Here is a 230,686-nt window from a genome sequence, read left to right on the forward strand (position 1 = left end):
ACGACGAGGTCGGCAGGGTCGAGCGGACGTCGCTGCCCCCGTCCGAGGGCCAGACCGTCCGCAACGACACGGTCTTCACCTACTTCGACAACGGGTGGGCCAAGTCGTCGACCGACCCGTGGGACATCGTCACCACCTACGACTACAACGACCTCGGCCAGCAGACCTCGCGGACGCTGACCTCCGCGGGGGGTTCCACCAGCCGCACCATGGGCTGGGAGTACTTCCCGAACGGCAAGTTGAAGGAGAAGACGGACGACGGCGTGCCGGTGGGCAGCGCGGTCCCGCTCGTCGACAACTCCGACGTCCAGCACACCTCCGCCACCGGCACCTGGACCAAACAGAGCGCCGCGGGCGAGCAGGGCTACGACCATCAGGTCCACGCGGCGGGGAGCGGGACGGACGCGTTCACCTGGACGCTGAACATCCCCAAGGACGGCACGTACACCGCCTATGTGAAGTTCCCGCAGGTCTCCGGAGCCGCGACGGCCGCGAAGTACAAGGTCACCCACGCTGCCGGGACCACCGAGAAGACCGTCGACCAGACGGCCGGCGCGGGCACCTGGGTGTCCCTGGGCACGTACGAGTTCACCCAGGGCAACGAGGCCGGGCTGGAGCTCTTCCAGAACGGCAGCGGCGCGGTCGTGGCCGACGGCGTCAAGCTGGTCCGGGACACCTCCGGTGACACGGACACGGAGCAGCACCGCTTCCGGTACGCCTACGACCTCAACGGCAACCTGTCCTCGATCGACGACCTCTCGTCCGGTGCGAAGATCGACGCCTACACCATCGGTTACACGGAGCTCAACGAGGTCCAGAAGATCACCGAGGCCCTGGCGGGCCAGGAGAAGAAGACCACCTCCTACGCGTACGACGCCAACGGCAAGCCGGAGTCGATCACGCATCCCGACCAGTTCTCCAAGTACACCTACGACCTGCGGGACCTGGTGAAGACCGTCTCGGTGGGCACCTCGCCCACCGATCCCGCACCGAAGGTGTCGTCGTACACCTACACCTCGCGGGGGCAGGTGAAGCGCGAGGTCAAGGACAACGGGAACACCGTCGACACCACGTACTTCCGCGACGGCACGATCGAGAGCACCACGGAGAAGAAGGCCGACGGCACCCTCGTCGCCTCGCACACCTACGCGTACGACGCCAACGGCAACAAGGCGCAGGACGCGGCGAAGAAGATGAACGCCGACGACCACTCGGCGTACCTCTCCTCGACCACCGACTACACCTACGACCCGGTCGACCGGATCGCCAAGTCGGTGAAGACCGGCAACGGCGCGACCACGGAGACGTACGTCCACGACGACAACGCCAACGTCATCAGCCAGACGGTCCAGGACACCACCACCACGTTCGGCTACGACCGCAACCGGCTGCTGACCTCGACGACGGCAGGAGCGACGTCCTCGTTCAACTACGACCCGTTCGGCCGCCAGGAGTCGGTCAGCAAGAACGGGCAGATCGTTTCGCGGAGCGTGTACGACGGCTTCGACCATGTCGTCGAGTCCCAGCAGATGGGCCCCGACGGCGCGATGGAGTCCACCACGTACGCCTTCGACCCGCTGGACCGCACCACGTCGAAGACCGTCGACGGCAAGACGACGGACTACCGCTACCTGGGGCTGTCGAGCGAGGTGCTGACCGAAGAGGTCGCCGGCAAGCTGACCAAGTCCTACCAGTACAGCCCCTGGGGTCAGCGGCTCTCCCAGATCAAGCACAACGAGGACGGCACGACCGAGGACGGCACGTACGGCTACAACAGCCACACCGACGTCGAGACCGTGACCGACGACGCGGGCAACACCAAGGCCACGTACGGCTACACGGCCTACGGTGCCGCGGACGAGTCCGAGTTCACCGGCATCGACAAGCCCGACCCGGCCGATCCCACGAAGGAGGAGTACAACTCCTACCGCTACAACGCCAAGCGGTGGGACGCCCAGTCCGGCACCTACGACATGGGCTTCCGCGACTACGACCCGGGGCTGAACCGCTTCACGACCCGGGACATGTACAACGGCGCCCTCGCCGACATGGGCCTCGGCACCGACCCGTACACGGGCAACCGGTACGCCTTCACCGGCGGCAACCCGATCTCCAACGTCGAGATCGACGGCCACTTCGCCATAGCGGCCGCGCTGGGCCTGGGCGCGGTGGCCGCCGCGCTGACGGTGGTCGCCGCGGTCGTGGTGGTGGCGGTGGTCGTCCTCGCGGTGGCCGTCGTCGTCGAGAAGGCCGTGGAGGAGATCCAGGAGGCGACTGAGGAGGCCGACGACACGCCGGCGCCGGACCCCAAGCCCACCCCGCGGCCGGTCCCCAAGCCGGAGCCCGACGGGGAGGACAAGAAGGTCGACTGCGGTGAGGGATGGGTCGAGCACGGCGACCTGGACTCCGCCAACGGCAACCGGGCCACGGGCGTGACGGCCTGCCTGACCCCGGAGTACCTGGCGAACAACCCGGGCACCAAGACCGACACCTCGGTGGTCACCCCGCCGGGATACCGGTGGGCGCAGCGGGCGGCCGGCCACTTCGGGGCCAGGCCGGTGCAGGAGAACATCAACGCCTGCCACCTCCTCGGCAAGCAGCTGAGCGGGTCCGGCACCGACCCGAAGAACCTGGCCACCTGCGCCCGGGGGGCCAACGCCGCCCAGGAGGGGTCGACCCAGGGCGCGAACAACATGAGCACCTACGAGGCACGGGTCAGGGCGGCCGTCGACGCGGGCCAGCACGTGCTGTACACGGTGACACCCGAGTACAGCGGCAGCAGGACGGTGCCCACCGGATTCCACATCTCCGCCTATGGTACGAACCCCGACGGTTCCACGGGCCTGAGGATCACGGACGTCTTCGTGCCCAACACCCTGAAGACAGGGCAGAACCTCGGAATGCTCAACGCTCCCGGAACAGGAGCCCCGGTTCCCACCGGGGGGACACCGTGACGCGGCGACCGGAGAAGGAGAACAGGTGACCGAGACGCCCGGAATGCAGACGCTCCGGCAGCTCATGCCACCCACGGCCGAGAGTGACACCCAGGTCGACTGGGCACTCCTCGGCGAGTCCTGGGGCAAGGAGTTCCCCGGCGACCACCGGCAGTTCATCGAGCTGTACGGGGCCGGGAACATGGGGAACTACCTCAGCATCGTGCGGCCCGAACCCAAGGGCGCCCAACCGGAGTCCGGCGGGATGCTCGAGGAGACGGTGAACGCCGTGAACGCCTGGGACAGGGAGCAGAAGGCCCCCGGCCTGGAGGGGGCGTCACCGGAGCTGATCGCCTGGGGGGTGGACGGCAGTTCGGACCTCCTGTGCTGGGACGCCTCCGGCGGTGACCCCGACCGGTGGCCCGTCCTGGTGTTCAACCGGGACGACGCCCTGTGGCGGCGCTACGACTGCGGGATGACCGAGTTCCTCGTGCGCGTGCTGCGGGCGGACTTCGACGAATGTCCCCTGGGGGATCTCTCCCTGTGGGGCAAGGAGTCCGCGGTCTTCCTGAACGAGCGTGAGTACGACCGCCTGCTGGAGCAAGGACTGGACCCGTGGACGGGTGAACCCGACCCGTTCGCCGGCATGTTCGACTGACCGGCCGGTCCGGAAGAGGGTGCCCGGGGCCTCGCGGTCCCGGGCACCGTCGTTTCCGCCGGTCAGGTCACGGTCCACAGATAGGTGACCGTCACCCACCCGTTGTCGTTCAGACCGACGTAGTGGGAGGTGCCGTCGGCCAGGTCGATGCCCGCCGGGTTGAGGACCCGCCGGGCGAAGCCGTCGAGCCCGTCGTTGTAGCCGCTCTCGTACGCGGCCTGGGACGCGGGCAGACCCTGCGGAAGGTCCTTGAACATCTCCCGCACGAAGGACGGGTTCCAGTGTTCGTCGTGGATGTTCCACGGGCCGACGTCCCACACCGGCGCCGTCTCGCACCGGGCCGGCCCGGCCCGCACACCCGTACGGAGTACTCGGCGCTCCCCTTCGGGTACAGGCCGCGCCGTGAGGGCAGCGCGACGAAATGGTCGTCCGGGCGGATGACGTGCCCGTTGGCGGTGGTGTGGCCGACCAGGTCCTCGCGGGTGGCGAAGACACAGGCGGTGAACGGTGCGGCAGCCTTCGGCGCGGGCGGGGCCCCGCCCGCGCCGAAGGCGGTGAGCCGCAGGCGGGAGACGGCGGGGCCCGTCCCGTCCGGACCGGTCCGGAGGACCACCCGCGCCTGTACCTCCATGACCGTGCGCGGCAGTTCGGCCGGGGCGCCGGGCGACGCCTCGCACCACTCGGTCCAGCGGCGGCTCCCGTCCCGGCCGCGGACGTCGATCAGCACCTGCGCCCCGGGCGGCACGTGTGCCACCACCTCGGCGGCGACCCGGTCGACCCCGTTCGCCAGACGCCGCACCGGCAGCACGGTGGACCCCTGACCACGGCCGGTGCCGGCGGAGGCGCCGGCGAGGCCCGTGTCGCGGATCCGCAGGGCGCCGCCAAAGTGGTGGACGACTGCGTCGTCGTCCGGGGCCACGCCGTCCCGGCCGTCGCCCAGATCCACGCTCCAGGTGACGCTGTCGCGCGCGGCAGCCGATGGCACCGGCGCGTCGGCCGAGGCGGCGCCGGTGCCCGGCACCGGCCCGGCGAGCGCCAGCAGCGCCACCACGCCGACGGCCGACCGCCGCAGCGCCGAGCCGCGGCCGGTGCCCCTCCTCCCCTCCCGCGCAGAGGCCCGTACCCCTCCGTCGTGTCGTGCGTCGGCTTGTCACCCTCTTGTCTTCGGGCGGGCCGGCCGCGAGGACGAGGCGGACGGCTGAGGAACTCGGCCGTCGGAGTGATCACACCGGAGCGGTCTCAGTCCCCGGTACCGAGGAATTCCAGCAGCCCGGCGGGCGTGTCCAGGGGGACGAGGTGACCGGCGCCCGGGACGATGCGCAGCCGGGCGCCGGGAATCACCGACGCCGGCTCGTGGCCCCTGGCCAAGGGGATCCATGTGTCCTGCTCGCCCCAGCACATGGTGACGGGCATCGTGATCCCCTGGTACAGCCCCTGGATCTCGTCCGTGCAGCGCTGGTCGGCCTGGGCGATCTGGCGGTGGAACGCCGCTTGTCCCGTCGCGTCGGACCACGGGCGCACCAGCGCGTCCTTGGGTCGCCGGGCGGAGCCCCTGATGGCTGGCCGAGCCGATGTACTCCCGGACCAGCGCACGGTGCAGGGCCGGCGGCAGCTGCTCGAAGACCTGCGCGTTCGCGCCCACCAGCCACGTTGCTCTCCCCTTCTCCGTGACGACGGTCTCCGTGACCGGAGGCGCCCTCGCAAGGCCGTGGGCGCCTCGGTCACCGTATGTGCGCCCGGTCCCCGGGCCCCGGGGGAGCGGGCGGCGCCCCCGGTCTTTGGGGGACGGTCGCGTACCGGGGCGGCGTCGCGTTCCGTACCGCTGGTAGGGGCCGCCGGGGAGTGGGAGCCTGAAGAGGAAGCCGTCTGCCCGACGAGACTCGTGAGACTCGGGAGGGCCCATGGGGCGTGACGTCCCGGCGCTCGTCTTCACCCGTGACGACCGCCGCCGCTACCGGGAGAAGATGCAGGCCTGTCTCGACACGTTCGCGCAGATGCTGCGCGAGGCGCGATTCGAGTCGGAGCGCCCGCAGGTGGGGCTCGAGATCGAACTGAACCTGGTCGACGACGCCGGCGAGCCCGCGATGCGGAACACCGACGTGCTCGAGGCGATCGCGGACCCGGCCTGGGACAGCGAACTGGGCCGGTTCAACCTGGAGATCAACATCCCGCCGCGGACCCTGACCGCGGGCGGCCCCGACGCGTGGGAGCAGGAGATCCGCGACGCGCTCAACCACGCCGAGCAGCGGGCGTCCGAGGTCGGCGCACATCTGGCCATGATCGGCATCCTGCCGACGCTGCGGCAGCGGGACGTGGGAGAGGCGGGGCTGTCGGAGAACCCGCGCTACCGGCTGCTCAACGAACAGATCTTCGCGGCACGGGGCGAGGACCTGCGGATCGCGGTGGACGGCGTGGACAGGCTGCGCACCTACGCGGACACCATCACGCCCGAGGCCGCGTGCACCAGCACGCAGTTCCATCTGCAGGTCGCGCCGGACGAGTTCGCCCGGTACTGGAACGCCGCCCAGGCGATCGCCGGGGTGCAGGTCGCGCTCGCGGCGAACTCGCCGTTCCTCTTCGAGAAGGAATTGTGGCGCGAGACCCGGATCCCGCTGTTCGAGCAGGCCACGGACACCCGGCCCGAGGAGATCAAGGTGCAGGGCGTACGGCCGCGGGTGTGGTTCGGCGAGCGGTGGATCAACAGCGTCTTCGATCTCTTCGAGGAGAACGTGCGTTACTTCCCCGCCCTGCTGCCGCTGTGCGACGACGAGGACCCGCAGGCCACGCTCGACGGCGGGGACACCCCCGAACTGTCCGAACTCACCCTGCACAACGGCACCATCTACCGCTGGAACCGCCCCGTGTACGCCGTCACCCACGGCAAGCCGCACCTGCGCGTCGAGAACCGGGTGCTCCCCGCCGGGCCCACCGTCGCCGACACCCTCGCCAACGGCGCCTTCTACTACGGGCTGACCCGCGCCCTGGCCGACGAGGAACGGCCGGTGTGGTCGCGGATGTCCTTCCAGGGGGCGGAGGACAATCTGCACGCCGCCGCCCGGCACGGTATCGACGCCCTTCTGTACTGGCCGGGGATGGGTGAGGTCCCGGTGGCCGAGCTCGTCCTGAGGCGTCTGCTGCCCATGGCCCACCGGGGCCTCGAACTCTCCGGCATGGACTCGGCGTGGCGGGAGCCGCTGCTCGGGATCATCGAGCAGCGCTGCGTCAGCGGGCGCAACGGAGCCCTGTGGCAGGCGGAGATGTACCACCACATCGACGCCACGTCCCGCGTCGACCACCACGAGGCGCTGCGCCTCATGACGCGGCAGTACATCGACTACATGCATCTGAACGCGCCGGCGCACACCTGGCCGGTCGACTGAGCCACCACCGAGCGCCCGGAGCCCCCGGTCCGGTCGCGGTCATTCATCGGATGAGTCCTGTGCGGCAGGCGTTGCAGCACCCTTCTCCCCGGCGGCCCGTCCCGCTACCATCGTCCGCACTGGGAGCGCTCCCACTCCGTGCACCACTCCGTACGCCACCTCGCACCGCCACCCCGGCGGTCCCGCTCGGAGAGGACGTTTCCGTGCGCAGAAGCGCCAGACCATTCACCGCCCTGCTGGCGGCCCTGACCCTGACGGCCGGGCTCGTCGGTACCGGCGGCTCCGCCGCGGCCCGTACCGCCGATATCCGGCCGGCCGTCGATACATCCGACGTGTCCACGGTCGCGGACACCTACACCTGGAAGAACGTGCGCATCGACGGCGGCGGCTTCGTGCCGGGCATCGTCTTCAACCGCTCGGAGAAGAACCTCGCCTACGCGCGCACCGACATCGGCGGCGCCTACCGCTGGAACCAGGCGGAGAAGGAATGGACCCCACTGCTGGACTGGGTCGACTGGGACAGATGGGGCTGGACGGGCGTGGCGAGCCTCGCCTCCGACGCGGTGGACCCGGACAAGGTGTATGCCGCCGTCGGCACGTACACCAACAGCTGGGACCCGACCAACGGCGCCGTCCTGCGCTCGTCCGACCGCGGCGCGAGCTGGCAGGCCACCACGCTCCCCTTCAAGCTCGGCGGCAACATGCCGGGCCGGGGGATGGGGGAGCGCCTCGCGGTGGACCCGAACAAGAACTCCGTGCTCTACCTGGGCGCTCCCAGCGGCCACGGCCTCTGGCGGTCCACCGATTCCGGCGTGACCTGGTCCGAGGTCACCGCCTTCCCCAACCCGGGGAACTACGCCCAGGACCCCTCCGACACCAGCGGCTACGCCAGTGACAACCAGGGCGTCGTGTGGGTGACCTTCGACGAGCGGTCCGGCAGCGCGGGCAGCGCCACCCAGGACATCTACGTCGGCGTCGCCGACAAGGAGAACACCGTCTACCGCTCGACCGACGGCGGCGCCACCTGGTCCCGGATCGCCGGACAGCCGACCGGATACCTCGCGCACAAGGGCGTCCTCGACTCCGCCACCGGCCATCTCCATCTGGCGCTGAGCGACACCGGCGGCCCGTACGACGGCTCCAAGGGACGCATCGCACGCTACGACACGGCCACAGGGGAGTGGACGGACATCAGCCCGACCGCCGAGGCCGACACCTACTCCGGCTTCAGCGGGCTGAGCGTGGACCGGCAGCGGCCCGGCACCCTGATGGCCACGGCCTACAGCTCCTGGTGGCCCGACACCCAGATCTTCCGCTCCACGGACAGCGGCGCGACCTGGACCAGGGCCTGGGACCACACCAGCTATCCCGACCGTTCCTTCCGCTACACCCAGGACATCTCCTCCGTCCCCTGGCTCTCCTGGGGAGCGAACCCGTCGCCCCCCGAGGTCTCACCCAAGCTCGGCTGGATGACCGAGGCGCTGGAGATCGACCCGTTCGACTCCGACCGGATGATGTACGGCACGGGCGCGACGATCTACGGGACCGAGAACCTGCGGACCTGGGACACCGGCGGGAAGATCCTGATCACGCCGATGGTGAAGGGCCTGGAGGAGACGGCCGTCAACGACCTGGCCAGCCCGCCGTCGGGCGCGCCGCTGCTCAGCGGTCTCCTCGACATCGGTGGCTTCCGTCACACGGATCTCGACGCCGTGCCCGAGATGATGTTCACCGGGCCGAACATGTCGGCGACCACGAGCCTGGATTTCGCGGAGGCCGCACCCGACACCGTCGTACGGGTCGGCAACGCCGACGCCGCCCCGCACATCGCGTTCTCCACGGACAACGGGGCCAATTGGTTCCAGGGCTCGCAGCCGGCCGGCGTGACGGGCGGAGGCACGGTCGCCGCCGCTGCGGACGGCAGCGGCTTCGTCTGGAGCCCGGAGGGCGCGGGGGTGCACCGCACCACCGGCTTCGGCGGCTCGTGGGCCGCGTCCACCGGCATCCCGGCCGGGGCGGTCGTCGAGTCCGACCGGAAGAACCCCAAGAAGTTCTACGGCTTCAAGGACGGGACCTTCTACGTGTCCGCCGACGGCGGCGCCACCTTCACCGCGAGGGCGTCCGGCCTCCCGGCGGAGGGCGATGTCCGCTTCAAGGCGGTTCCGGGTACGGAGGGTGACATCTGGCTCGCGGGCGGCGCGGCGAACGGGACGTACGGCCTGTGGCACTCCACCGACTCCGGCGCGACCTTCACCAAGATCTCCGGCGTGGCGGAGGCGGACGCGGTCGGCTTCGGCAAGGCGGCGGCCGGCGCTTCGTACCGGACGCTCTTCGTCAGCGCGAAGATCGGCGGTGTGCGCGGCATCTTCCGCTCGACGGACGCGGGGGCGAACTGGACGCGGATCAACGACGACGCGCACCAGTGGGGCTGGACCGGCGCGGCGATCACCGGCGACCCGCGGGTCTTCGGCCGGGTGTACGTGGCCACCAACGGGCGCGGCATCATCTACGGCGAGTCGCCGGAGAGTGACGGCGGCGGTGACCCCGGCCCGGGCCCCGAGCCGGATCCGGACCCCGACCCGGAGGAGCCGCCCGCGGACGCCGACTGCACGGTGACGTACGCCGTCACCAACCAGTGGTCGGGCGGGTTCCAGGCCGATGTGACGCTCACCAACACGGGTGCCGCTGCGCTGGACGGCTGGCAGCTGAGCTGGACCTTCCCCGACGGGCAGAAGGTCGGGCAGATGTGGAATGCCACACACCGGCAGGCCGGAGCAGAGGTGACGGCCGGCAACGTCTCCTGGAACGGCAAGGTGGCCGCCGGTGCCTCGGTGGGCTTCGGCTTCACGGGCACCTGGTCGGGCGAGAACGGCGGCCCCGGCGCCTTCACCCTGGGAGGTGAGGCCTGCACCGTCGGCTGAGACGGGTGGCGGACGGCGCCGCGGGGCTCCTGGCATGAACCGGGAGCCTCGCGGCGCTTTGGCAGTGAATGTCCGTTATGAAGGATTTGGCCGAACTGTTCTGAAAGGTGAATTCCGGGCGATTGTTGGGAGTTGGTGCCCTCGAGACGGCGCGACGAGGCAGGCGGTTGCGCAGGCCACTCGTGATGTCAGTCACCTGGCACTCCGCAACGGAAAGGTCACCGGGTCGGCCATTGTCCTTCGTCGGAAAGGGATTTGGGTTTCTTGACGCGGCAATGACAATTGAAATCACCCGGGTATAACCGCTTTTCGGATTATGATCAACAATTCGCCACTTGTTTCGCCGGGTCGCTCTCGCTTACGGTCACCGTCAATCCGGGTGGACCGCCGAATCCTGCCGCCGTCCGGAACCCAGACCGCATCGACTCACGTACGGCAGGAGCGGGGGAACCAGGTAAGTCGCCGAACCGGAATCCGGAACGGCTAGGGGTGAAGTCGCATTCCAGCGGCCGGGCATCTCCAGCCCGAACCCGACAGCTCACCTCGCAGGCGACGGAGAGGAATTCGCCATGCCCGCAAAGGGTAAGCACCGTCGTACCAAGATCCGTTCGTTCACCCGCGGGATCATCGCCGCGAGCACGGGTGGCGCGGCCCTGGCCCTGCCGCTCATGGGCGCCGCCACTGCTCAGGCCGCTCCCGCGGCCCAGCCGGCTGCCGTGGCCGCTCCGGCCGCCGCCGAGAAGTCCATCACCTATTCCGTGGTGGCCGGCGACTCCCTTTCCAAGATCGCCGCCGCCCATTCCGTCGACGGTGGCTGGAAGCAGCTCTACAAGGACAACCGGAAGGCTGTCGGCGACGACCCGTCGCTGATTCACCCGGGCCTGAAGCTGACCATCGGCGCCACCCCGGAGGCCAAGGAAAAGGCCGCCCCCAAGAAGGCCGACCGGGCCGTGGAGGCCGACCGCGCGGACCGCTCCGAGAAGAAGACCACGCTGGCGGCGAAGCCCGCCGCGGCGACAAAGAAGGCCGCTGCCGCCGCGAAGCCGGCCTACGCGGACAACCTCGACGGCTGGATCAAGGAATCGCTGGACATCATGGCCCAGCACGGAATTCCGGGCACCTACGAGGGAATTCACCGCAACATCATGCGTGAGTCCTCCGGCAACCCGCTGGCCATCAACAACTGGGACATCAACGCCATCAACGGCACGCCCTCGAAGGGCCTGCTCCAGGTCATCCAGCCGACTTTCGACGCCTACCACGTCCCCGGCACGTCCTACGACCTGTACGACCCGGTCGCCAACATCACCGCCGCGTGCAACTACGCCGCCGACCGGTACGGCTCGATCGACAACGTGAACGGCCCCTACTAAAAGGGACCGTTGCGACGGCCGGCAGGCCGCAGCACCTCACCGGGCCGGTGCCCGGGACGCCCGGCGGCGCCCCGGACACCGGCCCGAGCCGTGCCGCGTGCGCCTCGGCAGCGCACGAATCCATGTGGCCGTGTGGCCGTGCCGCCATGTGGCCGTGAGCGTCAGCCGCGCACGGCCACATGGAACGCGGACAGCCACAGCACGACCGCCGCCCCCGCCCCGACTACCACGCGCACCGTCTCAGCGGTCGCCCCGGCCACGGCGACCGCCGTGCCGACGACCGCGACCGCCGTCAGAAGGACGGCCGTCCACGTGTACTGCCATTGGTCGAAGAGCCGCGCCAGCGGAAAGAAGTGCAGACCCACCACGAGGCAAATGCCCGGCGGAATCAGCTCCGCGTGACCCGTCGCGTTGGCCACGGCGATCACCGCGAAGACGGCGACGACCTCGAGCGCGTTGACAAGTCCGACCCCTCGATTCCACTTCTCCGGCAGCCGCACGGTCCGGCGGGCCGGCCCCGCGGCCCCGCGGTGGGCCAGGACCACCACCACGCCGGTCAGCACGGCACCGACCACACCGACGGCGACGGCAACCGGCATCACGGCAATGCCGGAACCGGCCGCGAACGCCCACACCAGTGCGAAGACGGCGAGCACGGTGGCCCCGCGACGGCGCAGGTTCTGGGTGAGCGTCAGGCACTCCGTGTCCGTGGTCATGCACGGAGGCTACAGCGATCTTTCGGCCCGTGACCGGTAGTTGGCCACCCGCGTGCGAGGACGGAATGAGTACGAGGACCGGCCGTCCTGAGTACCCGGCCGGATCCGCCGGCACCCCGCCGCTGGTCGAATCGGGTCATGCTCCCCGAAGCCCTCCGCCACCCTCGTGTTCGCAACGCCACCACCGCCGGAACTGCCCTCGCCGTGAGTCTGCTCCCGCTCGCGGTCGGCGTCCTGCTGGCCAAGGTGACGGCCACGGACCCGATGACACCGGTGAACGCGCTGATCACCAGCGGCGGCCACCGCCCCCGCGTCACCCGGGCACAGTGGCGCGGCTGCGGCAGGAGCGCCATGGGCCGCTGCCGCGTGGCGGGAGCCGCGGTCCGCTACCGACCCCGGCGTTGCTCCCCCGCGGCGTGAGACTGCACGGGACGTCTGTCGCGCGCAACGTGATGAGCCGGACATGGACCTGTTTCCGTGTTGCTCGTGGGAAGACGGCCGCTGACAGCATTCCGAGCGTGAGTGAGCCTTTGCCAACCGAGCTGATGAGCAGGTTGGCGAGCTCCTTGGTCAGGGTGCGGGCCACTGAAGAAAGTTCTGCACGTGCGGATCAGGCTCGCCCGTCTCGCGATCAGGGCCCGCAAGCCAGCGGCGCTGCTGCTCACGCCAGTGCACGAAAGGAGCAGTCGCACCCAGAGGGAAGCGTCAGCAAGAGGGCAAACGTCGAACTCGGCTCGCATCATCTTGACCAGGAAGTCGACCACGCCGCAGTCGAAGAGTGCCCATCTGGAGTCGCCATAACGGTCTGTCGACGCCAGGCCAACACCGGCCACTTGTCGGGGTCCGGGTCCAGCATCAGCCAGCCCAACTCGTTGGCACTGCAGCCAGAGCCCCAGGGTCCTACAGCGAGCCTTTGCCAAGCTGGAGGCGGAGCCTGGCAGTTGGGCCGACAACGTGGTGAGGCCCCTGGTGGATGCCTGATGCCCGGGGAAGAAGACGCGGGGTCGTAAGCCGACGAAGCAGGCCTCGCTGGACGTCGCGTAGTCACACGTCGATGGGCAGCGGACAGCCGCTGCTCCAGCGACAGTTCAGACGCGCGAGTCCGCCGCAAGCGTGGTGAACGCCGACCAGGCGTCGGGGGAGACCGCAAGTGGCCGGCGCTGTGTGTCCTTCGAGTCCCGGACCAGAACGGTCTTCGGGCGCACGGCGACCTCGATGCAGTTGTCGCCGCCGCCGCCGCTGTAGCTGCTCTTGAACCAGGCCATTTCCGTGGTGCTCATAGCGCTCCTCGCATCTGTTCCAGCAGGCTTGCCGTGGCCTGATGGCTCAGAGCCTGCGAGCGCATTTTGCCATAGCGCTGCAACATGTGACTTACGGTTCTGGGGTCGGTGAGGAGTGCGCTGTTGCCGTGTCCCTCGACGTACCCGACCCACCGGTGATCGGCAGCCTCAGCAAGGTACATCTCGCCTTCGAACCCACCGTGGTCCTCCTGGACCAGCGGCATGACCTGGATCTCCACGTTGCGGTGGCTTCCCACCGACAGCAGGTGGTCGAAGAGGGACTTCGTGACTTCGGCACCGCCCATGCGCCGTTCCAGTAGCGCCTGTTCGAAGATGAAGCTGAAGTGAGTGTTCGGGCGGTCGACCAGTAGTTGCTGGCGGGCCACGCGTGCTGCGACTTGGTGGTCGGACTGCTCCTGCGTCAGCGGTGGCAGGTGGCGGTCGAACAGGGCCCTGATGTACGGCTCAGGCTGCAGCATCCCCGGAATCGCCCGGCACTCGTACGCGTAGAGCGAGATCGCCTCTTCCTCGATCCCCGCCCACTGCCGGAACCACGACGCCAGCCCGCCTTGCGCGTCAGGCTCCGTACCGCTGCCACCAGTACCCTCGCCGCAGTCGCCCCCAGTGCCTCCTCGCACCGGTCCAGCAGCTCCCTCGGCGGGAACCGCTTGCCCTGCTCGATCTTGGCGATGTACGCCGCCGAGTACCGCACCAGCGGCGCGAACTGCTCCTGCGTGAAGCGCGCTTCCTCCCGCAGCGCCTCGAGTACCGCGCCGAAGGTCTTGAGGCTGTCCGACAGCTCCGGCTCACAGCCCCCGCCGGCCCCGCCCGCCCCACCGCCGTTGTCCGTCGTCATCGCAGCCGCCTTCCCCTGTGCCGAGCCGGTCCCGCCGGCCCGCCCGTACCCGTGCCGTACCGTGCGTCGTAGCGCGCTGCGCCCCGTGCCCGACTGGTCACTGGTCACGTACAGCGACCGACCCGGTCCAGCGCGTCAACCAGTACAACGGGATCTGTATCAGCAGCGGACCTGCCGACGCCCCATCAACTCTCGGCACCCTGGCCCCATGCCGGCCGCTCCTCATACCCCGACCGCCATCCCCGGCCCCGCCTGCGCGCCCACCCCCGCCAGCGTGCAGGCGCTGTATGCCGTCAGTTTCGATGTCCGGCCCACGCAGGAATCAGCAGGCGCCTACGATCGTCTGCGCCGTGATCTCGCCGACTGGCTCGGTGCCGGCGGGCATGCCCAAGCACCCACGAGCAGAGACCTGGAGCGGGACGGCGAGGTCGTCCTCGGAGAAAGTACACCCGGATACGGTGCCCGCACAGTTGGCTGGGCCTTGGCAGGTGGCAGCCGTACCAGGGCTTTGAGGGCGGCCATTCAGCAGCCGCTGCCGGACGGGGAGGCGCAGTTCGTCACCCGGGTGACGGTTTCCGAAGCAGAGGACGGCGACTGCGGACTGCGGGTCGTCATGGGAAGGGAGATCCCCAATGGCTGGATCGCACCCGTACAGGACCCGCCGATCAGGCGCCCGAACCTCCTGCGGTCGGTGCTGACCGACGCCGAGCTTGATGTCCGGGTGCTCGGCCAGCGTGCAACCGGGCGGTACGAACGGATTCGGGACGGCGAGCACGCGGCGATTCTCACCGAGTCACTCGCGATCAGGACGCGCCTTCCGATCCTGCTGGTCCATCCACGGGACGACGCGGGGTGGACCACGGCCTTCCACGCGGCGGGCCAACTCGTCGGCCTCGCACAAGTGGTGACGCTGAACTATGCGACCGCGCGGGCGGTGCAGCGACGTCATGCACACGTGGCCGTTCCCGACGGTGGCGCGCGGCTGGTCTGGCCCAATCTGTCCTTCGAGCACCTTTCCTTTACCCGTGAAGAGGTCTCCGAGGACTCCTTCGTGTGGAGGCGCCTCATGCCCTCCCTCGCCCAGCTTTCCGTCATCGCCCGAGGAGGTGACACGGCATGGGAGGCGGCGCGGCAGGCGTCGCACAGGAGTGCCGCGCGCAAGGCCGCCGAGCAACTGGCCGCCGCACAGGCCCGCGGCGACAGGACCGCTGAGCGGGCCGCGTTCAAGGCGCGTGTGAAGCAGCTGGAAGAGGCGGCCGAGTTCTGGGAGGCGGCTGCCGAGGAGGCCACGAAGGAGCGCGACAAGGCGAAGGCCGATGCGGCCGATTCCAAAAATCTGCGCATTGAGCGCAACGAGTGGAAGAAGCTGTATCTGGAGCTTGCGAAGTCCGGCAGACCGCAAGCCGCGTGCGAGACGTGGACCGACGTCCCGGTGCTGGCGGCGGACGCAAGCTCGACCTTCGAGGTGCTCACGCGCGTGTCGGAGGGACGCATTGTGTTCACGCCGAACGCGGCACGGGCCTGGAAGATCTCCCGCTATCCGCACCAGCAGGAGATGACCGATCAGCTGATCACCCTCGCCCAGGCCGCCGTCGACCTGTACAGCGGCAAGGCGGCAAAAATGCCCCGAATGGACAAGTGGTTCCGCGACCGGCACTCTTTGAAGTTCGCCAACAGCGATGACAAGCTCAGCAAGAACAAGACGCTGCGCTACTTCGAATTCGAGGGCCGCAGGGACAGGCTCGCTCACATCAAGGTTCGTGATGCCGTGTCGCCCGACGAAGTAGGGCGCATCTACTTCGACTTCGACCACGCCGGTAAGCGCCTGATCGTGGATCACGTGGGGTTGCATCTGTAGGTGGACCGCCGACGGCACCACCCCGGCCGGGGCCCTCGGTACCGGCCGGCACCGATTCGGTCTGCCGTGGTTGCACGTGGCTTTGCCCGTTCAGAGCCGTCCTGCGGGCCAGTACAGGAGTCGGCCGGGATGAAGTTGTTCTCGGTCGGGTTCACTGCGCCCGTCGATGTCCTGCCGACCGTGCCAGCGGTCGTACACCGGATCGGCCTTTGCGGGGACGTGTCAGCCCGTTCCGAGGAGAAGCGCCGGCACCAGCGGTTCAGTGTGAGGCCACGTCGTCCGGCATCCAGTCGGCCCCCGTTGCACAGGCGCCGGCGATGTTGGTGGAGCCCAGGCTCGTTCCGCACGACAGCGTCGAGGTGTGCGGCCTACGTCTCGTCCAGCGCTGCGGCGGCCGCGTCGACGAACGGCCTGATCAGCCGTATGTATGCGCGCAGCGTCTGCTGGAATTCCCGGCGGTTCTCCCGGTCGGCGTTCTCGGCCATGGCTGCCAGAGCGGTGCCGAGCGTTCCCGACATGATCAGCAGGTTCGATGCGGCGCCCCCGACGCTGGACGGACCCTCCAGGTCGAACAGCGTCGCCGCCCGGCGCAGTCGTTGATGCCGGTCGCGGTGCGCGGCCAGCTCGGCTTCACACTCGGCGGTCGAGAGGCCGTCGACTCCCCGGAGTCCGTCGGCGACGGCCTGGGCCTGCTCGATGAGTTCCAGGTAGGCCGCCCGCCGGGTCTGGCGGACACCTTCGCGGCGCTGCGCGGCCGACGTGGCATCGACCTGGAGCCGGGCAGCGCGGGCATTGCCCCTGCTGGTCAGCCAACTCGCCAGTGAACTGGCCGTGATGGCCGTCACGCTGGTGAGACCTGCGACGAGCAGCGAGGTGTCAGGCACACCGAGCAGTCTCTCGGAGACCGGCCCGTGACCGCCACCGCTTCCCTCTCCGGGCCTCGCCTCACCGAGGGGTCATGCCCGCTCCACCGGGAAGCACCGGCCCGGTAGCGGGGCGACGCGACAGCCGATCGGCTGACCGCATTGGTCTCGTACAGGTTCATCGTCCATACTGCCCGCCGTGGAGCAGCAGATAGATCCGAAGACGAAGATCGAACTCGGCGTGGGGACGGATCCGGCGTTCATCCCCGGCCTCACGGGCCCCTCGCCTGCCGTGAAGGACAGGAAGGAGGAGGGGAGCAGGGCCGGGACGGCCGAGGCCGTGGACGCGGCGCCGGAGACGGCGGCCGACGACGTCACAGCCGGTGACGCCGGCGTCCTTGCGGACGAAGCCGGCGGGGAACCGGCCGGTGAATCCGCCGCAGACACCGACGACGCCACGCCCGACGGCCCCGCCTTCCAGGTCGGCGACCGCCGCGGATCGATCACCGCGAACCGCTCCGGCCTGCGCTTCACCCTGGACGACCAGGAGGCGGAATTCGCGTGGGACGAGATCGGCGCCGTCGAGGTGAAGCCCGCCCGCTTCGGGCGCCGGTTCACCGTCACCGTCCACGTGGCGGCCAACCGCTGGTTCAACGCCGACGTCGAGGCGCCGGCCCGGGCGCGGCTGAAGGAGTGGGCGGCGGAGCTGGACGCGGTGCTCGACGCGTACTTCGACGAGGACTGACGCCGCGTCGTCCCGATGGACGCAGGGCCACGTCTGGGTGGGCGCGACACACGTCGTCCCAGGCGTGGTTTGTCATGATTTGGCCGTCACTGCGCATAGCTTCGGTTTATGACAAAGCGACAAACGACCATGCTCGGATGCGCGGCTCTGCTCGTCGTGTCCGCCCTCGGCGCGGCGGCCCCCGCCCGCGCCGCCGTCACCCACCAGGTACAGCCGGGCGAGTCCATCCAGGCCGCCGTGGACGCCGCACAGCCCGGCGACACGATCGAAATCGCCGCCGGCACCTTCACCGAGAGCGTCCGCATCACCAAGGACGGCCTGACCCTGCGCGGCGAGGGCAGCCGGACGGTGCTGAAGCCGTCGCCGTCCGCCGCAAAGGCCGGCTCCTGCGCGGCGGCAGGCAACGGCATCTGCGTGCTCGGCACCTCCAAGCAGCCCGTCGAGGGCGTCGGGATCGAGTCCCTGACGCTCAGCGGCTTCGCGAAGAACGGCGTCTGGGCCGCCTGGACCGACCGGCTGACGGTCCGGCGGGTCACCGCGGAGAACAACGGCACCTGGGGCATCGCCCAGGAGCGGTCCACCCGGTCGGTCCTGCGGGGCAACCTCGTACGGGGCAACGGCGACGCGGGCATCTTCGTGGCGAACACCGTCAGCGAGGAGGCCGGGGCCACCGACACCATGGGCACGATCGTCTCCGGCAACCGGATGGTCGACAACCGCATCGGCGCCACGATCCGCCGTGTGCGGAACCTGACACTCCAGGCCAACGGCATCACCGGGAACTGCGCGGGCGCGTTCCTCGTCGGTGACGAGACCACCCCGCGCGCGGGCAAACTGACGGTTCGTTTCAACCACGTGCACGAGAACAACAAGCACTGCGACAAGACCGCGCGGCTGCCCGAGATCCAGGGCACCGGCATCGTCCTCACCGGCACCGAGGACACCCTGGTGGAGTGGAACGTGATCCGCGGCAACGTGGGCACCGCCCCCATGTCCGGCGGGATCGTGCTCTTCAAGTCCATCGTGGGCGCCGCCGGCACCGACAACGTGGTCAGGAACAACGTGGTCCTCGGCAACGCGGGCGCCGACCTGGCCAACCGCGACACCAAGGGCACCGGCAACGTGTTCGCCGGAAACATGTGCCAGTCCTCCGAGCCCGCAGGCCTGTGCTGACCGCCCGGAAAGCGGCCGGCCCCAGCCCCGGCCCCTCACGAAAGACCGATGCCGCATGACCACTGCAAGCGCAACCACTCTGCCCGCCATGCGGCTGAGGGAGCTCGTCTTCGGTGCGGCCGGCTCCGCGGCCCTGCGCGCGGCGGCCCGGCTCCGCGTCGCGGACGCGCTCGGCGAAGCGCCGGCGACCTCGGCCGAACTCGCGGCGGAGGTGAAGGCGCAGCCCAGGGCCCTCAAGAGGCTGCTGCGCGCCCTGACCTGCTACGGAATCTTCGAGGAGGACGAGGACGGCAGATTCGTCCACACGGAGATGTCCCGGCTGCTGCGCGAGGACGACCCGCACAGCCTTCGCGACATCGCCCTGTGGTGCACGGAGCCGTGGACGTGGGATGCCTGGCCGCTCCTCGATCAGGCGGTCAGGTCGGGCGGCAGCGTCTTCGGCGACCTGTACGGCAAGGAGTTCTTCGACTACCTCCACGCCGACGCGCCGGAGTCGGCCCAGGTGTTCAACCGGGCCATGACGACGTCCAGCATGCAGTCGGCCCGGGACGTCGCCGAGGTCCTCGACCTCGGCGACGTGAAGACGGTCGCCGACATCGGTGGCGGCCAGGGCCATGTCCTGGCCGGGCTGCTAGAGAAGCACCCGCACGTCCGGGGCACGCTGCTGGATCTGCCTCGTGTCGTCGCGGCCGCCGATCCGCGGCTGCTCGAAGGCGGCTCGCTCGCCGACCGGGCCGAGATCGTCGCAGGCGACTGCCGGCAGGCCATGCCGGTCTCCGCCGACCTGTACGTCATCAAGAACATCCTCGAGTGGGACGACGAGAGCACGCGCAGGACGCTGGCCAACGTCATCACGGCGGCTCCCCCGGGCGCGCGGGTGGTCGTCATCGAGAACCTCGTCGACGACACCCCGTCGATGAAGTTCACCACGTCGATGGACCTGCTCCTGCTTCTCAACGTGGGAGGCGCCAAGCACACGAAGGACAGCATGATCAGCAGGATGACGGACGCCGGTCTGGTCGTCGGTGACGTCCGTCCCGTCAACGCCTATCTGCATCTCTTCGAGAGCGTGGTCGCCGGCTGAGGCCGGTCGCCGGGCAAGCCGTCGGCCCCGCGGCAATCCGCGGGGCCGACGGCTGTACGGCGGACCGGAGAACCGGTCAGTCGCTCTGCCACGAGTAGAACTGCTGGGCCATGGCGTCCTTCGGGCTCCGCCAGGTCTGCGGATCGTACGGACTGACGAAGGCGGAGAGGCGCTCGCTGATGCCCCGGAACTCCGGGTGCTCCGTCAGCTTCGCGATCGCGGGGCCGGGCGGCCGGTCCGACTCGATCAGGTGCAGATAGACGTCGCCGAACTGGAACAGGCTGCGCCGCTTCACTCCGACGAGGTGCGGCAGTTCACCGCGGTCGGAGGCCGCGAACACGTCGGCGATGTCGGGGGCGGAGCCCGGGGCCATCCGGGCGACGATCAGGGCGTGGTGCATCGGGGGTGTCCCTTCGGATGCCGTCACAGGACCGGGCGGTCACACCGCGTTGACGGACGTGGTGGTGTCCTTCGCCGCCCGGCCGAGCCGGGCGCGCTGCTCGATCTTGTTGCGGATGAGGTCCATCTGGATGGGGGAGTTGCGGTTGATGTTGGCCGTCATCCACTCGTCGTCGACCGGCGCGTCGGGCTTCATCGCGAAGTCCTGGGTCCAGCGCATCCGGACACCGCGCGGCGTCTGCTCGTACTCCCAGCGGATGTTCATGTACTGGAAGGGGCCGGTCTCGACGCGGCGGGCGGTGACCGTGAGGGCCTCGCGGTCCGTGACGCGCTCGGAGACCCAGCTCCAGACCTGGCCGTTCTCGTCCGGGTACATGGTCAGCCGGAACAAGGTCCGGTTGCCCTCGCGCTCCATGACCTCCACCGACGCGTACTCACTGAACAGCTGCGGCCAGTGGTCGAGGTCGTTGGTGACGTCCCACACCAGGTCGAGCGGGGCGTCGATGGTCACTTCGTTCTCGGTGTGTCCGGGCATGTCAGGCTCCAGCCATGAGTGAGTTGTTGACGACGTCGAGGAACTCGCGCGGGGTCTTGCAGCGGTCGGCGTCGGGCGGCAGGGGCCGGCCGTAACGGTTCTCCAGCTCGCCGACGATGCCGAGCAGGCCGAGCGAGTCGAGGCCGTAGACCTCGAACGGCGTCTCGGGCCGCTGCTCCATCTCGTCGGGGTCGACGGTGATGCCGGCGCTCTTCTTCATCAGGGCCGCCAGTTCGGTGACGTTCAGCCGATTTGTCATGGCGCGTTCTCCTTCTCACGAGGGGGTGTCGGCGTCGCGCCTCAGCACGAGCGCCGCGTTCGAACCCATCAGTCCCCGGCTCAGCACCAGGGCCGTGCGCAGCTCGGCGGGCCGGGCGGTCCCGGTCACCAGGGCCAGGTCGTGGCACACGTCGAGGACATTTGGGGTGGGCGGCACCAGGCCGTGCTCCAGGGCCAGCACCGCGGCGGCCGTGTCGAGCACCGGTGCCCCGCAGTACGCCCGGCCGGTACCGGTCTTGGGCGCGGTCACCGGCACCCGCGTGCCGTGCGCGCCGAGCGCGTCGGCGATCGCCAGCGCCTCCGCCCGGTCGGCCTCCGGCAGGCCCAGCGCGTCCGCGAAGACCACATCGATCTCCTCGGGCGCGCAGCCCGCGGCGTCCAGGGCACCGCCGATCGCCCGCGCCAGCCCTTCGCGTGACTCCTCCCAGCGGGAGGCTCCGGTGAATGTTGCGGCGTGGCCGGCGACGCCGGCAAGGATTCTGGCGCCCCTGGCGAGGGCCGCCTCCCGGTCCTCGACGACGAGCATGGCGCCGCCCTCGCCGGGTACGAAGCCGCAGGCCTGCGGGGTGAAGGGCCGGTAGGCCCGCTCCGGGTCCTCGCAAGTGCTGAGCTCCCGGTAACCGAGCTGGCAGACGATCGAGTACGGGGCCAGGGGCGCCTCCGCCGCGCCGACGATGACCGTGTCCGTGCCCCGCCGTACTGCCCCGGCGGCGTGCGCGAGGGCGTCGAGCCCGCCGGCCTCGTCACTGGCGACCACGCCGCAGGGGCCCTTGAAGCCACCGCGGATGGAGATCTGCCCTGTGCTCGCCGCGTAGAACCAGGCGATGGACTGGTACGGACCGACATAGGTCGGTCCCTGGCCCCACAGGTGCTGCAGCTCGCGCTGGCCGAATTCGCCGCCGCCGGACCCGGCGGCGGTGACCACACCGACGGCGTAGGGCATCTCGTCGTGCGCGCCGTCGGCGATCCCCGCGTCGGCCAGCGCCAGGTCGGCGGCGGCCATCGCGAAGTGGGAGAACCGGTCGGTCTGGACGAGGAAACGCTGCTCGACCGTCGACTCGGGGTCGAAGCCCCGTACCTCGCCGGCGACGCGCAGCGGCAGGTGACCGCAGCCCTCACGGGAGACGTGGTCGAGGGCGCTGATGCCTTCGACGGTCGACTTCCAGAACGTCTCCGCGCCCACGCCGTTGGGGGCGACGACGCCGATGCCGGTGACGACGGGGGGCCGTGCGCGGCGGTTGCCGTGACTCATGGTGAACTCCCGCCTGGTCGGGTGAGGACGACCGCGGACTGGAAGCCGCCGAAGCCGCTTCCGACCGACAGCACGCTGCGCAGCCTGAGGGGGCGTGCGGTGCGCGGCACATAGTCCAGGTCGCACTCGGGGTCGGGGGTCTCGTAGTTGGCCGTGGGCGGCACCACCTGCTTGGCCAGGGCCAGCACGCAGGCGACAAGTTCAATCGCTCCGATGGCGCCCAGCGAGTGGCCCACCATGGATTTGATCGAGCTCATCGGCACCTTGTACGCGTGCTCCTTGAGGGACCTCTTGACCGCGGCCGTCTCGTGCCGGTCGTTCTGCTGGGTGCCGGAGCCGTGGGCGTTGACGTAGTCGATGTCCGTCCGGTCGAGCCGGGCGTGATTCATCGCGTCGTCGATCGCCCGGGCCATCTCCAGCCCCTCACGGGTCAGGCCCGTCATGTGGTGTGCGTTGCCGAAGGTGGCGTAGCCGCCTATCTCGCAGTACACACGCGCACCGCGAGCCCGGGCGTGCTCCAGCTCCTCGAGGACGAGCACGGCGCCGCCCTCGCCCATCACGAACCCGTCGCGGTTCGCGTCGAAGGGGCGGGAGGCGTGTGCCGGGTCGTCGTTGTTGGGTGAGGTCGCCTTGATGGCGTCGAAGCAGGCGACCGTGATCGGGGAGATCGGCGAGTCCGACGCGCCGGCCAGGCAGACGTCCGCCCGGCCCTCCTCGATGGAGTGGAACGCGTAGCCGATCGCGTCGAGACCGGAGGTGCATCCGGTGGAGACGGTCTGCACGGGCCCCTGCACGCCGGCCTGTTCGGCCACCTCGGAGGCGAGGGCGCTGGGGGAGAAGGCGCGGTGGAGATGTGGCGCCGCCTCGCTGTGGTCCACGTCCCAGCGCCGGCCGCTGCTGCTGACCTTCACGTAGTCGTGTTCCAGCCGGGTGGTGCCGCCCACGGCGGTGCCCATCGACACGGCGGTCCGCCACGGATCGAGTGTCGTCGCGTCGAGGCCGGCGTCGGCCATGGCCTCCCGGGCGGCGACCAGTGCGAACTGCACGTAACGGTCGGCGCGTCGGGTGTCAGTGGCACCGAGACCATGGGCCTGCGGATCGAAGTCGACCTCGGCGGCGATACGTGAGCGGAATCCGGTCGGATCGAACAGGGTGATCCCCCGGGTCGCGGTCCGGCCGTTCGACAGCAGGTCCCAGAACGCCGGGGCGCCCACGCCTCCGGGTGCGACGATGCCGACGCCGGTCACCGCCACACGCCGGGTCACGACACCGACCCTGTTCGCTCCGGCGGCAGGTGCGCACCGGCGTCCTCTGCCGCGGGGGTCTCTTCCGTGTCGACGTGGCCGAGCTCCGGCCGGGGCGCCAGCGGGCCCAGATGGAAGACCATGCGGGCCTGCGTGCTGCCCACGTTGCGGAACCGGTGCCGCACGTACGGGGGGATGAGCAGGCCCTGGTCGGGACGGATGGCGAACGGCTCGCCGTCGAGGTCCACCTCGAGCTCACCGGCGACGACGTACACGAACTCCTCGGAGTACGGGTGGTAGTGCTCGCCGATGCGGTCTCCGGGCTCGACGAGCGCCAGGCCCATGAAGCCGCTGGTGGCGCCCACCGCGGTGGGGGTGAGCATGGCGCGCAGGTCACCTCCGCGCCTGCGGTTGGGCTGGGTCTCGCTCAGGTCGACGATGCGATGGGTTGTGGTCATGACTGGTTCCTCCACAAGGCCTTGCGGCGCGCGGACTTCGGGGTGTCGCACGGCTGCCGGCGGCCGGCCGCGCGGTTCAGCGGGCACGACGATCGGTGATGAGGCGCATCTGGGCGTTCTCGAGCAGTCGGGTCATCGCCTTCTCGTCGGAGAACGAGTCGTCGATGCCGAGTGCCTCGGTGTTCAGCAGCCGCGCCAGTACTCCGGCCTTGCGCAGGCCGGTCGTCCCCATGGCGGCCGCCGGGTCGGTGTCGAGAGGACCGCGTACGTCGACGAGCCGTACGACGATGTCGTCGCGCTGGAAGACGGTGCTGCTCTCGACGTGGCATCCGGGGTTCTCCGCCGCGGCCTCGTCCTGGCCGGCCAGGAGCTTGGCGAGGGCCATGCCGCAGCCGGGCTTGGCCGGGTAGAGGAGCGCATGCCGTTCCCGCTGCGCGTGCTGCTCGCCGGGCGGTGCCAGGTGGTGCACCGCGGGCAGGGCGGCGCGGGTGAAGAACAGCCGTGCCGACTGCGGGTCGTCCAGGTTCCGGTCCTGCTCCAGGTAGGGGTTGATGGCTTCCTCGACCGCCCTGACCTCGGGCTGCCGGGCCACGTGCCGCAGCGCCGCGAGCAGGTCGCCCTGCACCTCCACGCAGCGCACGACGCGGTTGCCGTGCATGAACAGCGTGGTGCGGCGCAGCCGGGTGGTGTCGTCGACCTGGGCCTCGGGCGAGGTGTAGCCGGCGAGGATTTCGGCCACGGTCTGCTCGCTGCCGGGCTTCACGGTGAAGGTGAGGGCGTGGCGGACCACACCGTCACCGACCCGGGGCGAGGGCTGCAGGCCGCCGGGCTTGCGCGCGGGGGACTGCGACGCGTTCACACCCGAGGTCTCGCGCAGGACGCTGAAGCGCAGCGAGCGTGTGTCGCGCACGCAGTCGTGCAGCGGCCGTACGGTCTCGACGTGCTCCTCGCTGTTCACCCAGTCCAGGAAGGGCGGTGCGCTCTCCCATTCGCTGGTGATGAGCCACTGCGACGGGTTCTCGATCGACTGGCACAGCTGGTCGCTGAGGTGTCCCGGAACGGCGGCCACCTGGTTGCGCATGTGCTCGTACGCCGTGAGAAAGCGCTGCTGGGCGCCCTCCTGGAGATCAAGCAGCAGTACGACCCGGAGCCGGGAGCCGTCGAATGCGGACTGAGACACACGTTCGGACAGCATTGTCATGTTCCACGCATCTCCTTGTCAGTGAGGCCGCCTGCGGCACGAGCGCCGGCCCTCGGTGGATCCGAGCGAAAAGATCCGGCGTATGCGGACGGCAATCCACCCTTGACGCGATGTGGTGGTCCGGCTTTGATCCTGTGTCGGTAACACGGGTGGCGCGAGATCTGTGCACCACGCGGGTGAAGGGGCGAGCCGAAGCCGTCGTGCGCGGGCAGGAAACGCGGGCATGGACAAGGCCAAATTCCCACCGCCGGCTGGAGCTGGAGCACTCATGGAAGACAACGCCGAACAACATCGAGTACCGGTCCTGATCGTGGGCGGCTCCCTGGTGGGCCTGTCCGCATCCCTGTTCCTGGGCCGCCTCGGCGTACGGCACACGCTGGTCGAGAAGCACGCGAGCACCTCGGTCCACCCGCGCGGGCGCGGCAACAACCTGCGCACGATGGAGGTGTTCCGTTCGGCCGGGGCGGAACAACGCATCCGCGCCGCGGCCTCCGTGCTGGCCGACAACCACGGCATCCTGCAGACGCCGGACCTCGCCGACGCCGACGCCGGCGAATGGCTGGTGAGGCAGATCGACGAGAAGGGGCCGCCGACCCACCGGCTCAGTCCCTCCGCATGGTGCGTGTGCAGCCAGAACGACCTCGAGCCCGTACTCCTCGAAGCAGCCCTCGAACAGGGCGGCGATCTGCGCTTCGGCACCGAACTGCTCTCCTTCGAGCAGGACGACGAGGGCGTCACCGCCGTCGTCCGCGACCGCGCGAGCGGCCGGGACAGCACCGTGCGCGCCGACTACCTGATTGCCGCGGACGGCCCCCGCAGCCCGGTGCGCGAGCGGCTCGGCATCGGGCAGACCGGCCCCGGCGACCTGTTCCACAACGTGAGCATCACCTTCCGCTCCGACGGCCTCGCCGCCGTCGTCGGCGACCGCCGCTTCGTGGTCTGCTACCTGACCGGCCCCGACGCGGAGGGTGCGCTGCTCCCGGTCGACAACGAGAAGGTCTGGGTCTTCCACGCGCCCTGGAAGTACGACCAGGGCGAGACGCTCGAGGACTTCACGGACGAGCGCTGCGCCGACACCATCCGCGCGGCGACCGGGGTCCCCGGCCTGGACGTGGAGATCACCGGCAAGGCGCCGTGGCACGCGGCCGAACGCGTCGCCGAACGCTACGCCCGGGGCCGGGTCTTCCTCGCGGGCGACTCCGCGCACGAGATGTCGCCCACCGGCGCTTTCGGCTCCAACACCGGCATCCAGGACGCCCACAACCTCGCCTGGAAGCTCGCCGCCGTCCTCGACGGCTCGGCAGGGCCGGGGTTGCTCGACACGTACGAGACCGAGCGCCTGCCGGTGGCCCGCGCCACCAGCGCCCGTGCGTCCGCACGGTCGGTGGAGCACAGCCACCCCGGATACGAGCCCGCCCCCGGCGCGGCGGCCGGGCTCGGCGGACCGCGGGGCGGGCTGCTGCCCGTCGTGCTGGGCTACCGCTACCTGCGCGGCGCGGTCCTCGGCACGGACCCCGAACTGCCGGTCCTGCCCAAGAAGATGGACCTCTCCGGCGCACCCGGCACGCGCGCCCCGCACATGTGGCTGCGCCGGCCGGGCGGGGGAGGGCGGCTGTCCACGCTGGACCTCTACGAGCGGTCCTTCGTCCTGCTCACCGGTGCCGGCAGCAAGGACTGGTCCGTGGCGGCGGAACTCGTCGCCGGGAGGCTGTCCGTGGTCCTGGACGCCTACCGGATCGGGGAGGGCCCCGAGGCCGACCTGGTCCCGGAGGCAGGCGCCGACTGGGCCGGGGTCCACGGCACGCACCCCGACGGCGCCCTGCTCGTCCGCCCCGACGGCTTTGTCGCCTGGCGGGCGGCGGGCACCGAGATCGACCAGGAGGCGGCGCTGTTCACGGCGCTGATGTCGCTGCTGCGGAGGGGGTGACGGGGGCGGGTGTACCGCTGCGGTTCCCCCATGCCGCCCCTTCCCGAAACCGGGGCAGGCCCCGGACCCCGGTACCGGGGGCTTCGCCCCGGGACCGCGGGTCCGCTGTGCGGGCCCACTGCACGCCGACCACCGCTCTGCGGGCGGCGGTCGGCGCCCCTGTGCCGGGCCTGGCGGCCCGTGGCCTCCACCGGCCCCGTGCCCGGCACCGCGGGCGGCGCCAGCCCCTCCAGGCCGGCTCCGAGGGCGGCGCCGGCTCCTTTGGGCCGTGCCAGCTCCTCCGGGCCGGTTCCGCGGGCGGCGCCGGCCCCTCCGGGCCGTGCCCGGGGCGTTGGCCAGCGCCGGCCCCACCAGTCCGTGCCGTGCCTGGCGGCCCATGTCCGGTCCACGGCCCGTGCCGGTCCACCGGCTCGTGTCGACGCTGTGGCCCGTGCCGGGCCTGGGGCCCGCACTGGCTCCGCCCGCTCGTGCAGGCCTCACCGGTCCGTGCGGGCCCCACCAGGCCGTGCCGGGGCTGTTGGCCCGCGCCGGCTCCACCGGCCCGCGCTCGGCGCCTCGGCTCGTGGCGGGCTCCTGCCGCGCTTTGCGCGGTGGCCTCGTTCTCCGCCTGCGGGCTGCGGGCTGCGGGCCGGGGACAACTGGGTCCGGGCGGAGACCGGTGCAGGGGCGGGGCGGGGGGACGGTCCGCGCAGCGGCCTCGTCAGGGGCGCTCCGCTCGCGCGCATGCCGTGTATGCCGCCCGGTGCACCGCCCGTGCGATCCGGGCGCCCCACACCGACCGCGGGCCCGCGAAGGGTTCGAGGGTACCGGGGGCCTCCGGCCGCAGCGCCGCCACGCACACCGCGTCCGTCGGTGTCCCGGACGCGGCGATGCCGAGGTCGTGCAGGGCCTGGACCTTGGCCTCCGTCGCGGTGGCGACCGCGTTGACGAGGGCGGCGTCGGACAGCGCGACGGGAAGCGAGACCACGATGTTGACGGTGCCCGCCTCGGGCGGCCCGGGCCGGCCGGGGGCGGGTGCGGCCGCCCAGCCCCGGACGCCGATGCCCGCCGTCACCAGGGCGTCCACGCCGCCGTCGGACGCGTGGTACCGGTCGCTCACCCACGCCGCCGTCATCAGGCCGACGCCGGGGCCGGACACCCCCCAGGCAGCCGCCAGTCCGGCCAGGTGTGCGGCAGGGTCCATACGGCGGTAGCCGGGCGCGACCTGGGCGTTGAGAACCCAGGCGCGTTCGCCGATGCCGCCGCCGAGCAGGGCGCTGGAGATCGTGCGCCGGTCCTCGCCCGGGGCCCACAGCAGCATCGGCAGGCTGTCGCCGTCCTCCTGGCGGGACAACAGCGGCAGGTCGCCGAGGTCGCCGAGGTCGCGCAGACAGCGCAGATCGCGCAGGTCCGACGCGCCGGCGAGGCCGGTGGCAGGGGAGGGGAGGAGCATGCCGCACCTCAACCCGGTGTGCGCGCCGCGTACGGCGTCGGCGTCGGCCGAGCGTGACGCCGGCCACAACCGCAGGCCCACCGGCACGGCCTGTGTCGGCGGCACGCTCCACTTCGCCGTGCGGGACCGGGCGTTCGACTTCGACGCCGCGCCGGCCGCCACCATCGCCAAGTCCACGGACCACGGCCGTACCCGGACCTGGACCGGTCGGCGCCCCGGACGCCGGTGCCGCTGAGCAGCCCGCTCCCTCACAACGCGCCGTACCCCGACGTGAGCCCGGTCCACGGCGGCAGGCGACTGTACGACACACTGAGGACCGCACAGTTCGACAACGTCGTCGAACCCGGACCGACGAGCGGATCCGGACCGAGGTGAACGGCGGACAGGTGTCCGGCCGTACTCGTCGCAGTGGCGACACCCGGAACGTCGTCGTCGTGCACCGGCCGTCACCCCGCGTCAGGGCAGGAAGGGACATCTTGTGACACTGTCATCCCCGAAGGACCGACTTGCTTCGCTCCGTGCCGAACTCGAGCACCGCAATCCGGCGCAGCCCGAGTTCCACCAGGCGGCACGGGAGGTGCTCGACAGCCTGGCGTCCGTGTTCGCGGCGCGCCCGGAGTACGCGCAGGCGGCGATCGTCGAGCGCCTCTGCGAGCCGGAGCGGCAGATCATCTTCCGGGTGCCCTGGCAGGACGACCACGGCGCGGTCCACGTCAACCGCGGGTTCCGCGTCGAGTTCAACAGCGCACTCGGCCCGTACAAGGGCGGACTGCGCTTCCACCCGTCGGTGAACCTCGGCGTCGTGAAGTTCCTCGGCTTCGAGCAGATCTTCAAGAACGCCCTCACCGGACTGGGCATCGGCGGCGGCAAGGGCGGCAGCGACTTCGACCCGCACGGCAGGTCCGACGACGAGGTCATGCGGTTCTGCCAGTCGTTCATGACGGAACTGCACCGGCACATCGGTGAGCACACCGATGTGCCCGCGGGCGACATCGGCGTCGGGGCACGCGAGATCGGCTACCTCTTCGGCCAGTACCGCCGCGTCACCAACCGGTGGGAAGCGGGCGTCCTCACCGGCAAGGGGCAGAACTGGGGCGGATCCGCGATCCGCACCCAGGCCACCGGCTACGGCAGCGTGCTGTTCGCGGCCGAGATGCTGAAGCCGCGCGGTGAGGACCTGGAGGGCCAGGCCGCCGTCGTCTCCGGCTCCGGCAACGTCGCGATCTACACCATCGAGAAGCTCCTGCGCAGCGGCGCCCACCCCCTCACCTGTTCCGACTCCGCCGGCTACGTGGTCGACGAGAAGGGCATCGACCTCGAACTGCTCAAGCAGGTCAAGGAGGTCGAGCGGGCCCGCCTGAGCGAGTACGCGGCGCGCCGCGGAGCCTCCGCGCGCCACGTTGCCGGCGGGCGGGTCTGGGACGTGCCCGCCGACCTGGCGTTCCCGTCCGCCACCCAGAACGAGCTCGGCGAACAGGACGCGGTCACCCTCGTGCGGAACGGCGTCAAGGCCGTCTCCGAGGGCGCGAACATGCCCACCACCCCCGAGGCGGTCCGCGTGTTCCAGGAGGCGGGCGTCGCGTTCGGACCGGGCAAGGCGGCCAACGCGGGCGGCGTGGCCGTCAGCGCCCTGGAGATGCGCCAGAACGCCGCCCGCGACAGCTGGGCCGCGGACCGTGTCGAGGCCGAACTCGCCACGATCATGCGGGACATCCACCAGGTCTGCCACGAGACCGCCGAGCGCTACGGCGCCCCCGGCGACTATGTGACGGGCGCCAACATCGCCGGCTTCGAGCGGGTCGCGGACGCGATGCTCGCCCAGGGGCTCGTCTGACGGGCCGGGAACGGCCGTGGCCGGGGCCGCTCAGGGTGTGAAGAGCACCTTGACGGCCCCGTCCCGCTTCTTCTGGAACATCTCGTAGGCCGCCGGAGCCTCGGCGAGCGGCACCCGGTGGGTGGCGAACCGCTCGACGCCCAGCGGATCTCCGTCCGTGACGAGCGGCAGCAGCTCCTCCACCCACCGCCACACGTTGGCCTGCCCCATCCGCAGCTGCACCTGCTTGTCGAACATGGTCAGCAACGGCATCGGGTCGGCCATCCCGCCGTAGACGCCGGACAGCGAGATCGTGCCGCCGCGGCGTACCAGCTCGATCGCCAGATGGAGCGCGGACAGGCAGTCGATGCCGACGCGTTCCATCATCCGGGCGGCGAGCGTGCCGGGCAGCAGGGTCGTCATCTGCTGTGCGCCCTTGGCGACGGGCGCGCCGTGGGCCTCCATGCCGACGGCGTCGATGACGGAGTCGGGGCCCCGGCCGTCGGTCAGGTCGCGGACCGCGTCGATGATCTTGTCGCCGTACTCCTCCATGTCCAGGGTGTGCACGCCGTGCTCCCTCGCCCGGGCGAGGCGCTCGGGCACCAGGTCGATGCCGATGACCAGGCCCGCGCCGCGGTGCGCGGCGACCCGGGTGCACATGTCGCCGATCGGGCCGAGGCCCAGCACCACCACGGAGCCCCCAGGTGGCACGGCGGCGTACTCGACCGCCTGCCAGGAGGTGGGCAGTACGTCGGACAGGTAGACGAACCGGTCGTCCGGCGGGCCGTCGGGGACGCTGATGGGCAGCGTGTTGCCGAACGGGACCCGCAGGTATTCGGCCTGACCGCCCGGCACCTGCCCGTACAGCTTGGTGTAGCCGAACAGCGCCGCGCCCTTGCCGTGGTCGTGCACCTGTGTGGTCTCGCACTGGGAGTGCAGTCCCTGCCCGCACATGAAGCAGGTGCCGCACGAGATGTTGAAGGGGACGACGACCCGGTCGCCCGGCTTCACCCGGGTGACCTCGGAGCCGACCTCCTCGACGACGCCCATCGGTTCGTGCCCGAGGATGTCGCCCTGTTCGAGGAACGGCCCGAAGAGTTCGTACAGATGCAGATCGGAACCGCAGAGACCGCTCGTCGTCACCTTGACGATCACGTCCGTGGAATCGCGGATCTCGGGGTCGGGGACGGTCTCCACGCGCACATCGCGCTTTCCGTGCCAGGTCAGTGCTTTCATCATGCCTCCTCGTCCGCGTCCCGCCGCCGATCTCCGGAGCCGGGTGCGGCCATGCCGCGGTGGGCGGCGGCCTTGAGTCGGTCCGGGACCACCTTGGCGGCGAGCCCCGTGGCCCTGGTCTTCGCCGAGCCCGCGACGATCTTGTCCGTGCCGGCCATCAGCGCGTCGAGTCCCTGCTTCGCCACCAGTGCCGGATCGTCCTTCTCCTGCCGACCGATCTTGGTGTCACCCATGCCGGCACGGCGGAAGAAGCCCGTCTCCGTGGGGCCCGGCATCAGCGCGGTGACGGTGACGCCGGTGTCCTTGAGCTCGTTCCGCAGTGCCTGGGCGAACGACTGCAGGAACGACTTCGAGGCGTTGTAGACCGCCTGGAACGAGCCCGGCACGGTCGAGGCGACGGACGACGTGATCAGGATCCGGCCCTCGTCCATGTCGGTCATGTCCCGCAGCAGCAGTTTGGCCAGATGCACGGTCGAGCGGATGTTGAGGTCCACGATCGAGAGCTCGTCGGCGAGGTCGTTCTCGACGAAGGGGCCGCCCTTGCCGATGCCCGCATTGAGCGCGGCGACCGCGACCGGCCGCCCCGTCGCCGCGATCGCCGCGTACAGCCGCTCGGTCTCGCGGAAGTCACGCAGGTCCGCCCGGACGGCCCGGACCGCCGCGCCGCCGGCCCGGACGCGCTGCGCCGCCTCCTGGAGCCGGGTGTCGTCCTCGGCGGTCACGAGCAGGTCGAAACCGCGCTCGGCGAGCTGTTTCGCCAGTTCGAGGCCGATGCCGCTGGACGCCCCGGTGACGACGGCGAACGGCCTGGTGTCGGTCATGCCGCCTCGAGTACCCATGCCCCGGCCTTTCACCGGACGAGTCCGCGCCCGAGCTGCCTCACCCGCGTGAGTCACTCGGATGCAGTACGTGAACGAGGTGCCGCCGCGGTGACCGGCCGACGCTTGTCGAGGGCCGGCGATCCCGGCCGGCGGGGGCGGCGAACAGGTGGGACGCCCGCCCCGGCCCCCGGAGCGCGATCCGCCCGACCGCACGGCACGTACGGAGGAGATCGAATGAACGCCGCCTTCTCACGCAGCTGGAAACACGCAGTCGTCACCGGCGGCGCGGGATTCGTGGGTTCGCACCTGTGCACGGCGCTGCTGGACTCCGGCACCGCGGTCACCTGCGTCGACGACTTCAGCACCGGCCGGCCGGAGAACATATCCCGGCTGCGTGACCGCCCCGACTTCGAACTCGTGCGGGCCAGCGTCTCCGAGCCGTTCACCGTCGACCGGCCTCCTGATCTGGTGCTGCACTTCGCCTCCCCGGCGTCGCCCGCCGACTATCTGCGGCTGCCGCTGCACACGATGGAGGCCGGCAGCCTCGGCACCCGCAACGCCCTGGCTCTCGCCCACGAGTGCGGCGCCCGATTCCTGCTCGCCTCCACCTCCGAGGTCTACGGCGACCCGCAGCAGCACCCGCAGAACGAGCGCTACTGGGGCAACGTCAACCCCGTCGGACCTCGCAGCGTGTACGACGAGGCGAAGCGCTTCGGTGAGGCGCTGACCACCGCACAGGCCGACGCCCACGGCACGGACACCGGCATCGTGCGCCTGTTCAACACGTATGGCCCCCGGATGCGCGGCTACGACGGCCGCGCGGTGCCCACGTTCATCCGCCAGGCGCTGGCCGGCGAGCCGCTGACCGTCACCGGCGACGGCCGCCAGACCCGGGCGCTGTGCTACGTCGACGACACGGTGCGCGGCATTCTGGCCGCCGCCGCCCACGGTCTCCGCGGCCCGGTGAACATCGGCAACCCGGTCGAGATCACCATGCTCGACCTCGCCCGGCTCGTCATCGAACTCACCGGATCCACCTCCGAGATCCGCTTCATCGAGCGGCCGACGGACGACCCGGCCGTGCGCTGCCCGGACATCACACTCGCCCGCGACAAGCTCGAGTGGGAGCCGCGCGTCAGTGCCGAGGAGGGCCTGCGGCGCACCGTCGACTGGTTCCGCACCCACGCGGACCGACGGTCCTGACGGACACCCGGACACCCGGACCCCCGGCCCCGGCCCCCGGACAGCGAGCAGCCGGACACCGGACCCCGGTACCACACCCTTTGTGCCGCCGGCCCTGACGCGACCCGTCGAAAGGTCTGTGACTGACATGCGCATTCTCGGAATCAACGCTCTCTTCCATGACCCCGCCGCCGCCCTCGTCATCGACGGAATGACCGTCGCCGCGGCAGAGGAGGAACGCTTCTCCCGGCGCAAGCACGGCAAGCGCCCGGTGCCCTTCGCCGCCTGGGAGCTGCCCGAGCAGGCCGCCGCCTGGTGCCTCAAGCGGGCCGGAATGCGGCCCCAGGACCTGGATGCCGTGGCCTACTCCTTCGACCCCTCGCTCGCCAGGCCGACCGACGCCATGGGCCTCGACGACCCCTGGGACCATCTGCGGCTGGCCTACGCGCGGGAGGCCCCCGGCTTCCTGCAGACCGCGATGCCCGGACTCGACGCCGACATCGTCCGCTTCGTACCCCACCACATGGCGCACGCCGCGTCCGCCGCGTTCGCCGCGACCGACGCCGGCACCTCCTCCGTCCTCGTCCTCGACGGCCGCGGCGAACGCGCCTCGCATCTCGCCGCCCGCCGCGTCCACGGGCGGCTGGAGGCCCTGCACGCTCAGGACCTGCCGCACTCGCTCGGCCTCGTCTACGAGGAGCTGACCGAGCACCTCGGATTCCTGCGCTCCAGTGACGAGTTCAAGGTGATGGCCCTCGCCTCCCACGGCAGGCCCCGGATGCTGGCCGAACTGCGCAAGTACGTCCACCCCACCGGCGACGGCGGTTTCCGGGCCACCGGCGTGCCCTGGCACCAGTTCTGCGCCCCGCGCGGCCCCGACGAGGCGTGGACCCAGGAACACGCCGACGTGGCCGCCAGTGCCCAGGCCGTCCTCGAGGAGACCATGCTCGACCTCGTACGGTGGCTGCACGGGCAGACCCACGACAGCCTGCTCACGCTCGCCGGCGGCGTCGCCCTCAACTGCGTGGCCAACTCCCGGATCGCGCGCGAGGGTCCGTTCTCCCGCGTCTGGGTCCAGCCCGCCGCCGGTGACGCCGGCACCGCCCTGGGCGGCGCCCTGCTGCTGTCCGCCGGCGAAGGCGACGATCCGGAGCCCATGAACGGCGCCGACCTCGGGCGCGACTGGTCCGACGCGGAACTCGGCGCCTGGCTGAAGACCGCCGCCGTCCCGTTCGACCGGCCGGCCGACATCGCCGCGACCGTGGCGGAGGCACTCGCCGACAACGCGATCGTCGCCTGGTTCCAGGGGCGTTCGGAGTACGGGCCGCGGGCGCTCGGCCACCGGTCGCTGCTCGCCCACCCCGGCCACGCGGGCAACCTGGAACGCCTCAACGACGTGAAGGGCCGCGAACAGTTCCGGCCGGTCGCGCCGATGGTGCTCGCCGAACGGGCCCCCGAGATATTCGACGGCCCCATGCCGAGCCCGTACATGCTCTTCGTCCACGACGTGGCCCCCGCCTGGCGGGAACGGATCCCGGCGGTCGTGCACGTCGACGGCACCGCCCGCATCCAGACCGTCGACCCGGCCCGCGAGCCGCTGGTGGCCCGGATGCTGCGCGAGTTCGAGCAGCGCACCAAACTGCCGGTCGTCGTCAACACCAGCCTCAACACGGCCGGCAGGCCCATGGTCGACGACCCGCGGGACGCCCTCGAATGCTTCGGATCCTCCCCCGTCGACCTGCTGGCCATCGGCCCGTACGCCATCCGGCGCGGCGACTTCTTCCGCCGCTGCGACGACGCGGACGACGCGGGGACGGGGGCGGCGCGATGAACGCCGACGGTGCCATGAGCGGTGGCGGTGCGACGAACGGTGGTGGCGCGGTGAACAGGGACGGTGCGGTGAACGGGAGCGGGCACCCGCCGCCGCGCTACACCGTGGTGATACCGACCGTCGGCCGTCCCTGCCTGACCGGCTGCCTGCGGGCGCTGGCCGCCGCCACCGGCCCCGGGCCGGTCCGGGTGGTCGTCGTCGACGACCGCCGCGGCGCGCCGCGCGCCCCGCTCCCCGTCGAGATCCCGGCGACCCTGCGGCCCATCACGTCGATCGTGCCCGGGCGCGCCCGGGGGCCGGCCGCGGCTCGCAACACCGGGCTGCGGGTCGCCGGACCCGTGCCCTGGGTCGTCTTCCTCGACGACGACGTGGTGCCCGGACCGACCTGGTGCGACGACCTGGCCCGCGACCTCGCCGCCGCGGGACGCCGCACCGGCGGTGTGACCGCCCGTATCGACGTGCCGCTGCCGGCCGACCGCGCCCCCACCGACTGGGAACGCAACACGGCGGGACTGGCCACCGCCCGCTGGATCACGGCCGACATGGCCTACCGGCGCGAGGTGCTGGACGCCGTCGGCGGCTTCGACGAGCGCTTCCCCCGTGCCTTCCGTGAGGACGCCGACCTCGCGCTGCGGGTCCGGGCCGCCGGCTGGTCGCTGGCCGCGGGCACCCGCACCACCACCCACCCGGTGCGCCCGGCGGGCCGCTGGGTCTCCGTACGCGTCCAGGCGGGCAACGCCGACGACGTCCTCATGAACCGGCTGCACGGCCGCGACTGGTGGCGGCGCGCGGACGCGCCACGGGGGCGCCTGCCCCGCCACCTCGCGGTGACCGCCGCCGGGGTGGCCGCACTCTCCTGCGCCGCGTCGGCCAGACCCGCCGCCGCGGCCTGCGCCGCGCTGTGGCTGGCCGGCACCGCCGAATTCGCCTGGGCGCGGATCGCACCCGGGCCGAGGACCCGCGACGAGATCGTCTCGATGGTGCTGACCAGCGCGGCCATCCCGCCGGTGGCGACCTGGCACTGGCTGAGGGCGCAACTGCGGCACCGCGGGGCGCCGCCGCTCCGGCCACCGGAGACGGCTCCGGCCACCGGCACCCCGGACCGGCCGGCCAGGGAGGCGGTGCTGCCATGAGCGGCTCCTCCACGGCCGGTGCCGCGCAGGACCCCTGGCTGTTCCACGGCCCGGCCGCCCCGCGGGGCACGGCGCTGCCGCCGGACGCCGTGGGCCTGCCGGACGCGGTTCTCTTCGACCGCGACGGCACGCTCGTCGTCGACGTCCCGTACAACGGCGACCCGACGCGTGTGGTGCCGATGCCGTCCGCCGTGGAGGCGCTCGCCGCCGTGCGGGCGCTGGGGATACGGGTGGGCGTCGTCAGCAACCAGTCGGGTGTCGCCCGCGGGATGCTGACTCCCCGTCAGGTGGCGGCCGTGCAGCGCCGTGTCGACGCGTTCCTCGGACCGTTCGACATCTGGGCGGTCTGCCCCCACGGGCCGGACGACGGCTGCCGCTGCCGCAAGCCCGCGCCGGGGCTGGTGCTCGCCGCCTGCGAGGCGCTCGGCGTGTGTCCGGCGCGCACCGCCGTCATCGGCGACATCGGCTCCGACGTGGCCGCCGCGCTGGCCGCCGGGGCGCGCGGCGTCCTGGTCCCGACCCCGGCCACCCTCCCCGAGGAGATCGCCGCCGCCCCCGACACGGCCCCGGACCTCCTCCGGGCGGTCCGCCTCGTACTGGACCCCAGCGCCCGCTGCCACCGCCCCACGGCCCCGCCGCGCCACCGTAGCCCCGCGCCGCCTGCCCGGCTCGCCCCGGCACGGGGCCCGGCGCCCGGCGGTGCGCCGACGCCGGACGCGGCGGTGGCGGCGGGTCGCGCGGTCGCCGTCCGTGCCGACGGGCCCGGTCCCGTGGTTGTGGCCGCGGCAGGGTTGCCGGCCGGTGCGGTCGCTCTCCCCGCGGTTGCGCCGGTGGGTGGTGCAGCCGGTGCGGCGGCCGCCGGAGCGGCGGGCGGCGGTCCGCCCCGCGTGGGAGGGCCGGCTGCGTGGCAGGGCGACGGCGTCGTGGTGGAGGAGGGGCGATGAGCAGGCGGCCCAGGACTCTGGTGGTGCGGCTCGACAGCGCCGGTGACGTGCTGCTCGCCGGCCCGGCCGTGCGGGCCGTCGCCGCCGGTTCCTCGCACACGGCCCTGCTCTGCGGCCCGCTCGGCGTGCCCGCGGCGCAGTTGCTGCCCGGCGTGGACCAGGTCCTGGTCCATGACGCGCCGTGGGTGGGCCTCGAGCCCGCGCCGGTGTCGCAGGAGCAGACCGAGCGGCTGCTCGAGACGCTGCGGGCCGGACGGTACGACCGGGCCCTCGTTCTCGTGTCGTACCACCAGAGCCCGCTGCCGATCGCGCTGCTGCTGAAGCTCGCCGGCGTCGGCTGGACCGCCGCCGACAGCGAGGACTACCCCGGCGCGCTGCTGGACCTGAGGCACCGTCGGCAACCGCACCGCCACGAGGCCCTGGCCGCGCTCGACCTCGCCCTGGACTCGGGCTTCGCCCTGCCGCCCGGCGACGACGGTTCGCTGCGGATCTCCGCCCCGCCCGCGACCACGCACCTGACCGGACCCGAGCCGTACGTCGTACTGCACCCGGGGGCCGCCGTGCCCGCCCGTGCGTGGAGCGCCGACCGGGCCGCGCGCGCCGCGGCCGCCCTGTCGGCGGCCGGGCACCGGGTCGTGGTGACCGGCGGCCGGGCGGAGAAGGACCTGACCGCGGCGGTCGCCGCGGACCACGCGCTCGACCTCGGCGGGATGACGGACCTTCACCAGCTGGCCGGTGTCCTGGCCGGGGCACGGGTCGCCGTGGTCGGCAACACCGGCCCCGGCCACCTGGCCGCCGCCGTCGGCACGCCGGTCGTCTGCCTTTTCGCACCCGTGGTGCCGGCCGAGCGCTGGCGCCCGTACAACGTGCCGCACGTGCTGCTGGGCGACCAGCACGCACAGTGCGCCGACAGCAGGGCCCGCAGCTGTCCCGTCCCGGGGCACCCCTGCCTGGACGGCATCGGCAATGCCGAGGTGCTCGCCGCCGTGGCGGCGCTCGGTGGGACCGCGACCGAGACGAAGGAGCGAGGAGCGCGACGATGAACATCCTGTTGTGGCATGTGCACGGCTCCTGGACGACGGCGTTCGTGCAGGGCCCGCACACGTATCTCGTCCCGGTCACCCCCGACCGCGGCCCCGACGGGCTCGGCCGGGCCCGCACGTACTCCTGGCCCGAGTCGGTGCGCGAGGTGGCTCCGGAGCAGCTGCGCGACGCCGCGGTCGACCTGGTCGTCCTCCAGCGGCCGCACGAGGCGGAGCTCGCCGAGCGATGGCTCGGAGGCAGGCGCCCCGGCCGCGACGTGCCCGCGGTCTACCTGGAGCACAACGCGCCGGACGGCGAGGTGCCCCGCACCCGGCACCCCTGCGCGGACCGCGACGACCTCACCCTCGTCCACGTCACGCACTTCAACCGGCTGTTCTGGGACAACGGCCGGGCCCGCACCGAGGTCGTCGAGCACGGCATCGTCGACCCCGGCCACCTCTACAGCGGCCGGCTGGCCCGCGCGGCGGTCGTCGTCAACGAGCCCGTGCGGCGCGGCCGGTACACCGGCACCGACCTGCTGCCCGCACTCGCGCAGGCCACCCCGCTGGACGTCTTCGGCATGCGCACCGAAGGGCTCGCCGAACACCTCGGTATGCCCGAGGAACGCTGCCGCACCGCCGATCTGCCCCAGCAGCAGCTGCATGGCGCCATGGCCGAACGCCGACTGTATCTGCACCCGGTGCGCTGGACATCCCTGGGCCTGTCGCTGTTGGAGGCCATGCACCTGGGCATGCCGGTCGTCGCCCTCGCCACCACGGAGGCCGTCGAGGCGGTCCCCGAGGGCACCGGCACCCTCTCCACCCGCCCCGAGGTCCTCGCCGCCGCCGCCCGCCGGTATCTGAACGAGCCGGAGGCCGCGGCGGAGGACGGCGCCCGAGCCCGCCAGGCGGCGCTGCGGCGCTACGGACTCAAACGCTTCCTCGACGACTGGGAGCGCCTGATGAAGGAGGTGTGCGCATGACCGCCCGTGATCTCATCGGCAGTGAAGCGCTGTCCATCGCGCTCGTCTCGGAGCACGCAAGCCCGCTCGCCGCGCTCGGCGGGGTGGACGCGGGCGGCCAGAACGTCCATGTCGCGCGCCTGGCGAGCGCACTCGCCGACCGCGGCCACCAGGTCACCGTCTACACCCGGCGCGACGCGCGGGGCCTGCCCGACTTGGTGCCGCTGCGGGCCGGCGTCGACGTCCGCCATGTGCCCGCCGGCCCGCCGGAGGCGATACCGAAGGACGAGCTGCTGCCCCACATGCTCGGCTTCGGGCGTCACCTGGCGCGCGAGTGGCAGACCCGCCCGCCGGACGTCGTGCACTCCCACTTCTGGATGTCGGGTCTCGCCTCGCTGCACGCGGTACGCGAACTGGAGCTGCCGCTGGTGCACACGTACCACGCGCTCGGCACCGTGAAGCGGCGTCACCAGCGGCACGCGGACACCAGCCCGCCCGCCCGGATCGCCTGCGAGAAGGAGGTCGGGATCGGCTGCGACCGGATCATCGCCACCTGCCGCGACGAGGTCGCGGAGCTGACCGCCATGGGCATCACCGCCGACCGGGTGGACGTCGTGCCGTGCGGTGTCGACACCGACCAGTTCACCCCGCACGGACCGGCCGCCGAACGGGGCGCGCACCGCCACCGGCTGCTCCAGATCGGCCGGGTGGTCCCGCGCAAGGGCGCGGCCGTCTCCGTCACCGCGCTGCCCCGGCTGCCCGGTGCCGAACTCCTCGTGGTCGGCGGCCCGCCGGCCGGGCGGCTCGACGACGACCCGGAAGTGCGCCGGCTGCGCGACCTCGCGCACGGCCTCGGCGTCGCCGACCGGGTCCGCTTCACCGGGGCCGTCGCCGGCGAGGACGTCGCACCGCTGCTGCGCAGCGCCGACGTGGTGCTGTGTCCCGGGGACTACGAACCCTTCGGGATCGTCCCGCTGGAGGCGATGGCCTGCGGGACGCCCGTCGTCGCCACCGCCGTCGGCGGCCAGCTCGACACCGTCGCCGACCCCGGGACCGGGCGACTGGTGCCGCCCCGCGACCCGGACGCGCTCGCCCGTGCCGTGGCCGGTCTGCTGGCCGACCCGGCGGCGCGGGAGGCGTGCGGAACGGCGGGTCGGCAACGGGTCCTCGCCCGGTACGGCTGGACGAGGATCGCCGCCGCCACCGAAGCCGTGTACCTCGGCGTCCTGGCCGGCCGGCCCGCCCGGCGCGGGGCCCCCGGAGCGGCCTGGGCGACGGGGGTGGTGTGACGCACCGGCCCCCGGAGACACGACCGCCCCCCTGCCAACGAGACCGCGCAGCACCGACGTTTCGAAGGAGGTGCGGGAACGGCCACCGTCCCCCGGGACGCACGGCACGCCCCGACCAGCATGAACGAAGCCCTTGCAAGCGAGGCCGCGCACCGGCACTGCCAGTCGCTCCAGGACGCCCTCGTCCGGTTCCGCCGGCAGAACCTGGGACAGATCACCGCATGGGGCGGCCACCTCGCCGCGGTACTCTCCGTCGGCGGCAGGCTGCTGGCCGCGGGGAACGGCGGCAGCGCGGCCCAGGCACAGCACCTGACCGCGGAACTCGTCGGCCGCTACCGGGACGAACGGCCCGCCCACTCGGCCATCGCGCTGCACTCGGAAACGTCCAGCGTGACCGCCATCGGCAACGACTACGGTTTCGACCAGGTGTTCGCCCGGCAGGTCGAGGCGCACGGCCGCCCCGGTGACGTCCTCGTCCTGCTGTCCACGTCCGGCGGCAGCCCCAATCTGATCAGCGCGGCCAGGACGGGACGGGCCGCGGGGCTGCGGGTGTGGGCGATGACCGGACCCGGCCCCAACCCGCTGGCCGAGGCAGCCGACGAGACGCTGTGCGTCGACGCCGGCTCCACCGCGACCGTGCAGGAGGCACACCTCGTCGCCGTCCATCTGCTCTGCGAGGTCTTCGACCTGGCGACCAAGGCGACCGAGGCGCCCGCGCCGGTCGTGCGGCGTGCCCCGGGAGCGGCCGCGACCCAGGCCGCCGTCGTCCGCCGGAGGATGTCATGACTGCCCGAGGACCGCTGGTCGTCGTCGGGGACGTCCTGCTGGACGAGGACATCGACGGCGTCGCCGACCGGCTCGCCCCGGACGCCCCCGCGCCGGTCGTGGACGTACGGAGCCAGCTGCGCCGCCCCGGCGGCGCCGGACTCGCCGCGGTCCTGGCGGCCCGGTCCGGCCGGGACGTGGTCCTGGTCACCGCGCTCGGCGACGACGCCGCCAGCGAGGCCGTACGGCGTGCGCTGCACGGCAGGGTCCGGCTCGTGGAGGTGCCGATGAACGGCACCCTGCCGGTCAAGACCCGGGTCATGGCGGGCGGCCGCCCGCTCGTACGGATCGACCGCGGCGGCGGCACGCCCGGCGAACCGGGTGACGCGGTGCGCGACGCGCTGGCCGGGGCGCACACCGTCCTCGTCGCCGACTACGGCCGCCACACGGTCGGCGCCGTACGGGAGCAGTTGGTCGCCGCCGCCCGCCGGGTGCCCCTGGTGTGGGACCCGCACCCCAGAGGTGACACGCCCGTGCCGGGCGCCCGGATCGTCACCCCCAACGCGGCGGAGGTCTCGTCCCTGACGGCGCAGCCGGCAGCCGGGGCGGGCCGGTCGCTGCGGGACTTCGCCGAGCACGGCCGGGAACTCGCGGAGCGCTGGCGGGCGGCGGCCGTCGCCGTCACGCTCGGCGACCGCGGCGTCCTGCTGACCCGGCCCGGCGACGGGACACCGATGCTGGTGCCCGCCCCGTACCGCGCGGACGGCGACACCTGCGGCGCCGGTGACTGTTTCGCTGCGGCGACGGCCACCGAGCTGGCGGACGGCGCCCTGCCGGAGGAGGCGGTGCAGCGGGCCGTCGCCCGTGCCGCGGCGTTCGTGGCGGCCGGCGGGGCGGGCAACCCGGGACTGTGGCGCACGGCCGGCCCGGCCCGCCCGGTACGGGCCGCCGAGAACGACCCGTTCGCCCTGGCGGAACGCGTCCGGGCGCGCGGCGGCACGGTGGTCGCCACCGGCGGCTGCTTCGACCTGCTGCACGCCGGCCACGTCGGGCTGCTGGAGAGCGCCAGGCGCATCGGGGACTGCCTCATCGTGTGCGTGAACTCCGACGAGTCGATCACCCGCCGCAAGGGCCCGGGCCGCCCGCTCACCCCGGTGCACGACCGGATCCGGGTGCTCGCCGGTCTCGGCAGTGTCGACGCCGTCGCCGTCTTCGAGGAGGACACCCCGATCGCGCTGCTGAACCGCCTGCGGCCGGATGTGTGGGTGAAGGGCGGCGACTACGCCGTCGAGGAACTCCCCGAGGCCGACGTCGTACGCGCCTGGGGCGGGCAGGCCGTCGTACTGCCCTACCTCGACGGCCGTTCCACCACCCTGCTGGCCCGCCGCGCCGCCCAGGCCCAGGCCGCCGCACGGACCGCTGCGCACTGATCCGCCGGAAGGAGACCGTGATGACCCCGAGCGCGGAGTATCCGGGCGGCACCGGCCGCCCGCGGATCCTGGTGCTGCGGGCCCTGGGGCTGGGGGACCTGCTGACCGCCGTCCCCGCGCTCCGTGCCCTGCGGCGCGGGCGGCCCGCGCACGAGCTCGTGCTCGCCGCGCCCGCGCGGCTCGCGGCAGCGGCCGCGGCGACCGGGCTGGTCGACCGGCTGCTGCCGGCCGCCGCCCCCGGCCGGGCCGTGCCCGCCGCGCTCGCCTGGGCGGGCCCCGCACCCGACCTCGCCGTCGATCTGCACGGCAGCGGCCCCGAGAGCCGCCGGCCGCTCGCCCGGCTCTGCCCGCGCCGCCTGTACGCCTACGCGCAGCCGGACGCGCCCGAGTGGCGGGACGACGAACACGAACGGGACCGCTGGTGCCGGCTGCTCGAGCGGTACGGGCTGCCCGCCGACCCCGCCGACCTGGCCGTCCCCGCGCCGGCCGTGGCCTCGCCCGCGCCGGGCGCCGTCGTGCTGCATCCGGGCGCGGACGCCGCGGCCCGCTGCTGGCCCGCCGAGCGGTTCGCCGCCGTGGCGCGGGCGCTGAGCCGCGCCGGTCACCGGGTGGTCGTCACGGCCGGTGCGGCGGAGGGACGGCTCGCCTCGTCGGTGGCGGGCCGGGCGGAACTGGCGCAGGACGCGGTCATCGGCGGGACGGGCGGGGACGTGCCGTTCGACGTGCTGATGGCGCTCGTGGCCGGGGCCCGCTGCGTGGTGGCGGGGGACACCGGCATCGCCCATCTGGCGACGGCCCTCGGCACCCCGTCCGTCACGCTGTTCGGTCCCGTGGCGCCCCGACTGTGGGGGCCGCCGCCCCGGCCGTACCACCGGGTGCTGTGGCACCCCGACGCCGACGACGCGCCCCGCCCCGGCGACGCCCACGGCGACCGGCCCGACGAGCGGCTGCTGCGCATCACCGTCGAGGAGGTGCTGGACGCCGTACGCGCACTGCCCCCGACCGGGACAGCGGCCGGGGCGCGCCCTGCTCAGGCCGCGGTGCCCAGCGCCGGCTGACCGGCCAGTGCGGGTTCCTCGGTCCGGACGACCACCGGCTTCGTGGCCCGGCGTTCCCGCAGGACGTATCCGGTCCCGATCGCGCCCGCGATCAGCAGCCCGCCGGTGACCAGGGCGCCGCGCGCCCCGGCAAGCTCCATGAGCAGGCCCAGCGCAGGCGGCCCGGCGAGGCCCCACACCGTCCTGACGCTGCCCCAGACACCCAGGACACGGCCCCGCAGGTGCGGCGGCGGATCGGTCTGCAGCACGGTCGTCCCGGCGGTGTCGGAGACCGACTCCACGAGGGCCATCGGCAGCACGACGACCAGCAGCACGGCGAGCGACGGCGACAGGCCCGCGACGATCTGCAGCACACCGCCGGCCGCCGCCAGCATGCCCACGAGCCGCACCGATGGCCTGCGCAGCCGGGCCCCGAACACCGCGCCGAGGATGCCGCCGACGGCCAGCACGGTCGAGACGGTGCCGAACGCCCCGGCGCCGCCCGCGAGCGGTCCGACGACGAGCACGGCGAGGGTGAGCTGGTAGTTGCGTCCGAAAACGGCGCTGAGCCCCGTGATGCCGGCGAGCGCGACCAGCCGCGGCCTGCGCGCGAAGTACGTCAGGCCCTCGCGCATGCTCATGTCCGTGCCGTTGGCAGCGGACGCGTCGGCGGACTCCGCCGGGCGCTCGGAGCGGGCGCGCACCGCCTGGGCCACCGGCCGGAGGAAGGGGATGACGGCGGTGACGAAGAGGAAGGAGACACCGTTGGCCGCGTAGGCGGCGGCGGTGCCGAAGAAACCGACGGTCACACCGGCGAGCCCCGCGCCCACCAGCCGCCCGGCGTTGTGCACCAGCGAGCCGACGCCGATCGCGGAGGGCACGTCCTCGGTGCGGACGAGGTCGTTGCCGAGCAGGGAGCAGGCGGGGCCGTCGACGGTGGCGATGACGCCCGTCACAGCGGCCAGTGCCATCAGGACGCCGAGGTTCAGCTGGTCCATCGCCACGAGGAACGCCGTCAGGAAGGCGACGGCGCCGAGCAGCGCCTGGCTGACCGCGGCGGTCAGCTTGCGGGGCCAGCGGTCGACGGCGGCGCCGCCCGCGAGGCTCATCAGCAGGCCCGGTGCCGCCTGCACCGACATCGACAGTCCGGTCGCGGCGGCCGAGCCGGTGATCTGGAGCACCAGCAGGTTCTGCACGGTGAGCTGCATCCAAGTACCGGCGTTGGACACGAAGTTCGCGACGGACCACCAGCGCATGCTCGGGTACTTGAAGCAGCGCCAGGGCGAGTTGTCGCCCAGCAGGCGACGCGCGAGGCGGCCGGAAGCGGAGGCGGCAGGGGCAGCGGAAGAGGAAACAGGCACGGTGAGATCACTCGGGTGACGAGCCCCCGAGGGACCCATGTGGCGGAACGCGGTGGAAGCTTGCGACGCCGGCTGCACTGCACGGCCGCTCCACCTGAATGGCGCTGACCATCGTGGCAGACGGTTCTCGACAAGTACTTCCGCCGCTGTCTGCCCCGGGCCTCGCAGGACACCCGAACCCTTGGGGCGACTGGGATCGCGCACTTCTGGTGGGCTTGCTCACAGGCACCGGACCCGGCCGGACGGCCCACGCCCCCAAGTGCCGTCCCCAGTTGCGCAGGTCACAGTGAGAAGGCACGAAGGCACCGAAGGAAGGCAGAGCATTGAACGGCGGAGTGCAGGTGGACCTCGACGGCAGGCAAGCCCTGGTGACCGGCGGCGCGCGCGGACTGGGAGCCTCCATCACCCGCAGACTCGCGGCGGCCGGCGCGTCCGTGCTCGTCGCGGACGTGCGCCGGGACCTGGCGGAGAAGCTGTGCGAGCAACTCGCGGCAGACGGGGGCAAAGCGGACTTCGTGGCCATGGATGTACGGGACGCGGCCGCGGTGTCGGACGTCTTCCGGGAGCTGGAGGAGGACGGGGGTCACATCGACATCCTCGTCAACAACGCGGCCGTCGACGTCTCCAAGCCCATCGAGCACCTGACGGCCGAGGAAGTGACCCGGGTGGTCACCACCAACCTGCTCGGTCCGATGTACCTCTGTCTGGAGACCTACCGGCGCATGGTCGCCCGTGGCGGGGGTCACATCGTGAACATCCTCTCCACCGCCGCGAACCGCACCTGGACGGAGGCCGGACCGTACGCCGCGGGCAAGTCCGGTCTGCGCGCCTTCACCCACACGCTGTTCCAGGAGGCGCAGCGCGACTGCCCGGGGATCGGTGTCACCGGCATCATCGCGGGCGGCATGGCCACGCCGTTCATCCTCGAGCGCTTCCCGGACGCCGACCTCGAGATGCTCCAGAGCCCCGACATCGTGGCCGACACCGTCCTCTACGCCCTGTCCGTCCCGGACACCAGCGCCGTCTCCGAGCTGGTCGTCGTACCGAGGAAGGAACCCTCATGGCCGTGACGCCCACCGGCCCGGGACGGGACGGGCAGGCCCGCGTGGCCGTCGTCACCGGCTCGGACTCCGGCATCGGACGGGCCACCGCGGTCCGCCTCGCCGCGGCCGGCATGGACATCGGCATCACCTTCCACACCGACCGGGAGGGGGCGGAGGCCACGGCGGAGGAGGTACGCGCCCGGGGGCGACGTGCGGCCGTCGCCCACATGGACCTCACCGTCCTCCCGGACGCCGCAGAGGTGATCGACCGGCTCGCGGGCGAGCTGGGCCGGCTCGACGTGCTCGTCAACAACGCGGGGACCGGCACGGCCACACCGTTCCTCGACCTGGACCTCGGCATGGTCAGGCAGGTCGTGGACGTGGACCTCGTCGGGCCGTTCCTGTGCGGCCAGCGCGCCGCCCGCCGGATGATCGAGCAGGGGGAAGGAGGCCGGATCGTCAACGTCACCTCGGTCCACGAGCACCAGCCCCGGGTCGGCGCCGCACCCTACTGCGCGGCCAAGGGCGGCCTCGGTCTGCTCACCCAGGTGATGGCGCTCGAGCTCGCCGAGCACGGCATCACCGTCAACTCCGTCGCGCCGGGGGAGATCGCGACGCCCATGACTGGCCAGGAGGACGAGGACCCCAGAGCCGCGGAGCGCCCCGGCATCCCGATGCGCCGCCCCGGGGACGCACGGGAGGTCGCCGCCGTGATCGCCTTCCTCGCCGGCCCGGACGCCGGGTACGTCACCGGGGCGTCGTGGTCCGTCGACGGCGGGATGCTGCGCATGGGGCCCATGGCGGGCTCCCACCTCACGGACGACTCCTGGCGCCGGCCCTGAGACGGGAGCCGCCCGGACACCGCCCACGAGGGCCTGCGTGCCGGGCCGGGGCCGTGAGCTGCGTCCCAGAGACCCAGCCGAAGCCGGAGCCTCGGGCGGAGCCGGGCCGTGAGCTGCGCCTGCGCCGGCCCGCGCCATGAGGACGGGCGGGCCGGGGGGATGAGGACCGCTCCCGCCCCCTCGTGCGGGAGCGGCCTCGTCAGGGGGCTTTCCGCCGTCAGCCGGGGAGGGCGTTGGCGAGGGCCACGCCCCCGTACCAGAGGGCGCTGTGTTTCGGGGTGCGCTGCTGGGTCTCGAAGTCCACCCGGACGACGCCGAAGCGCATCCCGTAGCCCTCCGCCCATTCGAAGTTGTCGAGCAGCGACCACAGGAAGTAGCCCCGGACGTCGGCGCCCTCCTCGATGGCCCGGTGCACGGCGCGCAGATGACCCTCGACGTACGCGGTGCGGTCCGTGTCCTCGATCCGGCCGTCGGCCTCGACGGTGTCGTCGAAGGCGGCGCCGTTCTCGGTGATGTACATCTTCAGCCCCGGGTGGTCCTGGTGGATGCGCACCAGCTGGCGGCGCAGACCGTCGGCGTCGATCTCCCAGCCGATGCCGGTGCGGGGGAGACCCCGGTCGATGAAGCGCACGTCCTCCGCGCCCGGCCAGGGGGAGGGCCCGTCCGGCTCGCCGCCTCCGGCGACCCGGTAGGAGGTGTAGTAGTTGACGCCGAGGAAGTCGACCGGCGCCCCGATGATCTTCTCGTCGGCCGTCTCGATGTGGTCGGTGCCGCACAGCCGCTCGAAGTGCTCACGGACATCCGCCGGATAGGAGCCCTCCATCACCGGGTCCAGGAAGAGGCGGTTCTGCAGCAGGTCGATGCGGTGGGCGGCGTCCAGGTCCGCGGTGGTCTCCGAGTCGGCGGCCACCGGGTAGAAGTTGAGCGTGATCCCGACCTCGGCGTCCGGTGCCGCCGCGCGGATCGCGGGGACCGCGAGGCCGTGCCCGAGCAGCAGGTGGTGGGCGGCGCGCAGCGAGCCGGCCGGGTCGACCGCGCCGGGTGCGTGGATGCCGTTGCCGTAGCCGAGGAAGGCCGCGCACCACGGCTCGTTGAGGGTGCCCCAGAGCTTCACGCGGTCGCCGAGTGCCTCGCTGACCAGCTGCGCGTACTCGGCGAAACGGAACGCGGTGTCCCGGCTGCGCCAGCCGCCCTCGTCCTCCAGGGCCTGGGGGAGATCCCAGTGGTAGAGCGTGAGCGCGGGCTGGATGCCCTTCTCCAGCAGGGAGTCGACCAGCCTGCGGTAGAAGTCGAGGCCGCGTGCGTCGGCCGGGCCGCGCCCGTCCGGCTGGATGCGCGGCCAGGCGACGGAGAAGCGGTAACCGCCCACGCCCAGTTCGGACATCAGGGCCACGTCCTGCTCGTACCGGTCGTAGTGGTCGGCGGCCACATCGCCGTTGTGGCCGTTCGCCACCTTGCCCGGAGTGTGCGAGAACGTGTCCCAGATCGACGCTCCACGGCCGTCGCGGCCCACCGCGCCCTCGATCTGGTACGCGGAGGTCGCCACCCCCCACAGGAATCCCGGCGGGAAGGCGGCTGCGGCCGGCCGGCGCGCGAGCGCTGCGGGAACCGGATCGTTCTCTGCGGTCATCGTCATCCTCTGATCGGTCGATCGCCGGCGGCGGGCCGAGGGCCCGCAGCGGCCGGGCACGAGCGTGGTGTAGCTGCTGAGAGCGCTCCCGCTCCGACGACCGGCAGCTCTGCGGCGGGGCAGGCGGAAGACCAGAACCGCGTCACGGGAATGGGAGCGCTCCCATGAGATTCGGTCAGCCGGCGCGGGTTGTCAAGGGCCCGCGGTTCTGTCGCGGTCATTGACACGGGCCGCGGGAACCGCTTCATTGGTCCGCGGTGCCGCACCAGTGGGGCTCGCTCCGTCCTGCCCTCAGGGCACGGCGGTCGGGAAAGCCCGACCGGGCCGTGCCGCTGTTGTGGGAGCGCTCCCGCCTCTGTGCCGGTCGACCGTCCTGACCCGGTCGGCGACGGCTCAGAATGGGAGCGCTCCCGTCGGCCGCTGCACCGCTTGCTCCGTACGCATCGCGCCCAGCCCGCCCGCACGCGTTCGCTTCCGTCCCCCACCCAGGAGGCCCGTACGATGCTCCGCGCCGTCCGTTCCCGCACACGCCGCCGTGCCCGCCCCCGTGCGGCGGTCGCCATGGCCACCGTGCTCACCGCCGGCCTTTTCACCCCCGCCCTGGGCGCCTCGCCCGCGGCGGCCGACAGCGACCCCAGCCCGGTCCGGGTCAACCAGATCGGCTATCTCACCGCGGCCGACAAGGTCGCCACCGTCGTGGCCGGTTCCACCACGCCGCTCGCCTGGCAGCTGCGTGACGCCGGGGCGGGCGCCCTGGTCGCCTCCGGCACCACCCGCGTGTACGGCGACGACCGCGCTTCCGGCGACCATGTGCACCAGGCCGACTTCTCGTCCGTCACCCGTCCCGGCGACTACCGCCTCACCGTCGACGGGGCCGGTACGAGCGTGCCCTTCGCCATCCAGAACACGGCCCTCTACCCGGAGCTGGGACGCGAGGGCATGCAGTACTTCTACTTCCACCGGATGGGCACGCCCGTCGAGGGCCGGTACCTCCAGAGCGGCGCCCACGCCCACGCCGCGCTCCACCCCGGCGACGCGTCCGTGCCCTGCTACGACAACTGGTGCGGCGGTGAGCGGCTGAATGTGGCCGGCTCCTGGGCCGACGCCGGTGACTTCGGCATCTACCCGGTCAACCACGCCATCTCCGCGTGGACCCTGCTCAACCTCTACGAACGGGACCCCGCCGCGTACGGCGACAGCAGCCTGTCCCTCCCGGAGCGCGGCAACGGCCGGCCGGACATTCTCGACGAGGTCGAGTACGGCTCACGGTTCATGTCCGGGATGCTGCCCTCCACCGGTCTCGCCTCCCACAAGGTGCACAACCACACCTGGAGCGCGTTCCCCGTCACCGACATCGACGCGGAGAACGCCCTCGCCCGCTCGGCGATGCCGCCGTCCACCAACGCCACCTACGCCGTGGCCCGCACCAACGCCCAACTCGCCCGCGTGCTGCGGCAGTACGCCCCCGCACGGGCCGACGCGCTCTGGGCGAGCGCCAGGACCGCCTGGCAGCGCGCGGAGGCGCAGCCCGACGTCGACTACGCGACCGACTCGGACGCGGAGGGCGGCGGCGACTACCCGGACACCAGGAACAGCGACGACCGCTACGCCGCCGCGGCCGAGCTCTACCTCACCGCCCACCAGCGGTCCGACGGCGCGGCCGCCGGCTACCGCGCGGCCGTCACCGGCTCGCCGCACTACGGCCAGGTCGGGCAGTTCGACTGGGCCGAGGTCGCCACCGCGGGCACGCTCTCCCTGCTCACCGTCGACGCGGACCTGCCCGCCGCCGACACCGCCAGGATGCGCGGCAACCTGACGGCGTTCGCCGACACGGTCGTCACCACCCTGAACGGCGAGGGCTACCCGGCCCTCATCCCCGGTTCCGCGAAGTACCCGTGGGGTTCCAACTCGTTCATCGTCAACCGGATGCTGCTCCTGGGCACCGCCCACGACCTGACCGACGACGTCCGGTACCTGAAGGCCATGCACCGCGGCATGGACTACCTGATGGGCACCAACGCCATGCGGCTGTCCTATGTGACCGGCTACGGCGAGCACGCGGAGTCCGATCTGCACGACCGGCTCGCCTGGGGCGCGTACCCCGCCACCCCGTATCCGAAGGGCTGGCTGTCCGGGGGCCCCAACAACGAGAACATCAACGACCCGGCCACGCCCACCGACAGGCCGGCCGCGAAGTCCTACGCGGGACCCGACACCGCGCCGGACGCCTGGGGATCAAAGGAGAACACCATCAACTGGAACGCGCCGCTCGTGTGGACGGCGACGTATCTGGACCGCACCGCGGACCGGCTGACCACCGGCGATCCTGAGCCCGGTGCCACGCTGCTCTCCCAGGGCAGGCCCGCCTGGGCGTCCTCGGCGGAGAACGGCCGGCTCACCCCGCACAACGCCGTCGACGGTCGTGACGACACCCGCTGGAGCAGCGCCTTCCAGGACAACCAGTGGATCAACGTCGACCTGGGGGCGTCCCGTTCCGTCTCCCGTGTGGTGCTCAAGTGGGAGGCGGCGTACGCCAGGTCGTTCCGGGTGCAGATCTCCGACGACCCCGGCTTCCGGACCTGGACCGACCTGTACGCCACGGCCGTCGGCACGGGCGGCACCCAGTCGCTCGACGTCTCCGGCCAGGGCCGCTACGTCCGGCTGCTCGGCCAGACCCGTGCCACCCCGTACGGCATCTCGCTCCACGAGCTGCAGGTCTACGGGCGCTGACGACCCGCCCGGCCCGGCCCGGGGCCGCCGCCGCGGGATGCGGCGGCGGCCCCGGTCGCCCCGGAAGGCCGGCGTCGGAGTCAGCAGACCCGGATGCCGTCCGCCTTGTCGTTGTCGGAGCTGCCGACATAGGAGTCCCTCGCCGGAGCGCTGGAGGACCAGATCTGGGACCAGTAGCTGCCGGTCCAGTTGTAGACCTTGGTCACGGTCCCGCTGGTCTGGTTGTTGTGCCAGGACGACGTCTTGTCGTGGAAGCCCCAGTCGGAGAGGTCGTTGAAGGCACAGTCCTGCCAGGTCAGTCGACGGCCGTCGTAGTTCGCGTGCTCGTAGAGACAGGTCCAGGTGTAGCTGCAGTTGGCCGTACCGAGCGTCCCGACGGCCTCGTCGACGGCGCGGGCCTGCTTCTCGCCCGGCAGCGGGAACGTCATGATCGTCTTGCCGTCACGCCAGGCGACCTGGTTGACGCCGATCTGTTTGCCGCCCGGGGTGAAGGCCATCTGCTGGTCGATCTGCTTCTGCAGACCGGCCACCTCGCTCCGGTCGAGGCCGGCCCGCTCCGCCTGGGCCGCGATCGTGCTCTCGAGCGTGGTCGAGGCGGAGGTCGGACCGGCCATGCCGAGGACGGCCAGGGCGCCCGCAGAAAGAGCGCCCGCCAGCTTTGTTCTCGTACGCACAGGAATCGTGTCCCTTCCGTCGTGGAACTCCGGGGTGGAGCGTTGTGGACCCCGAGGTCATCGCCTCTCCGCCCCGAGTCCTGTCCGGCCGGACGCCCCCTCGGTCGGGGCCGGGCGATGACGTGGACCACGTTGCCCGCCCGGCACCGGTGAGCGACAGCTCTCCCGGAGTACCGCAATCCCGATACGCCGAAGGGCTCCGTGTGCTATGGCGACGGGTGGCGGCAGATCCCTGGTCCGGCGCGCCGCTTCGAAATCCGCATCCCCCTCTGGGCACCCTGCGAACAGCAGCGGCACTACATCGGGGGAAGACGTGCTTCGCATCTGCTTCACCGGCCAGGACCTCGGTCGTGTCCGGTTCGCCCAGCAGCCGGACGCCATGTGGGAAACGGTGCTGAGCCTGCACCAGCTGGTCCGTCCGGATCCCTTCTTCGCCGCATGGTGCCGTCGCACCCGCGCCGCACTGGCCGCCGTCGGTTCGGGCCACGAGGTCCGGATGCTCACCGCTCTGGCTCCGCGCGCCTCCTACTTCCCGGACTTCCTCACTCCCGCCGGCGGCGCAGGTGCCGAACCCGTGTTGCACGCGGGCCTCGACATGGTGCTCTCAACCGGCAGGGACCGGCTTCGCGCCGACATCGCCCGCCTGGTCGAGGGCCGCTCCCGCCCGTCCGCGTGGCTCGACGAGATCGCCTCGGGCCGGGTCCGTGCCCTGCGCCGGCTCGGCACTGTGCTGCACCGCTACTACGGCGTCGCGGTGGCTCCGCACGCCGCCGCATCGGCAGCCTGTACCCATCGTGACCGGCAGCGCCGGGTGCGTGATGTCCTCCAGCACGGCAGCGAGAGCATGCTGGCCAATCTCGGTCCCACGTGCCGCTGGAAGTCGCCCGTCCTGGAGATCGACTACCCCGTCGAGCAGCAACTCCACCTGGAGGGGCGTGGCCTGACCATCATTCCCAGCTTCTTCTGCCACGACCACCCCATCACGCTCGCCCTTCCCGAGCTTCCGCCGGTACTGGTCTACCCCGTGGCCCGGAAGCCGCTGTGGATCCCGGAGCCGGCCGCCGGAGCCGCTGACGGGCCGGGCCTCGACGAGTTACTCGGAGCCACCCGTGCCGCAGTGCTCCACTGTCTCGGCGTCAGCCACAGCACCACCACGCTCGCGGCGCGCCTCCGCATCTCCACCACGGCGGCCAGCCGCCACACCGCCGCACTGCGCGCGGCGGGTCTGGTCGCCACGGAGCGACGGGGGGTCTGCGTACGGCACAGCCGCACAGCTCTGGGAACGGCCCTGGTGCACGGCGGCCACTCCTCGGTCCTGGAAGGGGTCTGAGCGTCGGGCGACCGCTCAGGCGGTGTCCCTGCGCACCAGCTCCGTGCGCAGCACCACGTTCCGCCAGGCCGCGCCGGGATCGGCCATCTGGTCGAGGAGCACTCCGGCCATGGTGCGGCCCATCTCCTCGACGGGCTGGCGGACCGTGGTCAGCTGCGGATCGGTGTGCTGCGCGAGCGGCGAGTCGTCGAAGCCGATGACGGCCACGTCGTCGGGCACCGTGCGCCCCGCGGCGCGCAGCGTGTGCAGCGCGCCGGCGGCCATCACGTCGGACGCGGCGAACACCGCGTCGAGGTCCGGGTGAAGGCGCAGCAGCTCGGCCATGGCGTGGCGGCCGCTCTCCTCGGTGAAGTCGCCGGCCGCCACCCAGGAGGGGTCGAAGTCGTCGCACGCCCCGCGGACGGCCTCCTCGTAGCCGCGCAGCCGGCACTGGGCGACGTACATGTCGGAACGGCCGGTGATGGTGACGATCTTGCGGCGGCCGGTCGAGGCCAGGTGGCGCACGGCGATGCGGGCGCCGCCGGCATTGTCGGAGTCGACGTAGGAGACGGTCTCGTCGCTGCTGCGGCGGCCGCCCAGGACGGTGGGCATGTCCATCTCGGAGAGCAGGTCCGGCAGGGGGTCGTCGCGGTGCAGGGAGACGAGCAGCACGCCGTCGATCCGGCGGGCCTTGGCGTACTGGAGGAACCGGTCGCGCTCACGCTCCGTGCGCACCAGGGTCAGCAGCAGCTGGAGCTCCGTGTCGGCGAGGCCGATGCCCACGCCGTGGATGATCTCGGAGAAGTACGGCTCGGTGAAGAACCGCTTCTCGGTCTCCGGGACGACCAGGGCCACCGCGTCGGTGCGGCTGCCGGCGAGGGCGCGGGCGGCATGGTTCGGGATGTACCCGAGCTCGGCGATGGCCTGCTCGACGGCGTGCCGGGTGGAGTCACGTACGCCCGGGGACTTGTTGATCACCCGTGACACGGTGCCCCGCCCGACGCCGGCCAGGGCGGCGACCTGCTCGAGTGTGGGCTGGCCGTAGCGGCCCCGTGCTGCCATGCGTGACCTCCGGTGAGGGTGTTGCCGTTCGCGTCGATTCTCCCTGGAGACCCTGGTGACAGAGAGGTCGGGAGCGCTCCCAATATTGATCGATCCGAACGGGCTTGTCGAGGAGCGCCCGAGGGGGACGGGCCTCGGGTGGCGCAGGGGCGATAAGTGGGCCTTGTGCGGCTGGATGCACCGTTTGACCGCTCTGAAAGCGGGAGATTCTCACGCCGGAGACATCTCGGAGCAATAAAGCTCTGCTGCCCGACCTTGACAGAGCGTGTCGCCGCCGGGAAGCTTTCGAACCAAGCAGTAGTGGGAGCGCTCCCACTACCCGTTTACGGGATCGCTGTGCACCGCTTCCTCACTTCCCCTCTTGTGACCGGTCCTGCTCGCCGTCAGCCCCACTCTGTCGCTCTGGGCCCGCCACCAGCCGAAACAGTCGTAGGAGCCTCGAATGCGCATATCTTTTGGTGACGTCCCGCGCAGACGCCGCGCAGTCACCCTCACCACCGCGAGTCTGCTGTCCCTCGGTCTGCTCGTGACCGGATGCGGCGGCTCGGGGGACGAAGAGGGCAGCGACAGCTCGGGCGGAGAGATCACGCTCCGCGTCGGCACCTTCGGATCATTCGGGTTCGACGACAAGACGGGCGCCAAGCTCTACGCCGAGTACGAGAAGCTGAACCCCGGCATCAAGATCGAAGAGACGAATGTCGCCGACGGCCAGAAGTACTGGGACGCGCTGAAGCTGAGGCTCTCGCAGGGCAGCGGACTCGCCGACATCCAGGCCATCGAGGTCGGCTACATCGCGGAGGCCACCGGAGAGGCGATGGCCGGCAAGTTCGTCGACCTGGGCAAGACCGAAGGCGTGGACACCTCGAAGTTCCTCGACTGGAAGGTCAAGCAGGCCACCGCCAAGAACGGCTCCACCATCGCGCTGGGCACGGACATCGGCCCGATGGCCATCTGCTACCGCAAGGACCTGTTCCAGAAGGCCGGACTGCCCACCGACCGTGAAGAGGTCGGCAAGCTGTGGGCCGGCGACTGGGACAAGTTCCTCGCACAGGGCGAGAAGTACAAGGCCAAGGCGCCGGCCGGGACGGCGTTCCACGACTCGGCGAGCGGTCTGTTCAACGCGGTCGTCTCCAGCCAGCCCGACCAGTACTCCGGTGAGGACGGCGAACTGCGCTGGGAGAGCAGCCTCGGTGTGATGAAGGCGTGGGACACCGCGGTCAAGGCGGCCCAGAACGGACTGACCGCCAAGCTGCGGCAGTTCGACGAGAAGGGCAGCTGGAACGCGGCGTTCAAGAACTCGAAGTTCGCCACCGTCGCCTGCCCGTCCTGGATGACCGGCATCATCAAGGACCAGGCCGGACCGGCCAACAAGGGCAAGTGGGACATCGCCCAGGCGCCCGTACCGGCGAACTGGGGCGGCTCGTTCCTCGCCGTGCCCAAGGCGGGCAAGCACACCGCCGAGGCCGCCAAGCTCGCCGCCTGGCTGACCGCCCCCGAGCAGCAGGCCAAGGTGTTCGCCGTCAACGGCAACATCCCCTCGACCACCGAGGGCCTGAAGTCCGAGACCGTCCAGAACGCCCGGCCCGACTACTTCCCCGGCGTCCCGGTCGGCAAGATCTACTCCGAGGCCGCGCAGAAGATCGAGCCGGCCCCGATCGGCCGCTGGGACGGCCAGGTGAAGACCTTCCTGACGGACAACGGGATCCTCGACATCGAGACCCGCGGCACCTCGCCGGAGAAGGCCTGGAGCAACGTGAAGAAGCTGGTCGACGACAAGATCGACCAGTAGCCGACGCCCCGCCGCCGGCTGCCTCCCGCGGCAGCCGGCGGCTCCTTCGCGGGTGCCGCGCGGGCACCCCTCGTTCTTCCGTCACGACTCACCAGGGAAAGGGCGCCTGATGGCCACCTCCCTTAGGCCCGACCAGGGCGCCGAAGTGATCGCCGCCCCCGCCGGCTCACCGAAGGCCCCGCGGCACCGGGACCCGTCCGGCTGGCGCAGCCGCCTCTACCGCCTCGACCTCAAGGCGACCCCGTACGTCTATGTGGCGCCGTTCTTCCTCGTGTTCGCCGCCTTCGGTCTCTTCCCGCTCCTCTACACCGGCTGGCTGTCGCTCCAGAAGGTCGAGCTCGGCGGCACGGCCGAGTGGCGGGGCTTCGGGAACTACACCCGGCTCTGGGACAGCGACTTCTTCTGGAACGCCCTGGCGAACACCTTCACCATCGGCGTGATCTCCACCGTGCCGCAGCTGCTGATGGCGCTCGGCCTGGCCCATCTGCTCAACTACCGTATCCGCGGCCGCGGTTTCTACCGGGTCGCGATCCTCGCCCCGTACGCGACCTCGATCGCCGCGGCCGCGCTGGTCTTCGCCCAGCTGTTCAACACCGACTACGGGCTGATCAACCAGCTGCTCGGCTACGTCGGACTCGACCCGGTCCACTGGGAGACCGAGAAGTGGCCCGCCCAGATCGCCATCTCCACGATCATCACCTGGCGGTGGACCGGCTACAACGCGCTGATCTACCTGGCGGCGATGCAGGCGGTGCCGAACGACCTCTACGAGGCGGCGGCCCTCGACGGGGCGTCCCGCTTCCGGCAGTTCATCAGCATCACCATCCCGTCGATCAAGCCGACGATCCTGTTCACCATCGTCGTCTCCACCATCGGCGCCACCCAGCTCTTCGGTGAACCACTGATCTTCGGCGGCAGCCTCGGCATCGGCGGCGGCAGCGGCAACCAGTACCAGACGCTGAGTCTGCTGATGTACGAGAAGGGCTGGGTCACCGGTGCGCTCGGCCAGGCGTCCGCGATCGCCTGGGTGATGCTGCTCCTGCTGCTGGCCATCGGACTGGTGCAGCGCCTGCTCAGCCGGTCGAGCACGCAGAAGAAGAACGGAGCGGCACGCTCATGAGCCATGTGCTGAACAAGCCCGCGGCCCCCGCCGGGTCGCCGGTCAAGACGCGCCGGCGGCGGCTGGGCCAGAAGGCCGGCCGGCAGCACCACGGCGGCCCGCTCACCTACGCGCTGCTGATCTTCGCCGCGGCGATCTCCCTCTTCCCGCTGTACTGGAACCTGGTCGCGGCCTCCCACACGGGCGAGCGCGTCGTTCAGGCCCCCAGCCCGCTGCTGCCGGGCAAGGAGCTGTTCAACAACCTCTCCATCGCCTGGAACCAGGTGGACCTGGGGGAGGCCCTGATCAACACGACCATCGTCGCGGGCGCGGTGGCGACGAGCACCGTGCTGTTCGCGACGCTCGCCGGGTTCGCCTTCGCCAAGCTGCGGTTCAAGGGGCGCAATGTGCTCCTGGCGATCGTGGTGGCGACGATGACGGTCCCGCCGCAGCTCAGCGTCATCCCGCTCTATCAGCTGATCACCGAGCTCGGCTGGGTCAACCAGCTGCAGTCGGTGATCCTGCCCAGCCTGGTCGCCGCCTTCGGCGTGTTCTTCATGCGGCAGTACCTCCTGGAGGCGCTGCCGGTCGAACTCATCGAGGCGGCCCGGATGGACGGGGCGCACAGCCTGCGCATCATCTGGCACGTGGTCTTCCCGGTCGCGCGGCCGGCGATGGCCGTCCTCGGCATGCTGATCTTCGTCCAGGCGTGGAACGACTTCTTCTGGCCGTTCATCGCGCTCACACCGGACGGTTCGCCCACCCTGCAGGTGGCGCTGGCCGGTCTGGGGTCCGGGAACCACACCGTGAACCACGCGATCGTGCTGACCGGCGCGTTCCTGGCGACCGTCCCGCTGCTCGTGGTCTTCGCCGTCCTCGGCAAGCACATCGTCGGCGGCATCACCTCGGGCGCCGTCAAGAGCTGACACGCAGGGGAGCCGGGGCCTGCGGGGCGCGTGGGGCGCCCTGCGGGCCCGGCGCATTTCACGCGTCGTGGACCGCCCGCGCGCACGCGGCGCGCAGTTCCTCCGGGCCGATGAACGCGGTGTGGGTGCCGGCCGACCCGCAGACGAAGGCGCCCGCCACCGAGCCGGCGAGCACGCACTCCTCCACCCCACGGCCCTCGAACAGGGCGTGCAGGAACGCGGTGACGAAGGCGTCCCCGGCGCCGTTGGTGTCGACGACGGGGCGCTCGGGACGTACGGCGGGGAAGTGCCGCACCTTCTCCTCGCCGCGCACCAGCAGATGACAGCCCGCGGCGCCGGCCGTCGCCACGACGAGGCGTGCCCGTCCCTCGCCGACGATGCCGCGCATGACCTCCTCGAGCCGGCTGCCGAGGGCCGCGGCACTCAGGAAGACGTAGTCGGACGCGAGGGCGTAGTCGCGGTGGTGCGGATCGCGGCCGTCCCAGTCGTGGAGATCGGTGGAGCTGGTGATCTCGAGCCGGTGGACGTCCTCGTACATGTCGCGGTTGTGGCCGACGATCGAGAGATGGACGTGCCGGGCGCGTTCCAGGAAGGGCAGATAGAACGGGCGGGGCAGCCGCAGGTCCGCCGGATGACGCCCGTCGTAGAACGAGAACCGGCGGCCCTGCGGGTCGACCAGGTTGATGCCGCGTGGTGTGCCGTGCGGGGAGAGCACATGGCTGAAGTCGAGGCCGTGCTCCGCGTACGCGGCGAGCACCGTCCGGCCCTGGACGTCGTCGCCGAGGAAGTCGATGAACTTGGTGGCCAGGCCCAGGGCGTGCCAGCCCAGCGCCACGCCGTTGCCGGTGTGCCCCACGTAGTCGCGCACCGGGGGTACGTACAGCGAGTCGCCCGGCGGCACTTCGAGCGCGTCGACGCGGACGATCGTGTCCACTCCGGTGCCGCCGACGACCAGTACGTCGTAGGGCTGCTCGTGCATGTGGGCCTCAGTCCCGGGCCGGGGCCCGCTTCGTGGCGGACGCGGTCGAACCCCGTACCACCAGCTCCGGCATGAAGACGAACTCGCTGTGCGGGGCGGGCGTGCCCCCTATCTCCTCCAGCAGCGCACGCACCGACGCCTGCCCCATCGCCTGCACGGGCTGGCGGATGGTGGTGAGCGGCGGATCGGTGAACGCTATGAGCGGGGAGTCGTCGAAGCCGACCACCGAGATGTCCCTGGGCACGTGGAGCCGCTGCTGCCGCGCCGCGCGGATGGCGCCGAGCGCCATCATGTCGCTGGCGCAGGCGATCGCGGTGCACCCCTTGGCGATCAGCGCGGCCGCCGCCGCCTGGCCGCCCTCCAGGGTGTAGAGGGAGTGCTGGATCAGTTCCTGCGACTCCTCGGGGGACAGCCCGAGCCGTTCCTCCATGGCGAGCTGGAAACCCTCGATCTTGCGCAGGACCGGCACGAACCGCCTCGGGCCGAGCGCGAGGCCGATCCGGGTGTGGCCGAGGGAGGCGAGGTGGGTGACCGCCAGCTGCATCGCGGCCCGGTCGTCGGGGGAGACGAAGGGGGCCTGGACCTTCGGCGAGAAGCCGTTGACCAGGACGTACGGCACGCCCTTGGCACGCAGTTGGTCGTAGCGGTCCGTGTCGGCGGTGGTGTCGGCGTGCAGCCCGGAGACGAAGATGATGCCGGAGACGCCGCGGTCCACCAGCATCTCGGTGAGTTCGTCCTCCGTGGACCCGCCGGGGGTCTGCGTGGCGAGCACCGGCGTGTATCCCTGCCGGGTCAGCGCCTGGCCGATGACCTGGGCGAGGGCGGGGAAGATCGGGTTGTCCAGCTCGGGGGTTATCAGTCCCACCAGGCCGGCGCTGCGCCGGCGCAGCCGGACCGGCCGCTCGTAGCCGAGCACGTCGAGCGCGGCCAGGACGGATTCGCGGGTGGCCGCGGCCACGCCGGGCTTGCCGTTGAGCACGCGGCTGACTGTGGCTTCACTGACCCCCGCCTGGGCTGCGATGTCGGCGAGCCGCGCGGTCATGGGAGTGGACTGTACCGGCCGTACGTCGGATTGCCCACCAGCGGCGGGAATCGGCAGGTTCATCGCGTCATGTCGCGGCCGGCCCTCCCGGCGGACCGCCGCGGAGCATGAACCACGTCACATGTCTGCAAAGCCTTGCGGAGTGCTTGCGAAGGCGTCGGTTGCGGACGCACCCTGGGCACGGTCCGTTCCTGTGAGGAGTGTCAAGCGATCCTTCGGCAACTCTCAGGACACGCGGATGTAACGATCGGCCGTCCTTGCAGAAAATTGCCGCAAGGTCTTTCCGATGGTTTTCGGCCCTGTTACGTTCCTGGCAACCCGGCACCGCGAGGGAGCGGACGGCGGGAGGCAGGTCTTCGCCTCCGCCCTTCCGGGCTCAGTTGAAGGAGTTCACATGCGGCGTGGCATAGCGGCCACTGCGCTGGTAGCGGCAATGGCGCTCTCGGCGACGGCGTGCGGGTCGGACGGCGGCGACACCGGCAAGAAGAGCTCGGGCGAGCTCAGCGGGACGGTCACGTGGTGGGACACCTCCACGGTCGGCAGTGAGGACAAGGTCTTCAAGAAGATCGCCGAGGACTTCACCAAGCTGCACCCGAAGGTCACCGTCAAGTACGTCAACGTGCCGTTCGGTGAGGCGCAGAACAAGTTCAAGAACGCCGCGCAGTCCGGCTCCGGCGCCCCCGACGTCATCCGCTCCGAGGTCGCCTGGACCCCGGAGTTCGCCGACCTCGGCTATCTCGCGCCGCTCGACGGCACCGCCGCGCTGAAGGACGAGGACGACTTCCTCGAGCAGGCCGCGGCCTCCACCCGGTACAACGGCAAGATTTACGCCGTTCCGCAGGTCATCGACTCCATGGGCATCTTCTACAACAAGAAGATCTTCAAGGAGGCCGGCGTCGAGGTCCCCAAGACCATCGACGAGCTGAAGACCGTCTCGGCCACGATCAAGGACAAGACCGGCAAGACCGGTCTGTACCTGCGTGGTGACGACGCCTACTGGTTCCTCTCCTTCCTCTACGGCGAGGGCGGTGACCTCGTCGACGCCAAGAGCAAGACCGTCACGATCGACGACGAGGCCGGCGTCAAGGCCATGAAGGTCGTCAAGGACCTGGTCGACTCCAAGACCGCGATCACCGATGCGACCAACGGCTGGGACAACATGCAGGCCGCCTTCAAGGACGGCAAGGTCGCCATGATGATCAACGGCCCGTGGGCCGTCGCCGACACCTACACCGGTGCCGAGTTCGCCGACAAGTCCAACCTCGGCGTCGCCCCGGTCCCGGCCGGCTCCGCCGGCCAGGGCGCCCCGCAGGGCGGCCACAACCTCGCGGTCTACGCGGGCTCCGAGAACCTGGACGCCTCGTACGCCTTCACCGAGTACATGACCTCCGCCGAGACCCAGGCCAAGGTCGCCCAGGAGCTCAACCTGCTCCCGACCCGCAACTCCGTCTACTCCCAGCCGGGTGTCGCGAGCAACGAGATCGTCGGCTTCTTCCGCCCGGTCGTGGACAAGGCCGTCGAGCGCCCCTGGATCCCGGAGACCGGCAGCCTCTTCGCTCCGCTGGTGACCGAGTACACCAAGGTCCTCACCGGCCAGACCACCCCGGAGAAGGGTGTCAAGGCCACCGCGGACGAGTACCGCAAGCTCCTCAAGGACTGGAAGTAACAGGAAGGTTGGCCGGCTGATGGCTGTGGACACCAGCCAGTCGGTGGCGAAGGCCGCGGGCGATGTCGCCCGCGGCCCCAGCCGCGGTACTGGTAAGCCCGAGGGCAGGCTCCGGCGCTCCCTCTCCACGCACTGGTACGCGTGGGTGATGGTCGCCCCGGCGACCGTCGTGATCGCGGTGATCATCGGATACCCGCTGGTCCGCGGTATCTACCTGTCTCTCACGGATGCCACGGAGCGCAATGTCGCGCGGAGCATCGGCGTCAACGAGATCCCCGCGACCTACGAGTTCGTGGGGCTGGACAACTACAAGGAGGCGTTGTCCAGCGCGCAGTTCTTCGACACGCTGGGCTGGACCCTGGTGTGGACGGTGGCCTGCGTCTCCATCACCTTCGCCCTCGGCATGGCGCTGGCCAACATCCTCAACCGCAAGATCGCCGGCCGCTCCTTCTACCGGATGCTGCTCATCCTGCCGTGGGCGGTCCCCGGTTTCGTGTCCGTCTTCGCCTGGCGCTTCCTCTACGACGAGCGCCGCGGGCTGCTGAACAGCATCCTCGCGGGCGGCGGCATCGACGCCGTGCCGTGGCTGAACGACCCGACGCTGGCCAAGGTCGCGGTGATCGCCGTCAACGTGTGGCTCGGTGTGCCGTTCATGATGGTCGCCCTGCTCGGCGGCCTGCAGTCCATCCCGGGCGAGCTCTACGAGGCCGCGGAGATGGACGGTGCCACCGCCTGGCAGCGGTTCCGCAACATCACGCTTCCCGGACTGCGTTCGGTCAGCACCACCGTGGTCCTGCTGAGCAGTATCTGGACCTTCAACATGTTCCCGGTGATCTTCCTGCTCACCCGGGGCGGACCCGGCGAGGCGACCCAGATCCTGGTGACGCAGGCGTACAAGTTCTCCTTCGAGATCAGTCCGCGTGACTTCGCCCAGTCGTCCACCTGGGGCGTACTGATCCTGGTCCTCCTGATGCTCTTCGCCGCGGTCTACCGGCGAGTCCTCCGCAAGCAGGGAGAAGTCTGGTGACCACCGCCGTGACCCCCACGTCCAGCCGGCGGACCAAGGTCCGCCGCCGTGGCGAGCGTTCGCCGCTCGCGTCGCTCGGACTGCACGCCACGTTGATCGTCGCCTCCGTGGTCGCGGTCTTCCCGGTGCTGTGGGTCTTCCTGACCTCGCTGAAGCCGGCCAAGTACGCGAACACGACGGACTTCGTCAAGGAGACGACGTTCGAGAACTACACGAACCTGCTGGAGAACACCGAGTTCCTCACCTGGTTCGGCAACTCGCTGCTGATCGCCGGTCTCACGACCCTGCTCGGCGTCATCGTCGCCGCCACCACCGGATACGCGGTCAGCCGCTTCCGCTTTCCCGGCAAGCGCGGCCTGATGTGGACGCTGCTGATCACCCAGATGTTCCCGGTCGCCGTCCTGATCGTGCCGATCTACAACATCATGTCCGCCATCGGACTGCTGAACAACGCGTTCGGCCTGGTCGTCACGTACCTCACCATCGCCGTTCCGTTCTGTGCGTGGATGATGAAGGGCTTCTTCGACACCATCCCGATGGAGATCGACGAATCGGGCCAGGTGGACGGGCTCACCCCGTTCGGAACCTTCTGGCGGCTGATCCTGCCGCTCGCCAAGCCCGGCATCGCGGTCACCGCGTTCTACTCGTTCATCACCGCCTGGGGCGAGGTCGCCTACGCGTCCGCCTTCATGGTCGGCGACGAGAACCTCACCCTCGCCGGCGGACTGCAGAAGTTCGTCAACCAGTACGGCGCCCAGTGGGGCCCGATGACGGCGGCGTCCGTGCTCATCGCCATACCCGCGGGACTCGTGTTCCTCTTCGCCCAGCGGCATCTCGTGACCGGTATGTCCGCCGGTGCCGTCAAGGGCTGACCAGCCGTATGAAGCCGCGGCGCCGGTCCGTGCCCGACCCCGGACCGGCGCCGCTCCCCACCCCATCACTTCCAGGGATGACATGACCCAGCACCTTGCTGCCCCCGCCGCCCCCACCTCCGGCACGCACACGGGCTGGTGGCGTGACGCGGTGATCTACCAGGTGTACCCGCGCAGCTTCGCCGACGGCAACGGCGACGGCATGGGAGATCTGGAAGGCATCCGCGACCGGCTGCCCTATCTGCGGGACCTCGGCGTCGACGCCGTCTGGCTGAGCCCGTTCTACGCCTCGCCGCAGGCCGACGCCGGCTACGACGTGGCCGACTACCGCGCCATCGACCCGATGTTCGGCTCGCTCCTCGACGCCGACGCGCTGATCCGCGACGCCCACGGGCTGGGCCTGCGCATCATCGTGGACCTCGTGCCCAACCACTCCTCGGACCAGCACGAGTGGTTCCAGCGCGCCCTGCGCGAAGGTCCCGGCTCGCCGCTGAGGGAGCGCTACCACTTCCGTCCGGGCAAGGGAGCGAACGGTGAACTGCCCCCCAACGACTGGGAGTCCATCTTCGGCGGCCCCGCCTGGACCCGGGCCGCCGACGGAGAGTGGTACCTCCACCTCTTCGCTCCCGAGCAGCCCGACTTCAACTGGGAGCACCCCGCCGTACGGGACGAGTTCCGCTCCATCCTGCGGTTCTGGCTCGACATGGGGGTCGACGGCTTCCGCGTCGACGTCGCCCACGGCCTCATCAAGGCCCCGGGCCTGCCCGACCTCGGCAAGCACGACCAGCTGAAGCTGCTCGGAAACGATGTCATGCCGTTCTTCGACCAGGACGGTGTCCACGACGTCTACCGCTCCTGGCGCAAGGTCCTCGAGGAGTACGGCGACGACCGCGTCCTCGTCGCGGAGGCCTGGACGCCCACCGTCGAACGCACCGCCAACTACGTGCGCCCCGACGAGATGCACCAGGCCTTCAACTTCCAGTACCTCGGCACCCACTGGGACGCCGCGGAGCTGCGCGAGGTCATCGACGACTCGCTCGCCGCCATGCGGCCCGTGGGGGCGCCCACCACCTGGGTGCTCTCCAACCACGACGTCACCCGCCACGCCACCCGCTTCGCCAACCCCGCGGGCATGGGCACCCAGATCCGCACCGCCGGCGACCGCGCCCTCGGCCTGCGCCGCGCCCGCGCCGCCACGCTGCTGATGCTGGCCCTGCCCGGTTCCGCGTACGTCTACCAGGGCGAGGAGCTCGGCCTGCCCGACGTCACGGACCTGCCCGACGAGGTCCGCCAGGACCCGTCGTTCTGGCGGGCCAGTGGGCAGGACGGCTTTCGCGACGGCTGCCGGGTGCCGATCCCGTGGACCGCCGAGGGCTCCTCGTACGGCTTCGGCGACGGCGGCAGCTGGCTGCCGCAGCCCGACAGCTGGGGCGCGCTGAGCGTCGAGGCGCAGACCGGCGACCCGGGTTCCACGCTCGAGCTCTACCGCACGGCGCTCGCCGTCCGCCGCGGTCACGCCGGGCTCGGCGCGGGTGACGCGGTCGAGTGGGTGGACGCCCCGGAGGGTGTGCTGGCGTTCCGCCGCGACGGTTTCCTGTGCACCGCCAACACCACGGGCGAGACGGTCCGCATCCCGCTGCCCGGCCGGACGCTGCTCGCCAACGACACGGTGATGGTCGTCGACGACATGGCAGAGGTGCCCGCCGACACCACCGTCTGGTGGGCGGTGTGACGGTTCCCCTGCCTCGGGGCGACGGGTCCGCCGCCCCGAGGCTCGCCGACCTCGCTCTCCAGGCCCAGGTCAGCGAAGCCACGGTCAGCCGGGTGCTCAACGGCAAGGCCGGTGTCGCGGCCGCCACCCGGCACAAGGTGCTGGCCGCCCTCGACGTGCTCGGCTACGAGCGGCCGGTGCGGCTGCGGCAGCGCAGCGCCGGGCTCGTCGGCCTGATCATCCCCGAGCTGACCAACCCGATCTTCCCGGCGTTCGCCCAGGTGATCGAGCAGGTGCTGGCGGGGCACGGCTACACGCCCGTGCTGTGCACACAGATGCCGGGCGGTTCCACGGAGGACGAACTGGTCGAGCAACTGGAGGAACGCGGTGTCACGGGCATCGTGTTCCTCTCCGGGCTGCACGCCGACACGACGGCCGACCCGTCCCGCTACCTCAAACTCGCGGGCCGGGGCGTCCCGTTCGTCCTCATCAACGGCTACAACGAGGCCGTCCAGGCGCCGTTCGTGTCCCCCGACGACCGCTCCGCGGCGCGCATGGCCGTGCGGCACCTCGTCGAGCTCGGGCACGAGCGCATCGGCCTGGCCATCGGGCCGACCCGCTATGTGCCCTCGCTGCGCAAGGCGGAGGGCTTCACCGAGGCGCTCGAGTCGATGCTGGGGCTGTCGGCGGACGACGCCGGGAGCTTCATCCAGCGCACGCTGTTCTCCGTCGAGGGCGGCCAGGCCGCCGCCGGCCTGCTGCTCGACCAGGGGTGCACCGGGATCGTCTGCGGCAGCGACCTGATGGCGCTCGGCGTGGTCAGGGCGGTGCGGGCACGCGGGCTGGACGTGCCCGGCGACGTGTCGGTGGTCGGCTTCGACGACTCGCCTCTCATCGCGTTCACGGACCCGCCGCTCACGACGGTGCGGCAGCCGGTGCAGGCGATGGCCACGGCGGCGGTGGACGCGCTGGTCGAGGAGATCGACGGAAACCCGGTGCAGAGGACGGAGTTTGTTTTCCAGCCTGAGCTGGTGGTGCGCGGTTCGACGGGCGCGCCGCGGCGCTGAAGCGCGGCGGCCGGGGCCTGCCCCGGGTCGGGGCGGGCGGGGTTCTGACGGCGGCCCCGGGCGCGCTCCGCTCCGGGGCCGAGGCCGGTCGGTGAACCGGCCCGGCCGGCCGGGCGCGTGGGGCCCGGCATTGACCGGGACCCCCGGCCGGCCGGACCGGAGTCATGGTTGAACGTAACACCGCTGCAACTGCTTGCGAAAGAGTTTGCGGTCACGAAACGGCTTGTTTTCAAGGTGGTCATCGGAGTCTGCCCGGAGGGTTGACCGCCGGGCGGGTGGGGCTTACGGTCTCGTCCGCAACGAGTTTCAGACTTCTTGCAGCAATAAACCCCAAAGGCCTTGCGGGCACGGCGCGTTGCCGCACGAGGCTGACCCCTCGCATCCGCACCTTCCTGTGAGCCCAGGAGGAATCATGGCCAGCAGAACCGTGGCCGCGGCACTCGCCGTTGTGGCAGGAGCCGCCGTTGCCGTCACGGCCCCCACCGCCGCCCAGGCCGCCCCGCCCGGAGACAAGGACGTCACCGCGGTGATGTTCGAGTGGAAGTTCGACTCCGTCGCCAGGTCGTGCACCGACACCCTCGGCCCCGCCGGATACGGCTTCGTACAGGTCTCACCGCCCCAGGAGCACATCCAGGGCGGCCAGTGGTGGACCTCGTACCAGCCGGTCAGTTATCAGATCGCCGGACGTCTCGGTGACCGCGCCGCCTTCCGGAACATGGTGAACACCTGCCACTCCGCCGGCGTCAAGGTCCTCGCCGACGCGGTCGTCAACCACATGTCGGCCGGGTCCGGCACCGGCACCGGCGGGTCCTCGTACACCAAGTACAACTACCCCGGCCTGTACTCGGCGCCGGACATGGACAACTGCACCTCACAGATCAACAACTACCAGGACCGCGGGAACGTGCAGAACTGCGAGCTCGTCGGGCTCGCGGACCTGGACACCGGCGAGGAGTACGTCCGGGGCCGGATCGCCGGATACCTGAGCGACCTGCTGTCCCTCGGCGTCGACGGCTTCCGCATCGACGCCTCCAAGCACATGCCGGCCGACGACCTCGCCGCGATCAAGGGCAAGCTGAGCAACCCCGGCGTGTACTGGAAGCACGAGGCCATCCACGGCGCGGGCGAGGCGGTGTCACCGAGCGAGTACCTCGGCAGCGGCGACGTCCAGGAGTTCCGCTACGGGCGCGGTCTCAAGCAGGTCTTCAACAACGAGAACCTCGCCCACCTCAAGAACTTCGGCGAGGGCTGGGGCTTCATGGAGTCCGGGAAGTCCGCCGTCTTCGTCACCAACCACGACACCGAGCGCGTCGGCGACACCCTCACCTACAAGAACGGCGCCGCCTACACCCTGGCGCACGTCTTCATGCTGGCCTGGCCGTACGGCAGCCCGGACGTCCACTCCGGCTACGACTTCACGAACCATGACGCCGGCCCGCCGAACGGTGGCCAGGTCACCGCCTGCTACAGCGACGGCTGGAAGTGCCAGCACGCCTGGCGCGAGATCTCCTCGATGGTCGCCTTCCGCAACACCGCACGGGGCACCGGCGTCACGAACTGGTGGGACAACGGCGGCGACCAGATCGCCTTCGGCCGCGGCGACAAGGCGTACGTCGCCATCAACCACGAAGGTTCGACGCTGACCCGCACGTTCCAGACCTCGCTGCCGTCGGGCAGCTACTGCGACGTGCAGAGCGGCAACGCGGTCACGGTCGACGGCTCGGGCCGGTTCACCGCCACGCTGGGCGCCGGCACCGCCGTCGCACTGCACGCCGGAGCCCGCGACTGCGACGGTGGCACCACCGATCCCGCACCGGTGGAGGCGGGCGCGTCGTTCAACGTGAACGCCACCACCGTCATGGGCCAGAACATCTACGTCACCGGCAACCGCACCGAGCTCGGCAACTGGAGCCCGGGCAGCGCCCTCAAGCTGGACCCGGCGAGCTATCCCGTGTGGAAGCTCGACGTGAACCTGCCCGCCGGCACGTCCTTCGAATACAAGTACATCCGCAAGGACGCGGCCGGAAACGTCACCTGGGAGAGCGGCGCCAACCGCACCGCCACTGTCCCGTCCTCCGGCAAGGTCACGCTGAACGACACCTGGCGCAACTGACGCCGGCCCTCCCGCGCTGCCCCGCGTCCCTCCCCGGGCGCGGGGCGGCGCACTCGCACCGCACACCACCCTCATCCAGGAGAGACCCGCCTTGATACGCCCTCGTATCCCGCTGCGCAGCGCAGTGGCCGCCGCCGTGGCAACGGCGACGGTCGCGGCGCTGGTGTCCGCCCTTCCGGCGGCAGCGGCGCCCAAGCCGCCGAAGCCGCCGTCGGACAGATCGCTGGCCGCCGAGCCCGCCCGCCACGACCTGACGCGTGACCAGTTCTACTTCGTCCTGCCGGACCGTTTCGCCAACGGCGACCCCAAGAACGACCGCGGAGGACTGACCGGTTCACGCCTCGCGACCGGCTACGACCCCACCGACAAGGGCTTCTACCAGGGTGGCGATCTCAAGGGGATCACCGAGAAACTGGACTACATCAAGGGGCTCGGCACCACCGCCATCTGGATGGCGCCGATCTTCAAGAACCAGCCCGTGCAGGGCGAGGGCAAGGACGCCAGCGCCGGCTACCACGGCTATTGGATCACCGACTTCACCCAGGTCGACCCGCACTTCGGCACCAACGCCGACCTGGAGCGGCTGGTCGAGGCGGCCCACGCCAAGGGCATGAAGGTCTTCTTCGACGTCATCACCAACCACACCGCCGATGTCGTCGACTACAAGGAGAAGTCGTACGACTATCTCTCCGAGGGCGCCTTCCCGTACCTGACCGAGGACGGCGTGCCCTTCGACGACACCGATTACGCGGACGGCTCGAAGCGCTTCCCGCGCGTCGACACGGACTCCTTCCCCCGGACGCCTGTCGTGCCCGAGGGCAAGAAGGACCTCAAGGTCCCGTCCTGGCTCAACGACCCGACGATGTACCACAATCGCGGTGACTCGACCTTCGCCGGCGAGTCGTCCGAGAACGGCGACTTCGTCGGCCTTGACGACCTGTGGACCGAGCGTCCCGAGGTCGTCGAGGGCATGGAGAAGATCTACCAGCGCTGGGTCCGCGACTTCGGCATCGACGGCTTCCGCATCGACACGGTCAAGCACGTCAACACCGAGTTCTGGACACAGTGGGCCACCGCGCTGGACGCGTACGCCGCCAAGCGCGGCCGGGACGACTTCTTCATGTTCGGCGAGGTCTACTCGGCCGACCCGGCCATCACCTCGAAGTACGTGACCGAGGGCCGCCTCGACGCCACCCTGGACTTCCCCTTCCAGGACGCCGCCCGCAACTACGCCTCCCAGGGCGGCTCCGCGGACAAACTGGCGAACCTCTTCGCGCAGGACTACCGCTACACCACCGACAAGGCCAACGCCTACGAGTCGGTTCCCTTCCTCGGCAACCACGACATGGGCCGCTTCGGCACGTTCCTCGCACAGGACAACCCGAAGGCCGGCGACGCCGAGCTGCTGGCGCGCTACAAGCTCGCCAACGAGCTGATGTTCCTCAGCCGCGGCAACCCCGTCGTCTACTACGGCGACGAGCAGGGCTTCACCGGCGCCGGTGGCGACAAGGACTCCCGCCAGACCCTGTTCGCCTCGAAGACCGCCGACTACCTCGACGACGACCGGATCGGCACCGACCGCACCCACGCCGACGACGCGTACGACACCTCGCACCCGCTGTACCGGCAGATCGCCGCGCTGTCGAAGCTCACCGAGGAACACCCGGCGCTGCGCGACGGCGTCCAGGAGCAGCGGTACGCCGAAGGCTCGGTGTACGCCTTCTCCCGCACGGACGCGAAGACGCGGACCGAGTACTTCGTCGCCGTGAACAACGCGACCGAGGCGAAGACCGTGACCGTTCCGACCGGCTCGGCCGGCATGGACTTCACGGCGGTCCACGGCGGCTCCGGCACCGTTCGCAGCGGCACGGACAGGAAGATCGAGGTGACCGTCCCGGCGCTGGGGTCCCTGGTGCTGAAGGCGGCGAAGCCGCTCGGCACGCCCACCGCGAAGCCGTCGGTCACGCTGAAGGCCCCCGAGGCCGGTGCCACCGGCACCGTCGAGATCTCCGCGGACACCGGCGGCGGGCAGCTGAACCGCGTCGTGTTCGCCGCCCAGACCGGCAACGGCGACTGGCAGGTGCTCGGCTCCGCCGACCACGCCCCGTACAAGGTCACCCAGCGCATCACCGCCCCGGCGGGAACGGCCCTGCGGTACAAGGCCGTCGTCGTCGACAGCGCGGGCCGCACCGCGAGCGCGACTGCCGGGACCACCAGCGGCGCGCCCGCCGTTCCGCAGCCGCCGAGCGCCACCCAGCGCGACTACGCGATCGTCCACTACAAGCGCGCGGACGGCGACTACACCGACTGGGGCCTGTACACCTGGGGCGACATCGCCGAGGGCGAGGGCACCACCTGGCCCGCCGGCAAGCCGTTCAGCGGGCGCGACGCCTACGGCGCCTTCGCATACGTCAAGCTCAAGCCCGGCGCCTCCTCGGTGGGCTTCATCGCCGTGAACAAGGACGGCGTGAAGGACACCGACGCCGACCGCACGATCGACCTGTCGAAGACCGGTGAGGTCTGGATCGAGCAGGGCAAGCCGGAGGTCGGCAACACCGCTCCCGAAGGCGCGTACCCGCCCCAGGACACCACGAAGGCCGTGCTCCACTACCAGCGTGCCGACGGCGACTACGCGGGCTGGGGTCTGCACACCTGGACCGGCGCCGCGAACCCGACCGACTGGAGCAAGCCGCTGGAGCCGGTGCGGACCGACGCGTACGGCGCGGTCTACGAGGTGCCGCTCGCGGCGGGAGCCACCTCGCTCAGCTACATCCTGCACAAGGGCGACGAGAAGGACCTGCCGTCCGACCAGTCGCTCGACCTCAAGGGCGTCGGCCACGAGGTGTGGCTGCTCGCCGGCCAGGAGAAGTACCTGCTGCCGCAGCCCAAGGGCGGCGGCGCGGCCCTCGACCTGACCAAGGCACAGGCCGTCTGGATCGACGAGGACACCGTCGCCTGGAACGGCAGCGACGCCGCCGCCTCCAGCGCGCTGCTGTACTCGCGCGACGGCTCCATCACCGTCAAGGACGGTGCGCTGAGCGGTGACAGGCGAGTGCTGCGGCTGAACGGTACGGAGCTCACCGACACGCAGAAGGCGGCGTTCCCGCACCTCAAGGCGTACCAGGCCTGGTCCGTCGACCCGCGTGACCGTGACCGGGTGCGCGAGGCCCTGCGCGGGCAGGTCGTGGCGGCGCAGTACGCGGCCAACGGTGCCGCGCTGACCGCCACCGGCGTGCAGATCGCCGGAGTCCTCGACGACCTGTACGCGGCGAAGGCCACCCGGGCCGACCTCGGCGCCACCTTCGACCGCAAGGGCGTCCCGACGCTGCGGCTGTGGGCACCGACCGCCCAGCACGTCTCCCTCGAACTCGACGGGAGGACGGTCGCCATGCGCCGCGACGACGCCAGCGGCGTCTGGTCGGTCAGAGGCAGGAAGAACTGGAAGGGTGACGAGTACCGGTACCACGTGAAGGTCTGGGCGCCCGCCGTCCAGAAGGTCGTCACCAACAAGGTCACCGACCCCTACTCGCTGGCACTGACCACCGATTCGCAGCGGAGCATCGTCGCCGACCTCTCCGACAGGTCCCTCATGCCGGCCGGCTGGTCGACGCTGAAGAAGCCCGCCGCCGTGCCTCTGAAGGACGCACAGATCCAGGAGCTGCACATCCGCGACTTCTCGATCGCCGACCCGACGGCCTCGGACAGGGGCACCTACCTGGCCTTCGCCGACAAGGACAGCAAGGGCTCGAAGCACCTGCGGGACCTGGCGGACGCCGGCACCTCGTACGTGCACCTGCTGCCCGCCTTCGACATCGGCACCATCCCCGAGAAGAAGTCGGACCAGCAGCAGCCCGAGTGCGACCTGTTGATCCTCGCGCCCGACTCGGCCGAGCAGCAGGCATGCATCGCGAAGGCCGCGGCGAAGGACGCGTTCAACTGGGGCTACGACCCGCTGCACTACACCGTTCCCGAGGGCTCGTACTCCACCGACCCGGACGGGACCCGCCGCACGGTCGAGTTCCGGCAGATGGTCAAGTCGCTGAACGAGGACGGGCTGCGCACCGTCATGGACGTGGTCTACAACCACACCGTGGCCGCCGGTCAGTCGGACAAGTCCGTACTCGACAAGGTCGTGCCCGGCTACTACCAGCGGCTGCTGGCCGACGGCAGCGTCGCCACCTCCACCTGCTGCGCCAACACCGCGCCGGAGAACGCGATGATGGGCAAGCTCGTCGTCGACTCGGTCGTGACCTGGGCACGTGACTACAAGGTGGACGGCTTCCGCTTCGACCTGATGGGCCACCACCCGAAGGAGAACATCCTCGCGGTACGCGCCGCCCTCGACGAGCTGACGCTTGAGCGCGACGGCGTGGACGGCAAGAAGATCATTCTGTACGGGGAGGGTTGGAACTTCGGCGAGATCGCCGACGACGCCCGCTTCGTCCAGGCCACCCAGAAGAACATGGCGGGCACCGGCATCGCCACCTTCTCCGACCGGGCGCGCGACGCCGTCCGCGGTGGCGGGCCCTTCGACGAGGACCCGGGCGTGCAGGGCTTCGGCTCCGGTCTGTACACCGACCCCAACTCCTCGCCGGCCAACGGGACGCCGGCCGAGCAGAAGGCCCGGCTGCTGCACTACCAGGACCTGATCAAGGTGGGTCTGTCCGGCAACCTCGCCTCCTACTCCTTCACCGACACCGAAGGCCGCACCGTCAAGGGCTCCGAGGTCGACTACAACGGCTCCCCGGCCGGCTACGCGGCCGCACCCGGAGAAGCCCTCGCCTACTCGGACGCCCACGACAACGAGTCGCTCTACGACGCCCTCGCGTTCAAGCTCCCGGCCGCCACCTCACCGGCCGACCGGGCCCGTATGCAGGTGCTGTCCATGGCCGTCTCCGCGCTGTCGCAGGGACCGGCGCTCTCCCAGGCCGGGTCGGACCTGCTGCGCTCCAAGTCCCTGGACCGCAACTCGTACGACAGCGGCGACTGGTTCAACGCGATCCACTGGGACTGCCGCGACGGCAACGGGTTCGGGCGCGGACTCCCGCCGGAGGCCGACAACAAGGCCAAGTGGGGCTTCGCGAAGCCGCTGCTCACCGCGCCCTCGCTGACCGTGGGCTGCGCGGAGATCAACGGCACGTCCGCCGCGTACCGTGACCTGCTGAGGATCCGCACCGGAGAGCCGGCCTTCGGCCTGTCCACCGCGGAGCAGGTCCGGTCGGCGCTGTCCTTCCCGCTGTCCGGCAGGGACGAGACCCCCGGGGTGATCACCATGCGTCTCGACGACCTGGTCGTGGTGTTCAACGCCACCCCCGAGCGCCAGACACAGCGGGTCGAGGCACTCGCCGGCAAGGACTACGCACTCCACGCCGTCCAGCGCGGGGGTGCCGACGACGTCGTCAAGTCCGCCGAATACGAACGGAGTTCCGGCGGCTTCACGGTCCCGGCCCGTACGGTCGCCGTGTTCGAACGCGGCTGAGCTCCGCGCTCGTCACCTGAGGTTCCCCGTCCCCTCACCCGTGTCGCTGTTGGGCCGAACGGGTGAGGGGAGCGAGGATGGAACCATGAGTAGTAGGTACGAGAGGTACGACGTCACCGACGAGCAGTGGGAGGGCCTGGCCCAGGTGGTTCCGCTGCGCGGCCGCAACGAGTGGCCGTCCCGGGTCGACCACGTCACGGTCCCACGGGAGTACGAGGCCGCCGCGCACCGTCGTTTCATCGTCCTGCGGGTCCAGGTGTTCGCCGACGCGCGCGAGGTCGCCGAGTACCTCATCGCCGGGATGCCGGTGCTCCTCGACCTCACCAGTGCCGACACCGAGGTCGCCAAGCGCATCCTCGACTTCAGCAGCGGCGTCGTGTTCGGGCTCGGCTGCGGAATGCACCGGGTCGACCGGAACGTCTTCCTTCTCGCGCCCGTCGGCACGGAGGTCGAAGGGATCGCGGCCGCAGCCGTCCCTCATTCGTAGGAAGCTGTGGAAGGCGGAACGGTTCGGCGTGTTCCTCGCTGCGTACCGTCCCGCTCATGGACCCCAACACGCCGGTCATGGACCGGGGCAGGTCGCCGGGACGGGGAAGCGACAAGCCTGCGGACGCGTCGCCCGGACGGGGAAGCGACACCGTGCCTGCGGACGCGTCGCCCGGCGGCGGCATCTCCCGTCCCGCCGTCACCGAACTCCGTCTCTCCGCCTTCAGATCCCACCGCTCCGCCGTGTTCCCGCTCGGCCCCATGACACTGCTCGCCGGGGCCAGCGGCAGCGGCAAGTCGAACGCGCTGCAGGCGTACGAGGCCCTCGCGCTGCTCGGCGCCGGACGCGACCTGGCCACCGCCTTCCCCGAACCGGCCGAATGCGTCCCTGAGTGGGCGGTGGCCGACCGGCAGGGGCGGCGTGGCTTCCGGATCGGCTGCACGGTCGACGGGCCGGCCGGGCCCGTGTGTCTCGACGTCGCCGTACAGGCCGAGCCACGTCTGCGGGTGGTGGGCGAACGGCTGACCGGCGGCGGCCGGACCCTGCTGACCACGGCGTTGCGCGACCCGTCCCGGTCCGTGGTCGAGGCGGCCTGGCACACGGCGGGTTCGGCGATGGTCACACGCGGCCCGCTGCCCGACGACAGACTCGGCACGGCGCTGCTGCCGCTCCGCGTCGCGGGCAGCACGGACGCGCAGTTACAGGTGCTCGCCGCGGCCGAGCAGGTCGTGGTGGGGCTACGGTCGGTCTTCGCCTGCGACCCCCGGCCGGAGCGGATGCGTGAGCCCGTGCCGGCCGGTACCGGGCGGTTGCGCCGCGGCTGCGACAACCTGGCGGAGGTGCTGCACCGCACCCGCAGCGAATGCGCCAAGCGGCACGCGAGGCTCGCCGCGGCGGCCCGGGTGGGATGCGCGGGGGCCGTGGACGACCTGGCGGTGGAGGAGTTGGCGAACGGACGGGTACGTGCCCTGCTCGCACGGGGCGGCACCCGCGGGGCGACGCCGGTGGGGAGGCTCGGCGAGGGCGAGCTCAGATACCTGGGGCTCGCCCTGGTGCTGCTCACCGGGCCGGGGGTGCTGGCCATGGACCAGGTGGCGGAGGTGCCGATGGCGTACCAGTCGCTCACGGTGCTCGCCGACGGCTTCGACCGCTGCCTCGATCCCGGGCAGGCACGCCGACTGGTGGCGCTGGGGGCGGAGATGTGCGCACGCGGGCACATCAGGCTGGTGGGGACGGTCACCGATGCGTCGTGCGCGCGGGGGATCGACGGCGTGCGGGTGGTAGACCTGGTGCCGTGACGAGAGAAAACGGGCTGGATGTCGAGGGGTTGCAGCGGCGGCTGGCCTCTTTCGCGGCGGCGCGCGGCTGGGAGCCGTACCACACGCCGAAGAACCTGGCCGTGGCGCTGAGCGTGGAGGCGGCCGAACTGGTCGAGATCTTCCAGTGGTTGACGCCGGAGGAGTCGGCGCGGGTGATGGACGACGCCGGGGAGGCGCACCGGGTGCGGGACGAGGTCGCGGACGTGCTGGCGTATCTGCTGCAGTTCTGCGAGGTGCTCGGGATCGACGCCCTCCAGGCGCTGTCGGAGAAGATCGACCGGAACGAGATCCGCTTCCCTCCGAAGTGAGAACGGGAGCCCGATGGACCCCCAACAGCAGGTGCACACCAAGGTTTCGTCACTCTATGGAGTTGCCGAGTTATCCACAACTGCCTTGCTGTCCACAGATTTCCGAATTCCCCTGGCTTTTCGGCTCAATGAGCTTCACTCTGGGTAATGAACTGAGTGGGCAGGAAGTCGTACGAACGGGGGCGTGCAGATGGACGCGGAACGGCTCGTGAGGATGTGCCGGCATGCGCTGGCCCAGAGTCGCGCAGTGCCGGACATCGTCGCGGAGGCCTGGCAGGCGCAGGCACTGGCGCAGGCGATCGGTGCCCGGCTGGCGATCGGAGGTCCGCCGGAGATCAGAGGGGAGGCCGCGGGGCTGAGCGAGATCGGCGGCCGCGGGTGCGGAGTGCTCGACCACCCGATGGTGCGCAGCGGCGGGGTGCGGGCGGCGCAGCTGACCGAAGTGGCCGACGCGGAGGCGGCGTTGCTCGCTCTGAACGTGCTGCTCGGGGACGTCGGTATCGCGCTCGTGGGTGTCGCCTGCGCCACGGACGACGAAGGTCTGTACTGGCAGTGCATCGAGACGATAGACACGGCCGACGAGTCGAGCGACCGGGTCCGGGGCATGCTGCGGCGGCTCGCGGAGCGGGAGCCGGACCGTCCGCCCGAAGCCGTCCGCGGCCGCGCGGGCCCCTGACGGCGGGTGCGGGGTTCCTGACGGCGGTGTACCTGACTGCGACCGCGTGTGAGCCGCTGATGGCGGGCGCGGCCGGGGTCGTGTTTGGCTGCGGCGGGCCGGCTGCCGAAGGTGCAGGATGGAACCATGGATCTTCGAATCTTCACCGAGCCCCAGCAAGGGGCGAGCTACGACTCGCTGCTGGCCGTCGCCAAGGCCGCCGAGGACCTCGGTTTCGACGCCTTCTTCCGCTCCGACCACTACCTGAGCATGGGTTCCGCCGACGGACTGCCCGGGCCGACCGACGCCTGGATCACCCTCGCCGGACTGGCGCGTGAGACCAGGAGCATCCGCCTCGGCACGCTGATGACCGCGGGCACCTTCCGGCTGCCTGGCGTGCTGGCCATCCAGGTCGCCCAGGTCGACCAGATGTCGGGCGGCCGGGTCGAACTGGGCCTTGGAGCCGGCTGGTTCGAGGAGGAGCACAAGGCCTACGGCATCCCTTTCCCCAAGGAGAAGTTCGCGCGGCTAGAGGAGCAGCTGGCGATCGTCACCGGGCTGTGGGCGACCGAGGTGGGCAAGACGTTCTCCTACGAGGGCGCCCACTATCGGCTCACCGACTCGCCCGCGCTGCCCAAGCCCACCCAGACCAAGGTCCCGGTGCTGATCGGCGGCCACGGCGCCACCCGCACACCGCGGCTGGCCGCGCAGTACGCGGACGAGTTCAACCTTCCCTTCGCCTCGATCGAGGACACGGAGCGGCAGTTCGGCCGGGTGCGCGCCGCCGTGGCGAAGGCCGGCCGCGCCCCCGACGACCTGATCTACTCCAACGCACTGGTGGTGTGTGTCGGGAAGGACGACGCCGAAGTGGCGCGCCGCGCCGCCGCGATCGGCCGTGAAGTGGAGGAACTCAAGGCCAACGGCCTGGCGGGCTCGCCCGCCGAGGTGGTCGACAAGATCGGACGCTACGCGGCGACCGGCTCCTCGCGGATCTACCTCCAGGTGCTCGACCTCGACGATCTCGACCACCTGGAGCTGATCTCGTCCCAGGTCGGCACCCAGCTGAGCTGATCCCCGGGGAGCCGCCGTGAAATCCGCCCGTACGCTCGCCGCCGCCCTCGCCGCCGGGCCCGTCGTCCTCGACGGGGGTCTGTCCAACCAGCTCCAGGCCCAGGGCTGCGACCTGACCGGCAGCCTCTGGTCCGCGCGGCTCCTCGCCGACGAACCGCGGCAGATCGAGGCAGCGCACACGGCATACGTACGGGCGGGTGCGCAGGTGCTCATCACCTCGAGCTACCAGGCCACGTTCGAGGGTTTCGCCCGGCGGGGCCTGGATGCGGCGCAGACCGCCCGGCTGCTCGGGCGCAGCGTGGAGCTGGCCAGGTCCGTGGCGCAGGCGGCCGGCCACCAGGTGTGGGTCGCCGCCTCCGTCGGACCGTACGGCGCGATGCTCGCGGACGGCAGCGAGTACCGCGGGCGCTACGGGCTCGGCGTGCGGCAGCTGGAGCGCTTCCACCGGCCGCGGATCGAGGCGCTCGCGGCCGCCGGGCCGGACGTGCTCGCGCTGGAGACCGTGCCGGACACCGACGAGGCGGAGGCGCTGCTCAGGGCGGCCGAGGGGTGCGGGGTGCCGGTGTGGCTGTCGTACACCCTGGCCGGCGGCCGGACCCGCGCCGGTCAGGACGCTGCCGAGGCGTTCGGGCTCGCCGCCGGACGGGACGAGGTGATCGCCGTCGGCGTCAACTGCTGCGATCCTCATGAGGCCGCCGCCGCTGCGGCGCTCGCGTCACAGGTCACCGGCAAGCCGGCCGTCGTCTACCCGAACAGCGGCGAACAGTGGGACGCCGCCTCCCGGGCCTGGCGGGGCGGCTCCGCGTACGACCCGGCCCGGGTCCGCGAATGGTGCGCGGCAGGCGCGCGCCTGGTCGGCGGCTGCTGCCGGGTCGGTCCGGGGGAGATCGGTGCACTCGCGCGGCTGATGGCCCGGGAACAGGACCAGGACCGGTAACAGCGACCTCACAGAGGCAGCAGGAGGACGGGAACGGGGCCCTGCGGGCCGAGCGAAAACCCCTGGTAGGGGCGGCCGAGGGAGACGATACTCAAACGCGTGTTCCTGACGATCAGTACCACCGGCACCCTTGAACGTCCCGCGACCGATCTGGGCTTCCTGCTGCACAAGCATCCCGACAAGGCGCAGGCGTTCTCCACCTCGCACGGCACGGCACACGTCTTCTACCCCGAGGCGTCCGCCGAGCGGTGCACGGCCGCGCTGCTGCTGGAGGTGGATCCCGTGGCGCTGGTGCGGCGCGGCAAGGGCAAGGGCCGTGGCGGTGCCCCCGACTCGGCGCTCGCCCAGTACGTCAACGACCGCCCGTACGCGGCGTCGTCCCTGCTGGCCGTCGCGCTGAGCACGGTGTTCAAGAGCGCGCTGCGCGGTGTGTGCGCCGCCCTGCCCGGGCGGGCCGGGACCCCGCTGCCGCTGCGTGTCGAGGTGCCTGCCCTGCCCGCGCGGGGCGGCGCCGAACTGGTCCGCAAGCTCTTCGGGCCGCTCGGCTGGAGCTCCGTCGCGGCCGAACCGGTCCCGCTGGACCCGAGGTTCCCCGAATGGGGCGACTCGCGCTACGTACAGCTGGTGCTCGAAGGGGAGCTGCGGCTGGCCGACGCCCTGCGCCAGCTCTATGTCCTGCTGCCCGTCCTCGACGACGCCAAGCACTACTGGGTCGCCCCGGACGAGGTCGACAAGCTGCTGCGCGCCGGTGAGGGCTGGCTGGCCGAGCACCCGGAACAGAAGCTGATCACCAGCCGCTACCTCTCGCGCCGCTGGGGGCTGACCCGCCAGGCCATGGAGCGTCTCGAACTGGTGCGCCTCGCCGAGGCCGACGACCTCCAGGTCGAGGACGTGGACAACGCCGTGGACGAGACCACCGACACCGAGGAACGCCCCGTACCGCTCGCCGAACAGCGCAGGGACGCCATCCTCACGGCACTGCGCGACGCGGGCGCGAGCCGCGTGCTCGACCTGGGCTGCGGACAGGGCCAGTTGGTGCAGGCACTGCTGAAGGACGTCCGGTTCACCGAGATCGTCGGCGTCGACGTGTCCGTACGGGCACTGACGATCGCCGGGCGGCGCTTGAAGCTGGACCGGCTCGGTGAGCGCCAGGCCGCACGGGTCAAGCTGATGCAGGGGTCGCTCACGTACACCGACAAGCGGCTCACCGGCTACGACGCCGCTGTGCTCAGCGAGGTCGTCGAGCACCTGGACCTGCCCCGGCTGCCGTCCCTGGAGTACGCGGTGTTCGGCTCGGCCCGGCCGCGTACGGTGCTCGTGACGACGCCGAACGTCGAGTACAACGTCCGCTGGGAGACCCTCCCCGCCGGCCATGCGCGCCACGGCGACCACCGGTTCGAGTGGACCCGCGCGGAGTTCCGCCAGTGGGCCGAAGACGTCGCCGGGCGCCACGGCTACACGGTGCGGTTCGTGCCGGTCGGCCCCGAGGACCCCGAAGTCGGGCCGCCCACCCAGATGGCAGTGTTCGAGACGACCTCGAAGGAGGCGAAGGCCGCATGACCGTTACCGAAGAAGCCGTGGTCACCACCCCCGGCCGCCGGCTCCCGGTGACCGACCTGTCGCTGGTGGTCCTCGTCGGCGCCACCGGCTCCGGCAAGTCCACTTTCGCCCGCAGGCACTTCAGGCCGACCGAGGTGATCTCCTCCGACTTCTGCCGCGGACTCGTCGCGGACGACGAGAACGACCAGAGCGCCAGCGGCGACGCCTTCGACGTCCTGCACTACATCGTGGGCAAGCGGCTCGCGGCCGGACGGCTCACCGTCGTCGACGCGACCAATGTCCAGGTGGAGAGCCGCCGTCAGCTGGTGCGCCTCGCCCGGGAGCACGACGTACTGCCGATCGCGATCGTGCTCGACATGCCGGAAGAGGTCTGCGCCGCACGCAACGCGGCCCGTCCGGACCGTGCCGGCATGCCCCGCCACGTCATCGGGCGCCACCGGCGTGAACTGCGCCGCTCGCTGCGCGGCCTGGAGCGCGAGGGCTTCCGCAAGGTGCACGTCCTGCGCGGCGTCGAGGAGGCCGACAGCGCGGAGATCGTCCTCGAGCGCCGCTACAACGACCTGCGGCACCTCACCGGACCGTTCGACGTCATCGGCGACATCCACGGCTGCAGCTCCGAACTCGAGACCCTGCTCGGCAAGCTCGGCTACACGGACGGAGCCCACCCCGAGGGCCGTACCGCCGTCTTCGTCGGCGACCTCGTCGACCGCGGCCCGGACAGCCCCGGCGTGCTGCGTCGCGTGATGGGCATGGTCGCGGCAGGCAACGCCCTGTGCGTGCCCGGCAACCACGAGAACAAACTGGGCCGCTGGCTGGCGGGACGGAAGGTCCAGCACACCCACGGGCTCGCCGAGACGATCGAGCAGCTGGAGAAGGAGGACGCCAAGGACCCCGCCTTCCGCGAGCAGGTACGGAAGTTCATCGACGGACTCGTCAGCCACTACGTCCTCGACGAGGGCAGGCTGGTCGTCTGTCACGCCGGACTGCCCGAGAAGTACCACGGCCGCACCTCCGGCCGGGTCCGCTCGCACGCCCTGTACGGGGACACCACGGGGGAGACCGACGAGTTCGGGCTGCCCGTGCGCTACCCGTGGGCGGAGGACTACCGGGGCCGTGCCGCCGTCGTCTACGGCCACACACCGGTGCCCAACACCTCATGGATCAACAACACGATCTGCCTCGACACCGGTGCGGTGTTCGGCGGGAAGATGACCGCGCTGCGCTGGCCCGAGCGTGAACTGGTCGACGTACCCGCCGAGAAGGTCTGGTACGAACCGGCCAGGCCGCTGGTCACCGAAGCGCCGGGCGGGCGGGAGGGCCGGCCCCTCGACCTCTCCGACGTACAGGGCCGGCGGGTCGTCGAGACCCGGCACATGGGGCGGATCGCCGTCCGGGAGGAGAACGCGGCAGCCGCGCTCGAGGTCATGAGCCGCTTCGCGGTCGACCCCCGGCTGCTGATGTACCTGCCGCCGACGATGGCGCCCACGGCCACCTCCAGAGAGGAGGGCTTTCTGGAGCACCCGGCGGAGGCCTTCGCCCAGTACCGCGCCGACGGCGTCGCCAGGGTCGTGTGCGAGGAGAAGCACATGGGCTCACGGGCGGTCGCACTGGTCTGCCGCGATGCCGGCGCCGCGCACGAGCGGTTCGGTGTTTCCGGGGGCACTGCCCACGCCGAGGGCGGGGGAGGCCCGACGGGCACACTGCACACCCGCACCGGACGGCCCTTCTTCGACGACCCGGAGATCACCGAGGAGATCCTGGGACGCCTGCGCGCGGCCGTGTCCGCCGCCGGTCTGTGGGACGAACTCGACACGGACTGGCTGCTGATCGACGCCGAGCTGATGCCCTGGTCGCTCAAGGCCTCCGGGCTGCTGCGCTCGCAGTACGCGGCGGTCGGCGCCGCGTCCGGGGCCGTGCTGCCGAAGGCGGCCGCCGCCCTGGAGGCCGCGGCGGCGCGGGGTGCCGGGGTGGCCGAACTGCTCGCCCGCCAGCACGAGCGGACCGCCGACGCGGCCGCGTTCACCGACGCCTACCGGCGGTATTGCTGGAGCACCGACGGGCTGGACGGGGTGCGCCTCGCGCCGTTCCAGATCCTCGCCGTCCAGGGACGTTCGCTCGCCGCGGTGCCGCACGACGAGCAACTGGCCTGGCTGGACAAGTTGGTGGAGCACGACCCCACGGGGCTGCTCCAGGTCACCAGGCGGCTGGTCGTCGACACGGCGGACGAGGCGTCGGTGCGGGCCGGTACCGACTGGTGGCTGGAGATGACCGGGCGCGGCGGCGAAGGCATGGTGGTCAAGCCGTTGCAGGCACTCGCACGGGACGAGAAGGGCCGGCTCGTGCAGCCGGGCATCAAGGTCCGCGGCCGCGAGTACCTGCGCATCATCTACGGCCCCGAGTACACCCGTCCGCAGAACCTGGACCGGCTGCGGAACAGGTTCCTGAACCACAAGCGGTCCCTGGCGCTGCGCGAGTACGTCCTCGGGCTCGAGGCGCTGGACCGGCTGGCCGACGGCGAGCCGCTGTGGCGGGTTCACGAAGCCGTGTTCGCGGTGCTGGCACTGGAGTCGGAGCCGGTCGACCCCCGGTTGTGACGGGCGGGCGCCCCGGGGCGCCGGCCGTGCAGATGCCCTGCCCGACGCGGTGAAGGGATGGCTCGGGCTGTTCTCGAGCGCTACCAGGGCATGGAGCAGCCCGTCGCCGGTCTCGACGCGGTCCTGGGGGCCGTGGCCCGCAGACTCCGCGAAGCGGGCGAGACCTGGACGCCGCCCCGGGGCTGACGGACCACGGGCGGTCCGGGCCCGCCGTGGACCTCGATCTGCTGGCGCCGATGTCCCGGGCCGGCATGCCGTGGGCGGTGCCGGACCGGCACGGGAGCCTCGACGTGGTGCGGTGGCTCGCGGCCAGGGGGCCCGCCGCGGTCGAGGCGATCGCCGCCGATCCCGCGCTGCGGCCTTTCGTCACCCGCGAGCTGGTCGTGCGGGGGCACGGCCGGGACAGGCATGTGGCGGGCGCACACCCGCTGACGGTCGCGCCACGCGGCCTGGCCGCGATGCGCCGGTCCCGTCCGCTTACGGCCCTGGTGGAGGAAGGCGCCGAAGGGCTCGCCCAGCGACTGCGCGGGCCCGCCGGCGGACGCGACCGGCTCACGGCGCTGGTGGACCGGCTGTTGAATCTCGAGCCCTTCCACGCCGACGGGCTCCGGGGCCGTTCGCCGCGCCGGCGAAGGAGGCGGTGTCCGCCGACGCGGCGGTACTGCTCGCCGCGGCGCTCACCGAGGTACGCGGCGGCGCCGGCGGGGACGGCACCGTCTCGGCCGGACGGGCCCGTGAACTCCTCGACGCCGTCGGCCGGGAGGTGATCGAGGAGTGCCGGGACCGGATCGCCCGCGGCCGCGCCGGACAGCACGTGTACACGGCGACCTCCACGGCCCAGGCCCTGTCCGGGCTCGTCACGAGCATGCTGCCGGAGCTCGCCGGCGATGCCGCGGCGCGGCCGGCCGCGGGCGTCCTGCAGCAGGCGCTGGTCTGCGGGATACGGCAGGAGGAGCTCCGGAAGCACATCGCATGACGGACCCCGGCGCACGAAGTCCGGACGCGATCAGCCGTTCGAGGGGTGAGCGGCCTGCGGCACGGCCAGGATGGGGGTATGGGATTCCATGTCGACTCCGAGACCGGGCGACTGCGCCGGGTCATACTGCACCGGCCCGATCTGGAGCTGAAGCGGCTCACCCCGAGCAACAAGGACGCACTGCTCTTCGACGACGTGCTCTGGGTGCGCCGCGCCCGGCAGGAGCACGACGGATTCGCCGACGTGCTGCGCGACCGCGGGGTGGAGGTGCATCTCTTCGGTGATCTTCTGCGCGAGTCGCTGGAGATCCCCGAGGCCAGAAAGCTCGTGCTGGACCGGGTCTTCGACGAGAAGGAGTACGGGCCGCTCGCCACCGATCATCTCCGGGCCGCGTTCGACGAACTGCCGACCCCCGACCTCGTCGAGGCGCTGGTCGGCGGGATGACCAAGAGAGAGTTCCTCGCCGGCCATTCCGAGCCGACATCGGTGCGTTTCCATGTGATGGACCTTGACGACTTCCTGCTGCACCCGCTGCCCAACCATCTGTTCACCCGCGACACTTCGGCCTGGATCTACGACGGGGTCTCGATCAACCCGATGCGCTGGCCGGCCCGGCAGCGCGAGATCGTGCACTTCGAGGCGATCTACAAGCACCACCCGCTCTTCGTGGGCCCGGAGGCGGGTCCGTTCCACCACTGGTCGGAGGGGCAGGACGACTACCCCTCCACCATCGAGGGCGGCGACGTCCTGGTGATCGGCAACGGCGCGGTACTGATCGGGATGAGTGAGCGCACCACACCGCAGGCCGTGGAGATGCTGGCCCGCGGGCTCTTCGCGGCCGGATCCGCCCGCACGATCGTGGCCCTCGACATGCCGAAGCGGCGGGCCTTCATGCATCTGGACACCGTCATGACGATGGTCGACGGCGACACCTTCACCCAGTACGCGGGGCTCGGCATGCTGCGCTCCTACACCATCGAGCCGGCCGAGGGGGCGGGCGGACTGAGGGTCAGCGACCATCCGCCGGAGCGGATGCACGACGCGATCGCCGCGGGCCTCGGTCTGAAGGACGTCCGGGTGCTGACGGCCACGCAGGACGTGCATTCGGCGGAACGCGAGCAGTGGGACGACGGCTGCAACGTCCTGGCGGTCGAACCGGGTGTCGTCGTCGCCTACGAACGCAATGTGACCACCAACACCCATCTGCGCAAACAGGGCATCGAGGTGATCGAGATTCCGGGCAGTGAACTGGGCAGAGGCCGCGGCGGTCCGCGTTGCATGAGCTGTCCCGTGGAGAGGGATGCCGCGTAGGTGTCGCACAGTCGCCGTATAGCAATGCATTGGATCGTATAGAGTTCCACTGTCATCGCATCCGCCACGCAGGAGCAGCCACCATGGCGATACATCTCGAAGGCCGCCACTTCCTCAAGGAGCTCGACTTCACCGCCGAGGAGTTCCGCGGTCTGGTCGGCCTGGCCGCCGAGCTCAAGGCGGCGAAGCGCGCGGGCACCGAGGTCCAGCGACTGCGCGGCCGCAACATCGCGCTGATCTTCGAGAAGTCGTCGACCCGTACCCGCTGCTCCTTCGAGGTGGCTGCCGCCGACCAGGGTGCCTCGACGACCTATATCGACCCGTCCGGCTCCCACATCGGCAGCAAGGAGTCCGCCAGGGACACCGCCCGGGTGCTCGGCCGGATGTTCGACGCCATCGAGTTCCGCGGCGACGGCCAGGACACCGTCGAGGAGCTCGCCGCGTACGCGGGTGTGCCGGTCTACAACGGGCTGACCAACGACTGGCACCCCACCCAGATGCTCGCCGACGTGCTCACCATGACGGAGCACTGCGACAAGCCCCTGGAGCGGGTCTCCTTCGCCTACCTCGGTGACGCCCGCTTCAACATGGGCAACTCCTACCTGGTCACCGGCGCCCTGCTCGGCATGGACGTCCGTATCGTCGCGCCCATGGCGTACTGGCCGGCCGACGGGGTCGTCGCCGAGGCGCACCGGGTCGCCGCCGCGAGCGGCGCCCGGATCACGCTCACCGAGGACATCGCCGAGGGTGTGCGGGGCGCCGACTTCGTCGCCACCGATGTGTGGGTGTCGATGGGGGAGCCGAAGGAGGTCTGGGACGAGCGCATCAAGGCGCTGGCGCCCTACGCGGTGACCATGGACGTACTGCGTGCCACGGGTAACGCGGACGTCAGGTTCCTGCACTGCCTGCCCGCCTTCCACGACCTGGGCACCAAGGTCGCCCGGGAGATCCACGAGAGGTACGGGCTGGCGGAGCTGGAGGTCAGCGACGAGGTCTTCGAGTCGGAGCACTCGGTGGTCTTCGACGAGGCCGAGAACCGTATGCACACCATCAAGGCGGTCTTGGTGGCGACGCTCGCCGAGGTCACCGACGGCGGCGGCAAGGCGACCGTGTAGGCGTGCACCCCATGGGGTGATCACGCAGGTCGGTGGGTCCGCATCGGTCGCGGGCCGGTGGGTCCGCATCACCGGGGTCCGGGCTCACGTGCCCGGACCCCACTCGTGTGTCCCTGCGACCGCTGCTCGTACGACAGCGGCCGTACGACCGCTGTCCGTGCGCCCCCATCCCTGCGACGGTCTGCGTTCGCGGAGACCGTGCGGGCGGCGGCGAGCGGTCAGGGGCGGGCCTCTGCGGCCGGGAGGGTGAACCAGACCGCCTTGCCGCGTTCCGTGGGCCGATGGCCGCAGGTCTCGCTCAATGACCGGATCAGCAGCAGCCCGCGGCCGCCTTCCTGCCACGGGTCCGGCTGCGGCATCGGCGCGCCTTCCGTGAGTCCGGCGGGCGGGGCCGGGTCCCCGTCATGGACCTCGACCTGGCAGCCCGACGGCAGCAGCTCCACCACGAGCTCTATGGGGCAGCCCTCCGCGGTGTGCTCCACCGCGTTGGCCACCAGCTCGGCGGTGAGCAGCTCCGCGGTGTCGCGGTCCGCCGGCCACGGGCGGTCGCCGTCCTCCAGCGCCGCGCGGACCAGGGCGCGGGCCATGGGCACGGCCGCCGTGCTGTGCGGCAGCGTGAAGCGCGAGGCGGCGGGACCGGTGGCTGGGGGCAAGGCGGACTTCCCGTTCGGTGGCAGTTCCGGTTCTCAACCCTACGAAGCGCTGGACGCCGCACCGGGGGCGAGCGCCCGTGCGGTCCGGGACCTGTGCCAGAACCGGGACCGGACCTTTGCGGAGTCGGGACAGTCGTATAGAGCGCTCGTGACGGCAGTCATAAATGAGTGATAGCTTCGGGTGCAGAGGCAGCAGCAGACCGCCCGCGCCGAAGGAGGCCCCACTCCATGAGCCCCTTTACCGGTTCCGCCCCACGCACCGAGGACTGGCGCCATCTGCGGCTGACGAGGGACGACGGCGTCGCGACCGTCACCCTCGCCCGCCCGGACAAGCTCAACGCCCTCACCTTCGGCGCCTACGCCGACCTGCGCGACCTGCTCGCCGAGCTGACCAGGGAACGCTCGGTTCGGGCTCTGGTGCTCGCCGGTGAAGGCCGCGGATTCTGCTCCGGGGGAGACGTCGACGAGATCATCGGCGCGACCCTGTCCATGGACACCGCCCAGCTCCTCGACTTCAACCGGATGACCGGCCAGGTCGTGCGCGCGATCCGGGAGTGTCCCTTCCCGGTCATCGCGGCGGTGCACGGCGTCGCAGCGGGTGCCGGAGCGGTGCTGGCGCTGGCGGCGGACTTCCGGATCGCGGACCCGTCCGCCCGCTTCGCCTTCCTCTTCACCAAGGTTGGGCTCTCCGGCGGCGACATGGGCGCGGCCTATCTGCTGCCCCGCGTCGTCGGTCTCGGCCACGCGACACGCCTGCTCATGCTGGGCGACGCCGTCCGCGCGCCGGAGGCGGAGCGGATCGGCCTGATCAGCGAGCTGACCGACGAGGGCCGGGCGGACGCCCGGGCCGCCGAGCTGGCCCGCCGCCTCGCGGACGGCCCGGCGCTGGCCCACGCCCAGACCAAGGCGCTGCTGACGGCCGAGCTCGACATGCCGCTCGCCGCGTCGGTCGAGCTGGACGCGGCGACGCAGGCGCTGCTGATGAACGGTGAGGACTACGCGGAGTTCCACGCGGCCTTCACCGAGAAGCGCACCCCGAAGTGGCAGGGCCGCTGACATGCCCCCGGCAGCGACCCCGTCCGGCACCGTCGCTCCCGCCCGCCCCCTGCGCGTCGCCGTCATCGGCGGCGGTCCCGGTGGGCTGTACGCGGCCGCGCTGCTCAAGCGGCTCGACCCGGAACGCGAGATCACCGTCTGGGAGAGAAACGCACCCGACGACACATTCGGCTTCGGCGTCGTCCTGTCCGACGAGACCCTCGGCGGCATCGAACACGCCGACCCGGTCGTGTACCGGGCGCTCCAGGACGAATTCGTACGGTGGGACGACATCGACATCACCCACCGAGGACGGACCCTCACCTCCGGCGGACACGGCTTCGCCGCCCTCGGCCGGCGCCGGCTCCTGGAGATCCTGCACGAACGCTGCCGGTCCCTCGGCGTACGTCTCCGCTTCCGCACACCGGCGCCGCCCGCCGCCGAACTCGCAGCCGCCCACGACCTCGTCATCGCCGCCGACGGTGTCCACAGCGCCACCCGCCAGGCGCACGCCGACGTCTTCGGACCGCACGCCACCACGCACCGCTGCCGCTACATCTGGCTCGCCGCCGACTTCGCCTTCGAGTCCTTCCGCTTCGAGATCGCCGAGACCGAGCACGGCGTGATGCAGCTCCACGGCTACCCGTTCTCCCGCCCGTCACCCGACCACCACCTCTCAACGGGGCCCTTCGGGCCGCAGAACCCGTCCGGTGCCTCCACCGTCATCGTCGAGATGCGCGAGGAGGTCTGGCGTGCCGCCGGGCTCGACGCCTGTGACGAGCAGCAGTCGACCGAGCGCTGCGCCAAGGTCTTCGCCGAGGCCCTCGGCGGCCGTCCACTGCGGGGCAACTCCTCCGCCTGGACCGCCTTCCGCACCGTCGTCAACGACCGCTGGTCGCACGGCAACATCGTGCTCCTCGGCGACGCGGCGCACACCGCGCACTTTTCCATCGGCTCCGGCACCAAACTCGCCGTGGAGGACGCCCTCGCACTCGCGGCCTGCGTCGAGGAGCAGCCCGATCTGCCCAGCGCCCTCGCCGCCTACGAGAGCGAGCGCCGCCCGGTCGTCGAGTCGACCCAGCGCGCCGCCGCCGCCAGCCTGCGCTGGTTCGAGGAGCTGGCCGTCCACACGGACCAGCCGCCCCACCGGTTCGCCTTCAACCTCCTCACCCGCAGCCGCCGTGTCACCCACGACAACCTGCGGCTGCGCGACCCCGCCTTCACCGAGGCCGTGGAGCGGGAGTTCGGCTGCCCGCCGGGCACCCCGCCGATGTTCACCCCCTTCCGGCTGCGCGGGCTGACCCTGCGCAACCGGGTCGTCGTCTCACCCATGGACATGTACGTGGCCCACGACGGCATGCCCGGCGACTTCCACCTCGTCCACCTCGGCGCCCGCGCCCTCGGCGGGGCGGGGCTCGTCATGACCGAGATGGTGTGCGTCAGCCCGGAGGGCCGCATCACCCCCGGCTGCACCGGCCTCTACCGTGCCGAGCAGGCGGCCGCCTGGCGGCGCGTCACCGACTTCGTCCACCGGAGTTCGCCCGGCACCGCGATCGGCGTCCAGCTCGGCCACTCCGGCCGCAAAGGCTCCACCCGGCTCATGTGGGAAGGCATCGACCAGCCGCTCGAGGGCGGCAACTGGCCCGTGTCCGCCGCCTCCCCGCTGCCCTACCGCCCCGGCGTCAACCAGGTCCCGCAGGCGCTCGACCGCACCGGACTCACCGAGATCCGGCAGCAGTTCGCCTCCGCCGCCCGGCGTGCCGCCGACAGCGGCTTCGACCTCCTCGAACTGCACTGCGCCCACGGCTACCTCCTGTCGGGCTTCCTCTCACCGCTGACCAACCTGCGCACCGACGCCTACGGAGGCTCTCTCGAGCGGCGGCTCCGCTTCCCCCTCGAGGTCTTCGACGCGGTGCGCGACGTCTGGCCGGACGACAAGCCGATGACGGTCCGCATCTCGGCCACCGACTGGGCCGACGGCGGCACCACGGTGGAGGACGCCGTGGCCGTCGCCCGCGCCTTCGCCGCGCACGGCGCCGACGCCATCGACGTCTCCACCGGCCAGGTCGTCGCCGACGAGCGCCCCGAGTACGGCCGCTCGTACCAGACCCCGTACGCCGACCGGATCCGCAACGAGGCCCATGTGCCGGTCATCGCGGTCGGCGCCATCTCCTCCTGGGACGACGTCAACTCGATCCTGCTGGCCGGCCGCGCCGACCTCTGCGCCCTGGCCCGGCCCCACCTCTACGACCCGCACTGGACGCTCCATGCGGCGGCCGAACAGAACTACACCGGCGACGCCGCGCCCTGGCCCCTCCCGTACCGGGCCGGCAGCCGCAGACCCCCCACCGGCCGCACCGACGCCCCGAAGCCGAGGCTCACCCTCGACTGAGGCACTCGTGGCAGCGGCAGGGGTCCGGGTGCGGCCCGACGTGGTACGAGGCGCGCTGCTCGGCTGCGATGCACTCCAGCCGCTCCGCGTACTCGACGGCCTCCTCCTCGGTCCGCACCGGCCACCAGGTGACCTGGTCGTACCGCCGCAGCACAGCCGGTGTGTACACGAGCTTCGCGCGGAAGCCGTACAGATGGCGGGTGGCGGTGTCGATGGTGATCCAGCGGCCGGTGTGCCGCCCGCGCCCTATGGTGGTCAGCTGCTCGTGCCCCATGCCGACGTGGGCGGACGCGACGAACACCTTCGAACCGCCCTTGTACGCCTTCGTCCCCGGTCGCAGCTCCTGCCCCAGGGGCCCGTACCGCCGCCACAGCACGACATTGGCAGCCACGATCCACCGGGGTTCGGGCTCCGTCACGCACCCGCCTCCCCGGTCACGTACCGCGCCCCCGCGTCCCGCAGCCGCGCGTGCAGCCGTCCGAAGACCTCGGCGGAGCGCCCGCCCGGCCAGCCCTGGGGCAGCAGCTCACCGGGCAGCCCCGGGTCGGCGTACGGCAGGCGCCGCCACGAGTCCAGCGCGGGCAGGTAGTCCCGGTAGGCGTCCTCCGCGGGGGTGCCCTCCCGCGCCTCCCACGAGCGCAGCACCGGTTCGTGCAGGTCGAGGAACTCCTCGTGCTGTTTGGCGATGGCCGCCAGGTCCCACCAGCGCGAGACCGACTCCGCCGTGGGCGCGAAGCCCAGGTGCTCCCCGCGGAACAGGTCCACGTACGTGTCCAGCTGCAGCCGCCGCAGCGTGTGCTCGGTCTCCTCGCAGAGCCTGGCGGGCGCGATCCACACGCCCGGGGCGGCCGCCCCGAAGCCGAGTCTGACCAGCCGCGAGCGCAGCAGATGGCGCTTGTGCCGCTCGGCCTCCGGGACGGAGAAGACGGCGATGACCCAGCCGTCGGAGAGGTCGGCGGACGAGGGGGCGTAGATGCGCCGGTCGCCGTCGTCGAGCAGCTGGCGGGCGTCCTCGGACAGGGCGTAGCCGGCCGCGCCGTCGGCCGTGCGTTCCGGCACGAGCAGACCGCGACGTTTGAGCCGGGAGACGGAGGAGCGCACGGACGGCGCGTCGACGCCGAGGGCGCCCAGCAGCCGGATCAGCTCGGCCACGGCGAGGGGACCCGGCCGTTCGCGTCCGTACGCGCCGTACAGGGTGACGATCAGGGATCTGGGAGTGTGCTGCTCGGCCACGTGATCACTCTAGGGCTCGCAGCCGGAACCGCTGCAGCTTGCCGGTCGGCGTGCGCGGCAGGGCGTCCAGGAAGACGATCTGCCGCGGGCACTTGAACGGCGTCAGCCGCTGCTTGACGAAGTCCCGCAGCGCCTCGGCGGCCGCGTCGTCGCCCGTGGCGCCGTCGCGCAGGACGACGTACGCCACCGCGACCTGGCCCCTCAGCTCGTCGGGCCGGCCCACGACCGCGGCCTCCGCGACGTCCGGATGGTGCAGCAGCGCGTCCTCGACCTCCGGTCCGGCGATGTTGTACCCGGCGGAGATGATCATGTCGTCGGCGCGGGCGACGTAACGGAAGCGCCCGTCGGGCTCGCGGACATACGTGTCACCGGTGAGGTTCCAGCCGCCTTGCACGTACTGGGTCTGCCGGTCGTCGGCCAGATAGCGGCAGCCCACGGGACCGCGGACGGCGAGCAGCCCGGGTTCCCCGTCCGGCACCGGCAGTCCCTCGCCGTCCACCACACGCGCCTGCCATCCCGGTACCGGGACGCCGGTGGTGCCGGGTCTGATCGCCTCGTCCGCCGCGGAGATGAAGATGTGCAGCAGTTCGGTGGCGCCGATGCCGTTGATGATCCGCTGCCCGGTCCGTTCCTGCCACGCCCGCCACGTCGCGGCGGGCAGGTTCTCCCCTGCCGAGACACACCGCCGCAGCGAGGCGGTGTCGTGCCCGTCGAGCTGGTCCAGCATCACCCGGTACGCGGTCGGCGCGGTGAACAGCACCGACACCCGGTGCTCCGCGATCGCCGGCAGCAGCTGCCCCGGGCCCGCCTGCTCGAGCAGCAGGGCGCAGGCACCGGCGCGCAGGGGGAAGACGACCAGACCGCCGAGCCCGAAGGTGAATCCGAGCGGCGGGCTGCCGGCGAACACGTCGTCCGGCCCGGGCCGCAGCACATGCTCGGAGAACGTGTCGGCGATCGCCAGCACGTCCCGGTGGAAGTGCATGCACCCTTTGGGTCGGCCGGTGGTTCCCGAGGTGAAGGCGATCAGCGCGACGTCGTCGGCCGCGGTCGCCACCGCCTCGTACGGCTCCGCCGTCCGCGCGTCCGCGAGCCGCACCAGGTCGCCGGGCGCGTCCCCGCCGTACGTGGTGATGCGCAGCCCCGGCACCTCCGCCTTGACCAGGTCGTCGACCGTCCGCACGTCGCAGAGCGCGTGCGAGACGGCGGCGATCTCGCACACCGTCGCCAGCTCCTTGGCCCGGTGCTGCGCCAGCACCGTGACGGCCACGGCGCCCGCCTTCATCACGGCCAGCCAGCACGCCGCGAGATACGGCGTCGTCGGCCCACGCAGCAGCACCCGGTTGCCCGGGACGACGCCGAGCTCCGCGGTGAGCACCTGCGCGATCCGGTCGACCCGTTCGCGCAGCTCTCCGTACGACCAGACCTCGCCATCGGCGGTGCGGAAGACGGGGCGGTCGGCGCCGAAGCGCTCGATCGTGCGGTCCAGCAGCTCCGTGCCGCAGTTGAGGCGCTGCGGGTACCGCAGCGAAGGCAGGTCGAAGAGAAGTTCCGGCCACTGTTCCGCGGGCGGCAGGCGGTCGCGCGCGAAGGTGTCGATGTGGGCCGAGGGTGTCAGCTCCATGGTTCGCCCCCTGTCGGGTCGGCGTCGCCAGACGAGCGTATCGTGATGGTGACGACAGTCAACAGTTCGCGATACCGTGCTTCACGAGTCACCCGGAAGAGGAACCGGCCCAGTCACCCGGCCGCCGTCAGACCGACTTCAGTGGGGGCACGAATGCCCGTATTCTCGCTCGATCCGGTACAGACCGCCTGGTGTGCCGAACTGCGCACCCTGGCAGAGCAGCGGCTGCGCCCCCTCGCGGAGAAGGGCGAGGACGGCCGTGTCAACCGCCCCTTGGTCGCAGCCCTCGGCGAACTGGGTCTGCTGAACCGCCTGTTCACCGCCGGGGCGCTCGAACTGTGCCTGCTCCGTGAGTCACTGGCCCACGGCTGCACCGAGGCCGAGACCGCGCTGGCCCTCCAGGGACTCGGCACCTCGCCGCTGGTCCAGGCGGGTACCGAGGCGCAGCGCGGACGCTGGCTCCCCGACGTCGTCGCGGGGCGTGCCGTCGCCGCCTTCGCCCTCAGCGAGCCCGGCGCGGGCTCCGACGCCGCCGCCCTCACCCTGAAAGCCGTGCCGGACGGCCGGGGCTGGCGGCTCAGCGGCGAGAAACGGTGGATCTCCAACGCCCCCGAGGCCGACTTCTACACCGTCTTCGCCCGGACGACCGAAGGCGCCGGAGCCCGCGGGATCACCGCCTTCCTCGTCCCCGGCGACCGCCCGGGCCTGACCGGCGCCGCGCTGGAGATGCTCTCGCCGCACCCGATCGGCGCGCTCACCTTCGACGACGTCCCGGTCGGCGCCGACGACGTGCTCGGTGAGCCCGACCGCGGCTTCCGCGTCGCCATGAACACCCTCAACCGCTTCCGGCCCAGTGTCGGCGCCTTCGCCGTCGGCATGGCGCAGGCGGCCCTGGACGCGACCATCAGCCACACATCGGGCCGGCGGGCCTTCGGCGGCGCGCTCGGCGACCTGCAGTCGGTCGCCCATCGCGTCGCGGAGATGGCCACCCGCACGGAAGCCGCCCGGCTGCTCGTGTACGCAGCCGCAGCCGCGTACGACGCCGGCGCCGCCGACGTGCCGAAGCGCTCCGCGATGGCCAAGATGCTCGCCACGGAGACCGCCCAGTACGTCGTCGACTCGGCCGTACAACTGCACGGGGCCAGGGCCCTCCAGCGCGGCCACCTCCTCGAACACCTCTACCGCGAGGTCCGGGCGCCCCGGATCTACGAGGGCGCCACCGAGGTCCAGCGCACGATCATCGCGAAGGAGCTCTACGCCGAGGAACACCCCGCAGAGGAAAGGTCCCGATGACGCTGTCCCGTCACAACCCGGCCGAACTGTCCCCGCCCGCCGGCTTCTCCCACGCCGTCACCGCCACCGGCTCGCGGCTGGTCTTCCTCGCGGGCCAGACCGCCCTCGACACCGACGGCAAGGTCGTCGGCGGGACGCTCCCCGAGCAGTTCGAGACCGCCCTGACCAACCTCCTCACCGCCCTCGCCTCGGCCGGCGGCACCCCTCACGACCTGGCGCGCGTCACCGTCTACGCGACCGACGTCGCCGACTACCGCGCCCACGCCGCCGAACTGGGCCGGATCTGGCGCCGGTCGGCCGGCCGCGACTACCCGGCGATGGCGGTCATCGGGGTCGTACGGCTCTGGGACGAGCAGTGCCTCGTCGAGGTGGACGGGGTGGCGGTCATGCCCTGAGGCGGCCCGCCCCCCGGCTTGATCGACTGGTGACGCTTCACCCGGAAGGCTTAACGTCGAACGGTGGACGGCCTCGTCCACCGCCTCGTCGAGGGTCCCGCACGGGGCGTCCCTTCCCGAGGCACGATGCGCCATGACGTCTCCGCAGCCGTCTCCCGCAGTGCACACCTCCGCCCCCGGCAGGGGCGGCGGGAACGGAATGGCCCTCTTCGTCATCGCCTCGTGCCAGCTGATGGTGGTCCTCGACATCACCATCGTGAACATCGCGCTGCCGCACATCCAGCGCTCGCTGGAGTTCTCCACCACCAGCCTGTCCTGGGTGGTCAACGCCTACACGCTCACGTTCGGCGGCCTGCTGCTGCTCGGCGGGAGGGCCGGCGACATCCTCGGCAGGCGGCGTGTCTTCATGTTCGGCGTGCTGCTCTTCGTGCTGGCGTCCCTGCTCGGCGGGCTCGCCCAGAGCTCCGGCCAGCTGCTGGCCGCGCGGGCCCTGCAGGGGGTCGGCGGCGCGATCGCCTCGCCGACCTCCCTGGCGCTGATCACCACCACGTTCACCGAGGGCCCCGCACGCAACCGTGCCTTCGGTGTCTTCGCTGCTGTCTCCGCGGGAGGTGGCGCGATCGGGCTGCTGGCCGGCGGCATGCTCGTCGAATGGCTCGACTGGCGCTGGGTGCTGTTCGTCAACGTGCCGATCGGCCTGCTCATCGCCTTCGCCGCACCCCGCTGGATCAGGGAGTCGGGGCGCCACCCCGGCCACTTCGACCTCTCCGGCGCGCTGCTCTCCACCCTCGGCATGGTCTCGCTCGTCTACGGGTTCATCCGCGCCGCCCAGCACGGCTGGCGCGACGCGTACACCCTGGCCTCGTTCAGTGCGGCGCTGGTGCTGCTCACGGCCTTCCTCATGGTGGAGCGGCGCTCGAAGCAGCCGATCACGCCGCTGCACATGTTCGCCGACCGCAACCGTGCGGGCACCTACGGCATGATGCTGGGGCTCGCCGCCGCCATGTTCGGCATGTTCTTCTTCCTTACCCTCTTCGTCCAGAACGTGCTGGGCTTCGGCCCTCTGCGGGCGGGGCTGGCCTTCCTCCCGGTGAGCGCGGTCATCGCCGTCGGCGCCGGCCTGGCGTCCCAGCTGCTGCCGAAGTACGGCCCGAAGCCGTTCATGGTGACGGGTGCCGCCCTGGCCGCCGCCGGGCTGGCGTGGCTCACCCTCACCGACATCCACTCCACCTACGCCGGCAGCATCCTCGGCCCGATGCTGGTCTTCAGTCTCGGAATGGGCATGCAGTTCGTGTCCCTGACGCTGATGGCGCTGTCCGGGGTGCCGACGCACGAGTCGGGCGCGGCCTCCGGACTGCTGAACGCCACCCAGCAGGTCGGCGGTTCCCTGGGATTGTCGATACTGGTCACGGTCTTCGGCACCGTCAGCGGCAACGAGGCGAAGGACCAGATCCCCCGCTTCATGGCGGAGGCCACTCCGGCGGAGCGGCTCGCGTTCCGGCGCACCGGTGAACTGCCGCCGCCCTGGGGCGACCAGGTGCTCACGTCCGGTGTCTCGGCCGCCTTCGTCATGGCCGCGGTCTTCGCCGTGCTGGCCGCCCTGATCGCGGTGCTGGCCATCCAGGTCCGTCCGGCCGACCTGGAGCGACTCAAGGGCGGTGTCGGTCCCGGTGCCTGACCACCGCGACGCCGGCTCGGACCTGGGAACGTGGCGCGGGCAGGGAGAAGGCCCCGGCGCTCCCTCGCCGGGGCCTTCGTGACGAGCGGTGACGGTCAGTCGGCGGGGCTCGGTCCGGGGCCACGACGACGGCCTCGGGCGCCCCGTGTGCCTGCCGTGGCGGCCATGGCCAGGCCGCAGAGCAACGCGACCGCACCGACGATGACGTTGTTGACGACGCTGCGTGTCGTGTCCATCGCACCGGCGACGACCCAGGGGGAGATGATCGTCCACGCGCCGATCGCGCATGCCGTCCATGCCATGGCATGGGTGCGCTCGTATGCCGAGCTGAAGCCGCCCATGCACAGGGCGAAGGCGATTCCGGTGATCAGATTGGCCACGGCCAGGTTGGTCAGCCCGCTGAAGCCGGCGATCCATGGCGAGGCCGCCAGGTAGAGGCCCGTGATGAGAGCCAGTGTCTCAACGGCCTGGGCGCGCGGCGTGCTGGTGGCCCGCTCGAAGCGGGAACGCATCTCGGCCAGGTCCGGGTGTTGCTCGATGTCTGCGTGAGTGGTCATGATGGGCCGCCTCCTGCTTGCAGCCTTATGTGTCCTTTATGCCATGGAACGCCCTTTTGGGTGGTCTGGTCAAATGGGTAATTTCCCTTTCCGCGGCCGTGTGTCGGCGGCGGACCGGACGCGGCCTTGCGGCGGGGTCGGGTGGCGGGGTGGCACGATGGCCTGTACGGCCGGATGTGACGGCCGTCACCTGCTCCCTGGGGGACCGATGAACATCTGGCTCACGTCCCGGCTCGTCGCCGTGGCCGCCACGACCGCTCTCGTACTCACCGGCTGCACCGGCTCCGGCGGCTCCACGAACGCGTCCGCGTCACCGTCCGGCGGACCGAGGGCGTCCGCGCAGCCGTCGGGCGGCCCCAAGTCCGACGCACCCACCACCCCGTCCACCGGCGCGACGCCGACCGCGTCCGCGTCAGGCCGCGGCGAGCCGATGCCGGGCTTCCCCGGCCTCCAGCCGCTGTGGCCGTTCTCCACGCTCGGCCAGGCCGAGAAGTGGGAGAGCCAGTTCCGCGCCGGCGGCCATCAGCCCTGGCATCTCGACGCGGAACAGACCGCTCTGTCGTTCACCCGGAACTACCTGGGCTTCGAGGGCCTCGACCGGGTCACCTCACGGGCCGTCGACGGACGTGAGGCGCGTATCGGCGTCGGACTGAGCGGGACCGAGTCCACCGGCACCGCGGCGGTCGTCCACCTCGTGCGCTACGGCACCGGACCGGACGCCCCCTGGGAGGTGGTGGGCACCGACGACACGACGTTCACCCTGACCGCGCCCGCCTACGGATCGGTCGTACGCTCCCCGGTCACGGTCGGCGGGCGGATGACCGGTGTCGACGAGAGCGTCCGCGTGGAGGTGCGGCAGCCGTCGGCGGAGAGGCCGTTGGGCACCTCATGCTGCACTTCGGCGGGCGGCAAGGAACAGCCCTGGCAGTCGTCCGTCTCGTTCACCGGCGCCGTCGACCCCGTGCTGACGATCGTCGCGTCCACCGGCGGCCACGTGGCCGAGGTCGAACGGTTCGCGGTCACGGCGGTACGCAGCGGCTGACCGCCTCGCGGACGTCACCCGCCAGGAGGTCGAACAGTCCACGTGCGGCCCGTGCGAGAAGGGCATGAGCCAGGCGAACGCCCCTGACGGAGGCAGTGTCGTCCATGTCGACGTCCACGAGCGGCAGGCGCGCGCCGTCCTGACGGGCGACACCCTGTTCCTCTCGCGTTTCCCGGACGGCTGGAAGGTCATGGCGGCGGGCTGCACACCGCAGCAGGACCGGCCCTACCAGTGCGAGATCAAAGGTGGGTGACGGGTCGTGAAAGGTCTGTTCATCATGACACTGCTCGTCATCCTCTTCGGCATCGCGTACTTCTCGGCACTGGGGCTGATGCAGCGATGAGCTCCCGTACCGCCACGGCATCAGGAAGGACCGGCAGGCTCGGGCGCTTCCTGCGCGACAACGGGCTGGGACTGGCCTTCATCACCGCCTTCCTGGTCGTGCTCGTCGCCCAGGCCTTCGCCGGACACGCCGCGTACAACAACCGACTCCTCACCGACGGAATGGCCCGGGCCGGCCTCGGGGACTACATCACCTCGTCGGACTTCGGCGTCGACGTGATGGAGAACTGGCAGTCCGAATACCTCCAGTTCTTCCTCTACATCTTCGCCACCGTGTGGCTCGTGCAGCGCGGCTCCCCGGAATCGAAGGAACTCCACAAGGCCGGAAGGGAGTCCGACGAGGACCAGATGGTCGGCGAGCGCGCCCGGGACGACTCACCCGGCTGGGCGGCGTCCCGCGGCTGGCGGCAGGGCGCCTACGCCCGCTCCCTCGGCATGGTCATGGGCCTGATCTTCCTGCTGTCCTGGCTCGCCCAGTCCATCACCGGCACCGCCGCCCACAACGAACGCCGGCTCAGGCGGCTCCAGGCGCCCACCAGCTGGTCCGAGTACGTGTTCTCCGCGGACTTCTGGAGCCGGACCCTGCAGAACTGGCAGTCCGAGCTGCTCGCCATCGGCTCCATGGCGATCCTCTCCATCTACCTGCGCCAGCGCGGCTCACCGGAATTCAAACCCGTCGGTTCGGGCCACGCCGAAACCGGCGTCGAGGGCTGACCGTCCACCGGTGACCGCCGTCGCCGGCGCGTCCGTCGCCACGAGCGCGGCGGAACGACGGCGGCCTCGGCGGGCCCGAACTGCTCCTCGTCGTCCTCGATCTCGAACCAGACTCCGGGGAAGTCACCGTCTTGCGGATCCGGCACGACCCGTCCTTTCCCGACTCACGTCGTTATGCGGGCGTTCCTACTCGCTCATGCCCGTGGCTCAGCTTCGGCCTCACCACCATGAGGTGAGTTTCTCCCCGATGCCCTCACCGGCGAAGGCGCCGGCGATGCCGCCCGCGATACCGCCGACGATGCCGCCGACCTCCCCGGCGCCGGAGCGGTGATCCCCTGTGCGCGTCGCCCAAAGCCCCGCCCCGCCCCGCCCCGGTGCCGCTGCCGGTGCGGCCGGGCCGGGGCACCGGCCGGTGGGCCCCGAGGTGGACAGGAGGCGACGCCGGCCCGCGAGGGGCGGAGGCACCCCTGATCAGTAGGCACCTCGGTGTGGTCGATTCCGGGCACTTTCGGCGCCTGCCATTGCCGCAGTCGATCAGATTGCGGGGCCATGTCGTCAAAGAGCGCCGCTGCTTTCAGCAAGGTCACATGGCCAACCCGATCTGACTATGCTCCCCTCCGATGTGTCGCGCTGCGCTCACAGTGCGTGATCAACGCTGTGTGCCTGCGGACGGAGCCCGACCGCGACGAGGCGTGACTGTCGATGCGATCTCGAAGCGAACCGTCGGGGGCATTCCACCGGAAACGTGTGTTCAGCCGTGTGAAGCCCGCCCGGTCCTGCCGGCGCACCGCATCACCTCAGCCCACTCATTCCGACTGTTTAGGGAACCCCTCGATGGTTCGTGCAGGTTCAACTTCCAGGGCCCGGCCACGCGCAGTGGCTCTGGTATGGCTCATACCCCCTGGTGCTCTGGCTGGGGCTTTTGCCATGGCGCTGATCTTCGTCCCTGCGCAGACACGGACAACCGTCGCCTGGTGCGGTCTTGCCGCGGTCGTCCTGACGGTCCTCACCTCGGCCGGGACGGCGCGCCGGACGCGCGCGGTGGACGCGGCCCGCTACGAGCAGGCGAGTACCGAGGCGCAGGCGTACTTCGCGCAACGCGAGGCCGCACTGATCGGGCGCCTGTCCGATCAGCGGGCCACCACCGTGTGGCTGGCCGAGGAGCTTCTCCCCGCGGCAGTCGCCCGGCTGCAGAAGGGCGACCCGGCCTCGGAGATCATGCAGTCCGTCAGGTTCGGGGAACACCTCGACAGCGAGTTCAGGGAAGCGCTCCGGGCAGCTCTGCGGACACTCCTGGAAGCCGTGGAGGCCGAGGAGCACACACGGGACTCCTCCCAGCGAGCACTGGTGGCCATCGCGCGCCGGGTCCAGGCGATCGTGCATCAACTCGCCAAGGACCTCCGGTCCATGCAGATCCTCCACGGTACGGATGTCGTGGTCTCCCACGGCCTGCAGGACATCGACCACCGCAATGCCCTGATCGGCCGCCTCGCCGCCAGCATCGCGGTACTGGGTGACGCGCGGCCGGGGCGCCAGTGGTCGAAGGCGATCCCGCTCTACGACGTCCTGCGTGGGGCCATGTCACGGATCGTGGACTACCCCCGCGTGAAACTGCAGTCGGTGACAGAGGTGGCCGTGATCGGCCCGGGGGCCGAACCGCTGATCCACCTGCTCGCCGAACTGCTCGACAACGCCACGACCTTCTCGCCGCCGGACACCCCCGTCGACGTGACCGCGAGCGAGGTGCCCTCCGGCATCGCGATCGAGATCGAGGACCGAGGGGTCGGACTCACCGAGGAAGTCCGGCAGCGCGTCGACCGCGTCATGGCCCAGTCGTCGTCCGGCATCCAACTGGCCGGCCTGGGCGAGGTGACACAACTCGGCCTGGCCGTCGTCAGCAGGCTGGCCCGCGAGCACGGCCTCGACGTCGACCTGCGCACCTCCGCCTACGGAGGCGTTCGGGCCGTCGTGCTCGTTCCGAGGAGCCTGATCACCACGGTGCAGCAGCCTGCCGCGAACGCCGCCCTACCGCCCGCGCGGAAGCACACGGACGGACCGATCGTGCCGAGACAGACGCCACCGGGCCCTGACGCATCGGATGCCGTCGAGGTCAGGGCGACCGTCAACGGGCTCCCGCAACGGCGACGCGAGTCACCCGTCCCGAAACCGGTCGTCCGCACCACCCCCCATCCCCCCGCTGCTCCGGCCGCCTCCCCGGGAAACAACGGAATGCCCCGGCAACCGGGCCTGATGTGGGAGGCGTTCAACGGCGACAAGAGATCGAGCGCCGAACCTTCCACTGAAAACAGCGAGTCATCAGATGAGGGTGAGTAACATGCAGCCACTGCCCAACATTGACTGGATGCTCAAGGAGCTCACGGCCAGCGTCCCGTACGTGCGGCACGTGGTCGTCCTGTCGTCCGACGGTCTGTGCATCGGTCAGGCGGACACGGAGCCCGACACCGCTGATGGGATCGCCGCCGCCTGCTCGGGCATCCAGAGCCTGGCGAAGGCCATCGCCCAGAAGTTCCCGCACGGGGACGGCTCGACGCGGATGGTCGGGATCGAGGTCGACGGCGGGTACTTCTCCCTGATGGCGGCCGGACCCGGCGCCTATCTCGCGGTGCTGGCCGACGAGGAAGTGGACGCCGGGCTGCTCGGCGACCGGATGCGGACGCTCGTCGTCCGGATCGGCCAGCACATGACCAGCCCGCCCCGCGATGACGTCGGGCGGGCGATGTGACGTCAGAGAACCAGGACACATGGGACGAAGGCAGTCCCGTGCCGCTCTTCGTCATCACCGGTGGCCCGGGTTCCTCGGCCGAGGCCTTCAACCTCGTCACCCTCATCGCAGCGAGGTCCACACCGGAACCCGGTATGCAGCCCGAACAGGCGGCGATCGTCTCCATGTGCCGATACCCGCTGTCGGTGGCCGAGATCTCGGCGTATCTCAGTCTTCCGTTCAGCGTCGTCACGGTGCTGCTCTCCAAACTCGTCGACGACGGCCGGGTCGAGGCCACCGCTCCCGTGCCCGTCGCGTCATACCCCGAACTCGGCCTTCTGGAGGCGGTGATCCATGGACTACGTAAGCTCTGACGCACCCACTGCCGGCCCGCGCGGCACCGACGTGCTGCTGCCCCACGGCGCCAGGGGAGTCAAGGTCGTGATCGTCGGCGGCTTCGGGGTCGGCAAGACGACCATGGTCGGATCGGTGAGCGAGATCCCGCCCCTGACCACCGAAGAGACCATGACCCAGGCGGGCGTCGGGATCGACCACAATCCCGGAGCCGAAGGCAAGAGCACCACGACCGTCGCCATGGACTTCGGCCGGATCAGCATCAACCGGGAACTGATCCTCTATCTCTTCGGGACCCCGGGGCAGGAGCGCTTCTGGTTCCTGTGGAACGGCATCTTCGAGGGCGCGTTCGGCGCCGTCGTCCTTGTCGACACACGCAGGATCGATGTCTGCTTCGAGGTCATCACCCGGCTCGAGGACCGCCGGGTCCCCTTCATCGTGGCCGTCAACACCTTCCCGGAGGCCCCGCAGCACCCCATATCAGCCCTGCGCACCGCTCTGGCCCTCAACGAGTCCGTGCCCATCGTCACCTGTGACGCACGTGATCGGTCGTCCTGCCGCGACGCCCTGCTCTCGCTGATGGTCTATCTGCGCACCCTCGCCGCCGCTCAGGAGTCCGCATGACCGTCCCACCGGCTGAACACACCACCCCGCAGGGCGGGCCCACCCCGCCCCCGGGCTGCCCGGCCCACACCACCGCAGGAGCCGGCGGAGTGACCCGGCTCCACGGCGCCGCCGCCGAAACCGACCCCATGGGCCTGTACGAGAAGCTGCGCGCCGCCCACGGTCCGGTGGCGCCCGTCCTGCTCGACGGCGACGTACGGGCCTGGCTCGTCCTGGGGTATCTCGAGAACCGCGACGTGGCCAGCCGCTCCACCCAGTTCTCACGCGACCCCCGCACCTGGCACGGCTGGACGAGCGGAGAGATCGACCCCACCACCTCACCGCTGATGCCGATGATCGGCTGGCGTCCCGACTGCGTCTGTGCCGACGGCGAAGAACACCAGCGCCTGCGCGGCGCGGTCACGGCCGGCCTCGATCAGTTCGACCAACGCGGAATCCGCCGCCACATCACCCGCTTCGCGCACCAGCTGATCGACGGATTCTGTGAAAGCGGCGAGGTGGAACTGGTCGGTCAGTTCACCGAACACCTGCCCATGCTCGTACTCACCCACCTGCTCGGAATGCCGGACGAGTCCGGTCCCAAGCTCGTGCATGCCGCCCGCGACCTCTTCAAGGGCACCGAGACGTCGCTCGCCAGCAACGCCTATGTGCTGGAGACGCTCGAGCAACTCGTCGTCACCAAGCGCACCCGCCCCGGGCAGGACATCGCATCCGTACTGATGTCCCATCCCGCCGGCCTGACGGACGAGGAGGTGCAGCACCACCTGCGTCTCATCCTGCTCGCCGGCTATGAGACAACCGCCAACCTCATGTCCAACGTCCTGCGGATGGTGGTCACCGACCCGCGGTTCCGCGGGTCCCTGGCCGGCGGTCAGATGACCCTGCCCGAAGCGGTGGAACAGGTGCTCTGGGACGAGCCGCCGCTGATGGTGTGCCCAGGACGCTGGGCCAAGGGCGACACGTCCCTCGGCGGACAGCAGATCAAGGCGGGGGACATGCTGCTGCTGGGCCTGGCCGCAGGCAACGTCGACCAGGCGGTCCGCCCCGATCTCTCCACCCCCGTGCACCACAACCGCGCGCACCTGTCCTTCAGCGCCGGCACACACGAGTGCCCCGGCCAGGACATCGGTCGTGTCATCGCCGACACCGGCATCGACATTCTGCTCACCCGGCTCCCCGACATCGCCCTGGCCGTCCCGGAGTCCGAGCTCACCTGGCGCTCCTCCACCTGGGCCCGGCATCTGACAGCGCTGCCGGTGAGCTTCGCGCCCCGTGCTCCCAGGGCCCATGACGTCCCGGCATCGCTGCCGGCCCCGCCGTCGCCGACCGGCGGGTTGCCCGCGGTACCCCCGCGGCCGGTGGCCGGCCCCCTGCCGGAGCGCGCACCAGAACCCCGCGGTTCGTGGTGGGTGCGGCTGCGACGCCTCCTGCGGAGACGGTAGACCTCACGGGTTGGCGTCACAGGTTCGCATCACAGCCGAGGTGGAGGTGCGTTGCTCCGGGAACGGGATGTCTGCGGGAACGTAGCGGGGCGCTCCGGTGTACCAGGAATGGAGGCCCGACAGGAAGCCGCAAGCTCCTCGGAGCCACGTCTCCAGCTCGGCTTGCTCACCGGCGTGCAGCCCGGCTCGTTCGACGAGCAGGGGCAGTTCGCTGTGCCTGAGGTGCTCGAAGTGGCGCAGTCGGGCGTTCACCAGATCGACGGCGGCCCGCACCGCCTCCTGGATGGTGATGCCCATGGACGTCGCGAGTACCAGCACGAGGTTGTTGACGTCGCGTTCCTCGTGTACTTCGCGCCGATAGGAGGCTATGTCGTTGGCCAGCCCCATGTAGTCCATGAAGGCGTCGAGCAGAGCGCGGACGGTCCGGCTGTGCCGGATCTGCTCAGGGATCCGCGCGCCGGTGGCAAGCTCGACGGAGTAGGGGGCGGTATAGGCGGCGAAGCTTTCACGGCGGAACTGGGCGTACTCGATCAGGTCCGGAACCCGGCCGGCGCGGCTGTTGGCCAGTTCCTGGACTCCCGCGTCGATGTATCGCGCCAGGGCCTGGTTGAACCCGTGCCGCCAGTGTGCGAGTCGAGGGGGGAACAGATGCGGCTGCAGATCGGCGATTCCCCTCTCGACCGCATTCGTCGGCTCCGGTAACCGGGCGCCCGGCTCCGGCCGCAGGAAGGCATGGAGCCGTGAGGTGAAGACCAGTGCGCCCGCGAGGTCGCCCGTCCGTTTGAAGGCGGAGGCGAAGTAGTCGTCCCAGGCCAGCGCCCAGATGTTGAACCGGTGGTTGAGCCGGAGAGCGGCGAGTGAGGCGTCAGGAAGAGTGGAGGCGGTCAGTTGGTCGACGGTCATGGCGTGGAACTGGGACCGGGACCAGATCGCACGGCGAGCCGTCGGTCTCTCGTCGCCGCCGAGCATGCCCATCTCCCGCGCCCACGTCTCGGTCTCCTCGCGCAGGGCCGGCAGGTACGGATTGACCCTCGCCGGATGGGGCATCCACAGTCCGGGGAGCTTGACGGCCTGCACTGTCATGGGAAATCTTCTCCTTTTCGCCTGCATCGGTGTGCGGATCACCACCGCGAGCGGCCGACCGGTGAAGGCAGCGCGCTTTTGTCGTTCGCACCGCGCCTCGGGAGCATGAGCAGGTCGTGGACAGCACGTCGGACCGGCGCGTCGCATCTGCCCCGGCACCCCCCATGCTGTGACGACCGGCCGTCAGGGCACGGGTCGGTTCCCTTCCTGTGGCGCCCCAAACCTGCCCACCCGGTCGACGCGCAACCTCGCGCGGCTGTCCTGGGCTTGCGATCCGAACAGTTTGTAGGGAATTGGCGATCCGTGCAGGGCAGTTTGGCGCAAATTCGATCCCAAAGCCGACCGTGATCAATCAATCATCGCCAGTGGACGCGCAGCGTCCGAAAACCTCGGCTCGAACCGCGGTCGACGTCCACCCGCTGAAGAAGCAGGCGGGAGGGGGCGAGTAACGGCCGGTCGGTGTTCGGGTGGGCACGCGAAGGCCGGTGTGTCGGCCGGTGTGTCCGCCGCGCCGGCCTGCGCTCCGCGCGAGGGCCGGGTGTCAGGCGGGGGGCGCCAGAAGGCCGTCGACGATACGGCGGACCTTGTTCACCGCGTCGCTGTCACCGGTCCGCAGTGCCGTGTTGGCGGCGCAGAGCAGCGCGTCGATCTGGAATGCGGTGAGCTCGACGTCGAGATCGGTGATCTCGCCGGAGTCCACGGCGTGTCCGAGTTCGGTGGCGATGACTCCGCGCCACTCCTCCTGGTCACGGAAGAGAGAGTCGCGAACCGGCCCCGGCCGGCTGTCGAACTCGGCGAGGTTCGCGGCCCGGAAGCATCCGCCGGCGAACAGAGGCGTCTCGGCGTAGACGATCCAGTGGTCGAGCAGAGCGCGGAGGCGGGCCGTGCCGCGGCGTGCCGACGAGGCGGGGCGGACGACGGCGTCGATGAACATCTCGCGGGCGAAGTCGACCACGGCGAGTTGCAGGGTCTCCTTCGTCTTGAAGAGGGTCTGGATACCGGCCTTGCTCAGTCCTGTGCCCGATGCGAGGCGGCCGAAGCTGACGCCGCTCAGTCCTTCGAGGGAGGCGATGTCGACGGCCTGCCGGAGCACGGTCTGCCGGGTCCGGGCGCCGCGCAGCAGGCGCTTGTCCGTGATCTCCGTCCGTGCCCTCTCCGAGGTCAGCGGCACCTGCGGTCCGGCACCACCGGCCCCTGAGGCGACCGGCTCCTCGAAACTGTCCATACGGTCGATCGTACCCTCTTCGGCAGTGCCGAGCCGGGCTCCCGCCGTGGCGGGGGTCGTGGGATGCGTCAGGCGCGGGGTGTACGGCTGAGCACGCCGGCCAGCCCCTTCACCATCTCGGTCGCCATCACCGCCTGCCCCGAGGTCGAGAAGTGAATCCGGTCCGCACTCAGGAGGCCGTGACGGTCGTTCACCGGATGGTCCCACATGTCGACGACCACGGCCCCGTACTCGTCGGCCAGGGCGCGGGTGATGTCGTTGACCCTGGTGACCCGCTCGCTCCAGTCGGAGAAGACGGGCACGACATACGCCCGGCCGAGCGTGAACGTGGTCAGTTGTGCCCCGGTCCGGGACGCCATCTCGTACATCCGCCGCAGCGTCCGCCCGATCTCGTCGAAGTCGGGCCGGCGGCGAGCCAAGTCGTTCGCCCCGCACGGCAGGTGGAGCAGGTCCGGGGCGAATTCCAGCAGGCGGTCGATCTGCTTCTCGAGTGTCCGCGAAGTGGTGGCCCCGATCTCGGCGGTGTTCAGGTACTCGAGGTCCGGCCGTACGCGGCGCAGGATGTCCGCGATCCTGTCGGACCAGCCCGCGTCCGTATAGCCGGGACTGGCGTCCCCGGTCCCCGCCGAAAGGCTGTCACCGATCACGGCGAACCGGGACCAGGGAGTGTCGAAGAGAAGCGCCGCCGCGTCGAGCGGAGGCAGGCAGAACGGGTCGGACTCTTCGGTGAGTTGCGTCGCAGTCATGGAAAAAACAATACGGTCGTACGTATGTAATGGCAATCCTGATGCCTCCGAGAATGCCGCAGTCAGGGGGAACGGCGACCGGCTCGGTCAGGGGGAAACGGCCCCAGGACGCTGATCAGCTTCTGCTTCGGCGTGCCCGGTCCCGTCCACGCCGATACTCCCGGTGAACAGGCCGGAACCGGGTCGAGGCGGGCAGGTCCGAGCCGGTCCGCTCGCGCGTCGTCCTACAGCCAGCCGTGGCGTTCGGCGATCCGGACGGCGTCGAGGAGGGTACGGGCATGGAGCTTGGCGACAGCGGAGGAGAGCCGGTTGCGGACCGTGCCGACGCTCAGGAAGAGGTCGGCGGCGATCTCGCGGGCATGCGCGCCGTTGGACGCCAGTCGCAGTACCTCGGCCTCGCGGTCGGTCATGGGGCTGACCTCGCCGACCCAGCTGTCCGGCATCCGCGAGTCGATCACTCGCCCGCCCCCGGCGACCCTGCGAATCGCGTCCGCGGTCTCGGCGGGGGTCGCGCTCTTGAGCAGATAACCGGAGGCGCCCGCGTCCATCGCACGGCGCAGATGTCCGGGCCGGTCCAGCGCAGTGAGTATCAAGGTGCGACAGCCGGGCAGCCGCTCGGCGAGGGTGGCGGCGACGGTGATCCCGTCCGTGACGGGCAGGTCGATGTCGAGGAGGACCACATCGGGCCTGAGCCTTTCGGCCTCGGCGAGTGCGGCGGGCCCGTCGGCGGCCTGGCCGACGACCGCCATGCCCAACTCTCCCGAGAGCAGCGCCGTGAGCCCGGACCGCACGACGGCGTGGTCTTCGACTACCAGCACTGTGATCACCGATCGATTATCCCCGTACCGCGGACGCGGCGGACGGGGCGCTTCCGGCCAGCCACGCCCTTTGTGTCGGCGAGCCATAATCGACCGGGAACGATCAAGGTAGGGGCGGGGGAGAGGGTGCGAATCGGGCCAGTGGACGACGTGACGGCTCCACCGGGAGCACGGGTCGCTTTCGGCACGCTGGTGGTGCTCGTGGTCGGAACGCTCGGACTGGTGGCGCTGGACGTCGCCGCTTCGCCGCTCGGCAGGCGCGCGATGGTGACCGGTCTGACCGTGCTGGTCCTGATGCCCGCCGTGCTGCTCGGCCAGTACGTGCCACCGCCCTACCGGTTGTCGCGTCGCTGGAGGTGGGGCCTGCTGCTGGCTCAGGCTGCACTCACGTACCTGCCGCTGGTGGTTTTCCACTACCCCTGGCTTACTCTGCTCGGCTTCCTCGCCGGCGCCGTGCTCCTGACCCTGCCCCCTGCCACTTCGGTCCCCGTTGCTCTGGCCGTCGGCGCCAGCGGGCCACTGCTGATCCACACGGGCGTCATCGACACCGACCGTGGTTCTCTGAGCGTCGTCCTCAGCACGGCGATCACGGCGAGCGCCGTATTCGCGGTCGCCCATCTCGCCCTCGTGTCGGCGCGGTTGCACGGAGCCAGGGAGCAGACGGTCAGGCTGGCGGAGCAGCGCACCCGGGCACGCATGCGGCAGGACCTGCATGATCTGGTCGGCTCGTCGTTGGTTGCGATCGTCATCCGGGGAGAGGCCGCCTTGCGGGCAGATGTTTCCGCCGCGTCCGCCCGCTCGGTACTCGCCGAGGTCGTTGCGCTTGCTCGGCGGACCCATGAGGACGTTCGGCTCATCAGTGGCCCGGAGACGACCCTCTCACTGGCTGAAGAGTTTGCTCACGCCCAACGGCTGCTGACCAGCGCCGGGATAGCGGTGCGCACCTCGCTGCCCCCGCACGTCGAGCCGGACCGGGCGGTGGTGAACTGTCTCCGGTCGGTCCTGCACGAGGCGGTCGGCAACGTGCTCGAGCACAGCAGAGCCGGCTTCTGCGAGATCGAGCTGCGGGCCGGCGACGACGACATCCGGCTGACCGTCCGCAACGACGGGGTCGCCGCCACCGGTTCGGTGCCGGCCGCTGTGCGGACGGTCGGGCACCGAGGAACGGGGCTGGTCGGGCTCAAGGGCCGGGTCATCGCGCTCGGTGGAACACTGCACGTCGGCCCGACGGGCCGGGAGTTCTCCGTCGCGGCCGTTCTGCCACTGGGCCGAGACGGGGCGTAGCCCCCGGTCCCGGGCTCCGAACGCCGGACTTCCGGCGGGAACACGCCAGGCCGTGGGCGCCCGGCGAGGTGTGAGGGTTGTGCGCCCAGACCGTGAAGATCTCACTTCCTGCGCAGGTACGCAGGTGATCGGATCCACTTGATTTCCGTTCCTCCTAAGAGAGTTGCTGATCAATGAGTGATGGATTCTCTCGCCGCAGTGCGCGGCGAGGAACACCGCAGGCCCTGCAACGCCGCAGACGGGTCCTGCATCGGATAGCCATGAGCACGGCCATGGTGCTGGCGGCGGAGACGGGCCTCGTACTGTCAGGTACGGGGCAGGCTGTGGCGCTTGCCGCCGTACCTGCCCAACCGGTGAACGCATCGAAGCCCGCGGGAACAGGCCCCTCGCAAGCCGCCGACATTCCGTCGGCCAAGGTGGCTGCCCGGCTCTACGGGAAGCGCGTCGAGGCGCTGTCGGAACGGACCGAGGCGTCGACGACATGGGTGAACAAAGACGGTTCACTCACGACGGAGCTGTCCGCAGGCCCGATCCGATTCCAGCGTGACGGGCAATGGGTCGATGTGGACGTCCGGCTCCAAGCGGGCTCCTCGGGTTCGGTCGAGGCGAAGGCGCACCCCCATGGGCTGAAACTGGCGGGCAGGACCGGCACCAGGGCCGCGTCACTGCGGGCCGCGCAGGACGCGGCAGCAGTCGACCTGGTGACGCTGGGCAGTGGAGAGGAGCAGATCACCCTCCAGTGGAAGGGCGGCCTGCCGAAGCCCGAGCTCACCGGGTCGCGGGCGGTGTATCCAGAGGCCGTACCGGGAGCCGACGTGGTGGTCGAGGCCACCCGTACCGGTTTCGAGCAGTTCGTCGAGATCAAGAAGCGCCCGGCGTCGGACGGCTACACGTACACGCTGCCCTTGAAGACCAAGGGGCTGAAGGCGAAGCAACAGGCCGACGGCAGCGTGCTCTTCACGGACAAGAAGACGAAGAACCGGCTGGTCATGCCGGCCCCGGTGATGTGGGACTCCACAGTGGATCCGGTCTCCGGCGAGCACACCCGCCGGGTGCCGGTGTCCATGAAGGTCAAGCAGAGGGGAACGTCCGTCGATCTGGTGGTGACACCGGACGCCGAGTTCCTCTCCGACCCGAAGACCAAATACCCGGTCACCGTCGACCCGTCGACATCTTCCCTGTCCAACGTCTTCGACACCTATGTCCAGCAGGGTGAGACCCGGGACTGGTCCACGGACACGGAGCTGGATCTCGGAAACCCCGGCACCACCAACCCGGACGGCACGCCGCGGATCGCGCAGTCGTTCATCTCGTGGAACACCACACCGGTGCAGGATGCACTGATCTCCAGCGCGAAGCTGAGTCTGTGGAACTTCCACTCAGGCAACGTCGACTGCAAGCCCTACCCGTGGGAAGTCTGGTCATCGGGCGCGGCGTCGACGTCCAGCCGCTGGACGAACCGTCCCACCATGACGGCGAAGAAGGCGACCTCCACCGAGACGCGGGGCAACAGCGCCTGCACCACGGCACCGGACGGTTGGATCAACGCCGACGTGACGACCCTGGTGCAGGAATGGGCCTCCGCGAAGGCGACCCGTGGCCACATGGGTCTGCGCGCCTCCAGCGAGTCGGTGGTCGCCCAGTGGAAGCGGGTCAACTCCGCCAACGCCGCGTCGAACCCGCCCCGGCTGGTGGTGAACTACAACTACCGGCCCCGGAGCGGAACCAACCAGGAAGCCGGTCCGCCGTTCTTCACGTACGGCGGCGCCTACATGGTCAACACCGTCACCCCGACGCTCCGGGACACCTTCGTCGATCCGGACGGTGACAAGGTCAACGGCACCTTCCAGATCTTCGACAGCGCCACCAACACCCAGGTGGGCAATGTTCTGGTCTCACCGTACGTCCCCTCCGGGCAGCAGGCGTCCGTGACGGTGCCGGCCGGGGTGCTCGCGGAGGGCAAGACCTACAAGTTCCGCACGAGCCCCTACGACGGCACGCACTACAACACGGGCTGGTCCGCCTGGAAGACATTCACCGTCGATTCCAAGGCTCCGTCGGCCCCGGCCAGGATCACATCCGCCGACTATCCCGCGGACGCCTGGGTGAAGGGGGCCGGCCAGACCGGCACGTTCACCGTCACGCCTGCGGCAGCCGATCACAACTGGCTGGAGTGGTCGCTGGACGGAGTCACGTGGACGAAGGTCGCCACCGGCGGTGCCACCGCCGACAAGGCCATCAGCGTCACGCCGTCCAAGAACGGAACGCAGACACTGCAGGTGCGGTCGGTCGACAAGGCCGACAACAGTTCCGAACCGCTCGACTACACCTTCCATGTGGGGCCCGGAGGCATCCTCCAGCCGTCCGAGGGTGAGCGGACCGCACGCCGGCTGCCTCTGGTCGCCGAGGCCGAGGCCGGTAAGTACGACAAGGTGTCGTTCTCCTGGCGGCGCTCCGATGCCGACGCCTGGGCGCCCGTTCCGACGGCACATGTGACCGCCGCCGGCCAGCCGCTCGCCTCCTGGCCGGTGCCCCTGGTCGACGGCAAGAACGCGGGCCTCGTGTGGGCGGCCACCGAAACGGTGGACCCGGACGGCAGCATCCAGCTCAAGGCCGACTTCACCGGCCCCGACGCGGCGGCCAGCAGTACCCCTCCGCTGAGCGTCGTCGTCGACCGCAACGCCGAAGGCGCGGAGTCCACCGGCATCGGCCCCGGGCATCTCAACCTTCTGACGGGTGACTTCAGGCTCACCGGCACGGAGCAGAGCTACTTCGACCTGTCCGCGTCCCGTACGGCCTCGTCCCGTCGGCCGACCGCTGCCACGGCACAGGAAGGACAGGCGCCGATCTTCGGCAAGGAGTGGCTCTCCGGCACGCTCGCCGAGGTCTCTCAGGCCGGTTACACACACATCCGCAGGACGTCCGCCACATCACTCGACGTCGTGATGGAGGACGGCACAAAGATCCACTTCACGGCCCGGGCCAACACGCCCGGCGGCTGGGTCCCCGAACCCGGTTCCGAGATGCTCACCCTGACCGGCACCTTCGCCGGCGGATTCACCCTCATCGACACCGAGGGCGCCGAATCCGTGTTCGCGAAGGTCGATTCGGCGGCGGAGACCTGGCAGATCACTTCGTCGCGTCTCCAGGGCATCGAGAACTCCACGACGAACATGATCTCCGAGCCCGTCGTGGTCGGCACGAAGACGCTCGCCCGGCCGCGCATGCTGATCTCCTCCCACGGGGCGGTGGCGAACAGCACCTGCGCCAAGACACCGTCGACCAGGGGGTGTCGTGTTCTGGAGTTCGTGTACGCGACCTCGACGACGGGCACGGACGCCACGCCCGGGGACTTCTCGGGCCAGCTGAAGGCACTCAAGCTCTGGTCCACGGAGGCGGGTGCGTCCGCGGCTACGGCGAAAACCGTCCAGAGCTACGCCTACGACGCCGCCGGCCGGCTGCGCGAGGCCTGGAACCCGCTGATCACCCCGGCGCTGAAGACCAAGTACGCCTATGACAGCGCCGGCCGCGTCACGCAGGTCACCGCTCCCGGCCAGCTGCCGTGGACGATGACGTACGGAAACGCCGGCGGAACCGCGGGCGGGGACGGGATGCTCACCTCCGTCACCAGGGCGACGCTCAAGCAGGGCACCAAGTCGACGACGGACGGCCAGGCCGTCACGTCGGTCGTCTACAACGTCCCGATCACCGGCGCCGACGCACCGCACGCCATGGGGGCTTCCGACGTCAAGGCATGGGGGCAGCTCGACGCTCCCAGCGACGCGACGGCGATCTTCCCGCCCGATTCGGTGCCGCCCACCTACAAGGGCGGCGCACTGGGCGCCGACGGGTACCGCCGGGCGGAGCTCCACTATCTCGACGCCTCCGGCCGAGAGGTGAACACCGTCGACGAAGCGGGAGGGATCACCACCACGGAGTACGACCTGCACGGAAACGTCATTCGTGAGCTGAGCGCAGGCAACCGCGCTCTGGCACTCGGGAAGACCGACGAGGAGAAGGCGCGACTGTCCGACCTCGGCATCGCGCTGCACAGCACGGCGGAGCGGGCGGCCCTGCTCTCCGGCACCTCCCTGTACAACAGCACGGGAACGCGGCTGCTGGAGCAGTTCGGACCGCTTCGCCGTGTCGACCTCACGGAGGACTTCAAGGACGGCACCACCGTCCTGATCCCCGCCGGCACCTCGGTGGCGGCCCAGCCCTGGACCGTGACCGAGTACGACGAGGGCAGGCCCACCGACGGCAGCGCCGTCGCCAAGGACCAGCCGACGCTGTCCATCGTGGGCGCCAGGGTCCGCGGCCACTACTCGGTGATGGGTGAGAAGCGACTCACCGAGACCCAGTACGACTGGGCCAAGGGCCTTCCGGTCCTGACCATCGAGGACCCGGGCGGGCTCAACCTGACCACCAGCACCGCGTACGACGCCCAGGGCCGCATCACTGCCGTGGTCCCGCCGGGCGGCACGGGCCAGGACGCGACGTCCAGGATCGTCCAGTACTGGTCGGCCACCGGTACGGGCTGGTGCGAAGGACGCCCGGAGTGGGTCGGACTGGAGTGCTGGGCGGGTCCTGCCGGGGCGATCACCGGTGGCGGGAGCCAGCCCACCGAGGTGGTCGACACGACCACCGAGTACGAATTCTTCGGGCAGCCGACGGAGAAGACCGAAACCGCCAATGGCGTGACCCGGACGACCACGACCGTCTTCGACGGCGCCGGCCGCGTGAAGAGCGTGCAGGTGGACGGAGGCGTCGGCAAGGTCGTCGCGGGCACCTCCCTCACCTACGACCCCCTCAACGGCTCGGTGATCAAGACGGCGTCGGCGGACGGCGGCAGCATCCTTCAGGAGTACGACGACCTGGGGCGTGTCATCTCCTACACAGACGCCGACAACGGCGTCACCACCACTGAGTACGACGCCTTCGACCGTCCGGTGAAGGTCTCCGACTCGGTCCCGTCCACCACTACGTACACCTACGATCACACCGCTGAGCCCCGCGGCCTGCCCACGGCGATGAACGACTCCGTCGCCGGCACGTTCCGGGCGACGTACGACACGGACGGGGGCGTCGTCTCGCAGTCCCTTCCCGGCGGCTACACCATGACCCAGTCGGCGGGCAAGATCGGAATGCCCTACCAGCGTCTCTACACCAGGGATTCCGACGGCACGGTTCTCCTGTCCGATTCCGTCGCCGAGACGATCCACGGCGAATGGTCGCACCATGCGGGCGGCGCCGGCATGGGCGAGGCACAGGACTTCACCTATGACCGGATCGGCCGTCTCACCAAGGTGGCCGACACCTACAACGGAGCATGCACGTCCCGTACGTACGGCTTCGACAAGCGCACCAATCGGACCTCGCTCACGACGGCCGTCGGCGCCCCCGGCGCCGAGTGCCCGACGAGCGGGGGCGAGACGGTGACGTCCGCGTACGACAGCGCCGACCGTCAGGTCGACCCCGGTTACACGTACGACGCGTTCGGACGGACGACACGGCTGCCGGACGGCACGACGATCGCCTACCACAACAACGACCTCGTCCAGCAGCAGACGGTTGGGAACTCCCGCCAGACGTGGTCGCTGGACGCATCGGGCCGTATACGCGGCTGGACGACGGAGTCCAATACCGCCGGCAGCTGGAACCCGACCGGCACGAAGACGAACCACTACGGCGACAGTTCCGACAACCCGCGCTGGATCACCGACAGCAACGGTTCCGGTGTGGTCCGTATGGTCGGCGACCTGGCCAGTGCCATGTCGGCCACGACCGGCAAGTCGGGGGAGGTCTCGCTGCAGCTGTCCAATCTGCACGGCGACATCAACCTCGTCCTTCCGCTGGACACAGCGCTCGCACCGACGGCCCTGAGCAGCGACGAGTACGGCAACCAGCGCATGCCGGAAGCCCCTGTGCGGTACGGCTGGCTGGGCTCGATGCAGCGGTCGGCCCAGACGCCCGGGGGAACCGTCCTGATGGGCGTGCGCCTGTACAACCCGGCGACGGGCCGCTTCCTGTCCGTCGACCCCGTTCTCGGCGGAAGCCGGAACTCGTACGAGTACGCTGCCGCCAACCCGGTGACCAACACCGACCTCGACGGCCGCAAGTACCGTAAGCGCACCAGGTATTACTCGTGGGGGAGGGTGGTCCTCGAGGACTGGAGCAAGAAGTACACGTACAAGACGTGGTGGGGGTCGAAGTACACGCGGACCGCTTACAGCGGGCGTATCACCGTGCACTTCAACAAGACATGGACGCGGCGCGTCGCCAACAATCTCGACTGGGTCTACAACCCGCTGGCGATTGCCGCAGCCGCCATCCCCAAGGTCGGCTGGCTCATCGCCGTGGCCATCTGGCTGTACGGCACCTGGGTGCACAAGACCGCCCAGAAGGCGAGAGCCAACGGCCGGTGCCTTGCGGTGAAGACATGGGCCACCGGCTACAAGTGGTACACGACCTACGGCAACCGCCCCTACCAGGCCAGGTGCTGACACCGCCCTGCTGACGGCAGACGGTCGGACGTGATGTGGCCGGCCTGCCCCGCACCGGCGGGGCAGGCCGGCCGACGAGTGACGACGTAAGGACAGAAAAGTGGTAGGTGCACTTTTTCGTGCGGCCGTGGCCTCCGGTGTCATCGGTGCGGTGCAGGTGGGTTTTTATCTCTGGGGCGCGATGGATGGAAAGGTGACGTGGACCGGGCACGAGCTGGAGAGCGCGGCGGTCTTCTTCGCGCTCGCCTGGCTTCTCACGCTCGTGGCGTACGTGAAGCGGGGAAGCGCGTGACTCGGCCCCGACCCGGACAGTGACCCGGAGACGTCCCACGGATGCCGCCGCACCCTTCTGACCCGCTTCACGGCAGGTCGGAAGGGTGCGGCGGCATTCGGGCGCAGGCCGGTCAGATGTCGCGGAAGATCTCGATCTGCGCCCCCACGGAGTTCAGCCGCTCCGCGAGGTCCTCGTAACCCCGGTTGATGACGTACACGTTGCGCAGCACCGACGTGCCCTCGGCCGCCATCATCGCCAGCAGGACGACGACCGCCGGGCGCAGGGCCGGCGGGCACATCATCTCGGCGGCGCGCCAGCGGGTCGGGCCCTCGACGAGGACGCGGTGCGGGTCGAGGAGCTGGAGACGGCCGCCGAGGCGGTTCAGGTCCGTCAGGTAGATGGCGCGGTTGTCGTAGACCCAGTCATGGATCAGGGTCTGGCCCTGGGCGACGGCGGCGATCGCCGCGAAGAACGGCACGTTGTCGATGTTCAGACCGGGGAACGGCATCGGGTGGATCTTGTCGATGGGCGCCTCCAGCTTGGAGGGGTGGACCGTCAAGTCCACCAGCCGGGTGCGTCCGTTGTCCGCCGCGTACTCGGCGGTGCGGTCGTGGTCGAGGCCCATCTCCTCGAGCACCGACAGCTCGATCTCGAGGAACTCGATCGGCACCCGGCGGATCGTCAGCTCCGACTCGGTGACGACGGCGGCGGCCAGCAGGCTCATCGCCTCGACGGGGTCCTCGGAGGGGGAGTAGTCGACGTCGACGTCGATGTTCGGGACGCCGTGCACGGTCAGCGTCGTCGTGCCGACGCCCTCGACCTTGACGCCGAGCACCTCCAGGAAGAAGCACAGGTCCTGGACCATGTAGTTGGAGGAGGCGTTGCGGATGACGGTGACGCCGTCGTACCGGGCGGCGGCCAGCAGGGCGTTCTCGGTGACCGTGTCGCCGCGCTCGGTCAGCACGATCGGGCGGCTGGGGGAGACCGAACGGTCCACCACCGCGTGGTAGATGCCCTCCGTCGCGGTGATGTCCAGGCCGAAGCGGCGCAGCGCGATCATGTGCGGTTCGATGGTGCGGGTCCCGAGGTCGCAGCCGCCGGCGTACGGCAGGCGGAAGTTGTCCATCCGGTGCAGCAGCGGACCGAGGAACATGATGATCGAGCGGGTCCGGCGGGCGGCCTCCACGTCCATCGAGTCCATGTCGAAGCCCGCCGGCGGCACGATCTCCAGGTCGCGGCCGTCGTTGATCCAGCGGGTGCGCACGCCGATGGAGCCGAGGACCTCCAGCAGCCGGTAGACCTCTTCGATACGGGCGACGCGGCGCAGCACCGTGCGACCCTTGTTGAGGAGCGAGCCGCACAGCAGCGCCACGCACGCGTTCTTGCTCGTCTTGACGTCGATGGAGCCGGAGAGCCTGCGGCCGCCGACGACTCGCAGGTGCATGGGCCCGGCGTAGCCGAGGGAGACGATTTCGCTGTCGAGGGCCTCACCGATCCGCGCGATCATCTCAAGGCTGATGTTCTGATTGCCGCGCTCGATGCGGTTGACCGCGCTCTGGCTGGTGCCGAGCGCTTCGGCGAGCTGCGTCTGTGTCCAGCCACGATGCTGACGGGCGTCACGGATGAGCTTGCCGATGCGTACGAGGTAGTCGTCTGCCATGCCCAGGAGGCTATCTCACATATGAGATGTGATCGCATTCAGGTGGTCCATTGGAGTGACGCCCCGTCATGCGCCCGGAGGTACGCCCGTGCCCGGGCGCACTCCGTTTCCGATGGTCCGCGAACCGTGCGCATCCGGCAACCGGAGGGCGGCCGTACGGGAAAGGGTTGAATGCCTTGATTGGGTAAACAGGTGGCGTATTGGGCGGTAGGGCGGGCCCTACCCTGTCCCTATGCCCTGGCCGATGGCTCCCAGGAGCACCCGGCTTCTACCGTGACCCGCATGCGTCCCCTCACCCTGCGGCAGGCCCTGCCCCGGCCCGGCTTCCTCGTCTCGACTTGGCCCTGGCGGGCGGCCGGATACCTGCTCAGCAGCGCACCGGCCGGCAGCGTGGTGCTCGGGCTGCTGCTCGTCGGCGTGGCGGTGGGCGGCGCCCTCGCGGTGTTCCTCGTCGGGCTGCCGCTGCTCGCGCTGCTGGTGTTCTCCGGGCTGCCGGTCGCCGCGCTGGAACGCCGCAGGCTTCGGCTGGTCGACCGCAGGCCGGCCCCCACGCCGCACGCCGACCCCGCGGAACCAGGGCTCCCCGCCTGGGCCCGCACCCGTCTGCGGGAGCCCGCGACCTGGCGGGAGCTCGGCCACACACTGGCGTTCGCGACGCTGCTCTGGCCGCTGGACCTGCTGGCCGCCGTCTTCGCGCTCGGCGTGCCTCTGGCGCTGATCGGCACACCGGTGCTGATGGCGACGGTGGGCGGTGGCGAGGAGGTACGGGTGCTCAAGACCTGGCTCGCGACGTCCTGGCCGGAGGCGTTCGCCGCCGCCGCGGCGGGAGTGCCGCTGCTCGCCGTCGGCGGCTACGTCCTCGGACTGGTGGCCTGGGGGCGCGCCGAGCTCACCCGGATGCTGGTCGCCCCGCCCGAGGAACCGCGGCAGCGGGTCGAGGAACTCGTACGCTCCCGGGCCCGGTTGGTGGACGCCTTCGAGGCGGAACGGCGCCGTATCGAACGCGATCTGCACGACGGTGCCCAGCAGCGCCTGGTCGCACTCACCATGACCCTCGGCCTCGCCCGTCTCGACGCCCCGCCGGGGCCGCTCGCCGACCGGCTCGCCACCGCCCACGACGAGGCGGGGAAGGCCCTCGAGGAACTGCGTGAGCTGATCCGGGGCATCCACCCGAAGGTGCTCGCCGACCACGGCCTCGCCGCCGCCGTCGCCGACGCGGCGGACCGGTCGGCCGTCCCCGTGGACGTCCCGCTCGATCTGCCCGGCCGGCTCACCGAAGCCGTCGAGTCCGCCGGGTACTTCGTCGTCCGCGAGGCGCTGGCGAACATCGGCAAGCACAGCGGGGCCACCCGCGCCGCAGTGGCCGGCCGGTACGAGGACGGGCTCCTGGCCATCGAGGTGCGGGACGACGGCCGGGGCGGCGCCGACGCGGCCATGGGCAGCGGGCTGACCGGGCTCGCCGACCGGGTGTCGGTGCTCGATGGCAGAATCTCCGTGTCCAGCCCGCCAGGCGGACCGACCCTGCTGCGTGTGGAGATCCCTTGCGAGTGGACCGAGCGCTTCGCGTAGTTCTGGCCGAGGACAGTGTGCTGCTGCGCGAAGGGCTGATCGCGCTGCTCGGCCGCTTCGGCCACGAGGCCGTCGCAGCGGTCGGCGACGCCGACGCCCTGACCGCCGCGGTCGCGGAGCACTCGCCGGACATCGTCGTCACCGATGTGCGGATGCCGCCCGGATTCCAGGACGAGGGCATGCGGGCGGCGGTCCGGCTCCGCGCGGAGCGGCCGTCGCTCCCGGTACTCGTCCTCAGCCAGTACGTCCAGCGCACGTACGCCTCCGAACTCCTCGACTCGGGGGACGGCGCGGGCGTGGGCTATCTGCTGAAGGACCGGGTGGGCCAGGTCGAGGAGTTCCATGCCGCGCTCCAGGACGTCGCCGCGGGCGGCACCGTCGTCGACCCGGAGGTGGTGCGGCAGCTGATCCGCCGCCGCCGCGATCCGCTGGAGCGTCTGACGCCGCGTGAGCGGGAGGTGCTGGGCCTGGTGGCGGAGGGGAAGTCCAACAACGCGATCGCCCGCCAACTGGTCGTCTCGGAGGCGGCGGTGGGCAAGCACATCGGCTCCATTCTCGCCAAGCTGGACCTGCCACCGGCGGACGAGACCCACCGCCGGGTCCTCGCCGTGCTGACCTATCTGCGGGCCTGACCCGCGCACCGGCCGCGCACGGGCCGGCACACGGCCCCCGCCGGGGACCGCCCGGCTCGTCAGACCGTGAGCTCGCCGAGGACGTGCCGCGCGATCGTCGCCATCACCGGGTTCGTCTCCCGGTAGTGGCGCAGCTCCATCAGCGCGATCGACAGGGCCCAGCCCCGCCCCCGCGCCCAGGTGGCGTCGTCGACGCCCAGCACGTCGCGGAAGACGTCACGTGCCGTGTCGGGGAGCACGTACCACGCGGGCAGCAGGTCGACGGCGGGCTCACCGAGGCCCAGGCAGCCGAAGTCGATGACCGCTGCCGAGCCCGCCCCCGTCCAGCAGCAGGTTGCCGGGCTGGAGGTCGGCGTGGATCCACACGGCCGGGCCCTGCCAGGAGGGCGCCGCGAGAGCCGCCCGCCACACCGTCAGCGCCCGGTCGGCGTCGACCTCTCCGGCGAGCTCCGCAATCGCCTCGCGCGTTGCGGCGTCCCGCGAGGCGAGCGGTTCACTGCGGTACGAGAGGGGCCCGCCGGTCGGGTCGACACGGTGCAGCGCCGCGGCGAACTCCGCGAGCTCCCGCGCGAGCCGCACCGGCTCCGCGTTCCGTCCCACCGCCGGATTCTCGCCCTCGAGCCACCGGCGGGCACGCCATGGACGCGCACGGCGACAGTCTTGAGCTCGACGCGGCCGGCGAACTGCCGCTGAGGCTGCGCGTCGCCCCCTGGTGCCAGCCCGGCCCCGACGCCGACGCGCTGCACGCGCTGGTCGAACAGCAGGGGGCGGGCGGGGCGCTGTGGCGGACCGAGGGCGTCAAGCTCTTCATGGACGGCACCATCGACAACGGCACGGCCTGGCTGGAACGGCCCGACTGCCACGGCGAGTCGGCGCACGCCTTCTGGCCCGACCCCGAGGCGTACACGCGCGTCATCGGGGAACTCCACCGGGCCGGCGTGCCGACCGCGCCCCACGCCATCGGCGACGCGGCCGTACGGCACGTCCTCGACTCCGTCGAGAAGGCCCGGACCGCCGGGGGACCCGGGGTGCGGCACCGTGTCGAGCACATCGAGACCGTGCCCGACGACACCCTGCGCCGCTTCGCCGAACTCGGTGTCGTCGCCTCGATGCAGCCCACCCACTGCTGCGACTTCACCCGCGCCGACCACACCGACAACTGGTCGCGCCGCCTCGGCGAGGAGCGCGCCGCGCGTGCCTGGCGCTGCCGCGACCTGTGGGAGTCCGGTGCCACCGTGGTCCTCGGCTCCGACTGGCCCATCGCTCCCCACCCGCCGCTGGGTGTCATGGCCGGCGCCCGTCACCGCCGCCCCAGCCGTGACCTCAGCCGGCCGCCGCACGGCCCGGAACAGGCGCTCACCGCGCTGCAGGCGCTGCAGGCCATGACCGTGAACGCCGCGCGCGCCGCGGGCGAGGAGCGCGAGGCGGGCCGGATCGCCGTCGGGCACCGCGCCGATCTGACGGTCCTCGCCGGAGACCCGCTGACCACCCCCGCAACCGACCTGGCGGACCTGCCCGTACCGCTCACCGTGCTCGACGGACGTCCCACCCATCGCGACGCGAGCCTGTGAGCTTCGTCCGCCCCCGGCCCGGCCGACACCGGGCCGGGGGTGTCCGGGCATGACCTCTCAGCGGTCATGTACTAGAGTTATCTCGACATCGAGATATCTGCCGAAGGCGTACCGCAAGCCGCCAATCGGTAAGGGTTACCTAACTAAGCCTTACCTTAGCGGATCGGCGAGCAGCCGTGGCGGCAGCATTGAGGTAGTACGCGCACATTGATGAAGGAGACTGTCGTGTCGGCGAACAGCTTCGACGCCCGCAGCACGCTGCGCGTGGGCGACGAGTCGTACGAGATCTTCAGGCTGGACAAGGTCGAGGGCGCCGCGCGCCTCCCCTACAGCCTCAAGATCCTGCTGGAGAACCTGCTCCGTACCGAGGACGGCGCGAACATCACCGCCGACCACATCCGGGCGCTCGGCGGCTGGGACTCCCAGGCGCAGCCCAGCCAGGAGATCCAGTTCACGCCGGCCCGCGTGATCATGCAGGACTTCACCGGTGTTCCCTGTGTCGTCGACCTCGCCACCATGCGCGAGGCCGTCAAGGAGCTCGGCGGCGACCCGGCGAAGATCAACCCGCTGGCCCCGGCCGAGCTGGTCATCGACCACTCCGTCATCGCCGACAAGTTCGGCACCGCGGAAGCCTTCGGCCAGAACGTGGAGCTGGAGTACGGCCGCAACAAGGAGCGCTACCAGTTCCTGCGCTGGGGTCAGACCGCTTTCGACGAGTTCAAGGTCGTCCCGCCCGGCACCGGCATCGTCCACCAGGTGAACATCGAGCACCTGGCCCGTACCGTCATGGTCCGGAACGGCCAGGCGTACCCCGACACCCTCGTCGGCACCGACTCGCACACCACCATGGTCAACGGCCTCGGTGTGCTCGGCTGGGGCGTCGGTGGCATCGAGGCCGAGGCCGCGATGCTCGGCCAGCCGGTCTCCATGCTCATCCCGCGCGTCGTCGGCTTCAAGCTGACCGGTGAGCTCAAGCCCGGCACCACCGCGACCGACCTGGTCCTCACGATCACCGAGATGCTGCGCAAGCACGGCGTCGTCGGCAAGTTCGTCGAGTTCTACGGCGAGGGTGTGGCGGCGACGAGCCTTGCCAACCGCGCCACCATCGGCAACATGTCGCCGGAGTTCGGCTCCACCGCCGCCATCTTCCCCGTAGACGGCGAGACGCTGAACTACCTGAAGCTCACCGGTCGCAGCGAGCAGCAGGTCGCGCTGGTCGAGGCGTACGCCAAGGAGCAGGGCCTCTGGCTCGACCCGGCCGCCGAGCCGGACTTCTCCGAGAAGCTGGAGCTCGACCTCTCCACGGTCGTCCCGTCCATCGCCGGCCCGAAGCGCCCGCAGGACCGCATCGTCCTCGCGAACGCCGCGGAGCAGTTCGCCGTGGACGTCCGCAACTACGTGACGGACGACATGGAGGCGAGCAAGGAGTCCTTCCCGGCCTCCGACGCTCCCGCGAACACGCCGAACGGTGGACCGTCGAAGCCGGTCACCGTGACGGCCCCCGACGGCTCGACCTACGAGATCGACCACGGCGCCGTCACCGTCGCCGCGATCACCTCCTGCACCAACACCTCGAACCCGTACGTCATGGTCGCCGCCGCACTGGTGGCCAAGAAGGCGGTCGAGAAGGGCCTGACCCGCAAGCCGTGGGTCAAGACCACCCTCGCCCCGGGCTCGAAGGTCGTCACCGACTACTTCGACAAGGCGGGCCTGACCCCGTACCTCGACAAGGTCGGCTTCAACCTCGTCGGTTACGGCTGCACCACCTGCATCGGCAACTCCGGCCCGCTGCCGGACGAGGTCTCCAAGGCCGTCAACGAGCACGACCTGGCCGTCACCTCGGTGCTCTCCGGAAACCGGAACTTCGAGGGCCGGATCAACCCGGACGTCAAGATGAACTACCTGGCGTCGCCGCCGCTGGTCGTCGCGTACGCCCTCGCCGGTTCGATGAAGGTGGACATCACCAAGGACGCGCTCGGCACCGACACCGAGGGCAAGCCGGTCTACCTCCAGGACATCTGGCCGACCGAGGCCGAGGTCAACGACGTCGTCGCCAATGCCATCGGCGAGGACATGTTCAACAAGTCCTACTCCGACGTCTTCGCGGGCGACGCCCAGTGGCAGGCCCTGTCGATCCCGACCGGCAACACCTTCGAGTGGGACCCGCAGTCGACCTACGTGCGCAAGCCCCCTTACTTCGAGGGCATGACGATGGAGACCACCCCGGTCTCCGACATCGAGGGCGCGCGCGTGCTCGCCAAGCTGGGCGACTCGGTCACCACCGACCACATCTCCCCGGCCGGTGCGATCAAGGCCGACACCCCGGCCGGCAAGTACCTCACGGAGCACGGCGTCGAGCGCCGCGACTTCAACAGCTACGGCTCGCGCCGCGGCAACCACGAGGTCATGATCCGCGGTACGTTCGCCAACATCCGCCTGCGCAACCAGATCGCGCCGGGCACCGAGGGCGGCTTCACCCGCGACTTCACCCAGGCGGACGGCCCGGTGTCGTTCATCTACGACGCCTCGCAGAACTACCAGGCCGCCGGCACCCCGCTGGTGATCCTGGCGGGCAAGGAGTACGGCTCCGGCTCGTCCCGCGACTGGGCCGCCAAGGGCACCGCGCTCCTCGGCGTCAAGGCCGTCATCGCCGAGTCGTACGAGCGCATCCACCGCTCGAACCTCATCGGCATGGGCGTCCTGCCGCTGCAGTTCCCGGAGGGCGGCTCGGCCGAGTCCCTCGGCCTGACCGGTGAGGAGACCTTCTCCATCTCCGGTGTCACCGAGCTGAACGACGGCACCACGCCGCGCACGGTCAAGGTCACCACCGACACCGGTGTGGAGTTCGACGCGGTCGTCCGCATCGACACCCCCGGCGAGGCCGACTACTACCGCAACGGCGGCATCATGCAGTACGTGCTGCGGAGCCTCATCCGCGGATAAGCACAGCCGCGGCCGACGGCCGGGCGCAACGCGAAGGGGCCGTACTCCCGGCAAGGGAGTGCGGCCCCTTCGGCGTGGCCGGCGGCCGGGTGCGGCGCGTCAGAACCGGTCGTGCCGGACGGCGGTGACGAAGGCGTCCCAGCCCGCCCGGCGGAAGAACAGGGCGGGCCCGTCGGGCACCTTGCTGTCCCGCACCGGCAGCACACCGGGGAACCCGTCCGCGACCTCGACGCAGCTGCCGCCGGTTCCGTCGCTGTAGGACGACTTCCGCCAGACCGCCTGACTCAGATCCTGTGTGGGGCTCATGGGTTCTCGTAGTCCTTCGCCATCGATGCGAGCAACTCCAGGGTCGCCGCCGGTGACAGGGCGGCGGCCCTGGCGAGATCGTATGCCCGTGCGCTGTGCTCGACCAGGGCCGGATTCTCGATCAGCTGTCCGCTGCCCGCACCCTCGGTGTAGACGACGGCGGGGGAGTCGGCGAAGGTCATGACGGAGAGCATGCTTGCGATGAACGCCTCCGCCATGGCGGAGAAGGGCAGCACCTGGATCACCATCCGCTCCCGCCGGGCCAGTTCGGCCAGACGCAGGAGCTGGCGGCGTATCACCTCGGGGCCGCCCATCGGCGCCCGCAGCACCGCTTCGTGCAGGATGGCCCAGAGCACGGGCGGGTCGGAGCCGTCCAGGATGCGCTGCCGGTCCATCCGCGCACGGACCAGATCCTCCACATGCTCCTGGGGAGCGAACGGGTTCGCGGTGCGGGTGATGGCCCGGGCGTACTCCTCCGTCTGCAGCAGGCCCGGCACCAGGACGGGGGCGTACTCGCAGATGGTTCCGGCGAGGCGCTCCAACTCCGCCGCGTCCGCGAAGTAGTCCGCCACGTTCGTTTTCCTGGCGAGGCGGCACAGCCGTTGGAGGTGCTCCCCGCTGCCCAGCAACTGGTCGAACATCTGGGAGAGTTCCAGCTGCGGTCTGCGCGACGCCGCCTCGAACTGCCCGACGTACGAGCCCGAGCAGAAGGCCCGCTCCCCGAGCTGCTCCTGGGACAGCTCGGCGCGCTCGCGCAGCCGGCGCAGCTCCGCGCCGTAGAAGGCCCGCGGGTTGTGGTAGGGATCCAGTTCCTTCGGCCGGGACATGGGAGCGAGCGTAGCCAGCCGGTAGCGCGGCGTACGCGTCTCGGTGAAAGCCGACCCGAGTGGGTGACACCGGCTCTGCCGACGAACGCTGGGACCGCACTCCTCGGAAGGAGTGCGGTCCCCGGTCGGGCTGCGCCCGGTCGGAAGGGCCGGAATCGCCGCGGACGCCGCCGTCAGCCGATCAGCTCGACCTCCGCGAGCGTCGCCTCACCGGTGGCGACCAGCCGGTAGTGCTCGTAGGAACCCGGTTCGTCGATGCCGAAGACGCGCGTCTGCCGGTCCCAGTCAAAGGACTCGTCCGACCGCTCGTCCAGGTCCGTCCACGACGTCCCGTCGGCGGAGCCCTGCAGCACCCAGCCCGAGGGAGCCTTGTCCTTCGCGGCCGAGGTGAGCGTGTACTGCACGGCCTTCGCCGCCTGGCCGACCGGCAGGTCGAGCGAGGTGAACGCGGCAGACGTGCCCGAGGTGTTGTCGAACAGCGGGCCGCCCGCGGGAAGCACGTCGCGGCGCGGCGAGGGCGCCTTGTCGTCCTGGGTGATGGAGACCGGGGCGGCGTTCTCGCCCGTTCCCCAGGTGGACGGCTCCGGGCCCATGTCGAACTGCAGCGTGCCGCCCTCGGCGATCACGTCGTGCGGCAGGGAGGTGGAGTCCCACTTCTTGCCGTTGACCTTCAGACCCTGCACGTAGATGTTCTCCGCGCTGTTCTTCGTGGCCTTCACGACCAGTTCGCGGCCGTTCTCCAGGTGCACGGTCGCCTTGGTGAACAGCGGGGAGCCGATGGTGTACTCGCCGCTGCCCATGACCAGCGGGTAGAAGCCGAGTGCGGAGAAGAGGTACCAGGCCGACTGCTCGCCGTTGTCCTCGTCGCCGTGGTAGCCCTGCCCGATCTCACTGCCGGTGTAGAGGCGGGAGAGGACCTCGCGGACCTTCTCCTGCGTCTTCCACGGCTGCGAGGCCGCGTTGTACATGTACGTGACGTGGTGGGCGACCTGGTTGGAGTGGCCGTACATGCCCATCCGCACGTCACGCGCCTCGGTCATCTCGTGGATGACGGAGCCGTACGAGCCGACGAACTCGGGGGACGCCGTCTCCGGCGTGGCGAAGTACGTGTCGAGCTTCTCGCCGAGGCCCGAGCGGCCGCCGTACAGGTTCGCCAGTCCGCGGGAGTCCTGTGGGGCGGTGAAGGCGTATCCCCACCCGTTGGTCTCGGTGTAGTCGTAACCCCACACCCGCGGGTCGTACTCGGAGCTCTTCACCCGCCAGTCGCCCTTCAGGTTCCGGCCCTGGAAGAAGCCGGCCTCGGAGTCGAAGAGGTTGACGTAGCCCCGGGCGCGGTTGCGGAAGTACTCCGACTCCTCCTTGTAGCGGGCCTTCTTCGTCTTCTTGTAGAGGGCCTCGCCCATCTCGGCGATGCCGTAGTCGTTGAGGTAGCCCTCCAGCGACCAGGACAGGCCCTCGTGGGTCGAGGTGGAGGCGTAGCCGAGGAACGGCGAGGTCTCCATGCCCTTGCGGCCCACACCGGACGACGGCGGCACGACGGTCGCGTTCTTCAGTGCGGCCTCGTAGGCGGCCTCCGCGTCGAAGTCGACGCCCTTGACGTACGCGTCGGCGAACGCGACGTCGGAGCTGGTACCGGTCATCAGGTCGGCGTAACCGGGGGAGGACCAGCGGGAGACCCAGCCGCCGTCCTTGTACTGCTGGACGAAGCCGTCGACCAGCTCGCCCGCCTTCTTCGGGGTGAGGAAGGAGTACGCGGGCCAGGTCGTGCGGTACGTGTCCCAGAAGCCGTTGTTGACGTACACCTTGCCGTCGACGATCTTCGCGCCGGTACGGGTCGGGGTGTCGGGGCCGGTCATCGGGGAGAACGGGCTCGCGTACCGGTACGTGGGCTTCCGCTTGGTGCCGGTGTTCTCGAAGCCCGAGTTCGGGTAGAGGTAGAGCCGGTAGAGGCTGGAGTAGAGCGTCACCAGCTGGTCGTGGGTCGCACCCTCGACCTCGATCCTGCCGAGGATGTCGTCCCAGGCGCCCTGCGCCTTGCCCCGGACCTTCTCGAAGCGGGTGCCGGCCGGGATCTCGTCGGCGAGGTTCTTCTTCGCCTGGTCCACGCCGATCAGCGACGTGGCTATCCGGAGGTTGACGGTCCTGTCCTCGCCCGCGTCGAAGCGGAGCCGGCCGGTGACGCCCTCGGAGGCCGAGTCCGTCACGGGCGCGTCGAAGACGCCGTACACGAACAGCCGCGTGGCGCCAGTGGAGAGGCCGCTCTTGACGTCCGAGTAGCCGGTGAAGGAGCTGGTCCGCGGGTCGAGGGTGAGGCCGGCCTCCTGGGTGACGTTGTCGAGGACGACGCTCGCGTCGTCACCCGGGTAGGTGAAGCGCATCATCGCCGCGTGGTCGGTCGGCGTCATCTCGGCCTTGAGGCCGTTCTCGAACGTGACCCCGTAGTAGTGCGGGCGGGCGGTCTCGTTCTCGTGCTTGAACGGCAGGGCCCTGGCCGTGCGCGAGGTGTCCGGGGTGCCGGCCGCCGCGGAGGGCATCACCTGGAAGGTCTGGCGGTCGCCCATCCAGGGGCTCGGCTCGTGGCTGGTGCTGAACGCCTGCACGGTGGGGAGGTTGTCCGCGTTGTTGCCGCGGGCGTACTCGTACAGCCAGCTGCGGGACCCGGCGTTGGTGACCGGCGTCCAGAAGTTGAAGCCGTGCGGGACGGCGGTGGCGGGGAAGGTGTTGCCCCGGGAGAACGAACCGCTGGAGTTGGTGCCGCGGGTCGTGGACGCGTAGTCGGAGAGGTGCGCGAGCCGCTTCTCGGGCGCCGCGGGCGCGATCGTGATGTCGTCGATCCAGCCCTGGAACTTGGCCGGGCCCTTGGGGGAGTCGTACGCCACCAGGACCCGGTCGACGGTCCTGCCCGCGGCGACCGTGCCGATGCCGGAGGCGACGGCGTTCCACTGGTTGACGTACAGCCGCTTGGCGGCGCCCTGGCCCTGGGGGGTCAGCCGACCGCCGTGCGAGTCGGTGGCCTTCAGCTCGCTCAGGTACGTGCCGTCGGTGAAGGCGAGGTCGACCGAGACATTGGTCGCCGGGTAGTTCAGATCCGTCTCCGCCATCGCGGGGAAGATCTTGTAGGACAGTTCGGTGTCGCGCTCGACATCGATATCGACGTCGAAGACCTTGTTGTACGAATAGGCACGGCCGTCCGGCTGGTGCGTGCCCGCGTACTTCAGGGCGCGCTTTCCGGTGAAGCCGGCGCCGGCCTTGGCGGTGGGGGAGCCGCTCGGGCCGCGGTCGACCTGGGTGCGCATGTCGTCGGGGACGGGCGCGTCGGTGTCCCCGTTCGAGAACTGCACGTCCGCCAGCTGGGTGATGCCGGACGCGCCGTTGTTCCTGGTGATCTCCAGGCGGTAGTGGGCGTAGGCCGTGACCTCCGAGGGGTCACCGATGTCGAACGTCCTGGTCTCGAAGCGTTTGGCGAAGGTCTCGCCGGAGCGCGTGTCGAGGACCGTCCAGTTCTCGCCGTCCGCGGATCCCTTGAGGGTCCAGTCCCTCGGGTCGCGGCCCGCGAAGTCGTTGGCCGATGTCAGGGCGTAGGTGGCGACCTTGACCGGCTCGGCCATGTCGAACTCGATCCAGGCGGTCGGTTCGAACGCCAGCCATTTGCTGCTGGGCAGCAGGTCGACCAGATTCTCCTTGGTCTCACCCGCGCCGGTGTTCTCGTCGCTGGCCCGCAGCTCGATCACCTTGTCGGTGACATTGCCCGGAATACCGCCGGCGAAGCCTCCGTCGACGCCGGACGACCGCTTCTTTCCGCCCGCGTCGACTTCAACGGTATTGCGCCAGTCCGGCTGGGCTTCGTCCGATTCGAACGACGACCGGAATTCCCGGTCGGCCGCCGACGGTTGCCCGGGCCGGAAGGGGAGGGCGGTGGCGGCGGAGGGAGCCGTCAACACCAGCATGGAAGCGGTCACCACCAGGGTGACTGCGTTGATCTGTCGGTGCCGGGGTCTGGTTCTGGGCTGCATCCCGGATCTTCCTCCAGGGGGAAGTCGCGTTGGACAACGTTGTCAGGCGCGAGGCGCAGGCTCCAGTAGGGAGGTAAGTGCCATACGGTGTCAAGGGTGTTGGCGCGGCGAGCCTGCCGGAATCAGGCGTTCCGCGAAGAATGCCGTGGCAGCCGGGGTGATTTCGGGGCTTCTTGGTCCGCGAGGTCTCAACTCGGGAAAGATGGTCGCCCAACCTTGCATTTGATCTTGCTCACTTGACGGGAAGTGGACTATACCTGTCGGCGTCCGCATAGCTGTCTACTGAGGCGGCGGACCAGGGGGGACGAGGACGACGGCCACGTGCGCCACACGCGATCGCCGGCCACACAGCCGTTCCCGCTGTCAGACGTGCACGACCCGAGCTTCGACTTGAGTTTCCCCCACGGGAAAACACAGCAACTGACTGCGGTGGCGGGGCCCTTCGCCTGAGGCGAGACGGACGGGTGACCGGTACACCGCCTGAGTCCTGGAGAAGGCGAGGACTTGAGCATGGGATCCACCTCCGCCCACGACAACGAGGGCGTCGGCCGTCGCGATCTGATCAAGCGTTCTGCCGCGCTCGGCCTGCTCACGATTCCTACGATGAGCTTCCTTTCCGCCTGTGCCACCGGAGGCGGCGGCAGCGACAAGGAGACCAAGGCCCCCGTCGGCGAGAAGTCCGAGAAGAACCCGCTCGGCGTGAAGCAGGGCACCCCGCTCGAGGCCTTCATCTTCAAGGGCGGCCTCGGCGACCAGTACGCCAAGGACGCCGAGGCCGACTACAAGGCCACCTACGGCGCCGAGGTCAAGCACACCGGCACCCAGCAGGTCGGCCCCAAGCTGACCCCGCGCTTCGCGGGCGGCAACCCGCCGGACGTCATCGACAACTCCGGCGCCGACCACCTCAACATGAACCAGCTCTCCACCCAGGGCCAGCTCCAGGACCTGACCGTGCTGCTGGACGCCCCCTCGATGGACGACCCGGCCAAGAAGGTGCGGGACACGATCCACCCGAGCACCATCGAGAAGGGCAAGCACGGCGACAAGTTCGACGTGCTCTACTACGCCTTCACCATCTACGGCACCTGGTACTCCCAGAAGCTGCTCGACGACAAGGGCTGGGCCTACCCGAAGTCCCTCGACGAGATGGTGGGGCTCTGCGGCGAGATCAAGAAGGCCGGCATCGCCCCCTGGACGTACCCCGGCAAGTATCCGTACTACGTGCACTTCAACCTCTTCGCCCAGATCGCCAAGATCGGCGGCATGGAGAAGTGGATCGCCATCGACAACCTGGAGCCGAACGCCTGGACCTCCAACGACGCGGTCAAGGAGGTCATCGAGCACTACGAGGAGCTCGCCGCCAAGAAGTACTTCCTCGAGGGCAGCCAGGGCCTGACCCACATCCAGTCCCAGACCGCGTGGAACAAGGGCAAGGCCGTCTTCCTCCCGAACGGCTCCTGGGTCGAGAACGAGTCCGCCCCCACCACGCCCAAGGACTTCGGCATGTCGGTCGGCGCGCTCTTCGACGGCACCGGCGACAAGATGCCCCACGGCACCCTGCGCGGCGAGCCCAGCGAGCCGTACATCGTCGCCTCCAAGGGCAAGAACCCGGTCGGCGGCATGGAGCTCCTGCGCATCATGCTCTCCAAGAAGCACGCGCAGAACTTCGCCACCAAGGTCAAGTCCCTGACCTGCGTCATGGACGCCACCGAGGGCATGACCCTCTCGCCCGGTCTGGCCTCGGCCAGCAAGGTCTTCGGGGAGGCGGGCGACAACCTGATCAGCCTCCAGCTGCAGGAGTGGTACCCGGCGCTGACCGATGAGAAGATCGGCGGCCTCACCGGCCAGCTGCTCACCGGTGAGCTGAAGGCCGCCGACTGGATCAAGAAGACCCAGGCGGAGGCCGACAGGGTCGCCAAGGACGACTCGGTGACCAAGTTCAAGCGCACCGCCTGACCTGACCAGTTCGGCTTTCGAGGGAAGGGCCGGGAAGCAACAGTGCAACACGGCAAGTACCGATTCATCGTGGGCTTCCTGGCCCTGCCCCTGATCATCTACGCGATCTTCGTCATCTCACCGTTCGTCCAGGCGTTCCAGATCTCGATGACCGACTGGTCCGGACTCGTGGGAACCGCCGAGTTCGTCGGCCTGGAGAACTTCCAGCGGCTCTGGGACAACGACGACTTCTGGAACGCCCTGCGTCACAACGTCTACATGCTGGCGCTCGTCCCCGTCGTCACCCTCGGCCTCGGACTGTTCTTCGCCTTCATGCTCAACGTCGGCGGAAAACGCCGGAAGAACGAAGTCATCACCGGTGTGGCCGGCTCGAAGACGTACAAGTTCGTCTTCTTCTTCCCGCAGGTCATCTCCATCGCGATCATCGCCGTCATCTGGTTCAACATCTACAACCCCGACCCGCAGGACGGAATGCTCAACTCCCTCCTCGGCGCGATCGGACTGGACGGCCTGCAGAACGCCTGGCTGGGCGAGAAGAGCCTCGCGCTCTGGTGCATCAGCGCCGTCATGGTGTGGGGACACGTCGGCTTCTTCGTCGTCCTCTTCTCCGCGGCCATGGCCTCCGTCCCGCGGGACATCTACGAAGCGGCGCTGCTGGACGGCGCCAACCGCTTCCACACCTTCTTCCGGATCACCCTCCCGCTGCTGTGGGACACCGTCCAGACCGGCTGGGTGTACATGGGCATCATCGCGCTGGACGCCTTCGCCCTGGTCCAGATCATGTCGGTGAACATGGGAGGCCCCGACGGCGCCACGGACGTCATGCCGCTGCGGCTGTATCTGACGGCCTTCCGCGACAGCCAGTTCGGCTACGCCTCCGCCATGGGCGTCGCGATGCTCATTGTCACGATGACCTTCGCAGTGCTCACCATGCGCTTCGCGCGGCGTGAGCGGATCGAGTACTAGGGGTAGCGCGGATGACGACCGAAGAGATCGAGACGGTGGCCAAGCAGGACCCGCCCGCCGATCCCCAGGCGGCCCCGCCGCCCGCCAGGAACGGCTCCTCCGAAGGCGGGGTGCTCAACGTCTTCTCCCACGGCATCCTGATCCTCTGGGGCTTTATGGTCGGCGTCCCGCTGCTGTGGGTGGCGTGGAGCGCCTTCAAGGACAGCAGCGGCATCCTCACCGACCCCTGGGGCCTGCCGACGGTCCTGCACTGGGAGAACTGGTCCAACGCGTGGGAGGACGCGAACATGGGCCAGTACTTCATCAACACCGCCATCATCGTGGGCGGTTCCGTCATCGGCACGATGGTCCTCGGCTCGATGGCCGCGTACGTGCTGGCCCGCTTCGAGTTCCCGGGCAACCGGTTCATCTACTACCTGTTCGTGGCCGGCATGTCCTTCCCGGTCTTCATGCTGGTCATCCCGCTCTTCTTCGTCATGCGGGACTTCCCCGGCAGCTCGCTGCTCGCGACGTACCACGGACTGATCCTGGTGTACATCGCCTACTCGCTGCCGTTCACGGTCTTCTTCATGACCTCCTTCTTCCGCACGCTCCCCGTGTCGATCGCCGAGGCGGCGCTGATCGACGGCGCGTCACACAGCCGGACGTTCTTCCAGGTGATGCTGCCCATGGCCAAGCCGGGCCTGATCAGCATCGGCATCTTCAACTTCCTGGGCCAGTGGAACCAGTACCTGCTGCCGATGGTGCTCAACCAGCAGGAGGACAAGTACGTCCTGACCCAGGGCCTGGCGACGCTCGCGCTGCAGCAGGGCTACGAGAACGACTGGGGAGCGCTGATGGCAGGCATGATGATCGCGATGCTCCCGGTGCTCGTGGTCTACGCGATCTTCCAACGCCAGGTCCAGTCGGGCCTCACGGCGGGCGCCCTCAAGTAACACCCCCGGCCCGGTCCACGCTCCCGGGCGTGGCCGGGCCCGCGTGCTTCTCGGGCGTGGCCCGGTCCGTCTCGTGTGGCGCCCGGGTGCCGCTCCGGGGGCATGTCCGGGACTGCTTTCCCGTACCTGCCCCGCCCTGACTCACGACGCTTTACGTCCCGAACACGCCCCCTGCGCGTCCCCCTGCCCCCGGGCCGACGCCGTCGCTCCCGCCGGTGGAAAGGGCCCCTTCGCGAAACCGGGGCTCCGCCCCAGCCCCCGGGACGGGGACCTCGGCGTGCATGGGGACTCTCTCGAGGGGCCTCCGCGACCCGAGATGCGGAGCTGTTCCCCGCACGGGGACCGTGCCCTGTCGGGCTCCGGCTCCAGCCTCCGTATGCGGGGCGGCCCGGGGGACCTGTCCTGACGCGCTCCGCCGCAGGCCCCCGGGACGGGGAGCGGCCCCGCGCACGGAGGCCTGCGACCCGGCGGAAGGGGCACCGGCCGGTGAGGCGACCACCGGCGGGAGGGGGCGGGGTCGGAGGAGTGGGGTGCCCGGACGTAAGGCGTCGTGAGACAGGGCGAGGCAGGTACGGGAAAGCAGTCCGGGTGCCGCGCTCCGGAGGCCCCGTCCCCGGCCCGGCCCCGGACCCGGCCACGCCCGCCGAGGGCGTAACGCCCCGACCGGACCCGCCCCGGACCCGGGCCGCGCCCGGCAAGGCGTAGCGCCCCGGCCCCGCCCCGGACCCGGGCCGCGCCCGGCAAGGGGTAGCGCCCCGGCCCCGCCGCGCCCGCAGGCGCGCCGCGCCCCGTACCCGGAAAGGCCGCTCGCCCGAGGGCCGGGCCTGCTCAAGGTCTTGACGGGATAAGCCCCAAAAGGTTGAACTCAGAGTTCACAAGTTGGAGAGACGCCGGGGCAGACATCGCGCCGCCCCGGCCGGGGGCGGTCGTCGCGCCGCCCACCGGGGGCAGGAGTGGATGAGTCAATGGAGACTCCGGGATCGCAGACATCTCTGCACCGGGCCAATCTCGAGCGCGTCGTGCGTGCCGTCCGCATGGCGGGCTCGCTGACGCAGGCGGAGATCGCGAGGAGCACCGGCCTCTCCGCGGCCACCGTCTCCAACATCGTCCGCGAGCTGAAGGACGGCGGCACCGTCGAGGTGACCCCCACCTCGGCGGGCGGCCGCAGGGCCCGCAGCGTCTCGCTCAGCGGCGACGCCGGCATCGTGATCGGCGTCGATTTCGGCCATACCCACCTGCGCGTGGCCGTCGGCAACCTCGCTCAGCAGGTGCTCGCGGAGGAGGCGGAGCCGCTTGACGTAGACGCGTCGTCCGAGGAGGGCTTCGGCCGGGCGGAGGCGCTGGTCAACCGGCTGATCGAGGCGACGGGGATCGCCCCGGGCAAGGTGGTGGGCGTGGGGCTCGGTGTGCCGGGCCCCATCGACGTGGAGTCGGGCACGCTGGGTTCCACGGCCATCCTTCCGGGCTGGAAGGGCATCAACCCCAGCGAGGAGCTGTCGGCCCGCCTGGGCGTGCCGGTCCACGTGGACAACGACGCGAACCTCGGCGCGCTGGGCGAGCTGGTGTGGGGCAGCGGCCGCGGGGTCAAGGACCTGGCGTACATCAAGGTGGCCAGCGGTGTCGGCGCCGGCCTCGTCATAGACGGTCAGATCTACCGGGGCCCCGGCGGTACGGCCGGGGAGATCGGGCACATCACGCTGGACGAGTCGGGCCCGGTCTGCCGGTGCGGCAACCGCGGCTGTCTGGAGACGTTCGCCGCGGCGCGGTACGTGCTGCCGCTGCTGCAGCCGAGCCACGGCGCCGAGCTGACCATGGAGCGGGTGGTACAGCTCGCCCGTGAGGGCGACCCGGGCTGCCGCCGTGTCGTGGCCGACGTGGGCCGTCACATCGGCAGCGGCGTGGCGAATCTGTGCAACCTCCTCAATCCCAGCCGGGTGGTGCTCGGCGGGGATCTGGCGGAGGCTGGAGAGTTGGTACTGGGGCCGATCCGCGAGTCCGTCTCCCGTTACGCCATTCCCAGTGCGGCGAGGCAGCTCTCGGTGGCTCCGGGGGCTCTCGGCGGCCGTGCCGAAGTGCTCGGCGCGCTGGCCCTGGTGCTCAGCGAAATGGGTGATTCAACGCTTTTGCAGGGATCTGACGGCGCGCTGCCGGTCGGAGCGCCCGCCTTCACTTAGATAACGAATGGCACCGTTGTCATCTCGTTAAGGATTTACTCCTTGACGCTGACGACGGGGGCGAGTTGACTTCCAGCCACCTCGGCCGCAGCGACGCGGCCTCGTCAGGGAGGTTTCTCATCGTGAACGCACATCTGCGTCGTGCCGCTGTTGCTGTCGCTGCCTCTGCGATGGCCGTATCGCTGGCCGCCTGTGGTCAGGCCGGCGACTCGGGCGAAAGCACGAGCGAGTCGAGCCCCAAGAAGGGCGACGACATCACGATCGGCCTGCTCCTTCCGGAGAACCAGACCGCTCGTTACGAGAAGTTCGACAAGCCGCTCATCGAGAAGAAGATCAGCGAGCTCACCAACGACAAGGCGAAGGTCGTCTACGCCAACGCCAAGCAGGACGCCACGCAGCAGTCCCAGCAGGTCGAGACGATGATCACCAACAAGGTCGACGCTCTGATCCTGGACGCCGTGGACTCCAAGGCCATCGCCAACAGCGTGAAGAAGGCCAAGGACGCCGGCATCCCGGTCGTCGCCTACGACCGCCTCGCCGAGGGCCCGATCGACGCCTACACCTCCTTCGACAACGAAGAGGTCGGCCGGGTGCAGGGCAAGGCCCTGCTGGAGGCCCTGGGCGACAAGGCCAAGGACGGCCAGATCGTCATGATGAACGGCTCCGTCACCGACCCGAACGCCGCGCTGTTCAAGAAGGGCGCCCACGCCGAGCTCGACGGCAAGGTCAACATCGGCAAGGAGTACGACACCAAGGAGTGGAAGCCGGAGAACGCCAACGCCAACATGGAGGCCGCGATCTCGGCCCTCGGCAAGGACAAGATCATCGGCGTCTACTCCGCGAACGACGGCATGGCGGGCGGCATCATCACCGCCCTCAAGGCCGCCGGCATCTCCCCGCTCCCGCCGGTCACCGGCCAGGACGCCGAGATCTCCGGCGTGCAGCGCATCGTCGCGGGTGAGCAGTTCATGAGCGTCTACAAGCCGTACGCCCCGGAGGCCGCCGCGGCCGCCGAGATGGCCGTGGCGCTCGCCAAGGGCGAGAAGCTCGACTCGATCGCCAAGTCCACGGTCGACAGCCCGACCACCCAGGACGTCCCGGCCGTGCTCGTCCCGGTGGTCTCGCTGACCCAGGACAACATCAAGGAGACCGTCGTCAAGGACGGCGTCTACACGGTCCAGGAGATCTGCACCGCGAAGCTCAAGGCCGCGTGTGACAAGCTCGGCCTGAAGTAGGTCCGGCTCGAGCTCGCCGGAGCCCCCGGGTCCGCCCGGGGCGCTCCGGCCGCTTGCCGGGACACGCGAGCTCCCGCCGCGGGGCCGATGTCCCGCCGGGGCGGTGACGTCCCGCATGAACCCTCCGGTGCCCCGCCCCTCCATCCAGCCCCCGCCGGGGGGCGGGGCACCGGACGGAACACTCGCCCGTTTCTTCATAGTTTCAACCCATACTGCTCAGCCTCCGCGCCGCCTCACCCCGGCGGTGCGGCATCCCCGCCGGTCAGGCGGCGAAGGAGATGGTTCACGTGTCCGCTACGCCCGTGTTGGCGTTGCGCGGGGTCTCCAAGCGGTTCGGTGCCGTCCAGGCGCTCACCGACGTAGAGCTTGAGGTCCACGCCGGTGAGGTGGTCGCACTCGTCGGCGACAACGGCGCCGGAAAGTCCACGCTGGTCAAGACGATCGCCGGCGTGCATCCCATCGATGAAGGCGCCATCGAATGGGAGGGCAGGGGCGTGTCGATCAACCGGCCGCACGACGCCCAGAGCCTCGGCATCGCGACCGTCTACCAGGACCTCGCGCTCTGCGACAACATCGACGTCGTCGGCAACCTCTACCTCGGCCGGGAGCTGCACAAGCGCGGTGTGCTCGACGAGGTCGAGATGGAACGCCGCGCCCTGGAGCTCCTCAAGACGCTCTCGATCCGGATCCCCAGTGTCCGTATCCCGATCGCCTCGCTCTCCGGCGGTCAGCGCCAGACCGTGGCCATCGCGCGTTCGATGCTCGGTGAGCCCAAGCTCGTCATCCTCGACGAGCCCACCGCCGCCCTCGGCGTCGAGCAGACCGCACAGGTGCTCGACCTGGTGGAGCGGCTGCGGGAGCGCGGCCACGCCGTGATCCTCATCAGCCACAACATGGCCGACGTCAAGGCCGTCGCCGACAAGGTCGCCGTCCTGCGGCTCGGTCGCAACAACGGGATCTTCGAGGTCAAGTCGACCTCGCAGGAAGAGATCATCTCCGCCATCACCGGTGCCACGGACAACGCCGTGACCCGCCGTGCGGCGCGCAACGCGGAGGTTCAGAAGTGACCACCGAAAAGACCTCCACCGCCGACGCGCCGGTCGTCAACCCGGACGCGGCGCACGACGCGCTCACGGCCGTCGACCCGCGGCTGCTCGTGCGCGAGCAGGGCGTCAAGGGCTACTGGTCGGAGTTCAAGCGGAAGATGCACGCCGGAGACCTGGGATCCATCCCGGTCGTCCTCGGCCTGGTCATCATCTCCATCATCTTCCAGAGCATGAACTCGCAGTTCCTCTCGGCGAAGAACCTCACCGACATCTCGGTGACGATGGTCGGCACCGGAATGATGGCCGTCGGCATCATCTTCGTGCTGCTCCTCGGCGAGATCGACCTGTCCGTCGGCGCCGTCAGCGGCGTCTCCGGCGCCCTCGCGGCCGTACTGAGCGTCAGCAACGGCATGAACGAGTGGTTCGCCGTACTCGTCGCCCTCGTCGGCGGTGCGATCATCGGCGCCCTGCACGGCTTCTTCTTCGCCAGGATCGGCGCCCCCGCCTTCGCCGTCACCCTGGCGGGCCTGCTGTTCTGGCAGGGGTTCATGCTCCAGATGCTCGGAGACACCGGCACGATCAACCTGGACTCGGAGGGCGTGGTCGGCCGGATGACCACGTACTTCTTCTCCGACATCGCGGCCGCCTACGGACTCGCCGCCGCCGCCGTGGCTGTGTTCTTCCTCTCGTCGTTCTTCGACAACCGTCGTCGTGACGCCGCGGGCGTGCCGTCGCGGCCGCTGTCCGACACGCTGCTGCGGACCGTGCTGCTCGCCGTCGTGGCCTTCGCGGCCGCGGCCGTCTTCAACCAGTACCGCGGTCTGCCGCTGGCTCTGGTGCTCTTCCTGGCAGCCCTGGTCATCACCGACTTCGTGCTCCGCCGTACCTCCTACGGGCGCAAGATCTTCGCCCTCGGCGGCAGCGTCGAGGCCTCGAGGCGTGCCGGTATCAACGTCACCGCCGTACGGATCTCCGTCTTCTCCATCGCGGGCTTCTTCGCGGCCGTCGGCGGTCTGTTCTGGGCCTCCAAGATCGCGGCGGCCAACCAGAGCGCCGGCGCAGGTGAGCTGCTGATGAACGTCATCGCGGCGGCCGTCATCGGCGGCACCAGCCTCTTCGGTGGCCGGGGCCGCACCTGGAACGCGCTGCTCGGTGCGATGGTGATCGTCTCGATCCAGTACGGCCTGGCGCTGGAAGGCATCAGGACCCCGGTCGTCTACATGATCACCGGTGGTGTTCTGCTGGCGACCGTGGTGATCGACTCGGTTACCCGTAAGACGCAGCGGACCGCAGGTCGCGCCTAGTACCACCCACCAGTGCCCGGCACCGCACCGCGGTGCCGGGCACTGCCGCGCGTACGTCATAGGCGTGACACAGAACGCACCGCCCTGTGACAGAGCGCGTGCGCGGAACATTAGACTCGGTCAATCGGCACGGCACGATCAGCTCGAATGCAAGGAGGCACGGTGACACAGCCGCGCGCAGCTCGTCCTGCAAGGGTGGTGGGCGACGGGGGGAACCTGCTATCCGGCATCAGGGGACCGCGTGACCTGGACCGGCTCGGCCCGGAGCAGTTGGAGCAGTTGGCCGCAGAGATCCGGACCTTCCTGGTGGACGCCGTCTCCAAGACCGGCGGACACCTGGGACCGAACCTCGGCGTGGTCGAGCTGACCATCGCCCTCCACCGGGTCTTCGAGTCCCCGAAGGACAAGGTCCTGTGGGACACGGGACACCAGAGTTACGTCCACAAGCTGCTGACCGGCCGCCAGGACTTCTCCAGGCTCAAGATGAAGGGCGGCCTCTCCGGCTACCCGTCACAGGCCGAGTCCCACCACGACGTCATCGAGAACTCGCACGCCTCCACCGTGCTCGGCTGGGCAGACGGCCTCGCCAAGGCCAACGAGGTGCTGGGGAAGCACGACCACGTCGTCGCCGTCATCGGTGACGGAGCCCTCACCGGCGGCATGGCCTGGGAGGCGCTCAACAACATCGCCGCCGCCAAGGACCGCCCGCTGGTCATCGTCGTCAACGACAACGAGCGCTCGTACGCCCCGACCATCGGCGGCCTCGCCAACCACCTGGCCACCCTGCGCACCACCGACGGCTACGAGCGCTTCCTCGCCCGCGGCAAGGACCTCCTCGAGCGCACCCCCGTCGTCGGCAAGCCGCTCTACGGCACCCTGCACGGCGCCAAGAAGGGCCTCAAGGACTTCATCGCCCCCCAGGGCATGTTCGAGGACCTCGGCCTGAAGTACGTCGGGCCCATCGACGGCCACGACATCGAGGCGCTCGAGTCGGCGCTCGCGCGCGCCAAGCGCTTCGGCGGCCCCGTCATAGTGCACTGCCTCACCGAGAAGGGCCGCGGCTACCAGCCCGCCCTGGCGGACGAGGCGGACCGCTTCCACGCCGTGGGCAAGATCCACCCCGACACCGGCCTGCCCATCTCCAGCTCCGGCCTCGACTGGACCTCCGTCTTCGGCGAGGAAATGGTCAAGCTCGGCAGGGAGCGCGAGGACATCGTCGCCATCACGGCCGCGATGCTCCAGCCCGTCGGCCTCGACAAGTTCGCCAAGACCTTCCCCGACCGGGTCTACGACGTCGGCATCGCCGAGCAGCACGGGGCGGTCTCCGCGGCCGGCCTGGCGACCGGTGGGGTGCACCCCGTCTTCGCCGTCTACGCCACCTTCCTCAACCGTGCCTTCGACCAGGTCCTCATGGACGTCGCCCTCCACAAGTGCGGTGTGACCTTCGTACTGGACCGGGCCGGTGTCACCGGCACCGACGGCGCCTCCCACAACGGCATGTGGGACATGTCGATCCTTCAGGTCGTTCCCGGCCTGCGGATCGCCGCCCCGCGCGACGCCGACCAGGTCCGCTCCCAGCTGCGCGAGGCCGTCGACGTCGACGACGCGCCGACCGTCGTGCGCTTCTCCAAGGGCGCCGTCGGACCCGCCGTCAAGGCCGTCGGCAAGGCGGGCGGCATGGACGTACTGCGCCGCGCCGAGGCCGAGCGGCCCGATGTGCTGCTCGTCTCGGTGGGCGCCCTCGCCCCGATGTGCCTGGAGATCGCCGGCCTGCTCGACGCCCAGGGCATCTCCACCACCGTCGTGGACCCGCGCTGGGTCAAGCCGGTCGACGAGGCGCTGCCTCCGCTCGCCGAGCAGCACCGGGTGGTCGTCACCGTCGAGGACAACAGCAGGGTCGGCGGCGTGGGCTCGACGATCGCCCAGGCGCTGCGCGACGCGGGAGTGGACGTGCCGCTGCGGGACTTCGGCATCCCGCCGCGCTTCCTCGACCACGCCTCCCGCAAGGAGGTCATGGCGGAGATCGGCCTCACCGCGCCGGACATCGCCCGCCAGGTCACCGGGCTGGTCTCCAAGCTCGACGGCCGCATCGACAGCGAGGCGGTCGAACCCGCCCGCGACTGACCGTCCCCGCGCCCTGCGTGAAAGAGCCGGGCGTGTGAGCGACCACCGGCATCGGGCCGGAGGGAGACCCTGTAAGGGTGGTCCCTCCGGCCCATTCGGTTGAACTCCGCCCCCACGGCGCCGCACTGACCACACGTCGTCCCGATCATGGTCGGGACGACGAGCGTGGAGGTACAGCGGTGAGTACAGAGACAGACCCCGCGGACAGCAGAGGCGGCGTCCTCCGTACCAAGTCGATCGAACAGTCGATCAGGGACACGGAGGAACCGGAGCACGCGCTCAAGAAGTCACTCTCCGCGCTGGATCTCACCGTCTTCGGCGTCGGCGTCATCATCGGCACCGGCATCTTCGTCCTCACGGGCAAGGTCGCCAAGGAGACCGCCGGCCCCGCCACCGCGCTCGCGTTCGTCGCCGCCGGAGTGGTCTGCGCCCTCGCGGCCCTCTGCTACGCCGAGTTCGCCTCGACCGTCCCGGTCGCCGGTTCCGCGTACACCTTCTCGTACGCCTCGCTCGGTGAACTGCCGGCCTGGATCATCGGCTGGGACCTGGTGCTGGAATTCGCACTCGGCACCGCGGTCGTCGCGGTCGGCTGGTCCGGCTACGTGCGGTCCCTGATGGACAACGTGGACTGGCATCTGCCCGCGGCGCTGCAAGGGCCCGATGTCGCCGGCGGCAGCTTCGACCTCCTGGCGTTCCTGCTCATCCTGGTGCTGACCGCCATCCTCGTCGTGGGCATGAAGCTCTCCGCACGGATCACCGCGGTCGTCGTGGCCATCAAGGTCGGCGTCGTCCTCATCGTGATCGTGGCGGGCCTGTTCTTCGTCAAGGCCGCCAACTACGACCCGTTCATCCCCGAGGCACGGGGCCAGATCGAGGGCTCCGGCTGGGACGCGCCCCTGGTCCAGCTGCTGTTCGGCTACGAGCCCACCAACTTCGGCGTCATGGGCATCTTCACGGCCGCGTCCGTCGTCTTCTTCGCCTTCATCGGCTTCGACGTGGTCGCCACCGCCGCAGAGGAGACCAGGGTGCCGCAGCGCGACATGCCGCGCGGCATCCTCGGGTCGCTGTTCATCTGCACCGTCCTCTACGTCGCCGTCTCCCTCGTGGTGACCGGCATGCAGCACTACACCGAGCTGTCGACCAGTGCCCCGCTCGCCGATGCGTTCAAGTCCGTCGGCCGCCCCTTCTTCGCGGGCGTCATCAGCTTCGGCGCCGCCGTCGGCCTGACCACGGTGTGCATGATCCTGCTCCTCGGCCAGACCCGGGTGTTCTTCGCCATGAGCCGCGACGGCCTGCTGCCGCGGTTCTTCTCCAAGACCCACCCGCGGTTCCGCACCCCGTACCGCCCCACCATCCTGCTCGGCGTCGTCATCGCCGTCGTCGCCGGCTTCACCAGCATCAACGAGCTGGCGACCCTGGTGAACATCGGCACGCTCTTCGCGTTCGTCGTCGTCGCGCTCGGCGTCATCATCCTGCGCCGCACCCGCCCCGACCTGCACCGCGCGTTCCGCACTCCGCTGGTGCCGCTGGTGCCGCTCCTGTCGGTCGCCGCCTCGGTGTGGCTGATGCTCAACCTCCCCGGCGAGACCTGGTTCCGCTTCGCCGTGTGGATGGCGATCGGTTTCGTCGTGTACGCCCTCTACGGGCGCTCCCACAGCCGCCTCGGCCGCCTGGGCCCCGACGCCACGTACTAGTCGGCCGCTCCGCGCACGGCACGCGGACCCACGCACCGCGCGCCGCACGCCTCGACCCGGCGCCGGAGCTCCCGGTCGGCGGTGACGACGACACACAAGCGCCCGGCCGCCGCCTCCACGGTCTCCACATCAGGTCGTGACCGCTCCCGGCCGCGGACTCCACCGCCACCTCCGGCACGGACTCCACCCCCGGGCCGCGCCCTCCACGACGAGCACCACCTCCAGTGGCCCGGGCCACCCCTCGATCCCCTCCCGCGCCACCGCCGTCAACCGGTCCCGCAACCGCTCGGCGGACCCGCGCCGGTCACGCCACCAGCCTCCCCCACAGCCTTCGGCGTGGGCACGGATCCGACGACGTTGGCGCCGTCGACGAGCAGCAGTACGGGGGAGGAGTCCATGGAGTCGGAGTGGCAGGTGGCGGGGCGGCAAACGGGAAGCCCCGGGCAACCGGTCGGAACCGGATGCCCGGGGCTTGGCCGAGACGCGTTCGGTCAGCCGCCCGTGGCGGGCGACTTCTTCGCGGAGGCGGGAATCTCCGTGTCCTCGCGGATCGCCTTCCACAGCTCGGTCGCCTGCGGCTCGGCGGCGACGACACGGTTCGGGTCGATCTTGTCGTAGGCGACCGGGAGCATGATCGTCTCCATCGAGGCCGGGTCGACACCGTCCATGCTGCGCGCGAACTCGGCGAGCTTGGTGAGAGAGTCGAGTCCGGAGTCGGTCGTCAGCGACTCGGTGAGGGAATCCGCGATCTTGAACGACTTGGCGGGACTGCCCAGCAGATCCTGCGACTTGACCTCGCTGAGCAGCGCCATCATGAACTGCTGCTGCAGGCCGATGCGTCCCAGGTCACTGCCGTCACCGATGCCGTGCCGGGTACGGACGAACGCGAGCGACTCGGTGCCGTTCAGCCTGTTCGGGCCCGCTTCGAGGTCGAGGCCCGACTCCTTGTCGTGGATGGGCTCCTCCACGTCGACGGTCACGCCGCCGATGGCGTCGACCAGCTCCTTGAACCCGGCGAAGTCGATCTCCAGATAGTGGTCCATGCGGACACCGGACATCTTCTCCACGGTCTTCACCACGCACGCAGGACCGGCCAGGGAGTAGACGGAGTTGAACATCACGCGCTCTTCGGACGGCAGGCTGGAGCCGTCGGACTTCACGCACTCGGGCCGGGTGACCAGCGTGTCGCGCGGGATGCTCACCGCGATGGCACTGGCACGACCCTCGGGTATGTGGATCATGAGCGCGGTGTCCGAGCGTGCGCCACTGACGTCGCCCCCGGCGAGCCCCCCATTGCTCCCGGCGCGCGAGTCCGACCCCAGCACGAGGAGGTTCTGACCGCTCGTCGGCAGCTTCTCGGGCCGGTCGTCGCCGATGGCCTTGTCGAGGTCGACGCCCTTGATGTTGCCGTCGAGGCTGCTGTAGAGCCAGTAGGCCGTGCCACCGGCGGCGAGCAGAAGGACCAGCACGACTCCGAGCGCGATCTTCAGGCCGCGACGGCGCTTGCGGGGAGCCGTTCTTTGTCGATTTCTCCCGTGTCCGTCACCCTGCGGGCTCGGCGTGATGCCGTCGTCGTGGCTCATCCGGTCTCGAGTCCTCAAGTTCATTGCCCTGCCGGGGCGGTGGATTGCGTGGGACTCGGGTGGGGGGTGTGACCGGTCCTTCATGCATGACTGACCGTGCACTATAGAACAGATAATCACGGGAACGCGCGTTCAGGTTCTGGTGTTGCTGCGAACTATCATCCGCCCATGACTTGGTTGATCACAGGTGGGGCCGGCTATATCGGGGCACACGTCCTTCGGGCGATGCGGGATGCCGGTGAGGCGGTTGCGGTGTTCGACGACCTGTCGAGCGGGGACCCTTCTCGCGTTCCTGCGGACGTCCCGTTCATCCAGGGTTCCACGCTGGACGGCGCTCACCTGCGACGCGCTATGGAGGAGCTCGCCGTACGCGGTGTGGTTCACCTTGCGGCGAAGAAGCAGGTGGCAGAGTCGGTAGAGCGACCGTTGTACTACTATCGCGAGAATGTCCAGGGGCTTCAGACGCTGCTGGAAGCGGCTGCGGGGTGCGGAGTGCGGGCCTTCCTGTTTTCCTCGTCGGCAGCCGTGTACGGCGTGCCCGACGTGAAGCGCGTGAGTGAAGACACCTCCTGCGCCCCCATCAACCCCTACGGCGAGACCAAGTTGATCGGCGAGTGGATGGTGCGTGCGGCAGGCCGGGCGCACGGCATCGCGACGGCCTCTATGCGCTACTTCAATGTCGCGGGTGCTGCCACGCCGCAGCTCTCCGACACCGGGGTGTCGAATCTTGTTCCCATGGTCTTCGAAAAGCTGACCGCCGGAGCCTCGCCTGTGATCTTCGGCGATGACTACGACACGGCGGACGGCACGTGTGAACGTGACTTCGTCCACGTTGCAGACATCGCCTCGGCGCATCTCGCTGCGGCCCGCGCCCTTCTCGTGCGTGAGCCGGGATCGGAGCTGACGGTCAACATCGGCCGCGGCGAAGGCGTCTCGGTACGCGAGATGATCGATTTGATCGGTGAGGTGACGGGCTTCAGGTCCGAGGCCGCTCCGCTTGTCGCCGGACGCAGGGCCGGTGATCCGGCCAGAGTCGTCGCGTCCGCCGACCTCATCCAGAAGGAGCTGGGCTGGACCGCAATGCACGATGCCCGCGAGATGGTGGCATCGGCTTGGGAGGGGTGGTGCCTCCGGCATCCAGGTGCGCGCTACTGACGTTTCACGAGCGGCCTCCAGTCCACGGCTGTGAAGGCGGTATGAAGCGTGTGGCAAACTTACGTTCAGTGGGGCCTGCTCGGTCATGGATCACGCATACCCTCCACAAGACATCCGGTTCGTCACTGAGGCTGGCCGGTGCTCCGGGCCAAGTGGCTCGCAGAGCTGTGGCCGGGTGGCCGGATCGGGACTGGTGAGAAGGGCTGGGGCGGGTCATGCGGGTGAGGCGCGCCACGACACGGACCGGCGGCCCGGTGGCTGGACGTACGGACATGACGATGTCCTTGAGGTCTTCGAGCCCACTGGCGGGTGAGGGACCTCGGCTCTTTCGGGGCAAGGACGACCGGCTCACCGCTTTCGCGCACGGTGATGGCGGGGTGCTGCGCTGGACACAATTGCGCCCGGGGGGAGCGGAGTGGGAAGGGCCGGAGTTCTTTCCGGCCCCGTCTCTGTCTCACCTGTCGGTGACGCGAGGGGCTGACGGATTCCTTCACCTCGTCGGGCGACGTGTCAGTCCCGACGGGTCCTCCGTCACCGTTGTGCAGGCCACCCAGTACCAGACCGGCCGTCCGCTGACCCAATGGCGGTCGCTCGGAAATCCGTACAAGGACCCGAGCAGGGCTCAGCGGGTGACTTCCCCCGGGGTCGCCGTGAGTGGGACCGGCAGTGTGCACGTCTTTCTGGCCAACGACGGCGGAGCCGTCACCATGCGCAAAGAGGATGCGAAGGGCCGTTGGCAGGCATGGAGCAGCCTCAATGGTCAGATGGCACAGGACGGCATGGTCGCGGTGGCATCTGTGTCCGGATGTATCGAGCTTCTCGTGCCCGCCTCCAACAGACGTGCGATGCGGTGGTCTCAGGTCGAGCCGCAGGGCGAGCTGGAACGGCGCCCGAACATCCCCATGTCCCCGGATCCGGGCACCCTGGTGGGGCTCGAGACGGCACCCGAACGGATCACGTACTTCTGGTCGGACTCGGCGGCAGGCGGCCTGATGGCCCATCGTCCCGGGGAGTGGGTGATCCCGGTGGGCGGGGGGCAGGTTGAAGGTCGTCCTGCGGCGTTGCGTGCTGTGCTGGACGGGTACGACTGCACGGTACTCGCCTACCGGAGCCCCGACGACACGGTGATGATCGCAGCGTGCGCCACTGAGAACGAGGCATCCGGCCTGTGGTGGTCGGCGACCGCTGAGAGGTGCGCCGCACCGCCGGCTTTGGCCTGCGATGCGTACGGCCGAGTCGTACTGGCCACGATCGACGGCAGCGGAGCTCTGCGTGTCGCCGTTCAAGCAGCTGAGCCGGGACTCGTGATCGCGCCCTCGGTCCGCGTCTGAACTGAGGGTGAGGCGCCCGAGGGGCGAAGACGGGAAGCGGACTGAAGTCAATCTCGGTGTGGAAGTGAGCCGTTCCACATCAAGGTTCGGCAGCCAGGTGGCCGGATTTCTTCTGCGTAACGGATGTTGTCATAAGTGGCTATCGGATGGACAGCGGGCGATCAGAGTGTGAAGATCTTGCGGCGGCCATGTGTCTTAGACGGTGGCCACCGGAGGCAACAGGCGCTCGGCGGGCGAAGGCGCAGGACGGGGCTTCGCCCCCTTGTGTGTATGGATGGTGCGGAAAGCAGTGGCGAGCGACAGTAATCCGGAGACCAGTGCGCTTGTTTCGACCTATCGGTCATTGGTCCCGGTCCGGGCTCGCCGGCGCATCGTCCGACGTGTCCCGGCTCCACTGCGGAACATGGTCATGCGCACCCTGGCGGCCTTCGACTCGGCCCGCTCGGCCGTTGTGGTCCGCGCCCTGGGCGGCCGCCGCAAGTACGCGAAGCACAGCGTGGATGCCGGGCTCCGTATCGTCAAGATCGAAGGCAAGCATGCGCGGGCGGTGGTCGTGCGGGGTGCTACCGAATGGGCCGCACGCGCCAGGAACCTCCACATGCTCGTCGCCGTCTTCGAGGAAGCCGAGATCGACTACTTCGCGGTCCGTGGCACCGGTCAGAATGTGCCGTGCGTCGCGGTTTCCTCGCGGTATCGAGCCGACGTCGAGGAAGTCCTGCAAATCGCCTTCGGCCGCAACCCGGGGTACGTCCGACCTGCCGATGGTGGTCAATTGCGTGTCGGGGCCGAGCGCCAGACCTGGCGCCGCCTCCGTGGCAGCGAGGTCCTCCGCCTCACATGGAACGTGGCCGACCCCACGGGGCATCTGATCTTCGGCTCGGAGTCGGGGTGTGATCTGGAGTTCTGGTCCGAGGGCGAGGGAAAGCTGCTCGCACCCCGGCCCAATGCTGTGGTCACCCAGATCTCCGTGGAAGCCGAGCGCCGCGTGGCGGAGCAGAAGCTTTTCAGCCCCGTACCCAGTCAGTACCACACGGGCTACACGCGAACGGTCGGTGAGTTCACCGCCCGGCTCCCCGAGGACCATTCGTACCCCATCGACATCGTTTACACGTGGGTCGACGACGCCGACCCGGTCTGGCGCCAGGGCAAGGAAGCCGCGCGACGGGGCCTCGACACGGGAACGACGGAGAAGCTGCACGAGCAGGCAGACAACGACGCCCGCTACACGAGCCGCGATGAACTCCGGTACTCCCTGCGCTCGATCCACCAGAACGCGCCCTGGGTACGAAACATCTTCCTGGTCACCGCGGGACAGGCGCCGGGCTGGCTGAACACCGAATACCCGGGGATCAGGGTGGTGGACCACAAAGAGATCTTCTCCGACCCGGAAGCTCTGCCGACTTTCAACTCACATGCCATCGAAAGTCAACTGCACCATATATCCGACCTCTCTGAGCACTTCCTGTATCTCAATGACGATGTGTTCTTCGGTCGGCCGGTACGTCCGGAGCACTTCTTTCATCCGAATGGCCTGACCAAGTTCTTTATGTCAAAGGCACTCATACCGGCGGGGAGCATCTCACCCGAGGACCTGCCGGTGGACGCCGCAGGAAAGAACAGCCGCGGTCTGATCGCCCAGCAGTTCGGCACGGTCATCTCCCAGAAGATGAAGCACACGCCCCACGCGCTGCGCCGGTCGGTGCTCGCCGAGATCGAGCAGACGTACGCCCGGGCGCACTGGGTGACGCAGCACTCGAAGTTCCGCTCGCCGTACGACGTGCCCATCGCGTCCTCGCTCCACCACTACTACGCCTATCACTCGGCCCGGGCCACACAGGGCAGCCTGCGGTACGTGTACGTGGACATCGGTGACGCGTTGGCGCAGCGTCGGCTCGACCGGCTCGTCGCAAGGCGTGATTTCGACACTTTCTGCATCAACGACACGGTGGTTCCTGACGACCCCGATGCACAGGAACGCATGGTGAAGCGTTTTCTCGAAAGCTACTTCCCCGTTCCGAGCCCTTATGAGCTTCCTGGTGCCGAAGGGCTGCCGACCAGACGTACCGCAGAACTGGGAATGGGACGCGTATGATTCCGCGACGTAGGCATTTGGCCGGCATCGCACGCCGGCTCACCTCACGCGCCGCTGTCTGGCGGTCGTGGCTGATGCTCCGTGTCTTTCTTCCGATGCGCGTCAACCGTGCCGCACGACTGCTCTACGCTGCTGTCCTCGACGGGCACACGGTCAACCTGCATGCCTCTCTGCCACCTGGCACACGCGTACCCGAGGCGGCCGGCCTCGTCCTCCAGCGTGGCCGACAGCGGTACGAGACAACGGCCCGGGTCTACGAGGACCACACCGGCCGGCTCCTTATGGATGCCGCCGTGCTGCTCGGCGCCGAAGCCGGTGGCGCGCCGGTCGGGAACGGACGCTGGAAGGTCAGGCTGAGGCTCAGGACCGGGCGTAGAACCAGCAGGATTCCGCTGCTTCTCGTGGAGCCCCCACGTCCCTATGACGGCCCCACGATGCCGATGTCGGCCTCTCCGCTGACCGGCCAGCGGCACAGGCTCGGACGATCGGTGACCGGCAACCTCCGGGTGGTCACCGCCGATGCCCGGCCCTCCGCGGAGGTCGTGAAGGTCGACCTTTCCCATACGGGACTCAGCGTGGACTTCCGGGTGATCGGGGCCGAGGTCGCCGAACCGTGGTCCGAGTTCACCGCGACCGGACGCCGGGTCAAGCGGCCGGTGCACCCTCTCGGCGACGGAGTGTGGCGCGTCGTCGTTCCCTTGGAGGAGATGTCCCCCCAGCGGCGGGCGACGGAGCACTGGGATGTCGCGCTCTGCTCGGACGGTGAACGGCGCCTGCGGCTCGGACGGCGCCTCCATGACGTTCGCAACCCCATACGCGTCTTCGCCATCAATCGCACGAGTGTGGCTCCCCGAGGGCGGGCCCCCATGCTCGTTCAGCCCCGTTACACCCCTGCGGGAAACTTCCGCGTCACATGCAGTCGTATGCCCGAGGCCGGGCGGAGAACCTGATGAAGATCACCTTTCTGCTGACCACCGCTGACGCCGTGGGAGGCACGGAACGCGCTGTCTTCAACCAGGCATCCGAACTTGTGGGACGCCACGACGTGCGTGTGCTGAGCATCTTCCGCAGCCGGCCCGAGCTCTTCTTCCCTCTCGACGATCGTGTCCGGGTCGACTACCTCGTGGACCAGACCGGCCCGGTCGCCCGGCCGGTCCGCCGGGCCGACCTGGGCGATGACGCGTATACCGCCCTCGCCGGGCAGCCGAGCCTGCTGGTCGACCGGGCATGGGAGGCAGCGTTCAACCGGCTGTCTGACATCGAACTGGAACTCGCGCTCCAGCACACCGACACCGACATCCTCATCACCACCACCCCGGCCTTGATGGCCCTGGCGGTGCAGCTCGCCCCGAGCCGCGTCATTACCGTGCACCAGGAGCACCGGGTGTCGGAACTGCGCGGCACCAGCGGCGAGCCCCTTCTGAAGTACTCGGCGCGACTCGACGCCCTGGCCGTGCTCAGCGGCCGTACCCGTGACTGGTTCGCCGAGACGCTCGGTGCCAGTGCCCCGCGGATCGAAGTCGTCCCCAACGCCTTGCCCCACGGCTTTCGTCCTCGCTCCACGCTGGAAACCCGTACCGTGGTCACCGCGGGACGGCTGGTAGGAGAGAAGCAGCTCGACCACGCACTCAGCGCCTGGGCCTTGGTTGCACCGCACCACCCCGACTGGGTGCTGCGCATTTTCGGCGACGGCCCGATGGCAGGCGCTCTACGCCGGCAGATCAACCAGCTCGGCCTGCACGACAGTGTCCAGCTCAACGGCAATACCCCGCATCTGGCGGAGGAGTGGGCCAAGGCGAGTATCGCCCTTATGACCTCTCGCAACGAGGCGTTTCCGCTGGTTCTCATGGAAGCGCAGGCGGCCGGCGTGCCCGTGGTCTCCTACGACTGCCCCAACGGCCCCCGAGAGATCATCCTGGACGGCCGTTCCGGGGTTCTGGTCCCGCACGGCGACGTCGATGCGCTCGCCTTCCAACTCAACCGGCTGATCGAGGACCAGCCGCTGCGCCACCACCTGGGTGCCGAGGCCGCGGTGACCATCCACCGCTTCGACCCGCCGCAGATTACGGCACAATGGGAGAAGTTGTTCGAGGAGCTCGCCGGACACCGGGAAAGCGGCCGGCGGGACGCTCTCAAGGCTGACCGGCTCGCCCTGCACGCCGCCTTTACCGGACTCACCGGGGCGGCCACGGCAGCCGCCCCCGCTCCGCCGAGCCAGTCGCGTTCCGGTTCCCAGCGCAAGCTGGAGGAGCAGGTCGCCAAGCGCAATGGTGCGCTGGTCCGTGATGGCGGGCAGCTCTGCCGGGTCTCCGACGCGGAGTCCCCCTTCGACGTCATGCAGGCGAACTTGGCGCTGGCCGCGGATGCCCTGGAGACGGCCGGCATCCCGTATCTGGTTGCCCGTGACACCAACCTTCGTAAAACCGTGGCCGTGCACGGTTCCTACCGGGAGAGTGTGCTCAAAGCCCTGACGTCGGCCTACGGGCAGGAAGCCGTGTACGCGGCTTTCCTCAACGAGCGTCAAGATGCGATCACCACAGTGCTCGCCGGCCTGTGCGAGGAGCAGGCCCACCTCCCGAGCACGGGAGTCCGTGTCTACCAGAGCGTCGTCACCAAGTCCCGCACACTGCGCCTCGGTGCCGTCTACGGCTGCACCATCTCGTTCTGGGAAACCGATCCGGAGGACGAGGAGTACGTCAAGTCCCCGACGCGCACCCTCATCGGTGACCGGATCTCGCAGTACTCGATGGATCGCACGTCAACCGTGCTCGCAGGACGTGCCTACCCGACGATCGAGGCCTTCGCCCAGCCGCTCAACGGCGATGTGAACTTCCCCGTCGACGCCGTGTACACATGGGTCGACGGTTCCGACATGGCCTGGCTGGAGCGCAAGAACCAGGTGCTCTCCGGGCTGGGCCTGGAGACCGTGGACGCGGCCGCGAGTGCCGCACGCTTCCGCAGCCGCGACGAGCTCCGGTACTCCTTGCGGTCCATCGACATGTATGCGCCGTGGATCCGGAACATCTACATCGTCACCGACCGGCAGGTTCCGCCGTGGCTGGACCTGAACCACGATCGGGTCACGGTCGTCGATCATTCGGAGATCTTCGGAGACCGGGGGGCTCTGCCCACCTTCAACTCGCACGCCATCGAGAGTCAGCTCCACCACATCGATGGACTCTCTGAGCATTTCCTGTACTTCAACGATGACTTCTTCATCGGCCGTGCCGTGTCGCCAAGCCTTTTCTTCGAGGGCAACGGTCAGGCGAAGCATTTCCTGTCGCCGACTGCGATCCCCATGCTGCCGACGCGCCAGGAGGACGACTTCAACATCAGCGCCGCCAAGAACAACAGGGCGCTGATCGCGGAAACGTTCGGTCAGACGCTGACACACGGATTCCTGCACGCGCCCTACCCGCTGCGCCGCAGTGTGATGGCCGACCTGGAGAGCACGTACCCCGACGTGCTCGCGCGCACCGCCGCCAGTCGGCTCCGCAGCCACACCGATGTGTCCATAGCGTCCTCGTTGCACCACTACTTCGCGTACCAGACAGGCCGGAGCATCCCCGGGCGCGTCAACTGCGGTTTCGTGAACGTCGGGCTGAAGGAACACCGCACCCGGCTCACCCGTCTGCTGACGGCCCGGCCGCACGACGTGTTCTGCCTGAACGACTTCCACGACGGAGATGTACCCGAGGACGAGCAGGACGCGATCCTGGCTGCCTTCCTTCCAAGCTACTTCCCCGTTGCGAGCCAGTTCGAGTACGGAGCCCCGCGCAACCAGCGTCATCACGCCGGACGACTCCCGGGGTGGCCGCTGTGAGAGGCAATGTCGCCATCGCCGTGAAGCTGTTCGTGATGAAGGAATTCAGGTATGAGTAAGATTTGCATTGTCGGAAATTCGGTGGCGGCGTCGCGAACTCCGGAGGAAGCGCCACTTGCCGGGTGGGGGCAGTTCCTGGGTGAGTTTCTCACTCCGTACCACGAAGTGCGGAACTATGCTCGCGATGCGATGACAGCCCGCACGTACTTCACCGACAGGTTCGCAACGCTTCTGAACATGCTGGAGCCGGGGGACCTCGTGCTTCTGGGTTTCGGCGCGGTGGAACAGCGCATCGACAACCCCGCTCGCTATCACGGCCCGCGCGAATTCAAAGAGTTCCTGTACCTCTACATCGAAGGAATACGTGCCGAGGGCGCCCTTCCTGTGCTGGTGACGCCGACTGCTCGCTGCTCATTCAGTGTCGAGGGCAATGTGGTGGACACCCTTGACGTGCACCCCGAGGTGATGCGCGAGGTGGCCAAGGAGACAGGTGTGGCCTTGCTGGATATCGTCGAACACACCACGCGGTGGCTTGAGCAACTCGGACCGCAGCGCGCTCGTCACTACTTCCGCTGGCTCGACGCTGGCGAACACCCCAACCACTCCGACGGCGTCATCGACTCAACGCATTTCAACGAGGCGGGAGCCCGAGCCGTGGCGCGAATGATCGCCATAGGTCTTCATGAATCTCATGAGATTCCTCCTGGTTTCGTCGATGTAGGAACACTCTCTATGGCGCCGGAGTTTGCGGGACTGCTTCCCGAATTCACGGTGGAGGCCCCGGAGTATGCGCTCTACAGTGAGGCCCGCGTCGGCTCTGCACCTACGGTTGACGCGCCCGTTCAGTCGAAGACCGTAGGCGCCATGCAGAAGTTCTCGGGAACGGCCGATGCCGGGACGACTTATGTTCTGTTCTTCGAGAACGGGGCGTACCTGGGCGGTACCGGCGTCAATGGCAAAGGCAAGTGGCAGTGGCGTCGTGTCGTGAACTGGCCTGCGGGTGACCACGTGGTCCACGTCGTGGGCTACACGGCCCAAGGCGTGACACCCGTTTCGGCAGTGGGCTTCACAGTGAAGGATCACGTCCAGCCGCCTGTCGTGCTCGGACCTCGTGACGGCGCGCTGAATGGCCCGCGCCCCCGGTTCTCCGGGACGGCCGAGGCGGGAGTGACAAAGGTGATGGTGTTGGAAGGCGGCCGTCTGATCGCTTCGGCGCCCGTGCAGAAGGACGGCACGTGGAAGGTGACGCATCCGCATGACTGGAAGCCGGGGACCTACGTGGTCGAGTTCGTGTCGATCTTCAGTGCGATTCACTCTCGGCCGACCACTCTCAATGTGAGGATCCACGGAGTTCCCGAAGGCAACTGGATCAGGGAATCCACCCTCTCGCGGGAACCTTGCTCCGACAAGTGCGAGCACCTTCCATTCGCCGGCCGTTGGTGAGGCGCCACTGGTAGGTCCCTACCGGCCACGGACGACCACATGGACGGGCGCGTGATCGGACTGACCGGACGGAGGCGGAGCATCGGTGGTGTTGCGCGTGGTGTCCATGCGCTCATGATCGACCCCGCATGAGGCGAAGCGCGCCGGGAACCCGCCGGCCGTGTGGACGTAGACATGGTCAAGTGTGTGGAAGACGTGCCGGCCGGTCGAAATGTCCCAGCGGTGGAAGGTGGGAGCGGCAGGCGTTCCGTCACCCCACCGCCGGCATTCGGTGAAGTCCCGGTCCAGGGGAGCGAGTTCGGCGGCGCGTGAATTTCTGTTGAAGTCCCCAGCGAGGACCACTGGTCGGCCGGTCTTCAGTACATCACCTGCCACTTGCCTCACCTGGGAGGGGACCCGCGGGTCCGCGCCGGGGAGGATGTGTATCGTGCAGAGCCCGTAGGACCATTTCGCCACGGTTACACACAGCAATGGTTTGCTGTCCTTGTTGGTCCGAGGTGACGCAGGCAGCGACTCGGACGTCGTGCTGGACGTGATCTTCCCCCGTACCGCGACCGCAACACCCAGACGGCCCTTGAGACCGCCTCTGCAGGCCGAGGTTCCGTCCGGGCGGCTGCCCGCCGCCGCACGGACAGACCAGCGGGGGCCGAGCGCCGTGGTCAGCATCGAGGCGTGACTGCCTGGCGCCCCACCACAGATTTCCTGGAGCGCGACGGCGTCGGCCTGGTGCTCTGCCATGGCCTTGACGATCTCTTGCACCTTGGCGGCCGGGTCGTTTCGATACGGGCAGTAGCCTGTAGTGCCACGGCGACCACCGGCCTCGCCACAGATGTTCCAGGTGAGTACGCGCAGTTGACCGCTGGGAGGAGCTTGGGTTGCCGGTGACGGTTCCGAGTCGTGGGACGAGAGGACCGCGGCAGCGAGCAGAGCCACTGTCGCGACGAGCGCGGTGCCCGGTGCCCTCCTGGCGCTTCGGCGCGGCCCGTCCGACAAGGAGCAGTCACCGCCATCGGACCCGCTCGGCATTGCAGTTCTCGTCGTCATGCCGCCCGACAGTGCGGACTCTTCATGAGCGTGTCGTCGAAGTTCTTCCGGTATGCCTCGTACAGCTCGCTGTCGTCGATCTTCAACAGGGTCTCGTCGTGCGAACGCAGATTGGGAAAGGTGTAGTTGTGGCTTCCCGTAAAGACGATCTTCCGGTCGGGAGAGCTGAGGTACGTGCCTTCGATCAGCATGTACTTGGAATGGATGCCGATCACGCGACCGTCGATTGATCCGTCGCACTTGTGGATGGACGACAGCTTCCCGGAAATGACGGAACCGACTTCGCGCCCGAGGCTTCCCGATTCGCCGTTGTGCACCAGTCGTACAGTGCAGCCGGCCGTTGCGAGGTCCACCAGCTTGTCGGCAACCTGGGGGCGTGTGAACGCGTACATGCCGACGCGGATGGAAGTCGGGCCTTGGCCGCACTGGACGTTGCCGAGCAAGGAGACGATGGTGTCCGTCCGCGGGTCGGTGGCGTACATGGATCCGTCGCTCTCCCTGCGCGGGAAGAAGTACGTCTTGTAACGGCCGCTCTGCTTGGTGATGTAGTAGTGCTCCGTGCCCTCACCCTGGGATCCGTGGGCCCGCAGGTCTTCCCAGTAGCGCAGATACTCCGCGTACAGCCCGCTGCCGGCGTCAGGGACGGTCACTGCGTTGTTGTAGTACCGCTCCAGTTGGCTGCGTGTGAGATTGGCCGACGTCTGGAACACGATGTTCCTTTCCTCCCCCACCTGTGAGAAGAGGAAGAACTTGTTGTGATTGATCGCGCCGTCGTCGTTCGCGTTGAGTCGGCGGTTTCCTACGCAGCCGCGAACCTTTGGGCAGGCCAGGACCCAGGATCCGTCGTCCGTGCTGCTCGGGTCATAGGTGCCGAGGGCATCGGCGAGAGCGAAATACTCGGTGCCGCCTCCCAGTTGCGGGTCCGGATCGGTCACCGTGTCGCCGTCCAGGATCAGCTTGACCGCGACCTGCTTGGGCCCTTCCGCGGCAGAAACCAGCGCGGCACGGATGTCGTTGTCGGTGAACAGGTAGACGGAGCCGTGGATCTGCGAGCCAGGAGCAGCCCCGTTGATGAGTGCCAGCAGCTGGTTCTTGATGGCGTTCTGCTGTCCGGCGGTGCCCGAAGGATCGTTGAACGTGGCGATCGGTCCGGTCACCGTGATGTCGGTAGCGGTCGCCTGGGGCGCGGTCATCAACGACGCACCCAGGAAGATCGTTGTGGCCGTGGCCAAACCGGCGTAGGCCGAACCAACGTTGCGCATGTAACCCAGTCCCCCCACAGAGCCCTGTTGCAGGGCAATCAGATCCCTAGAGCATAGAGAACTGCCCCGGCACCGCTTCACGCGGTGTCGGGGCAGTGTCGTGCTCCGGGAAGGGTTACGCGGGCACGCTCGCCACACCCGCATCCAGGAACCGCTTGCCGTTCACGCGCTCCGAGACGCCCTCGCGGTCCAGGTACGGCGTGATGCCGCCCAGGTGGAAGGGCCAGCCGGCGCCGGTGATCAGGCAGAGGTCGATGTCCTGGGCCTCGGCGACGACGCCCTCGTCGAGCATCAGGCCGATCTCCTGCGCGACGGCGTCCAGGACGCGGTCGCGGACCTGCTCCTCGGTCAGGACGGTGTCGCCCTGCTTGAGGAGCGCGGCGACCTCCGGGTCCAGCTCCGGCTTGCCGGAGTCGTAGACGTAGAAGCCGCGCTTGCCGGCCTTGACCACCGCGGCCAGGTTCTCGGAGACCTTGAAGCGCTCCGGGAACGCGCGGTTCAGGGTCTCGGAGACGTGGAGGCCGATGGCGGGGCCGACGAGCTCCAGCAGGACCAGGGGCGACATCGGCAGGCCGAGCGGCTCGACGGCCTTCTCGGCGGTGGCGACCGGGGTTCCCTCGTCGATGACGTTCTGGATCTCACCCATGAAGCGGGTCAGGATGCGGTTCACGACGAACGCCGGGGCGTCCTTGGTGAGGACCGCGGTCTTCTTCAGCTTCTTCGCGACACCGAACGCGGTGGCCAGCGACGCGTCGTCCGTCTTCTCACCGCGGACGATCTCCAGCAGCGGGAGGATCGCGACCGGGTTGAAGAAGTGGAAGCCGACGACCCGCTCCGGGTGCTTCAGCTGGGACGCCATCTCCGAGACCGACAGCGAGGAGGTGTTGGTGGCGAGGATCGCGTGCGCCGGGGCGACCGCCTCGACCTCCGCGAACACCTTCTGCTTGACGCTCATCTCCTCGAACACGGCCTCGATGACGAAGTCCGCGTCCGCGAAGCCCTCGGCCTTGTCGAGCACACCGCTCACCAGGGCCTTGAGGCGGTTGGCCTTGTCCTGGTTGATGCGGCCCTTGCCGAGCAGCTTCTCGATCTCGGCGTGGACGTATCCCACACCCTTGTCGACGCGCTCCTGGTCGATGTCGGTCAGCACGACCGGCACCTCGAGGCGGCGCAGGAACAGCAGCGCCAGCTGGGAGGCCATCAGACCGGCGCCGACGACGCCGACCTTGGTGACCGGGCGGGCCAGCGACTTGTCCGGCGCGCCGGCCGGGCGCTTGGCGCGCTTCTGCACCAGGTTGAAGGCGTAGATGCCGGCGCGCAGCTCGCCGCCCATGATGAGGTCGGCCAGCGCCTGGTCCTCGGCGTCGAAGCCCTTCTGCAGGTCGCCGTCCTTGGCGGCCTCGATGATGTCGAGGGCGCGGTACGCGGCCGGGGCGGCGCCGTGCACCTTCGAGTCGGCGATGAACCGGCCCTTGGCGACGGCCTGGTCCCAGGCCTCGCCGCGGTCGACCTCGGGGCGCTCGACGGCGGTCTCGCCCCTGAGGACGGACGCCGTCCAGACGAGGGACTGCTCCAGGAAGTCGGCGCCTTCGAAGATCGCGTCGGCGATGCCGAGCTCGAAGACCTGCTTGCCCTTGAGCTGCTTGTTCTGGTTGAGCGAGTTCTCGATGATGACCGAGACCGCGCGGTCCGCGCCGATCAGGTTCGGCAGGATCGTGCAGCCGCCCCAGCCGGGGACGAGACCGAGGAAGACCTCGGGCAGCGAGAAGGCCGGGATCGCCTTGGAGACGGTGCGGTACGTGCAGTGCAGACCGATCTCGACGCCACCGCCCATGGAGGCGCCGTTGTAGTACGCGAAGGTCGGCACGGCCAGGCCCGCGAGACGCTTGAAGACGTCGTGGCCGCCCTTGCCGATGGCGAGCGCGTCGGAGTGCTGCTTCAGCAGCTCGACGCCCTTGAGGTCGGCGCCGACGGCGAAGATGAACGGCTTGCCGGTGACACCGACGCCGACGATCGAGCCCTCCGACGCCTCCTTCTCGACCTGGTCGATCGCGGCGTTGAGGTTCGCCAGCGACTGGGGGCCGATGGTGGTCGGCTTGGTGTGGTCCAGGCCGTTGTCCAGGGTGATGAGGGCGAAGCGTCCGGCGCCGCCGGGGAGGTCGAGGTGGCGTACGTGCGCCTGCGTGACGACCTCGTCCGGGAACAGCTCGGCCGCGCCCTTCAGGAGTTCAGCGGTGGTGCTCACTTGTCGCCTCCGGCGTCCTTGTGGTGCGGGTTCTCCCAGATGACCGTGGCGCCCATGCCGAAGCCGACGCACATGGTGGTCAGGCCGTAGCGGACCTCCGGCTGCTCCTCGAACTGGCGGGCCAGCTGCGTCATCAGACGCACACCGGACGAGGCCAGCGGGTGGCCGTACGCGATCGCGCCGCCGTACTGGTTGACGCGGGCGTCGTCGTCGGCGATGCCGTAGTGGTCGAGGAACGCCAGGACCTGGACGGCGAAGGCCTCGTTGATCTCGAAGAGGTTGATGTCCTCGATGGACAGGCCCGCCTTGGCGAGGGCCTTTTCGGTCGCGGGGATCGGGCCGTAGCCCATGACCTCGGGCTCGACGCCGGCGAAGGCGTACGAGACGAGGCGCATCTTGACCGGGAGGTTGTTCTCGCGGGCGAACTCCTCCGAGGCGATGATCGAGGCGGTGGCGCCGTCGTTCAGGCCCGCGGCGTTGCCGGCGGTGACGCGGCCGTGGACGCGGAACGGCGTCTTCAGGCCCGCGAGCGACTCGAGCGTGGTGCCCGGGCGCATCGGCTCGTCGGCGGTGACCAGGCCCCAGCCGGTCTCGCCGGCCTCGGCGCTGGTGCGGCGGACGGACACCGGGACGAGGTCCTGCTGGATCTTGCCGTCGGCGTACGCCTTGGCGGCCTTCTCCTGCGAACGCACGGCGTACTCGTCGGCGCGCTGCTTGGTGATCTGCGGGTAGCGGTCGTGCAGGTTCTCCGCGGTCATGCCCATGAAGAGGGCCGACTCGTCGACGAGCTTCTCGCTGACGAAGCGCGGGTTCGGGTCGACGCCCTCGCCCATCGGGTGGCGGCCCATGTGCTCGACACCGCCGGCGATGACGGCGTCGTACGCGCCGAAGGCGATGGAGCCGGCGACGCTCGTGACGGCGGTGAGCGCACCGGCGCACATGCGGTCGATCGAGTAGCCCGGCACGGACTGCGGCAGACCGGCGAGGATGCCGGCGGTGCGGCCGAGGGTCAGACCCTGGTCACCGATCTGTGTGGTCGCGGCGATGGCGACCTCGTCGATCTTCTTGGGGTCGAGAGCCGGGTTGCGTCGCAGCAGCTCCCGGATGGCCTTCACGACGAGATCGTCGGCGCGGGTCTCGTGGTAGATGCCCTTCGGGCCCGCCTTGCCGAACGGGGTGCGGACGCCGTCGACGAAGACGACGTCCCTGACGGTACGAGGCACGATGGCTCTCCTCCAGGGTGCGGGGTGGCACTGCTGCGGCACGCACGGCTGAGCGTGCGCTTGCTTCCCTCATGCTACTAGTGGGTAACCAAGCTGCACAGTCCCGGAGACCGGAGCGGTGAACGTCACACGTCGGCGCCGCCCTCGCCTACGGTGCCTTCGCGGTCAGCGCCTCTGCCAGCACGGGCGCGACCTGTTCCACCTGCCACGGGCGGGCGGCCAGTTCGGTGAGGGCGTCGGAGACGGACGCCACCGTCACTTCGGACGGCGGCTCCCAGCAGACCCGGCGCACGGTGTCCGGTGTGATCAGGTTCTCCTGCGGCATGTTCAGCTCCTCCGCCAGCGCGGAGACCGCCGCGCGCGCGGCGGACAGGCGGGCCGCGGCGGCCGGGTCCTTGTCCGCCCACGACCGCGGGGGCGGCGGACCGTTCAGCGGCTGGCCGGGCTGGGGCAGCTCCGAGTCCGGCAGCGCCTTCGCCCGCTCGACCGCGGCCTGCCACTGCTCGAGCTGACGCCGCCCCATCCGGTGCCCGAACCCGGGCAGCGCGGTCAGCGCGTGGACGTTCGCGGGCAGCGCGAGCGCGGCCTCGATGATCGCGGCGTCGCCCAGCACCTTGCCGGGGGACACGTCGCGCCGCTGGGCGACCCGGTCGCGGACCGTCCACATCTCCCGTACGACCGCCATCTGGCGGCGGCGGCGCACCTTGTGCATCCCCGACGTGCGGCGCCAGGGGTCACGGCGCGGGGGTGGCGGCGGGGCGGACGCGATCGCGTCGAACTCCTGGCGGGCCCATTCGAGCTTGCCCTGCCGGTCGAGGTCCTTCTCCAGCGCGTCGCGCAGGTCGACCAGCAGCTCCACGTCGAGCGCCGCGTACCGCAGCCACGGCTCGGGCAAGGGGCGGCTGGACCAGTCGACGGCCGAGTGGCCCTTCTCCAGGGCGTACCCGAGGACGCTCTCGACCATCGCGCCGAGCCCGACCCGCGGGTGGCCGCCGAGCCGGCCGGCCAGCTCGGTGTCGAAGAGACGCGTGGGGATCATGCCTATTTCCCGCAGGCACGGCAGGTCCTGGGTGGCGGCGTGCAGGATCCATTCGGCGTCGGCGAGCGCGTCGCCGAGCCCCGACAGGTCGGGGCAGCCGACGGGATCGATGAGCGCGGTGCCGGCACCCTCACGGCGTAGCTGTACGAGGTACGCGCGCTGTCCGTACCGGTAGCCGGACGCCCGCTCGGCGTCGACGGCCACGGGCCCGGTGCCGGCCGCGAAGGCGGCGATCACCTCGGCGAGGGTGTCCTCGTCGGCGACCACCGGCGGGATGCCTTCACGGGGCTCCAGCAGTGGGATCGGCAGCCCTGCGGCAGGGACGTCGTCGTCCGAGGGGGCGCCCCCGGTGGCTCGCAGTGCAGTCTCTGCTGCGGTCTCTTGGGCGTCGGTCACGCGTCAAGGGTATCGGTGAACGGAACGCGCCCGTCGACGGAACGTTCCGTCGACGGGCGCGGGGGAAGTGTCAAGTGATCAGTGGATGATTCCGGTGCGGAGGGCGACCGCCACCATTCCGGCGCGGTCGCCCGTGCCCAGCTTGCGTGCGATACGGGCGAGGTGGCTCTTGACGGTCAGCGCGGAGAGTCCCATGGAGACGCCGATCGCCTTGTTGGACTGGCCCTCCGCGACGAGGCGCAGCACCTCGACCTCGCGGCCGGACAGTTCGCGGTAGCCGCCCGGGTGGCTCGGGGCACCCGGGGGGCGGCGGTGCATACGGTTCGCCGCGGCGCCGATGGGGGCGGCACCGGGGCGGGTCGGGTGGCCGATGTTGGTACGGGTACCGGTGACGACGTAGCCCTTGACACCGCCGGCCAGCGCGTTGCGAACGGCGCCGATGTCGTCGGCGGCCGACAGTGCCAGCCCGTTGGGCCAGCCTGCCGCGCGGGTCTCGGACAGCAGGGTCAGCCCGGAACCGTCGGGCAGATGGACGTCGGCAACGCAAATGTCGCGCGGGTTGCCGACGCGGGGACGGGCCTCCGCGATGGACGACGCCTCGATGACGTCACGGACCCCGAGCGCCCACAGGTGGCGGGTGACGGTGGAACGGACGCGCGGGTCGGCCACGACGACCATGGCCGTCGGCTTGTTCGGGCGGTAGGCGACCAGGCTTGCGGGCTGCTCGAGAAGAACGGACACCAGGCCTCCTGGAAAGGTGCGGGACGGAGCCGGCTCGGGGATGAAGCCGGGGCGAACCGTGCAGTTAGGTCATTGACCTCTTCGGCAGTGAACCCGTCCGCCTTTAGAGAATGATCACGATTTGGTGAGTAATAATTGGGGCAATTCGGACAGGCGATCGATCATCCTGCGAGCGAACCGTTCCAGGCGTCGTTCCTGCGCACGGCCGCGGCCAGTCTCCCGTGCCGCGGCATCGCCCCGGTTCAGGCCTGCTGCGGCCCCCGGCGCTGCGGCAGCGTCACCACGCCCGTCGCGTTGTCCGACGGACCGGCCGGCGACGGGGGCAGACCGGCGACCTGGCAGAGCAGATCGCACCAGGCCACCAGGTGTGCGGCGGTGTCCGGCGCACCACCGGCCCCTTCCCGGGGCGTCCACGACGCACGGATCTCGATCTGCGTCGCCGGACGACGCTCGGCAAGTCCACCGAAATAGTGAGACCCCGCGCGGGTGACGGTGCCGCTCGGCTCCCCGTACGACAGTCCGCGCGCCTCCAGGGCGCCCGTCAGCCACGACCAGCACACCTCGGGCAGCAACGGATCGGCCGCCATCTCCGGCTCCAGCTCCGCCCGCACCAGCGTCACCAACCGGAAGGTGCCCTGCCACGCCTCGTGGCCGGCCGGCTCGTGCAGCAGTACGAGACGCCCGTCCGCGAGATCGTCGTCGCCGTCGACGACCGCAGCCTCCAGCGCGTACGCGTGCGGCGCGAGCCGCTGCGGGGGCCGCGTCGGATCGATCTCGATCTCCGGCCGTAGCCGCGCCGACCGCAGCGCCTCGACCGCCTGACGGAACGCAGGCGGAACGGCACTCGGTTCGGCACCCGGTTCCGCGCTCCCCTTGTCGTCAGCGGTGTTGGAATGATCGGAAAAGTGTCCCTGAGCCGCAGCCATGCCGGGAAGAGTAGGCGGAACGGGGGCTCCGCGCAGGGAGGGACACCCATGCCGGGGCAGGCACTTGCCGCGCACATGCGAAGATTCCATGCGTGAGCGCCAACCACAGCCCCGCGGGCCAGCAGACGAAGACGTACGACTCCGCCTTTCTGAAGGCGTGCCGCCGGGAGCCGGTGCCTCACACGCCCGTCTGGTTCATGCGGCAGGCGGGTCGCTCGCTGCCGGAGTACCTGAAGGTGCGCGAGGGCATCCCGATGCTCGAGTCGTGCATGCGGCCCGACCTCGTCGCGGAGATCACCCTTCAGCCGGTGCGGCGCCACAAGGTCGACGCCGCGATCTACTTCAGCGACATCGTCGTGCCGCTCAAGGCGATCGGCATCGACCTCGACATCAAGCCCGGTGTCGGCCCGGTCGTCGCCGAGCCGATCCGGACGCGCGCCGACCTCGCGCGGCTGCGCGACCTGACGCCCGACGACGTCTCGTACGTCACCGAGGCGATGGGCATCCTGACGGGCGAGCTCGGGGCGACCCCGCTCATCGGGTTCGCGGGCGCGCCGTTCACACTGGCGAGCTACCTCGTCGAGGGCGGGCCGTCGCGCAACCACGAGAACACCAAGGCCCTGATGTACGGCGACCCGCAGCTGTGGGCCGACCTGCTGGACCGCCTCGCGGAGATCACCTCCGCCTTCCTGAAGGTCCAGATCGAGGCGGGCGCGTCCGCCGTACAGCTCTTCGACTCGTGGGTCGGCGCACTGGCCCCCGCGGACTACCGACGCTCCGTGATGCCCGCGTCGGTGAAGGTCTTCGAGGCCGTCGCGTCCTACGGCGTCCCGCGCATCCACTTCGGGGTCGGCACGGGCGAGCTGCTGGGCCTCATGGGCGAGGCGGGCGCGGACGTGGTCGGCGTCGACTGGCGCGTTCCGCTGGACGAGGCCGTGCGCCGGGTCGGCCCCGGCAAGGCGCTCCAAGGAAACCTGGACCCGGCGGTGCTGTTCTCCACGCCGGAGGCGGTGCGCGCGAAGACCCGCGAGGTGCTGGACGCGGCGGCGGGTCTCGAGGGCCACATCTTCAACCTGGGGCACGGGGTGCTGCCGACGACGGACCCGGACGCGCTGACGCGGCTGGTGGCGGATGTGCACGAGTCGACGGCGCGCTGAGACCGGCACCTGAGACCGGCGCCTGATTCCGCGGCCGAGCCGGTCCGGACGCGCCGCTCGCCGACGAAGCCGCGCGGACACACCGCTCGCCGCGGGGCCGGGTCGGCCCCGCGGCGAGCGGTGTCCTTGTCTCAGAAGGGGTACTCGCAGCGGATCAGGTCGTGGCCGGGTGTGCCGTTCACGGTCGTGCCCGTGACGGGCCTGCCGTTGACCGCGCACGTCGTCACGGCGTGGGCGGGGGAGCTCAGGGCGAGTGGTGGGATGACGAGTGAGGCGGCGCAGAGTGCGCGCACTATGTGTCGAATCATGCGTTGGGTTAACCCATGGTGAGCGAATTGCTGCAATTCGTCACCATGAGTGAGCGTGGGCCGTCCGCCTGCTCCGGGAGGACACCCGGCCCCGGGACCGGCTATCCTCCCGCCCGCACCGCTGCCGTCGCCTTGCGGGCCGCCACCTGGACCGGGTCCCAGACGGGGGAGAACGGCGGGGCGTAGCCGAGATCCAGGGCCGTCACCTGCTCGACCGTCAGGCCGGCCGTCAACGCCACGGCCGCGATGTCCACGCGTTTCGCCGCACCCTCCCGGCCCACGATCTGAACGCCCAGCAGACGGCCCGTGCGGCGTTCCGCAAGCATCTTGACCGTCATCGGCGCCGCACCGGGGAAGTAGCCGGCGCGGCTCGTCGACTCGATCGTGGCCGTCACGTACTGCAGGCCCACCTCCCGGGCGTCCTTCTCGCGCAGGCCCGTGCGGGCGATCTCCAGGTCGCAGACCTTGCTGACCGCCGTGCCGACCACGCCCGGGAACGTGCCGTAGCCGCCGCCCGCGTTCGCGCCGATGATCTGGCCGTGCTTGTTGGCGTGGGTGCCGAGCGCGATGTGGCGTTCGCGGCCGGAGACGAGATCCAGGACCTCGACGCAGTCGCCGCCCGCCCAGATGTCGTCGTGGCCGCGTACCCGCATCGCCAGGTCGGTGAGCAGCCCGCCGTGACGGCCCAGCGGCAGGCCCGCCGCGCGGGCGAGGGTGGTTTCCGGCTCGACGCCGAGGCCGAGGACGACCACGTCCGCCGGGTACTCGGCGTCGTCGGTCGCGACCGCCCGGGCCCGGCCGTCGTCGCCGGTCAGGATCGCGGTGACGGCCGTGCCGGAGACCGTCGTGATGCCCATGCCCGACATCGCCTCGTGGACCAGCCGGCCCATGTCCGGGTCGAGGGTGGCCATGGGCTGCTCGCCGCGGTTGACGACCGTGACCTCGTAGCCGTGCTTGAGCAGCGCCTCCGCCATCTCGACGCCGATGTATCCGGCGCCGACGACGACCGCGCGCCGCCCGGCGGCGCGGTCGAGGGTGTCCAGCAGCGCCTGGCCGTCGTCGAGGGTCTGCACACCGTGCACGCCCGGCGCGTCGATGCCGGGCAGCGCGGGACGGACCGGGCGGGCGCCGGTCGCGATGACCAGTTTGTCCCAGCCGGTCCAGGCGTCCTCGCCGGTCTCCAGGTCGCGCGAGCGCACCCGCCGGCCCGCGACGTCGATCTCCGTGACCTCGGTGCGCATCCGCAGATCGATGGACCGCTTGCGGTGCTCCTCGGGCGTCCGCGCGATCAGTTCGTCGCGCTCGCCGACGTCGCCGCTCACCCAGTACGGGATGCCGCACGCCGAGAACGAGCTGAAATGGCCGCGTTCGAACGCGACGATCTCCAGCTCGTCCGGCCCTTTCATCCTGCGTGCCTGCGATGCGGCGGACATGCCCGCCGCATCGCCCCCGATGATCACCAGACGCTCGGTCGCCGGACGCTCCGTCGTTGTCATGGGGAACACGCTACGGGGAACAGGCCGTTCAGTCCTCGGTGACCGGGGGAGCGGCCGGAAGGGGCGACGAGGAGGCCGCGGCCGGGGCCTCTGCCGGCCGCCGGGGCAGCCGGGGCCGCACCAGCCACCGCCACGCCGCGTACAGCACCGCGGCCACCGCCGCGAACGGCGCCACCGCGCCGAGGACCACCGCGGTCCAGCGCAGCGTCGCCACCAGCGCGTCCCAGCCGCCGCCGAGCGCGTCGAGGAAGCCCGGGTCGTCGTCTTCCTTGCCCGCATCCGGTCGTTCCTGTTCCGACAGCGTCAGGGTGATCGTCGCCATCGAGGTGCGGTCCTTCAGCGCGGCCTGCTGCGCCAGCAGCGACTCCAGGTCGGCCTGACGGCTGCTCAGCTCGCCTTCCAGAGTGACGACGTCGGTCAGCTTCGTGGCCCGCTCCATCAGCTCCCGCACCCTGGCCACGCTCGCCCGCTGCGTCGCGATCCGGCTCTCCACGTCCACGACCTGGTCGGTGACGTCCTTGGCGTCCGCCTTGCGGGCCAACAGCTTGCCGGCGCCCGCCAGTTCGCTCAGGACGGAGTCGTACCGCTCCTGGGGGACGCGCAGCACGACCCGGGAGGTGACATGGGTGTCGTCGATCCGTTCCGTGGTCTCGTTCTCCACGTGGCCGCCGGCGTTCAGGGCCGTCGTACGGGCGGCGGCGAGCGCCTTCGTGGCGTCCTTGACCTCCACCTCCAGCGTGGCGGTCCGGATGACGTGCGCCTGCACCGCCGCGGCGGGCTTCGCGGGGCGGCGGTCGGCGCCGCCCTCCGCCGGCTGCCCGGCGGCCTCGTCCGCCGCGTAACCGGAGCCCGCCGCCCCGTCCCTCTCCTGCTGCGCGGCGGGCTTCGCCGCGCTCCGCGCGCTGTCGCCGGAGTCGCCCGCGCCGCACCCCGCGAGGGCGAGCGAGGCGGTGAGAAGCAGCACCGCGGATGTACGTCGTGAACCCATACCGGCCCCCCGGGGGATGTGTGGCGACAAGTCGCAGGTTCGACGTACGACCCGCCTCCGCGGGTTGCCGGAACAAGGTCCCGAACCGGTCACGGTCAGGACTCGGAACGGCGTTTGAGAGAGTTGGACCATGAACGTGGACACACCTGCGCCCCATGTGGTGGTCGTCGGGGGCGGCATCGCCGGTCTCGCCGCCGCGCACCGGCTGCTCGCCTCCGGCGTGCGCGTCACCCTCCTCGAGGCCACCGACCGGGTCGGCGGCAAGCTTCGGTCGGGGGAGATCGAGGGCGTACGCGTGGACCTCGGCGCCGAGTCGATGCTCGCCCGCCGCACCGAGGGCACCGGCCTGGCCCGCGCCGTCGGCCTCGGCGACCGCCTCGAACCGCCGGCGACCGCGACCTCCGCGGTGTGGACCCGCGACGCCCTGCGGCCCATGCCGAAGGGCCATGTGATGGGCGTCCCGGGCGACGCGTCGGCGCTGGCCGGGCTGCTGTCGCCCGAGGGGCTCGCCCGCATCGAACACGAGAAGGACCTCCCGCCGACCGGGATCGGCGACGACGTGGCCGTCGGCGCGTACGTCGCGGAGCGCCTCGGCCGGGAGGTCGTCGACCGGCTCGTGGAGCCGCTGCTCGGCGGGGTGTACGCCGGGGACGCCTACCGCATCTCGATGCGCGCGGCCGTGCCCCAGCTGTTCGAGGCTGCCAGGTCCCACGGCTCGCTGCTCGACGGCGTGCGGGACATCCAGGCCAGGGCCGCCGCCGGGCAGCAGACCGGCGGGCCGGTCTTCATGGGCCTCGACGGCGGCATCGGCACCCTGCCGGGCGCCGTCGCCGACGCCGTGCGCGCGCAGGGCGGCGACATCCGCACCGAAACGCCCGTCCTCGGGCTCGCCCGCGCAGGCGCCGGCTGGCGGGTCCGCACGGACCGGGAGACGCTCGCCGCCGACGCCGTGGTGCTCGCGACGCCCGCCTGGTCCGCGTCCGCGCTCCTCGCCGGCGAGTCACCGGCCGCGGCGGCCGAGCTGGGGCACGTCGAGTACGCCTCGATGGCGCTCGTGACCATGGCGTTCCGGCGCGCCGACGTGACCGGGATGCCGGACGGCAGCGGTTTCCTCGTCCCGCCCGTCGACGGCCGCACCATCAAGGCGTCCACGTTCTCGTCGAACAAATGGGGCTGGGTCGCCCGGGGCGCGGGCGACCTGTTCGTGCTGCGCACCTCCGTCGGCCGCTACGGCGAGGAGCAGGCCCTCGAACGCGAGGACAGCGAGCTCGTCGATGTCTCCCTGGCGGACCTCGGAGCGGCGGTCGGACTCACCGCCGCTCCGGTGGCCTTTGAGGTCACCCGGTGGACGGCCGGTCTGCCCCAGTACCCGGTCGGGCACCTCGCCCGGGTCGCCCGCATCCGTGACGAGATCGCCAAGGTGCCGGGCCTGCGGGTCTGTGGCGCCGTGTACGACGGTGTCGGCATCCCCGCCTGCATCGCGAGCGGGCAGCGTGCCGCCGACGAGATTCTCGCCACGCCGACCCTGGCGCGGGGCACGGACGGCGAGGCGGGACAATAGCCGTATGAGTGCGCCAGAAAAGATCCCGAACGCAGGCAAGAAGGCCAAGGACCTCAACGAGGTCATCCGGTACACGCTGTGGTCCGTCTTCAAGCTGCGCGATGTCCTGCCGGAGGACCGGTCCGGCTACGCCGAGGAGGTCCAGGAGCTGTTCGACCAGCTCGCCGCCAAGGACGTCACCGTGCGCGGCACGTACGACGTCTCCGGCCTGCGCGCCGACGCCGACGTGATGATCTGGTGGCACGCGGAGACCGCGGACGAACTGCAGGACGCGTACAACCGCTTCCGCCGCACCCGCCTCGGCCGCACACTCGAGCCGGTCTGGTCGAACATGGCGCTGCACCGCCCCGCCGAGTTCAACAAGTCGCACATCCCGGCGTTCCTGGCCGACGAGACGCCCCGCAACTACGTCTCCGTCTACCCCTTCGTGCGCTCCTACGACTGGTACCTGCTGCCCGACGAGGACCGCCGCCGGATGCTCGCCGACCACGGCAAGATGGCCCGCGGCTACCCGGACGTGCGCGCCAACACGGTCGCGTCGTTCTCACTCGGCGACTACGAGTGGATCCTGGCCTTCGAGGCGGACGAGCTGTACCGCATCGTCGACCTGATGCGTCACCTGCGTGCCTCCGAGGCCCGGATGCACGTCCGCGAAGAGGTTCCGTTCTACACCGGCCGCCGCAAGGATGTGGCGGACCTGGTGGCCGGGCTCGCGTAGCGTCTCCTCGGCCCCTCAAGAACCTGACGGCCGGGTTTCCGCACCACCGGTGCGGATACCCAGCCGTCCATGTGACCCGGAAGATCAGACGGTGTGCGGCAGCTTCCGCTGCTCCGCCCGCCGGTCCAGCGACACCGGGTCCGGCTCCGGGTGCGGCGCGCATGATGCGCGCCGCACCGGCGTCTCACCCCGCAGCAGGTAGTCCTCCAGATGGTCGTTGACGCAGGTGTTGCGGCCGCCGCCGATACCGTGCGTGCCCGCGTCCTCCTCCGTGATCAGCACGGAACCCGCCAGCCGCCGCTGCAGCTCCAGCGCCCCCGTGTACGGGGTGGCCGCGTCCCGTTCCGCGGCCAGGATCAGCGTGGGCGGCAGCTCTCCCGGCGCGGTGGCGACCTCCAGCGGCCGCTGCCGCGGCGCGGACCAGAACGCGCACGGCAGGTTCATCCACACGTTGTCCCACGTCTCGAACGGCGCGCGCTGCGCCAGCAGCGAGTTGTCGACGTTCCAGGTGAGCCAGTCCTCAGGCCACGGGGCGTCGTTGCACTCGACCGCCGTGTAGACGGCGTTGCCGTTCTCCGCGGCCTTCGCCCTCTTCCGGTCGGGCGCCGCCTGGGCGATCAGCGGCTCCGGGTTGCCCTTCAGATACTCCGACAGCGCGGTGGCGCGCAGCGGCCAGTAGTCGTCGTAGTAGCCGGCTCCGAGGAAGGCCGCGTGCAGCTGGCCGGGGCCGACCGTGCCGCCGGCGGGCTCCTGGGCGAGCCGGGCGCGCGCCTGTTCGTAGCTGTGCGCCACCTCCTCGGCCGTCGTACCCAGGCCGTACGTCTCGTGGTGACGGGCCACCCAGGCGCGGAAGTCGGCCCACCTGCTCTCGAATGCCTCCGACTGGTCCAGGTTGTTGCGGTACCAGATCTGCTTCGGGTCCGGGTTGACCGCGGAGTCGAAGACCATACGGCGCACGTGCGACGGGAACATCGTCGCGTACAGGGCGCCGAAGTACGTCCCGTACGAGGCGCCCACGAAGGTCAGCTTCTGCTCGCCGAGCGCCGCCCGCAGGACATCCAGGTCGCGGGCGTTGTTCAGCGACGTGTAGTGGCGCAGCGCCTCGCCGTTGCGCTTCGCGCAGCCGTCCGCGTACGCCCGCGCCTGTGCGATGCGCTCCTTCTTGTACGAGAGGGACGGGTGGGTCGGGGCCTGTGTGGGCGCCTTGAGGAAGTCCTCCGGGTCCTGGCACGACAGCGGCGCCGACCGGCCGACACCGCGGGGCGCGTAGCCCACGATGTCGTACGCCTCGGCGATCCGCTTCCACTCGGGCAGCTCGGCCGCCAGCGGGAAGGTCATGCTGGAGGCGCCGGGGCCGCCGGGGTTGTAGACGAGTGCGCCCTGCCGCTCGGACTTCCTACCGCTCGCGGGAACGCGGCTGACGGTCAGTTCAATCTGACGCCCCGACGGGTCGGCGTAGTCGAGCGGGACCTTGACGGTGCCGCAGCGGACCGAATCGGGCAGCTTCTCGACGGCGGGGCAGCGGCCGAAGTCGATGCCGGCCGCGGCGGCGCGCTCGGCGGCCACCACGGTGCCGCGGGACTCGGCGGTGGTGGTGGTCGTTCCGTCTGCGGGGGCAACGGTGACCGAGGTCAGGACCAAGGAACTGAGGCCCGCCACGGCCCCGTACTTCGCGGATGTTCGCATCGCGTTCCCTTCGTGCGCGGGCGGCCGGGCGACGGCCACGGGACGAAAGGGATCTTCGGCAGGCGCGGTTCACGAAGTAAAGCACCGGCTCGGCGGTTTCGGGGTGATTGACCCCGATGCCGGTCGCTCATGACCCGCCGCCGCGGAAGCCGGAGCCGGAGCCGGGGGACGAGCCGGCGGCCGGCCCCCCCGGGCCGCCGGCCGCAGTACGCACGAGCCCCCGGGCCCCGGCGAGCGCAGCGTGGACGACCCTGGGTAGGGCCGTCCGCGAGGAAGGCCGCCTCGCGGACGTCGCGCACGTGCGCCGCGGTGGAGCGGGCGGCGGGCCGGGGCGGACCTCGACGATCCGCAAGGACGGACGGGACGCCGACGGTGAGAGGCACGGCGTCGCACGCGAGCAGCGTCGCCCCGCTCACCTCCCCGCGAGCGCGGCGCGTGCCGCCCTCACCAGCCGGGTCGCCCGGCCCGGCGGCCGTGAGGCTGCCCGCTCCCGCCACCAGAGCGTCAGCTCGCGGCGGGCCTCGGCGTCCGCGACGCCCCCGGTCGACAGCAGGTGCTCGGCGAACTCGAGGGCGTCGCGCCGGTAGCCGGCGTGCATGGGACGGTTCCCGGCGTACGCGAGGAACGCCGGACGGTAGCCCGTGCCGAGGATCTCCGGCAGCTCGGGCGCGATCTTCGCGACGACGTCCGCCCGCTTGGCGGCGAGCGCGCGGCTCTGTACGCGCAGGCGGCGTCCGTCGAAGCCCTGGGGGGCGGGGGTGCCCGCGACGAGCGCGGACAGCAGCGCGGTCTGCGCGAGCGCGAGGCGCTGGCGGGTGGGTACGGGTGCGCCTGCGGCGGGCCTGTTCCCCACCTCGTGCCTTCCCGACCCGGGAGCTCTGCCCCCGGACCCCCGCGCCTCAAACTCCGGCGGGGCTGCAGTGCAGCCCGGCTGGGGGTCCCCCCACGCCGCCGGGCGTGGGGGGAGGAGGCCGGTTTCGGGAAGGGGCGGGGTGGGGGAGACGCATCGCGCAGCGGTCAGGGCACCACCCGCCGCCGTCAGCGTCGACCGGATCGTGGCCAGTTCACGCTCCAGCTCCGCCCCGGCCGGAAAATCGTCGTCGCGCTCCAGCAGCACCCCCGGCGGGTCAACCCTCGCGCGGAGGGCCGACAACACGTCCAGCACCGGCTGTGTCACCGGGTGCGCGTGCGTGTCGTGCCAGACGCCGTCGCGTTCGATGCCGCCCGCCACATGGACGTAGGCGATCGCCTCGACCGGGAGTTCGTCCAGCGCGGCCGACGGGTTCTCCCCGCGGTTGACGTGGTTGGTGTGCAGGTTGGCCACGTCGATCAGCAGCCGTACGCCGGTCCGTTCGACGAGTTCCGCGAGGAACTGGCCCTCGGTGAGCTCCTCGTCCGGCCAGGAGATCAACGCCGCGATGTTTTCCAGCGCCAGCGGCACCGGCAGCGAGTCCTGTGCGATGCGCACGTTCTCGCACAGCACCTCCAGCGCGTCCCAGGTGCGGGGGACGGGCAGCAGATGGCCCGCCTCCAGCACGGGGGATGCGGTCAGTGCGCCTCCTGCCCGTACGAACGCGATGTGTTCGGTGACCAGCGGGGCGTCGAGTGCTTCCGCCCTCTCGGCCAGATCCGCCAGCCGCCGCGGCGAGGGCCGGTCCGCGCCGCCGAGACCGAGGGAGACGCCGTGCGGGACGACGCGGACGCCGCGTGAGCGCAGCCGGAGCAGCGCGGGCGGCAGATGGCCGGGGCAGACGTTCTCCGCGACGACCTCCACCCAGTCGAGTCCCGGCAGCCGCTCCACCGTTTCCGCGATCTGAGGCCGCCAGCCGATCCCGATCCCGAGTTCCATGGTCCCCCTCCTCCGCTCACGCCCGACGTGGGACGGTGCTGGGGTCATGGCCCCGTCACGGCGAGGTGAATCCGGAGGAGGGGACGTTCAGAGGTTCATTTGAGGTTCCGGCCCGCCCGAAAAGCAGGCCGCCGGGACCGTGCCCGTCAGCCCGCCGGGACGGGGTCCTGGGGCGCCGGGCGGTCGGTGTTGATCGCGGTGGGCGCACCCGGCTGCGGGGTGGGACGGGACGTGAACGACTGGTCGCCCGTCGGTGTGACCGCAGGCGGCGACGGGGGCAGGTTGCCGTCCGGCGGCGGCGGGCCGCTCGGGCTGGCCGTCGCGGTCGCGGCGGCACCGTTGGCGATCTGGTCGAAGTCGACGCGGCCGGTCTGCTCCAGCATGGTGATGTGGTCGAGCACCGTCTGGTTGGCGTCCGTGGCGAGCTGCCGGATCAGCGTGTTGCGGGTGGTGTGCCTGACCTCGGCGATCAGCGCGAACACCTTGCCGTGCGCGGTCCGCAGGATCTGCGCGAACTTGCGCTCGTACTCCTCGCCCTGTGCCGCGGACAGCTCCCGCAGCCAGCCCTGCTGCTGCTCGGTGGGCTGGTTGGGCAGCTCGACGCCGAGTTGCGCGGCGACGTTGCGCGCCCGCTCGTCCAGGTCCGTGTGGCCGACGACGAGGTGGTCGCCGGCTGCCTTGATGGCCTCCGTGGGCGCGCGTTCGATCGCCTGCTGCCCGGCGGGCAGCTCCCACAGTCCGGCCAGCCGTACCTTGACCAAGAAGTCGCGGTCGGTGGCCGACAGCGGCCCCCACTGGGTTGCCACGCTCGAGGCGTTGAGATTGTCCTGACCGGTGCCGGAACGGTCGGCGTAGGACCACACGGGGAAGGCGAGTGCGCCGACCGTGACGACCAGGGCCGCGATGATGAGTGCTGTTCCGTTGATGCGCCGCAACAATGTGCCTCCAGAGCCGATGCGTTACACGGCAACCAATCGCCCTGCTGAACGGCCGGTCAGCCCGCCGGCGACAGCCGGTTCGGCTCGCCGGCCCGGCCGCCGGTCGAACTTAGCCGGTCAAACTACTGGGCGATACCGGGGAGTACGCAACCGGGGCCCGGAACGTTCAACACGGCGGATCGTGGTACCCCTACCCGCCGGTGGACCGTCAACCGCAGCCGGATGGCGACCGTTCCGTCGACCGGAGGGCACCGTTTCCACGGTCGTACGGTCGAGTGTCCGGATCACAGCGCAGGGCCGAGGCTCTCGGGCGCCTGCCTCACGGTCGTTGTGCGTCGGCAGGTACGGTCTGGTCATGGTTACTTCCGGAGCAAGCGACACCGATGAGAACACCGGGGCGCGGTCGGCCACCAAGGCCGCGGCGCGGCAACTGCTCGCGAAACTGGGGGCCGGGGGACTGTCCCTGGACGCCGTTGCCCGGAGCAGCGGTCTTGCCGTCACCGATGTGGAAGCCGTCTTCCCTCATCGGGACGACCTGCTGACCGCGCTGGTCATCGACGCCTACAACGAGTCCGGTGCCGCGATGGAGGCGGCCGATCAGGCCGCCTCGGACGCCCGGGCATCGGCGGGCGCACGGCTCCTCGCGGCTACTCGCGCCCTGCGGCAGTGGTCCTTCGACAACCCCGCCGAGTTCGCACTCATCTACGGCTCGCCCATTCCGGATTACCACGCCCCGCAGGACACGGTCCCGCCCGCCTCGCGCACCCCCGCGGTCCTTGCCGGCATTGTGCGTTCGGGTCTGGAGGCCGGGGAACTCACGCCACCGCGGCGGGCGGTGCCCGGACCTCCGTTGCTGCGGCCCGAGGCCGTGGAGCTCTTCGGCGGCCTGCCCGAGGCACCATTCTCGGACATCATCGAGCGCGGCATCGTGCTGTGGAGCAATCTGATCGGGCTCCTGGTCTTCCAGGTCTTCAGCCGTACGCACGACAGCGTCAGGGACGAGACCGCGTTCTTCGACTACGCCATCGCCGTGGCGGCCGAGAGCGTCGGACTCGTGGTTCCCCCGGGCGAGACCTCCGACTGATCCATCCACCGTTGAACTGCCTTTCGCTGAACCGTCTTACGCGTGCGCGGCTCCTGCAGGGAATCAGGCTGTGAACACCACTAGAACCCTCCTGTTCGTCATCTCGGCGCTCTCCTCGTACGCCGCGCTCGGCTACCGGCTGTCCCAAGTCCGGCGCAGCTGGCGGGACAGCGCCTACCGCGCACTGGTCGTCACGCTGGTGTTCCAGTGCCTCACGTTCACGATGGGGGCGGTGGCCATGGGAGGCGACAGCTTCCTGGGCGTCGGCAACCTCGCCATCCTGCTGATGCACCTGTCGGCGGTCGCCTTCTGCGTCAGCGCGCAAATCATCCTGCTGCGCTGGGCCACCGCCGACGAGGTGGCGATACGCAGGACCCGCTACTGGGTGATCACCGGCATCGCCCTGAACGTACTCCTTGCGGCTCTGTTCCTTCTCGCCGACGGTCCCGGCCGGCCGGCTTCGGACTTCGACGGCACGGACCGGCCGCTGGTCCTCACCTACCTGCTGTTCTTCGTCGTGTCCCAGGCGGTTCCGTGCGTCACCATCTTCCGCCAGTGCGGCCCCTACGCCCGTATGACCGACAACGCCTCGCTGCGCCAGGCCCTGCGGCTGCTGTCCGTCGCCGCGGTGATCCTCTTCCTCTACTGCACGGCCAGGGCGGTCAACATCCTCACCGGTGCGGCAGGGATCGACATCGGAGTCTGGCGGGTCGCCGCTTCCGTCTTCAGTGCGGTGGGCATCGTCGTTCTCTCTCTCAGCCTGACCCTGCCCTCGTGGGGCCCTTCGGCGGCCAAGCTCCTGGCATGGGCGCGTAGTTACCGGTCGTACCGGGCGCTGTACCCGCTCTGGCGGGACCTGTACGAGGCCTCCCCGGACATCGTCCTGGAGCCGCCCGGGACTTCGGTCTCCGACCTCGACTACCGCCTGCACCGGCGGGTCGTCGAAATACGTGACGGATGGCGGGACCTGCGCCCCTATATCGACCGCAGCACCACCAACGGTGCTGCCCGACCGGGCTCGAGTGCGAGCGAGGAGGCCCGTCAGGCGTTCACCGAAGCAGCGCAGATCAGACAGGCGCTGCACGCCAAGCGAACCGGCACCGTGCCCGACGACAACGCGGACGCCGGCGACTTCGAAGACCGCGATACGGACAACTTCACCGCGGAAGTAGCCTGGCTCACCCAAGTCTCGGTCGCCTACAGTAAGCTCGGCGACGCGAGTTGAGAGCTCCCGCCCGGTCCGCATCCCCCGTCGGACCGGGCGGGCTTGTTCCCCCGATTTCCCCCGTTCCCCCGTTCCCCGTTTCTCCTCGGCCGGGGCGGGCGCGCCTCCACCCCGGCCGGCCTGGCCCACCACGTTCCCGAGAGCCGGACCGACATCGCCGACCGGCCGGCCGCCAACTTGACCACCCCCGTAAGCCAAGTTAGCTGACAGCTATCGGCGGTTCCCAACGTTGGCGGACTCTCGGTCAATTGTCAACTGCTCGCTAATCTGCGAAACTTGGAAATAGCCGAGGGCTATGCCGAGGAGGTGACGGGAGGGAGATTCACCATGTCCGAGACCGAGGACCGGCCGCTGCTTGCGGTGCGTCTGGACGACCTCTTCAAGACGGTTCGCCCGAAGGGCCGGCACTGGACCAATGCCGAGGTGGCGGAGGAGCTGAAGCGGGCACACCCCGAACTCAAGGTCGGTGGTGTGTATCTGTCGCAGTTGCGGACGGGCAAGCGCTCCAACCCTTCCCCCGACCTACTGGCTGCCCTGGCCCGCTTCTTCGGTGTGTCGGTTGCCTACTTCTTCGACGAAGAGGTCGCCCAGTCGGTGCTCGGCGAGGTCGCCGCCATCGAGGCACTGCGGCAGGCCGGGGTCCGTTCCGTGGCCATGCGCGCGGCCGGGATGAAGAAGGAGAACCTCCAGGCCATCACGGCCATCATGGATCAGTACCGGCACATGCAGGGTCTTCCGCCCGTCGCCGACCCCCCGTCGGAGGCGGAGTGAGAGGTACGAGGAAGGAACGGTCGGCCGAACAGGACCGCCACAGTCAGCTCAAGAGGCTCCGCAGGACCGGCGCGCAGCGACTCGCCGAACTCGAGCTGCCGGAGGTGGCCGATGTGGCCGAGCTGTGCCGCCATCTCGGAGAGATCCGCGACCGCCCGATCACGTTGGTCCCGATGCAGATGCCCGCGTCGCATCCGTGCGGGATGTGGGTCGCCGCACGCGACGAGGACCTCGTCTTCTACGACGCCAACACGACCAGCGCGCATCAGGAGCACATCATCTTGCATGAGCTGGGCCACATCATCTGCTGTCATCGGGGCGCGGGCCTGCTGGACGAGGCGACCGCCCGGCTCCTCTTCCCCAACCTCGACCCCGACCTCGTACGCGACATGCTCCTGCGCGCGACCTACGACGACGTTCAGGAACAGGAGGCGGAGATCATCGCCTATCTGCTCTCCCAACGAGTGGGCGGCACCGGGCGACAGCCCGGCGACGCTCCCCCTGCCGAGGAAGCGGCGGGCCGCGCGGACTCCGGAAAGAACGCCATGCTCAGCCGGATCGAACGCACCCTGATCTGACGTGAGTCAATTACTCCGTGGCGGATGCCACCTCCTCGGCCAGGATCGACACGGTCCTGCGGATGTCGTCCTCGCCGTGTTCGCTGGTGACGAAGAACCGCAGCCGCGCGAGGCCCTCCTCCACGGCGGGATGGAAGATCGGATCTGCGATGACGCCCCGGTCGAAAAGCCGGTCCGCGACACGCAAGGTCTTCGTCGAGCTGCCGAGAAGGCACGGAACGATCGGTGTGTGGGCACTGGATCCCGTCGGCAGACCGGCCGAGGCGGCAAGGCCGAGGAAGAGCTCCGCGTTGCGCCGCAGAGCACGCACCCGGTGCGGTTCCGCGGCGATCAGCTCGGCGGCGGCCAGCGCCGCGGCCGCGTTGGCCGGGGTCAGGCCGACGCTGTAGACGAAGCCCGGCAGTGTGTGACGCAGCCACCGCACCATCCGGGCCGAGCCGCCGAGGTAGCCGCCGCAGCCGGCGAATGCCTTGGAGAGGGTGCCCATCCAGAGATCCACGTCGGACCGGACGACGCCGTGGAACTCGCCGACGCCGCGGCCGCTTTCGCCCACGGTGCCGATGCTGTGCGCCTCGTCGACCATCAGCAAGGCGCCGTAGCGTTTCTTCAGTTCGATCAGGCCGGGCAGGTCGACGAGATCGCCGTCCATGCTGTAGGCACCCTCGACGGCGATCAGCACCCGCCTGAACCGGGACCGGTTGATCCGCAGCAGGTGCTCCAGGTGGCCGAGGTCGTTGTGGGCGAACGGGCGCCGCGCCGCGCCGGACAGAGCGCAGCCCTGCAGGATGCTGTCGTGGGCGAGCGCATCGTGGACGACGAGGTCCCCCGCGCCGACCAGATGCCCTATCGCGGTGACGTTCGTGGCATGGCCGCTCACCAGCGTCAGGCAGTCCTCGACGCCGAGGAAGTCGGCGAGAGTCCGCTCGAGTCCTACCGTCAGGTCCCGTTCACCGGAGAGCACACGGCTCGCGGAGACCGAGGTCCCGTACCGGTCCACTGCCCGGTGCACGGCCTCGTTGACCGCCGGATGGCCGGAGAGCCCCAGGTAGTTGTAGCTGCCGAAGGAGACGTACGACCGGCCGCCGATCACCGTCGTGGCGCGGATGTTGCCCTCGTGGACCCGGAAGTACGGGAAGTCCGCACCACTGCCGGTGATCGCGCTCAAGCGCTCCTCGAACTGCCGCACCTCCGGGAAGTCATCGACGCATGCGGCGTCGGGGCCCCAAGCGGCCGGTGTCTCCTGCGGCAGGGGTTCACCGGGGATCGGTGCCTCCGTGAGCCAGGGGGTGGCCAGCGCGATCAGCCGCTCGATGGTGAGGCCCGGCGAGAACATCTCCTCGGTGCGGAAGCCCGGTATCCGCTTGCCGATGTTGACCTCCAGCTCCTGCAGCATCAGGGAGTCGAAGCCGAGATCGGTGACCAGCGACATCCGCTCGCTCAGGTCGGAGAGGGGGAAGACTCCGGCCCGCGACACCTCTTCGAGCACGATGGATACGGCGGATGCGGCACCGTCTCGTGCCGCCGCGGGGACGGCCGCGGGCGCCGCCGCGGGCGACTCGACCGGAGCGGGCTCGTCCTCTCCCACCGCGTCAGGAGTGTGGGAGGTGTCCCCGCTCTCGCGAGCCGACTCGTCCACCGCCCAGTGGTGGCGGGGGGCGAGCGGACTCGGCGGCAGGGTGCACGGGGGTATTCGCTCCGTCACCGGACGCAGCCCCGGGCCGGTGACCGCGCGCCACGCGAGCTCGGTCAACGCGGCGGTGCGCGCCTCGACGGACAGCGCGTCCGGTGCGGGTACAGCGACCTCCGAGGGTTCCCCCGGGGACACCGTGCCGGCCACCTGCCCCGGCCCGAGCTCTCCCGTACGGCCCGCGGCCAGGCTCTCGGCCGCCGCGGTCAGCCTGGCGACCGCGTCAGCGGTGTCCTCCGCCACCAGCGCAAGGCGTTCGGCGAAGGGAGCCCGGTGCGCCAGGGTGGCCGCCACCTGGGCCGTCGGCAGCTGATCGGCGGCCATGGTGCGCGCCAGCTCCCCGGCGTAGCGGGCGAGGCCGGCCCGGTCACGGGCGCTGAGGACCAGGAGGTGCGGCCCCGCGTCCGGCGCGGGGATGCCCGGTGCCGTGGTGCATTCCTCCACCACCAGATGGACACCCGTGCCGCCGAAGCCGAACGCGCTCACTCCCGCCCGGCGCGGCTGTCCGGACTCCGGCCACGGGACCGCCTTGGTCGGGACGGTCAGGTGCGCGCTGTCGAGACCGGAGCTGTCGGCCAGATCGAACTCCGGCTGCGGCGGTATCACTCCCCGGTGCACCGCCAGGACGGTCTTGATCAGTCCCGCCATCCCTGCGGCGTTGAGGGAGTGGCCGACCACCGCCTTGACCGCGCCGAAGAAGGCGGGTGCGCCGTGCTCGCCACGCAGCTCACGCAGCACACCGACCTCGACGGGATCGCCGACCGCGGTCCCGGTGCCATGGGCCTCCAGATACCCCGTCGCATCCGGGGCGAGGCCGGCATCCCGGTAGGCCCGGCGCAACGCCCGGAGCTGACCGGACGGCTGAGGATTCATGCCACCGTGCACGGTCCCGTCGTTGGCCGTTCCCACGCCCCGGATCACCGCATAGACCCGGTCGCCTGCCGCCAGCGCGTCGGCCAGGGGGCGCAGGACCAGGACCCCGGCGCCCTCTCCCAGGACGAAGCCGTCGGCCTCCGCGCCGAACGGCAGGCACCTGCCGCTGCGCGAGATGGCGCCGACCCGGCACAGTCCCACCAACAGGTCCGGGGTCAGGATGAGTTGGGCGCCGCCCGCGAGTGCGATACGGCATCGTCCCGCGCGCACGGCGTGCACGGCGTTGGCCACGGCCATGAGTCCACCGGAGCATGCCGAGTCCAGCGCATAGCTCTCGCCGTGCAGATCGAACACCGAACTGATCATGTTCGGACCCATGTTGAGCAGGAGCCCGGACACGGATGTGCCATGCAGTCCGTCGACCGCACGAACCGTCCGGGCCCACCGAGGGTCGGCCATCCGTGCCCCGAACTCCCCGCCGGCCAGCTGACGCATCCGGATCTGCACTGTGCTGATCTCGCGGTAGCCGCTCTCGGTGAGCGACGTGATCACCGAGGTCTCCTCGCGGTCGAAGCCCTCGGCCTCCCACCCCGCGTCCTGGATCGCCTCGCGGGCGAGGTCGACGAGAAGGCGGTGTTGCGGGTCCATCGACCGGGCCCGCCGTGGCGGGATGCCGTAGTGCGACGCGTCGAAGTGACCCACGTCCGGCAGCAGCGCCATGGTGTCCGTATAAGCCGCGGACGTGTCACGGAAGTTGTCGCTGAGGAAGGCGCCGCTGCGCCACCGCGAGTCCGGAACGGTGGCGAACTGCGCCTTCGGCGCCTCCAGGAGCCGCCAGTACTGGCTCACATTCCGCGCGCCGGGAAAGCGGCAGGCCATTCCCACGATCGCGACGTCATCACGCCGCGCTCCCGCTGAATCCGCCATGGAATCCGTCCCTGTCAGAGTTGTCACCTGTCATCCGCAGCCGGTGTCACCCCGTGCCGGCCAGTCGCTCACGCCACCAGTCCACGGTCGCCCCGACCTGCTCGTCGACCGGGGTGGCCCGTACGGCGAACGCGGCCTCGTAAGCACTGGAGTCGATGATGAAAGGACGGTCGAACTGATAGCGGAGTTCCTTCAGCTCACGGAGCAACGGAGAGAAGAGTGACGCGGCGCCGAGCACGGCCGACGGCAGCCTTCGCACCGCGACCGGCTGTGTTCCCGACCGAGCGGCAAGGCGGTCGACCATCTCCCGGACGGACAGCGCGGGCGCCGTCGGTACATGCCAGGCCCGTCCCCAGGCCCGCTCCTCGACGGCGACCTCGACCAGGGCCCCGGCCACATCGGGGAGATAGGTCCAGCTGTGCGGGGCGTCAGGGTCCCCGAGCGTGGAGACCGGCTTGCCGCGCAGCAGGCGTGGCACGACCCGCGCGGCCAGATGCCCGCCGTCGGTGACGCCGGGCCCGAAGAAGTCCGAGGCCCGCACCTCCACCGCCCTGATGCGACCCTGCTCATGCAGTTTCCGCGCCTGCTCCCAAACGGCGGCGCGCACCCGCCCCTTGGAGCCGGTCGCCGCGAGCGGCAGCTGCTCGGTCATGGGGCCGTCCACCGGACCGTAGCCGTAGAGGTTGCTCAGCATGACCAGGACGGCCCCGGTCGCTTCGGCGGTCTCGCAGACCGACGTGGCGAGCGGCGGCCAGTCACTCGCCCATCGATGGTAGGGCGGTGCGGCACAGCAGTGGATCGAGGCCGCGCCTTGTGCGGACTCGATCAGTCTCTTGCTGTCCGTCGCATCCAACGCGACGTGCTCGATGCCGGGTTCTGGGCTGCGACCCGACTTGGTGACGACTCGTACCGAATGGCCCTTTTCGACCAGCTGCCGGGCAGTGGCTGCCCCGGCAGGACCGAAACCTACGACGACATGAAGACTCACGCTCGCACACTAGCGCGAGCCTGTGACGCTCTTGGGCCGGGCGCGTCCAGGCGCGGGTGGATCGCCGGATGGTTTCGGCCAAACTTCACGACGGTCCGGTGCCCACCGGTCGCCGGAGCGAGCGCGCGCGGCAGAAGAAGCCCGTCTACGGCCGTCGTTCGCGCGGGAGAGGACAGAAGCGCTGCCCTCCTTCGACTGCGACAGTTTTGCCGGGCGCGATCTCCGTGAACCCGGCGTCGCGCACGACCGGCAGTCCGCTCGTCGTCAGAGCGCGCCAGTCTGCCGGTTCCGCGGTGCGCACGGAAAGCGCGAAGCCCGATTCGCGCCATGCGTCGCGGTCGGCGTCCGACAGTTCCCACCAGGCGAGTTGGGCGCCGTGGCCGGCCTGCGCCATGGCCTTGCCCGCGGACATCTTCAGCTCCGGGTTCAGCCACAGCACGGGACCGGCCGGGTCGGGCGCGGCGGGCGGCCGCGGGTCGTCCAGTTCGGTGCCGGACACCTGGAGCTTGGCCAGTTCCCTGGGCCAGCCGTCGAGCGGTACGGGCGGGAAGACCCGCACCTCCGCCGCCGTCCTGCCCTCCGTGCCGGCGCCGGTACCGGTCACCGTGACGCCCGGCAGCGTGCCGGCCTTGCGCCACTCCGTGCCCCGCGCCCGCCGTACGACCTTGCGGATACGGGCGTCCTGCCAGTCCCGCACGGCCCGCGCCCACTCGCCCTCACCGCTGGAGCGCTCGTCGGCGAGCATCGCGAGCACGGCCCGCGCCGCGGTCTCCAGGGCGTCCGTACGGGCCGGGGGCGCGGTCCTCTCCAGGCGCACCACCAGCGGCAGGACGAACTGCGGCGCCGCGTCGCGGGACGAGTTCTCGTGCCTGAAGGGGCTGTCGGGCCGGATTTCACGTGTGTCTTCGCTGCTCACACCCGTCAGTCTGCCAGCTTCCGTACGCACGGATGTTGGCGGAACGGGCGCCTCCGGGACACGATGCATGTCATGAAGAGCGATCTTTTCTCCACAGAGAACATGGCGCAGCAGGCCACGGTGCCCGGCATGACGCTGCAGAACGCCAAGTCGGTCAAGTACGCGGTCAACGGTGAGATGCACGCGCGGCAGGGCTCGATGATCGCCTTCCGGGGCAATCTCCAGTTCGAACGCAAGGGCCAGGGGATCGGCGGCATGCTCAAGCGCGCCGTCACCGGTGAGGGCCTGCCGCTGATGGCCGTACGCGGCCAGGGCGAGGCGTGGTTCGCGCACGAGGCGGCCAACTGCTTCATCGTCGACATCGAGCAGGGCGACGCGCTGACCATAAACGGCCGCAACGTCCTGTGCTTCGACCCGACGCTGTCCTACGAGATCAAGACGGTCAAGGGCGCCGGCATGGCCGGCGGCGGTCTGTTCAACAGCGTCTTCACCGGGTACGGCAAGCTCGCCGTCATCTGCGAGGGCAGCCCCATCGTCATCCCCGTCACCCACCAGCAGCCGGTGTTCGTCGACACCGACGCGGTGGTCGGCTGGAGTGCCCAGCTGCACACGTCGCTGCACCGTTCCCAGTCCGTCGGCTCGATGATCCGCGGCGGCTCCGGCGAGGCGGTGCAGCTCAAGCTGGAGGGCGAGGGCTTCGTGATCGTCCGGCCCAGCGAGCTCACCCCGCAGAAGGCGTCACAGAACTGAGGCTCCGGCCGGTGGGCCGTCGCTACGGCCCCGGCGGCCCATGGGTGCTGCGGGGGGTCGACCTCGACCTGCGCGCGGGCGCCCCGGTCCGGGTCGGGGCAGCAACGGCAGCGGCAAGTCGACGCTGCTGCGGCTGCTCGCCGGTATCGACGCGCCGACCGAGGGCCGGATCACCGGCCGGCCGCGTACGGCCTACGTCCCCGAGCGCTTCCCCGCCGCCCTGCCGTTCACCGCGGCCGGCTATCTGACGCGTCTCGGCCGCGTCCACGGGCCGGGCAGGCGCGAGGCGGCCGCCGGTGCCGCCGAATGGCTCGAACGCTTCGGGGCCGCGGCGCACGCCCGTACACCGCTCGGCGAACTCTCCAGGGGCACCAGTCAGAAGGTCGCCGTCGCCCAGGCGCTGCTCGCCGGAACGGAGCTGCTGCTGCTCGACGAGGCCTGGACCGGCCTGGACACCACGGCACGCGACCAGCTCGACCTGGCGGTCGTGGAACGGGTCGCGGCAGGGGCGACCGTCGTGTACGTCGATCACGACCCGCGCCGGCCGGCCGGGGTGGCCGACACCGTCCTCTCCGTACGGGACGGCCGGCTGGAGGAGCAGCGGGCGGACCGTCTCCCGCCCGGCGGGCGGCAGCCGGGGCACTCGGCCCGGATCGTGGCGGTCGGCCCGCCCGGCGCACCGGTGCCCGGCGGACTGCCGGGCAGCCCCGAACAGTTCACGGCCGAGGACGGCAGCACCGTGCTCACCGTCGTCGCGCTGATCGGCGATCCGTGGAGCGCCACCACCGGGTGGCGGTCCCGCGAACGGCCGCGGTGGCCGCGGGGCTTCTCGCGGGAGCGGTGTACGTGCTGCTGGGGACGGCGGTCGGTGTCCTGTGCACACGGCCGGTGCTGCACTCGCGCGGCTGGCCGACGGCGGCGAGCGCACTGCTCGTGCTGCTCGCCCTGGTCACCGGCGGTTCGCCCGCCAGGTACGCGGTGACGGGCCTGGTCACCGGCTCGCGGACGGGGACCGTGACGTGGCCGCTGCTGCCCCTGCTCTCGGCGGCGCTGATCGCCGCGGCGGCGGCCGGTCTCACGTGCGTACTGGCACCTCTGCGCGGCGCGGACGGCGGCAGACCCGCGAGCTAGAGTCGGATGTATGGACGAGCACGAGCCGTACCGCGAGACCCTCGAGAGCCGGACCGCGGAGCCGGCCCAGGGCGCGGCCGGCGGTCCCTTCGCGGAGTGCGTCCTGTGCCGCGAGCCGACCGAGTACCCGGCGTCGGTCAAGGGCGCGCCGCTGTGTCCGGTCTGCGAATGGCGGGAGGCGGAACGGACCGCCTGCTCCGGCTGACCGCGTGAGCGCCTGACTGCCGTGACCGCCTGACCGCCGGGTCGGCCGCCCGCACCTGACCGCCCGGTCGGCCGGTTCGCGCGTGCCTTCGGGCGAACGCCGCACCGGACGCGTGATGCGCGGGGTGCCCGGTGGTACGCGGATCTGCATGGCACCCAGGTCGTACGGCCCGCAGGAGCGCCCTTCGGGTGCGCCGTCCGCCGCTGAGAAACCACGGGTGCCGGACGCACTGCGGACGGCCGCCGCGTACGCCTGGCGGATCCTCGTGGTGGCTGCCGCCGTCTACGGCGTCTTCGCGCTGCTCGGACGGTTCCACGAGATCGCAGTGGCCGTGTTCCTGGGCCTCGTCGTCACCGCGGTGCTCCGGCCGGTGGCCGACCTGGCCGCACGCCTCCTGCCGCGTCCGCTCGCCGTCGCCGCCTCGCTGCTGGGCGGCATCCTGCTCGTGCTGGGGACGTTCGCCCTGGTCGGTGAGGCGGTTGCGGGCGAGCGGACCACCCTGGTACGGGAGTTCCGCACGGGGATCGAGAGGATCGAGAACTGGCTGGAGCGGCCCCCGTTCCGTGTCGATCCGGAAGCCCTGACCGATGTCCAGTCCCGCATCGGCCAGCTGCTGTCCAGCCACCGGTCCACTGTCATCAGCGAGGCGCTGAGCGGCGCCGGACGGCTGGTCGAGGTGCTGACCGTGTTCGCCCTGGCGCTGTTCTGCTCGGTGTTCTTCATCCACTCCGGCGACCGTCAGTGGGGATGGTTCTGCGGCCAGTTGCCACCCGTCGCCCGGGGGCACGCGACGGTCGCCGGCCGGGCCGCCTGGCGTACGTTCACCGGGTACACCCGCGGCATTCTGCTGGTGGCCGGCACCAACGCGATCCTGGTGGGGGTCGCCCTCTTCGCCCTCGGGGTTCCCCTGGCGCTGCCGCTGGCCCTGCTGGAGTTCTTCGCCGCGTTCATCCCGCTCGTCGGTTCGCCCATCGCCCTGGCCGTGGCCGCGGTGGTCGCGCTCGCGGCCGAGGGGCCGTTGATCGCGGGCGTGGTCGTCGCCCTCATCGTCGTCATCGGGCAGATCGAGGGGCATCTGCTGCATCCGGTCGTGATGAGCTGGGCCGTCCGGCTGCATCCCGTGGTCGTTGCGCTGTCGGTGGTGGGCGGGGCGGTCGCCGCGGGTGTGGTGGGCGCGGTCGTCGCGGTGCCGCTGGTGGCCGTGGTCTGGTCGGTTCGTCAGGCGCTGCGCGGGGCGCGCACGTCCGGCGGGGAAATGGCTTAGGGCGCCGTGGTCCCCGCCTCCTCCGGGGCGACCAGGGACTGGGCGAGCGGCACTCTGGCCAGAGCGAGGACACCGGCCACCACCAGCGCCACCCCGGCCGCCTGGGGCAGCAGCCACCAGCCGGTGCGGATGTCCTCTTCGAAGAGGAGGAGTCCGAGGGCCAGGCTCACGGCCGCGTCCCCGAGGGTGAGCGCGGGCTGGGAGGCGACCAGCGGGCCGGCCTGCATCGCGTGCACCAGCAGGAAGAGCGCCGCCCCGCCGCTCGCCGCGAAGGCGTAGGTCTGCCAGGTCGTGAGGAACGCCCCGAGGCCGTGGTCGTCGAGGATGTGCACCGCCTCCTTCATCAGGGCCGCGGTGAGCGCGTAACTGATCGCGGTGGCCGAGCCGAGGCAGGCCGCGCGGGCCCGGCCCTCCGGGCGGCGCAGGGCCGCGGCGGCGAGCGCGAGGACCACCGCTGCGCACACGGGGAGTGCGACGATCCAGCGGTCCGCCGGTACGTCTGTGCGGTCGCCCGACGGCGCGGCGGCGGCGAGGGCGATGCCGAGACCCACGACGACACCGGCCACAGCAACCCAGCCGGCGCGCGGCAGGCTGCCGTGCAGCAGGAGCGTCGCCAGGATCAGGGCGAGCGGCAGTTCGAGGACGAAGAGCGGCTGCACGATCGTCAGCGGCCCGGTCCCGAGGGCCACCGCCTGGCAGACGCCCGCGACGACGACGGCGAGGATGCCGGCGAGCCAGACGGGCTGCCGCAACAGATCGAGCACGAGACCGGCTCGGAAGCCCTCCGAGCTCGGGACGACGAGAGCCGCCTTGCGCTGCAGCACTGTGGCGAACGCGTTGCTGAGCGCCGCGCAGAGCGCGAAGAGTACTGGCAGCAGCATGTGCACGGGATCGGCCTCCGGCAGTCGACGGTTGAGCTGGTGGCGGGCGGGCGCTACGCGGTCGGCGGTGGTGGCGCGGCGGTACGCGGTCGGCGCCGGTGCGAAGGCCCACGACCCCGGACCGCGCGCACGGGAGGGTGGCCGCCGTCGTTCAGGAGCTGTCCGGCCCCGGTCCGCCGGACACGCCCTCGGCCCCGGCGGCGGCGGACTGCCGCATCAGGTCGGACACCTTGACGAACCGGTAGCCGCGCCGGCGCAGCTCCGGGACGATCCGGCGGACCGCCTCCTCGGTGACGGGCGCGGCGCTGCGAGTGCAGTGCAGGACGGCCAGCGACCCGGGCCTGACCCCGTCGAGTACCTGCTCCGCCACGGCGTCCGCGTCCGTGGCGAACGCGTCACCGCTGACGACGTCCCACTGGACGGCGGTGACCTCGGCCTGGGCAACGGCCCGCAGGGCGGCGTCGTCGTAGCAGCCGCCGGGGAAGCGGAAGTACGGCACCACGTTGCGTGCCCCGGCCTTCTCGATCGCCGCGAACGCCCGCCGTACGTCGGCGAGCATGTCCTCGGCGGCGATCTGGGGGAGGCCGTAGCAGGGTGAGCTGAAGGCGTAGTGGCTGTAGGAGTGGTTCGCGACCTCGAAGAGGGGATCGGTGCCGATGGCCTTCGCCTGGGCCGGGTACTCCTCGGCCCAGCGACCCGTCATGAAGACGGTCGAGGGGACCTTCAGCGTGCGCAGGGCGTCGATCAGCGCCGGGTTGTCGAACCGTTCGCCGCCCGCGGCCCGCGGGCCCTGGTCGGCGGTCATGTCCGCGTCGAAGGTGAGGGCGACGGTCTTCGCCCCGGTGCTGCCGTCACCGGCGGCGCGCGTGAACACCGGTGCCAGACCGCCCGGCCCGGGAGCCATGGTGGGCGCCGCCGGAGCGGCGGGGGAGGGCGCGGCTTCCGCCGGAGAGGGCCGGGGAGCGGTGCCGGGACGGTGGCCGGAGGCGTCGCAGCCGGCAAGTGCCGCAGCCAGAACTGCCAAAGCGATCAAATTACGCGCATATCTGGTCACTCATGGAAAATATGTGATCATCTGGCCGGAAAAGAGTTGGAACGTTCCTGCGTCAGGGTTGTGTTTTCGGCACGGGTCCGTCGCCACGGCTCAGGCCAGTGGATTGCCCTGTGCAATGATGCGGTCGGTTCTGTGATCCGCGTGCTCTGGAGGAACGGCATGGCAGAGTCCCCGAGGGCCGGAGTGCTGGCGAGCAGGGCGGATCTGACCGCGGCTCCGGAGGACCGTGGCGGTGCCCTCTGGCGACTGGATCCGGTGGTCCGGCAGCTGGACGCCAACCTCGTCCGGCTCCTGCCCGGCACCCGGGGTGCCGCGCACGTCGAACCGGACCTCGACGTCCTGATCTGCGTGCTCGACGGCAGCGGCGAACTGACGGTCGGGGGAGAGCGTCAGCCTCTGGAGCCGGGCTGCGTGGCCTGGCTGCCGCACGGCATCGAACGCGCCGTGTCCGCCGGACCGGGCGGCCTCGCCCACGTCACGGCACACCGCCGCCGCCCCGGCATGACCATCGGCAGCGCGTCCCCCGTCCGGGAGACCGCCCAGGGCGGTGAACCCGCCTGCATGCTCGGCCGCGTCTGCCCGGACTGCGACCACCCGGCGGCGGACGCCGGGGCGCGGTACTGCAGCCGGTGCGGCGCCCGGCTGCCCGAATGAACCGTCCCGCGCAAGCCCGCTGACATCGCGTCAGGCAGGAAATCCCGCCGTCGCGATGAGTACAACTGCCCGCCTCTTCCGTATCAACGGTCGGACGCGTCCCCCGGTCTGTCGTCGGCAACCGGATTCCGTATCCCCGCAGGAGGCGGCGAGTTGAGTCACAGGCGAATACCCAGGCGAAAGGCCGTGCTTGCAGGAGCGGGGGCGGTGGGCATCGCCGCGGCAGCCGTGCTGCTGCCCCACGCCAACGCATCGCAGTCCGGCTCCGGTTCCGAGCCGACGGCCGAAGCGAGAACGCTGAGCGCCGCTGCGGCCCAGGACCTGGTCTCGCAGCTCGGCCCCGAACTCGGTGACGCGTATGCGGGTGCGTACTACGACGCACAGAAGCAGCAGGTCATCGTCAACGTCAGCGGCGACAGCAACAGTGCGGTGGTTCAGGTCAACGAGGCCGGCGCCGTCGCGCGGCCCGTCGAGAACAGCATGCGCGAGCTGAAGTCCGCGGCGGACACGCTGGCCCGTGAAGCCACCGTCCCGGGCACGGCCTGGGCCGTCGACCCGAGGACCAACCGGCTGACGGTCACCGCGGACCGCACGGTCGACGGCGACAACTGGAGTCGGCTGGCGTCCGCCGTCACGTCGCTGGGCGCCGGCATGGCACGAGTTCAGAAGACGGCGGGCGAGTTCCGGCCCTTCCTGGAGGGCGGCGACGCCATCTTCGGCGGCGGCTCGCGCTGTTCCCTCGGCTTCAACGTCACCACCGGCGACGGGCAGCCCGGCTTCCTCACCGCCGGACACTGCGGCGTCGCCGACGACCAGTGGTCCGAGGAGCCGAACGGCGCCCCGATCGGTACGGTCCGGGCGGCGACCTTCCCCGGCGAGGGCGACTTCGCGCTCGTCACGTACGACGACCCCGCCACCGAGGCACCCGGCACGGTCGACCTCGGCAACGGCCAGACCCTGGACATCGTGGGCGCCGACAACGCGGCGGTCGGCCAGGAGGTGTTCCGCATGGGCAGCACCACCGGTCTGAACAGCGGCCGGGTCACCGGTCTGAACGCCACCGTGAACTATCCGGAAGGCACCGTCACGGGCCTGATCCAGACCGATGTGTGCGCGGAGCCGGGCGACAGCGGCGGTGCCCTGTTCACCCGTGACGGCAGCGCGATCGGTCTGACCTCGGGCGGCAGCGGCGACTGCACGTCGGGCGGCGAGACGTTCTTCCAGCCGGTGACCACGGCACTGGCGTCGGTCGGTGCGCAGATCGGCGCGGGCGACGGCGGCGGCCGGAACGAAGACCAGGGCCAGGGCCAGGACCAGGGCGGCTTCGACGGCAGCTGAGTCGCATCCCTTCCCCCACGCATCCGGGGGCGTGCGGCCCCCCGCACGCCCCCGGACGCGTGTTCAGAGCGTCTCGCTCAGCGAATCCGCCAGCCGCCGCCGCGCCGTCCGCGTCGCCGGCAGCGAGGCCGCAGCCACCGCCCCCACCACGGCGCCGGCCACGACGCCCACCAGCACGGGCCACGGCGGCAGATGGGCGATCCCCGCTCCCATTCCGCTCGAGCTGCCCTGGACGTCCACCAGCCACATCCCGGAGAGCGCGCCGAGCGCCGTCCCCGCCACGGCAGCCACCAGCGCCGTCAGCCCGGCGCCGATCACGATGACCGAGCCGATCTGGCGGGGCGTCAGCCCGATCGCCTTCAGCGCGAGCAGGTCCCGGCCCCGGTCGCGCACCCCGGTGCCGATCAGCGTCAGCAGCTCGGTCAGCCCGATCAGGGCCAGTACGGCGATCAGGGCCGCGATCACTCCGCGCGCCGGTTCCAGCCGGTCCGCGGGGTTGGGTGTCTCACGGATCTCCAGCGTGCCGCCCGCCGCCTCGTCGAGCGCGGTCCGTACCGCCCGCGGGTCCGAGCCCTCGGCCAGGACCAGGGCGTGGAAGTCGGGCCGCAGCCGCGGGTCACGGTCCCTCAGGGCGTCGAGGGTCGTGGAGACGATCCGTCCGCCGGACTCGGGTTCGACGCTGCGGCCCACGATGTGCAGGATCTGCGGCCGCCCCTCGACCGTCATCCGCACCCAGTCCCCGACCCGTACGCCCAGCAGATCGAGCAGCCCCTGGCCGGCGACCGCCTCGTCGGCGCCGCGGGCGGCCCGGCCCTCCGCCACCGCCGACGGATACGGGTCCGCCGCGGTGCCCAGCCCGCGCAGTGTGATGGTGCCGGTCTGTCCGGGGACGAGGGCGGCCATCTCGGCGCCGGGATGGACGGCGGCCACCTCCGGGACCCCGGCCAGGGTCCGCCGCAGCTCCTCCTCCGTGGGCCCGCCGGGCTGCTGCGCCCGTACGGTCAGTGCCGCGGGCAGCCCCATCTCGGCGGGCCTGCTGCGGAACTGGTCCAGCGTGGACCAGGCCACCAGCGCGACCGTGATCAGGACCAGCGGCAGCGCGAGGCGCCCGACGGCGACGGCCGTGCGGCCCCGGCGCGGGAAGGCCGAGCGCCAGCCGAGTACCAGCGCCGGCGGTACGCGCATACCGAGCGCCCGCCGCCCGAGCGGGGTCATCGGCGCGGCCGACGGCTGTGCGGCGCGGGCGACGGGAACGGGCGGGACCCGCCCGGCGCGCCAGGCGGCGAGCCCGGTCGCGGCCGCGATCAGCAGGACCGCGCCGCACGGCACGCCGATCATGAGCGCCGCGTATCCGGGCAGGTCCTGCCAGAGGGCGGCCGCGTCGCCGATCCGGCCCGGTATCCGCGCCCCGAGGAGGGCGATCGCCGCCGTCCCGAGAGCGACGCCGAGCAGGGCGAACGCCAGATGCTGCACGAGGAAGCCCCGTACGACCTGTCCCGGGGTGAAACCCACGGCCTTGAGCACGGCGATGTCCCGCAGCTGGCCGCGTACCCGGGCGCCGATCGCCCCGGACGCGGCGAGCGCGGCCGCCAGCAGCGCACCGAGCCCGAAGACGGCGAACAGCTGGCCGAGCAGTCGGTCGTCGCCGCCGGCCTCGGCACGCGCCTGCTGCCACTTGGTGACCTGGTCGACCCGGTCGGCGCCGAGCAGGGTCACCGCCCGCTGGACCATGAAGTCGGTGTCGCCGGCGTCGTCCAGCCGCAGCCCCACGCTCCGCCCGGTGTCGCCGGGCGCGACGGCGTCGAGCGTGTCCGGCAGCACCCAGCCGGTGCCCGGCCCGCCGCCCGGCCGGTAGGTGGGCTCCGCCGCCTCGGCGACGCCGGTCACACGCAGGGTGCGCGGCGTGCCGTCCTGTCCGGTGACCCGTACCGTGTCGCCGGGCTCGGCCCACAGCGCCCGGGCGACCGAGCTCTCCAGTACGACGGTGCCCGCCGCGCCGCCGCCGTCGGGCGGCGCGAGCCAGCTCCCGGCGGTCAGGAGCGGCCGTGCCACCTCCGGCGGCCGGGTCTCCGCGGCGCGCAGCGCCACCGCCGCCCGCGCGCCCTGCGATTCGACGGTGGTGGCGGCGGTCCGGAAGGGGCCGGAGAGCCCGGCGACGCCGTCGAGCCCGGCCAGGGCCGCCGTGTCGGCGCCGGCCCGGGTCTGGAGCCAGATGTGCGCGCCCTGGGACTGGTTGAAGATCCGCTGCCACGGGTTGGCGGCGTAGCTGAACAACGCGCCCGCGAGCAGCAGCGAGGCGATGACCCCGGCGCTGGCGAGGACGACGAAGAGGGCCTCGCCCCGGTGTGCGCGGAAGTCGGCGTGCGCCCAGCGCAGAGTGGCCCGCACGGTCACTCCTTCAGTTCGAGCACGCCGGACACTCCGCCGCCCGGGCCGCGGCGACCGGCGCCGAGCTCGGCGTCGTCCGCGATCCGGCCGTCGAAGAAGCTGATGACACGGTCGGCGGCGCTGGCCATCCGGGCGTCGTGGGTGACCATCAGGATCGTCTGGCCGCGCTGGTGGAAACGGGAGAGCAGCCGGAGCACCTCCCGGGTCCCCTTGCTGTCGAGGCTGCCGGCCGGTTCGTCGGCGAGCAGCAGGGCGGGGTGGTTGACCAGGGCCCGGGCGAGCGCGACCCGCTGCTGCTCGCCTCCGGAGAGTTCGCCGGGCATGGACTTCTCGCGGCCTTCGAGGCCGAGCTCGGCGAGGAGTTCGGCGCGGGAGTCGCGGGCGGTCCTGGGGGAGGCGCCGGCGAGCAGCGCGGGCAGTTCGACGTTGTCCGCGACGGTGAGGTTGGAGACCAGGTTGAAGAACTGGAAGACGACACCGATGCTGCGCCGCCGCAGCACGGCCCAGCGGGCCTCGCGGTACTCGTCGACCCGCCGGCCGTCGATCCACAGCTTCCCGCTGTCGGGCCGCTGGAGACCGCCGACGAGATGCAGCAGCGTCGACTTGCCCGCGCCGGAGGGCCCGGTGACCGCCACGAATTCGCCGGGCCGCACGGTCAGGTCCACACCGCGCACGGCGTGCACCGGTGCGCCTTCGCCGTGGTGGGTCTTGGTCAGGCCCTCGGCACGTACGATCGGCGCGCCGCCGGGTGTGCCCGAAGGCGCTGCGGTGTCGCTCATTCCAGCTCCTCCTGGCAGCGCTCCAGCCAGTCGAGGTCGGCCTGCAGATGCAGCATGGCGCCCTCGATCAGCAGCTGGGAGATCCTGTTGTCACGGTCCTCCGCGGCGGCCAGTCTGGACAAGTCCCGCATGGTGTTGAGGTACTGCCGCCGCTGTTTGTTGATCAGGACGACCGGGTCGGCGAGTCCTGACTGCGGTGCGAGCGCGAGCTTCATGAAGAACTCGTCCCGCACCCGGGGCTCGTCCGTGGTCTCCTCGAACCAGGCCTGCACCGCCTCGCGGCCGGCGTCGGTGAGCCGGTACGTGCGCTTGTTGGGCCGGCCCGACTGCTCGACGTCCTCGCCGTCGATCAGACCGCTCTTCTCCAGCCGGCCGAGGGTGACGTAGATCTGGCCGACGTTCGGCTGAGGGTACGCGGCGCCGAGGAGCTGTTCAAGGTCCTGCTTCAGCTCGTAGCCGTGCGCGGGACCACGGGTCAGGAGTGCCAGGAGCGGCAGCCGCACGCGCTCCCCTCCCTCCCGCTGACGTGGTTTCCTGTTGCCCGGGCCGCGGCGTGTGTTCTGTGGCACTCGCCCCGTCTGCCTGGACGTCTAGTATCGCCCATGCCTAACGGGTATATATAGGCCACGATGCTCGGCAGCGCAGCCGGATCGTGCACTGGGAGGAATCCATGCGGTGGATGCGTGCCGCGGGTAGAGGACTCCTGGTCGCGGCGGTACTGCTGGTCGGCTACGCCGGTTCCGGCGTCGGTGCCCGGCCCGCCGACCCCCAGGGGCGCGGGCCCATGACGCTGGTGACGGCGGGCGATCTGACCGACTATCTCTCGCCGCTGCTCGACGACTGGAACAGCGCCCACCCCGACGAGCGGGTGACCCTGGTCGAACTGCCGGACTCGGCGGACGAGACCCGGGCGCAGATGATCAGCGAGCTGCGCTCCGGCAGCGACCGCTTCGACGTGCTGAACATCGACGTGGCGTGGACGTCCGAGTTCGCCGCGGCGGGCTGGATCTCCCCGCTGCACCGCGACCGCTTCCCGCTGAAGAGCTTCCTGCGGCCGGTTGTCGACACCGCCACCTTCGACGGGCGGCTCTACGCGGTCCCGTACGTCACCAACGCCGGCCTGCTCTACTACCGCAAGGACGTCCTCGAGCAGGAGGGTGAGAAGCCGCCGCGGACCTGGGCCGAGCTGGCCCGCCAGGCCCGTACGATCGCTCCCCGCCACGGCCTCGACGGGTACGCCGGTCAGTTCCTGCCCTACGAAGGGCTGACCGTCAACGTCGCGGAGGCCGTGCACTCGGCGGGCGGGTCGATCCTGCGGGACGACGGCGAGCGGGTCACCGTGGACTCCGCCGCCGCCAGGGAGGCGCTGACGTTCCTGGCGGACGGCGTGCGGGAGGGCTGGATCCCCCGGGAGGCGCTCCACTACAAGGAGGAGGAGTCCCGGCAGGCGTTCCAGGACGGCAGGCTGCTCTTCCTCCGTAACTGGCCGTACGTCTACTCCGACGCGAGCGCCGGGGACTCGAAGGTTGCCGGGAAGTTCGGCGTGGTGCCGCTGCCCGGTCCGGACGGGCCGGGCACCAGCGTGCTGGGCGGCTCCAACCTCGCTGTCAGCAGCCACTCCCGCCATCCGGCCTCCGCCGCCGACCTGATCGCCTACCTCACCAGTGAGCGCGTCCAGCGGCAGGTGCTCACCGAGGGCGCCCTGCCGCCGGTCCGTGCCTCGCTGTACGAGGACCCGGAGCTGGTGCGGGCCCATCCGTATCTGCCGACGCTGCGCCAGAGCGTGCTGTCGGCGGTGCCGCGTCCCAAGAGCCCGCACTACGACCAGGTGAGCCTGGCGGTGCAGGCGGTGGCGCAGGACGTCATGGCGCTGCGGCAGACACCCGACGAGGCGGTGGCGCGGCTCGCGCGCGAGCTCGCGGCGATCTCCCGCAGCGGCTGACCTCCGGCACCCTGTTCTCCCAAGAGGGCTCCTACTTACATGTTAAGTAGGAGCCTCTCTCTTTTGATCCCCGATTATGGGGCAAATCACCCCAGCTTTGCGCAGTTTCCGGACACACCGTTGACACCTTCCAGTCGCTGCTACTTAACATGCATGCATAACAGCGCACCCGATCCGGGGCGCCCTCGCATCCAGCAGAAACAGGTCGACGCGAGATGCTCAGCACGCTTCCGGCCGCCATCGGCGACCCCTCCCGCTCCGCCACCGCCCCCGACCCCTGGTGGCGCGACGCGGTGATCTACCAGGTCTACGTCCGCAGCTTCCTCGACAGCACCGGGGACGGCATCGGCGACCTGGCAGGCGTACGGGCCGGGCTTCCCTACCTCAGGAAGCTCGGCGTCGACGGCATCTGGCTCAGCCCCTTCTATCCCTCCCCGCAGCACGACCACGGCTACGACGTCGCCGACTACACCGGCGTCGACCCCGTCTACGGCGACCTCGCGGAATTCGACCGGCTGGTGGCCGACGCCCGCCGCCTCGGCCTGAGGCTGCTGCTCGACATCGTCCCCAACCACTGCTCCAGCGAGCACCCGTGGTTCCGCGAGGCCCTCGCCGCCGGCCCCGGCGGCGCCGCACGCTCCCGCTTCCACTTCGCACCCGGCCGCGGCCCCGGTGGCGACGAGCCGCCCAACAACTGGCGCGCCATGTTCGGCGGCCCCGCCTGGAGCCGCGTCACCGAGCCCGACGGCACCCCCGGAGAGTGGTACCTCCACCTCTTCACCCCTCAGCAGCCGGACCTCAACTGGCGCGACCCGGCCGTGGGCGACGACTTCGAGCAGGTGCTGCGCTTCTGGCTGGACCGCGGCGTCGACGGCTTCCGCATCGACGTCGCCGCCGGGCTCTTCAAGCACCCCGAGCTGCCCGACTCCGACGACCCGGACGCCGACGAGCGGGCCCGCGACTCGGTCAACCCCCTGGCCTGGAACCAGCCCGAGGTCCACGACGTGTGGCGCCGCTGGCGCTCGGTGTGCGACGAGTACGCCGACCGGGACGGCAGGGACCGCCTCCTCGTCGGCGAGGTCTCCGTACCGACCGCACGGGAGCACGCCGAGTACGTCCGCCCCGACGAACTGCACCAGGCCTTCTTCTTCGACCTGCTCTCCGCACCCTGGGACGCGGACGCCTTCCGCTCGACGATCGAGACGGCGATACGCGACATCGCCGGCACCGGCTCGACCGTCACCTGGGTGCTCAACAACCACGACCAGGTCCGCACCGTCACCCGGTACGCGGGCGAGCCCGGCGTGGAGGGCAGCGGCCTCGGCGCCGCCCGCGCCCGCGCAGCGGCCCTCCTCATGCTCGCCCTGCCCGGCGCCGCCTACGTCTACCAGGGAGAGGAGCTGGGCCTCCCCGAGGTCCTCGACCTGCCGGACGAGGTGCTCACCGACCCGATCTTCCACCGCACCGGCAGCCGCAAGCGCATCCGCGACGGCTGCCGCGTCCCGCTGCCCTGGTCCGGCCACGCTTCCCCGTTCGGCTTCAGCCAGGGCGCGGCCGGGGCCCGGCCGTGGCTTCCGCAGCCCGAGTGGTTCGCGGAACACGCCACCGACCGGGCCCTGGCCGACACCCGCTCCTTCTGGCACCTCTACCGGGACGGTCTGCAACTGCGCCACAGCCTGCCGCAACTGGGCGAAGGCACCCTGCGCTGGCTGGAATCGCCTCCGCAGGTGCTGGCCATGGCCCGCGGCGACGGACTGATCTGCGCCGTCAACTTCGGAACCGAGCCGGTACCCGCCCCCGTGACCGGAACCCCTCTGCTCGCCAGCGGCCCCTGCCCCGACGGTGTGCTCCCCGGAGCGACCGCCGCCTGGTGGACCGGCGACCACCCCGCCTCGTAAAACACCCACCCCGGAAGGACCCTCACCATGCGACGAACCGCGAGAAGGACCACCCTGCGCACAACGGCCGCGGCGACCGCCGTACTCGGCCTCACCCTCGGCGCCACCGCTTGCGGCGGCACGACCGGCCCCGCGAGCGGCGGCGAACTCAGCGGCAAGACCGTCACCGTCGCCGGCGTCTGGACCGGCAGCGAGCAGAAGAACTTCAAGAAGGTGCTCGACGCCTTCAGCGAGAAGACCGGCGCCAAGACCGTCTTCGTCCCCTCCGGCGACAACGTCTCCACCTTCGTCGGCAGCAAGATCGAGGGCGGCAACGCCCCCGACGTCGTGATGGTGCCCCAGGTCGGCGTCCTCCAGCAGTTCGCGAAGGAGGGCTGGCTGAAGCCGCTGTCCGACAAGACCGCCAAGACGGCCACCGCCGGGCTCGCCCCCGTGTGGAAGAACTACGGCACCGTCGACGACACGTACTACGGCCTCTACTTCAAGGCCGCCCACAAGTCCACCGTCTGGTACAGCCCCGAGGCGTTCACCCAGGCCGGCGTCAGCGCGCCGAAGACCTACGACGACCTCCTCAAGGCCGGCCGTACGCTCGCCGACTCCGGCCGTCCGGCATTCGCGGTGGCCGGCGAGGACGGCTGGACCCTCACCGACTGGTTCGAGAACATCTACCTCTCCCAGGCCGGCCCCGAGAAGTACGACCGGCTCGCCAAGCACGAACTCAAGTGGACCGACGAGAGCGTCGTCACGGCACTGACCACACTGGGTGAACTGTTCAAGGACGACCAGCTCGTCGCGGGCGGCGCGAAGACCGCGCTGCAGACCGACTTCCCGTCCTCCGTCGAAAAGGTCTTCGGCCCCGAGCCCCAGGCCGGCATGGTCTACGAAGGGGACTTCGTCGGCGGCATAGCCAAGGACGAGTTCGGCCGCAAGCTCGGCGAGGACGCCGACTTCTTCCCGTTCCCCGCCGTCGACGGCGGCGAGGCCCCCGTGGTCAGCGGCGGAGACGCGGCCGTGGTCCTCAAGGACGGCAAGAACAGCGAGGCCGGCATGAAGCTCCTCGAGTTCCTCGCCACCCCTGAGGCGGCCGAGATCTGGGCCGGCGCCGGCGGTTTCCTGTCGCCCAACAAGGACGTCAGCCTCGACGCGTACGGCGACGACACCACCCGCTCCACCGCCAAGTCCCTCGTCGAGGCGGGCGACTCCGTCCGCTTCGACATGTCCGACCAGGCGCCGGCGGCGTTCGGCGGCACCAAGGGCGCGGGCGAGTGGAAGCTCCTCCAGGACTTCCTGCGCGACCCGTCCGACCCGAAGGCGACCGCCGCGAAGCTCGAGGCCGCGGCCGCCAAGGCGTACGGGAACTGAGGCCGACCGCCATGGCCGACACTCTCAAGGAGCGGGCCCCCGGGGCCCGCACCCCCCGGACCGGTGCCGCGCCCGACACGCGGCGCCGGGCCCAGCGCAGAAAACGCCGCCTCGCGGTCCTCTTCGTCCTGCCGGCCCTGCTGCTCCTCGGGGCACTCGTCGTCTACCCCGTCGTCTTCTCCGTCGGGCGCAGCCTGTTCGACGCGAGCGGCGAGCAGTTCGTCGGCGCGGCGAACTACACCGAGATCTTCCAGGACCCCGCCACCCTCAAGGCCATCCGCAACAGCACCATCTGGGTCGTCGTCGCACCGGTCCTGCTCACCGGACTCGGCCTGATGCTGGCCGTGCTCACGGAGAAGGTGCGCTGGGCGACCGCCTTCAAACTGGTGCTCTTCCTGCCCATGGCGGTCTCCTTCCTCGCCGCGGGCATCATCTTCCGCCTCGCCTACGAACAGGACCCCGACCGCGGTGTGATCAACGCGGCCGTGGTCGCCGCCCACGACACCTTCGAGGACCCGGCCGCCTACCCCACGGCCCGCGCCCGCGAGAACCAGGGCCTCGCCGGAACGGACGGCGGTCCGTACACCACGACGGAAACCGTCCGCCCCGGCGGCTCCGTGACCCTCGGCTTCGTCGGCGTGGCACCCGACGCCGTTCCTTCGCAGGCACGGCCCGCCGCCGTCCCCGGCCCCGGCGCGGACGGGATCGGTGGCGTCGCCTACCTCGACTTCGCACCGGGCGGCGGCGGCACCCAGGGCAAGGTCGACCCGGCGGAGAAGGGCCTGCCCGGCATGACCGTCGAGGCGTTGCGCGACGGTGAGGTGGCCGCGCGTGCGACCACCGCCGCCGACGGCTCGTTCCGCTTCGAGGGCCTCTCCGACGGCGAGTACACCGTCCGGCTGCCTGCCGCGAACTTCGCCGCGCCCTATCAGGGCGTGAACTGGCTGGGGCCCGCGCTCGTCACGCCGGCCATCATCGGCGCCTATCTGTGGGTGTGGACCGGCTTCGCGATGGTGCTCATCGGCGCCGGCCTCGCCGCCATCCCGCGCGACGCGCTGGAGGCGGCCCGGATGGACGGCGCCTCCGAGGGCCAGATCTTCCGGAAGATCACCGTGCCGCTGCTGGCGCCCGTGCTCACGGTCGTCTTCGTGACGCTGGTCATCAACGTGATGAAGGTCTTCGACCTCGTCTACATCATCGCGCCGGGACCGGTCCAGGAAGAGGCCAACGTACTGGCCACCCGGATGTGGCTGGTGTCCTTCGGCGGCGGCAACGACCAGGGGCTCGGCAGCGCCCTGAGCGTGCTGCTGCTCCTGCTGGTCGTCCCGGCCATGATCTTCAACGTCCGGCGCTTCCGAAGGAGCCGATCATGAGCGGCCGTACCACCGTCGAGCGCCGGCCGGCCGAGCGGGCTGCCGCCGTCCGGCCCGTCCCCCTCGCGCGGCCCGCCCGTCCGCGGCGCAAGAGCCGGCTCACCGGCTGGCTCGGCAGCGGAGCCGTCCAGGCCGTGCTGATCGTGGTCGCGCTCGTCTGGATCACCCCGCTCGCGGGTCTGTTCCTCTCCTCCATGCGCTCCGAGCGGGACAACGCGTCCGACGGCTGGTGGACGGCGCTGACCGACCCCTCGCAGCTGTCGCTGGACAACTACACCGCGCTCTTCGAGGACTCCGGCATCGGAGAGGCGTTCTGGAACACGGTCCTCATCTCGGTGCCCACGACCCTGCTGGTCGTCGGCATCGCGGCGCTCGCCGGATACGCCTTCGCGTGGCTGGAGTTCCCCGGCCGCGACGCGATCTTCCTGGTGGTCGTCGGCCTGCTGGTCGTCCCCGTCCAGATCGGGCTGCTGCCGGTGGCGAAGCTCTTCGGCGCGGTGGGCCTGTTCGGCACGGTCGCGGGCGTCGTGCTCTTCCACGTGGCCTACGGGCTGCCGTTCGCCGTCTTCCTGCTGCGGAACTACTTCGCGGAGATCCCGAGGGAGATGCTGGAGGCGGCACGGATGGACGGCGGGTCGGAGTGGCGGATCTTCTCCCGCCTCGTCCTGCCGCTGGGGCGGCCGGCCATCGCGAGCCTGGCGATCTTCCAGTTCCTGTGGGTGTGGAACGACATGCTCGTCGCGCTGCTCTTCGCGGACAGCGAGTCCCAGCCGCTGACGGTGGCGCTCCAGTCCGAGATGCGGCAGTTCGGCAGCAACATCGGCGTGCTGGCGCCGGGGGCGTTCCTGTCGCTCGTCGTACCGCTGGTGGTCTTCTTCGCCTTCCAGCGGCACTTTGTGCAGGGCGTGATGGCGGGGTCCGTGAAGTAGGGGGCGCGGCGGGGTCAGGTGGCCGCTGCGCGGAGCCGTTCCCCTCCCCGCCCCTGCCCGCTGTACCGATGTGCGGCTCCGCCGCGTGGCGGGCTCCTCCCGGACCCGGTACCGCGCTTCGCGCGGTGACCTCAGACGTCGGCCGGGCTGAATGGCCGCGCAGCGGCATTCAGCCCGGCCGACGTCTGAGGCGCGGGGTTCGGGGCGGAGCCCCGACGAGACGGGCAAGTTCAAGCCCCGTCGGCGTTTGAGGCGCGGCGGTCCGGGGGCGGAGCCCCCGAGGCACCGACGCCCACAGGCGTTACGCGTACGCGTCGAGCGTCGTCGTCAGGGCGTCCAGTTCCTCCCGCAGCGCGCGGATCCGGTCCAGCGTGAGCCCCGTCGCCTCGGCGATCCGGCGCGGCATGCCGAGCGCCTGCTCCCGCAGGGCACGGCCCGCCGCGGTCGGACGGGCGGTGACCGAGCGTTCGTCCTCCGCGCTGCGGCGGCGCTCCACGAAGCCCGCCGCCTCCAGGCGTTTCAGGAGCGGCGACAGCGTTCCCGAGTCCAGCCGCAGGTGTTCGCCTATCTGCTTGACCGGCAGTTCGCCGTGCTCCCAGAGGACCAGCATCACCAGGTACTGGGGGTACGTGAGCCCCAGCTCCTTCAGTGCCGTGCGGTAGACGCCGTTGAAGGCGCGCGACGCGGCGTGCAGCGAGAAGCAGATCTGGTGCTCGAGGCGGAGGAAGTCCTCGTCCGGTACGTCCCGCAGCGTCTTCTTCTCCATGACTCCACCATACCAAGCCGCGCCCCATTGAGTTGTGCACAACTTAATTGTGTGCTTCTATTCATGGCGTCGGTTCGGACCCCCGATCCCGGCCCCACCCCGATCGAGACGAAGAGGGATTCACCCATGGACGCCCTGTACACCGCTGTCGCCACCGCCAACGGCCGCGAAGGACGTGCCGTCAGCACGGACGGCCGGATCGACCTGCCGCTCGCCTTCCCCGCGGCCCTCGGGGGCAACGGCCAGGGCACCAACCCCGAGCAGCTCTTCGCCGCCGGGTACGCCGCGTGCTTCGCCAGCGCCATGGGCGCCATAGGCCGCCAGGAGAAGATCGACGTCAAGGACGTCTCGGTGACCGCGGAGGTCAGCATCGGCAAGGACGACACCGACGGCGGCTTCGCCCTCTCCGTGGTCATGCGGGTCGAGCTCCCCGACCACCTGCAGGGCGAGGCGGGCGAGGACCTCCTGAAGAAGACGCACGCGTACTGCCCGTACTCCAAGGCGACCCGTGGCAACCTCCCGGTCGAGATCGTCGTCGAGTAGTCGAGTAGTCGAGCAGCGCGGTGGCCGGAGACAGGCCCCTTGCCGGGTGGCACCGTTCCGACCGGGCCACCCGGCAAAAAGGTGCTCCCGGCGGTGAAAGCCCTTAGCTTGGCCGGGAGCCGGACTCGCACGGCAGCCCGCTTCGGCGAGCGGAGTCTGAAGGGTGGTGACACGTGGCGGACACCGGCCTCCCGAACCACGTCCCACCATTGGCGGGCGCCCTCGGCGACGCCCTTCTGAAGGTGTTGCTGGCCCGGTCCCCGGCCGATCTCCACGTGCTCGACGAGCACCTCCGGGTGCTCCGCTCCGACACCGCCGGTACGACGGAGCAGGTGGCCGGCGCCTTTCTGGGGCAGCGGTTCAGCGACGTCTACCGGCTCGACGAGCCGCAGGCGGCCGAGCTGCTGCTGCGGGAGGTGCTGAGCAACGGCAGATCCCTCTCCGAACGGGCGTTCAGAGGCCACCGCGCCGACCACCCCGGCCAGGGGCGCCGTTTCCTGCTCTCCGCCCACCGGCTGAACGACTCCCGTGGCCGCTCGCTCGGCCGCGTCCTCGCCTCGGTGGCCGATGTCACCGAGGGGGAGAAGGCGCGCCGGCGCAAGGCCGCCCTGGCGGCGGTACGGGAGGCCGTCGGGCGGACGCTCGACGTGACGGCGACGTCGGAGGCGTTCGTCGCGGCCGTCGTACCCGGCTTCGCCGACATCGCCGTGGTCGACGTGCTGGACGACGTCCTGCGCGGCACCGTCCCCCTCGCCGGGCCGGCGGTGTCGGACGTCCCCCTGCGGCGTGCCGCCTTCCGTGGCCGTGAGGGGTGCGCCGTCCCGGTGCACCCGCTGGGCGGTGTGCGCCGGCTGCCGGACCTCACCCCGTACGGCCGGGTGCTCTCGGACTTCGAGCCGCGACTCGTCACGCTGGGCCCGGACACCCCCTGGCTGAAGTCGGACCCCGACCTCGCCCGCGCGATCCGGACGTCCGGCGCCGCGTCCGTGATCGTGGCGCCGCTCTCGGTGGGCGGCGCGCCGCTGGGGCTGGTCAGCCTCTACCGGTGCGACGAGTCCGAGCCGTACGAGGAGGCCGACCGCAAGCTGGTGCTCTCGTTGACCGCTCACACCGCGCTCAGCCTCGACAACGCCCGCAGGTTCGAGTACGACCACGCGCTCGCCTCGACGGTCCAGCGCCGCCTGCTGCCCCCGCGTACCACCGCCGGAGCCGCCATCGAGACCGCGCATCTGCTGCTGGCCGGTCACAGCAGCGGCTGCTGGTTCGACACGATCGGCCTGTCCGGGGCCCGGACCGCACTGGTCGCGGGAGGTGTCAACGGGCAGGGCATCCAGACGGCGGCCGCGATGGGCCAGCTGCGAACCGTCATCAACGCGCTCGCCGACCTGGACCTCGAGCCGGACGAGTTGCTGGCCCGCCTCAACAACACCGCCAACCGGCTGGCCCGTGAGCGCGCCGCGCTGCCGCCGGGGGACCCGCTGCACCGGCAGCCGCTGACGGCCACCTGCGTCTACGGCGTGTACGACCCGTTCACCCGGACCTGTACCGTCGCCTGCGCCGGGCACCCGCCGCCGCTCGTCGTCCACCCGGACGGCAGCACCTCGACACCCGATGTGGTCGAGGGGCCGGAACTGGGCTCGTTCGACACGGCGCCGTGCGCGGTCGCGGCCGTCACGCTCGAAGAGGGCAGTCTGCTCGCCTTCTTCACCGGCGCCCTCCGGCGCGACGGGGAGCTCGCCGGGCCCGCCAGAGAGGCCCTCGCCCAACCGGGCCGCCCGCTCCAGGAACTGTGCGACGCCGTGGTCTACACACTGGCCGAGGACGACGGTGCCGAAGGGGTCGCGCTGCTGCTCGCCCGCACGGGCAGCGTGCTCGAGGGCCAGGTCGCCGAGCTGGAGCTCCCGCACGATCCGACGGCCCCCGCCCTCGCCAGGAACTTCGCCCGCGAGCTCCTCTCCGCCTGGGCCCTCGAGGACGACACGGCGTACGGGGCCGAACTGATCGTCAGCGAGCTGGTGACCAACGCCGTCCGCTACGGCACCCCGCCGCTGCGGCTGCGGCTGATCCGCGGCGAGACCCTCACCTGCGAGGTCCACGACACCAGCGCGTTGGCGCCGCATCTGCGCCACGCCCGGACGGCCGACGAGGGCGGACGGGGGCTGTTCATCGTCTCCCAGCTCGCCGACCAGTGGGGCACCCGCTACGCCGAGGGCGGCAAGGTCCTGTGGACCGAGCAGCCCCTGGAGCCGTCGGACCGGTCGTGACGGCCCCGTTCCCCTGCCGTCGCGGCGGCGACGGCAGGAGGCGGTCAGCTCATGGCCGCGGAGCCGCTCAGCACCACGGTCCGGTCACCGCGAACGTCGTGCCGGGCGTATAGCAGTTAACGTACATGGTGTCGCCGTCCGGCGAGAACGTGACGCCGGCGAACTCGCCCCACTCCGGCTCCTCGGGCGTGCCGATGTTCTGTGCGTTCCTCGCCGCCGGATAGACCTCGCCGCGTTTGGTCAGCCCGTACACGTGCTGGGCGCCGCCGCCGTCCTCGCAGACCATCAGACCGCCGCTGGGCGCCAGGCAGATGTTGTCCGGGGACTCGCCGGGCAGCTGGATGTCCGTGCTCGGCCCGAAGACGATCACGAGGGTGAGCCGGCGACGGTGCGGCTCGTACTTCCACACCTGGCCGTAGTGGTCGCCGGCGGAACCCTCCGAGCTGCGGGCGTAGCTGGAGACGAAGTACACCGACCTTCCGCCCCAGTAGCAGCCCTCCAGCTTCTGGGCGTGGGTGACGCCCTTCGGCCCGAAGTCCTGGAGCCTGATCGGGGTCTCCTTCGCCTGGCTGTCCGGTACGGGCACCCATTCGACCCGGTCGAACGACGCGCCGATCTCCTGGATCTCCGACAGGTCCGGCACGCCCGGCACCCGCATCGCCTCCAGCGCGCCGCCCGCGCGGAGCGAACCCGTGCCGCCCAGCGGCTTGTCCGGCAGGAAGCGGTAGAAGAGACCGAAGGGCCGGTCGAACGCGTCCTCCGTCTCGTAGACGATCCCGCTCCTGGGGTCGACGGCGATCGCCTCGTGCTGGAAGCGGCCCATCGCGGTGAGCGGTACGGCTCCGGTGCGGTGCGGATCGGCGCCGTCGACCTCGAAGATGAAGCCGTGGTCCTTGGTATAGCCGTTGGTACCGGCCCGGTCCTCGTTCTCCTCGCAGGTCAGCCAGGTGTTCCAAGGGGTGGGGCCGCCCGCGCAGTTGACGGCGGTGCCGGCGATGGCGACCCGTTCCCCGACGACGTTGCCGCGGCCGTCGAGTTCGAGGGCCGTGCAGCCGCCCTTGGCCGCCGGGTCGTAGGTCAGGCCCTCGACGGTCGGTACGCCGATTCTGGCGGTATGGCGGTTCTCGTGGTTGCGGACGAGGTGGATCCGCCCGCGGCGGCCGACGAAGGCGGCCATGCCGTCGTGGTTGGACGGGACCGGCCCCTCGCCGGAGCGCAGCGGCTCGCCCTCGCGGGACAGGACCCGGTAGCGGAAACCTTTCGGCAGGTCGAGCAGACCGTCGGGGTCCGGGACGAGCGGGCCGTACCCGGCGTGTCCACGGGCGGCCGCGGTGCCGGCGAAGAGTTCGGAGAAGGCGCCGGTGAAGGCGATTCCCGCGCCGAGCGCGCCGGTACGGGCCAGAACTTCACGTCGTGATGCGGGCATAAGGCAACTCCCTGCTGGCGGACAGGAGATGTGACCCGCACGTGTGTATCACGCAGACAATGCGAGACGTAACCGTGCGGGCCACTGTGCCTCAAGGTGCCACTGTGCTAGGTGCTAGGCGAGCGACGCGCTGAGGGTGATGTTCGTGGCCTTCAGCGCCTGGCTGACCGGGCAGTTGACCTTGGCCTCCTCGGCGGCCTTCACGAAGCCGGCCTCGTCGAGGCCGGGGACCTCGCCGACCACGGTGAGGTGGATGCCGGTGATGCCCTCACCCGGCTGGAACGTGACCTCGGCCTTGGTCTCCAGGCGGGCCGGCGGGTTGCCCGCACCTGCGAGAGCGTGCGAGAACGCCATGTTGAAGCAGCTGGAGTGCGCGGCCGCGATCAGTTCCTCCGGGCTGGTCCTGCCGCTCTGGGCGGGCTCGGTCCGGGCCGCCCAGGTGACCGGGTACTCGCCGATGCCGGAGGAGTCGAGGGTGACGACACCCTTGCCCTCGAGCAGGCTGCCTTCCCAGACGTTGTGGGCCTGACGCGTGGTGGCCATGATGGCTCCCTTCAGATGGGGTGTGCGCCCCAAACCTACTGCGCCACCAGGGCCTTCGCGTCGCGTGCCAGTGCGGTGAGCCGGGAGATCGCCCGGAAGTACTTCTTCCGGTAGCCGCCGTTCAGCATCTCGTCACTGAACAGCCGGTCGAACGGGAGGCCGGAGGCGAGCACCGGGACCTCGCGGTCGTACAGCCGGTCGGCGAGCACGACCAGCCGCAGTGCGGTCGACTGGTCGGGCACCGGCCGGACGTCGGTGAGGCAGACGGCCCGCACCCCGTCCGTCAGCGCCCCGTAGCGGCTGGGGTGCACCTTGGCCAGGTGTTCCAGCAGGTGCGGGAAGTCGTCGAGGGACGCCCCCTCGGTGGCGTACGCGGCCTTGGTGACCTGCTCGTCGGAGTACGGGGGAGGGGCCTCGGGCAGCCCGCGGTGACGGTAGTCCTCGCCGTCGATCCGCAGCGGGCGGAAGTGTGCGGCCAGCCCCTGGATCTCGCGCAGGAAGTCGGCAGAGGCGAAGCGGCCCTCACCGAGTTTGCCGGGCAGGGTGTTGGAGGTGGCCGCGAGCGCCACGCCGGCGTCGACCAGCCGGCCGAGCAGCGTGGAGACGAGGACGGTGTCGCCCGGGTCGTCCAGCTCGAACTCGTCGATGCACAGCAGCCGGTGCCCGCTCAGCGTCTGCACCGTCTGCTGGAAGCCCAGCGCGCCGACCAGGTTCGTCAGCTCGACGAAAGTGCCGAACGCCTTGAGGGACGGGGCCGCGGGGGTGGCGTGCCACAGGGACGCGAGCAGGTGGGTCTTGCCGACGCCGTAGCCGCCGTCGAGGTAGACGCCGCGCGGGCCGGTGGGGGCCGTGTTCTTGGGGGTCCTGGCGAACCAGCGCCGCTTCCCGCTGCCGGTGGCGTGCGCGCCGCCGAGACCGGAGGCGAAGTCGCTCAGCACCGCGACCGCCTCGACCTGGCTGGGCTGGTGGGGGTCGGGCACGTAGGTGTCGAAGCGGACCGAGTCGAAACGCGGCGGCGGCACCATCTCCGCGACCAGGCGGTCGGCGGGGACGTGCGGCTCGCGGGCGCAGAGCGACAGGGGAGCGGCTTCGGTTATCGGGCTGGTCGGCACAGTACTCCACTGTAAGGGTCGTGCCAGACTGCACCGTATGCGACGCCTGTTCCCTGTGACCGACCAGACAACGGCAGCCGACGACCGGGAGTGGTCGCTGGACGAGCTCGCCGACGCCTACGCGTACCCCGCCGGGGGCACGGCCGCGGGCGGCGGGGCGGGTGCCGGCGGCAGCCCGGGCCATGGGCCGGCCGAGGCCCGCAGCGCGGGCGGCGGCGTCTGGCTGCGCGCCAACATGGTCTCCTCCCTCGACGGGGCGGCCCAGCACGACGGCCGCTCGCAGCCGATCTCCTCCGACGCCGACATGCGGATCTTCGGCACCCTGCGGGGCCTGGCCGACGCCGTCGTGGTGGGGGCTCAGACGGTCCGGCTGGAGGGCTACCGGCCCGCCCGCGCCCGCGACGCCTTCGCGGCGCGCAGGGCCGCCGCCGATCAGGGCCCCGCGCCCGCGATCGCCGTGGTCAGCGCCTCCCTGAACCTGGACTTCTCGCTCCCGCTGTTCACCGAGCCGCTGGTGCCGACCCTGGTGCTGACCGGTGCGGCCGCCTCACCGGAGCGGATCAAGGAGGCGGAGAAGGCCGGGGCGGTGGTGATCGTCGCAGGTGACGGTCCCGGTGTGGAGCCCGCCAGGGCGGTGCACGCGCTCGCGGAGCGCGGCCTGGTGCGGCTGCTGACCGAAGGCGGTCCGAGGATGCTGGGTCAATTCGCGGCCGCCGGGGTACTGGATGAGCTGTGTCTGACCGTGTCACCGACGATGACGGTCGGTGACGCGCAACGCATCGCGGGCGGGCCAGGACTGCCGGATCCCGCCCGGTTCGCCCTGGATTCCGTACTGGAGGAGGCCGGATTCCTGTTCACGCGCTACCGGCGCGTCTGACGATGACTTCCGGCAATCAGCGGAATTTATCGTTCCGCTTAGCCTGTGCCGGGCACACTTGATTGCGCACACTCCCCCGTGCGTGCACGGGGAAGGATGGTTTCCGCAGTTTCCGCAGAAGGGCTCCTGAGGTGTTCACAAGCGTATTGATGATCGAGAAGCCCCTGACCTCGGAGGACGTGGAGTTCGTCACCACCCTGCACGGTGAGGAGGGCGTCGCCTTCGTCGTTCTCATGCAGCCGCGAGGGGACCAGGCCGATGTACTGCTGCGCGCCATCGACGACGTGGCGGTCGGGGAGCTGAAGGAAGCGGTCCGCGAGGGCGAGGAGCCCGAGGGCGCGGAGGCCAAGGCGCCCGCCCAGCGCGCACTGGAACACTCACTGGCCGCCCTGCGCGCGGCGGGCTGCGAAGCGGTCGGCCATCTCGTCGAGGACCATCCGCTGAACAAGCTGAAGTCGGTCGTCGACGAGGCGGACGCCGACGAGGTGATCGTCCTGACGGAGCCGCACTACGTCGAGGAGTTCTTCCACCGCGACTGGGCCTCCAGAGCCCGCCACAAGGTCGGCGTCCCGGTCCTGAAGCTCTTCGCGCACAGCGAGTAGACCCGCAGGCAATAGGGTGGGCAGCCGCACGCAGTCGTGCAGCACGTAGTCGTACAGCTTGGGGAGAAAACCATGGCACCCGCCGTTCCCGGCGCCGTTCCCGGCGCCGTTCCCGGCGCGATGGAGCGCCCGCACTTCATCGGCATCGGCGGAGCCGGCATGTCGGGCATCGCGAAGATCCTCGCCCAGCGCGGCGCCAAGGTCGCGGGCAGCGACGCCAGGGACTCGGCGACCGCCGAGTCCCTGCGGGCCCTCGGCGCCACGGTGCACATCGGCCACGCGGCCGAGCACCTGGCCCAGGACGCCACCGGTGTCGTCGTCTCCAGCGCCATCCGCGCCGACAACCCGGAGCTCGTGCGCGCCGCGGAACTGGGCGTCCCGGTCGTCCACCGCTCCGACGCGCTGGCCTCCCTGATGACCGGGCTGCGCTCCATCGCCGTCGCGGGCACGCACGGCAAGACCACGACGACCTCGATGCTGGCCGTCGCACTGACCGAGCTGGGCCTCGACCCCTCGTACGCCATCGGCGGCGACCTCGAGGGGCCGGGCACGAACGCGCGGCACGGCGACGGCGACATCTTCGTCGCGGAGGCGGACGAGAGCGACCGCAGCTTCCAGAAGTACGACCCCGAGGTCGCGATCGTCCTCAACGTGGAGCTGGACCACCACGCCAACTACGCCTCGATGGACGAGATCTACGAATCCTTCCAGACCTTCGTCGGCAAGGTCGTGCCCGGCGGCACGCTGGTGATCTCCGCCGACCAGGCGGGTGCCGCCGAGCTCACCCGCCGCGTCCGCGACGTGTCCTCGGTGAAGGTCGTCACCTACGGCGAGTCGGAGGGGGCCGACGTCCGTGTCCACAAGATCACCCCGCGCGGCCTGACCAGCGAGGTCACCGTCCTGCTGAACGGCAGGCTGCTGACCTTCACGGTGTCCGTGCCAGGCCGCCACTACGCCCTGAACGCGGTCGCCGCCCTGGCCGCCGGCGTCGCCCTCGGCATCCCCGCGCACAACCTGGCCTCCGCCATCGGCACGTACACGGGCGTCAAGCGCCGTCTCCAGCTCAAGGGCGAGGCCGCGGGCGTCCAGGTCATCGACTCCTACGCCCACCACCCGACCGAGATGACCGCCGACCTGGAGGCCATGCGCGGCGCGGCCGGCGACTCACGGCTGCTGGTCGTCTTCCAGCCGCACCTCTTCTCCCGCACCCGGGAACTGGGCACCGAGATGGGCCAGGCACTGGCCTTCGCCGACGCCTCGGTCGTCCTCGACATCTACCCGGCCCGCGAGGACCCGGTCCCGGGCATCACCAGCGCACTGGTCATCGACGCGGCGCAGGCCGCCGGCGCGGAGGTCACGGCCGTGCACGACAAGGCGGCGGTGCCGGACGTCGTCGCGGGAATGGCCAAGCCCGGCGATCTCGTTCTCACCATGGGCGCGGGAGACGTCACGGACCTCGGTCCGGCCATCCTCGCCCGCCTGTCGAACTGAAGGAGGCGCACCGATGGCGTACGACGTGGAGAAGCCGGACGAGCAGTGGCGGGCGGAGCTGACCCCCGCCGAGTACGCGGTCCTGCGCCAGGCCGGCACGGAACCCGCCTTCGTCGGCGAGTACACGGACACCAAGACGGCCGGCGTCTACTCGTGCCGGGCGTGCGGGGCCGAGCTGTTCCGCTCCGACACCAAGTTCGAGTCGCACTGCGGCTGGCCGTCCTTCTACGACCCGAAGGACACGGACGCGGTCGAACTGATCGCGGACACCTCCCACGGCATGGTCCGCACCGAGGTGCGCTGCGCGCGGTGCGGCTCCCACCTGGGCCATGTCTTCGAGGGCGAGGGCTACCCGACGCCCACGGACCAGCGGTACTGCATCAACTCGATCTCGCTGCGGCTGGAGCCGGACGAGACGTGACGTGAACGGCCGAGGGCCCGTCGGCGTGCGCCGACGGGCCCTCGTGCGTGTGCGGGGGCGGATCAGCCCTCGACGACGCCCGACTTGGCGATGGTGATCTTCGCCGACGGGGTGCCGGAGCGCGAGCCCAGACCCTCGATCTTCTTCACGACGTCCATGCCCTCGACGACCTCGCCGAAGACGACGTGCTTGTTGTCGAGCCAGTCGGTGACGATGGTCGTGATGAAGAACTGCGAGCCGTTGGTGTTCGGTCCCGCGTTGGCCATGGAGAGCTGACCCGGCTTGGTGTGCTTGAGCTGGAAGTTCTCGTCGGCGAACTTCTCACCGTAGATGCTGCGGCCGCCCGTGCCGTTGCCGGCGGTGAAGTCGCCGCCCTGGAGCATGAAGTCGGGGATGACACGGTGGAACGAGGAGCCCTCGTAGCCGAAGCCGTGCTCGCCGGTGGCCAGCTCGCGGAAGTTCTTCGCGGTCTGGGGGACCACGTCGTCGAAGAGCGTGAAGACGATCCGGCCGGCGGGCTCGTCGTTGATGGTGATGTCGAAGAAGACGTTGTTACTCATTGCTTCATCCTGACATCCGAGGGCTCCCGGACGCACATCCGCCCCACCGGTTCCGGCAGCCGGACTCACCCCGGTGCCGACACCAGACCCGTCTCGTACGCGATGATGACGAGCCGGACCCGGTCCCGGGCGTCGAGCTTGGAGAGCAGACGGGTCACGTAGGTCTTGGCCGTGGCGACGCTGATGAACAGGGTCTCGGCGATCTCCGTGTTCGACAACCCGCTCCCCACCAGCGTCAGCACCTCGCGTTCACGGTCGGTGACACCGGTGAGCTCGCGCCTGCGGCCGGTCGCCGTCGGGCGGCCCGCGAACTCGCGGAGCAGCCGACGGGTCACGGCCGGCGCGATGAGACCGTCGCCGGCGGCCACCACCCGCAGGGCCGCGAGGATGTCGTCCAGGGCCATGTCCTTGACCAGGAAGCCGGCCGCACCGGCGCGCAGCGCGCCGTAGACGTAGTCGTCGTCGTCGAACGTCGTCAGGACGATCACCTGCGTACCGTCGAGCCGCTCGGTGATCCGCCGTGTCGCCTCGATGCCGTCCATGCCGGGCATACGGAGGTCCATGACCACCACGTCGGGGTGCAGCTCCTCGGCCAGGGCGAGCGCCTGTGCGCCGTCGCCGGCCTCGCCGACCACCTCGATGCCCTCCGCCTCGGTGATCACCATCTGCAGCGCCGCGCGGACCAGGGGCTGATCGTCGGCGAGGACGACCCGCACCGTGGTCGGGCCCGTACCCCCCTCGGGCCGCGCCGTCATCGGACTCCCGCCGGGAGAGGGAGCCGTGCGGCGACGCGGAACCCGCCGCCGGGGCGCGGACCGGCGGAGAACTCGCCGTGCAGCAGACCCACCCGCTCCCGCATCCCGACGAGGCCGTACCCGGTGTCCGCCGAAGCACCGTGGCTCCGGCCGTCGTCGACGACCTCGATCGCCAACTCGTCCTCCCGGTGCTCGACCGTCACCCGGCAGGAACGGGTGCCCGCGTGGCGCACCACATTGGTCACCGACTCCTGGACGATGCGGTACGCGGACAGGTCGACCTCCGGCGGCAACGGCCGGGGAGCGCCGACCGTGCGCACCTCGACCTTGACGCCCGCCGCCGTCGTCGCGACTGCCAGACCGTCCAGGTCCGCCAGCCCTGGCGTCCCGGCCGGCCCGTCCTGTCGGCCGCCGTCGACGAGGTCCGCCGCACGGAGCACGCCGAGCATCCGCCGCAGCCCCGCCAGCGTCTCCCGGCTGGTGTTCTCCACCTCGCCCAGCGCCTCCCGCGCCCGCGCGGGCCGGCTGTCGATGACCCGCCGAGCCGCGCCCGCCTGGAGGGCGATGATGCCGATGCTGTGGGCGACCATGTCGTGCAACTCGCGGGCGATGCGCAGCCGTTCGTCGGTGACGGCCTGGGCCGTGGCCCGGTCGCGCAACTGCTCCGCATGGGCCCGTGACTGGTGCGCCGACGTGCCCATGAGCCAGGCGACGACGGCCGTGAGTGCCACGGCCAGCTCAGCGGAGGTGCCCGTGTTCCAGCCGCTCAACCACCGCGTGGCCAGAAAGCCGGCCAGCACCCCCAGGGCCATGGTGACGGCGATCCGGCCGGTGCGGCGCGGGTGGGCGGCGGCGATGGCGTAGAGCGCGACATCGACGGCCAGGAACTGCGCCAGCGGGATCTCGCCCACACTCAACGGCAGCGTCCCCAGTACGGCCGCGGCCAGCAGCCGGCCGACCGCGGCGAGCGGCCGGCGGCTCAGCAGACGGCTGCCGTCCAGCGCCAGAGCCGTCGCCAGCGCGAGGAAGGTGAGGCCGTCCCACCGGTGGAACAGCACCCCGGCGAGCACCGGCGGCTCCTCCTCGCCGGGCAGCCCGACCCGGATCAGGAACGTGAAGACCAGGCCCCCGCACCAGGCCAGGGCCGTCCAGACGCCGGGCGGTGCGCTCCACCACGGCTTCGCGGACGAAGTGCCCTCCAAAGCAGCGCCCTCGAACGAACTGCCCTCGAATGAACTGCCCCCGGACAAGGGGCGAAGCGGTGTCGCGGACATGGCGTGATCGTAGACGTCGGCAGCCGCGCCCGGAATCGGACGGCGGTTGTACAACCACGGTCGACGCCCTGTGGTGGTGAGTGTCCGCCCCGGCCCGATGCCGGACACGGTCCCGCGGGGAGAGCGTTGGCCACATGATCGAGGTCAACGAACTGACGAAGCGTTACGGCGGGACGACGGCCGTGAAGGACCTGACGTTCACCGTGCGCCCGGGGCTGGTCACCGGGTTTCTCGGCCCCAACGGCTCGGGTAAGAGCACCACTTTGCGGATGGTGCTGGGCCTGCACGCCCCCACCACCGGCACGGTCACCGTCGACGGTCGGCCCTTCCGGTCCCGCCCGAGAGGTCTGCGGCATGTCGGCGCGCTGCTCGACGCGAGCCATGTGCACGGCGGACGCAGCGCCACCGCACACCTGGCGGCGCTCGCCCGCTCCAACCGCATCCCCCGCGGCCGGGTCGACCAGGTGCTGGATCAGGTGGGCCTGGCCGGCGCGGCGCGCCGCCGGATCGGCGGCTACTCCCTCGGCATGCGCCAACGGCTCGGCATCGCGGGCGCGCTGCTGGGCGATCCGCCGGTGCTGCTGTTCGACGAGCCGCTCAACGGGCTCGACCCGGAAGGTGTGAAGTGGGTGCGCGAGCTGTTCCGGTCGCTGGCCGCCGAAGGCCGCACGGTGTTCGTCTCCAGCCACCTGATGTCGGAGATGGAGCACACCGCCGACGAACTGGTGGTCATCGGCCGGGGCGAGCTGATCGCCGCCGAGAGCATCACGGACTTCGCCGGGCGGGGGAGCGGCGCCGGCGTCTGCGTCCGCACTCCGCACGGCGACCGGCTGGCGGCCCTGCTGACCGTCGAGGGCGCGACCGTCCGCGCGGACGGCGACCTGCTGACCGCCACCGGGGTGAGCGCGCAGCGCGTCGGCGAACTGGCCCTGGACCACCGGATCCTGCTGCACGAGGTCACCACCCGCAACCCATCACTGGAGGACGCCTTCATGGAACTCACCGCCGACAGCGTCGAGTACGCGGCAGGAGAGACCCGATGACGACGACCCGCGCACCGCGCGTGGCGGAACCCCGCGCCCGTTTCGTCGACCTCGTCGCCGCCGAGTGGCTCAAACTGTGGTCGCTGCGTTCCACCGGCTGGAGCCTGCTGGTCGCCGCGCTGGCGGTCGTCGCGTTCAACGTGGGCAAGGCATGGGACAACCACCGGTACTGGCCGGACGGCGACCCCGGGTACGCGGACCGGTTCATCGCCGACGGCATCCCGCTGATACACGCCTTCACCACCGACGCGGGCACGGTGATGATGCTGGCGGCCGGAGCGTTCGGCGCGCTCGCCGTCACCGGCGAATACAGCGCCTGGCTCGTCCGCACCACGTTCGCGGCCGTCCCCGTCCGCCGCTCGGTCATGGCGGCCAAGGCGGGCGTCGTGGCCGTGACCATGACCGTCTTCGGCGCGGTTGTCGCGGCGGCGTCGTTCGCCTCCACCCAGGCGATCCTGTCCACCAAGGACGCCGGCGTCTCCCTCGACCACCCGGGCGCCCTGCGCGTGATCGTCGCCTCGGCGCTGCTCGCCCCGGTCGCGGCACTCGTCGGCGCCGCGCTCGGCAGCCTGATCCGGCACGGCGCGGGCGCGGTGGTGGGCAGCGTCGTACTCCTCCTGCTGCTCCCACTGGTCCTCAGCGACGACCGCCACTGGTCGGCCGTCCTCGCGCACGCCCTGCCGTACGAGGCGTGGCTCCGCCTCGTCGACATCCCGTACGGCGGTCCCGGAGTGCTCCACCCGTGGTCCGTCGGCGGGGCGTGGACGGTCTACGCGGTGTGGGCACTCATGTCGGCGGCCGTGACGGTGACGGCGGTGCACCGCCGGGACCAGTGAGCCGGGCTATCGGAGACCGTGTGCGAAGCTGCGGCCATGACTGTCGAACCGAGCGAGTACGTCAGGCGGTTGCCCATCGGGAAGCGGATACCGTTCCCGTCCGACGGCATCCCGTTCTGGGAGGTCTTCCCTTACGAAGGAGACCTCCGCATCAAGGTCCTGGACGAGCCGACCCTGCCGGAGCCCGCGCGGCACGGCGAGGCCGGACCCGCGGACTGCGGGGCCTGCGGCAGCCCGGACGCGGACTTCCTGTGGACGGACGACCACTGGAGGCTCAGCGCCGACCCGGAACCGGGTGCGCTCCCCGCCACCGTCCTCCTCCAGCCGCGCGGGCACTACGACCTGCACGAACTGCCACCGGAGCGCGCCGCCGAACTCGGCGGAATGCTCCAGCGCGTGGAGCGTGCGATCAAGTCGCTGGGGGGTGTCGCCCGGGTCCACGTCAACAAGTGGGGCGACGGCGGCGCGCACCTGCACATGTTCCTGATCGCCCGGCCGGAAGGCATGACCCAGATGCGCGGCAGCTGCCTGCCGCTCTGGGACGACGTGTTGCCGAAGGTCCCCAAGGACGTCTGGCAGGCCACCAACCGCCGGATCGCCGAGGCGATGGCGAAGGACGGCGGCACCGCCCACGTCTGACCTCGCGCCGGCACGGCGTCCCTCAAGGGCGTCGAGGAAGGTCGCGAGGAGGGCCGGGAGGCGGGCCGGGCGGAGGAGCGGGCGCAGGTGATCCTGCGGGTTCTGGAGAAGCGCCAGGTCCCGACTTTGCTGTCGGGAACCGAGGGCTGCGGCAGTGAGCAGGTCCGGCTCAGCGAACGCTGCTCCCGCAGCTGCTTCTTGAGCGTGGGTCGGGACGCGTCAGGGCGGGTCCTCGGACGCCGCATCGGTGAAGTCCTTGCAGAGGGGCGGGGATAGCCTCCGGGGATGGATCTGCGACTGGCGGCGTACGCCGTGTGCATCGAGGACGAACGGGTGCTGCTCGCACACGCCGTGAAGCCGGACGGTGAGAAGACCTGGACGCTTCCGGGCGGCAGGGTCGAGCACGCGGAGGATCCGTTCGACGCGGTGATCCGGGAGGTCACCGAGGAGACCGGCCTGGACGCTGTGGTCGAACGCCTGCTGGGTGTGGACTCAAGGGTGATCCCTGCGGCCGAGCGCCGCCTGCCCGGTCGGCCCGAGCTCCACAATGTCGGGATCTTCTACCAGGTTCGCATCACCGGCGGCCGACTTCGGCCCGAACCGAGCGGCGAGACCGCCGAATCGGCCTGGACCCCGATCCCCGAGGTCGCTCGCCTCGGCCGGTCGTCACTGCTCGACATCGGCCTCGCCCTGGCACGGTCCGTTCCGGCAACGGGCCACGTAGCCCCCGTCCCGGTCGGCGGCCTGATCCGGCACTGAGGCGCTCGCCTGATCCTGCGAGTGTTGAAAATTTGTCAACACGCCTATGGGCAGCACGGTTAACCTCCGGTAACTTACCCCCGAGTAAGGGTGCGTGTCCCACTTCACATACCAGGGGAGCCATGAACCGGAGAGCCGCCGGCCTGCTGGCCACCGCCGTCGTCGCTGCACTTACCGTCGGCACCGCGCCGGCCGCGACCGCCGCGCCCACCGCAGCCACCGCGTACGCACAGACCAACACCACGTCGCCCGACCCGTTCTACCGTTACGACGGCAGCAAGCCGCTGTCCTCTTACAAGCCGGGCGACGTCCTGAAGAAGCGCACGCTGGACTACCACATCGTCGGAATCCCCACACCGATGAAGGCGACCCAGCTGCTCTACCGCTCGACCGATGCCCAGGGCCGTCCCTCGGCCAACGTGACCACCGTGGTCCGCAGCCATGTCGGCGACGGCACCAAGGCCGTGTCGTACCAGTCGTTCTACGACTCCCTCGACCCGGAGCACGGCCCCTCCCGAGCCATTGCCGGTGACGTCTCCCTCGGCGGAATGATCGCCAACGTCGAGGCCGTCGTCATGGCGCCGATGCTGCTCAAGGGGTACGACCTTGTCATCCCTGACACCGAGGGCCAGACCGCCGAGTTCGCCGCCGGTCCGGCGTACGGGACGAACACGCTGGACTCGATCCGGGCGAGTCTCCGCGCCGAGGGGTCCCGCCTGCACGGCGGAACCGAGTTCGGCCTGTTCGGTTACTCCGGCGGGTCCATCGCCACCAACTGGGCGGTGGCTCTGGCCCCGGCGTACGCGCCCGAGGTCAACGAGCAGCTGGTCGGCTTCGCCGAGGGAGGGGTGCTCGTCGCCCCGGCGCACAACCTGAAGTACGTCGACGCCTCCCTCGCGTGGAACGGCGTGATCCCGATGGCGGTCATCGGCGTCGCCCGCGCGTACGGCATCGACCTCGAGCCCTACCTGAGCGAGAAGGGCCGTGAGGTCTTCGGCGAGCTCGAGCACGCGTCGATCACCGACGCGCTGGGCCGCTACCCGGGGATGACCTGGAAGGAGCTGGTGAAGCCGGGGTACGAGGACCCGAACGCCATTCCCGCCTTCACCGAGGCGGTCAACAAGGTCAACCTCGGTCAGGCCCCCACCCCGACGGTCCCCGGGTTCATCGGGCAGGGCAACGCGGGCTGGCTGGAGGGGACGTTCAACAACCCGCCGGGCATCGGCACGGGCGACGGCGTCATGGTCGCCGGCGACGTGCGGGCGCTGGCCCGCCAGTACTGCGCCACGGGCAACGAGGCGATCACGTACGAGCAGTACAACCTGCTCAGCCACGTCGGCGCCATGCTGCACTGGACGCCGCGCGCGATGGCCTGGCTGGACGACCGCTTCGAAGGTGAGGCCGCCCCGAGCAGTTGCGGCCGTATCCCCGCCGGCAACTCGCTGGAGCCGGAGCAGCCGGCCGTCACGAGCTGACCGCGCCGGAACGCCGCCGTGCGGCCCCGCATGTGGGGGGGGCCGCACCGCTGTCAGACCGCGTCGGCCGAGGCGTGGCGGACGAAGTCCGTCCAGGGGCCCGGGGTGAGGGCGAGCCGGGGGCCGTCGGTGAGCTTGGAGTCGCGGACGTGGACGGTGGTGGGGCAGGCGGCGACCTCGACGCAGTCGTCGCCCGAGCCGCTGCTGTAGCTGGACTTGTGCCAGGACAGAACGATCTCCACGCAGGAGTCGCCGTCGCCGCTGCTGTAGCTGCTCTTGAACCAGGCCAGTTCGGTGGTGCCGCTCATGCCGCTCCTCGCATCTGCCGTAGCAGGCCCAGGGAGTCCGGAAGCGTGAGAGCCTGCGATCGCATCCTGGCATACCGCATCTGGAGCACGCTGACCACTTTCCGGTCGGTGATGAGCTGCCCACTCTCCTGCCCCTCGCAGTAGGCCAGCCACCGGTTGTCCGGGGTCTCAAGGAGCCGCATGGGGCCGTGCAGCCCCGCGTGGCTCTCCCGTACCACCGGCATGATCTGGAGCTCGATGTTGCGGCGCTCCGCGAGGCCGATGAGGTGGCCGACCAGCTCCCGGGTCGTCCGCTCGCCGTCCAGCTCCCTGCGCAGCAGATGCTCCTCGACGATGAAGCTGTACGCGGTGTTGGACCGCTCCGTCAGCAGCCGCTGCCGTTCCTGCCGGGCCGTCATCTGTGCCGCGACCTGCTGGTCGCCGAGCGGCGGCAACTGGTCCCGGAACAGCCGCAGCGCGTACGCCTCCGTCTGCAACAGGCCCGGAATCAACCGGCATTCGTACGTGCAGAGGCTGACCGCCTCCGCCTCCAGCCGCGCCCACTGGCGGAACCAGCTCGCCAGGCCCGGTGTGCGCGACAGATGCTTCGCCGCGCCCCTCAGCACGCCGAAGCCGTCCAGTACCTCCTCCGCCCGGTCCACGAAGTCCGGCGGCGGGAACCGCCTGCCCTGCTCGATGGAGGCCACCGTGGGAAGCGAGTACCGTACCAGCGGCGCGAACTCCTCCTGCGTCAGCCGCGCCCGTTTGCGGAAGGCCTTGACGACCTCCCCGAACGACTTCAGGCTCTCCGACACCTCGGGTTCCCCGCCCCCCGATGCGCCCGCTGTCTCCGTCTCCGTCATCTGCGGCCCCTCCCGCGTGTCCCGGCGGCCCTGTACAACTGCGGCAACCCGCCCATGGGCACGCTGGGTTACCCGTACTGTCCACCCTGCGTACCCGTACGCTGGCGATGCGTACGAGCGCCTGATCTGGGGGAACGCTGCCGCAGGCCGCCACGGTGGCCGGTATGCAACCACCGATCACGCCTCAACAGGCCGGTACCGTACGCGTGTTCACCCAGCGCTTCAGCTCCACTCGCCTCGGGGCCCGGCTCGCCCGGCATCTCGCCCTGCACCAGCTCCACGCCTGGGGCGTCCCGCACGGCTCGGACGTCTCCGACACCGTTGGGCTCCTGGTGGCCGAACTCGCCGCGAACGCCGTGACGCACGGGCGCGTACCGGGACGGGACTTCGAGCTGCGCCTCACCCGTACGTCACCGACGCTGCGCATCGAGGTCTCCGACACGCGCGGCGAGCGCCGGCCGCCGTCGCACACCGCCCCGCCGCCACCGCTCGCCGACGGCGGTCGCGGGCTCCTGCTGGTCGAGGCGCTCGCGGACCGGTGGGCCGTGCTCGACCGCGTACCGGTGGGGAAGACGGTGCGCGTGGAGCTGGACCTGCCGTGACGGCGGGCGGGCGCGGTAGCCGAGCCTCTTGCGGCCGACAAGCGCGAACTCCCACATGGCCGCCGCGACAGGGATGGCCAGACCCAGGACCGCGATCAGTGACTCCCAGGGAAAACCGTCCACCGCCGACTCCTGATGCTCCGAAGCTCTCGATGCAGATGTGGCGCCAAAACTAGGAGCGCAGGCACGCGTCCGCCACGGCCGTCGCGAGACTTTCGAACACGTTCATCCGCGAGATGCCTGGGACGTTCGGAGTTCACCCCTCCGAGACCTGCCCGTGCCGAACTCCGCCCCGGTCCGACGGGCCGGCGCAACAGACCGGGACAACCGCTCCGGCTCGGTGCAGATGTGGCCGGGGCAACGGAAAGCGGCGCCGCTGTAACGCCAGCTTTCCGGGTGGCGCAGTTTTTCATGCGGGCGTGAAATGCGACCGCACGCGACCGCGGCCGGCCGGCGCCTTCTCGGAGGAGTTCGAATTGCCGTGTCGCCGACACATTGCCGAGACGACCGACGCGTCAGGATTGGGATTTCCCATGAGCAACCCGCAGCCCATGCCGCAGAATCAGCGTTACGACCACGATCCCGCAGGCGGCGGCCCCCAGCCCTACGGGCGCGGCGGTGACGGCTCCGCCGTGCGGCGCACGGCGCTGATCATCCACACCGTCGCCGACATCGCCGCCGCGTTCCTGGGCCTGTGGATCCTGCTCTACCTGCTCGAAGCCAACCAGGGAAACGTCTTCGTCGGTTTCGTCGAAGGAGTCGCGGACGGACTGGCCTGGTGGTCACAGGATATTTTCACCATGGACACGGACGGCCTCCGAGTTCTTCTCAATTACGGCCTGCCCGCCGTGATCTATCTGCTGATCGGTCACGGTATCGCCGCGCGTGTGCGCCGTGTCTGAACGGAAATTCACCGCGCATCCGCCCTGTGAAGAAGGTGCGAATCTTCTCCGTGTGCTGCGGTGAGGAAGCCGGCGAATCGCGACCCCATCCGGAGATAAGCAGCCGCATTCGGATGCAGTCCGTCGTGCAGGTCCGCCGTCTCCTCCGGCTTCAGGAGCATCCGCCCGTCGAGGTGGAGCAGGGCGGGATCCGAGTGCTGCCGCTCCTGGACGATCCGGGCGAGGTGGTCCCTCGCGGCGGACAGGGTGAGCGCACCGAGGGGCGCGTCCCGCGGGTCGCCCACGGCGCGGACCCGGCCCGTGGCCGGATCGACGGCGAGCGGGCCGGGCCGGTCCTCCAGGGCCGGGCACGGCACGGGGGAGACGACCACCATCGGCACCTCGGGGTGCTTCTCCCTGATCGTGTCGAGGAAACCGTGGACGGCGGGCCGGAAGGTCCGCAGCCGCATCGCCGCCGCGCCGACGATGTTGACGCCGAGCTCGAGGCTGATCAGATCGGCGGGCAGGTCCCGGATGACGCGTGCCACGCACGGGTCGAGCATGGCGTTGGCCGCGAAGCCGAGGTTCGTGAGGCCCAGGCCGCGGGCCCTGGCCGCGACGGCGGGCCACATGCCGGTGGGGCCCGCGGCCTCGGCGCAGTGGCTGATGGACGAGCCGTGGTGGACCCAGCGCGGCCGGGACGCCGCCTGCCGGGACGGTCGCACCGGGCGGTCGGCGCGCAGGGAGAGCAGATCGCAGACGGCGGTGTGCGGCAGCCAGAGCCGGATCTCCTTCTCCCCGGCGGGAAGGTCCGGGAAGCGGACGGTCTGCGGCCGTCCCGCGACGAGTGACGCCTCGCCCTCCGCCGTCGCGGGCAGCATCAGGTCCCCGCCGGTGAGCGGCTCCCTGCGCAGAAGGCGGTCGTCGACCTCCAGATCCACCGCCGCCGGTGCCGGACCCCCGCCGGGGCCGGGCACCCGCACGGCGTGCAGGGCGAGTTCCAGGTGGGTGGCCTCGGTGCGCAGCGCGAGCCGGGCTCCGGCGGAGAGTTCTGCCTCCAGGTCGAAGAACGGGTCGAGCACCTGCCGCCGGGCCCAGTCGGGCAGCCGTGCGGGCCGCAGCCCGCGCTCGGTCCTCCGCAGCCCGGGGGCGCCCTCGACGAGATCACCGGCGCCGGGGAAGGCTCTCTCGTGACGCAGCATGGTCATAGGGGCCCGGCCTTTCCTGTCCGTGTCGTCGATACCACGTACCCGGCCGGGCGCCGCCGCAGTCGGCGACGCGGCCGGTGCCGGCCGTCGGCGGCGGTCAGTCGTCGGGCGGCAGCAGGGTTCCCAGCGGGCCGAGGTCGAGGTTGAGGTCGCTCATGCTCAACCCGTCGGCGCACAGGCCGGCCATGCGGTCGTGCAGCAGGAGCAGCGTCGCCCCCAGCCGCTCCTCCTCGTCCTCCGTGAGGTCGCCCCGGTCGACGCGGTGCAGCGCCTGGCGCTCCATGAGCTGGCGCAGCAGCTCGACGAGCGTGACCCGGGGAGGAGGTGGCGGGCTCGGACGGCGGCGGCCGCACGGCTTCGTCCGAGGACTCGACGTAGATCTTCACACCCCTTCGACGTGCCCCTCGAGTCTCGCGAGCAGTCGTTCGAAGACCGCGCGGCCCTCGTCGAGCGCCTCACGGGCGCGGTCGTCGTCCAGGTACACGGTCGCGAGCCGCAGCGGCAGCACGGTCGTCGCGGCGCCGAGCGCCTCGATCACCGCGTGGTGGGCCCAGGCGACCCCCTCCAGCCACTCCAGGTCCTCCAGGTGCCGACGCAGCGCCGCCTCGTCGAAGTCCCGCGAGTGCACCGAACTCGCCACGAAGGCCGGGGCCCCGTCGCCCGTCCCCGGGACGATCCGTACCGGCGACCCGCCAAGCAGGCATCGGCGAAGAAGGCACGCGCCGAGAAGGCGGTCGGGCAGAAGACGGCCGGCGCCGCGAAGGCCGCCGCGAAGGGCGGCGGGCGGAAGACGGCCGGACAGCAGACCGCTGCCAAGAAGACGGCCGGCCGGACGGGCCCCGCCGGGAAGAGCCCGTCGTCCGGCTCCGACTCACGGCGGAGGTAGCGCCATGACCGGCACAGGCACGCGACGTGCTGCGGGCAAGAAGGGCTCCGGCATGGACCAGCTGCGTGAGGAGGTCGTCGACTATCTCGGCGTCCGGGCCGAACGCCTGGCGGACTCGGCGGGGGACAGGATGGCCGACCTCACGGACAGGCTTCTCGACGTGGCCGAGGGCGGGGAGGGAACCCGGGCGGCGGCCTGGTGAAGGCTCTGGTCGGAGCGAAGGCGAAGAGCGCCAAGGACAACGTCGTGGGCAAGGTGAAGGACATGGTGGGCGGCGGAGGCGGCGGGCGCAAGTCCGGTGACACCAAGGTCATGAACATCGTCGAGACGCTCGACGTGGGGGTGCCCGTCCGCACCCGCGTACGACCACTGGACCCAGTACGCAGCCTTCAGCGGTTTCACCAAGGGTGTACGAAGCGTCTCGCAGAAGGACGAGATCTCCAGCGACTGGAAGGTCAAGGTGGGGCCCTCCACGCGCGGCTGGTCGGCGACTGTCCAGGAACAGATTCCCGACGACCGGATCGTCTGGACGTCGGAGGGCGCAAAGGGAAGTACCCGGGGATGCGTCAGTTTCCACGAACTGGCTCCGTCCCTCACCCGCATCGTGCTCGTCGTCGAGTACTACCCCTCCGGTTTTTTCGAGAAGACGGGCAACCTGTGGCGTGCCCAAGGACGTCGGCTGCGGCTGGACTTCAAGAACTTCCAGCGCCACGTGTCCCTGACGGAAGAGCAGCCCGACGGCTGGCGCGGTGAGATCCGCGACGGCGAGGTCGTGGTCAGCCACGAGGACGCGCTCGAGGAGGAGGAAGCGTCACGGGAGGACGAGGGGGACGAGGAGGACAGCGCCGAGTACGAGGACGAGGAAGGCGAGGAAGGCGAGGAGGACGAGGAGGGGGGACGGGGAGGACGAGGAAGCCGACGAGGACTACGACGACGAAGAGGCCGAACCGCGAAGGTGACGCCGCCGCGCCCGGGCTGCCCTACGCTGCATGGGCATGGACAAGGGCACGAGTACGGACCAGGCCACGCGGCGCAGGGCAGCGGCCCCCGGCCGGCGCCGGTTCGTCACCGGACTGGCGGCCGTGGCCGCGACCGCCGCGCTGCCCGGCTGCGGCCAGGCGGACGAGTCGGCCACCCACTCACGGTCACGGATGGCTCCCGGTCCCACGTCGTCCGCACCTCGGCAGCGGTCCCGCCCCCTGTTCCTGGGCACCTACACCTCGGCAGACGGCGGCGGGTCCGGCATCGGACTGGCGACGTACGACGAACGGACCGGAAGGATCACCGGCACCGGTGTCCTCGAAGGTGTCCCCGACCCGTCGTACCTCGCGGTGCACCCGTCCGGGCACGCCCTGTACGCAGTCAACGAGCGTGAGACCGGCTCGGTGACCGCCGTACGGCTCGTCGACGGCGGTACGCCCGAGGTCCTCGGCAGCCGCCCCACGGGCGGGGCCTCGCCCTGCCACCTCTCCGTGCACCCGTCCGGGCGCTGGCTGCTCAGCGCCGACTACGGCTCCGGCACCGTGGCCGTGCACCCGATCGAGGCGTCCGGCGCGCTCGGCGAGCGCACGGACCGGGTCACCCACGACAGCCCGCCGCCCGGACCGGGGCAGGAGGGCCCGCACGCCCACCAGTTCGTCACGGGCCCGGACGGGCGCCATGTGCTCGCCGTCGATCTCGGCACCGACACCGTCTACACCTACCGCCTCGACACCGGGGCCGGGACACTCGCGGAGGTCTCCCGTGCGACCGTGCGGGCCGGGGCCGGGCCGCGGCACCTCACCTTCCACCCGTCGGGCCGCCACGCGTACCTCGCCAACGAACTCGACAACACCGTCCAGGTCTGCGCCTATGACCGTGGGACCGGCCGGCTCCGCCCCGCCGCTCCCCAGCCCACCGGCACCGGGTCCGGCACCAGCTACCCCGCCCAGCTCGTCGTGACGGGCGACGGCAGGTACGCGTACCTCGCCAACCGCGGCCACAACAGCCTGACCCGTTACGCCGTCGAAGCCGGCGGCTCCCGGCTGCGGCTGCTGGACACCGTGCCCGTCGGCGGGGACTTCCCCCGCCACATCGCTCTCTCGCCCTCCGGCGGGCTCCTCTTCGCGGCGAACCAGCGCTCCGGCACGGTCACCGTCTTCCACGTCGACCGCCGGACCGGTGAACTCCGCCCGGCCGGACGGGCGTTCAGGTCACCGGTCGCCGTGTGCGCGCTGCCGCTGTAGCGCGGCCCGATCCGCCGAGCGCCGTCGCTCCGGCGGCGGTCGTCGCAAGGCGGCCCGGTCGCCTCTCCGCTGCTCGACCAGCCCGGCCGCACGGTCACTCCGTGATCAGCTTCTCCGTCCGGGCCCCGCGGCGGTGCAGAGGACCGGGCCGTGAGGCCGACCGGGCAGGGCCCGCCGGGAGGCGGGTTAGGCTCGCGCCCATGTGGCCACGTATCGGCGGACTGCGCACGCTCGACCTGGGAACTCCTGGTGAGATGCGCCACCGGCTCAACGCCCTGGTGCTCTCCGGGCAGAAGCGGGCGACCGCCGGGCTCCTGGAGCACGACTACCGGGCCGAGGGTGAGGAGCCGGAGTTCGCGGGCGAGCGCCTGGTGCTCATCGACAACGACGACGAGCGCGTCGCCGAAGTGGTCGTCGAGGCGGTCGAGATCGTGCCGTTCGGGTCGGTGACATGGAAGTTCGCGCAGGCCGAGGGCGAGGGCTGCACGAGCCTCGCGCACTGGCGCGCGGTGCACACCGGCTTCTGGGAGAACGCCGGGCACAAGGTGGCCGACGACACGGCCGTCGTCTGCGTCCGCTTCCGCCTCGCGCATCCGGCTGAGTGAGCACCGGCCCCACCCCTGTCAGCCTGTGCCTGCTTGGGCCGGTCCGGCGTCGTTAGGAAGCGCCGCGACCGCCCACTTGGCCTGCGCGGGGAGCTCGCCCAGGGACCGGCGGAACTGCTTGTCGATCGTCCTGAGAAGCACCTTGCCGTGGGACATCGCCTCCCTGGCCAGCTCCGGGCGGCCGGCCTCGATCGCCGCGAGCACAAGCTCGAGATGCTGCTCGGTGATCACCCTCCCGAGCCCACGGCGGTGCCACTGGGCCGCGCAGGCGTCCGGCGCGGGCGGTTCGGATGCCGGACCGAGGTCGAGAGCGAGCTGCCGGTCGCCGGGCCGTGACACGGGCCCGTCCAGGCCGATGGCCGTACGCACCCGGCCGAGCGTCCGCCACGCCGCGTTCAGGTCTCCGGTCCTGCGTTCGAGGCGGGCCAGTACGGAGCCCGTCACGGCGCGGTCCCAGGCGGTGTCCTGCAGCGCCACGACATTGCGCTGGGACCGGGCCGCCTGGGCGTGGTCGCCGAGCGCCTCGAACTCGCGGGCCAGGGAGGTGAGCCGTTTCGCGTCCGGCCCCGTGTCGTCGAGCATGCGGATCAGTGCGGCGCGGGCGAGTTCGGTACGGCCCTGGCGGCGGGCCAGCCCGGTCCAGATGAACTCGTCCTCCGTCGCCGGGTCCTGGCCGTGGTGCGCGGCGTCCTCCGCCGCGGCCCAAGCGGCCGGCTTCGCGGCCTCCTCGTCGCGCAGGGCTCCGCCACGGGCCTCGCGGATCAGGGGTACGTCCTCCTCCCGGCCGTGCAGGCCGACCAGCACCGCCGCGAGCCACCGCTCACGGAACAGTTCTCCGTCCGCGGCGGCGGTCTCGCACCGCAGCAGGAACCGGAGGAGCGGCAGATCGGTCTCCCGGCGGTCGTACTGGGCCGCACGCAGTACGCCCGCACGCAGAACCGGGTCGGTGGCAACGCTGTCCCGGGCATCGGTCCCGCCCGACCGCAGGCGACCCAGGGCGGCCCGCCCCGGAGCGAGGACCACGTCCCACAGCGGGGTGCGCGGCAGCGTGCCGAGCAGTTCGTAGGCCGACAACTCATGCGCGTTCAACAGCACATGGTCGGGGTCGGTGCGCGACAGAGCGGTGTGCAACCGGGCGAGCAGTTCGGCGCAGGAGCGCTCCGGCAGGCCCAGTTCGGCGCGCAGACGCTTCCGCCTGTCGTCCAGATCGGGGGCGTAGGACGAGCGCATGTCGTCCTCCAGCTCCCGGGCCAGGGCGGGGCCGGCCGCCGGGTGGACCAGGTCGCGCCAGGCGGGCAGGCCGACGACGATCTCCAGGGCATCGCTCACGGTGTCGCCGAGCAGCCCGGCCTCGCCCTCGGACGAGGCGTAGAGCACCGGTCCGCCTGCGCACACGAAGAACGTGCCGCCGGTGTCGTCGCCCGCGACCGGCTCCAGGGCGGCGCCGGAGGCGAGGAGGACATCCTCTCCGTGCTCCGCGCGCCCGAGGTCGAAGTCGAAGGGGAACGCGGCCTGTTGTGCGAGTCCGGGCCGCTGCCTGAGCAGTTCGAGGACACGATCTGCCATGCGCCGGATGCTACTTGGGCTCCAGCAGGTCCCACCGGTTGCCGTAGAGGTCCTCGAAGACCGCGACCGAGCCGTACGTCTCGTGCCTCGGCTCCTCCAGGAAGCGGACGCCCGCCGCCGTCATACGGGCGTGGTCGCGGGCGAAGTCGTCGGTGTGGAGGAAGAAGCCGACCCGTCCGCCGGTCTGCGCGCCCACGCATCCGCGCTGCTCCGCGTCCTTGGCGCGGGCGAGCAGCAGGCCAGTCCCCGGGGCGGAACCGGGCGGGCGGACCACCACCCAGCGGCTGCTGTCGCCGCGATCGGTGTCCTCGACCAGTTCGAAGCCGAGGGCGTCGGTGTAGAAGGCGATGGCCTCGTCGTAGTCGCGGACGACGAGAGTGACCAGGGCGATGAAGGGCATACGCGGCACGTTATACGTAGCACGTGGGTGCGACAATGCTCGGCATGTCCGTACCCGGCCACCTGCTCGAGCGCGCCCGCCGTCTCGCCCTGCCCCGCCACCGCCGCATCCTCGGGATCGCCGGCGCCCCCGGAGCGGGGAAGTCCACCCTCGCCGAGCGTCTCGTCGAAGCGCTGGACGGCCTTGCCGTCCTCGTCCCCATGGACGGTTTCCACCTCGCCCAGCAGGAGCTGGCGCGCCTCGGGCGCGCCGGGCGCAAAGGGGCGCCCGACACCTTCGACGCCGCCGGGTACGCAGCCCTGCTGGCCCGGCTGCGCGACCAGGACCCGGCGGGCACCGTCTACGCGCCCGCGTTCGACCGGGTGCTGGAGGAGCCGGTCGCCGGGAGCGTCCCGGTCACGGCCGGCGTGCCGCTGGTCGTCACCGAGGGGAACTACCTGCTCCACGACGAGGGGGACTGGGCCCGCGTACGGCCGCTCCTCGACGAGGCGTGGTTCCTGGAGCTCGACGAGCAGGTGCGGGTGCGCCGGCTCGTCGACCGGCATGTGCGTTTCGGGAAGGAACGGCCCTTCGCCGAACGCTGGGTCCGCGACTCCGACGAGGCCAACGCGCGACTGGTCCGACGTGGCCGGGACCGGGCCGACCTCGTGGTCGAGCTGACCTGACCGGGGCCTCGACCGAGGGGCGAGCGGGGCGGCGGGCCCGTGTCCAGACGGCGGGCCCGGTCGAGGGGGAGTGGTGGGCCCTCGCAGGCGGCGGCCCCGCCGTTCACCTCGGATCGGTAGGCTCGAATCACTGGTACGTTCGAGCGGAGGGCGGTTGACGTGGGGTTGTTCCGACGAGGGCCGAAGCGTGACGGACGCGATGCGCCCCGGGACCCCGAGTTCTCCTTCTTCTCCGCCGACGAGGGCACACGGTTCCGTTCCCAGGTCCGTGAGGCGTTCGCCGAGCGGGGCCTCGAGGTGACCGTCTACGCCGACATGGTCTCCGACGACGCGGGCCGGCAGTTCGGGCTCGGCAACCTCGCCGCCGTGCTCCACAACGACGAACGCGGACCCCGGGTCTGGTCCGAACTGGTCCGCCAGCACGTCGCGATGGTGCTGCGCACCATGGACGCGCCGTCCGCCCTGGAGACCCTTCCCGCCGAACAGATCCGTGCCCAGCTCTACCCCCGCGTCGTCGGCGCCGAGGGCCTCGACCCCCGCAACTTCGGCTACGCCCGCACCATCGCCCCCGGCCTGTACGAGATCCTCGCGCTCGACCTTCCGGAGAGCGTCATGATGCTCACGGACGAGGCCCTTGAACCGCTCGGAGACCTGCCGTACCTGCGTGACCAGGCGCTCTACAACCTCCGTGGCCTGCCGGTCGAGGCGCACGAGACCGTCAAGGACTCCGAGGGCATGCGCTTCGAGGTGGTGCTCGGCGACTCGTTCTACACCGCCAGCCGGGTCCTGGCGCTGGAGACCCTCGTACGGCAGGTCACCGGCGAGGAGTTGACCGCCGACGGCGCGCTGGTGGCGATGCCCTTCCGGCACCAGATCGCGTTCCACGCCATCCACGACACCGGCATGCTCCCCGCTCTCAACGCGATGGCGGCCTTCGCGGCCACCGGCTACGAGGACACGCCCGGGGCCATCAGCCCCTACGTCTACTGGTGGCACGACGGCACGCTCACCCAGCTCAGCGAGCGCGCCGGGGACGGCGACGGTCTGCAGATCATGATCGGCGAGGAGTTCCAGGCGCTGCTGGAACGGCTGGTCGCCGAGGACGACCGGCGACCCGGCGACGACGAGGGTTGAGCGGCCGGCGCTGAGCGGTTCGGGGGTGTGCGGTTCGGCTCGACCGCCCGTGTCGAGCGCCCTGCGTCGCCGGGCGCTCCGGGGGCTCCGGGGGCGCGCGGTTGACCCGGGTCACCCGTGCCGGTGATTGCGGGATCGTCCGTGCAGGTCGGAGGCTTCTTCTGCGGCAGGCTGGAGGGATGCGCGCTTCCCGGACCACGGCTCTC

General features: G+C 70.8%; 189 protein-coding genes, 7 pseudogenes and 1 riboswitch (1 of these 197 running past the window's edge). Of the genes and pseudogenes, 122 read left to right on the plus strand and 74 right to left on the minus strand.

From position 1 onward, the window contains the following. Nucleotides 1–2,954: the 3' end of a DNRLRE domain-containing protein gene (locus OGH68_RS28515; protein ID WP_264247876.1), read on the plus strand. The gene continues 5,596 nt to the left of window position 1, outside the view; 2,954 of the gene's 8,550 nt are visible here — the last part of the coding sequence; its start codon lies off the left edge, out of view; the stop codon is at nt 2,952–2,954. A gap of 25 nt (nt 2,955–2,979) precedes the next feature. Continuing rightward, nucleotides 2,980–3,591, plus strand: coding sequence for an SMI1/KNR4 family protein (locus OGH68_RS28520; RefSeq protein ID WP_264247877.1), 612 nt, complete (start codon nt 2,980–2,982; stop codon nt 3,589–3,591). Between the two features lie 62 nt (nt 3,592–3,653). Here the strand turns inward: OGH68_RS28520 and OGH68_RS28525 are convergent, their stop codons facing one another. Beyond that, entirely contained in the window at nt 3,654–3,947 is a 294-nt protein-coding gene (locus OGH68_RS28525) for a hypothetical protein (RefSeq protein ID WP_264247878.1), read from the minus strand. A gap of 126 nt (nt 3,948–4,073) precedes the next feature. On the opposite strand from OGH68_RS28525, the gene OGH68_RS28530 reads away from it, so the two are divergent. Continuing rightward, complete coding sequence (locus OGH68_RS28530; RefSeq protein WP_264247879.1) at nt 4,074–4,412, plus strand: hypothetical protein; 339 nt, start codon at nt 4,074–4,076, stop codon at nt 4,410–4,412. 418 nt (nt 4,413–4,830) lie between these two features. On the opposite strand, the pseudogene OGH68_RS28535 reads toward OGH68_RS28530, so the two are convergent. Next, nucleotides 4,831–5,236: pseudogene (locus OGH68_RS28535) on the minus strand (alpha/beta fold hydrolase); the annotation flags it as partial. Nucleotides 5,237–5,492: 256 nt separating this feature from the next. On the opposite strand from OGH68_RS28535, the gene OGH68_RS28540 reads away from it, so the two are divergent. The 3 genes from OGH68_RS28540 to OGH68_RS28550 all read left to right on the plus strand — a co-directional run bounded on the left by OGH68_RS28540 (nt 5,493) and on the right by OGH68_RS28550 (nt 11,265). Next, nucleotides 5,493–6,971, plus strand: coding sequence for a glutamate--cysteine ligase (locus tag OGH68_RS28540; protein WP_264247881.1), 1,479 nt, complete (start codon nt 5,493–5,495; stop codon nt 6,969–6,971). Between the two features lie 203 nt (nt 6,972–7,174). Beyond that, complete coding sequence (locus tag OGH68_RS28545) at nt 7,175–9,892, plus strand: cellulose binding domain-containing protein (RefSeq protein WP_264247882.1); 2,718 nt, start codon at nt 7,175–7,177, stop codon at nt 9,890–9,892. A gap of 409 nt (nt 9,893–10,301) precedes the next feature. After that, nucleotides 10,302–10,457: riboswitch (cyclic di-AMP (ydaO/yuaA leader) on the plus strand. 4 nt (nt 10,458–10,461) lie between these two features. Further along, nucleotides 10,462–11,265 carry a LysM peptidoglycan-binding domain-containing protein gene (locus tag OGH68_RS28550; protein WP_264247883.1) on the plus strand — a complete coding sequence of 268 codons (804 nt, stop codon included), beginning with the start codon at nt 10,462–10,464 and terminating at the stop codon, nt 11,263–11,265. Between the two features lie 161 nt (nt 11,266–11,426). Here OGH68_RS28550 and OGH68_RS28555 read toward each other — a convergent pair whose 3' ends face one another. Then, nucleotides 11,427–11,981, minus strand: a complete 555-nt coding sequence (locus OGH68_RS28555; protein WP_264247884.1) for a hypothetical protein — start codon at nt 11,979–11,981, stop codon at nt 11,427–11,429. 138 nt (nt 11,982–12,119) lie between these two features. On the opposite strand from OGH68_RS28555, the gene OGH68_RS28560 reads away from it, so the two are divergent. Next, a complete protein-coding gene (locus OGH68_RS28560; protein WP_264247885.1) occupies nt 12,120–12,401 on the plus strand; it encodes a hypothetical protein in 282 nt (93 codons plus the stop codon). A 668-nt stretch (nt 12,402–13,069) separates the two neighbouring features. Here the strand turns inward: OGH68_RS28560 and OGH68_RS28565 are convergent. Both OGH68_RS28565 and OGH68_RS28570 read right to left on the minus strand, forming a co-directional pair. Further along, nucleotides 13,070–13,261, minus strand: coding sequence for a DUF397 domain-containing protein (locus tag OGH68_RS28565; RefSeq protein ID WP_264247886.1), 192 nt, complete (start codon nt 13,259–13,261; stop codon nt 13,070–13,072). Beyond that, a pseudogene (locus tag OGH68_RS28570) lies at nt 13,258–14,117 on the minus strand (helix-turn-helix domain-containing protein). The gene OGH68_RS28565 and the pseudogene OGH68_RS28570 overlap by 4 nt, the downstream one beginning before the upstream one ends. 274 nt (nt 14,118–14,391) lie before the next feature. Here OGH68_RS28570 and OGH68_RS28575 point away from each other — a divergent pair. Continuing rightward, nucleotides 14,392–15,975, plus strand: a complete 1,584-nt coding sequence (locus OGH68_RS28575) for a hypothetical protein (RefSeq protein WP_264247887.1) — start codon at nt 14,392–14,394, stop codon at nt 15,973–15,975. A gap of 368 nt (nt 15,976–16,343) precedes the next feature. On the opposite strand, the gene OGH68_RS28580 is transcribed toward OGH68_RS28575, so the two are convergent. Then, nucleotides 16,344–16,859, minus strand: a complete 516-nt coding sequence (locus OGH68_RS28580) for a hypothetical protein (RefSeq protein WP_264247888.1) — start codon at nt 16,857–16,859, stop codon at nt 16,344–16,346. Nucleotides 16,860–17,037: 178 nt separating this feature from the next. On the opposite strand from OGH68_RS28580, the gene OGH68_RS28585 reads away from it, so the two are divergent. The 3 genes from OGH68_RS28585 (at nt 17,038) to OGH68_RS28595 (ending at nt 19,840) form a co-directional block, all read left to right on the plus strand. After that, nucleotides 17,038–17,583 (plus strand): hypothetical protein, encoded by a 546-nt coding sequence (locus tag OGH68_RS28585; protein WP_264247889.1) that lies wholly within the window; start codon nt 17,038–17,040, stop codon nt 17,581–17,583. Nucleotides 17,584–17,691: 108 nt separating this feature from the next. Continuing rightward, nucleotides 17,692–18,756, plus strand: coding sequence for a nitrous oxide reductase family maturation protein NosD (locus OGH68_RS28590; protein ID WP_264247890.1), 1,065 nt, complete (start codon nt 17,692–17,694; stop codon nt 18,754–18,756). A gap of 55 nt (nt 18,757–18,811) precedes the next feature. Beyond that, nucleotides 18,812–19,840 carry an acetylserotonin O-methyltransferase gene (locus tag OGH68_RS28595; RefSeq protein WP_264247891.1) on the plus strand — a complete coding sequence of 343 codons (1,029 nt, stop codon included), beginning with the start codon at nt 18,812–18,814 and terminating at the stop codon, nt 19,838–19,840. 76 nt (nt 19,841–19,916) lie between these two features. On the opposite strand, the gene OGH68_RS28600 is transcribed toward OGH68_RS28595, so the two are convergent. The 7 genes from OGH68_RS28600 to OGH68_RS28630 all read right to left on the minus strand — a co-directional run bounded on the left by OGH68_RS28600 (nt 19,917) and on the right by OGH68_RS28630 (nt 25,208). Continuing rightward, nucleotides 19,917–20,240: a TcmI family type II polyketide cyclase gene (locus OGH68_RS28600; RefSeq protein WP_264247892.1), complete on the minus strand. Its 324-nt coding sequence runs from the start codon at nt 20,238–20,240 to the stop codon at nt 19,917–19,919. A 39-nt stretch (nt 20,241–20,279) separates the two neighbouring features. Beyond that, on the minus strand, nt 20,280–20,774 hold the full coding sequence (locus OGH68_RS28605; RefSeq protein WP_264247893.1) for an SRPBCC family protein: 495 nt from the start codon (nt 20,772–20,774) through the stop codon (nt 20,280–20,282). A gap of 1 nt (nt 20,775) precedes the next feature. After that, nucleotides 20,776–21,033, minus strand: a complete 258-nt coding sequence (locus tag OGH68_RS28610; protein ID WP_264247894.1) for an acyl carrier protein — start codon at nt 21,031–21,033, stop codon at nt 20,776–20,778. 15 nt (nt 21,034–21,048) lie between these two features. Next, complete coding sequence (locus OGH68_RS28615; protein ID WP_264247895.1) at nt 21,049–22,305, minus strand: ketosynthase chain-length factor; 1,257 nt, start codon at nt 22,303–22,305, stop codon at nt 21,049–21,051. Then, nucleotides 22,302–23,570: a beta-ketoacyl-[acyl-carrier-protein] synthase family protein gene (locus OGH68_RS28620; RefSeq protein ID WP_264247896.1), complete on the minus strand. Its 1,269-nt coding sequence runs from the start codon at nt 23,568–23,570 to the stop codon at nt 22,302–22,304. Before OGH68_RS28620 ends, OGH68_RS28615 begins: the two co-directional genes overlap by 4 nt. After that, nucleotides 23,567–24,007 carry a cupin domain-containing protein gene (locus tag OGH68_RS28625; RefSeq protein WP_264247897.1) on the minus strand — a complete coding sequence of 147 codons (441 nt, stop codon included), beginning with the start codon at nt 24,005–24,007 and terminating at the stop codon, nt 23,567–23,569. Before OGH68_RS28625 ends, OGH68_RS28620 begins: the two co-directional genes overlap by 4 nt. 76 nt (nt 24,008–24,083) lie before the next feature. After that, a complete protein-coding gene (locus OGH68_RS28630) occupies nt 24,084–25,208 on the minus strand; it encodes a SchA/CurD-like domain-containing protein (RefSeq protein WP_264247898.1) in 1,125 nt (374 codons plus the stop codon). Between the two features lie 268 nt (nt 25,209–25,476). Between OGH68_RS28630 and OGH68_RS28635 the strand changes: the two genes are divergently transcribed. After that, complete coding sequence (locus OGH68_RS28635; RefSeq protein ID WP_264247899.1) at nt 25,477–27,135, plus strand: FAD-dependent oxidoreductase; 1,659 nt, start codon at nt 25,477–25,479, stop codon at nt 27,133–27,135. 700 nt (nt 27,136–27,835) lie between these two features. On the opposite strand, the gene OGH68_RS28640 is transcribed toward OGH68_RS28635, so the two are convergent. Further along, on the minus strand, nt 27,836–28,435 hold the full coding sequence (locus OGH68_RS28640) for an adenosylcobinamide amidohydrolase (protein ID WP_413471129.1): 600 nt from the start codon (nt 28,433–28,435) through the stop codon (nt 27,836–27,838). Nucleotides 28,436–28,565: 130 nt separating this feature from the next. Between OGH68_RS28640 and OGH68_RS28645 the strand changes: the two genes are divergently transcribed. Next, nucleotides 28,566–28,802 (plus strand): hypothetical protein, encoded by a 237-nt coding sequence (locus OGH68_RS28645; protein WP_264247901.1) that lies wholly within the window; start codon nt 28,566–28,568, stop codon nt 28,800–28,802. 249 nt (nt 28,803–29,051) lie between these two features. Continuing rightward, on the plus strand, nt 29,052–30,401 hold the full coding sequence (gene gdhA / locus OGH68_RS28650; RefSeq protein ID WP_413471130.1) for an NADP-specific glutamate dehydrogenase: 1,350 nt from the start codon (nt 29,052–29,054) through the stop codon (nt 30,399–30,401). A gap of 30 nt (nt 30,402–30,431) precedes the next feature. On the opposite strand, the gene OGH68_RS28655 is transcribed toward gdhA, so the two are convergent. After that, entirely contained in the window at nt 30,432–31,616 is a 1,185-nt protein-coding gene (locus OGH68_RS28655) for a zinc-dependent alcohol dehydrogenase (RefSeq protein WP_264250333.1), read from the minus strand. After that, nucleotides 31,616–32,437 carry an SDR family NAD(P)-dependent oxidoreductase gene (locus tag OGH68_RS28660; RefSeq protein WP_264247903.1) on the minus strand — a complete coding sequence of 274 codons (822 nt, stop codon included), beginning with the start codon at nt 32,435–32,437 and terminating at the stop codon, nt 31,616–31,618. The genes OGH68_RS28655 and OGH68_RS28660 overlap by 1 nt, the downstream gene beginning before the upstream one ends. 234 nt (nt 32,438–32,671) lie before the next feature. Between OGH68_RS28660 and OGH68_RS28665 the strand changes: the two genes are divergently transcribed. From OGH68_RS28665 to OGH68_RS28710, 10 genes are all read left to right on the plus strand, one after another. Then, on the plus strand, nt 32,672–33,640 hold the full coding sequence (locus tag OGH68_RS28665) for a UDP-glucuronic acid decarboxylase family protein (RefSeq protein WP_264247904.1): 969 nt from the start codon (nt 32,672–32,674) through the stop codon (nt 33,638–33,640). Nucleotides 33,641–33,767: 127 nt separating this feature from the next. Then, entirely contained in the window at nt 33,768–35,450 is a 1,683-nt protein-coding gene (locus OGH68_RS28670) for a carbamoyltransferase (protein ID WP_264247905.1), read from the plus strand. Next, a complete protein-coding gene (locus OGH68_RS28675; RefSeq protein ID WP_264247906.1) occupies nt 35,447–36,583 on the plus strand; it encodes a glycosyltransferase family 2 protein in 1,137 nt (378 codons plus the stop codon). Before OGH68_RS28670 ends, OGH68_RS28675 begins: the two co-directional genes overlap by 4 nt. Next, nucleotides 36,580–37,527 (plus strand): D-glycero-alpha-D-manno-heptose-1,7-bisphosphate 7-phosphatase, encoded by a 948-nt coding sequence (locus tag OGH68_RS36500; RefSeq protein ID WP_413471042.1) that lies wholly within the window; start codon nt 36,580–36,582, stop codon nt 37,525–37,527. Before OGH68_RS28675 ends, OGH68_RS36500 begins: the two co-directional genes overlap by 4 nt. After that, nucleotides 37,524–38,570, plus strand: coding sequence for a glycosyltransferase family 9 protein (locus OGH68_RS28685; RefSeq protein WP_264247907.1), 1,047 nt, complete (start codon nt 37,524–37,526; stop codon nt 38,568–38,570). The genes OGH68_RS36500 and OGH68_RS28685 overlap by 4 nt, the downstream gene beginning before the upstream one ends. Continuing rightward, nucleotides 38,567–39,532, plus strand: coding sequence for a glycosyltransferase (locus OGH68_RS28690; RefSeq protein ID WP_264247908.1), 966 nt, complete (start codon nt 38,567–38,569; stop codon nt 39,530–39,532). Before OGH68_RS28685 ends, OGH68_RS28690 begins: the two co-directional genes overlap by 4 nt. Then, entirely contained in the window at nt 39,529–40,800 is a 1,272-nt protein-coding gene (locus OGH68_RS28695) for a glycosyltransferase (protein WP_264247909.1), read from the plus strand. The genes OGH68_RS28690 and OGH68_RS28695 overlap by 4 nt, the downstream gene beginning before the upstream one ends. A 120-nt stretch (nt 40,801–40,920) precedes the next feature. Beyond that, complete coding sequence (locus OGH68_RS28700) at nt 40,921–41,586, plus strand: SIS domain-containing protein (protein WP_264247910.1); 666 nt, start codon at nt 40,921–40,923, stop codon at nt 41,584–41,586. Then, nucleotides 41,583–42,995, plus strand: a complete 1,413-nt coding sequence (gene rfaE2, locus OGH68_RS28705; RefSeq protein ID WP_264247911.1) for a D-glycero-beta-D-manno-heptose 1-phosphate adenylyltransferase — start codon at nt 41,583–41,585, stop codon at nt 42,993–42,995. The genes OGH68_RS28700 and rfaE2 overlap by 4 nt, the downstream gene beginning before the upstream one ends. A 20-nt stretch (nt 42,996–43,015) precedes the next feature. Next, nucleotides 43,016–44,053, plus strand: a complete 1,038-nt coding sequence (locus OGH68_RS28710) for a glycosyltransferase family 9 protein (protein ID WP_264247912.1) — start codon at nt 43,016–43,018, stop codon at nt 44,051–44,053. Here OGH68_RS28710 and OGH68_RS28715 read toward each other — a convergent pair. Next, complete coding sequence (locus OGH68_RS28715) at nt 44,026–45,288, minus strand: MFS transporter (protein ID WP_413471131.1); 1,263 nt, start codon at nt 45,286–45,288, stop codon at nt 44,026–44,028. The two genes, OGH68_RS28710 and OGH68_RS28715, sit on opposite strands and share 28 nt — an antisense overlap. Nucleotides 45,289–45,716: 428 nt before the next feature. Between OGH68_RS28715 and OGH68_RS28720 the strand changes: the two genes are divergently transcribed. Together OGH68_RS28720 and OGH68_RS28725 are read left to right on the plus strand one after the other, a co-directional pair. After that, nucleotides 45,717–46,463 carry an SDR family oxidoreductase gene (locus OGH68_RS28720; RefSeq protein ID WP_264247913.1) on the plus strand — a complete coding sequence of 249 codons (747 nt, stop codon included), beginning with the start codon at nt 45,717–45,719 and terminating at the stop codon, nt 46,461–46,463. Continuing rightward, the gene (locus OGH68_RS28725) at nt 46,454–47,278 is read left to right on the plus strand and encodes an SDR family oxidoreductase (protein WP_264247914.1); all 825 of its coding nucleotides are present in this window, start codon (nt 46,454–46,456) and stop codon (nt 47,276–47,278) included. The genes OGH68_RS28720 and OGH68_RS28725 overlap by 10 nt, the downstream gene beginning before the upstream one ends. A gap of 217 nt (nt 47,279–47,495) precedes the next feature. Here OGH68_RS28725 and OGH68_RS28730 read toward each other — a convergent pair whose 3' ends face one another. Next, nucleotides 47,496–48,908 carry a GH1 family beta-glucosidase gene (locus OGH68_RS28730; protein WP_264247915.1) on the minus strand — a complete coding sequence of 471 codons (1,413 nt, stop codon included), beginning with the start codon at nt 48,906–48,908 and terminating at the stop codon, nt 47,496–47,498. A 501-nt stretch (nt 48,909–49,409) separates the two neighbouring features. On the opposite strand from OGH68_RS28730, the gene OGH68_RS28735 reads away from it, so the two are divergent. Beyond that, nucleotides 49,410–51,638, plus strand: a complete 2,229-nt coding sequence (locus OGH68_RS28735) for a glycoside hydrolase family 9 protein (protein WP_264247916.1) — start codon at nt 49,410–49,412, stop codon at nt 51,636–51,638. Between the two features lie 80 nt (nt 51,639–51,718). On the opposite strand, the gene OGH68_RS28740 is transcribed toward OGH68_RS28735, so the two are convergent. Then, nucleotides 51,719–52,312, minus strand: a complete 594-nt coding sequence (locus tag OGH68_RS28740) for a peptidase inhibitor family I36 protein (RefSeq protein WP_264247917.1) — start codon at nt 52,310–52,312, stop codon at nt 51,719–51,721. A gap of 313 nt (nt 52,313–52,625) precedes the next feature. Between OGH68_RS28740 and OGH68_RS28745 the strand changes: the two genes are divergently transcribed. Continuing rightward, entirely contained in the window at nt 52,626–53,642 is a 1,017-nt protein-coding gene (locus tag OGH68_RS28745) for an ArsR/SmtB family transcription factor (RefSeq protein WP_264247918.1), read from the plus strand. 15 nt (nt 53,643–53,657) lie between these two features. Here the strand turns inward: OGH68_RS28745 and OGH68_RS28750 are convergent, their stop codons facing one another. Beyond that, nucleotides 53,658–54,683: a LacI family DNA-binding transcriptional regulator gene (locus OGH68_RS28750; RefSeq protein ID WP_264247919.1), complete on the minus strand. Its 1,026-nt coding sequence runs from the start codon at nt 54,681–54,683 to the stop codon at nt 53,658–53,660. Between the two features lie 442 nt (nt 54,684–55,125). Between OGH68_RS28750 and OGH68_RS28755 the strand changes: the two genes are divergently transcribed. The 3 genes from OGH68_RS28755 to OGH68_RS28765 all read left to right on the plus strand — a co-directional run bounded on the left by OGH68_RS28755 (nt 55,126) and on the right by OGH68_RS28765 (nt 58,497). Next, nucleotides 55,126–56,472 (plus strand): ABC transporter substrate-binding protein, encoded by a 1,347-nt coding sequence (locus OGH68_RS28755; protein WP_264247920.1) that lies wholly within the window; start codon nt 55,126–55,128, stop codon nt 56,470–56,472. Between the two features lie 109 nt (nt 56,473–56,581). Next, the gene (locus OGH68_RS28760; protein ID WP_264247921.1) at nt 56,582–57,592 is read left to right on the plus strand and encodes a carbohydrate ABC transporter permease; all 1,011 of its coding nucleotides are present in this window, start codon (nt 56,582–56,584) and stop codon (nt 57,590–57,592) included. Beyond that, nucleotides 57,589–58,497 (plus strand): carbohydrate ABC transporter permease, encoded by a 909-nt coding sequence (locus OGH68_RS28765; RefSeq protein WP_264247922.1) that lies wholly within the window; start codon nt 57,589–57,591, stop codon nt 58,495–58,497. The genes OGH68_RS28760 and OGH68_RS28765 overlap by 4 nt, the downstream gene beginning before the upstream one ends. 58 nt (nt 58,498–58,555) lie before the next feature. Here the strand turns inward: OGH68_RS28765 and OGH68_RS28770 are convergent, their stop codons facing one another. Both OGH68_RS28770 and OGH68_RS28775 read right to left on the minus strand, forming a co-directional pair. Next, nucleotides 58,556–59,476 (minus strand): carbohydrate kinase family protein, encoded by a 921-nt coding sequence (locus tag OGH68_RS28770; protein WP_264247923.1) that lies wholly within the window; start codon nt 59,474–59,476, stop codon nt 58,556–58,558. 7 nt (nt 59,477–59,483) lie between these two features. Continuing rightward, entirely contained in the window at nt 59,484–60,518 is a 1,035-nt protein-coding gene (locus tag OGH68_RS28775; protein ID WP_264247925.1) for a LacI family DNA-binding transcriptional regulator, read from the minus strand. Nucleotides 60,519–60,912: 394 nt separating this feature from the next. Between OGH68_RS28775 and OGH68_RS28780 the strand changes: the two genes are divergently transcribed. The 19 genes from OGH68_RS28780 to argF all read left to right on the plus strand — a co-directional run bounded on the left by OGH68_RS28780 (nt 60,913) and on the right by argF (nt 86,786). Further along, complete coding sequence (locus OGH68_RS28780; protein WP_264247927.1) at nt 60,913–62,184, plus strand: extracellular solute-binding protein; 1,272 nt, start codon at nt 60,913–60,915, stop codon at nt 62,182–62,184. Between the two features lie 19 nt (nt 62,185–62,203). After that, a complete protein-coding gene (locus OGH68_RS28785) occupies nt 62,204–63,211 on the plus strand; it encodes a carbohydrate ABC transporter permease (protein ID WP_264247928.1) in 1,008 nt (335 codons plus the stop codon). After that, complete coding sequence (locus OGH68_RS28790) at nt 63,205–64,083, plus strand: sugar ABC transporter permease (RefSeq protein WP_413471132.1); 879 nt, start codon at nt 63,205–63,207, stop codon at nt 64,081–64,083. Before OGH68_RS28785 ends, OGH68_RS28790 begins: the two co-directional genes overlap by 7 nt. Before the next feature lie 82 nt (nt 64,084–64,165). Continuing rightward, entirely contained in the window at nt 64,166–65,815 is a 1,650-nt protein-coding gene (locus OGH68_RS28795) for a glycoside hydrolase family 13 protein (RefSeq protein ID WP_264247931.1), read from the plus strand. Beyond that, complete coding sequence (locus OGH68_RS28800; protein WP_264247932.1) at nt 65,803–66,861, plus strand: LacI family DNA-binding transcriptional regulator; 1,059 nt, start codon at nt 65,803–65,805, stop codon at nt 66,859–66,861. The genes OGH68_RS28795 and OGH68_RS28800 overlap by 13 nt, the downstream gene beginning before the upstream one ends. A 412-nt stretch (nt 66,862–67,273) precedes the next feature. Beyond that, a complete protein-coding gene (locus OGH68_RS28805) occupies nt 67,274–68,974 on the plus strand; it encodes a carbohydrate-binding module family 20 domain-containing protein (protein WP_264247933.1) in 1,701 nt (566 codons plus the stop codon). Nucleotides 68,975–69,065: 91 nt separating this feature from the next. Beyond that, nucleotides 69,066–74,453: a pullulanase-type alpha-1,6-glucosidase gene (gene pulA / locus OGH68_RS28810; RefSeq protein WP_264247935.1), complete on the plus strand. Its 5,388-nt coding sequence runs from the start codon at nt 69,066–69,068 to the stop codon at nt 74,451–74,453. Nucleotides 74,454–74,538: 85 nt separating this feature from the next. Continuing rightward, complete coding sequence (locus OGH68_RS28815) at nt 74,539–74,940, plus strand: cell division protein SepF (RefSeq protein WP_264247936.1); 402 nt, start codon at nt 74,539–74,541, stop codon at nt 74,938–74,940. A 56-nt stretch (nt 74,941–74,996) separates the two neighbouring features. Further along, nucleotides 74,997–76,238, plus strand: coding sequence for an AAA family ATPase (locus OGH68_RS28820; RefSeq protein ID WP_264247938.1), 1,242 nt, complete (start codon nt 74,997–74,999; stop codon nt 76,236–76,238). Beyond that, nucleotides 76,235–76,567 carry a nucleotide pyrophosphohydrolase gene (locus OGH68_RS28825; protein ID WP_264247939.1) on the plus strand — a complete coding sequence of 111 codons (333 nt, stop codon included), beginning with the start codon at nt 76,235–76,237 and terminating at the stop codon, nt 76,565–76,567. The genes OGH68_RS28820 and OGH68_RS28825 overlap by 4 nt, the downstream gene beginning before the upstream one ends. 190 nt (nt 76,568–76,757) lie before the next feature. After that, nucleotides 76,758–77,243 (plus strand): DUF6099 family protein, encoded by a 486-nt coding sequence (locus tag OGH68_RS28830; protein WP_264250335.1) that lies wholly within the window; start codon nt 76,758–76,760, stop codon nt 77,241–77,243. A gap of 126 nt (nt 77,244–77,369) precedes the next feature. After that, entirely contained in the window at nt 77,370–78,293 is a 924-nt protein-coding gene (locus OGH68_RS28835) for an LLM class F420-dependent oxidoreductase (RefSeq protein WP_264247940.1), read from the plus strand. 16 nt (nt 78,294–78,309) lie between these two features. Continuing rightward, complete coding sequence (gene mmuM, locus OGH68_RS28840) at nt 78,310–79,230, plus strand: homocysteine S-methyltransferase (RefSeq protein WP_264247942.1); 921 nt, start codon at nt 78,310–78,312, stop codon at nt 79,228–79,230. Nucleotides 79,231–79,329: 99 nt separating this feature from the next. Beyond that, entirely contained in the window at nt 79,330–80,790 is a 1,461-nt protein-coding gene (locus OGH68_RS28845) for a 3' terminal RNA ribose 2'-O-methyltransferase Hen1 (protein WP_264247943.1), read from the plus strand. Further along, the gene (locus OGH68_RS28850; protein WP_264247945.1) at nt 80,787–83,384 is read left to right on the plus strand and encodes a polynucleotide kinase-phosphatase; all 2,598 of its coding nucleotides are present in this window, start codon (nt 80,787–80,789) and stop codon (nt 83,382–83,384) included. The genes OGH68_RS28845 and OGH68_RS28850 overlap by 4 nt, the downstream gene beginning before the upstream one ends. Before the next feature lie 57 nt (nt 83,385–83,441). After that, nucleotides 83,442–83,570 carry a hypothetical protein gene (locus OGH68_RS28855; protein ID WP_264247946.1) on the plus strand — a complete coding sequence of 43 codons (129 nt, stop codon included), beginning with the start codon at nt 83,442–83,444 and terminating at the stop codon, nt 83,568–83,570. A gap of 454 nt (nt 83,571–84,024) precedes the next feature. Further along, nucleotides 84,025–84,360, plus strand: coding sequence for a hypothetical protein (locus OGH68_RS28860; RefSeq protein ID WP_264247948.1), 336 nt, complete (start codon nt 84,025–84,027; stop codon nt 84,358–84,360). A gap of 78 nt (nt 84,361–84,438) precedes the next feature. Continuing rightward, nucleotides 84,439–85,671 carry an arginine deiminase gene (locus tag OGH68_RS28865; RefSeq protein WP_264247949.1) on the plus strand — a complete coding sequence of 411 codons (1,233 nt, stop codon included), beginning with the start codon at nt 84,439–84,441 and terminating at the stop codon, nt 85,669–85,671. An 83-nt stretch (nt 85,672–85,754) separates the two neighbouring features. Next, nucleotides 85,755–86,786: an ornithine carbamoyltransferase gene (argF, locus tag OGH68_RS28870; RefSeq protein ID WP_264247951.1), complete on the plus strand. Its 1,032-nt coding sequence runs from the start codon at nt 85,755–85,757 to the stop codon at nt 86,784–86,786. A gap of 218 nt (nt 86,787–87,004) precedes the next feature. Here the strand turns inward: argF and OGH68_RS28875 are convergent, their stop codons facing one another. Beyond that, a complete protein-coding gene (locus tag OGH68_RS28875) occupies nt 87,005–87,439 on the minus strand; it encodes an ATP-binding protein (protein ID WP_264247952.1) in 435 nt (144 codons plus the stop codon). Nucleotides 87,440–87,667: 228 nt separating this feature from the next. Between OGH68_RS28875 and OGH68_RS28880 the strand changes: the two genes are divergently transcribed. Next, a complete protein-coding gene (locus OGH68_RS28880) occupies nt 87,668–88,495 on the plus strand; it encodes an enoyl-CoA hydratase family protein (RefSeq protein ID WP_264247953.1) in 828 nt (275 codons plus the stop codon). 1 nt (nt 88,496) lies between these two features. After that, nucleotides 88,497–90,866: a bifunctional salicylyl-CoA 5-hydroxylase/oxidoreductase gene (locus OGH68_RS28885; protein WP_264247954.1), complete on the plus strand. Its 2,370-nt coding sequence runs from the start codon at nt 88,497–88,499 to the stop codon at nt 90,864–90,866. Here OGH68_RS28885 and OGH68_RS28890 read toward each other — a convergent pair. The 3 genes from OGH68_RS28890 to OGH68_RS28900 are packed head-to-tail and all read right to left on the minus strand — an operon-like array spanning nt 90,853 to nt 93,720. Further along, on the minus strand, nt 90,853–91,284 hold the full coding sequence (locus OGH68_RS28890) for a hypothetical protein (RefSeq protein ID WP_264247955.1): 432 nt from the start codon (nt 91,282–91,284) through the stop codon (nt 90,853–90,855). The genes OGH68_RS28885 and OGH68_RS28890 overlap by 14 nt on opposite strands. Continuing rightward, entirely contained in the window at nt 91,281–92,099 is an 819-nt protein-coding gene (locus OGH68_RS28895) for a PaaX family transcriptional regulator C-terminal domain-containing protein (RefSeq protein ID WP_264247957.1), read from the minus strand. Before OGH68_RS28895 ends, OGH68_RS28890 begins: the two co-directional genes overlap by 4 nt. A 4-nt stretch (nt 92,100–92,103) precedes the next feature. Next, a complete protein-coding gene (locus OGH68_RS28900) occupies nt 92,104–93,720 on the minus strand; it encodes an AMP-binding protein (protein WP_264247959.1) in 1,617 nt (538 codons plus the stop codon). Between the two features lie 153 nt (nt 93,721–93,873). Here OGH68_RS28900 and OGH68_RS28905 point away from each other — a divergent pair, with 153 nt between their 5' ends. The 3 genes from OGH68_RS28905 to OGH68_RS28915 all read left to right on the plus strand — a co-directional run bounded on the left by OGH68_RS28905 (nt 93,874) and on the right by OGH68_RS28915 (nt 97,086). Beyond that, nucleotides 93,874–95,013, plus strand: coding sequence for an acyl-CoA dehydrogenase family protein (locus OGH68_RS28905; protein ID WP_264247960.1), 1,140 nt, complete (start codon nt 93,874–93,876; stop codon nt 95,011–95,013). Beyond that, nucleotides 95,010–95,408: a RidA family protein gene (locus tag OGH68_RS28910; RefSeq protein ID WP_264247962.1), complete on the plus strand. Its 399-nt coding sequence runs from the start codon at nt 95,010–95,012 to the stop codon at nt 95,406–95,408. The genes OGH68_RS28905 and OGH68_RS28910 overlap by 4 nt, the downstream gene beginning before the upstream one ends. Before the next feature lie 199 nt (nt 95,409–95,607). Continuing rightward, complete coding sequence (locus tag OGH68_RS28915; protein WP_264250337.1) at nt 95,608–97,086, plus strand: MFS transporter; 1,479 nt, start codon at nt 95,608–95,610, stop codon at nt 97,084–97,086. A 95-nt stretch (nt 97,087–97,181) separates the two neighbouring features. Here the strand turns inward: OGH68_RS28915 and OGH68_RS28920 are convergent, their stop codons facing one another. Then, nucleotides 97,182–97,643, minus strand: a complete 462-nt coding sequence (locus tag OGH68_RS28920) for an SPW repeat protein (RefSeq protein ID WP_264247963.1) — start codon at nt 97,641–97,643, stop codon at nt 97,182–97,184. A 208-nt stretch (nt 97,644–97,851) separates the two neighbouring features. Here OGH68_RS28920 and OGH68_RS28925 point away from each other — a divergent pair, with 208 nt between their 5' ends. The 8 genes from OGH68_RS28925 to OGH68_RS28960 all read left to right on the plus strand — a co-directional run bounded on the left by OGH68_RS28925 (nt 97,852) and on the right by OGH68_RS28960 (nt 104,883). Further along, complete coding sequence (locus OGH68_RS28925) at nt 97,852–98,685, plus strand: Gmad2 immunoglobulin-like domain-containing protein (RefSeq protein ID WP_264247965.1); 834 nt, start codon at nt 97,852–97,854, stop codon at nt 98,683–98,685. 64 nt (nt 98,686–98,749) lie between these two features. Further along, nucleotides 98,750–98,938, plus strand: a complete 189-nt coding sequence (locus OGH68_RS28930) for a hypothetical protein (protein ID WP_264247967.1) — start codon at nt 98,750–98,752, stop codon at nt 98,936–98,938. Between the two features lie 86 nt (nt 98,939–99,024). Continuing rightward, nucleotides 99,025–99,741: a DUF6766 family protein gene (locus OGH68_RS28935; RefSeq protein WP_264247968.1), complete on the plus strand. Its 717-nt coding sequence runs from the start codon at nt 99,025–99,027 to the stop codon at nt 99,739–99,741. 927 nt (nt 99,742–100,668) lie between these two features. Then, nucleotides 100,669–102,075 (plus strand): ATP-binding protein, encoded by a 1,407-nt coding sequence (locus OGH68_RS28940; RefSeq protein WP_264247970.1) that lies wholly within the window; start codon nt 100,669–100,671, stop codon nt 102,073–102,075. 1 nt (nt 102,076) lies between these two features. Continuing rightward, nucleotides 102,077–102,484 (plus strand): roadblock/LC7 domain-containing protein, encoded by a 408-nt coding sequence (locus tag OGH68_RS28945; protein WP_264247971.1) that lies wholly within the window; start codon nt 102,077–102,079, stop codon nt 102,482–102,484. Next, nucleotides 102,481–102,837, plus strand: coding sequence for a DUF742 domain-containing protein (locus tag OGH68_RS28950; RefSeq protein WP_264247973.1), 357 nt, complete (start codon nt 102,481–102,483; stop codon nt 102,835–102,837). Before OGH68_RS28945 ends, OGH68_RS28950 begins: the two co-directional genes overlap by 4 nt. Next, complete coding sequence (locus OGH68_RS28955; RefSeq protein WP_264247974.1) at nt 102,818–103,441, plus strand: GTP-binding protein; 624 nt, start codon at nt 102,818–102,820, stop codon at nt 103,439–103,441. The genes OGH68_RS28950 and OGH68_RS28955 overlap by 20 nt, the downstream gene beginning before the upstream one ends. Further along, the gene (locus OGH68_RS28960) at nt 103,438–104,883 is read left to right on the plus strand and encodes a cytochrome P450 (RefSeq protein WP_264247977.1); all 1,446 of its coding nucleotides are present in this window, start codon (nt 103,438–103,440) and stop codon (nt 104,881–104,883) included. Before OGH68_RS28955 ends, OGH68_RS28960 begins: the two co-directional genes overlap by 4 nt. 3 nt (nt 104,884–104,886) lie before the next feature. On the opposite strand, the gene OGH68_RS28965 is transcribed toward OGH68_RS28960, so the two are convergent. From OGH68_RS28965 to OGH68_RS28980, 4 genes are all read right to left on the minus strand, one after another. Next, nucleotides 104,887–105,966 (minus strand): terpene synthase family protein, encoded by a 1,080-nt coding sequence (locus OGH68_RS28965; protein ID WP_264247978.1) that lies wholly within the window; start codon nt 105,964–105,966, stop codon nt 104,887–104,889. A gap of 541 nt (nt 105,967–106,507) precedes the next feature. Next, nucleotides 106,508–107,191: a TetR/AcrR family transcriptional regulator gene (locus tag OGH68_RS28970; protein ID WP_264247979.1), complete on the minus strand. Its 684-nt coding sequence runs from the start codon at nt 107,189–107,191 to the stop codon at nt 106,508–106,510. A gap of 68 nt (nt 107,192–107,259) precedes the next feature. Continuing rightward, on the minus strand, nt 107,260–107,937 hold the full coding sequence (locus tag OGH68_RS28975; RefSeq protein WP_264247981.1) for an SGNH/GDSL hydrolase family protein: 678 nt from the start codon (nt 107,935–107,937) through the stop codon (nt 107,260–107,262). 224 nt (nt 107,938–108,161) lie between these two features. Further along, complete coding sequence (locus tag OGH68_RS28980; RefSeq protein ID WP_264247982.1) at nt 108,162–108,764, minus strand: response regulator transcription factor; 603 nt, start codon at nt 108,762–108,764, stop codon at nt 108,162–108,164. Nucleotides 108,765–108,905: 141 nt separating this feature from the next. Between OGH68_RS28980 and OGH68_RS28985 the strand changes: the two genes are divergently transcribed. Then, complete coding sequence (locus OGH68_RS28985) at nt 108,906–110,039, plus strand: sensor histidine kinase (RefSeq protein WP_264247983.1); 1,134 nt, start codon at nt 108,906–108,908, stop codon at nt 110,037–110,039. Between the two features lie 260 nt (nt 110,040–110,299). Then, complete coding sequence (locus tag OGH68_RS28990) at nt 110,300–116,542, plus strand: DNRLRE domain-containing protein (RefSeq protein WP_264247985.1); 6,243 nt, start codon at nt 110,300–110,302, stop codon at nt 116,540–116,542. A 404-nt stretch (nt 116,543–116,946) separates the two neighbouring features. Here OGH68_RS28990 and OGH68_RS28995 read toward each other — a convergent pair whose 3' ends face one another. After that, nucleotides 116,947–118,476 carry a helix-turn-helix domain-containing protein gene (locus OGH68_RS28995; RefSeq protein ID WP_264247986.1) on the minus strand — a complete coding sequence of 510 codons (1,530 nt, stop codon included), beginning with the start codon at nt 118,474–118,476 and terminating at the stop codon, nt 116,947–116,949. A 282-nt stretch (nt 118,477–118,758) separates the two neighbouring features. Here OGH68_RS28995 and OGH68_RS29000 point away from each other — a divergent pair, with 282 nt between their 5' ends. Both OGH68_RS29000 and OGH68_RS29005 read left to right on the plus strand, forming a co-directional pair. Further along, nucleotides 118,759–120,045: a sensor histidine kinase gene (locus tag OGH68_RS29000; RefSeq protein ID WP_264247988.1), complete on the plus strand. Its 1,287-nt coding sequence runs from the start codon at nt 118,759–118,761 to the stop codon at nt 120,043–120,045. Further along, nucleotides 120,018–120,677: a response regulator gene (locus tag OGH68_RS29005; protein WP_264247990.1), complete on the plus strand. Its 660-nt coding sequence runs from the start codon at nt 120,018–120,020 to the stop codon at nt 120,675–120,677. The genes OGH68_RS29000 and OGH68_RS29005 overlap by 28 nt, the downstream gene beginning before the upstream one ends. 59 nt (nt 120,678–120,736) lie before the next feature. Here the strand turns inward: OGH68_RS29005 and OGH68_RS36215 are convergent, their stop codons facing one another. Both OGH68_RS36215 and OGH68_RS36220 read right to left on the minus strand, forming a co-directional pair. Then, on the minus strand, nt 120,737–120,976 hold the full coding sequence (locus OGH68_RS36215) for a hypothetical protein (protein WP_413471133.1): 240 nt from the start codon (nt 120,974–120,976) through the stop codon (nt 120,737–120,739). Next, complete coding sequence (locus OGH68_RS36220) at nt 120,948–121,277, minus strand: phosphotransferase (RefSeq protein ID WP_413471043.1); 330 nt, start codon at nt 121,275–121,277, stop codon at nt 120,948–120,950. The genes OGH68_RS36215 and OGH68_RS36220 overlap by 29 nt, the downstream gene beginning before the upstream one ends. On the opposite strand from OGH68_RS36220, the pseudogene OGH68_RS29015 reads away from it, so the two are divergent. Continuing rightward, nucleotides 121,247–122,248: pseudogene (locus OGH68_RS29015) on the plus strand (amidohydrolase); the annotation flags it as partial. The gene OGH68_RS36220 and the pseudogene OGH68_RS29015 overlap by 31 nt on opposite strands. 225 nt (nt 122,249–122,473) lie before the next feature. Beyond that, complete coding sequence (gene acnA, locus OGH68_RS29020; RefSeq protein ID WP_319020248.1) at nt 122,474–125,191, plus strand: aconitate hydratase AcnA; 2,718 nt, start codon at nt 122,474–122,476, stop codon at nt 125,189–125,191. 99 nt (nt 125,192–125,290) lie between these two features. On the opposite strand, the gene OGH68_RS29025 is transcribed toward acnA, so the two are convergent. From OGH68_RS29025 to OGH68_RS29035, 3 genes are all read right to left on the minus strand, one after another. Next, entirely contained in the window at nt 125,291–125,497 is a 207-nt protein-coding gene (locus tag OGH68_RS29025) for a DUF397 domain-containing protein (RefSeq protein ID WP_264248010.1), read from the minus strand. Beyond that, the gene (locus OGH68_RS29030; RefSeq protein WP_264248012.1) at nt 125,494–126,324 is read right to left on the minus strand and encodes a helix-turn-helix domain-containing protein; all 831 of its coding nucleotides are present in this window, start codon (nt 126,322–126,324) and stop codon (nt 125,494–125,496) included. Before OGH68_RS29030 ends, OGH68_RS29025 begins: the two co-directional genes overlap by 4 nt. 173 nt (nt 126,325–126,497) lie before the next feature. Continuing rightward, nucleotides 126,498–130,337, minus strand: a complete 3,840-nt coding sequence (locus OGH68_RS29035) for a GH92 family glycosyl hydrolase (protein ID WP_264248015.1) — start codon at nt 130,335–130,337, stop codon at nt 126,498–126,500. 510 nt (nt 130,338–130,847) lie between these two features. On the opposite strand from OGH68_RS29035, the gene ngcE reads away from it, so the two are divergent. The 9 genes from ngcE to OGH68_RS29080 all read left to right on the plus strand — a co-directional run bounded on the left by ngcE (nt 130,848) and on the right by OGH68_RS29080 (nt 143,771). After that, complete coding sequence (gene ngcE, locus OGH68_RS29040) at nt 130,848–132,293, plus strand: N-acetylglucosamine/diacetylchitobiose ABC transporter substrate-binding protein (RefSeq protein ID WP_264248017.1); 1,446 nt, start codon at nt 130,848–130,850, stop codon at nt 132,291–132,293. A gap of 42 nt (nt 132,294–132,335) precedes the next feature. Then, complete coding sequence (locus tag OGH68_RS29045; RefSeq protein ID WP_264248020.1) at nt 132,336–133,259, plus strand: carbohydrate ABC transporter permease; 924 nt, start codon at nt 132,336–132,338, stop codon at nt 133,257–133,259. An 11-nt stretch (nt 133,260–133,270) separates the two neighbouring features. After that, complete coding sequence (locus OGH68_RS29050; protein WP_264248021.1) at nt 133,271–134,194, plus strand: carbohydrate ABC transporter permease; 924 nt, start codon at nt 133,271–133,273, stop codon at nt 134,192–134,194. Between the two features lie 965 nt (nt 134,195–135,159). Further along, nucleotides 135,160–136,368 carry an ROK family transcriptional regulator gene (locus OGH68_RS29055; protein WP_264248023.1) on the plus strand — a complete coding sequence of 403 codons (1,209 nt, stop codon included), beginning with the start codon at nt 135,160–135,162 and terminating at the stop codon, nt 136,366–136,368. 122 nt (nt 136,369–136,490) lie between these two features. Then, the gene (locus OGH68_RS29060; protein ID WP_264248024.1) at nt 136,491–137,603 is read left to right on the plus strand and encodes a substrate-binding domain-containing protein; all 1,113 of its coding nucleotides are present in this window, start codon (nt 136,491–136,493) and stop codon (nt 137,601–137,603) included. 278 nt (nt 137,604–137,881) lie between these two features. Further along, the gene (locus tag OGH68_RS29065; RefSeq protein WP_264248026.1) at nt 137,882–138,670 is read left to right on the plus strand and encodes an ATP-binding cassette domain-containing protein; all 789 of its coding nucleotides are present in this window, start codon (nt 137,882–137,884) and stop codon (nt 138,668–138,670) included. Further along, complete coding sequence (locus OGH68_RS29070; protein ID WP_264248027.1) at nt 138,667–139,953, plus strand: sugar ABC transporter permease; 1,287 nt, start codon at nt 138,667–138,669, stop codon at nt 139,951–139,953. The genes OGH68_RS29065 and OGH68_RS29070 overlap by 4 nt, the downstream gene beginning before the upstream one ends. Before the next feature lie 162 nt (nt 139,954–140,115). Then, the gene (dxs, locus tag OGH68_RS29075) at nt 140,116–142,077 is read left to right on the plus strand and encodes a 1-deoxy-D-xylulose-5-phosphate synthase (protein ID WP_413471044.1); all 1,962 of its coding nucleotides are present in this window, start codon (nt 140,116–140,118) and stop codon (nt 142,075–142,077) included. Nucleotides 142,078–142,256: 179 nt separating this feature from the next. Then, nucleotides 142,257–143,771 (plus strand): amino acid permease, encoded by a 1,515-nt coding sequence (locus OGH68_RS29080; protein ID WP_264248030.1) that lies wholly within the window; start codon nt 142,257–142,259, stop codon nt 143,769–143,771. Here the strand turns inward: OGH68_RS29080 and OGH68_RS29085 are convergent. Together OGH68_RS29085 and OGH68_RS29090 are read right to left on the minus strand one after the other, a co-directional pair. Beyond that, a pseudogene (locus OGH68_RS29085) lies at nt 143,768–144,169 on the minus strand (NTP pyrophosphohydrolase). The gene OGH68_RS29080 and the pseudogene OGH68_RS29085 overlap by 4 nt on opposite strands. Before the next feature lie 93 nt (nt 144,170–144,262). Next, nucleotides 144,263–145,354 (minus strand): LCP family protein, encoded by a 1,092-nt coding sequence (locus tag OGH68_RS29090; protein WP_264248031.1) that lies wholly within the window; start codon nt 145,352–145,354, stop codon nt 144,263–144,265. A gap of 168 nt (nt 145,355–145,522) precedes the next feature. On the opposite strand from OGH68_RS29090, the gene galE reads away from it, so the two are divergent. The 6 genes from galE (at nt 145,523) to OGH68_RS29120 (ending at nt 155,198) form a co-directional block, all read left to right on the plus strand. Then, entirely contained in the window at nt 145,523–146,509 is a 987-nt protein-coding gene (gene galE / locus OGH68_RS29095) for a UDP-glucose 4-epimerase GalE (RefSeq protein WP_264248034.1), read from the plus strand. 272 nt (nt 146,510–146,781) lie between these two features. Beyond that, nucleotides 146,782–147,840 carry a hypothetical protein gene (locus tag OGH68_RS29100; protein WP_264248036.1) on the plus strand — a complete coding sequence of 353 codons (1,059 nt, stop codon included), beginning with the start codon at nt 146,782–146,784 and terminating at the stop codon, nt 147,838–147,840. Between the two features lie 289 nt (nt 147,841–148,129). Continuing rightward, nucleotides 148,130–149,932: a stealth family protein gene (locus OGH68_RS29105; protein WP_413471045.1), complete on the plus strand. Its 1,803-nt coding sequence runs from the start codon at nt 148,130–148,132 to the stop codon at nt 149,930–149,932. Beyond that, nucleotides 149,929–150,882: a hypothetical protein gene (locus OGH68_RS29110; protein WP_264248038.1), complete on the plus strand. Its 954-nt coding sequence runs from the start codon at nt 149,929–149,931 to the stop codon at nt 150,880–150,882. Before OGH68_RS29105 ends, OGH68_RS29110 begins: the two co-directional genes overlap by 4 nt. Next, a complete protein-coding gene (locus OGH68_RS29115; protein WP_264248041.1) occupies nt 150,882–153,755 on the plus strand; it encodes a stealth conserved region 3 domain-containing protein in 2,874 nt (957 codons plus the stop codon). Before OGH68_RS29110 ends, OGH68_RS29115 begins: the two co-directional genes overlap by 1 nt. 51 nt (nt 153,756–153,806) lie before the next feature. Next, the gene (locus tag OGH68_RS29120) at nt 153,807–155,198 is read left to right on the plus strand and encodes a hypothetical protein (RefSeq protein WP_264248043.1); all 1,392 of its coding nucleotides are present in this window, start codon (nt 153,807–153,809) and stop codon (nt 155,196–155,198) included. An 18-nt stretch (nt 155,199–155,216) separates the two neighbouring features. Here the strand turns inward: OGH68_RS29120 and OGH68_RS29125 are convergent, their stop codons facing one another. The 7 genes from OGH68_RS29125 to OGH68_RS29155 all read right to left on the minus strand — a co-directional run bounded on the left by OGH68_RS29125 (nt 155,217) and on the right by OGH68_RS29155 (nt 164,074). Beyond that, the gene (locus OGH68_RS29125) at nt 155,217–156,242 is read right to left on the minus strand and encodes an endonuclease/exonuclease/phosphatase family protein (RefSeq protein WP_319020249.1); all 1,026 of its coding nucleotides are present in this window, start codon (nt 156,240–156,242) and stop codon (nt 155,217–155,219) included. After that, a complete protein-coding gene (locus OGH68_RS29130) occupies nt 156,239–157,504 on the minus strand; it encodes a phospholipase D-like domain-containing protein (RefSeq protein ID WP_264248046.1) in 1,266 nt (421 codons plus the stop codon). Before OGH68_RS29130 ends, OGH68_RS29125 begins: the two co-directional genes overlap by 4 nt. A gap of 115 nt (nt 157,505–157,619) precedes the next feature. Further along, nucleotides 157,620–159,749 (minus strand): 3-hydroxyacyl-CoA dehydrogenase NAD-binding domain-containing protein, encoded by a 2,130-nt coding sequence (locus OGH68_RS29135; RefSeq protein WP_264248048.1) that lies wholly within the window; start codon nt 159,747–159,749, stop codon nt 157,620–157,622. Further along, nucleotides 159,746–160,972, minus strand: a complete 1,227-nt coding sequence (locus OGH68_RS29140; RefSeq protein ID WP_264248049.1) for a thiolase family protein — start codon at nt 160,970–160,972, stop codon at nt 159,746–159,748. Before OGH68_RS29140 ends, OGH68_RS29135 begins: the two co-directional genes overlap by 4 nt. 148 nt (nt 160,973–161,120) lie before the next feature. Next, a complete protein-coding gene (locus OGH68_RS29145) occupies nt 161,121–162,407 on the minus strand; it encodes an HRDC domain-containing protein (protein ID WP_264248051.1) in 1,287 nt (428 codons plus the stop codon). A 78-nt stretch (nt 162,408–162,485) separates the two neighbouring features. Then, the gene (locus OGH68_RS29150) at nt 162,486–163,148 is read right to left on the minus strand and encodes a helix-turn-helix transcriptional regulator (RefSeq protein ID WP_005310513.1); all 663 of its coding nucleotides are present in this window, start codon (nt 163,146–163,148) and stop codon (nt 162,486–162,488) included. Between the two features lie 242 nt (nt 163,149–163,390). Then, a complete protein-coding gene (locus OGH68_RS29155; RefSeq protein WP_264248052.1) occupies nt 163,391–164,074 on the minus strand; it encodes a DUF3000 domain-containing protein in 684 nt (227 codons plus the stop codon). Between the two features lie 92 nt (nt 164,075–164,166). Here OGH68_RS29155 and hemE point away from each other — a divergent pair, with 92 nt between their 5' ends. Then, nucleotides 164,167–165,231 (plus strand): uroporphyrinogen decarboxylase, encoded by a 1,065-nt coding sequence (gene hemE, locus OGH68_RS29160; RefSeq protein WP_264248055.1) that lies wholly within the window; start codon nt 164,167–164,169, stop codon nt 165,229–165,231. A 131-nt stretch (nt 165,232–165,362) separates the two neighbouring features. Here hemE and OGH68_RS29165 read toward each other — a convergent pair whose 3' ends face one another. The 3 genes from OGH68_RS29165 to OGH68_RS29175 all read right to left on the minus strand — a co-directional run bounded on the left by OGH68_RS29165 (nt 165,363) and on the right by OGH68_RS29175 (nt 168,023). Further along, on the minus strand, nt 165,363–165,539 hold the full coding sequence (locus OGH68_RS29165) for a hypothetical protein (RefSeq protein ID WP_264248057.1): 177 nt from the start codon (nt 165,537–165,539) through the stop codon (nt 165,363–165,365). A gap of 101 nt (nt 165,540–165,640) precedes the next feature. Then, on the minus strand, nt 165,641–167,035 hold the full coding sequence (locus tag OGH68_RS29170) for an FAD-dependent oxidoreductase (RefSeq protein WP_264248059.1): 1,395 nt from the start codon (nt 167,033–167,035) through the stop codon (nt 165,641–165,643). Nucleotides 167,036–167,063: 28 nt separating this feature from the next. Next, on the minus strand, nt 167,064–168,023 hold the full coding sequence (locus OGH68_RS29175; RefSeq protein ID WP_264248061.1) for a DUF4349 domain-containing protein: 960 nt from the start codon (nt 168,021–168,023) through the stop codon (nt 167,064–167,066). A gap of 130 nt (nt 168,024–168,153) precedes the next feature. Here OGH68_RS29175 and hemG point away from each other — a divergent pair, with 130 nt between their 5' ends. Continuing rightward, a complete protein-coding gene (gene hemG / locus OGH68_RS29180) occupies nt 168,154–169,584 on the plus strand; it encodes a protoporphyrinogen oxidase (protein WP_264248062.1) in 1,431 nt (476 codons plus the stop codon). A 4-nt stretch (nt 169,585–169,588) separates the two neighbouring features. Further along, nucleotides 169,589–170,302 carry a hydrogen peroxide-dependent heme synthase gene (gene hemQ, locus OGH68_RS29185; protein ID WP_264248064.1) on the plus strand — a complete coding sequence of 238 codons (714 nt, stop codon included), beginning with the start codon at nt 169,589–169,591 and terminating at the stop codon, nt 170,300–170,302. An 84-nt stretch (nt 170,303–170,386) separates the two neighbouring features. Here the strand turns inward: hemQ and OGH68_RS29190 are convergent, their stop codons facing one another. The 3 genes from OGH68_RS29190 to OGH68_RS29200 form a co-directional block, all read right to left on the minus strand. After that, a complete protein-coding gene (locus OGH68_RS29190) occupies nt 170,387–171,988 on the minus strand; it encodes an alpha/beta hydrolase (RefSeq protein WP_264248066.1) in 1,602 nt (533 codons plus the stop codon). A gap of 412 nt (nt 171,989–172,400) precedes the next feature. After that, entirely contained in the window at nt 172,401–173,837 is a 1,437-nt protein-coding gene (locus tag OGH68_RS29195; RefSeq protein WP_264248067.1) for a DUF692 domain-containing protein, read from the minus strand. A 146-nt stretch (nt 173,838–173,983) separates the two neighbouring features. After that, nucleotides 173,984–174,772, minus strand: coding sequence for a DUF4142 domain-containing protein (locus tag OGH68_RS29200; protein ID WP_264248070.1), 789 nt, complete (start codon nt 174,770–174,772; stop codon nt 173,984–173,986). A 358-nt stretch (nt 174,773–175,130) separates the two neighbouring features. On the opposite strand from OGH68_RS29200, the gene OGH68_RS29205 reads away from it, so the two are divergent. The 4 genes from OGH68_RS29205 to OGH68_RS29220 all read left to right on the plus strand — a co-directional run bounded on the left by OGH68_RS29205 (nt 175,131) and on the right by OGH68_RS29220 (nt 178,433). Beyond that, entirely contained in the window at nt 175,131–175,859 is a 729-nt protein-coding gene (locus OGH68_RS29205; RefSeq protein ID WP_264248072.1) for a TetR/AcrR family transcriptional regulator, read from the plus strand. Between the two features lie 70 nt (nt 175,860–175,929). Continuing rightward, nucleotides 175,930–177,084 carry an MAB_1171c family putative transporter gene (locus tag OGH68_RS29210; RefSeq protein WP_264248075.1) on the plus strand — a complete coding sequence of 385 codons (1,155 nt, stop codon included), beginning with the start codon at nt 175,930–175,932 and terminating at the stop codon, nt 177,082–177,084. A gap of 327 nt (nt 177,085–177,411) precedes the next feature. Next, on the plus strand, nt 177,412–177,855 hold the full coding sequence (locus tag OGH68_RS29215) for a helix-turn-helix domain-containing protein (RefSeq protein ID WP_264248077.1): 444 nt from the start codon (nt 177,412–177,414) through the stop codon (nt 177,853–177,855). Further along, nucleotides 177,852–178,433: a toxin gene (locus tag OGH68_RS29220; protein WP_264248078.1), complete on the plus strand. Its 582-nt coding sequence runs from the start codon at nt 177,852–177,854 to the stop codon at nt 178,431–178,433. The genes OGH68_RS29215 and OGH68_RS29220 overlap by 4 nt, the downstream gene beginning before the upstream one ends. A gap of 10 nt (nt 178,434–178,443) precedes the next feature. Here OGH68_RS29220 and OGH68_RS29225 read toward each other — a convergent pair whose 3' ends face one another. The 3 genes from OGH68_RS29225 to OGH68_RS29235 form a co-directional block, all read right to left on the minus strand. Beyond that, entirely contained in the window at nt 178,444–181,920 is a 3,477-nt protein-coding gene (locus OGH68_RS29225) for an aminotransferase class I/II-fold pyridoxal phosphate-dependent enzyme (RefSeq protein ID WP_264248079.1), read from the minus strand. A 46-nt stretch (nt 181,921–181,966) separates the two neighbouring features. Continuing rightward, on the minus strand, nt 181,967–182,908 hold the full coding sequence (locus tag OGH68_RS29230) for an NAD-dependent epimerase/dehydratase family protein (protein ID WP_264248080.1): 942 nt from the start codon (nt 182,906–182,908) through the stop codon (nt 181,967–181,969). Nucleotides 182,909–183,053: 145 nt separating this feature from the next. Then, nucleotides 183,054–183,824 (minus strand): peptidyl-tRNA hydrolase, encoded by a 771-nt coding sequence (locus OGH68_RS29235; RefSeq protein WP_264248082.1) that lies wholly within the window; start codon nt 183,822–183,824, stop codon nt 183,054–183,056. A gap of 72 nt (nt 183,825–183,896) precedes the next feature. On the opposite strand from OGH68_RS29235, the gene OGH68_RS29240 reads away from it, so the two are divergent. The 5 genes and pseudogenes from OGH68_RS29240 (at nt 183,897) to OGH68_RS29260 (ending at nt 187,174) form a co-directional block, all read left to right on the plus strand. Then, nucleotides 183,897–184,574: an AIM24 family protein gene (locus OGH68_RS29240; RefSeq protein ID WP_264248083.1), complete on the plus strand. Its 678-nt coding sequence runs from the start codon at nt 183,897–183,899 to the stop codon at nt 184,572–184,574. Further along, nucleotides 184,571–185,556 (plus strand): annotated as a pseudogene (locus OGH68_RS29245) (ATP-binding cassette domain-containing protein). Before OGH68_RS29240 ends, OGH68_RS29245 begins: the two are co-directional and overlap by 4 nt. Beyond that, on the plus strand, nt 185,508–185,705 hold the full coding sequence (locus OGH68_RS29250) for a hypothetical protein (RefSeq protein ID WP_264248085.1): 198 nt from the start codon (nt 185,508–185,510) through the stop codon (nt 185,703–185,705). The pseudogene OGH68_RS29245 and the gene OGH68_RS29250 overlap by 49 nt, the downstream one beginning before the upstream one ends. 10 nt (nt 185,706–185,715) lie before the next feature. Further along, complete coding sequence (locus tag OGH68_RS29255; protein ID WP_264248086.1) at nt 185,716–185,910, plus strand: hypothetical protein; 195 nt, start codon at nt 185,716–185,718, stop codon at nt 185,908–185,910. Between the two features lie 148 nt (nt 185,911–186,058). Further along, nucleotides 186,059–187,174 (plus strand): AI-2E family transporter, encoded by a 1,116-nt coding sequence (locus OGH68_RS29260; RefSeq protein WP_264248087.1) that lies wholly within the window; start codon nt 186,059–186,061, stop codon nt 187,172–187,174. Here OGH68_RS29260 and OGH68_RS29265 read toward each other — a convergent pair. Together OGH68_RS29265 and OGH68_RS29270 are read right to left on the minus strand one after the other, a co-directional pair. Next, on the minus strand, nt 187,171–188,061 hold the full coding sequence (locus tag OGH68_RS29265; RefSeq protein ID WP_264248088.1) for a DMT family transporter: 891 nt from the start codon (nt 188,059–188,061) through the stop codon (nt 187,171–187,173). The two genes, OGH68_RS29260 and OGH68_RS29265, sit on opposite strands and share 4 nt — an antisense overlap. 145 nt (nt 188,062–188,206) lie before the next feature. After that, nucleotides 188,207–189,088: a polysaccharide deacetylase family protein gene (locus OGH68_RS29270; RefSeq protein WP_413471046.1), complete on the minus strand. Its 882-nt coding sequence runs from the start codon at nt 189,086–189,088 to the stop codon at nt 188,207–188,209. Between the two features lie 180 nt (nt 189,089–189,268). Between OGH68_RS29270 and OGH68_RS29275 the strand changes: the two genes are divergently transcribed. Beyond that, the gene (locus OGH68_RS29275; RefSeq protein WP_264248089.1) at nt 189,269–189,763 is read left to right on the plus strand and encodes a cupin domain-containing protein; all 495 of its coding nucleotides are present in this window, start codon (nt 189,269–189,271) and stop codon (nt 189,761–189,763) included. Nucleotides 189,764–189,916: 153 nt separating this feature from the next. Further along, entirely contained in the window at nt 189,917–191,101 is a 1,185-nt protein-coding gene (locus OGH68_RS29280; protein WP_264248090.1) for a S1 family peptidase, read from the plus strand. Between the two features lie 63 nt (nt 191,102–191,164). Here OGH68_RS29280 and OGH68_RS29285 read toward each other — a convergent pair whose 3' ends face one another. Genes OGH68_RS29285 through OGH68_RS29295 form a run of 3 tightly spaced genes read right to left on the minus strand, consistent with a single transcriptional unit; the run spans nt 191,165 to nt 194,771 of the window. Further along, on the minus strand, nt 191,165–193,489 hold the full coding sequence (locus OGH68_RS29285) for an ABC transporter permease (protein ID WP_264248091.1): 2,325 nt from the start codon (nt 193,487–193,489) through the stop codon (nt 191,165–191,167). 2 nt (nt 193,490–193,491) lie between these two features. Beyond that, nucleotides 193,492–194,268 carry an ABC transporter ATP-binding protein gene (locus OGH68_RS29290; protein WP_264248093.1) on the minus strand — a complete coding sequence of 259 codons (777 nt, stop codon included), beginning with the start codon at nt 194,266–194,268 and terminating at the stop codon, nt 193,492–193,494. After that, nucleotides 194,265–194,771 (minus strand): PadR family transcriptional regulator, encoded by a 507-nt coding sequence (locus OGH68_RS29295; RefSeq protein ID WP_264248094.1) that lies wholly within the window; start codon nt 194,769–194,771, stop codon nt 194,265–194,267. The genes OGH68_RS29290 and OGH68_RS29295 overlap by 4 nt, the downstream gene beginning before the upstream one ends. A gap of 167 nt (nt 194,772–194,938) precedes the next feature. On the opposite strand from OGH68_RS29295, the gene OGH68_RS29300 reads away from it, so the two are divergent. From OGH68_RS29300 to OGH68_RS29320, 5 genes are all read left to right on the plus strand, one after another. After that, nucleotides 194,939–196,210 carry an ABC transporter substrate-binding protein gene (locus OGH68_RS29300; RefSeq protein ID WP_264248096.1) on the plus strand — a complete coding sequence of 424 codons (1,272 nt, stop codon included), beginning with the start codon at nt 194,939–194,941 and terminating at the stop codon, nt 196,208–196,210. Between the two features lie 215 nt (nt 196,211–196,425). Continuing rightward, a complete protein-coding gene (locus tag OGH68_RS29305) occupies nt 196,426–198,108 on the plus strand; it encodes a glycoside hydrolase family 13 protein (protein WP_264248098.1) in 1,683 nt (560 codons plus the stop codon). 27 nt (nt 198,109–198,135) lie between these two features. Continuing rightward, on the plus strand, nt 198,136–199,470 hold the full coding sequence (locus tag OGH68_RS29310) for an ABC transporter substrate-binding protein (RefSeq protein WP_264248100.1): 1,335 nt from the start codon (nt 198,136–198,138) through the stop codon (nt 199,468–199,470). A gap of 11 nt (nt 199,471–199,481) precedes the next feature. Next, nucleotides 199,482–200,843, plus strand: a complete 1,362-nt coding sequence (locus OGH68_RS29315) for an ABC transporter permease subunit (RefSeq protein ID WP_264248102.1) — start codon at nt 199,482–199,484, stop codon at nt 200,841–200,843. After that, nucleotides 200,840–201,772, plus strand: a complete 933-nt coding sequence (locus OGH68_RS29320; RefSeq protein WP_264248106.1) for a carbohydrate ABC transporter permease — start codon at nt 200,840–200,842, stop codon at nt 201,770–201,772. The genes OGH68_RS29315 and OGH68_RS29320 overlap by 4 nt, the downstream gene beginning before the upstream one ends. 301 nt (nt 201,773–202,073) lie before the next feature. On the opposite strand, the gene OGH68_RS29325 is transcribed toward OGH68_RS29320, so the two are convergent. Continuing rightward, nucleotides 202,074–202,538, minus strand: coding sequence for a MarR family winged helix-turn-helix transcriptional regulator (locus tag OGH68_RS29325; protein ID WP_264248107.1), 465 nt, complete (start codon nt 202,536–202,538; stop codon nt 202,074–202,076). A gap of 126 nt (nt 202,539–202,664) precedes the next feature. On the opposite strand from OGH68_RS29325, the gene OGH68_RS29330 reads away from it, so the two are divergent. Continuing rightward, entirely contained in the window at nt 202,665–203,081 is a 417-nt protein-coding gene (locus OGH68_RS29330; protein WP_264248108.1) for an organic hydroperoxide resistance protein, read from the plus strand. Between the two features lie 173 nt (nt 203,082–203,254). Then, nucleotides 203,255–205,345 (plus strand): SpoIIE family protein phosphatase, encoded by a 2,091-nt coding sequence (locus OGH68_RS29335; protein ID WP_264248109.1) that lies wholly within the window; start codon nt 203,255–203,257, stop codon nt 205,343–205,345. A gap of 67 nt (nt 205,346–205,412) precedes the next feature. On the opposite strand, the gene OGH68_RS29340 is transcribed toward OGH68_RS29335, so the two are convergent. The 3 genes from OGH68_RS29340 to zapE form a co-directional block, all read right to left on the minus strand. Continuing rightward, a complete protein-coding gene (locus OGH68_RS29340; protein WP_264248112.1) occupies nt 205,413–206,771 on the minus strand; it encodes a PhoX family protein in 1,359 nt (452 codons plus the stop codon). A gap of 114 nt (nt 206,772–206,885) precedes the next feature. Then, the gene (locus OGH68_RS29345) at nt 206,886–207,314 is read right to left on the minus strand and encodes an OsmC family protein (RefSeq protein ID WP_264248115.1); all 429 of its coding nucleotides are present in this window, start codon (nt 207,312–207,314) and stop codon (nt 206,886–206,888) included. Between the two features lie 35 nt (nt 207,315–207,349). After that, a complete protein-coding gene (gene zapE / locus OGH68_RS29350; RefSeq protein WP_264248116.1) occupies nt 207,350–208,426 on the minus strand; it encodes a cell division protein ZapE in 1,077 nt (358 codons plus the stop codon). Nucleotides 208,427–208,463: 37 nt separating this feature from the next. Here zapE and OGH68_RS29355 point away from each other — a divergent pair, with 37 nt between their 5' ends. The 4 genes from OGH68_RS29355 (at nt 208,464) to msrB (ending at nt 211,817) form a co-directional block, all read left to right on the plus strand. After that, a complete protein-coding gene (locus OGH68_RS29355) occupies nt 208,464–209,303 on the plus strand; it encodes a pyrimidine reductase family protein (RefSeq protein WP_264248117.1) in 840 nt (279 codons plus the stop codon). A 131-nt stretch (nt 209,304–209,434) separates the two neighbouring features. Beyond that, the gene (locus OGH68_RS29360) at nt 209,435–209,905 is read left to right on the plus strand and encodes an indole-3-glycerol phosphate synthase (protein WP_264248120.1); all 471 of its coding nucleotides are present in this window, start codon (nt 209,435–209,437) and stop codon (nt 209,903–209,905) included. 72 nt (nt 209,906–209,977) lie between these two features. Beyond that, nucleotides 209,978–211,396 carry a UDP-N-acetylmuramate--L-alanine ligase gene (gene murC / locus OGH68_RS29365; protein ID WP_264248121.1) on the plus strand — a complete coding sequence of 473 codons (1,419 nt, stop codon included), beginning with the start codon at nt 209,978–209,980 and terminating at the stop codon, nt 211,394–211,396. Between the two features lie 13 nt (nt 211,397–211,409). Continuing rightward, nucleotides 211,410–211,817, plus strand: coding sequence for a peptide-methionine (R)-S-oxide reductase MsrB (msrB, locus tag OGH68_RS29370; RefSeq protein WP_264248123.1), 408 nt, complete (start codon nt 211,410–211,412; stop codon nt 211,815–211,817). Between the two features lie 62 nt (nt 211,818–211,879). Here the strand turns inward: msrB and OGH68_RS29375 are convergent, their stop codons facing one another. From OGH68_RS29375 to OGH68_RS29385, 3 genes are all read right to left on the minus strand, one after another. After that, nucleotides 211,880–212,377, minus strand: coding sequence for a peptidylprolyl isomerase (locus OGH68_RS29375; RefSeq protein WP_264248124.1), 498 nt, complete (start codon nt 212,375–212,377; stop codon nt 211,880–211,882). 65 nt (nt 212,378–212,442) lie between these two features. Then, nucleotides 212,443–213,132, minus strand: coding sequence for a response regulator (locus tag OGH68_RS29380; protein ID WP_264248127.1), 690 nt, complete (start codon nt 213,130–213,132; stop codon nt 212,443–212,445). After that, nucleotides 213,129–214,406 carry a sensor histidine kinase gene (locus tag OGH68_RS29385; RefSeq protein WP_264248129.1) on the minus strand — a complete coding sequence of 426 codons (1,278 nt, stop codon included), beginning with the start codon at nt 214,404–214,406 and terminating at the stop codon, nt 213,129–213,131. Before OGH68_RS29385 ends, OGH68_RS29380 begins: the two co-directional genes overlap by 4 nt. 134 nt (nt 214,407–214,540) lie before the next feature. On the opposite strand from OGH68_RS29385, the gene OGH68_RS29390 reads away from it, so the two are divergent. The 5 genes from OGH68_RS29390 (at nt 214,541) to OGH68_RS29410 (ending at nt 219,158) form a co-directional block, all read left to right on the plus strand. After that, entirely contained in the window at nt 214,541–215,449 is a 909-nt protein-coding gene (locus OGH68_RS29390; RefSeq protein ID WP_264248131.1) for an ABC transporter ATP-binding protein, read from the plus strand. Beyond that, nucleotides 215,446–216,285, plus strand: coding sequence for an ABC transporter permease (locus OGH68_RS29395; protein ID WP_264248133.1), 840 nt, complete (start codon nt 215,446–215,448; stop codon nt 216,283–216,285). The genes OGH68_RS29390 and OGH68_RS29395 overlap by 4 nt, the downstream gene beginning before the upstream one ends. A 36-nt stretch (nt 216,286–216,321) precedes the next feature. Then, a complete protein-coding gene (locus OGH68_RS29400; protein ID WP_264248135.1) occupies nt 216,322–216,924 on the plus strand; it encodes an HIT family protein in 603 nt (200 codons plus the stop codon). A gap of 285 nt (nt 216,925–217,209) precedes the next feature. After that, nucleotides 217,210–217,683 (plus strand): NUDIX hydrolase, encoded by a 474-nt coding sequence (locus tag OGH68_RS29405; protein WP_264248137.1) that lies wholly within the window; start codon nt 217,210–217,212, stop codon nt 217,681–217,683. A 122-nt stretch (nt 217,684–217,805) separates the two neighbouring features. Beyond that, the gene (locus OGH68_RS29410; protein ID WP_264248140.1) at nt 217,806–219,158 is read left to right on the plus strand and encodes a lipase family protein; all 1,353 of its coding nucleotides are present in this window, start codon (nt 217,806–217,808) and stop codon (nt 219,156–219,158) included. Nucleotides 219,159–219,211: 53 nt separating this feature from the next. Here the strand turns inward: OGH68_RS29410 and OGH68_RS29415 are convergent, their stop codons facing one another. Together OGH68_RS29415 and OGH68_RS29420 are read right to left on the minus strand one after the other, a co-directional pair. Beyond that, nucleotides 219,212–219,466 (minus strand): DUF397 domain-containing protein, encoded by a 255-nt coding sequence (locus tag OGH68_RS29415; protein WP_264248142.1) that lies wholly within the window; start codon nt 219,464–219,466, stop codon nt 219,212–219,214. Then, nucleotides 219,463–220,308 (minus strand): helix-turn-helix domain-containing protein, encoded by an 846-nt coding sequence (locus tag OGH68_RS29420; protein ID WP_264248143.1) that lies wholly within the window; start codon nt 220,306–220,308, stop codon nt 219,463–219,465. The genes OGH68_RS29415 and OGH68_RS29420 overlap by 4 nt, the downstream gene beginning before the upstream one ends. A gap of 164 nt (nt 220,309–220,472) precedes the next feature. Between OGH68_RS29420 and OGH68_RS29425 the strand changes: the two genes are divergently transcribed. Together OGH68_RS29425 and OGH68_RS29430 are read left to right on the plus strand one after the other, a co-directional pair. Beyond that, nucleotides 220,473–220,910, plus strand: coding sequence for an ATP-binding protein (locus OGH68_RS29425; protein WP_264248146.1), 438 nt, complete (start codon nt 220,473–220,475; stop codon nt 220,908–220,910). Nucleotides 220,911–221,443: 533 nt separating this feature from the next. Beyond that, nucleotides 221,444–221,812, plus strand: a complete 369-nt coding sequence (locus OGH68_RS29430; RefSeq protein ID WP_264248148.1) for a hypothetical protein — start codon at nt 221,444–221,446, stop codon at nt 221,810–221,812. A gap of 8 nt (nt 221,813–221,820) precedes the next feature. Here the strand turns inward: OGH68_RS29430 and OGH68_RS29435 are convergent, their stop codons facing one another. From OGH68_RS29435 to OGH68_RS29445, 3 genes and pseudogenes are all read right to left on the minus strand, one after another. Then, nucleotides 221,821–222,999: a GDSL-type esterase/lipase family protein gene (locus OGH68_RS29435; RefSeq protein ID WP_264248149.1), complete on the minus strand. Its 1,179-nt coding sequence runs from the start codon at nt 222,997–222,999 to the stop codon at nt 221,821–221,823. Nucleotides 223,000–223,096: 97 nt separating this feature from the next. Continuing rightward, nucleotides 223,097–223,312, minus strand: a pseudogene (locus OGH68_RS29440) (gas vesicle protein K); the annotation flags it as partial. A 69-nt stretch (nt 223,313–223,381) separates the two neighbouring features. Next, complete coding sequence (locus tag OGH68_RS29445) at nt 223,382–223,639, minus strand: GvpL/GvpF family gas vesicle protein (RefSeq protein ID WP_319020251.1); 258 nt, start codon at nt 223,637–223,639, stop codon at nt 223,382–223,384. Here OGH68_RS29445 and OGH68_RS29450 point away from each other — a divergent pair. The 4 genes and pseudogenes from OGH68_RS29450 (at nt 223,622) to OGH68_RS29465 (ending at nt 226,715) form a co-directional block, all read left to right on the plus strand. Further along, on the plus strand, nt 223,622–223,885 hold the full coding sequence (locus OGH68_RS29450) for a hypothetical protein (protein ID WP_264250467.1): 264 nt from the start codon (nt 223,622–223,624) through the stop codon (nt 223,883–223,885). The two genes, OGH68_RS29445 and OGH68_RS29450, sit on opposite strands and share 18 nt — an antisense overlap. 4 nt (nt 223,886–223,889) lie before the next feature. Continuing rightward, a pseudogene (locus OGH68_RS29455) lies at nt 223,890–224,844 on the plus strand (SRPBCC family protein). A 36-nt stretch (nt 224,845–224,880) separates the two neighbouring features. Next, nucleotides 224,881–226,110 carry a lactonase family protein gene (locus OGH68_RS29460; RefSeq protein ID WP_264248151.1) on the plus strand — a complete coding sequence of 410 codons (1,230 nt, stop codon included), beginning with the start codon at nt 224,881–224,883 and terminating at the stop codon, nt 226,108–226,110. A gap of 200 nt (nt 226,111–226,310) precedes the next feature. Next, nucleotides 226,311–226,715, plus strand: coding sequence for an ASCH domain-containing protein (locus OGH68_RS29465; RefSeq protein WP_264248153.1), 405 nt, complete (start codon nt 226,311–226,313; stop codon nt 226,713–226,715). An 18-nt stretch (nt 226,716–226,733) separates the two neighbouring features. Here OGH68_RS29465 and OGH68_RS29470 read toward each other — a convergent pair whose 3' ends face one another. Together OGH68_RS29470 and OGH68_RS29475 are read right to left on the minus strand one after the other, a co-directional pair. Continuing rightward, nucleotides 226,734–228,281 carry a hypothetical protein gene (locus OGH68_RS29470; RefSeq protein ID WP_264248155.1) on the minus strand — a complete coding sequence of 516 codons (1,548 nt, stop codon included), beginning with the start codon at nt 228,279–228,281 and terminating at the stop codon, nt 226,734–226,736. Between the two features lie 10 nt (nt 228,282–228,291). Continuing rightward, a complete protein-coding gene (locus tag OGH68_RS29475) occupies nt 228,292–228,681 on the minus strand; it encodes a VOC family protein (protein ID WP_264248157.1) in 390 nt (129 codons plus the stop codon). Nucleotides 228,682–228,716: 35 nt separating this feature from the next. Between OGH68_RS29475 and OGH68_RS29480 the strand changes: the two genes are divergently transcribed. Both OGH68_RS29480 and OGH68_RS29485 read left to right on the plus strand, forming a co-directional pair. Further along, the gene (locus tag OGH68_RS29480; protein ID WP_264250344.1) at nt 228,717–229,346 is read left to right on the plus strand and encodes a nucleoside/nucleotide kinase family protein; all 630 of its coding nucleotides are present in this window, start codon (nt 228,717–228,719) and stop codon (nt 229,344–229,346) included. Nucleotides 229,347–229,505: 159 nt separating this feature from the next. Then, a complete protein-coding gene (locus OGH68_RS29485; RefSeq protein ID WP_264248159.1) occupies nt 229,506–230,480 on the plus strand; it encodes a DUF1444 domain-containing protein in 975 nt (324 codons plus the stop codon). Nucleotides 230,481–230,686: the final 206 nt, after the last annotated feature.

This window comes from Streptomyces peucetius (genome assembly GCF_025854275.1).
GTDB classification, from domain to species: Bacteria; Actinomycetota; Actinomycetes; order Streptomycetales; family Streptomycetaceae; genus Streptomyces; species Streptomyces peucetius_A.

Bases quoted from the DNA above. Each gene is read 5' to 3' on its own strand.
- OGH68_RS28540 (WP_264247881.1), top strand. From the start codon at position 5,493: ATGGGGCGTGACGTCCCGGCGCTCGTCTTCACCCGTGACGACCGCCGC.
- OGH68_RS28550 (WP_264247883.1), top strand. From the start codon at position 10,462: ATGCCCGCAAAGGGTAAGCACCGTCGTACCAAGATCCGTTCGTTCACC.
- OGH68_RS28555 (WP_264247884.1), bottom strand. From the start codon at position 11,981: ATGACCACGGACACGGAGTGCCTGACGCTCACCCAGAACCTGCGCCGT.
- OGH68_RS28560 (WP_264247885.1), top strand. From the start codon at position 12,120: ATGCTCCCCGAAGCCCTCCGCCACCCTCGTGTTCGCAACGCCACCACC.
- OGH68_RS28565 (WP_264247886.1), bottom strand. From the start codon at position 13,261: ATGAGCACCACGGAAATGGCCTGGTTCAAGAGCAGCTACAGCGGCGGC.
- OGH68_RS28590 (WP_264247890.1), top strand. From the start codon at position 17,692: ATGACAAAGCGACAAACGACCATGCTCGGATGCGCGGCTCTGCTCGTC.
- OGH68_RS28595 (WP_264247891.1), top strand. From the start codon at position 18,812: ATGACCACTGCAAGCGCAACCACTCTGCCCGCCATGCGGCTGAGGGAG.
- OGH68_RS28600 (WP_264247892.1), bottom strand. From the start codon at position 20,240: ATGCACCACGCCCTGATCGTCGCCCGGATGGCCCCGGGCTCCGCCCCC.
- OGH68_RS28605 (WP_264247893.1), bottom strand. From the start codon at position 20,774: ATGCCCGGACACACCGAGAACGAAGTGACCATCGACGCCCCGCTCGAC.
- OGH68_RS28610 (WP_264247894.1), bottom strand. From the start codon at position 21,033: ATGACAAATCGGCTGAACGTCACCGAACTGGCGGCCCTGATGAAGAAG.
- OGH68_RS28615 (WP_264247895.1), bottom strand. From the start codon at position 22,305: ATGAGTCACGGCAACCGCCGCGCACGGCCCCCCGTCGTCACCGGCATC.
- OGH68_RS28625 (WP_264247897.1), bottom strand. From the start codon at position 24,007: ATGACCACAACCCATCGCATCGTCGACCTGAGCGAGACCCAGCCCAAC.
- OGH68_RS28630 (WP_264247898.1), bottom strand. From the start codon at position 25,208: ATGACAATGCTGTCCGAACGTGTGTCTCAGTCCGCATTCGACGGCTCC.
- OGH68_RS28635 (WP_264247899.1), top strand. From the start codon at position 25,477: ATGGAAGACAACGCCGAACAACATCGAGTACCGGTCCTGATCGTGGGC.
- OGH68_RS28640 (WP_413471129.1), bottom strand. From the start codon at position 28,435: ATGCTGCTGTGGGCCCCGGGCGAGGACCGGCGCACGATCTCCAGCGCC.
- OGH68_RS28645 (WP_264247901.1), top strand. From the start codon at position 28,566: ATGCCGCACCTCAACCCGGTGTGCGCGCCGCGTACGGCGTCGGCGTCG.
- OGH68_RS28655 (WP_264250333.1), bottom strand. From the start codon at position 31,616: ATGAAAGCACTGACCTGGCACGGAAAGCGCGATGTGCGCGTGGAGACC.
- OGH68_RS28660 (WP_264247903.1), bottom strand. From the start codon at position 32,437: ATGACCGACACCAGGCCGTTCGCCGTCGTCACCGGGGCGTCCAGCGGC.
- OGH68_RS28665 (WP_264247904.1), top strand. From the start codon at position 32,672: ATGAACGCCGCCTTCTCACGCAGCTGGAAACACGCAGTCGTCACCGGC.
- OGH68_RS28670 (WP_264247905.1), top strand. From the start codon at position 33,768: ATGCGCATTCTCGGAATCAACGCTCTCTTCCATGACCCCGCCGCCGCC.
- OGH68_RS28675 (WP_264247906.1), top strand. From the start codon at position 35,447: ATGAACGCCGACGGTGCCATGAGCGGTGGCGGTGCGACGAACGGTGGT.
- OGH68_RS36500 (WP_413471042.1), top strand. From the start codon at position 36,580: ATGAGCGGCTCCTCCACGGCCGGTGCCGCGCAGGACCCCTGGCTGTTC.
- OGH68_RS28685 (WP_264247907.1), top strand. From the start codon at position 37,524: ATGAGCAGGCGGCCCAGGACTCTGGTGGTGCGGCTCGACAGCGCCGGT.
- OGH68_RS28690 (WP_264247908.1), top strand. From the start codon at position 38,567: ATGAACATCCTGTTGTGGCATGTGCACGGCTCCTGGACGACGGCGTTC.
- OGH68_RS28695 (WP_264247909.1), top strand. From the start codon at position 39,529: ATGACCGCCCGTGATCTCATCGGCAGTGAAGCGCTGTCCATCGCGCTC.
- OGH68_RS28700 (WP_264247910.1), top strand. From the start codon at position 40,921: ATGAACGAAGCCCTTGCAAGCGAGGCCGCGCACCGGCACTGCCAGTCG.
- rfaE2 (WP_264247911.1), top strand. From the start codon at position 41,583: ATGACTGCCCGAGGACCGCTGGTCGTCGTCGGGGACGTCCTGCTGGAC.
- OGH68_RS28710 (WP_264247912.1), top strand. From the start codon at position 43,016: ATGACCCCGAGCGCGGAGTATCCGGGCGGCACCGGCCGCCCGCGGATC.
- OGH68_RS28715 (WP_413471131.1), bottom strand. From the start codon at position 45,288: ATGCGCTGGTGGTCCGTCGCGAACTTCGTGTCCAACGCCGGTACTTGG.
- OGH68_RS28725 (WP_264247914.1), top strand. From the start codon at position 46,454: ATGGCCGTGACGCCCACCGGCCCGGGACGGGACGGGCAGGCCCGCGTG.
- OGH68_RS28730 (WP_264247915.1), bottom strand. From the start codon at position 48,908: ATGACCGCAGAGAACGATCCGGTTCCCGCAGCGCTCGCGCGCCGGCCG.
- OGH68_RS28735 (WP_264247916.1), top strand. From the start codon at position 49,410: ATGCTCCGCGCCGTCCGTTCCCGCACACGCCGCCGTGCCCGCCCCCGT.
- OGH68_RS28750 (WP_264247919.1), bottom strand. From the start codon at position 54,683: ATGGCAGCACGGGGCCGCTACGGCCAGCCCACACTCGAGCAGGTCGCC.
- OGH68_RS28755 (WP_264247920.1), top strand. From the start codon at position 55,126: ATGCGCATATCTTTTGGTGACGTCCCGCGCAGACGCCGCGCAGTCACC.
- OGH68_RS28760 (WP_264247921.1), top strand. From the start codon at position 56,582: ATGGCCACCTCCCTTAGGCCCGACCAGGGCGCCGAAGTGATCGCCGCC.
- OGH68_RS28765 (WP_264247922.1), top strand. From the start codon at position 57,589: ATGAGCCATGTGCTGAACAAGCCCGCGGCCCCCGCCGGGTCGCCGGTC.
- OGH68_RS28770 (WP_264247923.1), bottom strand. From the start codon at position 59,476: ATGCACGAGCAGCCCTACGACGTACTGGTCGTCGGCGGCACCGGAGTG.
- OGH68_RS28775 (WP_264247925.1), bottom strand. From the start codon at position 60,518: ATGACCGCGCGGCTCGCCGACATCGCAGCCCAGGCGGGGGTCAGTGAA.
- OGH68_RS28780 (WP_264247927.1), top strand. From the start codon at position 60,913: ATGCGGCGTGGCATAGCGGCCACTGCGCTGGTAGCGGCAATGGCGCTC.
- OGH68_RS28785 (WP_264247928.1), top strand. From the start codon at position 62,204: ATGGCTGTGGACACCAGCCAGTCGGTGGCGAAGGCCGCGGGCGATGTC.
- OGH68_RS28795 (WP_264247931.1), top strand. From the start codon at position 64,166: ATGACCCAGCACCTTGCTGCCCCCGCCGCCCCCACCTCCGGCACGCAC.
- OGH68_RS28805 (WP_264247933.1), top strand. From the start codon at position 67,274: ATGGCCAGCAGAACCGTGGCCGCGGCACTCGCCGTTGTGGCAGGAGCC.
- OGH68_RS28815 (WP_264247936.1), top strand. From the start codon at position 74,539: ATGAGTAGTAGGTACGAGAGGTACGACGTCACCGACGAGCAGTGGGAG.
- OGH68_RS28820 (WP_264247938.1), top strand. From the start codon at position 74,997: ATGGACCCCAACACGCCGGTCATGGACCGGGGCAGGTCGCCGGGACGG.
- OGH68_RS28830 (WP_264250335.1), top strand. From the start codon at position 76,758: ATGGACGCGGAACGGCTCGTGAGGATGTGCCGGCATGCGCTGGCCCAG.
- OGH68_RS28835 (WP_264247940.1), top strand. From the start codon at position 77,370: ATGGATCTTCGAATCTTCACCGAGCCCCAGCAAGGGGCGAGCTACGAC.
- OGH68_RS28850 (WP_264247945.1), top strand. From the start codon at position 80,787: ATGACCGTTACCGAAGAAGCCGTGGTCACCACCCCCGGCCGCCGGCTC.
- OGH68_RS28855 (WP_264247946.1), top strand. From the start codon at position 83,442: ATGGCTCGGGCTGTTCTCGAGCGCTACCAGGGCATGGAGCAGCCCGTC.
- OGH68_RS28865 (WP_264247949.1), top strand. From the start codon at position 84,439: ATGGGATTCCATGTCGACTCCGAGACCGGGCGACTGCGCCGGGTCATA.
- argF (WP_264247951.1), top strand. From the start codon at position 85,755: ATGGCGATACATCTCGAAGGCCGCCACTTCCTCAAGGAGCTCGACTTC.
- OGH68_RS28880 (WP_264247953.1), top strand. From the start codon at position 87,668: ATGAGCCCCTTTACCGGTTCCGCCCCACGCACCGAGGACTGGCGCCAT.
- OGH68_RS28885 (WP_264247954.1), top strand. From the start codon at position 88,497: ATGCCCCCGGCAGCGACCCCGTCCGGCACCGTCGCTCCCGCCCGCCCC.
- OGH68_RS28900 (WP_264247959.1), bottom strand. From the start codon at position 93,720: ATGGAGCTGACACCCTCGGCCCACATCGACACCTTCGCGCGCGACCGC.
- OGH68_RS28905 (WP_264247960.1), top strand. From the start codon at position 93,874: ATGCCCGTATTCTCGCTCGATCCGGTACAGACCGCCTGGTGTGCCGAA.
- OGH68_RS28910 (WP_264247962.1), top strand. From the start codon at position 95,010: ATGACGCTGTCCCGTCACAACCCGGCCGAACTGTCCCCGCCCGCCGGC.
- OGH68_RS28915 (WP_264250337.1), top strand. From the start codon at position 95,608: ATGGCCCTCTTCGTCATCGCCTCGTGCCAGCTGATGGTGGTCCTCGAC.
- OGH68_RS28920 (WP_264247963.1), bottom strand. From the start codon at position 97,643: ATGACCACTCACGCAGACATCGAGCAACACCCGGACCTGGCCGAGATG.
- OGH68_RS28925 (WP_264247965.1), top strand. From the start codon at position 97,852: ATGAACATCTGGCTCACGTCCCGGCTCGTCGCCGTGGCCGCCACGACC.
- OGH68_RS28930 (WP_264247967.1), top strand. From the start codon at position 98,750: ATGAGCCAGGCGAACGCCCCTGACGGAGGCAGTGTCGTCCATGTCGAC.
- OGH68_RS28935 (WP_264247968.1), top strand. From the start codon at position 99,025: ATGAGCTCCCGTACCGCCACGGCATCAGGAAGGACCGGCAGGCTCGGG.
- OGH68_RS28940 (WP_264247970.1), top strand. From the start codon at position 100,669: ATGGCGCTGATCTTCGTCCCTGCGCAGACACGGACAACCGTCGCCTGG.
- OGH68_RS28945 (WP_264247971.1), top strand. From the start codon at position 102,077: ATGCAGCCACTGCCCAACATTGACTGGATGCTCAAGGAGCTCACGGCC.
- OGH68_RS28955 (WP_264247974.1), top strand. From the start codon at position 102,818: ATGGACTACGTAAGCTCTGACGCACCCACTGCCGGCCCGCGCGGCACC.
- OGH68_RS28960 (WP_264247977.1), top strand. From the start codon at position 103,438: ATGACCGTCCCACCGGCTGAACACACCACCCCGCAGGGCGGGCCCACC.
- OGH68_RS28965 (WP_264247978.1), bottom strand. From the start codon at position 105,966: ATGACAGTGCAGGCCGTCAAGCTCCCCGGACTGTGGATGCCCCATCCG.
- OGH68_RS28970 (WP_264247979.1), bottom strand. From the start codon at position 107,191: ATGGACAGTTTCGAGGAGCCGGTCGCCTCAGGGGCCGGTGGTGCCGGA.
- OGH68_RS28975 (WP_264247981.1), bottom strand. From the start codon at position 107,937: ATGACTGCGACGCAACTCACCGAAGAGTCCGACCCGTTCTGCCTGCCT.
- OGH68_RS28990 (WP_264247985.1), top strand. From the start codon at position 110,300: ATGAGCACGGCCATGGTGCTGGCGGCGGAGACGGGCCTCGTACTGTCA.
- OGH68_RS28995 (WP_264247986.1), bottom strand. From the start codon at position 118,476: ATGGCAGACGACTACCTCGTACGCATCGGCAAGCTCATCCGTGACGCC.
- OGH68_RS29000 (WP_264247988.1), top strand. From the start codon at position 118,759: ATGCGTCCCCTCACCCTGCGGCAGGCCCTGCCCCGGCCCGGCTTCCTC.
- OGH68_RS29025 (WP_264248010.1), bottom strand. From the start codon at position 125,497: ATGAGCCCCACACAGGATCTGAGTCAGGCGGTCTGGCGGAAGTCGTCC.
- OGH68_RS29030 (WP_264248012.1), bottom strand. From the start codon at position 126,324: ATGTCCCGGCCGAAGGAACTGGATCCCTACCACAACCCGCGGGCCTTC.
- OGH68_RS29035 (WP_264248015.1), bottom strand. From the start codon at position 130,337: ATGCAGCCCAGAACCAGACCCCGGCACCGACAGATCAACGCAGTCACC.
- ngcE (WP_264248017.1), top strand. From the start codon at position 130,848: ATGGGATCCACCTCCGCCCACGACAACGAGGGCGTCGGCCGTCGCGAT.
- OGH68_RS29050 (WP_264248021.1), top strand. From the start codon at position 133,271: ATGACGACCGAAGAGATCGAGACGGTGGCCAAGCAGGACCCGCCCGCC.
- OGH68_RS29055 (WP_264248023.1), top strand. From the start codon at position 135,160: ATGGAGACTCCGGGATCGCAGACATCTCTGCACCGGGCCAATCTCGAG.
- OGH68_RS29065 (WP_264248026.1), top strand. From the start codon at position 137,882: ATGGTTCACGTGTCCGCTACGCCCGTGTTGGCGTTGCGCGGGGTCTCC.
- OGH68_RS29090 (WP_264248031.1), bottom strand. From the start codon at position 145,354: ATGAGCCACGACGACGGCATCACGCCGAGCCCGCAGGGTGACGGACAC.
- galE (WP_264248034.1), top strand. From the start codon at position 145,523: ATGACTTGGTTGATCACAGGTGGGGCCGGCTATATCGGGGCACACGTC.
- OGH68_RS29100 (WP_264248036.1), top strand. From the start codon at position 146,782: ATGACGATGTCCTTGAGGTCTTCGAGCCCACTGGCGGGTGAGGGACCT.
- OGH68_RS29110 (WP_264248038.1), top strand. From the start codon at position 149,929: ATGATTCCGCGACGTAGGCATTTGGCCGGCATCGCACGCCGGCTCACC.
- OGH68_RS29115 (WP_264248041.1), top strand. From the start codon at position 150,882: ATGAAGATCACCTTTCTGCTGACCACCGCTGACGCCGTGGGAGGCACG.
- OGH68_RS29120 (WP_264248043.1), top strand. From the start codon at position 153,807: ATGAGTAAGATTTGCATTGTCGGAAATTCGGTGGCGGCGTCGCGAACT.
- OGH68_RS29125 (WP_319020249.1), bottom strand. From the start codon at position 156,242: ATGACGACGAGAACTGCAATGCCGAGCGGGTCCGATGGCGGTGACTGC.
- OGH68_RS29130 (WP_264248046.1), bottom strand. From the start codon at position 157,504: ATGCGCAACGTTGGTTCGGCCTACGCCGGTTTGGCCACGGCCACAACG.
- OGH68_RS29155 (WP_264248052.1), bottom strand. From the start codon at position 164,074: ATGGCTGCGGCTCAGGGACACTTTTCCGATCATTCCAACACCGCTGAC.
- OGH68_RS29165 (WP_264248057.1), bottom strand. From the start codon at position 165,539: ATGATTCGACACATAGTGCGCGCACTCTGCGCCGCCTCACTCGTCATC.
- OGH68_RS29170 (WP_264248059.1), bottom strand. From the start codon at position 167,035: ATGACAACGACGGAGCGTCCGGCGACCGAGCGTCTGGTGATCATCGGG.
- OGH68_RS29175 (WP_264248061.1), bottom strand. From the start codon at position 168,023: ATGGGTTCACGACGTACATCCGCGGTGCTGCTTCTCACCGCCTCGCTC.
- hemG (WP_264248062.1), top strand. From the start codon at position 168,154: ATGAACGTGGACACACCTGCGCCCCATGTGGTGGTCGTCGGGGGCGGC.
- hemQ (WP_264248064.1), top strand. From the start codon at position 169,589: ATGAGTGCGCCAGAAAAGATCCCGAACGCAGGCAAGAAGGCCAAGGAC.
- OGH68_RS29190 (WP_264248066.1), bottom strand. From the start codon at position 171,988: ATGCGAACATCCGCGAAGTACGGGGCCGTGGCGGGCCTCAGTTCCTTG.
- OGH68_RS29195 (WP_264248067.1), bottom strand. From the start codon at position 173,837: ATGGAACTCGGGATCGGGATCGGCTGGCGGCCTCAGATCGCGGAAACG.
- OGH68_RS29205 (WP_264248072.1), top strand. From the start codon at position 175,131: ATGGTTACTTCCGGAGCAAGCGACACCGATGAGAACACCGGGGCGCGG.
- OGH68_RS29215 (WP_264248077.1), top strand. From the start codon at position 177,412: ATGTCCGAGACCGAGGACCGGCCGCTGCTTGCGGTGCGTCTGGACGAC.
- OGH68_RS29225 (WP_264248079.1), bottom strand. From the start codon at position 181,920: ATGGCGGATTCAGCGGGAGCGCGGCGTGATGACGTCGCGATCGTGGGA.
- OGH68_RS29240 (WP_264248083.1), top strand. From the start codon at position 183,897: ATGAAGAGCGATCTTTTCTCCACAGAGAACATGGCGCAGCAGGCCACG.
- OGH68_RS29255 (WP_264248086.1), top strand. From the start codon at position 185,716: ATGGACGAGCACGAGCCGTACCGCGAGACCCTCGAGAGCCGGACCGCG.
- OGH68_RS29260 (WP_264248087.1), top strand. From the start codon at position 186,059: ATGGCACCCAGGTCGTACGGCCCGCAGGAGCGCCCTTCGGGTGCGCCG.
- OGH68_RS29275 (WP_264248089.1), top strand. From the start codon at position 189,269: ATGGCAGAGTCCCCGAGGGCCGGAGTGCTGGCGAGCAGGGCGGATCTG.
- OGH68_RS29290 (WP_264248093.1), bottom strand. From the start codon at position 194,268: ATGAGCGACACCGCAGCGCCTTCGGGCACACCCGGCGGCGCGCCGATC.
- OGH68_RS29300 (WP_264248096.1), top strand. From the start codon at position 194,939: ATGCGGTGGATGCGTGCCGCGGGTAGAGGACTCCTGGTCGCGGCGGTA.
- OGH68_RS29305 (WP_264248098.1), top strand. From the start codon at position 196,426: ATGCTCAGCACGCTTCCGGCCGCCATCGGCGACCCCTCCCGCTCCGCC.
- OGH68_RS29310 (WP_264248100.1), top strand. From the start codon at position 198,136: ATGCGACGAACCGCGAGAAGGACCACCCTGCGCACAACGGCCGCGGCG.
- OGH68_RS29315 (WP_264248102.1), top strand. From the start codon at position 199,482: ATGGCCGACACTCTCAAGGAGCGGGCCCCCGGGGCCCGCACCCCCCGG.
- OGH68_RS29320 (WP_264248106.1), top strand. From the start codon at position 200,840: ATGAGCGGCCGTACCACCGTCGAGCGCCGGCCGGCCGAGCGGGCTGCC.
- OGH68_RS29325 (WP_264248107.1), bottom strand. From the start codon at position 202,538: ATGGAGAAGAAGACGCTGCGGGACGTACCGGACGAGGACTTCCTCCGC.
- OGH68_RS29330 (WP_264248108.1), top strand. From the start codon at position 202,665: ATGGACGCCCTGTACACCGCTGTCGCCACCGCCAACGGCCGCGAAGGA.
- OGH68_RS29340 (WP_264248112.1), bottom strand. From the start codon at position 206,771: ATGCCCGCATCACGACGTGAAGTTCTGGCCCGTACCGGCGCGCTCGGC.
- OGH68_RS29345 (WP_264248115.1), bottom strand. From the start codon at position 207,314: ATGGCCACCACGCGTCAGGCCCACAACGTCTGGGAAGGCAGCCTGCTC.
- OGH68_RS29355 (WP_264248117.1), top strand. From the start codon at position 208,464: ATGCGACGCCTGTTCCCTGTGACCGACCAGACAACGGCAGCCGACGAC.
- murC (WP_264248121.1), top strand. From the start codon at position 209,978: ATGGCACCCGCCGTTCCCGGCGCCGTTCCCGGCGCCGTTCCCGGCGCG.
- msrB (WP_264248123.1), top strand. From the start codon at position 211,410: ATGGCGTACGACGTGGAGAAGCCGGACGAGCAGTGGCGGGCGGAGCTG.
- OGH68_RS29375 (WP_264248124.1), bottom strand. From the start codon at position 212,377: ATGAGTAACAACGTCTTCTTCGACATCACCATCAACGACGAGCCCGCC.
- OGH68_RS29380 (WP_264248127.1), bottom strand. From the start codon at position 213,132: ATGACGGCGCGGCCCGAGGGGGGTACGGGCCCGACCACGGTGCGGGTC.
- OGH68_RS29385 (WP_264248129.1), bottom strand. From the start codon at position 214,406: ATGTCCGCGACACCGCTTCGCCCCTTGTCCGGGGGCAGTTCATTCGAG.
- OGH68_RS29390 (WP_264248131.1), top strand. From the start codon at position 214,541: ATGATCGAGGTCAACGAACTGACGAAGCGTTACGGCGGGACGACGGCC.
- OGH68_RS29395 (WP_264248133.1), top strand. From the start codon at position 215,446: ATGACGACGACCCGCGCACCGCGCGTGGCGGAACCCCGCGCCCGTTTC.
- OGH68_RS29400 (WP_264248135.1), top strand. From the start codon at position 216,322: ATGACTGTCGAACCGAGCGAGTACGTCAGGCGGTTGCCCATCGGGAAG.
- OGH68_RS29405 (WP_264248137.1), top strand. From the start codon at position 217,210: ATGGATCTGCGACTGGCGGCGTACGCCGTGTGCATCGAGGACGAACGG.
- OGH68_RS29410 (WP_264248140.1), top strand. From the start codon at position 217,806: ATGAACCGGAGAGCCGCCGGCCTGCTGGCCACCGCCGTCGTCGCTGCA.
- OGH68_RS29415 (WP_264248142.1), bottom strand. From the start codon at position 219,466: ATGAGCGGCACCACCGAACTGGCCTGGTTCAAGAGCAGCTACAGCAGC.
- OGH68_RS29420 (WP_264248143.1), bottom strand. From the start codon at position 220,308: ATGACGGAGACGGAGACAGCGGGCGCATCGGGGGGCGGGGAACCCGAG.
- OGH68_RS29425 (WP_264248146.1), top strand. From the start codon at position 220,473: ATGCAACCACCGATCACGCCTCAACAGGCCGGTACCGTACGCGTGTTC.
- OGH68_RS29430 (WP_264248148.1), top strand. From the start codon at position 221,444: ATGAGCAACCCGCAGCCCATGCCGCAGAATCAGCGTTACGACCACGAT.
- OGH68_RS29435 (WP_264248149.1), bottom strand. From the start codon at position 222,999: ATGACCATGCTGCGTCACGAGAGAGCCTTCCCCGGCGCCGGTGATCTC.
- OGH68_RS29460 (WP_264248151.1), top strand. From the start codon at position 224,881: ATGGACAAGGGCACGAGTACGGACCAGGCCACGCGGCGCAGGGCAGCG.
- OGH68_RS29465 (WP_264248153.1), top strand. From the start codon at position 226,311: ATGTGGCCACGTATCGGCGGACTGCGCACGCTCGACCTGGGAACTCCT.
- OGH68_RS29470 (WP_264248155.1), bottom strand. From the start codon at position 228,281: ATGGCAGATCGTGTCCTCGAACTGCTCAGGCAGCGGCCCGGACTCGCA.
- OGH68_RS29475 (WP_264248157.1), bottom strand. From the start codon at position 228,681: ATGCCCTTCATCGCCCTGGTCACTCTCGTCGTCCGCGACTACGACGAG.
- OGH68_RS29480 (WP_264250344.1), top strand. From the start codon at position 228,717: ATGCTCGGCATGTCCGTACCCGGCCACCTGCTCGAGCGCGCCCGCCGT.